Annotated in this window: 205 protein-coding genes and 1 tRNA gene (2 of these 206 running past the window's edge); 150 read left to right on the forward strand and 56 right to left on the reverse strand. The window is 43.2% G+C overall.

The window, feature by feature from the left end; genetic code table 11:
* The 9 genes from CWC29_RS04045 to CWC29_RS04085 form a co-directional block, all read right to left on the reverse strand.
* Window positions 1-823 carry the 5' portion of a sensor histidine kinase gene (locus tag CWC29_RS04045; RefSeq protein ID WP_235956520.1) on the reverse strand. The gene continues 473 nt to the left of window position 1, outside the view, so 823 of the gene's 1,296 nt are visible here — the first part of the coding sequence; its start codon is at window positions 821-823; the stop codon falls past the left edge of the window.
* 8 nt (window positions 824-831) lie between these two features.
* A complete protein-coding gene (locus tag CWC29_RS04050) occupies window positions 832-2,202 on the reverse strand; it encodes a sigma-54-dependent transcriptional regulator (protein WP_128727998.1) in 1,371 nt (456 codons plus the stop codon).
* 68 nt (window positions 2,203-2,270) lie between these two features.
* Window positions 2,271-4,658: an FtsX-like permease family protein gene (locus tag CWC29_RS04055; protein WP_128727997.1), complete on the reverse strand. Its 2,388-nt coding sequence runs from the start codon at window positions 4,656-4,658 to the stop codon at window positions 2,271-2,273.
* Window positions 4,655-5,362, reverse strand: a complete 708-nt coding sequence (locus CWC29_RS04060; protein WP_128727996.1) for an ABC transporter ATP-binding protein — start codon at window positions 5,360-5,362, stop codon at window positions 4,655-4,657. The genes CWC29_RS04055 and CWC29_RS04060 overlap by 4 nt, the downstream gene beginning before the upstream one ends.
* An 18-nt stretch (window positions 5,363-5,380) precedes the next feature.
* Window positions 5,381-6,628, reverse strand: a complete 1,248-nt coding sequence (locus CWC29_RS04065; protein WP_128727995.1) for an efflux RND transporter periplasmic adaptor subunit — start codon at window positions 6,626-6,628, stop codon at window positions 5,381-5,383.
* Window positions 6,629-6,862: 234 nt separating this feature from the next.
* The gene (locus tag CWC29_RS04070) at window positions 6,863-7,801 is read right to left on the reverse strand and encodes a polysaccharide deacetylase family protein (protein WP_128727994.1); all 939 of its coding nucleotides are present in this window, start codon (window positions 7,799-7,801) and stop codon (window positions 6,863-6,865) included.
* A 2-nt stretch (window positions 7,802-7,803) separates the two neighbouring features.
* On the reverse strand, window positions 7,804-8,355 hold the full coding sequence (locus CWC29_RS04075) for a YbhB/YbcL family Raf kinase inhibitor-like protein (RefSeq protein ID WP_128727993.1): 552 nt from the start codon (window positions 8,353-8,355) through the stop codon (window positions 7,804-7,806).
* The gene (locus tag CWC29_RS04080) at window positions 8,352-9,473 is read right to left on the reverse strand and encodes an alkene reductase (protein WP_128727992.1); all 1,122 of its coding nucleotides are present in this window, start codon (window positions 9,471-9,473) and stop codon (window positions 8,352-8,354) included. Before CWC29_RS04080 ends, CWC29_RS04075 begins: the two co-directional genes overlap by 4 nt.
* Window positions 9,474-9,486: 13 nt before the next feature.
* Window positions 9,487-9,906 (reverse strand): VOC family protein, encoded by a 420-nt coding sequence (locus CWC29_RS04085; protein ID WP_128727991.1) that lies wholly within the window; start codon window positions 9,904-9,906, stop codon window positions 9,487-9,489.
* A gap of 112 nt (window positions 9,907-10,018) precedes the next feature.
* On the opposite strand from CWC29_RS04085, the gene CWC29_RS04090 reads away from it, so the two are divergent.
* Window positions 10,019-10,945 (forward strand): LysR family transcriptional regulator, encoded by a 927-nt coding sequence (locus CWC29_RS04090; protein WP_128727990.1) that lies wholly within the window; start codon window positions 10,019-10,021, stop codon window positions 10,943-10,945.
* Window positions 10,946-11,041: 96 nt separating this feature from the next.
* Window positions 11,042-11,659: an HAD family hydrolase gene (locus tag CWC29_RS04095; RefSeq protein WP_128727989.1), complete on the forward strand. Its 618-nt coding sequence runs from the start codon at window positions 11,042-11,044 to the stop codon at window positions 11,657-11,659.
* A gap of 46 nt (window positions 11,660-11,705) precedes the next feature.
* Here CWC29_RS04095 and CWC29_RS04100 read toward each other — a convergent pair whose 3' ends face one another.
* Together CWC29_RS04100 and CWC29_RS04105 are read right to left on the reverse strand one after the other, a co-directional pair.
* Complete coding sequence (locus tag CWC29_RS04100) at window positions 11,706-11,918, reverse strand: hypothetical protein (RefSeq protein WP_128727988.1); 213 nt, start codon at window positions 11,916-11,918, stop codon at window positions 11,706-11,708.
* A 32-nt stretch (window positions 11,919-11,950) separates the two neighbouring features.
* Entirely contained in the window at window positions 11,951-12,133 is a 183-nt protein-coding gene (locus CWC29_RS04105) for a hypothetical protein (protein ID WP_010604114.1), read from the reverse strand.
* 303 nt (window positions 12,134-12,436) lie between these two features.
* Between CWC29_RS04105 and ggt the strand changes: the two genes are divergently transcribed.
* The gene (gene ggt / locus CWC29_RS04110) at window positions 12,437-14,179 is read left to right on the forward strand and encodes a gamma-glutamyltransferase (RefSeq protein WP_128727987.1); all 1,743 of its coding nucleotides are present in this window, start codon (window positions 12,437-12,439) and stop codon (window positions 14,177-14,179) included.
* 63 nt (window positions 14,180-14,242) lie between these two features.
* Here the strand turns inward: ggt and CWC29_RS04115 are convergent, their stop codons facing one another.
* Entirely contained in the window at window positions 14,243-14,716 is a 474-nt protein-coding gene (locus CWC29_RS04115; RefSeq protein WP_128727986.1) for a hypothetical protein, read from the reverse strand.
* Window positions 14,717-14,722: 6 nt separating this feature from the next.
* A complete protein-coding gene (locus CWC29_RS04120) occupies window positions 14,723-15,877 on the reverse strand; it encodes a PepSY-associated TM helix domain-containing protein (protein WP_138521710.1) in 1,155 nt (384 codons plus the stop codon).
* 317 nt (window positions 15,878-16,194) lie between these two features.
* Between CWC29_RS04120 and CWC29_RS04125 the strand changes: the two genes are divergently transcribed.
* The 5 genes from CWC29_RS04125 (at window position 16,195) to CWC29_RS04145 (ending at window position 21,075) form a co-directional block, all read left to right on the forward strand.
* Window positions 16,195-18,330 (forward strand): TonB-dependent siderophore receptor, encoded by a 2,136-nt coding sequence (locus CWC29_RS04125; RefSeq protein WP_209319017.1) that lies wholly within the window; start codon window positions 16,195-16,197, stop codon window positions 18,328-18,330.
* 106 nt (window positions 18,331-18,436) lie between these two features.
* Window positions 18,437-19,018, forward strand: coding sequence for a hypothetical protein (locus tag CWC29_RS04130; protein WP_128727984.1), 582 nt, complete (start codon window positions 18,437-18,439; stop codon window positions 19,016-19,018).
* Between the two features lie 207 nt (window positions 19,019-19,225).
* Window positions 19,226-19,834 carry a hypothetical protein gene (locus CWC29_RS04135; protein ID WP_128727983.1) on the forward strand — a complete coding sequence of 203 codons (609 nt, stop codon included), beginning with the start codon at window positions 19,226-19,228 and terminating at the stop codon, window positions 19,832-19,834.
* A gap of 101 nt (window positions 19,835-19,935) precedes the next feature.
* The gene (locus CWC29_RS04140; protein ID WP_138521706.1) at window positions 19,936-20,520 is read left to right on the forward strand and encodes a hypothetical protein; all 585 of its coding nucleotides are present in this window, start codon (window positions 19,936-19,938) and stop codon (window positions 20,518-20,520) included.
* Window positions 20,521-20,532: 12 nt separating this feature from the next.
* The gene (locus CWC29_RS04145; protein ID WP_138521704.1) at window positions 20,533-21,075 is read left to right on the forward strand and encodes a hypothetical protein; all 543 of its coding nucleotides are present in this window, start codon (window positions 20,533-20,535) and stop codon (window positions 21,073-21,075) included.
* 252 nt (window positions 21,076-21,327) lie between these two features.
* On the opposite strand, the gene CWC29_RS04150 is transcribed toward CWC29_RS04145, so the two are convergent.
* From CWC29_RS04150 to CWC29_RS04160, 3 genes are all read right to left on the reverse strand, one after another.
* Window positions 21,328-22,773, reverse strand: coding sequence for a metallophosphoesterase (locus tag CWC29_RS04150; RefSeq protein WP_128727980.1), 1,446 nt, complete (start codon window positions 22,771-22,773; stop codon window positions 21,328-21,330).
* A gap of 91 nt (window positions 22,774-22,864) precedes the next feature.
* Window positions 22,865-24,853 carry a hypothetical protein gene (locus CWC29_RS04155; RefSeq protein ID WP_138521702.1) on the reverse strand — a complete coding sequence of 663 codons (1,989 nt, stop codon included), beginning with the start codon at window positions 24,851-24,853 and terminating at the stop codon, window positions 22,865-22,867.
* A gap of 50 nt (window positions 24,854-24,903) precedes the next feature.
* Window positions 24,904-26,505 carry a hypothetical protein gene (locus tag CWC29_RS04160; protein ID WP_138521700.1) on the reverse strand — a complete coding sequence of 534 codons (1,602 nt, stop codon included), beginning with the start codon at window positions 26,503-26,505 and terminating at the stop codon, window positions 24,904-24,906.
* Between the two features lie 368 nt (window positions 26,506-26,873).
* Between CWC29_RS04160 and CWC29_RS04165 the strand changes: the two genes are divergently transcribed.
* Entirely contained in the window at window positions 26,874-27,344 is a 471-nt protein-coding gene (locus tag CWC29_RS04165; RefSeq protein ID WP_138521698.1) for a hypothetical protein, read from the forward strand.
* 45 nt (window positions 27,345-27,389) lie between these two features.
* Here the strand turns inward: CWC29_RS04165 and CWC29_RS04170 are convergent, their stop codons facing one another.
* The gene (locus CWC29_RS04170) at window positions 27,390-29,006 is read right to left on the reverse strand and encodes a tetratricopeptide repeat protein (RefSeq protein WP_138521696.1); all 1,617 of its coding nucleotides are present in this window, start codon (window positions 29,004-29,006) and stop codon (window positions 27,390-27,392) included.
* Window positions 29,007-29,256: 250 nt separating this feature from the next.
* On the opposite strand from CWC29_RS04170, the gene CWC29_RS04175 reads away from it, so the two are divergent.
* Entirely contained in the window at window positions 29,257-29,988 is a 732-nt protein-coding gene (locus tag CWC29_RS04175) for an Ig-like domain-containing protein (protein WP_138521694.1), read from the forward strand.
* Between the two features lie 46 nt (window positions 29,989-30,034).
* On the opposite strand, the gene CWC29_RS04180 is transcribed toward CWC29_RS04175, so the two are convergent.
* Window positions 30,035-30,925: a DMT family transporter gene (locus tag CWC29_RS04180; protein ID WP_138521692.1), complete on the reverse strand. Its 891-nt coding sequence runs from the start codon at window positions 30,923-30,925 to the stop codon at window positions 30,035-30,037.
* 177 nt (window positions 30,926-31,102) lie between these two features.
* Between CWC29_RS04180 and CWC29_RS04185 the strand changes: the two genes are divergently transcribed.
* The 6 genes from CWC29_RS04185 to hrpB all read left to right on the forward strand — a co-directional run bounded on the left by CWC29_RS04185 (window position 31,103) and on the right by hrpB (window position 41,306).
* Window positions 31,103-32,050 (forward strand): homoserine O-succinyltransferase, encoded by a 948-nt coding sequence (locus CWC29_RS04185; protein WP_128727973.1) that lies wholly within the window; start codon window positions 31,103-31,105, stop codon window positions 32,048-32,050.
* Window positions 32,040-33,119, forward strand: a complete 1,080-nt coding sequence (locus CWC29_RS04190; RefSeq protein WP_138521690.1) for a homocysteine S-methyltransferase family protein — start codon at window positions 32,040-32,042, stop codon at window positions 33,117-33,119. The genes CWC29_RS04185 and CWC29_RS04190 overlap by 11 nt, the downstream gene beginning before the upstream one ends.
* A gap of 9 nt (window positions 33,120-33,128) precedes the next feature.
* Window positions 33,129-35,756: a methionine synthase gene (gene metH / locus CWC29_RS04195; protein WP_138521688.1), complete on the forward strand. Its 2,628-nt coding sequence runs from the start codon at window positions 33,129-33,131 to the stop codon at window positions 35,754-35,756.
* A gap of 213 nt (window positions 35,757-35,969) precedes the next feature.
* The gene (locus CWC29_RS04200) at window positions 35,970-36,854 is read left to right on the forward strand and encodes a type 2 periplasmic-binding domain-containing protein (RefSeq protein ID WP_128727970.1); all 885 of its coding nucleotides are present in this window, start codon (window positions 35,970-35,972) and stop codon (window positions 36,852-36,854) included.
* Complete coding sequence (locus tag CWC29_RS04205) at window positions 36,854-38,722, forward strand: GGDEF domain-containing protein (RefSeq protein ID WP_138521686.1); 1,869 nt, start codon at window positions 36,854-36,856, stop codon at window positions 38,720-38,722. The genes CWC29_RS04200 and CWC29_RS04205 overlap by 1 nt, the downstream gene beginning before the upstream one ends.
* Before the next feature lie 76 nt (window positions 38,723-38,798).
* A complete protein-coding gene (gene hrpB / locus CWC29_RS04210) occupies window positions 38,799-41,306 on the forward strand; it encodes an ATP-dependent helicase HrpB (RefSeq protein WP_138521684.1) in 2,508 nt (835 codons plus the stop codon).
* Window positions 41,307-41,314: 8 nt separating this feature from the next.
* Here hrpB and CWC29_RS04215 read toward each other — a convergent pair whose 3' ends face one another.
* Window positions 41,315-42,547: an immunity 49 family protein gene (locus CWC29_RS04215; RefSeq protein ID WP_138521682.1), complete on the reverse strand. Its 1,233-nt coding sequence runs from the start codon at window positions 42,545-42,547 to the stop codon at window positions 41,315-41,317.
* Between the two features lie 125 nt (window positions 42,548-42,672).
* Between CWC29_RS04215 and CWC29_RS04220 the strand changes: the two genes are divergently transcribed.
* The 7 genes from CWC29_RS04220 (at window position 42,673) to CWC29_RS04250 (ending at window position 51,874) form a co-directional block, all read left to right on the forward strand.
* Complete coding sequence (locus CWC29_RS04220; RefSeq protein ID WP_138521680.1) at window positions 42,673-43,476, forward strand: MBL fold metallo-hydrolase; 804 nt, start codon at window positions 42,673-42,675, stop codon at window positions 43,474-43,476.
* A 64-nt stretch (window positions 43,477-43,540) separates the two neighbouring features.
* Complete coding sequence (locus CWC29_RS04225) at window positions 43,541-44,644, forward strand: hypothetical protein (RefSeq protein WP_138521678.1); 1,104 nt, start codon at window positions 43,541-43,543, stop codon at window positions 44,642-44,644.
* A gap of 174 nt (window positions 44,645-44,818) precedes the next feature.
* Complete coding sequence (locus CWC29_RS04230) at window positions 44,819-46,075, forward strand: efflux RND transporter periplasmic adaptor subunit (RefSeq protein WP_138521676.1); 1,257 nt, start codon at window positions 44,819-44,821, stop codon at window positions 46,073-46,075.
* A gap of 11 nt (window positions 46,076-46,086) precedes the next feature.
* Window positions 46,087-46,809 carry an ABC transporter ATP-binding protein gene (locus CWC29_RS04235; protein WP_138521674.1) on the forward strand — a complete coding sequence of 241 codons (723 nt, stop codon included), beginning with the start codon at window positions 46,087-46,089 and terminating at the stop codon, window positions 46,807-46,809.
* A complete protein-coding gene (locus CWC29_RS04240) occupies window positions 46,809-49,235 on the forward strand; it encodes an ABC transporter permease (protein ID WP_138521672.1) in 2,427 nt (808 codons plus the stop codon). Before CWC29_RS04235 ends, CWC29_RS04240 begins: the two co-directional genes overlap by 1 nt.
* Before the next feature lie 40 nt (window positions 49,236-49,275).
* On the forward strand, window positions 49,276-50,610 hold the full coding sequence (locus CWC29_RS04245; RefSeq protein WP_138521670.1) for a sigma-54-dependent transcriptional regulator: 1,335 nt from the start codon (window positions 49,276-49,278) through the stop codon (window positions 50,608-50,610).
* The gene (locus tag CWC29_RS04250; protein ID WP_138521668.1) at window positions 50,603-51,874 is read left to right on the forward strand and encodes an ATP-binding protein; all 1,272 of its coding nucleotides are present in this window, start codon (window positions 50,603-50,605) and stop codon (window positions 51,872-51,874) included. Before CWC29_RS04245 ends, CWC29_RS04250 begins: the two co-directional genes overlap by 8 nt.
* Before the next feature lie 43 nt (window positions 51,875-51,917).
* Here CWC29_RS04250 and CWC29_RS04255 read toward each other — a convergent pair whose 3' ends face one another.
* The gene (locus CWC29_RS04255) at window positions 51,918-53,372 is read right to left on the reverse strand and encodes a hypothetical protein (RefSeq protein WP_138521666.1); all 1,455 of its coding nucleotides are present in this window, start codon (window positions 53,370-53,372) and stop codon (window positions 51,918-51,920) included.
* 326 nt (window positions 53,373-53,698) lie between these two features.
* On the opposite strand from CWC29_RS04255, the gene CWC29_RS04260 reads away from it, so the two are divergent.
* On the forward strand, window positions 53,699-54,115 hold the full coding sequence (locus CWC29_RS04260; RefSeq protein WP_239966554.1) for a GNAT family N-acetyltransferase: 417 nt from the start codon (window positions 53,699-53,701) through the stop codon (window positions 54,113-54,115).
* A 3-nt stretch (window positions 54,116-54,118) separates the two neighbouring features.
* Here CWC29_RS04260 and CWC29_RS04265 read toward each other — a convergent pair whose 3' ends face one another.
* Window positions 54,119-54,571, reverse strand: a complete 453-nt coding sequence (locus CWC29_RS04265) for a HugZ family pyridoxamine 5'-phosphate oxidase (RefSeq protein WP_138521664.1) — start codon at window positions 54,569-54,571, stop codon at window positions 54,119-54,121.
* A gap of 198 nt (window positions 54,572-54,769) precedes the next feature.
* Between CWC29_RS04265 and CWC29_RS04270 the strand changes: the two genes are divergently transcribed.
* Window positions 54,770-56,794, forward strand: coding sequence for a methyl-accepting chemotaxis protein (locus CWC29_RS04270; protein WP_138521662.1), 2,025 nt, complete (start codon window positions 54,770-54,772; stop codon window positions 56,792-56,794).
* A gap of 15 nt (window positions 56,795-56,809) precedes the next feature.
* Here the strand turns inward: CWC29_RS04270 and CWC29_RS04275 are convergent, their stop codons facing one another.
* The 8 genes from CWC29_RS04275 to CWC29_RS04310 all read right to left on the reverse strand — a co-directional run bounded on the left by CWC29_RS04275 (window position 56,810) and on the right by CWC29_RS04310 (window position 66,780).
* Window positions 56,810-57,199, reverse strand: a complete 390-nt coding sequence (locus CWC29_RS04275) for a YbaN family protein (protein WP_128727956.1) — start codon at window positions 57,197-57,199, stop codon at window positions 56,810-56,812.
* Entirely contained in the window at window positions 57,196-57,786 is a 591-nt protein-coding gene (locus CWC29_RS04280) for a biliverdin-producing heme oxygenase (RefSeq protein WP_128727955.1), read from the reverse strand. Before CWC29_RS04280 ends, CWC29_RS04275 begins: the two co-directional genes overlap by 4 nt.
* A 70-nt stretch (window positions 57,787-57,856) precedes the next feature.
* Window positions 57,857-60,583 (reverse strand): TonB-dependent receptor, encoded by a 2,727-nt coding sequence (locus CWC29_RS04285; RefSeq protein ID WP_138521660.1) that lies wholly within the window; start codon window positions 60,581-60,583, stop codon window positions 57,857-57,859.
* An 84-nt stretch (window positions 60,584-60,667) separates the two neighbouring features.
* Entirely contained in the window at window positions 60,668-61,633 is a 966-nt protein-coding gene (locus CWC29_RS04290) for a FecR family protein (protein ID WP_138521658.1), read from the reverse strand.
* A gap of 10 nt (window positions 61,634-61,643) precedes the next feature.
* Window positions 61,644-62,114 carry a sigma-70 family RNA polymerase sigma factor gene (locus CWC29_RS04295; protein ID WP_138521656.1) on the reverse strand — a complete coding sequence of 157 codons (471 nt, stop codon included), beginning with the start codon at window positions 62,112-62,114 and terminating at the stop codon, window positions 61,644-61,646.
* Between the two features lie 205 nt (window positions 62,115-62,319).
* On the reverse strand, window positions 62,320-63,522 hold the full coding sequence (locus CWC29_RS04300; protein ID WP_138521654.1) for an iron-containing alcohol dehydrogenase: 1,203 nt from the start codon (window positions 63,520-63,522) through the stop codon (window positions 62,320-62,322).
* Window positions 63,523-63,600: 78 nt separating this feature from the next.
* On the reverse strand, window positions 63,601-65,940 hold the full coding sequence (gene ygjK / locus CWC29_RS04305; protein ID WP_138521748.1) for an alpha-glucosidase: 2,340 nt from the start codon (window positions 65,938-65,940) through the stop codon (window positions 63,601-63,603).
* A 93-nt stretch (window positions 65,941-66,033) separates the two neighbouring features.
* Window positions 66,034-66,780, reverse strand: a complete 747-nt coding sequence (locus CWC29_RS04310; RefSeq protein WP_128727950.1) for a substrate-binding periplasmic protein — start codon at window positions 66,778-66,780, stop codon at window positions 66,034-66,036.
* Between the two features lie 180 nt (window positions 66,781-66,960).
* On the opposite strand from CWC29_RS04310, the gene CWC29_RS04315 reads away from it, so the two are divergent.
* Window positions 66,961-67,476, forward strand: coding sequence for an acyloxyacyl hydrolase (locus CWC29_RS04315; protein WP_128727949.1), 516 nt, complete (start codon window positions 66,961-66,963; stop codon window positions 67,474-67,476).
* A 169-nt stretch (window positions 67,477-67,645) separates the two neighbouring features.
* Window positions 67,646-68,881, forward strand: coding sequence for an MDR family MFS transporter (locus CWC29_RS04320; protein WP_128727948.1), 1,236 nt, complete (start codon window positions 67,646-67,648; stop codon window positions 68,879-68,881).
* 513 nt (window positions 68,882-69,394) lie between these two features.
* Here CWC29_RS04320 and CWC29_RS04325 read toward each other — a convergent pair.
* Entirely contained in the window at window positions 69,395-70,054 is a 660-nt protein-coding gene (locus tag CWC29_RS04325) for a hypothetical protein (protein ID WP_128727947.1), read from the reverse strand.
* Between the two features lie 274 nt (window positions 70,055-70,328).
* Here CWC29_RS04325 and CWC29_RS04330 point away from each other — a divergent pair, with 274 nt between their 5' ends.
* Entirely contained in the window at window positions 70,329-70,922 is a 594-nt protein-coding gene (locus CWC29_RS04330; protein WP_128727946.1) for an ABC transporter ATP-binding protein, read from the forward strand.
* A 1-nt stretch (window position 70,923) separates the two neighbouring features.
* Complete coding sequence (locus CWC29_RS04335; RefSeq protein ID WP_138521652.1) at window positions 70,924-71,997, forward strand: DUF6136 family protein; 1,074 nt, start codon at window positions 70,924-70,926, stop codon at window positions 71,995-71,997.
* Between the two features lie 9 nt (window positions 71,998-72,006).
* Here the strand turns inward: CWC29_RS04335 and CWC29_RS04340 are convergent, their stop codons facing one another.
* On the reverse strand, window positions 72,007-73,974 hold the full coding sequence (locus CWC29_RS04340; RefSeq protein ID WP_138521650.1) for a winged helix-turn-helix domain-containing protein: 1,968 nt from the start codon (window positions 73,972-73,974) through the stop codon (window positions 72,007-72,009).
* 189 nt (window positions 73,975-74,163) lie between these two features.
* Between CWC29_RS04340 and CWC29_RS04345 the strand changes: the two genes are divergently transcribed.
* A complete protein-coding gene (locus CWC29_RS04345; RefSeq protein ID WP_138521648.1) occupies window positions 74,164-76,422 on the forward strand; it encodes a DUF5916 domain-containing protein in 2,259 nt (752 codons plus the stop codon).
* Between the two features lie 283 nt (window positions 76,423-76,705).
* Here CWC29_RS04345 and fadE read toward each other — a convergent pair whose 3' ends face one another.
* Window positions 76,706-79,159 (reverse strand): acyl-CoA dehydrogenase FadE, encoded by a 2,454-nt coding sequence (fadE, locus tag CWC29_RS04350; protein ID WP_138521646.1) that lies wholly within the window; start codon window positions 79,157-79,159, stop codon window positions 76,706-76,708.
* Window positions 79,160-79,691: 532 nt separating this feature from the next.
* Between fadE and CWC29_RS04355 the strand changes: the two genes are divergently transcribed.
* The 12 genes from CWC29_RS04355 (at window position 79,692) to purF (ending at window position 93,855) form a co-directional block, all read left to right on the forward strand.
* Window positions 79,692-80,012: a DUF6419 family natural product biosynthesis protein gene (locus tag CWC29_RS04355; RefSeq protein ID WP_128727941.1), complete on the forward strand. Its 321-nt coding sequence runs from the start codon at window positions 79,692-79,694 to the stop codon at window positions 80,010-80,012.
* An 83-nt stretch (window positions 80,013-80,095) separates the two neighbouring features.
* Complete coding sequence (locus CWC29_RS04360) at window positions 80,096-81,220, forward strand: 4-phosphoerythronate dehydrogenase (RefSeq protein ID WP_138521644.1); 1,125 nt, start codon at window positions 80,096-80,098, stop codon at window positions 81,218-81,220.
* 37 nt (window positions 81,221-81,257) lie between these two features.
* Window positions 81,258-82,274 (forward strand): aspartate-semialdehyde dehydrogenase, encoded by a 1,017-nt coding sequence (locus CWC29_RS04365; protein ID WP_138521642.1) that lies wholly within the window; start codon window positions 81,258-81,260, stop codon window positions 82,272-82,274.
* Between the two features lie 289 nt (window positions 82,275-82,563).
* Window positions 82,564-85,686 carry a FimV/HubP family polar landmark protein gene (locus tag CWC29_RS04370; RefSeq protein ID WP_235956522.1) on the forward strand — a complete coding sequence of 1,041 codons (3,123 nt, stop codon included), beginning with the start codon at window positions 82,564-82,566 and terminating at the stop codon, window positions 85,684-85,686.
* 70 nt (window positions 85,687-85,756) lie between these two features.
* The gene (locus CWC29_RS04375) at window positions 85,757-85,981 is read left to right on the forward strand and encodes a hypothetical protein (protein ID WP_167815411.1); all 225 of its coding nucleotides are present in this window, start codon (window positions 85,757-85,759) and stop codon (window positions 85,979-85,981) included.
* 797 nt (window positions 85,982-86,778) lie between these two features.
* Window positions 86,779-87,855: a FimV/HubP family polar landmark protein gene (locus CWC29_RS04380; RefSeq protein WP_167815412.1), complete on the forward strand. Its 1,077-nt coding sequence runs from the start codon at window positions 86,779-86,781 to the stop codon at window positions 87,853-87,855.
* Window positions 87,856-87,997: 142 nt separating this feature from the next.
* A complete protein-coding gene (gene truA / locus CWC29_RS04385) occupies window positions 87,998-88,792 on the forward strand; it encodes a tRNA pseudouridine(38-40) synthase TruA (RefSeq protein WP_128727938.1) in 795 nt (264 codons plus the stop codon).
* Window positions 88,793-88,926: 134 nt separating this feature from the next.
* Entirely contained in the window at window positions 88,927-89,802 is an 876-nt protein-coding gene (accD, locus tag CWC29_RS04390) for an acetyl-CoA carboxylase, carboxyltransferase subunit beta (RefSeq protein WP_010606271.1), read from the forward strand.
* Window positions 89,803-89,828: 26 nt separating this feature from the next.
* On the forward strand, window positions 89,829-91,085 hold the full coding sequence (gene folC / locus CWC29_RS04395; protein ID WP_138524460.1) for a bifunctional tetrahydrofolate synthase/dihydrofolate synthase: 1,257 nt from the start codon (window positions 89,829-89,831) through the stop codon (window positions 91,083-91,085).
* Between the two features lie 36 nt (window positions 91,086-91,121).
* Window positions 91,122-91,748 carry an SPOR domain-containing protein gene (locus CWC29_RS04400; RefSeq protein WP_138524462.1) on the forward strand — a complete coding sequence of 209 codons (627 nt, stop codon included), beginning with the start codon at window positions 91,122-91,124 and terminating at the stop codon, window positions 91,746-91,748.
* A gap of 61 nt (window positions 91,749-91,809) precedes the next feature.
* Complete coding sequence (locus CWC29_RS04405) at window positions 91,810-92,304, forward strand: CvpA family protein (protein ID WP_010369359.1); 495 nt, start codon at window positions 91,810-91,812, stop codon at window positions 92,302-92,304.
* Window positions 92,305-92,322: 18 nt separating this feature from the next.
* Window positions 92,323-93,855: an amidophosphoribosyltransferase gene (purF, locus tag CWC29_RS04410; RefSeq protein WP_128727935.1), complete on the forward strand. Its 1,533-nt coding sequence runs from the start codon at window positions 92,323-92,325 to the stop codon at window positions 93,853-93,855.
* Window positions 93,856-94,515: 660 nt separating this feature from the next.
* Here the strand turns inward: purF and barA are convergent.
* Window positions 94,516-97,281 (reverse strand): two-component sensor histidine kinase BarA, encoded by a 2,766-nt coding sequence (gene barA, locus CWC29_RS04415; protein WP_128727934.1) that lies wholly within the window; start codon window positions 97,279-97,281, stop codon window positions 94,516-94,518.
* 78 nt (window positions 97,282-97,359) lie between these two features.
* Between barA and rlmD the strand changes: the two genes are divergently transcribed.
* From rlmD to eno, 5 genes are all read left to right on the forward strand, one after another.
* A complete protein-coding gene (gene rlmD, locus CWC29_RS04420) occupies window positions 97,360-98,679 on the forward strand; it encodes a 23S rRNA (uracil(1939)-C(5))-methyltransferase RlmD (protein WP_138524464.1) in 1,320 nt (439 codons plus the stop codon).
* Between the two features lie 91 nt (window positions 98,680-98,770).
* On the forward strand, window positions 98,771-100,924 hold the full coding sequence (gene relA, locus CWC29_RS04425) for a GTP diphosphokinase (RefSeq protein ID WP_138524466.1): 2,154 nt from the start codon (window positions 98,771-98,773) through the stop codon (window positions 100,922-100,924).
* The gene (gene mazG / locus CWC29_RS04430) at window positions 100,908-101,726 is read left to right on the forward strand and encodes a nucleoside triphosphate pyrophosphohydrolase (protein WP_128727931.1); all 819 of its coding nucleotides are present in this window, start codon (window positions 100,908-100,910) and stop codon (window positions 101,724-101,726) included. The genes relA and mazG overlap by 17 nt, the downstream gene beginning before the upstream one ends.
* 163 nt (window positions 101,727-101,889) lie before the next feature.
* Window positions 101,890-103,524 carry a CTP synthase gene (locus tag CWC29_RS04435; protein WP_128727930.1) on the forward strand — a complete coding sequence of 545 codons (1,635 nt, stop codon included), beginning with the start codon at window positions 101,890-101,892 and terminating at the stop codon, window positions 103,522-103,524.
* Window positions 103,525-103,766: 242 nt separating this feature from the next.
* Complete coding sequence (gene eno, locus CWC29_RS04440; RefSeq protein WP_128727928.1) at window positions 103,767-105,059, forward strand: phosphopyruvate hydratase; 1,293 nt, start codon at window positions 103,767-103,769, stop codon at window positions 105,057-105,059.
* Between the two features lie 57 nt (window positions 105,060-105,116).
* Here the strand turns inward: eno and CWC29_RS04445 are convergent, their stop codons facing one another.
* Window positions 105,117-105,266: a hypothetical protein gene (locus tag CWC29_RS04445; RefSeq protein ID WP_161568699.1), complete on the reverse strand. Its 150-nt coding sequence runs from the start codon at window positions 105,264-105,266 to the stop codon at window positions 105,117-105,119.
* Window positions 105,267-105,398: 132 nt separating this feature from the next.
* On the reverse strand, window positions 105,399-106,073 hold the full coding sequence (gene mutH, locus CWC29_RS04450; protein WP_128727927.1) for a DNA mismatch repair endonuclease MutH: 675 nt from the start codon (window positions 106,071-106,073) through the stop codon (window positions 105,399-105,401).
* Window positions 106,074-106,512: 439 nt separating this feature from the next.
* On the opposite strand from mutH, the gene rppH reads away from it, so the two are divergent.
* From rppH to CWC29_RS04530, 16 genes are all read left to right on the forward strand, one after another.
* Window positions 106,513-107,037: an RNA pyrophosphohydrolase gene (gene rppH / locus CWC29_RS04455; protein WP_010369331.1), complete on the forward strand. Its 525-nt coding sequence runs from the start codon at window positions 106,513-106,515 to the stop codon at window positions 107,035-107,037.
* Between the two features lie 15 nt (window positions 107,038-107,052).
* A complete protein-coding gene (ptsP, locus tag CWC29_RS04460) occupies window positions 107,053-109,341 on the forward strand; it encodes a phosphoenolpyruvate--protein phosphotransferase (protein ID WP_138524468.1) in 2,289 nt (762 codons plus the stop codon).
* 47 nt (window positions 109,342-109,388) lie between these two features.
* Window positions 109,389-110,198, forward strand: coding sequence for a sulfite exporter TauE/SafE family protein (locus tag CWC29_RS04465; protein ID WP_128727925.1), 810 nt, complete (start codon window positions 109,389-109,391; stop codon window positions 110,196-110,198).
* A gap of 9 nt (window positions 110,199-110,207) precedes the next feature.
* A complete protein-coding gene (gene lgt / locus CWC29_RS04470; RefSeq protein WP_138524470.1) occupies window positions 110,208-111,020 on the forward strand; it encodes a prolipoprotein diacylglyceryl transferase in 813 nt (270 codons plus the stop codon).
* Between the two features lie 13 nt (window positions 111,021-111,033).
* On the forward strand, window positions 111,034-111,867 hold the full coding sequence (locus tag CWC29_RS04475) for a thymidylate synthase (protein WP_128727923.1): 834 nt from the start codon (window positions 111,034-111,036) through the stop codon (window positions 111,865-111,867).
* 8 nt (window positions 111,868-111,875) lie between these two features.
* Window positions 111,876-112,766 (forward strand): UTP--glucose-1-phosphate uridylyltransferase GalU, encoded by an 891-nt coding sequence (gene galU / locus CWC29_RS04480; protein WP_128727922.1) that lies wholly within the window; start codon window positions 111,876-111,878, stop codon window positions 112,764-112,766.
* Between the two features lie 104 nt (window positions 112,767-112,870).
* Window positions 112,871-113,383, forward strand: coding sequence for a hypothetical protein (locus tag CWC29_RS04485; RefSeq protein ID WP_128727921.1), 513 nt, complete (start codon window positions 112,871-112,873; stop codon window positions 113,381-113,383).
* A 97-nt stretch (window positions 113,384-113,480) separates the two neighbouring features.
* Entirely contained in the window at window positions 113,481-114,062 is a 582-nt protein-coding gene (locus CWC29_RS04490; RefSeq protein ID WP_128727920.1) for a DUF4402 domain-containing protein, read from the forward strand.
* 45 nt (window positions 114,063-114,107) lie between these two features.
* Entirely contained in the window at window positions 114,108-114,524 is a 417-nt protein-coding gene (locus CWC29_RS04495; RefSeq protein ID WP_328820768.1) for a DUF4402 domain-containing protein, read from the forward strand.
* Window positions 114,525-114,587: 63 nt separating this feature from the next.
* A complete protein-coding gene (locus CWC29_RS04500; RefSeq protein ID WP_128727919.1) occupies window positions 114,588-115,310 on the forward strand; it encodes a fimbrial biogenesis chaperone in 723 nt (240 codons plus the stop codon).
* Window positions 115,311-115,320: 10 nt separating this feature from the next.
* A complete protein-coding gene (locus CWC29_RS04505; protein WP_235956523.1) occupies window positions 115,321-118,272 on the forward strand; it encodes a hypothetical protein in 2,952 nt (983 codons plus the stop codon).
* A complete protein-coding gene (locus CWC29_RS04510) occupies window positions 118,259-118,864 on the forward strand; it encodes an SPOR domain-containing protein (RefSeq protein WP_128727918.1) in 606 nt (201 codons plus the stop codon). Before CWC29_RS04505 ends, CWC29_RS04510 begins: the two co-directional genes overlap by 14 nt.
* A gap of 54 nt (window positions 118,865-118,918) precedes the next feature.
* A complete protein-coding gene (locus CWC29_RS04515) occupies window positions 118,919-119,500 on the forward strand; it encodes a FlgO family outer membrane protein (protein WP_138524472.1) in 582 nt (193 codons plus the stop codon).
* A 14-nt stretch (window positions 119,501-119,514) separates the two neighbouring features.
* The gene (locus CWC29_RS04520; protein ID WP_128727916.1) at window positions 119,515-120,168 is read left to right on the forward strand and encodes a FlgO family outer membrane protein; all 654 of its coding nucleotides are present in this window, start codon (window positions 119,515-119,517) and stop codon (window positions 120,166-120,168) included.
* 13 nt (window positions 120,169-120,181) lie between these two features.
* Window positions 120,182-120,820, forward strand: coding sequence for a FlgO family outer membrane protein (locus CWC29_RS04525; RefSeq protein ID WP_138524473.1), 639 nt, complete (start codon window positions 120,182-120,184; stop codon window positions 120,818-120,820).
* 331 nt (window positions 120,821-121,151) lie between these two features.
* A tRNA-Arg gene (locus CWC29_RS04530) sits at window positions 121,152-121,226 on the forward strand.
* Between the two features lie 110 nt (window positions 121,227-121,336).
* Here CWC29_RS04530 and CWC29_RS04535 read toward each other — a convergent pair.
* A complete protein-coding gene (locus tag CWC29_RS04535) occupies window positions 121,337-122,533 on the reverse strand; it encodes a flagellar assembly protein T N-terminal domain-containing protein (RefSeq protein WP_128727914.1) in 1,197 nt (398 codons plus the stop codon).
* Window positions 122,534-122,734: 201 nt separating this feature from the next.
* Between CWC29_RS04535 and CWC29_RS04540 the strand changes: the two genes are divergently transcribed.
* Window positions 122,735-123,211, forward strand: a complete 477-nt coding sequence (locus CWC29_RS04540) for an LPP20 family lipoprotein (RefSeq protein ID WP_138524475.1) — start codon at window positions 122,735-122,737, stop codon at window positions 123,209-123,211.
* A gap of 490 nt (window positions 123,212-123,701) precedes the next feature.
* Here the strand turns inward: CWC29_RS04540 and flgN are convergent, their stop codons facing one another.
* From flgN to flgA, 3 genes are all read right to left on the reverse strand, one after another.
* Window positions 123,702-124,130, reverse strand: coding sequence for a flagellar protein FlgN (flgN, locus tag CWC29_RS04545; RefSeq protein WP_128727912.1), 429 nt, complete (start codon window positions 124,128-124,130; stop codon window positions 123,702-123,704).
* On the reverse strand, window positions 124,123-124,446 hold the full coding sequence (flgM, locus tag CWC29_RS04550) for a flagellar biosynthesis anti-sigma factor FlgM (RefSeq protein ID WP_128727911.1): 324 nt from the start codon (window positions 124,444-124,446) through the stop codon (window positions 124,123-124,125). Before flgM ends, flgN begins: the two co-directional genes overlap by 8 nt.
* Before the next feature lie 72 nt (window positions 124,447-124,518).
* A complete protein-coding gene (gene flgA / locus CWC29_RS04555) occupies window positions 124,519-125,226 on the reverse strand; it encodes a flagellar basal body P-ring formation chaperone FlgA (protein ID WP_128727910.1) in 708 nt (235 codons plus the stop codon).
* Between the two features lie 140 nt (window positions 125,227-125,366).
* Between flgA and CWC29_RS04560 the strand changes: the two genes are divergently transcribed.
* The 29 genes from CWC29_RS04560 (at window position 125,367) to CWC29_RS04700 (ending at window position 156,819) form a co-directional block, all read left to right on the forward strand.
* Window positions 125,367-126,299: a chemotaxis protein CheV gene (locus CWC29_RS04560; protein WP_010606301.1), complete on the forward strand. Its 933-nt coding sequence runs from the start codon at window positions 125,367-125,369 to the stop codon at window positions 126,297-126,299.
* A 15-nt stretch (window positions 126,300-126,314) separates the two neighbouring features.
* Complete coding sequence (locus tag CWC29_RS04565; RefSeq protein WP_045961733.1) at window positions 126,315-127,148, forward strand: CheR family methyltransferase; 834 nt, start codon at window positions 126,315-126,317, stop codon at window positions 127,146-127,148.
* Window positions 127,149-127,427: 279 nt separating this feature from the next.
* On the forward strand, window positions 127,428-127,838 hold the full coding sequence (gene flgB, locus CWC29_RS04570; protein WP_010369289.1) for a flagellar basal body rod protein FlgB: 411 nt from the start codon (window positions 127,428-127,430) through the stop codon (window positions 127,836-127,838).
* A 2-nt stretch (window positions 127,839-127,840) separates the two neighbouring features.
* Entirely contained in the window at window positions 127,841-128,272 is a 432-nt protein-coding gene (flgC, locus tag CWC29_RS04575; protein ID WP_128727909.1) for a flagellar basal body rod protein FlgC, read from the forward strand.
* Between the two features lie 17 nt (window positions 128,273-128,289).
* The gene (locus CWC29_RS04580; RefSeq protein ID WP_095728186.1) at window positions 128,290-128,973 is read left to right on the forward strand and encodes a flagellar hook assembly protein FlgD; all 684 of its coding nucleotides are present in this window, start codon (window positions 128,290-128,292) and stop codon (window positions 128,971-128,973) included.
* 41 nt (window positions 128,974-129,014) lie between these two features.
* The gene (flgE, locus tag CWC29_RS04585) at window positions 129,015-130,415 is read left to right on the forward strand and encodes a flagellar hook protein FlgE (RefSeq protein WP_128727908.1); all 1,401 of its coding nucleotides are present in this window, start codon (window positions 129,015-129,017) and stop codon (window positions 130,413-130,415) included.
* 123 nt (window positions 130,416-130,538) lie between these two features.
* Window positions 130,539-131,303 carry a flagellar basal body rod protein FlgF gene (locus CWC29_RS04590; protein WP_095728188.1) on the forward strand — a complete coding sequence of 255 codons (765 nt, stop codon included), beginning with the start codon at window positions 130,539-130,541 and terminating at the stop codon, window positions 131,301-131,303.
* 16 nt (window positions 131,304-131,319) lie between these two features.
* Window positions 131,320-132,108 (forward strand): flagellar basal-body rod protein FlgG, encoded by a 789-nt coding sequence (gene flgG, locus CWC29_RS04595; RefSeq protein ID WP_010606305.1) that lies wholly within the window; start codon window positions 131,320-131,322, stop codon window positions 132,106-132,108.
* Between the two features lie 16 nt (window positions 132,109-132,124).
* The gene (gene flgH, locus CWC29_RS04600) at window positions 132,125-132,808 is read left to right on the forward strand and encodes a flagellar basal body L-ring protein FlgH (protein WP_010606306.1); all 684 of its coding nucleotides are present in this window, start codon (window positions 132,125-132,127) and stop codon (window positions 132,806-132,808) included.
* Between the two features lie 52 nt (window positions 132,809-132,860).
* Window positions 132,861-133,928 (forward strand): flagellar basal body P-ring protein FlgI, encoded by a 1,068-nt coding sequence (locus CWC29_RS04605; protein WP_128728054.1) that lies wholly within the window; start codon window positions 132,861-132,863, stop codon window positions 133,926-133,928.
* Window positions 133,929-134,036: 108 nt separating this feature from the next.
* Window positions 134,037-135,011: a flagellar assembly peptidoglycan hydrolase FlgJ gene (flgJ, locus tag CWC29_RS04610; RefSeq protein WP_128727907.1), complete on the forward strand. Its 975-nt coding sequence runs from the start codon at window positions 134,037-134,039 to the stop codon at window positions 135,009-135,011.
* Window position 135,012: 1 nt separating this feature from the next.
* Complete coding sequence (flgK, locus tag CWC29_RS04615) at window positions 135,013-137,025, forward strand: flagellar hook-associated protein FlgK (protein WP_138521929.1); 2,013 nt, start codon at window positions 135,013-135,015, stop codon at window positions 137,023-137,025.
* A gap of 2 nt (window positions 137,026-137,027) precedes the next feature.
* Entirely contained in the window at window positions 137,028-138,263 is a 1,236-nt protein-coding gene (gene flgL / locus CWC29_RS04620; protein ID WP_128727905.1) for a flagellar hook-associated protein FlgL, read from the forward strand.
* Between the two features lie 315 nt (window positions 138,264-138,578).
* Window positions 138,579-139,550, forward strand: a complete 972-nt coding sequence (locus CWC29_RS04625; protein ID WP_128727904.1) for a flagellin N-terminal helical domain-containing protein — start codon at window positions 138,579-138,581, stop codon at window positions 139,548-139,550.
* Between the two features lie 677 nt (window positions 139,551-140,227).
* Entirely contained in the window at window positions 140,228-141,202 is a 975-nt protein-coding gene (locus CWC29_RS04630; RefSeq protein ID WP_128727903.1) for a flagellin N-terminal helical domain-containing protein, read from the forward strand.
* 154 nt (window positions 141,203-141,356) lie between these two features.
* Window positions 141,357-142,328: a flagellin N-terminal helical domain-containing protein gene (locus CWC29_RS04635; protein WP_128727902.1), complete on the forward strand. Its 972-nt coding sequence runs from the start codon at window positions 141,357-141,359 to the stop codon at window positions 142,326-142,328.
* 78 nt (window positions 142,329-142,406) lie between these two features.
* A complete protein-coding gene (locus CWC29_RS04640; RefSeq protein WP_128727901.1) occupies window positions 142,407-142,814 on the forward strand; it encodes a flagellar protein FlaG in 408 nt (135 codons plus the stop codon).
* 20 nt (window positions 142,815-142,834) lie between these two features.
* The gene (gene fliD / locus CWC29_RS04645; RefSeq protein WP_128727900.1) at window positions 142,835-144,259 is read left to right on the forward strand and encodes a flagellar filament capping protein FliD; all 1,425 of its coding nucleotides are present in this window, start codon (window positions 142,835-142,837) and stop codon (window positions 144,257-144,259) included.
* Between the two features lie 15 nt (window positions 144,260-144,274).
* Entirely contained in the window at window positions 144,275-144,703 is a 429-nt protein-coding gene (gene fliS, locus CWC29_RS04650; RefSeq protein WP_128727899.1) for a flagellar export chaperone FliS, read from the forward strand.
* Window positions 144,696-144,992, forward strand: coding sequence for a hypothetical protein (locus tag CWC29_RS04655; protein WP_138521931.1), 297 nt, complete (start codon window positions 144,696-144,698; stop codon window positions 144,990-144,992). The genes fliS and CWC29_RS04655 overlap by 8 nt, the downstream gene beginning before the upstream one ends.
* Window positions 144,993-144,996: 4 nt before the next feature.
* Window positions 144,997-147,075, forward strand: a complete 2,079-nt coding sequence (locus CWC29_RS04660) for a motility associated factor glycosyltransferase family protein (RefSeq protein ID WP_128727897.1) — start codon at window positions 144,997-144,999, stop codon at window positions 147,073-147,075.
* Window positions 147,076-147,422: 347 nt separating this feature from the next.
* Window positions 147,423-148,730 (forward strand): aminotransferase class III-fold pyridoxal phosphate-dependent enzyme, encoded by a 1,308-nt coding sequence (locus CWC29_RS04665; RefSeq protein ID WP_128727896.1) that lies wholly within the window; start codon window positions 147,423-147,425, stop codon window positions 148,728-148,730.
* Between the two features lie 52 nt (window positions 148,731-148,782).
* Entirely contained in the window at window positions 148,783-149,286 is a 504-nt protein-coding gene (locus CWC29_RS04670; protein WP_128727895.1) for a GNAT family N-acetyltransferase, read from the forward strand.
* Window positions 149,287-149,334: 48 nt separating this feature from the next.
* Window positions 149,335-150,099 carry a cytidylyltransferase domain-containing protein gene (locus CWC29_RS04675; protein WP_128727894.1) on the forward strand — a complete coding sequence of 255 codons (765 nt, stop codon included), beginning with the start codon at window positions 149,335-149,337 and terminating at the stop codon, window positions 150,097-150,099.
* A 2-nt stretch (window positions 150,100-150,101) separates the two neighbouring features.
* The gene (gene pseI, locus CWC29_RS04680; RefSeq protein ID WP_138521933.1) at window positions 150,102-151,142 is read left to right on the forward strand and encodes a pseudaminic acid synthase; all 1,041 of its coding nucleotides are present in this window, start codon (window positions 150,102-150,104) and stop codon (window positions 151,140-151,142) included.
* A complete protein-coding gene (locus CWC29_RS04685) occupies window positions 151,142-151,387 on the forward strand; it encodes a phosphopantetheine-binding protein (RefSeq protein WP_161568698.1) in 246 nt (81 codons plus the stop codon). The genes pseI and CWC29_RS04685 overlap by 1 nt, the downstream gene beginning before the upstream one ends.
* Window positions 151,387-152,958: a UDP-2,4-diacetamido-2,4,6-trideoxy-beta-L-altropyranose hydrolase gene (pseG, locus tag CWC29_RS04690; RefSeq protein ID WP_128727891.1), complete on the forward strand. Its 1,572-nt coding sequence runs from the start codon at window positions 151,387-151,389 to the stop codon at window positions 152,956-152,958. The genes CWC29_RS04685 and pseG overlap by 1 nt, the downstream gene beginning before the upstream one ends.
* Window positions 152,951-154,462, forward strand: a complete 1,512-nt coding sequence (locus CWC29_RS04695) for a class I adenylate-forming enzyme family protein (protein WP_138521935.1) — start codon at window positions 152,951-152,953, stop codon at window positions 154,460-154,462. Before pseG ends, CWC29_RS04695 begins: the two co-directional genes overlap by 8 nt.
* A gap of 32 nt (window positions 154,463-154,494) precedes the next feature.
* Window positions 154,495-156,819, forward strand: coding sequence for a glycosyltransferase (locus CWC29_RS04700; RefSeq protein WP_138521937.1), 2,325 nt, complete (start codon window positions 154,495-154,497; stop codon window positions 156,817-156,819).
* Window positions 156,820-157,115: 296 nt separating this feature from the next.
* Here CWC29_RS04700 and CWC29_RS04705 read toward each other — a convergent pair whose 3' ends face one another.
* From CWC29_RS04705 to pseB, 4 genes are read right to left on the reverse strand one after another with little or no spacing between them, the layout of a single operon-like run.
* Window positions 157,116-158,264, reverse strand: a complete 1,149-nt coding sequence (locus CWC29_RS04705) for a Gfo/Idh/MocA family protein (RefSeq protein ID WP_235956524.1) — start codon at window positions 158,262-158,264, stop codon at window positions 157,116-157,118.
* A 15-nt stretch (window positions 158,265-158,279) separates the two neighbouring features.
* A complete protein-coding gene (locus CWC29_RS04710) occupies window positions 158,280-159,161 on the reverse strand; it encodes an aldo/keto reductase (protein ID WP_138521939.1) in 882 nt (293 codons plus the stop codon).
* Window positions 159,158-160,300: a UDP-4-amino-4,6-dideoxy-N-acetyl-beta-L-altrosamine transaminase gene (gene pseC, locus CWC29_RS04715; RefSeq protein ID WP_138521941.1), complete on the reverse strand. Its 1,143-nt coding sequence runs from the start codon at window positions 160,298-160,300 to the stop codon at window positions 159,158-159,160. Before pseC ends, CWC29_RS04710 begins: the two co-directional genes overlap by 4 nt.
* On the reverse strand, window positions 160,297-161,298 hold the full coding sequence (pseB, locus tag CWC29_RS04720) for a UDP-N-acetylglucosamine 4,6-dehydratase (inverting) (RefSeq protein ID WP_039492537.1): 1,002 nt from the start codon (window positions 161,296-161,298) through the stop codon (window positions 160,297-160,299). Before pseB ends, pseC begins: the two co-directional genes overlap by 4 nt.
* 223 nt (window positions 161,299-161,521) lie before the next feature.
* Between pseB and CWC29_RS04725 the strand changes: the two genes are divergently transcribed.
* Complete coding sequence (locus tag CWC29_RS04725; RefSeq protein WP_138521943.1) at window positions 161,522-162,307, forward strand: flagellin N-terminal helical domain-containing protein; 786 nt, start codon at window positions 161,522-161,524, stop codon at window positions 162,305-162,307.
* A gap of 148 nt (window positions 162,308-162,455) precedes the next feature.
* Complete coding sequence (locus CWC29_RS04730; RefSeq protein WP_138521945.1) at window positions 162,456-163,895, forward strand: sigma-54 dependent transcriptional regulator; 1,440 nt, start codon at window positions 162,456-162,458, stop codon at window positions 163,893-163,895.
* A 67-nt stretch (window positions 163,896-163,962) separates the two neighbouring features.
* On the opposite strand, the gene CWC29_RS04735 is transcribed toward CWC29_RS04730, so the two are convergent.
* Window positions 163,963-164,562, reverse strand: a complete 600-nt coding sequence (locus tag CWC29_RS04735; RefSeq protein ID WP_138521947.1) for a DNA-3-methyladenine glycosylase I — start codon at window positions 164,560-164,562, stop codon at window positions 163,963-163,965.
* Window positions 164,563-164,798: 236 nt separating this feature from the next.
* On the opposite strand from CWC29_RS04735, the gene CWC29_RS04740 reads away from it, so the two are divergent.
* The 29 genes from CWC29_RS04740 (at window position 164,799) to CWC29_RS04880 (ending at window position 193,633) form a co-directional block, all read left to right on the forward strand.
* Window positions 164,799-165,899 carry a sensor histidine kinase gene (locus CWC29_RS04740; protein WP_138521949.1) on the forward strand — a complete coding sequence of 367 codons (1,101 nt, stop codon included), beginning with the start codon at window positions 164,799-164,801 and terminating at the stop codon, window positions 165,897-165,899.
* The gene (locus tag CWC29_RS04745; protein WP_128727881.1) at window positions 165,896-167,275 is read left to right on the forward strand and encodes a sigma-54-dependent transcriptional regulator; all 1,380 of its coding nucleotides are present in this window, start codon (window positions 165,896-165,898) and stop codon (window positions 167,273-167,275) included. The genes CWC29_RS04740 and CWC29_RS04745 overlap by 4 nt, the downstream gene beginning before the upstream one ends.
* A gap of 257 nt (window positions 167,276-167,532) precedes the next feature.
* Window positions 167,533-167,865, forward strand: a complete 333-nt coding sequence (gene fliE, locus CWC29_RS04750) for a flagellar hook-basal body complex protein FliE (RefSeq protein ID WP_010369155.1) — start codon at window positions 167,533-167,535, stop codon at window positions 167,863-167,865.
* A 20-nt stretch (window positions 167,866-167,885) separates the two neighbouring features.
* Window positions 167,886-169,604 (forward strand): flagellar basal-body MS-ring/collar protein FliF, encoded by a 1,719-nt coding sequence (gene fliF, locus CWC29_RS04755; RefSeq protein ID WP_138521951.1) that lies wholly within the window; start codon window positions 167,886-167,888, stop codon window positions 169,602-169,604.
* Window positions 169,597-170,637, forward strand: a complete 1,041-nt coding sequence (fliG, locus tag CWC29_RS04760) for a flagellar motor switch protein FliG (protein WP_128727878.1) — start codon at window positions 169,597-169,599, stop codon at window positions 170,635-170,637. The genes fliF and fliG overlap by 8 nt, the downstream gene beginning before the upstream one ends.
* Before the next feature lie 3 nt (window positions 170,638-170,640).
* Entirely contained in the window at window positions 170,641-171,456 is an 816-nt protein-coding gene (gene fliH / locus CWC29_RS04765; RefSeq protein WP_128727877.1) for a flagellar assembly protein FliH, read from the forward strand.
* Window positions 171,457-171,528: 72 nt separating this feature from the next.
* Window positions 171,529-172,860 carry a flagellar protein export ATPase FliI gene (gene fliI / locus CWC29_RS04770; RefSeq protein ID WP_128727876.1) on the forward strand — a complete coding sequence of 444 codons (1,332 nt, stop codon included), beginning with the start codon at window positions 171,529-171,531 and terminating at the stop codon, window positions 172,858-172,860.
* Window positions 172,860-173,306, forward strand: coding sequence for a flagellar export protein FliJ (gene fliJ, locus CWC29_RS04775; protein ID WP_138521953.1), 447 nt, complete (start codon window positions 172,860-172,862; stop codon window positions 173,304-173,306). The genes fliI and fliJ overlap by 1 nt, the downstream gene beginning before the upstream one ends.
* Window positions 173,307-173,448: 142 nt before the next feature.
* Window positions 173,449-175,533, forward strand: coding sequence for a flagellar hook-length control protein FliK (locus CWC29_RS04780; protein WP_138521955.1), 2,085 nt, complete (start codon window positions 173,449-173,451; stop codon window positions 175,531-175,533).
* A gap of 43 nt (window positions 175,534-175,576) precedes the next feature.
* On the forward strand, window positions 175,577-176,101 hold the full coding sequence (gene fliL / locus CWC29_RS04785; protein WP_128727874.1) for a flagellar basal body-associated protein FliL: 525 nt from the start codon (window positions 175,577-175,579) through the stop codon (window positions 176,099-176,101).
* 10 nt (window positions 176,102-176,111) lie between these two features.
* The gene (gene fliM / locus CWC29_RS04790; protein ID WP_128727873.1) at window positions 176,112-177,206 is read left to right on the forward strand and encodes a flagellar motor switch protein FliM; all 1,095 of its coding nucleotides are present in this window, start codon (window positions 176,112-176,114) and stop codon (window positions 177,204-177,206) included.
* Between the two features lie 72 nt (window positions 177,207-177,278).
* Window positions 177,279-177,677 (forward strand): flagellar motor switch protein FliN, encoded by a 399-nt coding sequence (gene fliN / locus CWC29_RS04795; protein WP_128727872.1) that lies wholly within the window; start codon window positions 177,279-177,281, stop codon window positions 177,675-177,677.
* Complete coding sequence (fliO, locus tag CWC29_RS04800; RefSeq protein WP_128727871.1) at window positions 177,677-178,135, forward strand: flagellar biosynthetic protein FliO; 459 nt, start codon at window positions 177,677-177,679, stop codon at window positions 178,133-178,135. Before fliN ends, fliO begins: the two co-directional genes overlap by 1 nt.
* On the forward strand, window positions 178,128-178,865 hold the full coding sequence (fliP, locus tag CWC29_RS04805; RefSeq protein ID WP_138521957.1) for a flagellar type III secretion system pore protein FliP: 738 nt from the start codon (window positions 178,128-178,130) through the stop codon (window positions 178,863-178,865). The genes fliO and fliP overlap by 8 nt, the downstream gene beginning before the upstream one ends.
* Before the next feature lies 1 nt (window position 178,866).
* Window positions 178,867-179,136: a flagellar biosynthesis protein FliQ gene (gene fliQ, locus CWC29_RS04810; protein ID WP_128727869.1), complete on the forward strand. Its 270-nt coding sequence runs from the start codon at window positions 178,867-178,869 to the stop codon at window positions 179,134-179,136.
* Window positions 179,137-179,138: 2 nt separating this feature from the next.
* A complete protein-coding gene (gene fliR, locus CWC29_RS04815; RefSeq protein ID WP_128727868.1) occupies window positions 179,139-179,918 on the forward strand; it encodes a flagellar biosynthetic protein FliR in 780 nt (259 codons plus the stop codon).
* A 9-nt stretch (window positions 179,919-179,927) separates the two neighbouring features.
* Entirely contained in the window at window positions 179,928-181,058 is a 1,131-nt protein-coding gene (gene flhB / locus CWC29_RS04820) for a flagellar biosynthesis protein FlhB (RefSeq protein ID WP_128727867.1), read from the forward strand.
* An 83-nt stretch (window positions 181,059-181,141) separates the two neighbouring features.
* Window positions 181,142-183,244: a flagellar biosynthesis protein FlhA gene (flhA, locus tag CWC29_RS04825; RefSeq protein ID WP_128727866.1), complete on the forward strand. Its 2,103-nt coding sequence runs from the start codon at window positions 181,142-181,144 to the stop codon at window positions 183,242-183,244.
* Window positions 183,245-183,263: 19 nt separating this feature from the next.
* A complete protein-coding gene (gene flhF / locus CWC29_RS04830) occupies window positions 183,264-184,739 on the forward strand; it encodes a flagellar biosynthesis protein FlhF (RefSeq protein ID WP_128727865.1) in 1,476 nt (491 codons plus the stop codon).
* Window positions 184,732-185,592 (forward strand): MinD/ParA family ATP-binding protein, encoded by an 861-nt coding sequence (locus CWC29_RS04835; RefSeq protein WP_088531010.1) that lies wholly within the window; start codon window positions 184,732-184,734, stop codon window positions 185,590-185,592. The genes flhF and CWC29_RS04835 overlap by 8 nt, the downstream gene beginning before the upstream one ends.
* Window positions 185,593-185,594: 2 nt before the next feature.
* The gene (locus CWC29_RS04840; protein WP_128727864.1) at window positions 185,595-186,329 is read left to right on the forward strand and encodes an RNA polymerase sigma factor FliA; all 735 of its coding nucleotides are present in this window, start codon (window positions 185,595-185,597) and stop codon (window positions 186,327-186,329) included.
* A 42-nt stretch (window positions 186,330-186,371) separates the two neighbouring features.
* Entirely contained in the window at window positions 186,372-186,755 is a 384-nt protein-coding gene (gene cheY / locus CWC29_RS04845) for a chemotaxis response regulator CheY (RefSeq protein WP_010369104.1), read from the forward strand.
* A 19-nt stretch (window positions 186,756-186,774) separates the two neighbouring features.
* Window positions 186,775-187,551 (forward strand): protein phosphatase CheZ, encoded by a 777-nt coding sequence (locus CWC29_RS04850; protein WP_128727863.1) that lies wholly within the window; start codon window positions 186,775-186,777, stop codon window positions 187,549-187,551.
* Window positions 187,552-187,564: 13 nt separating this feature from the next.
* A complete protein-coding gene (locus CWC29_RS04855; RefSeq protein WP_128727862.1) occupies window positions 187,565-189,790 on the forward strand; it encodes a chemotaxis protein CheA in 2,226 nt (741 codons plus the stop codon).
* Between the two features lie 75 nt (window positions 189,791-189,865).
* A complete protein-coding gene (locus tag CWC29_RS04860) occupies window positions 189,866-191,011 on the forward strand; it encodes a protein-glutamate methylesterase/protein-glutamine glutaminase (RefSeq protein WP_128727861.1) in 1,146 nt (381 codons plus the stop codon).
* A 127-nt stretch (window positions 191,012-191,138) separates the two neighbouring features.
* Window positions 191,139-191,909 (forward strand): ParA family protein, encoded by a 771-nt coding sequence (locus tag CWC29_RS04865; protein ID WP_010369100.1) that lies wholly within the window; start codon window positions 191,139-191,141, stop codon window positions 191,907-191,909.
* A gap of 8 nt (window positions 191,910-191,917) precedes the next feature.
* Complete coding sequence (locus tag CWC29_RS04870; protein ID WP_128727860.1) at window positions 191,918-192,679, forward strand: chemotaxis protein CheW; 762 nt, start codon at window positions 191,918-191,920, stop codon at window positions 192,677-192,679.
* 24 nt (window positions 192,680-192,703) lie between these two features.
* A complete protein-coding gene (locus CWC29_RS04875) occupies window positions 192,704-193,201 on the forward strand; it encodes a chemotaxis protein CheW (RefSeq protein ID WP_102056492.1) in 498 nt (165 codons plus the stop codon).
* Entirely contained in the window at window positions 193,202-193,633 is a 432-nt protein-coding gene (locus CWC29_RS04880) for a DUF2802 domain-containing protein (RefSeq protein ID WP_128727859.1), read from the forward strand.
* A gap of 33 nt (window positions 193,634-193,666) precedes the next feature.
* On the opposite strand, the gene CWC29_RS04885 is transcribed toward CWC29_RS04880, so the two are convergent.
* Both CWC29_RS04885 and CWC29_RS04890 read right to left on the reverse strand, forming a co-directional pair.
* Complete coding sequence (locus tag CWC29_RS04885) at window positions 193,667-193,963, reverse strand: EscU/YscU/HrcU family type III secretion system export apparatus switch protein (RefSeq protein ID WP_010369096.1); 297 nt, start codon at window positions 193,961-193,963, stop codon at window positions 193,667-193,669.
* A gap of 5 nt (window positions 193,964-193,968) precedes the next feature.
* Complete coding sequence (locus CWC29_RS04890) at window positions 193,969-196,422, reverse strand: flagellar hook-length control protein FliK (protein WP_138521959.1); 2,454 nt, start codon at window positions 196,420-196,422, stop codon at window positions 193,969-193,971.
* A gap of 103 nt (window positions 196,423-196,525) precedes the next feature.
* On the opposite strand from CWC29_RS04890, the gene ccmA reads away from it, so the two are divergent.
* From ccmA to CWC29_RS04940, 10 genes are read left to right on the forward strand one after another with little or no spacing between them, the layout of a single operon-like run.
* Window positions 196,526-197,149: a cytochrome c biogenesis heme-transporting ATPase CcmA gene (gene ccmA, locus CWC29_RS04895; protein ID WP_081629136.1), complete on the forward strand. Its 624-nt coding sequence runs from the start codon at window positions 196,526-196,528 to the stop codon at window positions 197,147-197,149.
* Entirely contained in the window at window positions 197,149-197,835 is a 687-nt protein-coding gene (gene ccmB / locus CWC29_RS04900) for a heme exporter protein CcmB (RefSeq protein ID WP_010606377.1), read from the forward strand. Before ccmA ends, ccmB begins: the two co-directional genes overlap by 1 nt.
* A gap of 1 nt (window position 197,836) precedes the next feature.
* The gene (locus CWC29_RS04905) at window positions 197,837-198,574 is read left to right on the forward strand and encodes a heme ABC transporter permease (protein WP_010369087.1); all 738 of its coding nucleotides are present in this window, start codon (window positions 197,837-197,839) and stop codon (window positions 198,572-198,574) included.
* A gap of 2 nt (window positions 198,575-198,576) precedes the next feature.
* Window positions 198,577-198,780: a heme exporter protein CcmD gene (ccmD, locus tag CWC29_RS04910; protein WP_099030292.1), complete on the forward strand. Its 204-nt coding sequence runs from the start codon at window positions 198,577-198,579 to the stop codon at window positions 198,778-198,780.
* Entirely contained in the window at window positions 198,777-199,256 is a 480-nt protein-coding gene (gene ccmE / locus CWC29_RS04915; RefSeq protein ID WP_128727857.1) for a cytochrome c maturation protein CcmE, read from the forward strand. Before ccmD ends, ccmE begins: the two co-directional genes overlap by 4 nt.
* 1 nt (window position 199,257) lies before the next feature.
* Window positions 199,258-201,216, forward strand: coding sequence for a heme lyase CcmF/NrfE family subunit (locus CWC29_RS04920; protein WP_128727856.1), 1,959 nt, complete (start codon window positions 199,258-199,260; stop codon window positions 201,214-201,216).
* Between the two features lies 1 nt (window position 201,217).
* A complete protein-coding gene (locus CWC29_RS04925) occupies window positions 201,218-201,790 on the forward strand; it encodes a redoxin family protein (protein ID WP_128727855.1) in 573 nt (190 codons plus the stop codon).
* Entirely contained in the window at window positions 201,787-202,251 is a 465-nt protein-coding gene (locus CWC29_RS04930) for a cytochrome c-type biogenesis protein (protein ID WP_128727854.1), read from the forward strand. The genes CWC29_RS04925 and CWC29_RS04930 overlap by 4 nt, the downstream gene beginning before the upstream one ends.
* 26 nt (window positions 202,252-202,277) lie before the next feature.
* Window positions 202,278-203,531 carry a c-type cytochrome biogenesis protein CcmI gene (ccmI, locus tag CWC29_RS04935; RefSeq protein ID WP_209319096.1) on the forward strand — a complete coding sequence of 418 codons (1,254 nt, stop codon included), beginning with the start codon at window positions 202,278-202,280 and terminating at the stop codon, window positions 203,529-203,531.
* Complete coding sequence (locus CWC29_RS04940) at window positions 203,532-204,263, forward strand: MlaA family lipoprotein (RefSeq protein WP_010369071.1); 732 nt, start codon at window positions 203,532-203,534, stop codon at window positions 204,261-204,263.
* Window positions 204,264-204,309: 46 nt separating this feature from the next.
* On the opposite strand, the gene CWC29_RS04945 is transcribed toward CWC29_RS04940, so the two are convergent.
* On the reverse strand, window positions 204,310-206,328 hold the full coding sequence (locus tag CWC29_RS04945; protein WP_138521962.1) for a TonB-dependent copper receptor: 2,019 nt from the start codon (window positions 206,326-206,328) through the stop codon (window positions 204,310-204,312).
* Window positions 206,329-206,417: 89 nt separating this feature from the next.
* Window positions 206,418-207,638 (reverse strand): EAL and HDOD domain-containing protein, encoded by a 1,221-nt coding sequence (locus CWC29_RS04950; RefSeq protein ID WP_128727851.1) that lies wholly within the window; start codon window positions 207,636-207,638, stop codon window positions 206,418-206,420.
* A 318-nt stretch (window positions 207,639-207,956) separates the two neighbouring features.
* On the opposite strand from CWC29_RS04950, the gene putP reads away from it, so the two are divergent.
* On the forward strand, window positions 207,957-209,438 hold the full coding sequence (gene putP, locus CWC29_RS04955) for a sodium/proline symporter PutP (RefSeq protein ID WP_138521964.1): 1,482 nt from the start codon (window positions 207,957-207,959) through the stop codon (window positions 209,436-209,438).
* Between the two features lie 77 nt (window positions 209,439-209,515).
* On the opposite strand, the gene bcp is transcribed toward putP, so the two are convergent.
* Both bcp and CWC29_RS04965 read right to left on the reverse strand, forming a co-directional pair.
* Window positions 209,516-209,989: a thioredoxin-dependent thiol peroxidase gene (gene bcp / locus CWC29_RS04960; RefSeq protein WP_138521966.1), complete on the reverse strand. Its 474-nt coding sequence runs from the start codon at window positions 209,987-209,989 to the stop codon at window positions 209,516-209,518.
* A 9-nt stretch (window positions 209,990-209,998) separates the two neighbouring features.
* Entirely contained in the window at window positions 209,999-210,532 is a 534-nt protein-coding gene (locus tag CWC29_RS04965) for a glycine cleavage system protein R (RefSeq protein ID WP_128727848.1), read from the reverse strand.
* Between the two features lie 332 nt (window positions 210,533-210,864).
* Here CWC29_RS04965 and bamC point away from each other — a divergent pair, with 332 nt between their 5' ends.
* Window positions 210,865-211,923: an outer membrane protein assembly factor BamC gene (gene bamC / locus CWC29_RS04970; protein WP_128727847.1), complete on the forward strand. Its 1,059-nt coding sequence runs from the start codon at window positions 210,865-210,867 to the stop codon at window positions 211,921-211,923.
* A gap of 65 nt (window positions 211,924-211,988) precedes the next feature.
* Window positions 211,989-213,359, forward strand: coding sequence for a YjiH family protein (locus CWC29_RS04975; RefSeq protein ID WP_128727846.1), 1,371 nt, complete (start codon window positions 211,989-211,991; stop codon window positions 213,357-213,359).
* An 85-nt stretch (window positions 213,360-213,444) separates the two neighbouring features.
* On the opposite strand, the gene CWC29_RS04980 is transcribed toward CWC29_RS04975, so the two are convergent.
* The 4 genes from CWC29_RS04980 to pabB all read right to left on the reverse strand — a co-directional run bounded on the left by CWC29_RS04980 (window position 213,445) and on the right by pabB (window position 217,262).
* On the reverse strand, window positions 213,445-213,675 hold the full coding sequence (locus CWC29_RS04980) for a hypothetical protein (protein WP_138521968.1): 231 nt from the start codon (window positions 213,673-213,675) through the stop codon (window positions 213,445-213,447).
* Between the two features lie 141 nt (window positions 213,676-213,816).
* Window positions 213,817-215,193, reverse strand: coding sequence for an L-serine ammonia-lyase (locus CWC29_RS04985; protein WP_128727844.1), 1,377 nt, complete (start codon window positions 215,191-215,193; stop codon window positions 213,817-213,819).
* 169 nt (window positions 215,194-215,362) lie between these two features.
* Window positions 215,363-215,923: a CoA pyrophosphatase gene (locus tag CWC29_RS04990; RefSeq protein ID WP_128727843.1), complete on the reverse strand. Its 561-nt coding sequence runs from the start codon at window positions 215,921-215,923 to the stop codon at window positions 215,363-215,365.
* Window positions 215,913-217,262: an aminodeoxychorismate synthase component I gene (gene pabB / locus CWC29_RS04995; protein ID WP_138521970.1), complete on the reverse strand. Its 1,350-nt coding sequence runs from the start codon at window positions 217,260-217,262 to the stop codon at window positions 215,913-215,915. The genes CWC29_RS04990 and pabB overlap by 11 nt, the downstream gene beginning before the upstream one ends.
* A 165-nt stretch (window positions 217,263-217,427) precedes the next feature.
* On the opposite strand from pabB, the gene CWC29_RS05000 reads away from it, so the two are divergent.
* From CWC29_RS05000 to CWC29_RS05045, 10 genes are all read left to right on the forward strand, one after another.
* Window positions 217,428-218,954, forward strand: coding sequence for a fumarate hydratase (locus CWC29_RS05000; protein ID WP_128727841.1), 1,527 nt, complete (start codon window positions 217,428-217,430; stop codon window positions 218,952-218,954).
* Between the two features lie 427 nt (window positions 218,955-219,381).
* Window positions 219,382-220,422, forward strand: coding sequence for a Leu/Phe/Val dehydrogenase (locus CWC29_RS05005; protein ID WP_128727840.1), 1,041 nt, complete (start codon window positions 219,382-219,384; stop codon window positions 220,420-220,422).
* 49 nt (window positions 220,423-220,471) lie between these two features.
* Window positions 220,472-221,116, forward strand: coding sequence for a CatA-like O-acetyltransferase (locus CWC29_RS05010; RefSeq protein ID WP_128727839.1), 645 nt, complete (start codon window positions 220,472-220,474; stop codon window positions 221,114-221,116).
* A 404-nt stretch (window positions 221,117-221,520) separates the two neighbouring features.
* Window positions 221,521-222,291: a DUF3450 domain-containing protein gene (locus CWC29_RS05015; protein WP_128727838.1), complete on the forward strand. Its 771-nt coding sequence runs from the start codon at window positions 221,521-221,523 to the stop codon at window positions 222,289-222,291.
* A gap of 6 nt (window positions 222,292-222,297) precedes the next feature.
* Complete coding sequence (locus tag CWC29_RS05020; RefSeq protein WP_128728052.1) at window positions 222,298-223,659, forward strand: MotA/TolQ/ExbB proton channel family protein; 1,362 nt, start codon at window positions 222,298-222,300, stop codon at window positions 223,657-223,659.
* Entirely contained in the window at window positions 223,659-224,183 is a 525-nt protein-coding gene (locus CWC29_RS05025; protein WP_017218012.1) for a MotA/TolQ/ExbB proton channel family protein, read from the forward strand. The genes CWC29_RS05020 and CWC29_RS05025 overlap by 1 nt, the downstream gene beginning before the upstream one ends.
* A 14-nt stretch (window positions 224,184-224,197) precedes the next feature.
* Window positions 224,198-224,602 carry an ExbD/TolR family protein gene (locus tag CWC29_RS05030; protein ID WP_099642010.1) on the forward strand — a complete coding sequence of 135 codons (405 nt, stop codon included), beginning with the start codon at window positions 224,198-224,200 and terminating at the stop codon, window positions 224,600-224,602.
* Window positions 224,602-225,219, forward strand: coding sequence for an energy transducer TonB (locus CWC29_RS05035; RefSeq protein ID WP_128727837.1), 618 nt, complete (start codon window positions 224,602-224,604; stop codon window positions 225,217-225,219). Before CWC29_RS05030 ends, CWC29_RS05035 begins: the two co-directional genes overlap by 1 nt.
* An 11-nt stretch (window positions 225,220-225,230) precedes the next feature.
* Window positions 225,231-226,490: a tetratricopeptide repeat protein gene (locus tag CWC29_RS05040; protein WP_128727836.1), complete on the forward strand. Its 1,260-nt coding sequence runs from the start codon at window positions 225,231-225,233 to the stop codon at window positions 226,488-226,490.
* Between the two features lie 51 nt (window positions 226,491-226,541).
* Entirely contained in the window at window positions 226,542-227,546 is a 1,005-nt protein-coding gene (locus tag CWC29_RS05045; protein ID WP_235956525.1) for a hypothetical protein, read from the forward strand.
* Here the strand turns inward: CWC29_RS05045 and CWC29_RS05050 are convergent.
* Both CWC29_RS05050 and CWC29_RS05055 read right to left on the reverse strand, forming a co-directional pair.
* Window positions 227,509-227,883, reverse strand: a complete 375-nt coding sequence (locus CWC29_RS05050; protein ID WP_128727835.1) for a TraR/DksA family transcriptional regulator — start codon at window positions 227,881-227,883, stop codon at window positions 227,509-227,511. The two genes, CWC29_RS05045 and CWC29_RS05050, sit on opposite strands and share 38 nt — an antisense overlap.
* A gap of 37 nt (window positions 227,884-227,920) precedes the next feature.
* Window positions 227,921-228,907: a tRNA-dihydrouridine synthase gene (locus CWC29_RS05055; RefSeq protein ID WP_138521972.1), complete on the reverse strand. Its 987-nt coding sequence runs from the start codon at window positions 228,905-228,907 to the stop codon at window positions 227,921-227,923.
* 259 nt (window positions 228,908-229,166) lie between these two features.
* On the opposite strand from CWC29_RS05055, the gene CWC29_RS05060 reads away from it, so the two are divergent.
* The 3 genes from CWC29_RS05060 to CWC29_RS05070 form a co-directional block, all read left to right on the forward strand.
* Window positions 229,167-229,553: an HvfA family oxazolone/thioamide-modified RiPP metallophore gene (locus CWC29_RS05060; protein WP_167815413.1), complete on the forward strand. Its 387-nt coding sequence runs from the start codon at window positions 229,167-229,169 to the stop codon at window positions 229,551-229,553.
* Window positions 229,554-229,710: 157 nt separating this feature from the next.
* The gene (locus tag CWC29_RS05065) at window positions 229,711-230,547 is read left to right on the forward strand and encodes an HvfB family MNIO-type RiPP peptide maturase (RefSeq protein WP_138524483.1); all 837 of its coding nucleotides are present in this window, start codon (window positions 229,711-229,713) and stop codon (window positions 230,545-230,547) included.
* A gap of 2 nt (window positions 230,548-230,549) precedes the next feature.
* A protein-coding gene (locus CWC29_RS05070) for an HvfC family RiPP maturation protein (RefSeq protein WP_138524481.1) crosses the window boundary here: on the forward strand, window positions 230,550-230,686 show its 5' portion. The gene runs 613 nt beyond the window's last position; 137 of the gene's 750 nt are visible here — the first part of the coding sequence; the start codon lies at window positions 230,550-230,552; its stop codon lies off the right edge, out of view.

The following is a 230,686-nucleotide window of genomic DNA, read 5'->3' on the forward strand; positions in this document are numbered from 1 at the left end:
ACATCAGGCCGTCGCTGCGCTGCACAATTACGCCAAGCGCTTGTTCAAAATCGGCTTGATTTTCTTGCGTGCTGGGAATTTCTATCAAGGTTTGAGCCAGTGACTTAATTGGCGAGAGGGAATTATGAATTTCGTGGCTGAGCACTCTGATCATTTTTTGCCAAGCGTCGCGCTGAGCTTGACTGACAACTGCTTGCACATCGGTCAGGATCACTAAGTGCGCCTGCGTACCTGCAATGGTAAGCTCGCTGTAGCGAAGCTGCCACTCATCACCTAGGGTGGAATGGTTAAAGCGCCAATACCCACTATGATACTCAAGGCTAAACTTATGCGCTTTTAATAAACGCTGGCTTTGCCATGGTTTCCCTATCCAATTTGAGAAGGCTTCATTGGCATGCACCAATGCAGTATTGTTATCGAAAATTGCGATGGGGCTGGGCAGTTGTTCAATGAGTCTAAATAGTAATATGGCTTGGTGGTCTCGCTCTGATTTGAATGATTGCAGCTGCTGACATAATTGCTGCGTTTCTTGCTGCAAACTGTGAAGAATGCCTGAGCTTTCAGAGGTGTAAAAGCGCTGCCCATACTCTTCGTTTTTGATAGCCTCTATGGTGGTTGATAGATGATAAAAAGGTTTTATCACTCGCTGTTTAAAATGATACAACAGCAGTGCGAGCGGACAAAGGACAAGGAAAAAGTAGGTGATAACACTGAGTGTTGAGACCTCAAGGGTGACCATAAAAAAAGCGCTGAGTACGGTGAACAGCAACCAAATAATCAGGCAAAAAATCTCGATAGTCTGTTCAAAGTTAGGCTTTTTCATAGGTAAGCTCATCGCATTTTGATATCGAATTTATCAAGGCGACGATATAGCGCACTTTTACTGATCCCAAGTAAAACCGCAGCATCTTCCACATTATCATGGCATTGACACAGCGCCATTTTAATCAACTTTTGCTCGGCTTGTTCTAGCGTCATTATTTCAGGCTCGCTCTGCTCTGTGGTTGCTACAGATTTAAAAGAAAGCGCGCTTTGTTCAATTTCAGTGCCATCACACAGCAAAATCGCACGTTCCATCATATGGCTAAGTTCACGGATATTACCTGGGAATGCGTAACTTTGTAGTCTTGTTTGCGCTGCGTGAGACAAGGGTTTTACGTCTAATTCATAGGCCGTTGCGTGCTTTTGAATAAAAAAGTCGGCCAGCGGAATTATCTCAGTGCGACGCAAGCGCAGTGGTGGGATCTCAAACTCCATTGTATTTAGTCTGAAATATAGATCACTACGAAATTGACCTGCTTGTTGTTGCGATTCTAAATCTGCATTAGTTGCACTAATAATTCGACAGCTTGCATGCTGCGTTTTGCTTGAGCCAACGGCTTCATATTCCCCTGTTTCTAATACTCGTAGTAGCTTCGCTTGTTGAGACTCAGTGAGAGTGCCTACCTCATCTAAAAATAAAGTCCCTTGCTCAGCCATTGAGAAACGGCCTTGTCTATCCTGTTTAGCGTCAGTAAACGCACCTTTCACATGGCCAAACATTTCACTTTCAAACAATGACTCTGGAATGGCAGCCATATTGGTGCTCACAAAGTTGCCTTTGATGTTGCTTTGCTGGTGGATATAGTTGGCAATCTGTGATTTTCCTGTCCCATTTTCCCCTCTAAGCAATATATTCGCTTTGGTTTTTGCAATACGGTCAAGTTGGCTTTTTAGTGTTTGCATCGTGGGGCTTAACCAGAGTAACGCTTCAGCTGGCTCTACATTTGACGCTATTTTAGCTATGGTTTGTTGGGAGGAAGCAGGTTGTTGTTTTGCAGCGATTTGCTTTAGCCCTAAATGCTTTTTCACCATCGTTACCACAGCGTGGTTGTCCCAAGGCTTGGCAAAAAAGTCTTTGGCGCCGCACTGCATGGCTTCGACGGCGAGTTCGACGCTAGACCAAGCGGTCATCGCAATAAATGTTGCGCTACTTTGGCTTGCATATTGACTCAAAAAAGAGAGGCCTTCATCGCCGGATGTTGTGTCGAATTCATAGTTCATGTCTAGCAGTACAATATCAATGTCGTTCGCATTGAGCTGCTTAGCTGCACAATCAAGACTACTACTTTGGAAAATGGTAAAACCGTGGTTTTTTAGTAAAAACTGTAAGCTAAGGCGGATATCGGCCTTGTCATCAACAATTAAAATTGAACCTTGCATAGTGTGTTGTAGGCAAAGTGAGATTAAACGCCACGCTTTGCCTACGCATTCCTGTTGTTATTATTAACTTATTCGTTTCTTAGCGCTTTAATGGGATCTTGGCTTATCACTCTTTGCACTGGTAAATAGCTTGCGATGAGCGCGATCAGCAGCATGATAGGGATTGTCACGGTTACGGCGAACCAGCTCACGGAAATAGTATCTGTGCTTATCTTTGTCAAAATTCCATACCCGATTGCAATGGCTAATGCACTCACTCCAAGGCCAATCATTACAGGTGTTAGACTTTGCTTGAGCACTTGTGATATCAGTTTGTGTGTATGTGCACCCAATGACAAGTGAATACCAAGCTCATAGCGACGCATTTGTACACTGTAGTTGAGCACGCCGTAGATCCCAGCACCAGCTAGGCTTAAGGTAAGGGCTAATAGGGCAACAGTCAACATTGCTTGCAGCCAAGTTTGTCTTAACCTCTGGGTGAGCATGTCATCTACAGGCTCAAAGAAAGCAAAGTTTAGACTCGGATGAATGGCCTTGAGAGCATGAGTTAATTGGACTTTTGACAGTGCAGAATTCCCTTTGATAATAAAGGATGTGCTACCTTCGGTGACAGGCAAGTAATAGCGCTCTAAGGTATAGCCTCGGTTGCCTGTAGGCACGTAAATATCACTTACAACCCCAACCACTTTTCTTGGCTCTTCTCTGTCTGCATAGAGGGTTTGACCGATTGGATTTTCATCTTTGTACAAACGCTTAGCGAGTGAGGCTGAGAGAATTATTTCATTGTTGTCTGAGCCTGATGTCATAATCGGTGTAAATCGGCTTCCTTGCTCAAGTGGCAGTGAAAGCGCAGTGAAACCGTCCTCGTCGTAAAAGGACAAACTGACGATACCGATCAGCGCAATATTTTGATCATACAAATAGTTTTGCCACCCCATTTGTAGCGGTGAAGTGTAACTTGCTGAGACCGATGCGATGCTTGCTTGATTGGCTAAAAGCTGTTTGATTTGTTTGCCAAGCTCAAAGCTATCTATTTCTGTGGCACTGCCATCAATACGGACATAGTACAAATGCTCAGTATTAAACCCTGTGGGATGAGTCATTTGCGCGTATGCGGGAATTAATTTGTTGGCTGCAAGAAAGAGTAAAATACTGGCAAAGCACACTTGTAATGCCACCAACGCTTGACGAGTACGCTTGGAAATTTGCGCGCCAGTGCCTTTACCGCTGCTGTGTAGCGCATCTGTCAGTGCATGATAGTTTACTTGTTTACTGGTAAACCAGGCGATGAGAAGCGATATTATCAGACTCAGTGCACAAGCAACCACTATGGTCGGCCAGTCCAGAGTTAAGCTCTGCATGCGACTAAATAAATAGCTCAAGTCGTTTGCTAACCAAACATTCAACCACTCGGCAAGCAATAATCCGAGTATAGTGGCTGCGCCCACTAACAGCACGCTTTCACAAAACATACTGACAAAAATGTGAGTAGGCTTTGCCCCCAGTGCCGCTTGAATTGCTATGGTGCGCTGTTTTTGCGCAGCTCTTGAGAGAAATAAATTAACCACATTAGTCAGGGCAATGAGCACCAAAACTGCAGCTGAGAATAATAAGGTAATTGCTAGTTCATCACTTCGTGCAACGATTTTGTCGCGCAGTGGTGTAAACTTAGCGCCAATTCGCGTGTCGGGCGCTACGTTCTCACGGGATTGGTAAAGCGTGTTAATTTGCTCGCCCAGCGCATGATTCATCTGCTCTATGTTTACACCCGCTTTAAGCCGAGCGATGCCGTTAAATTCACTGCTGATACTATTCCAATGCGAGGTAGTGGTGACAGGCTCCGGAAAGCTACTAAAACCGCTAACGGGGAAGCCACCAAAAATTTCAGGCACTTCAAACGCTTCTCCCGTTACTCCGATAATTTGATAGCGCTCACGATTGATGCTCGTGTAGCTACCAACGACATCTGGGTTGGCATTAAAATGCGTTATCCAAGACTGGTAACTCAGTACCAAGACTTTTTGTTCGTCGCTGACACCTTCATCTTTTTTTAGCGCGCGACCAAGGTGCAATGGAGTACCCAACAACTCAAAGAATTCGGGAGTCACTCGAATAATGTCTACCGTGGGCATACCCTTAATGTCCATAAAACGAGATGATACCAAGTGCATCATCGCCATTTTGTCGATAAATTGCTTATCTTGATATAGTCGAAACTGGGTAGAGAGCAGTTGGAATCCATATTGGGTTTCTCCATTAATGGTTTCGCTTTGATCGGTCACCCACAGCTTGTCTGCATCAGGGTAGGGAAGCGGTTGTGTGATCAGTCTATGATTGATATTAATCACCACCGTCAGCGCTGCTAAGGTTAATGCTAGGGTGAAAAGCACGGTAAGACTAAATCCCGGAAGCTTCCTAAGGTTTGACAGTGCGAGCTTAAATTCCTCTTTTATCATCCCACCATCTCCAAATTCATTTCATCTACCATCACCCCATCTAACAAGAATAGTTTACGTTTTGCCATGTCTGCATACCTAGGGTCGTGAGTAACCATACACATGGTTGTGCCTTGGGCGTTTAGGTCGCTCAGCATTTTCATTACGGCATCGCCATTTTTTGAGTCCAAGTTTCCTGTAGGTTCATCAATAAGCAAAATATCTGGCTGATTGGCGAGCGCTCTGGCAATGGCGATACGTTGTTGCTGCCCGCCAGAAAGTTGATTGGGCTTATGCTCTGCTCTATGGGTCATTTGTACTAACTCTAAGCAAGTCATTATCCGTTCTTTTAACGCAGTATTTGAGAGTGCAGTGCTACTGTACTTGATGGGTAAGGCGATATTGTCAAAGACGTTCAACTCATCGATAAGGTTAAATGACTGAAATACAAAACCAATATGTTTATTTCTTAGTGTGGCTCTTTGGTTGACGTCAAGGTTACTGACATCGTTACCCGCAATTGTGTAGGTACCGGTACTTGGGCTGTCTAATAAACCAAGAATGTTTAAAAGTGTTGACTTGCCGCAGCCCGATGGACCTGAAATTGACAGATATTCGCCTTGAGTCACATTCAGATTCACGCCACGCAGTGCCAGTGTTTCCATTCCGCCGAGGACAAACTTTTTAGTGATGTTTTTAAGTTCAATAACATGTTTATTATTCATTGTTCTTCCTTTGGTTTGTTATTTGCTCAAAGTCACTACGGGTGTATTGGCATAAGATGCCATATCCGACAAAATAAACTGCTGATTTGTCGAAGCGCCACTGAGCAGCTGAATGTGCTGTGACGTTTCTGCGCCATAGTGTACTTGAATTGCACGGGCTTGTTGTTTTTCTTTATCAACAAGATATAAGGTTGCTTGACTATAAGGTTTTGCACCGACGGGTTTGTCGATGAACAGTGCGGAACTCAATTTGTCGATAGAGACTTTCCCCTCAATATTTAGTTCGGGACGAGCACTCGCGGGCAGGCTTTTAGGCAGTGTCACCTCAACTTCAATATTGCCATTTTGTACCATTGGATTAATGCGCGACACTTGGCCTTCAATTAAGTCGTTACGAGTATTGATGCTCACCTGCTGAGCCAACTTTATTTGCTGAGCATAGGCTTGTGGGATCTGCAGTTGCGCATATAAATCGGTAGTGCTGCCAACCAACACCAATTGAGTGCCAAGAGACACGCTTTGTCCAAGCTCCACATGAAGTTGCTGCAAGACCCCTTTGATCCCAGCCCGTACCGTGAGCTTATTTACCCTATCTTGTACCAATAAAAATGCTTCATTACTGGCATCAATATTCGACTGCGCAAGCTGTAGATTGGCTTTGTGTAAGGTCTGTAATTGCGCTATTCGCTGCTGCTCTATATTAATGCGGCGTTTCAACTGACGATGGGTAAGTACCGCGCGTTGGTAGTCGAGTTTAGAAACAACTCCATCTTCAACCAATTCTCCTTGAGCGGTAACCTCCAGCTCGGCACTTTCTAACTCAGATCTCAGAATTTCTAAATCCGCTTGATGAGACAGCAATTCTCGTTGTTGATTGATATCGAGCTGTAGATATTGGTCTTGCGATTGCGCCAAACTGCGTTTGGCATCTTTTAGAGATTGGGCCAAATTTGCATCTTGTAACCTCATGATGATGCTGTCGGGGTTAACTTGTGCACCTGGGCGCAGCAAAATTTCTTCAACCGTGGCATCGCTTGCGGCACTTATCAAACGCGGCGTTCTCGATTTAAGCTGACCATATCCAGATACACTGACCTCTAAATCCCCTTGCTGGACCTCCGCAATCCATGTTTTTGCCATAGGCAAAGATGCCTGCGCTGAGGGTTGTATTAGCAGCCATATAATAACTACGGCGAAAACAGTTCCGCCAATAGCCCACAACCAGTTAATCTTGTTGCGCTTTTTATGTTCGACTTGTATATCCATGTTGATATCTCTAGTGGAATGAAGATTGTAATACTCAGTAGATAACAAGTCGCATGCCAAATTTTAATTTATTGAAATTATTGAGTTTTTGCTCTTATCTGTTTGCAGGGAAGGAGTGCTTTTTGCGTTTTCGAAAATAAAAATTGTGGTTTTGGGAAGCACGATTGTATTTGTAAGTGTGCAGAAGAAAATAGGCTCGTCAAAAGAGCCTATGAATTGCAGCGTTATTATTTGTTAAAACACACGTTCTGGGTTGATTGGTACGTCTTGCTGCTTTAGGGTCCATTTCGCTATGTCTATTTTGCGCATAAACTTAACCTTTGGATGCGATTTAGCGTAACGAATAAAGTCGTCAAGTGCTTTTACGCGAGCAGGGCTGCCTGCGAGCCTGTCGTGTGCACTAATAGACATCATCCGGCGCTGGGATTTTCCTTCTTCATAAAGCACATCAAACTCGTCCTTTAACTCTTGTAAATAGGCTTTTGCTGTCATTGCAGAGCTGCCACCGTAGCGCACTATATCGTTGTTTCTAAAGGTGTAGGGGACAACTACGAAAGGCTTGCCATTCACGGGAGTAAACGAAGGCTCATCCCGAGATAAATCATCAATATGGTAGACAAAGCCAAGGGACTGCAAAATAGTTAATGTTTGCTCAGAGTGGCGCATCCAAAATGCATTAAAGCCTTTTGGTCTTTGTCCCGTGATCTTTTCAAGCACGTTTGCACTGTGAATATAAGACGCCCGTTCTTCTTCGGGGGTCATTGAATATTGTGGTGTCCAGCTTTGTCCATGGCCTGAAATTTCATGCCCTTTTTCTGCCACCATTTTGGCAAGTTTAGGGTTAAGCTCAGCAGCTTTTCCTACCATGTGGGACGTCACTTTGATGTTATGCTTGTCCCAAAGCTTGAGCAATCTTGGGATCCCTTCATTCATACCGTACTGATACCAAGTAGGAGCGATGGTGTCGGGGTAGCCCGCTTCTTGCTGAGGAAATGGCCCAGGATCGCTTGGGTCTTGCGCGGTTGCTTCAAACTGCATGGAGATAGAGATCACCAATTGAGCATCATCAGGCCAGTGATGACCAGATTCTACTTCGACGCCGTGGGCTGTGCCTGTAAGCAGGGCGATTGCTGTTAGTAGTGCTCGAATACTTGTGGTCAATGTAGTACACATGGTTATTCTCCTGCGGCTCTTGGGCCGGCATACACAGAGAGTGTTGCCTGCGCTAAGCTATGCTGGTGGATAAAAAATCCAGTAAGTGGTGCCGTTGCACCAGTTGGCACGGGGAGTGTGTCTACATCTAGTGCATGCACGGTAAAGGTGTATTTATGTTTGCGGCCTATAGGCGGGCACGGGCCAAAGTACCCTGGCTTTCCTAAATCCGTATTACCTTCAACGGCTTGGCTTGGTAAAGTTTCTGCAAGCCTAGTTGTGTCTTTGGGCAGGTTATAGATTTGCCAGTGCCAAAATCCGCTGCCGGTTGGCGCGTCTTGATCGTAAAACGTCACCGCAAAGCTCTTGGTTTGTTTAGGTGCATTTGACCAAACTAAGGTTGGCCGTGTGCTGTTACCCTCGCAGCCAAATTGATCCCAGTATTGAAATGGCCGAATAGATTTTTCGGCAACAAGATCTGGGCTTTCTAATGTAAACTCAGGTGCTGAAATTGCATTGGTTGCACCAAGTAATGCCATGGAGGCTAGGGAAAAATTCAGTAATAATGGCTTCATATTGCACCTTTTGCTCTTAATTGTTGAAAATCTGCATAGTCGGTGTAGCCCTGCTCGCTACCACCAAACAAAGGCGCATCAGGGTTGATTGGACTCAAAGGTAATTGATGAGTCAGACGGTATACGAGATCTGGGTTGGAGATAAATTTGCGACCAAAAGCCACAAAGTCGACTAGGCCTTGTTCAATAAGGGCTTCGGCTTGCTCTGGCTCGTAATTTCCCGCCACAATAATGGCGCCGTGGAATTTTCTTCTTAGTGCTTGCCTAAAGCTCTCCGTCACGACTGGCGCATCATCCCAGTCCGCTTCGGCTAAGTGCACATAGGCAATGCCTAAGCGGTTAAAGTGCTCCGCGGCGAGCAAGATAGTATCAATGGCCTCTTCGTCTTGCATGCCACGTTGAGTAATAAAAGGTGCTAATCGGATCCCTACTTTTTCAGCCCCAATTGCTTGGCTAATCGCGGTGATAACTTCAACCGCAAAGCGAATTCGGTTTTCCTTCGAGCCACCATATTGATCATGACGTAGATTAGAACTGCGGCGTAAAAATTGGTCAATTAAGTAGCCATTACCAGCGTGGATCTCGACGCCATTAAACCCTGCGATCATGGCATTCTCAGCCGCATGGACATAATCTTCGACTATGCTCTGTACTTCTTGGGTTGCCAGTGCGCGTGGTGTTGGGCAATCGACCATTTCACCCACTCCTTTCTCATTGACCACCCACACTTGCGCGTCGGGCGCGAGTGCTGAGGGGGCGACGGGTTGGCCATCTTCATGAAAAGTGGAGTGAGACATACGACCGACATGCCAAAGCTGACAGAAGATACGGCCACCTTTTTGCTGGACTGCATGGGTGATTTCTTTCCATCCAGCAACCTGCGAAGCAGTATAAATTCCGGGAGTAAATGAATATCCTTTGCCCTGACAAGAGATTTGTGTGGCTTCACTAATGATAAGCCCTGCCGAAGCGCGTTGGGCGTAGTACTTTGCCATCAACTGGTTTGGAATATCTCCCGGTTGTGTTGTTCGAGAGCGAGTCATTGGCGCCATCAAAATGCGGTTTGGTAAGATTAAATTACCGAGTTTTTTCTGCGTAAATAACAATGGATCAGACATAGTATTCTCCTAATTATTGGATTAGTGAGTTGATGTGGCGTGGAAATAGCACTTCAATTTTTAGAGATTCAGGTGCAAAGATAAAAACTTGGTGCTCATTGCTAATAGGGACATCTCGCTCCTCGTAGCGAACGCCAAAACGCTCTAATCGGGTGATTAACCCGAGGTAATCGTCACCACGAAATGCAATATGATCTATGTTGCTAGTACCCATGCTTGCGGTTTGCGCAGAACCGAGGTATTCAGCCTGTGCTTGGGTATGTGGTGATTGTTCAACCAGATGAATGAAAGGTTGCTGTTGGTCGCCATAGAACCACTTTCCTGGAAATGGGAAAGGTGGACGTAAGCCTTCTTTAAGCCTAAGCACCTGCTCAAAAAAGGTTGCCATCTTTGCCATGTCATGTGCCCTAAACAAAAAGTGATCTAACTGCATGGTGTGTTACCTCCATTGGTGTTAGCGATTTATGCGTTGAGAACAGTCTATTTGTTTATTAATATTTGATAATTGGCTTTTATATAAAATTACTTTTCATAAAAGGTGAATAATGAAAAGCAAAGCAGACGATATGGCGCTTTTTGTTCAAGTGGTGCGCTCTGATGGCTTAGCTGCAGCAGGGCGAGTATTAGGGCTTTCTCCTGCGAGCATGACAGCCCGGATCAATGCACTTGAAGCGCACTATAAAACCCGTTTACTGACTCGAAACACCAGAAGTATCAAACTAACGGAAGCGGGAGAGCGGTTTTACCAAGGCTGCGTGCGAGTTATTGAGGAGGTTGCGGCGGCGGAGGCGTTACTGCAAGATGCCGATCCCGATTTGAGAGGCACACTCAAAATTGCGGCAAGCTCAGATTTTGGCCGTCAGTATGTGGTTCCCGCCGTTGCGGAGTTTGCCACGCAGCATCCACAGGTGGTGGTTAACTTGAGCTTAGGGGAGGGCTTAGTTAAATTAGTTGAGTCTGGCACTGATATCGCCATTCGCTATGGTAATTTAAATGATAGCAGTTTGATATCTCGGCCTCTGTTAAACAACCGCAGAATGCTGGTGGCCGCTCCAAACTATCTCGAACAGTATGGTACGCCAGATTGCTATCAAGCATTACAGCAACATCGTTGTCTAGTACTGGAAAGAGCGGGACAGGCGCTAAACGATTGGTATTTTCTCGATAAAGACACGCAAGCAACCATCATTGAAACCGTGCCTACTTGTTTAGTGAGTTCAGATGGCGAAGTCCTACGAAACTGGGCTATTCAAGGACTTGGGATCACCATCAAGTCATGGCTGGATGTTCACAAAGATATTAAAGCGGGGCGATTGGTGGAGTTGTTGCCAACTCAAACATTGGGATTTAGTCCAACGGACTCAGACAAAGTCGCGCTGCAAGCGATTTATCCATCTAGGCAGTTTCAACCTCGCCAAGTCAAAGCATTTCTGGCCTTTTTTAGCGAGTATTTACAACAAATGCAGAATTGAGTTTATTTCATCGGAGTCTACCGAATTAGCCGTGCGTAAGTGATAAAGATATGCATAATAAACGCTCATATTCAAACTAACTAAAGAGGTTCAAGGATGGCAATTGGCAATATTAAACACGTAATTTTTGACGTAGGTAACGTATTTGTGAGGTGGTCACCAGAGGAGATAGTTCGGCTTACCTTTGGCAACCAATGCGACGTTGAGAGTCTAGCTAAGCAGCTGTTCCACAGTGAGATTTGGTTTGCTATTAACCGAGGCGAACTGACTGAAGCAGACACCAAGCACGCTTTTATGCAAACCTGTCACTTAACCTCAGAGCAAGCTGATGAACTGTTCTTTTATATCAAAGAATCACTGATCCCACTTCATGGCACGCTTTCACTGATGCAGCGCCTAAAGGCAGCGGGATATAGTGCATATGCCTTAACCGATAATGTGCACGAGATTGTGAGTCACCTAAAAGCGCGTCATACTTTCTGGCAACACTTTGATGGAGAAATTATTTCTGCTGAGCTTGGCTGCATGAAGCCCGGTAAAGCTATTTTTACTCACTTACTGGAGCGTTACCAACTAGCAGCAGATGACTGTGTTTTTCTTGATGATGTCTTAGCGAACGTTGAAGGTGCAAAGCTGGTCGGATTGCATGGCATTCAGTTCTTTAATGCGGCGCAAGCTGAGCGCGAGTTACGTGAGCTAGGATTAGTGTTTTAAGCAGGTCGAGACTCCAAAATAGGCCCAAGTACGGGCCTAAAAAGAATTAATCACACATATACTGTCTATTTGTGAAAGCGCAGTCGTGATCACCGTAACAAGAGATAGCACCTGTCCGGCAATCGTGACGGTTAGTCGGTACACAGTCCAAATCAGTCAAACGGTTTATACCACCACCAATTTGGGGGGTTGCTTGTGGTGTAATGGCTTGAGCATTGTTTAAGTTTTTAAGCGGCTTTTTATTCAGTTTAATTTTCATTTTTCATTTCCTTTGGGTGGTAATAAAGCGTATTAACAGCGAAGAGAGCCACAGTTATAGCAAGAACCAAATGCTTTCGTGTTGCATAATTCGGTTATTTCTCTGTCACAACCCGCGGTTAAATAACCTCCCGCGATGTTTGGTGTTTGGGCTTTTTCCAAGCCTGCAGTATGGTTCAGTTGTTTTATCTTTCTTTTTGTTAGTGTTAACTTCATCTTATTTTCCTTATTGTGAAAGCTTGAATTGTCGTACAAAAAATAAACTGCATTGTTGACTGTACCCAATATAAATTATTTGTCAAATATGTTTTTCGAAGGTTAAATTTATGTTTTTCGTAATTACCTTATTTCAACCCTGTGTTACTTCAACATTTGACGACAAGCTGCTTTTTAGCCTTGAGTGCAGTAACTATGGTGTAACGTAAATTTGCACTGTCAGTCGCCCAACGCATCGATATTGTTTGGTCTTTTTATTCATGCAACACTGCAACATGAGAATAATTAAAAAACGGGATGAAGATGCGTAAATTAACAGCCTTGGTGTGGTCTTGCTCTGTTTCCTTGTGCGTGGGTGTAGCGTCTGGTAACACGGTGCAAGCTGACGAGTCACCAATATTTAGTTCTAAAGCCACAGCACAGCCAATATGGGCTGAACACGGCATGGTATCTAGCCAAGAGGCACTTGCTAGTCAAATTGGTGTAGAGGTTTTAAAGCAAGGTGGCAATGCTGTTGATGCGGCTGTCGCAGTAGGTTTTAGTCTTGCCGTGACCTTGCCAAGAGCCGGAAATATCGGTGGCGGTGGCTTTATGCTAGTGCATCTGGCGAAAGAGAATAAAACCATTGCGATTGATTATCGCGAAATGGCGCCGAGTCGTGCGCACAAAGATATCTTTATTGATGAAAACGGCGAGGTAAACCCAAAGCTAAGCCTTCAACACGGCCTTGCCGTGGGCGTTCCCGGAACGGTTATGGGGATGGAGTTGGCACTCGAGAAATACGGCACTATGACACTTAGGCAAGTTATTCAGCCTGCAATTAAATTAGCACGTGATGGCATTAAAGTGACCTCTGATTTAGCCAATTCGCTTTCTCATAATTATATTAAAGAACGAATGCTTGGTGTGCCGGCATCTAAGGCTGTGTTTTATAAAAAAGATGGTAGCAGCTATAAGCCAAATGAATGGCTGGTTCAGGCTGATTTGGCTCACTCTTTGGAACTTGTTGCCGAAAAAGGCAGCGCGGGCTTTTATCAGGGTGAGACAGCAAAGAAAATAGTTGCTGCGGTAGAAGCTGCTGGCGGCATTATGTCGCTGGATGACTTAAAAGACTATAAAGCGGTGGAGCGAGAGCCAGTAAAAGGTACATACCGCGGCTACGACATCGTTTCTATGCCACCTCCTTCATCTGGTGGTGTGCATATCATAGAGATGCTGAATATGCTGGAGCAATACCCTATTGGTGAGCTTGGGCATAATAGCGCTGCTACCGTCCATTTAATGGCTGAGGTCATGAAACGTGCGTATGCTGACCGCAGTGAATATTTGGGCGACCCCGATTTCTACGACGTACCCGTTAAAGCTTTGGTGGATAAGCAATATGCAAAGCAGCGCAGTAAACAAATAAATGCAGACAAAGCGACGCCAAGTCGTGAGATTAAGCCCGGTAAATTATTACCTTATGAGAGTAACCAGACCACGCATTATTCTGTGGTAGATAAGTGGGGCAATGCAGTGAGTAACACTTATACGCTCAACTTTAGCTATGGCTCAGGTATTGTCGCGGCTGGCACAGGCATTCTACTTAACAACGAAATGGATGATTTCTCGGCAAAGCCCGGCACACCAAACGGTTTTGGCTTGGTTGGTGGAGAAGCTAACGCCGTTGAAGGAAAAAAGCGCCCTTTGAGCTCGATGACACCCACGATTGTAATGAAAGAGGGTAAACCCTTTTTGGTAACGGGTAGCCCGGGTGGCTCGCGTATTATCACCACCACGCTGCAAATCATTTTGAATGTTATTGATCATGGCTTAAACATTGCCGAAGCAACCGTGGCTCCGCGTATTCACCACCAATGGTTACCAGATGAAATTCGTATTGAACGTAGCTTAAATGTGGATACTCGACGTCTACTTGAAAACAAAGGACACACACTTTCAGAGCAGAATGCGATGGGCTCAACCCAGTCAATCATGCTTACCGATAAAGGTCTATTTGGCTCCTCAGATCCAAGGCGTGCAGATAGCGCAGCGGTGGGGTACTAATATCTTGATTTCCATTGAGTCTTAAGTGTAATTTAAATCGAGTAGGGGCGAGATGCCCCTTTTCTATGCGCTTTCTTTGATTAAATACTCTGGCAGTGGCCAATTCATGACGATGACTTCGCCTTGCCAAGTTTCGATCGTCAGCCAAACCCTGTCGTCTTCTGATAATGTTTTCTTTGCTAAAGCATGTACGTGTTGACCGTGTTTTGTGCCGTGAAGGATCCCGAGCTCATGCTCCACAAGCTGTGCAAGTGGCATCGCGTTGGGGCCGATATTGAGATAGCCTTGGCGCACAGAATCAACATCGCCTTTGTTAAATAGCAATAAGAAGTCTTTGACGTATAAGTTATCGTGGATGTATGGCGGCTTGTCGTCAAAAGGCATTGGCGTGATGCTGTACTTTCCAAGTGTTTGCTCCGCCAATGGAGCGGGAAATTCTGGATGTAATGATTGATAATAAAACCAAGCTGGCAACACCAGCAATAGGGCATTTAACCAATATTTATTGTGTTGTATAAAGCGTTTGACTGCATTCATGGCGATTTACCCTTGTTGTGCTTTTAGTTGTCTTGCATTGCTCCGTTCTTGGCTACGCGCGCGTTTGGTCCGAAGCTGATACATGATAAATCCGGTAACTGACATCCCGGATAAAACACAGCCAAAAATAAACCAGATGACTTTTGTCCAGATCCCTCCAATGGTGCCGTAGTGCAGTGGATCTGTGATGTGCATAACCGTTTGTAAGCCTGTCATTGAATCAGGGTTTGCATGATGAACGACTGTATCATTCCAAGTGTTGTAGGCAATATTAATGCTGTAATCGTCATAGAGTACGTAGTCGTTTGCGCCACTGATTTTGAGCGTATCACGGTTATGCTCAGGTAGCATGATGTAACTTGGACGAAAGTCAGTGTACAGCTGTTGAATTTCACCGAGCGCTAGGTCAACACTGGTCTCTACTGCATTCGCGTTTATTGTTGAGTTGGGTATATCCGCTGCATTTAATGTTTCATGATGTTCGAGTTCAACACCTGCATGCCACAGCACCGCTTGCGTTAAATACCACAGTCCGGTGAGGCTCATTACGGTCATAAACCAAAGCGACCATACTCCACTGAGCTTATGGATGTCAGCGGCAAAGGTACGACCTCCTTGTGATTTACGCAGCTTAAACTGAAAAAACGCCAACCAAAACTTTTTGTATACCACCAGGCCTGTGATCAACGCGCCCAGTAGGATCAGTGACATGAACGCCACTAAATAGTAACCAACACTGTAGCCGTTTTGCCATGGAAATAGCAGCCAGCCATGTAATGAGCGCATAAAGTTAATAAACGTATTGCCGTCATTTATTTCCTGAACAGCCCCTGTGTACTGGTTTACGTATGCAAGCGCATAGAGCTTGTCGACGTCGGTAAACATCACCACATAGGTCAAATAGGGCTCTCTCACATTGAGCCCCATGACATCTGCACTTGGGTGCTCATCCTTAAACGCGCGTAACACTGAGCCCGCTGACATCTCACTTACCTGACTGGGGTTATGTGCCCGAGAATCAGGGTTAGTAAGCCATGTAAGTTCATGGCTGAGAACGGAAATGGTACCTGTGATACAAATAAAGCAAAACAGTAGCCATATTGGCAGTGAAAACCAACCATGCAACTGAAACCAAAACTTGTTGCTTATCTTCTTTGCCATTGTGTGTTCCTAGTTCTTTGAATGACGGCGACAAATTAAAGCTGAGGGAGTATTTGCGCAAAAATGTAAATAAAGTATATCTTTTTAAAAGTGTAAATAGCAATTATATTCATTTGGATGTGCGTTAAATGGCATGTTTTATTCGTTTAGCGGTTTATACTGCTTGTTTTCTTTATAGGAAAGTTGTTTTAAATTATGTGGTTACTGTTTTGGGGACGTTCCTTAAATCGGGTTCGAAACTGGTTGTAACTCATTTTAATGTTATTGCTAATGGTTATCATCTGCATTACTATAATTTCAATTTTTACAATATTAGGATGAACCCAGTGAACACTCTGCCTCTCAAAACGCTCTCATTTGCTGTTATGGCAGCGCTCGGCACGTCAGTATTACAGGTGCAAGCAGCACAGCAAGATAATGAAGAAATTGAAAAAATAGTCGTGACGGGAAAATACACCGTCAATGAAGTGATAGACACCGCAACTGGCTTGGGGTTATCTCTTCTTGAGACGCCGCAATCTGTTAGCGTTATTACCGCTGCACGGATCAAAGAGCAAAAACTCGATACATTAACCGACACCGTGTTAAATGCGATTGGGGTGTCAGCGAAAGAAATTGATAATGTTCGTAATACATTGCAGTCACGTGGCTTTGACATTACCAATTATCAAATTGACGGCGTTCCTTTGTCATGGAGTTTGGCGGGTGATTCAGGTGAAACCATCGCGGATGTTGCGATATACGAGCGCGTGGAGTTTGTGCGTGGTGCAACGGGGTTATTAACCGGCGCGGGCGATCCTTCAGCTTCTATTAACCTAGTACGCAAACATGTAAATAGTACTGACCTTACAGGTTTCACTAGTGTCTCTTTGGGGAGCTGGAACAATAAAGAAGTGATGGTGGACGTTGCCAATGGATTAACTAACGATGGCAGTGTGCGTGGGCGAGTGGTCGCGAAGTATGAAGAAGGTGACTCGTATTTAGATCTCTTTTCTGACGAAAGTACCGTGTTTTATGGGGTACTAGAAGCGGATTTAAGCACGCATTCGACAATCCGCGTTGGTGCTAGCTATCAGCGTAACGATCCTACCAGTCCAACTTGGGGGGCATTACCTACTTTCTTTACCGATGGAAGTAAAACAGACTGGGAAGTCGAAAAAACCACTGCTGCAAATTGGACAGAGTGGCAAACTACTGGCACCAATGCTTTTGTGAACTTTAGTCATAATTTTGCAAATGGCTGGGAACTGGTCGCCAATTACAACAATCTGAAATACGAGCAAGATACAGAGCTGCTGTATTTATTCGGTACATTGGATAAAACAACGGGTGAGGGCTTAGCTTCTTGGCCTTATAAAAGTACTGGTGAAAGTAACCAAGACAGCTTTGATATCCGGCTTCAAGGTTTTTATCAACTCGCAGGTCGTGAGCATGATTTTGTAACTGGCGCGCTTTACAGTGAGCAAAGTGCCGATACACTCACTTTCGCTGCGCTCGATAATGCCTTTTTGCCAGTTGGCAATTTTTACGAGTGGGACGGCAACTTCCCTGAGCCGACGTGGGGCACAGAAACCTCAGTTGCTCAAGATATGGACACCGAGCAAAAAGGGTTTTACGCCGCAACAAGGCTAAACCCTAGCGATGAGCTTAGCGTGATAGCGGGTGGTCGGTTGTCGAGCTGGCAGCGCGAAGGCGAAAGCTATGGCGTCATCACTGATTTTGGCGACAATGGCGTATTTATACCTTACGCTGGTGCCTTGTACGACTTGTCGACAACACAGCGAGTGTATGCAAGTTACACAGAAATATTCCAGCCGCAAAATGCCCAAGACCGTAATGGTGATTTCCTTGATCCAATCAAAGGAAAATCATACGAAGTGGGGCTAAAAAGTACCTATCTAGACGAGACTCTGCAAACAACATTGGCGATTTTCCAAATCGAACAGGACAACCTAGCTCAAGATGATGTTGGATACATAGTTCCTGGCTCGGTAAATACAGTCGCGCAATATGCTACTGAAGGCACAACCAGTAAAGGCTTCGAATTTGAAGTGGTGGGTCAGTTAACAGACGGTTTTGATGTGCATTTGGGTTATTCACAATACAAAGCCGAGGATGCCAACGGCGTTGAAGTGAATACGGATAACCCAAGAAAGCAATTTAAGTTGTATACGACTTGCCAATTTGTGAATGCTTTACCTGAGTTGACGATTGGTGGTGGCGTGAACTGGCAGGATGACACTTATTCAGTAACGGGCAACGATAGGCTAGAGCAAGATGCCTATGCACTGGTTAGCTTGATGGCAAACTACGCACTGGCAGACAATATGGCGCTACAACTCAACGTAGAAAACCTCTTCGATGAAAAGTACTACAGCCAAATTGGCTTCTTTGATCAGTATCGTTATGGCGCGCCGAGAAATTACAGCTTAAGTTTTAGCTATGATTTTTAGCAGACTGTAAACTAACAAAGCGTGGCTGATGGGCCACGCTGTTGTTCATTGTCTATCTATTGTAAGTTGTGTATGCTTGCAACACATCATTTAAAAGGAATTTATAATGAGTTTATCCCCATTACTGCTGGTCGTTGGCTTATTGGTAAATATAAGCACAGCTTCAGCCACACCTAACGATCAATATGTGATTAGCCAACTAAAACCGCTGACTGGTGAACTTACCTCGATACTGAGTGACGTTGATAGGCAAGCTCTCGAGCAGCAGGTTATGTCTGAGCTAGATGAAAGCAATCGTCGACTGCGCAGCAAACGCGAAGAATGCAACAATGTTACGACTGTGCTAAACAACTCGCAATTTAGCACGCTCAACATTGAGGTAGACTACTATCTTCCTGTACTCAGTTATTTTAACTACTTAAACAAATATCAGTGTGAATCTGCGGAGTTTAGTGATTTTTCACGGAGGTTTGCTGTCAGTTATATAATGTTAAAAGATGAAAGACGCTTCGATAGGCTAAAGTTAATGAGCCTAGTACCTTCTCTCAGTTACAAGGAGTTCATGGAAGCCGATGAAACATTCAATACCTTACCCAAACCCGTGAAAGAGGCTGCGCTGAAAGCTGATTTTCTAAACAACAACTTTAATTATGTTGAAAGCTTATTGCCAGTTTTGACATTTAAGTGATTAAAGGTGTCTGTGGTGAAATCTCGTTTATTCGTTTTGATACTGTTTGGGTTTCACGAATAAGTTGTTGTAGCGTCTCGTAAGATAACCTCGTGTAAGGCGACTTAGCGTAAACTGAGATGAATGGTGTTGTTCTAGCGCCAAAAATACATGGTTTATCATTGCGGCGACTATATTTTGAAGAGCGGTCATTAACAGGAGGGAGTTTTGGAAAGTGACATCAAAAGGATACGAAGCCTAATAAAGCATTTAGTAATAGCGCTACTATCCGTCGCTGCTATGGGTATTGTTAATGCTAAAACTTCAATGACTTACACTGAATTGTATAACAAGCTACCGCTAAGCGAATTGGAGTTTACTTCTTTACAGAGTGAGTTTGATTTAAAGTCGAGTGAGCACGCGAAGATGATGGAGTTATTATCAAGCTATAACTCGCTACATAAAAGAAGAATGAGCTGTCGAGCTGTCGACAACACACTTACAGTAAGACAAATGGATGCATTGAGTATTGACAAAACACATTACGTAACAGTGTTATTTTACGTCGATAGTGTAAACAAAAGTCGGTGTGAGCGAGCAGCGTATGAGCACTTTTTGAGATTGCTTGCGGTCAATTTGGTTGTTCAAAAAGAGCCAAAAAGTGTTGAGCTAATAAATTCTATGAACACTTTATCATCTCGCCTTTATGGTGATTTTAGGGAGTTTAAAGCCGAGTTTAATCTCTTACCGGAACAAGTTCGAGAAACAGCTCTTAACGCTGACTATTTAAACAAGAACTTCAATTTATTTGCTACGCTTGACAGTGTGATGAAATAAACTAGTGCTGCAGGCCATGCCTCTGTATGCTCGTTGTCTATTCAATACAGGGCCTGTATGCTGCAGAAACTATAATAATATGATTGAAAAGGAATTTTACGGTGAATTTATCCTCAGCATTCTTAGTCGCGGGCTTGTTGCTAAATGTGAGCACAGTGGCTGCTACACCCGATTATCAAGAGATACTTAATAAGCCACCTGTACAGCCCAGCGAACTCAACACGCTACTGGACAATTTTGGAATAGAAGGTTTTGAGCGACAGGCAATGTCAGCGCTTATAGAGAGCTATAACCGATTACAGAGTAAGCGCAAGGAATGTGAGAACGTTGATAATGTGTTGAACAAGTCGCAATTGAGCCCGCTAAAAATCAATATGAAGCACTACCCCTTAGTTCTTCATTACTTTGACGGTCTCAACAAAAACCAGTGCGAATCAGCAGAGTTTAGTGAGTTTTCAAAGTTACTTGTCGTCAATCATGCAACGAAAGGGCAGCATAGTGATTTCACCTTTTTAGAGGCCATCAATGCTGCGTCTTCTTCTCGCTATGCACACTTTATTGAAGCTGAAGCGAGGTTTAATGCCTTACCTGAGACGGTAAAAGAGGCCGCACTAAAGGCGGATTTTCTTCGGAACAACTTTAATTATCTTAAAAGCATAGAGCAGATCTACGGATTCGAGCGATAGAAGAGATAGTTGATGAATCGCCAGCTATTCATTTCGATATTGTTTGGACTTGTATTCGCACAACAAGCGAATGCTGAAACAATGTCAGTAGATCTTACGCCGACTATTGAGTATCCAGTCGAACAACTTGAACCAGTTCAAAAGGCACTCCTCAGTGAGCTGTTAAATAGCGTAACACAACTGGGTGATAAAAAAGCGGCTTGCGAAAGTGAGCGTGCTATTACAGAAGAGCAATTACGCAGTCTTAATATTACCTCGCAGCAGCGAGGTATCGTTTTATCTTATTTTTATATTCACCAAAAAAGGGAATGTGAAGCCGAAGAGTATGGCGAATTCGCCAGACTTGTTGCCGCGAATTTAGCGGTGCAAAAGCAGTCAGAAGTCTTAAGGTTCGTCAATGCGCTAAACACGGAAAGCTCCAGCGTTTATTTCGATTATGTTGAAACGGAGCTGGAGTTTAACCAGCTACCAGAATGTGTTCGCAATAAAGCCTACCAAGCCGAGTTTTTACAACATCCGTTTAGTCTTATGCATACGCTAGAACAGTTCGAATGATTCGGCGCGTTGTTACTGATTAAGTAAAACCTAAGCTAACATAATACGGTTTAATAATTCATATGCGGTACATTTTGCGATATTCACATTGATCGCGAGCGTGCTATTACTCAGTGTTAACCACGTTTATGGTTTAGCAGTAGTGATGTTTATTTCAAGACTCGCGTTTGCTGCTACTCGCTTGGTATCAAAAACACGATGATACAAGGCGAGTAACTCAAGTTGTCAGTGATTAGGATGTAAAAGTCGCGCTTATTTCGCGCGACATACCGCTTGTTTATCTGCAGTTTTGCTGCTGCAGGTTAAAAAGGCGGCACCACTTTCATCCAAAAACTCTCCTTGCCACGCGCCATCTTTGCCAAGCTTAATTGATAAAAAGCCGAACTTACCTTGTTCGTTAACGATTGCGTTTTGGCTATCAAGTGCATAATCAAATTCGCTAAAGGCATCGGTATCACTAAGGCTGACGCCGCTATTGCCGACAACGATTTGCGGAGGACGCGCGGTACTGGCTGCAAAGGTGGAAGACTGATAAATATGCATGTGTCCTGCGAGTGATAAAGTTACGTGAGCAGGCAACTTACCTTGTCTAGTGTTCTTCAGCGCGGTTTGCAACATTACGTTTAATGTGTCTTTGGTTGTCGGGTCTTCAACGCCCCAAATGGGTCTGTGGCTCATAATCCACATGGGTTTGGCTTTGAGTAGTTCGCTTCTGACATTAAGTCGTTGATATTGCTGTTGGTAGACTTTTGTTAGGCCATTGTCTGCACTGGCATCACAGGCATTGGCGCTATCCATTACCCAAACACTGAGCGGCTTTAAGTTGATGGTATAGGAGTTTTGCACAATGATATGAGCGCTTGCAGATTTAGGTGGTTGGTTATAATCCCCCTGTGATGGGCATTGCTGTTGGTCAATGGCATCAGGAAGGTTGGCTCCTGGGCCAAAAAAGTAAAACCAGCCAATACCTGCTCGGCTACAAAGTTCATGATTGCCTCGTGCAAAAATCCATGGTGCGGTTGCTGAAAGATCAGTTGTTGCGGTAAAAAAGTCGGCTTGCCAGTTGCTCCATGTATCTGGTCTTGGGCTATTTAACGCGTTTTGACTGTAGTAGGTATCGTTAAGACCGCAGCTAGTACCGCCATATCCACCATCGCCTGCATCATAAGCATAGGTATCACCAGAAATCGCACCTCCGGTACCTCGATAGTTGAAATCCCCCATATGGAGCAACAATTGTGGTTGTTGCTTTGCCCCTTGCTCTGCGAGGGTTTTAAACGGCTCGGCGGCAGTGTTGTTTTCGCAAACTGATGACTTACAGCCGGTATCGCCAAAAACCGCAATTTTATTCGGATCGAATGTCACGGGCGCTAACGAGAATTGGCTACCACTGACGGTATAAGCCGTGTTTTGGGAGATTTTTGCCTCGCACACAGTGATTGGAAAATGTGTTTGGTCTGGACGCATTGCTCGCAATTGCATCGGCATGGATTTTTTACCAAAGAGCAAGCTTGGGCATTGATTGGCGTCGCTGAGCACGCCGTCAACAACAACGCGCGCGTAGATATTTGGGGCTTCTGTAGTGGAGGGCGCGAACATTGAGTAAGCGCCTAGTACTTTGGTATTCGCTTGTTGGACTGCAAACGTGCTGCTACAAGCAATTAAATTGAGCGTCGCAATGGCGATGATGATGCGCATGACTTCATTCCTTTTTGAACAGTTGAATGAAGTTTAATGCATTGTTAACAATTTGCGAGTCTTGAATACGAATATCCTTTTTCTCAGCTAATTATTGGTGGCTGCAGCGGTAGAAGCCGGTGACTGTGTCTTGACTAAAGCGTGTGCCGTTAACATAAGTGTCTTGGTTGATTTTACCGAACTGCGCTAAGTTAAATTGCAATCGTGCAAGCATTTCAGCGCTCGAGGCCTGTTCAAAGATTTCTGTTACCGGTGGATCGCCAACAAAGTTGGTATACCAAGGAAACCAAGAATTATCCTGCCCACTGACTGTTTGATTCGGATAATAACTCCCTCCCTGCCAACGGTCAAAGGTAAGATCTTCGAGGCTAAATAGGCCAAAACTTGGCTGAGTCATACAAGCATCAGCCGCTTGATACTCAGGGTAACCTGAGCTGGCAGCAAAATGATTGCAAACATTGTGTGGCAAATTACTGTTATTCGCCGCTTGATATTCCACCTTTCTAAACATCACTGGATGTGCGGGGCTTCCTGATGGGTAGACGATATTCGCGGCGACAGGTGAACCCCAGCGATAATGGTACATGGCCACAGCCAGTCCTAAATCTTCCTTACTGGTGGCAACATTATCTGGATGTGTCCACACTCCACCCGGATCGGTTGGCGTCGCCCCATTTTTAAAAATAATCCCATATTGATTGTTCTCTAATTGATTCATTAGATTTGGCGTTGTGTTGTCAACCACCGTCATTGGGATCATTGTGCTTGCGGCATTGGGAGTATAGGTGAGTGTTGGGTTATTTAATGCCTTCCAGCATAGCAGGCCATAACCATAGCCACTGGCTATCATCGGACAGCCAGACATTGCTGATGCCGATTGGTTGCTTTCATACGCATGTGTTGTTGAACGTGCCGAAACTTCGCCGGAGCTAACCAATATTCCCCACGCATTGCGAGTAATGCGAATATCAGCAAACTCGGTGTCAGGAATAAATACCGTTGTGGCCGAAATAACCTGTAGCCCTAAGTCCAATTCTAGTAGAGACGTGGCAACGAGGGCGTCTTCATGAAGCTTTGGATACTGCGTCATAATCGTTTGCTGCGATGGTTTAATCACAGCGTCTCTTGGTGATAACCCTAATAAATATAAGCGATCGTTATCAAGGTAGCTTGCCAGTATGCGTGATAGCTCGAGTTGTGCGATTGGACGCTTAGCTTGTATATTTGAGCGGGTATCCGTGAGGGTGAGGTCGGTATTTTGAAGCAGCAACCAATGCTTATCACTTAGGCCAAAAACCTGAGTTTGATTAAGGATATGGCGAGATACGCTATCAGCTTGGCGAGTAACAATTAAACTATCGTCATTCAACGAATAACTAGACTGTGTGGTGTCATTGTGGTGATGACGCAGTGCTGGTGGCTGATATTGTCCTATTAAGGTGGTAAGTTCAATGCGAATGGTGTCGTGAGTACTTTGAATAAGCCAATTTCCGGTTTCATCTCGAACAAAAATAGCCGGACTATATTGGCCAGATTTATCCACGCTAAATGCTTGCCAAGTGGTATTACAGGCTTTGGCGCAGGAGGGGGAACTTCGAGTAAGGGATGACTTATCTTTTGCCAGAGATTCGTCATAGTTATCATTAAATACAAAGGGTAACTCAGCTTTACCCGAGGCGAGTTGTAACGTGAACAGTAAGCGCCGTTGATTGCCGCTGGCATAGAGTCTGTTTTCTTTTAGATAACCGAGCTGGAGTTGAGAGTAACTCTCTAACTTTTTCATGTTTCCAGCTTCACCTTGATAGCTGGGCTCATACGTCTCGCTATTGAATGGTGCGGTTTGCTCTAATCGGGGAAATTGCAACGTTTGTTTGCAGGCATCTTCTGCGCATGTTTGTAAGGTGATCCTTTGGTCCTGATACTGAAAAGAATACCAAGGTGAAAGGGCTTGATAACCTTGTTGTCCTGCGTGAAATAATAGCGGTAAGGTTGATGTATCGTAGTGCTCTGACTCTGCTGAGGCGTTAACGCTTAAAGACAAAGCCCAGCAGGTAAGCGTGGTGGCGATGAACTTATTCATAATCTTTCCTTATTGGAGTAGGGCAGCGCATGGCCACCCTTAACAAAAACCTAGTGAATGATGCCTTGGCGTTGGCCTGCATTAACGGGTTTGTTGAGCTGCACAGAGAGCCAGTTTTCAACGTCACTACGTAACGACGCGTCACTATCAGGACCGGATTGTGACGAATAGAACCATAACCCTGTTGGTGCTGGGGCATTGACATTGCTGCCGCAGGTAAAGTGATTTGCCGCATACATCACCGCGCCTGAGCTACCATATTCGTAATGACTGTCCGAATAACCACCGTAGCCTCTGGCTTGCACCCGACCTTTTGAATCAAGGGTAAAGTGATACAATTCATTGGGTTGCAACAAGAAAGGGCTGACATCGGAAGAGTCGAAGCGCGCGCGCATTGTGGTGGTAACACTGGCTTGATTACCCGAACGCGTGATCATGCCTGCCAAGTTGGTGATAAGTGCATCGGCCAATTGACCGTCAAGCAAGCTGCCAGGGTTGCCATTGACGATTGCAGAAGTAATGCCAAGTGCGGCTTTGACGACTCCAATGGTGGAGTTTAAATTCCATGTGGTGTTGTATCCCATGGCTGCGCCACCGGCTTTATTGAACAAGATGACTTCAGGTGCAGCTCCTGGCAAATCGACCGCAAATTTTGCGCCGTCTGTCGCGTGCGAGTTGGTACCTTTTGACCAGATTTTTTTAGCTTGCCCAGTTACATGGTAGCGAGCTGAATAAGTGCCTCTGACTTCTAAATTGCCCGAACAGGCATTGCTTTGATTACATGCAAATCCCCCGGTGTCTGCACACAACATTTTGACGTGGAACTCTGTCGAGTTATGGGCTGAGGTGTTATCGAAACTGAGCGCTTTATTTTTTGACCAACGTTTCCCCTTAGCTGAGTGAAAGGCGCCGTAGGCTGAGGTATTGACATAAGCATGGTGCTTAGAAAAACCACTACCATCGCTGGTGGATGTGCTCCAAGGCGTTTGGGTTGATGGGTAGTTAGTGACTACTTGACCTGTGCTGGTTGAAGGGGTCACCATCTGACATGAGCATTGTGACTTAGGCCCGAAGATGGGTTTTTTAGTCAGCAATTCTTTTAATTCGGCAAGAGTATCTGACGGTAGCGTCCTATCGTATTCAAGTACCGAGAGCCCTTTACGTTTAGGAGCTGCGTACTCCTTGTGCCAAGTGCTGTAAAGCTGCGATGCATTTCGCTCTAAATGTTGGCTGAGCGTTGGCATTTTTTGCTGTTGAGTCCATTTTTCGAATACCGTCGGTTTAAATTGAATAAGATATCGAGTAAAGAAAAAGTTATCTTCAGGCGCTTGCTCGGTAAAAGCATTTTCCCATGCTGATAACACATTTTGATCTAGAGCTTTTGCTTGGCTAAGCATCTCCCCATCTCGATAGCCGCGGATCAAGCTATCCACGTAGCGGTCTAATTCATATTCTTCGTCGTTGTCGGAGATATATTCAAGCAAGGAAACACGGTCTTGAGACCAGTTTGAAATGGCTTGCCACGCTTCTGGGCTTACTTTAGAGGGGGCCATTTCTCCATATTCTTCTGCGGCTTGTAGCGAAATACTACCCAGTAACAACGTGCTGGTAACTAGGCTGACTAATTTGGGGGTGAAATTTCTCTGTTTCATTTTTCTATTCCTTCATCGTTGTGCTGAGTCAACATGCCTCATGCATTGTTAACTTGCCTTGTGATGTTGGAAACTTTTTCAGCGATTGAATAGGAGGTTGTAGGGCCAGTAAGGGTCAACTTGGGTAAAACCTTTGATATTAAACGGACGCATTGGGTTAGGTAAGTGTTGATATCAAGCTGTGGTAAATAAAAACTTAAATATCAAAGGTCTGCTTATATTTTTACCCGAATTTACCCAATTGCCCCGTAACTTTTGCTGCAATCAATATTCGCTTGAGGCAGGATTTTGCTATCGCCGTTATTGGAGTCTCAGCGTGAGTTCATTCGCACTCTAATAATGGTGTCATAACCAATAAGGAGACAGTTATGAGACGAGTAATAGTATTGGGAGCAACTTTGATTGCGAGTTTTGTACAAGCCCATAGCTCAGAAATGATAGCACAGCTCGAAGTTGCTGATGGGGCGAAATGTCCAAAGCGGCAAACGATTCTGCTAGGTAAAATGACATTAACTGCTGGGACCTTTAAATATTTACACAGTGAAGGAAGTAACGTTTGTACCAGTCCTAAGCAAAGTATTTCTGGTCGCATTACACCACAACTAGATTGTGGTCAGTTTGATGACTGGCGACTTGCGTATGATATGGGTAATAAAATGTGTCAATCTCTACACCAAAATATGAAAGGCTTTAGTAATAGCTTAAAACCTGATGTGACAGTGTATCCACGCTTTGAAGGGCCTTTTGAATTCAAAGGAGACCGTCATCACCAAGAATATGAGGCCGGTATGGGCGTGACTTTAGCGTGCTATTTATGTGAGACTGCGACGGTTAACTAGGGCTTGTTAATACCAAAAGGGGCGAAAGCCCCTTTGTTGTAGACATCAAGTAGCGTTGGAGCACGCTAAGATTTGCTCCAGTTGTGCAACTTTTTCACAAAGAGGCGCGGTATTGAAATTAGCGTCTTGGCATTGAGTGAGTACATATTGTGCCGTGGTAATAATATTTCGAATACGCGGCTTTTTGGGCAGCGTTTTGATATTAAGATAGCGTTCAAGAGTACGTACTCGTAAGCGACCATCATCGATATTCACTTTCCATACTTTGCTTTCTTCAGCTAATTCGACACGGGTTTTGCCACTACTTTGCTCCCAAAGCGCCAAAGTAAGTGTCATTACCTCAACCATTAATTGTCTTGCGGCCTGTTCGTCAATGCTCGTATGTTTACTGTGCACTCCATGGGTACTGGTACGGGTGGTATAGTGAATAGCGCAGTAAGTAACCAGCACTCCTGTTAAAAATGCGACAAGCCCAATGAATATATGAGACAGAATACTTGTCTCTGTTTGGCGCTCAGGCGCGGCCAAGACGTTAGCGCTCTGAAGGCGAAATTGATAAAGGTTTTCACTTTGTACACGACTACTTTTAAGCATGTCATTATAACGCTGTGCAGTCTCGACCGCTTCTTTATAAGTGTGTGTTTGTAGTTGGGACTGCAATAAGGCAATGTAAAATAACTCGGTAAGCTGACTATTTTGCTGATTATGTGCTTCAAGCCCCTGTTTAAGTAACGTTTGTGCAGTTAGGTTATCACCCTCAAGCTGCTTGAGTTTGGCTTCAATAAGCAGAGCTCGCTGATCAACTTTACCGTGTTGAATTAGTTGCCGAGTGCGTTTGAATGAAGCGAGTTGCTGTTGTGCCTGAGTGATATGATTTTGAGCAATGGCAATTTCGGCCAATAATAAATAGGCTCGAGACAATTGAGTATAGGCACCACTTTGTGTTAACGGTTGAAGTAAATCTTCAATGATTTCAATTGCTTTGTTGTAGTCGCGCTTTTTGTAAAATACTTCCGCGATGCTTAGCAAGGTGTGGTTCGCTTTAGTTTGGTCGCCGGCTTGCTGGTGGAGTGCATGGGCTTGACGAAACGAGAGAATGGCATCATCCAACTGATTAATATCCCTCGACACATTCCCTAAATTATTAAGTGTGATCGCTTGTCTCTCCAGGTCATTTGTTGCTTTCGCTATTTGGTAGCTTTCTAAAAATAAAGTAAGGGCGGTATCTAGATCTCCGAGTGCCTGATAAGCATTAGCTAAATCGTTTGCCGATTTACCCAGGAGTTCGTTTTGTTGCAACTTAGCCGCAAGCGTTTGCGCTTCGTGGAAGCTCTCCAGCGCTTGAATATAATTGCGCTGGCGGTAACGATTAATACCACTTTGTCTTAACACCTGAAAGCGCTGAAGTGTGGTTAACTTCCATGCCATCAACTCATCCAGTATTTGATTGCTGAGCTTTATGTCACCCGCTCGACGATACAAGCTCACAAGCTCAAGATGTGCATCAAAAGCTTGAGCACCGTTGGGTTCAAGGGTTTCAAGATGTTGCTTACAAGACAAAATTTGGCCTGTGAGGTTGGCATTATTGGCACTTGGGCATTCTGAACCCTGCGCCGGTAACACAACGAGCAGTAAAGCTAAAAGCAAAGCAAGCAAAGGCATAGATATTAGTCTAGATACATTGTTTTTACATATTAATATAGTGGTAACAAAAAGTCGTGTCTGCCTTTAATAAATCTCAGGTTGACTATTTTTTGTATTTTGTTGCTGTCTAGCTGCTGTTGTTTAACCTTGCCAGTACGACCAAGTCTCGACTTGTTAATATTGTTAGTTTAATGTGTTTTTGGTATGGTCTTGTTGCTAATTAAGGCCCAGCAGAAGAAGCTGGAAATCAATCCATAAGGAAATAAAAATGAAGTTAAATACGATGTGGCTAAAGTCTCTTAGCGTCGGTGTTACGTTATTTTCACCATTAGTGAGTGCCGCTCCTCAGCTTAATAAAGCCATATTTGAGTACAATGCTGGACTAAACATTCAAGAGGAATTTAATATCTTTGCCGATGGCAACGTGGCTGATCCTAATTATCCAAATAGTGAGCTACGTATTCAATTGGATAGTAGCAAAAGTTACGATCAAATTGGCTTTTATGACAAAGTTTACACTACATACGGTCAAGCGGTTGCATACAACACATTAGACAGACGTTGGGTTAAATTTAAGGGTAAGGTGCTTTATTTTTCAGGCGAAGACAACGGTAACCAAAAGATAGATACGATTTCTTTTCGCATTGTTAATCCTGCTGGAGAAACATCGGAGTGGGGAGAGATCAGAGTTAGCTTAGACCAAGCGTTTGGTGGTAATTACGATGTGTATCCGAGTGATGACTTGGCACAAACCTTTGCAGGCCAGTCTGTTGATGTATACGTTAAAGATAACGATAGTGGCGTACCCTATTACTATGGTGTTGAGATTTTTAGCTCACCAGCTAACGGTACAGTATCTGTTAACAGTGACTACTCCATTACCTATACACCTAAAGCTGGGTTCGTTGGTCAGGATTCGTTCCAATATCGCATTAAGGGTAATAACCTTTATGATATTATAAGCGCGCCAGCGACAGTTTCTATTTCGGTAGCAAATTAACCCCAAACTCAGGACAATATGCACACATATTAAGTGTGCATATTGGCTATCCCTTTAGCAATAAAAATACCCCAGCCAAAGCAATTAGACCCCCAAACACCATAGACTTAGTAATCGCTTCTCTGCGCAGTAGTCCAATCGTCATCACCATGAGTGGTGCCGTTGCAAAGATGGTTTGTGCGATTGCGGGATCAGTATGATTAACGGAAATCAACTGTAGCCAAAGCCCAATAAAAGTGCCAAAAAACACTGCAACGAATAACCAGTTTTTACCGTCGATTTGTTTAAGCGTGAGTGCTTTAAACAGGCATTGTGATTTCAAATAAACAACAATAAAGGCCACAAATAAGGTGCCGGATCCCAAGCGGATAAGTGCCGCCCACAAACTACTAATGCTTTCGTTATTTAGCGCACCTTTGGACAGTACCATACCCGCAGCTTGGCAAGTGGCAGCCGTGAGTGCAAAGCAGACTCCCAAAAGATAATGTTTTTTGTCTAATACTGGCTGGCTTCTACTTGGCTTAATCGCCAGCATCACACCAACAGTCGTCACTGCAATGCCGAGCCAAGCGGATGCGCTGAGATAAACACCAAGAAGTACAATGTTTAAGATCCCCGCGATAGCAGGTGCAAGACTTTCAATTACCAAAGTGCGAGCAGGGCCTATATTTCTAAGCGCGGCAAAGTAGGCGCTGTCACCAATCGCTATGCCCAGTACCCCACTGGCTATCAGCCAGCCCCAGCTCGAGAGTAAGGTCGGGTACATAGCATCACCTGCGATGAACAAACAGAAGATCATCAAAGCAGAAGCGATGACGCCTTTGCTGACGTTCAACTCAAATGGACTAAGGTGATGGCTAAATCGTTTATACAGTATAGTTGAGCCAGCCCATACCCCAGCCGCCCCAATCGCTGCCGCTTCGCCAATACCAATCATAAATATCAAGTTTCTTGTGTTTATTTATTTGATGGCAAGTATACATAAATTGAAATAATCAGTGAGAGATGAAGCATCAAATTATTATTACTAATGTTTAGACGTCCATACATCTAGAGGTTGAAATTTTCCAGTTTTTGTCCATAATAATGCCATTCGATTAGTCTGGAGCAGCACATGCCAATCACCGTCACCGACGAACTCCCAGCCATTGCCCAATTGCGTCATGAAAATGTGTTCGTGATGCCACAAAGTCGTGCATCAACGCAAGAGATCCGCCCAATGCGGCTCGCGATATTAAACTTGATGCCGAATAAGGTGGAGACTGAGGTGCAATTTATCCGATTACTGGCAAATACCCCTTTGCAGGTGAATGTTGATTTGTTGCGACTGGACACCCACCGCAGCTCTGAAAACTCAGAGCAGCATCTAGATATGTTTTACCGCTATTTTTCGGATGTGAAAGAGCAAAACTATGATGCTTTGATCGTCACCGGTGCGCCGCTGGCGCATCTTGAATATGACGATGTGGTGTATTGGCAGGAATTACAGGCGTTTTTTGATTGGGCTGAGCACCATGTTACTTCAACCCTGTTTTCCTGTTGGGCCGCACATGCCGGTTTGTATCACCATTATGGGTTAAAGCGAGTACTCAAAAATGACAAACTGTGCGGCGTATTTAAGCATCACTGTTATTTTGACCACGGGGCGCTCACTCGTGGTTTTGATGATGAGTTTTTGGTGCCACACTCACGCTACGGCCACATCGACATCGATAAAATTAATGCGTGTAAAGATCTCGTGGTATTAGCTGGCTCTGAAAAAGTGGGCGCTTACTTAATTAAAAATCACTCAGGTAGCCAAGTCTATATTACCGGTCATCCTGAATACGACGCCGATACGCTACAAAAAGAATACCTTCGCGATTGTGAAAAAATGGCCAACGCACCGCAGCCTGAAAACTATTTTCCTGAGAATGACGCCAGCAAACGTCCATCTAAGACATGGCAAAGCCATGCATTCTTGTTATTCTCAAATTGGTTAAACTACTATGTTTACCAAACCACACCTTATGATATTAACTTAGTTAGCCAAGATGTAAGGACTAACAATTATGCCGAATAATGTAGCCGTAAACGGTGAGCAAATAGCAGAGCAGCTTAAGCAAGCAATGCAGCAACGTATTCTGATCTTAGATGGTGCAATGGGAACCATGATCCAAAAGCACAAATTAGAAGAACAAGACTATCGCGGTGAGCGCTTCAAAGATTGGCATGTCCTTATCAAAGGCAACAACGATCTGTTAAGTTTGACGCAGCCTGAGATAATCAAACAGATCCATCGCGATTATCTAGCTGCTGGCGCGGATATCATTGAAACCAATACTTTTAATGCCACCACTATTTCAATGGAAGATTATGATATGGCAAGCCTGAGTCGAGAGATTAATCTCGAATCGGCGAAGCTCGCACGTGCGGTGTGCGACGAATTTACCGCCCAAGACCCCGGCAAGCCTCGCTATGTGGCAGGTGTACTTGGTCCAACGTCAAAAACCTGTTCGATTTCTCCTGATGTAAACGACCCTGGTTTTCGCAATATCACTTTCGACAAGTTGGTTGCAGCTTATGTCGAGTCAACGCTTGCCCTTATTGAAGGTGGTGCGCACCTTATTTTGATTGAGACTATTTTTGATACCCTGAATGCCAAAGCCGCGTCTTATGGTGTGGAGGAAGCTTTTGAGCAAGCTGGGGTGAGATTACCTGTGATGATCTCAGGTACTATAACCGACGCGTCAGGGCGTACGCTGTCAGGGCAAACCACAGAGGCGTTTTATAACTCTATTCGCCATATTAAGCCAATCTCTATCGGCCTCAACTGCGCGCTAGGCCCAGATTTATTAAGACAATATGTAGAAGAGCTGTCACGGGTTTGTGAGACCTTTACTTCGGTGCACCCAAACGCTGGGCTGCCTAACGAGTTTGGTGAATACGACCTTGAAGCCGACGACATGGCAAAAGAGATTATCGATTGGGGTAAAGAAGGGTTTATTAATATTGTTGGCGGCTGCTGTGGGACCACACCTGAGCATATTCGCGCCTTCGCGAGAGGCCTTGAGCAAACCCAGCCGCGTAGCTTGCCTGACATCGAAGTGCGGATGCGTTTGGCTGGTCTTGAAGCCTGTAACTTAAATTAGGAATTCACCATGACACAAACCGCAGTATTTACTAATGTCGGTGAACGTACCAATGTAACGGGATCGGCAAAATTTAAGCGCCTTATTCTAGAAGAAGATTACGAAACTGCATTAGATGTTGCCAGAGAGCAAGTTGAAAATGGTGCTCAGGTAATTGATATCAACATGGATGAAGCCATGTTGGACTCAAAAGCAGCGATGGTAAAGTTTCTCAATCTGATAGCGTCAGAGCCGGATATTTCAAAAGTTCCCATCATGGTTGACTCGTCTAAATGGGAAGTCATTGAAGCGGGCCTGAAATGTATTCAAGGTAAAGCCATCGTAAACTCAATCTCCTTAAAGGAGGGTGAGGCGCCATTTATTCACCAAGCTAAAATTATCAAACGTTTTGGTGCAGCCGTGGTGGTGATGGCGTTTGATGAAGTTGGTCAAGCGGAGAGCGCAGATAGAAAGTTTGAGATCTGTCAGCGCTCTTACAAAATCTTGGTTGATGAGCTTGGGTTTCCGCCAGAAGACATTATTTTTGACCCAAATATTTTCGCGGTCGCAACGGGTATCGAAGAACATGATAACTACGCCGTTGAATTTATCGAGGGTACGCGCAGAATTAAGCAAAACCTGCCGCATTGTAAAGTGTCAGGGGGCGTGTCGAACGTATCCTTCTCATTCCGTGGTAACAACCCTGTGCGTGAAGCGATCCACTCTGTGTTTCTTTACCATGCGATTAAAGCAGGTATGGATATGGGGATCGTTAATGCCGGTCAGTTAGCCGTGTATGACGATATTCCAAAAGAGCTCCGTGATGCCGTTGAGGATGTGATCCTCAATACCGACGCCGGTGCTGGCGAACGATTGGTTGAGATCGCACCTAAATACTCTGGCATGGCGCAAGCCGAAAAACAGGAAGATTTAGAGTGGCGTTCTTGGCCAGTTGAAAAACGCTTGGAGCACGCCTTAGTTAAAGGGATCACCGAGTTTATCGACGAGGATACCGAGGCTTGTCGGCAACAGTTTGATAAGCCAATTCAAGTGATTGAAGGACCTCTGATGGATGGTATGAACGTGGTTGGCGACTTGTTTGGCGCGGGTAAAATGTTCCTGCCTCAAGTGGTGAAATCTGCTCGAGTGATGAAGCGTGCGGTTGCCTACCTTGACCCTTACATTGAGGCCGAAAAAGAAGAAGGCTCGAGTAACGGTAAAGTGATCATGGCCACGGTTAAGGGCGATGTACACGACATAGGCAAAAACATTGTGGGCGTGGTACTGCAATGTAATAACTATGAAGTCGTGGACTTGGGTGTAATGGTGCCGGCAGAGAAAATTCTGCAAACGGCCATTGACGAAAACGCTGATGTCATTGGCCTGTCGGGTCTTATTACGCCTTCCCTTGATGAAATGGTGCATGTTGCAAAAGAAATGACGCGTCGCGGCTTTGAGATTCCCCTACTCATTGGTGGTGCAACCACATCGAAAGCGCATACGGCGGTTAAAATTGAACCCCAGTACGACAAAGGTGTGATTTACGTCAACAACGCCAGTCGTGCGGTTGGTGTGGTATCTAGCCTGCTAAGTAAAACACAAAAGCCAGAATTTTTAACAAAAACCGCGGATGAATACGTCAAAGTGCGAGAGCAACAAGCGCGTAAAAAGCCACGCTCAAAACCGGTTACCTTAGCGCGAGCTCGGGATAATGCGGTAAAACTTGATTGGCAAAACTATACGCCACCGGTACCAAGTAAGTTGGGGATCACTGAGTTTAAAGATGTGAGCATCAAAACTCTGCGCGATTACATCGACTGGACGCCATTTTTTATGACTTGGTCATTGGCTGGTAAATATCCACGTATTCTGCAAGACGAAGTGGTTGGTGAAGAGGCGCAAAAACTGTTTCATGATGCCAATGCCATGTTAGATCAACTAGAGCGAGATGGTAGTTTGCAGCCACTTGGTGTGATTGGTTTGTTCCCGGCTAACCGCGTGGGTGACGATATTGAGATTTACAAAGATGAGTCACGAAGTGAAGTCTTGGTTACGTCATGTCAGCTGCGCCAGCAAACCGAGAAAACCGATTTTCCTAACTATTGTTTGTCGGATTATATTGCACCTAAAGGCACACCTGATTATTTCGGCGCATTTGCCGTCACTGGCGGCCTTGAAGAAGACGACTTGGCCGAGGCATTTGATGCTAAGCAAGATGACTACAACAAGATTATGGTTAAGGCAGTTGCAGATCGCTTAGCCGAGGCATTTGCCGAATATCTGCATGAGCAAGTGCGTAAAGTGCACTGGGGGTTTGCTGCGGATGAAGCACTAAGTAATGAAGAGCTTATTCGTGAAAACTATCAAGGGATCCGCCCTGCGCCTGGTTATCCAGCGTGCCCTGAGCACACCGAGAAACAAAAAATTTGGCAACTGTTAGATGTCGAAAACCGTATCGGTATGAAGCTGACTAGTTCATACGCCATGTGGCCGGGAGCTGCGGTGTCGGGTTGGTACTTCTCGCATCCAGATTCTAAGTACTTTGCCGTTGCGAGTATCCAAAAAGATCAGCTAGAAGACTATGCCGCGCGTCAAGGGATGTCGTTAGAAGAAGCGGAGCGTTGGCTTGGTCCTAATATAGGATATGAAACCGCATAATAACTGAATTGAAGCCTAGCTTAACTTAATCTAAGGCTGAGTTAAGCTAGGCTTTTTTTATTACCTTCACTTTTTTGAGTTTTAACGTTTATTTGCAGACTGATAAATTTCAAATCCAAATTCATTAGAATATGTTGTTTAGTAGTTAACAGAGTGAGCTAAATTCAAGTATACTGGATTGAATAATGGTTAATAATAAGGCTTTGCTCAATAATGAAGATGAAGTGGTTGTTTTCACTCCTTTTTATTTCCAATCTCGGTTGGGGGAGCAATCAGCTGGTTGTTGATATTATCAGTAGCGAAAATTTTAGTCAGCGTTATGAGGACTTTCTTGCCGGTCGTGACGTTTTAGATGTAGATTCTTTTTTCCCAAGCACAAATGGTTCTCATATTGAAATCATCGAAATGGTGCTTTTACAGCAGGCCCTGTTTCTTGGTGGTGAAACACGTAAAGTCATATTTAATCCAAAGCCTTCGGTGAATATTCTAGAGTTTTCTGATCTAATCGCTGGGGAAAGCCTCATCCTTGCTCGCAGTGTTTGGCATGAAAATATAGTGGACTATCGCGGCTCACTATTTATCTCAGATCCGATTGTTGAAGTAGGAGATTACGAAGCTGGGCTATACGTCACTAAACGCAATGTCGCACTGCAACAAACGCCGCTTTCGCAGCTAAGACAGTTGAATGTTGTGTCTAATCCGCAATGGGAAGTGGATTGGCGTGCTTTGATGAATACCGATTTACATATGGTGAGTTTTATTGGCCCATGGGAAACCATGTTAGCAATGGTAGAAAGCGATGTGGTCGATACCATGTTGATTAACTTTAGCGTGAGTGACTCTTTAACCTTAAATTTTGAGGGTAAAGAATATGTCCCAATCGAGAATATTAAGGTTGTCTTACCAGACTCTCGACATTTTGTCGTCAGTAAAAACCACCCTGAAGGTGAGCAAATATTTGCGGCACTCAATCGTGGGTTAAGGATACTGAAACGACGAGGTGTGATTAGAAGGGCGCTGACAGAATCCGGTTTTATCAACAAAAAAGTGGCGAATTGGCAGGTAGCTAACGCTAAAATGCTGGTGGGAGAAAACTAATGCAACCAGCCGTTGTATCGCTTTGCATAATGATGAGCTCTCTAATTACATTTTGTGTTTTTGCTTACGAACCATCAGAGCAAATACAGCGCAATTTAAACGCGCTACAAACGTCTGCTGAACAAGATTATGACTTGTCTTTATTACCGGAGATTAGAGCGCTGCGAGAGCAAGCGCGTGCGCAAGGTAATAAGCCTTTGCAAATCAAAGCATTATTATTAGAAGGAAGTATAGTTCAACACTTTGGTGAGTTTGAGGATGGTCTAGACTTACACCAACAAGCGTTGCAGTTGGCCGAAGCGGATAATAATAAGTTTTTAAAAGCAAACACATATCTTGCCATTGCTCACCTTGATATTGACTTAGAGAGCTATGAGTTAGCACAGCGTTATTTGGATAAAGCGTCATTGCTGGCTGAGCAAATTGATGATAATGCCCAAATAAAAGCCGATATCAGTCTTTGGCAGTCGCGCTTGAATATGGATAGGGGAGCTTATCGTTTAGCGCTAAAGTCTTCTTTCGTACCTGAGATTTCAGGTATTCGGCAAGAGACTATCGCACAGTTAAAACTCACACGTTCGTGGGCTCATTTACAGCTTGGTGAATACTTACAAGCCAAGCAAATTCTAGATGATTTAGACGATGCGGGTTATCTGGTTCAAAATCGAAGAATGCGGATAATGTCGACGGTGCAGCGTGCCAGAGTCGCTTTACAAAGTGGTGATTTTGCAACGTCAATTGAGTTAGCTCAGGCCGGGCTAAGAGACACACTTGGTACACGTTTTTTACTCTTTCAATCTCAGTTACAATGGCTATTGGCCTCAGCCCATGCTCAAATAGGCGATTATCAGCAGGCACATCGCTATCTAAAGCGCTACGCTGTTACTGAGCAGTCACTGAATTTGCAAAAGCGCAATAACAAATTACTTAAGCTAGAAGCACAGTACTCTCTTGCTCAGCAAAAACAAGCGCTTAACGAATTGGAGCGTGATAATGCCCAGCAGGCAAAACAGATTATGGCGCACCAACAACAGATAGAAAACGCTAGATTAAGCCAGCAGCGTTGGCTATTGATAGCCTTGCTTGCATTTACTCTGGTGCTGGTATTTTATTGGCGATGGCAGAATCGCCGTTACACCAAGCTGTTAGAGAGTCAGGTTGCGCAACGTACTGAGGAGTTGGCGGAACGAAACAAGCGTTTGCAAACCCTAAGCTTCACTGATAGCTTAACTGGGCTTAGCAATCGACACCACTTTTTTAGTATGATTGATAGTACCATTGAGGTACACAGACAAAAGTGGCAAGTTCCGCAAAGACAACAGAACGCCGATCTGATTTTTGTCATTGTTGATATTGATCACTTTAAAAATATCAATGACAGCTTTGGCCATGCGGCAGGAGATATTGTGCTGCAAGACTTTGCTGAAATCCTTAAGCAATGCACAAGAGAGTCAGATATTTTAGTGCGTTGGGGTGGAGAAGAGTTTTTGCTGGTGATGCCGGATATGGACAGAGCGGCTGCACACGAAGTAACAGAACGGATCCGTCGCCAAGTGGAGAGCTATCCATTTGTGGTGAACGATCAAACGATTAACTGTACATGTTCAATTGGCTTTGCGCCATTCCCGTTTGACCCAACACAACCAGATAAGCTTAGCTGGGAGCACGTGTTGGAGTTAGCCGACGGTGGTTTATATCTGGCGAAAGAATCTCATCGTAATGCTTGGGTTGGTGTCCATACCGGAGACGAGGAAATGCAAAGTCCAGCCGAGCATGTGGTGCAAAATCTACGCTCATACTTACAAGCGGGCAAACTAAAAACATGGTCAAATCTATCCGATCTTATTTACGCTTGTAATACTCGTTAAGCGAATTCGGCTGTTTGGCGGCATCAAGTTTAGGTGTATCATATTGAGCAAGATAGAATAATAAAGTGTTAGAGTTTTGCTGCCGATTGAAGCCTTTATACCTGAGATTATTTCCACCTTATCCAATGATAACCGTTTAGTATTGCAGGCCGAACCCGGCGCAGGTAAATCGACCTTAGTGCCACTGCGTTTACTGCAAGCTGATATTTTTTCCGGTAAAAAAATCATTATGCTTGAGCCACGTCGTGTGGCGGCAAAATCTATTGCGACCTTTTTAGCCAAACAGTTGGGAGAATCGGTCGGTGATCGAGTTGGTTATCAAATCCGAAACGAGCAACGTGTTTCATCCAACACCCGCTTGGAAATCGTCACCGAAGGCGTATTGACTCGACGTCTTCAAGCGGATCCTGAACTTAGTGATGTTGCACTTATTATCTTTGATGAATTCCATGAACGTTCTATTCATGCGGATTTAGCCTTAATGCTCGCGTTTGAAGTGCAACAGGCGTATCGAGATGACCTCAAATTGTTGGTGATGTCTGCCACCATAGACACGGAGCTACTATCTAACTATCTGAATGGCGCACCAAAGTTATCTTGCCCAGGTAAAACCTATCCTGTTGAAGTTGAATATATCGGAAAAGCGAGCCGTTACTTGGCGGATCATGTGTTAAGTGCGCTGCGCCATGCTTTCACTCTGCAAGGCGATGGTGATGTACTGGTTTTTCTACCCGGACAGGCTGATATTCAGCGCTGCATTGAGGCTTGCCAAGTACTTGACCAAAGTAATATTGAGCTTATGCCTTTGTACGGCGGATTACCCTTATCTGAGCAAGAAAAGGTGCTCAATAAAAGCGATGGTGCATCCAGGCGTGTTATTTTTGCGACTAATGTTGCTGAGACCAGTTTGACTATTACCGGGATCACTGTGGTTATAGATTCTGGCCTTGAAAAACGCTTAACCTATGATGTTAAAAGCGGTCTCTCTCGACTCGATACGGTGATGATCTCAAAGGCATCAGCAACACAACGAGCCGGGCGTGCAGGTCGTCTACGCGCAGGTCACTGTTTACGTCTTTGGCGCGAAAGCGAGCATAATAATTTACGTGACTTTCAGCCAGAAGAAATCACCACCACTGACCTATCTGACTTAGCGTTAGAGCTAAGTGCGTGGGGGGTGACTCAATACAAGGACGCGAATTGGCTAACACCGCCACCGGTGCAACATTTTTCGGTGGCCTGTCAATTAAATCAATCGCTTGGCTTGGTCGATGCGCATAATAAAGTGTTAACTGCTGGGCAGCGTGCACTACAACTGGGTGTTTCGCCTCGTCTTGCTAGCATGCTACTGCGATGTGAGACGTCTATTGAGCAACAACTTGCTTGTTTTTTGGCGGCGATATTAAGCGAGCGAGATATTTTAGTGCAAGCCAACACAAGTGACGTATGTGAGCGAGTTTTAGCATTGATTGAGTTTGTTCAAGACCGTACCCGTGCCGCCAAAGCATATCGCTTGCACAGAGCTGCCGCAGAGCAGGCCGTAAAATTGGCCAAATCATTTGCACACAAACTGGGAATTAAGCTCAAGAGTGAAGCAATCACCCTTGTAGATATTCAAATCTTAGTGCCTACTTTATTGCTCCATGCCTTTCCTGACAGAGCTGCACAAAAACGTCCTCAAGGGGATAACCGCTACTTGCTTGCGAATGGACGGGGAGTAACATTACGTGACGGCGATCCGCTGCAAGGTCAGGCCTACTTGATTGTTTGTGATGTGGATGGCAAAAATAAGGATGGCTTGGTATTTCTTAGCTGCGCAATTGAAAAGGGCACATTACTTGAGCAACTAGCGCCATATTTGAGTGAGGTGGTGCGGTATCAACTGGATAGTAAAAAGGAGGCGATTCAGGGCCGTCAACAAGTTAAATATCATGCTCTAGTATTAAAGGAGCAAAACCTGAGTCAAATTCCCAAAGAAGCGTTTGCCCAATGTGTGAAGGATATTCTCACATCGGAAGGGCTTGGTCTGCTCAATTGGTCGGCAAAAAGTCACGCATGGCTTGCTCGAGCTAAATGGTTAAGTGAGCACTTGAATACCTTCCCACAGATATCTGAGGCAAGTTTGATGGCGCAGCTTGATACTTGGTTATTGCCCTATTTGACGGGCGTAAACACTATCAAACAACTGAAGCAACTGGATATTTTTAATCTGCTTCAAGCGACACTCACTTGGGATCAGCAACAGCAACTCGAAGCGCAAGCACCTGAGTTTTATGTTACGCCAAGCGATAAGCGAGTCGCGATCCGCTACGATGAGCACCAAGGGCCAACCGTTTCTGTGGTGTTACAAGAAATGTTTGGTCAATTGACGTCGCCGATGCTCGCTAATGGTCAAGTCCCGGTGCGATTCGAGCTGTTATCTCCAGCGAAAAGGCCAATCCAAACCACCAGCGATTTAGGCAACTTTTGGCAAACTTCTTATTTTGAGGTGGCCAAAGAAATGCGTGGTCGATATCCAAAACACCGATGGCCAGATAAACCGCTTGAGGAAAAGCCTGGCCGCTCCATAAAACCGAGAGGTTGAAGCATGGTTTAGTCAAAGCTTGGGTAAGCAAGCCAGTGAGGAATATACTGACTTTGCTGATGTAGCTTAAAACCAAAAATATCATGCGCTAAAATTGTAAGCGCAGTAAGGGGGAGCGAGTATAGCTCTCTTTTTTGTTGCAGTGGGGAGCGGCTGAGATAATATTTATGATGTAGTTCCAACGCTTGTTGTATCGCTTGATTAAACGCTTGCGCGTCGCTGAACATTCCTTGTATCACTTTAGTGAGCGGATATTGAATAGTTCGAGCATATAAATGCTCTTCATCCTCACGGTTAGAAACGTCATCGTTACAGATGTTAGTTAACGCTGGCGTTATGTCAGAGTCACTGGTGAGCAATGCCTGATACAACTCGATAAGAGCAAGCTCAAAGGTTGTGCACGGCGCTTGATCTGGACTGCATTGAAACTCGCTTAGATTAATTTCTTTGAGATAATCAATGCTGCCTTGCTGGCGTGTTAGAATGGATATATTAACCGCTTGCAACCAGGCTTTTGGCGTAATACTCTCGGGACTGGAGGTACCAGTATACCGAAACGCATCGTCAAGATGGATTGTAAAAGATTGATGTGATTTGAAATGATTTAAAAACACGCCCAACCCTAGTTGTTGGATCATAAGCAGATATCGCCATGCAGTGTCGCTATTTGGTAATAGATGAACCATTCTGGGAATAACTTCGTTAGTACAAAAATCAAATAGATTATAGAATCCTAGCTTTGGATAGTAGTCTAGATAACATATATAAAGCTCAATGCGTGAATCGGCATAATGCACTAATTCAGCATCGTCATTTAGCATTTCTTGGGAAAACATGTGCTCGATGATTTGTACGATTTCTAGATCGCCTTCATCCATAGCCGCTACTTGGTAACTGGTATTCAGCATGCTGTCCGTATCCGTCGCTGGTGGCATAGCGACGCTTGCGATTTTGGCGTCTTTTAGAGCTTGGCGTTGCGCATTGAGCTTATGTCGATTAAAGAACCTAAATACGAAATAACCCAGTATTACCAAAGATGCGTAGTTTGATAAAGTCGCTCTAAATTCGTCTTGCTCTTCATATATATTAAAGAATAACCCCAATATAAAAAAGAAAGCGATAGAAGCAAGCCAAAACATGCCCCACCTTTTGGCGCGAGAAGGTGACAATTTACCTTTGGCATTGATGGTGGTGAAAATTAAGCAATTTAACATGATGACAAAGAAAGCGGTTATCTGCATTTAACATTCCTTTTTGTCTTTTTAGTGAATCCAATTCGAGCCTCAGATTAAAGAATTTGGCAAGCCTTGTAAAGGCAGCCTAATGGTTATAGTGTGAGCAATCTAATAATATAAAGGAGTGTGTAATGCGGTCTATCATGGCGCTCATCTTACTGGGCTTGATTGTTGCTCAGCCAGCTTATAGCGGTGAGTTTGAAGTGCTTTATCAATCTGACACAGCAAAAGTCGTTAGAGATAAAAGTTATGGCACGAGCATTGGGATCTTTGCAACGAAAAGGGGAGTGGTGGTCATTGACCCCACAGTTGAAGATACAGATTTGCCAAAGCTCAATGATTTGATACAGAATAGCTTTCAGAGCGAGAAAAAATACCTGCTAAATACACATCGTCATTCGGATCACACAGGTGGTAATGCTTTTTTCCAACAGCAAGGTTTTACACTTATTGACAGCTCGCAAGGGTTAAAGGAGCTTGGAGTGATAAAGCATACTCAAGCCGTTTCACATACCGCCAATGACAACATCCTCTATCATCCCACGAGCAATATTTTGTTCACCGGAGATATTTACACCACAAACTGGCATCCAACATTTTATGCTGGGGGATTAACGGGTTTTAATAAAGCGGTCGATTTGATTTTATCGATTGGCGATCAAAATACGCTGATTGTGCCAGGACATGGCAAACCTACATCGAAAAGAGAACTCGAACAACATAGAATTCAAACATTCGCTTTGGTTGAGCGGGTGAAGATTTTGAATCAGGCGGGTAAGTCGGTTGAGCAAATAAAGGACGATGAGGAGATCAAGCGCTTATTAGCGCAGTTCAATCTTGAAGGAAGACAACCTTTTCTTCCAGAGCGGGCGCTTACCCGTTTTATTAAGCGCACTATTGGTGTGCTAGCCCATTATCCAGAAAATCACAAGTAAACTCAGTTTTAGTTAAGCTTTGTTCATCAATACTAAACTTTTAGCATTCTAGGTGTGTATGTAGATGGACTGGGCTAAAATAGGTAAATTCGTATTACTTACTATCTTGGTGGTATTAAGTTGGTCATCAGCTTTTAATACCTCCATGATGGCCTTTATCGATGATGCGCTACTGCAGTCTTCACTCGTCTATGCTTCAGCACGTACGGTGAATGGTGCTATTTCTTTGCTGCAATCTGCCGAGGTTGGTATTGGTGTTGCCAGTATTCAGCCTGCGCAGCTACTCGATCCTATCAATGATTTAGCCGAATACATTTCTGATGTGATGCAACTAGCCATTGGCTCTTTGTTTATCCAACGTATTCTCTACACTATTTCCACTCATATATTATTCAGTGTTGCTTTTACCTTTACCGTAATTGGATATGTCGTGTCCTGCTATTTAGGACTTTGGCAAACGGTTAGAACTAAAATCTTAGCCACGATGCTACTGATCCGTTTTGTGGTTCCGTTTGTCATTCTATCGACGGGTCTCACTAGCCAACTGTTACTGGACCAAGAAATAAATAAACAAAGTGAAGTGGTGTCGAGCAGTGTTGACCTCTTCCAATCTCAAGCAACAAGGACCAGTACGCAAAGTGCAAAAATAAAAGCCCAAATCACCAGCCAAAAGCAAAGCCATAGTGAGCAAATAGCGCTATTGACTAAACAGCAGATCCGTCTTCATGGTGAAGCGACTGAACTAAATGCTGAAATTACCGCGCTGGAAGGTGATATTGAAGCGGCTCAAGCAAACCGTAGTTTATCCGAGTGGCTAACATTTACCAAAAGTGAAGAGGCTAAGCCACTGATTGAAAAGCAACAGCGATTGGCCAGCGATAAAACAAAACTCGACACTCAAATAGCGCTTATCAATAGAGAAAAAGATCAACATCAACACGCAATCGAAAAGCTCAATGAGCAGCTTCACGGTAGCAATGAGGGGACGCTAAGCCGAGCTATAAAAGCGGTTTCTAGTGGTATTAGCGATATGCTCGACGCTGCTGAGTCACTCTTTATCGACTTCTTAAACGTGGTATCGCTTTTAGTGCTGAAGTTAGTATTGATGCCGCTGTTGTTTTTCTATTTGGCGAGCAAAACCTTTAAAGCAATTTGGCGAATTAAATAGGCTATCTAAACCAGTTGGTCTTTGCTGAGCGGCAGGTTTCCCATAACTGATATTACACAGTCCCAAGTTAGGGAAAGTTCATACAGGCGAATTATTTTAACTTAATAAAAATCAATAGGTTAAATTTGGCCTAAATATCGTATTACCGTATAAAAATAATAACATGGTAATTCGATGGATATTCACACTAGCCTTGCCAAAACGGCTAAAAAGCCATTTCGTCGGTGGTGGCTGTTAACGACCCTTATTTTGCTCGCTGCAATGGGCGTATGGATTGTGCCTCACGACCAGCAAATAGATGCTGAAAAGCTTAAATTTGCCACCGTTCAATCCGGACCGATACAGTTTAGTGTTAAAGGCTATGGCCGATTACGCTCAAAGATCAGTAGAGAGATCACAACCGCATTTGCTGCGCAAGTTGAAACCGTACTGCATCTTCCAGGCAGTAGGGTGGAGCCAGGCACCGTTATTTTACAGTTAACCAATCCTGAGTTAACTCAGCAACTCCACCGAGAAAGACTGGTACTCGCTAGGCAAAAAGCCAATGTTGAAGCATTAAGGCTAAGCCAAGAAAGTGAGCGACTTGTATTGAAAGGGCAAAATACTCTACTCAGCAGTGAGCTTGAAAATGCCAAATTGCGAGAGCAGGCTGAGCGCCAACTAGTCACCCAAGGCATAGTTTCAAGCTTAGATCATCAGCGCTCAATCTTAACGGTCGCTCAGTTAAGCGAGCGAGTAAAATTCGCTCAGCAGCAACTTAGCCAAACCAGTGCATTACACAAGCAAAGAATTGAGATTGAGCTAGAGCTATTAAAAGAATATGAGCTGAGCTATCAGGTCGCGCTTCAGGCGGTGGAGCAATTACAAGTCACTGCGGGGATCAGCGGCATGTTGCAGCAAGTACATGTCAGTCAAGGTCAAGCAATTACACGCGGGCAGGCGCTAGCCGTGGTGGGTAGTGAGCGAACTTTGGTAGCCGACTTACTGGTGCCAGAGCGAGAAGCAAGCGAGATTATCTTAGGTCAACGAGCAGTAGTAGACACCTTTGTTGGTCAGGTTGAGGCTAAGGTCAGCCGCATTGTGCCCATCGTACAAGATGGGCGTATTGCGATAGAACTGACATTACTTGGAGAGCTGCCAAGCAATGCTCGCCCACTTTTGACTGTTGAAGGGCAAATTTTTACAGCAAAAAAGACCGCCGCACTTTCACTGATTAAGCCACCGCGTGCAACTCCACAATCTCAGAGTCAATTATTTGTTTTAGATAAACAAAACAACATGCTTATCAAAAAAAGTTTTAAGTTTGGTAAACTAGCCGGCAATGCCATAGAAGTACTCGAAGGCGGTGTATCCGGTGAGCAAGTGGTGGTGTCAGAGATGTCTGACTACCAGCACCTAGAAAAAATAACAATTAAATCACTCAATCGGTAAAGGAAGAACAAATGGACAAGACAATTTTGGCATTACATCAAGTGAGCAAAGTGTTCTTTGGCGAGGATGTTCAAACTCACGCCATTAGCAACATTAACCTCGAAATTGAAAGGGGCGATTACGTTGCGATAACTGGTCCGTCAGGATCGGGAAAATCCACCCTATTGAGCATTCTTGGACTATTAGATGACATCACTTCGGGCAGCTATCGCATCCAAGATATAGAAAGCAGTGCACTAGACGCAGACACGCAAGCAGAGCTGCGTAATTTGCATATCGGTTTTGTCTTTCAGTCATTTAATCTACTGGATGGGTTAACGGTATTTGATAATGTGGCTTTACCGCTTCAGTATCGAGAGCCTGCGCTTGCGACTGACGAAATTGAGCGTCGTGTGATGGGCGCACTTAAGCAAGTTGAAATGTCTCACCGAGCAAAACATAAACCAAACCAACTATCTGGTGGGCAGCAACAGCGAGTGGCTATTGCGCGTGCGCTGGCAGGCGAGCCAAGTATTTTATTAGTCGATGAACCAACTGGAAACCTCGACTCCAAAAATGGTGATGCGGTAATGGCCTTGCTGGGGGAGTTGAATAGGCAAGGCACAACCATTTGCATGGTGACGCACGATATTCGCTATGCAGGTTATGCCAAGCGGCAAATTCAGCTTTTAGATGGGGTACAGGTTTCATCAAGCGTTGTAAAACGTGATAGTTGTACTGCGGAGGTGGTGTAATGGGGTTTTTGCAACTTCGGCGTCAACTAGGGCTGGCAATCAAAAGTTTGCTTCAAGTACCGAATTTTTGTATCACGCTAGTACTGACGTTGGCACTCGCGTTAAGCTGCTTTTTTGTCGCATTGAGTCTGTTTAGTGGCTTTTTTATTAAGCCGCTTGAGATTGAAAATGAATCACGATTTGTGGTGGTAGAACAAAAGAACGTATACCAAGATAGAGCGTCAGAAGGGCTGCAGAGCTTTCAAAACATGCTGAACTGGTATCAGACTCCCTCCATATTTGAAAAAAGAGCTTTGATCAGTAGCTTTTCCGATGTGGTTGAAAATCTAGCTGGCAAGCCAAAGCTTACGCTGACTTTTGCAAGTTCGGATTATTTTAGTATGGTGAAAATGCCACTAGCACAGGGGCGATACCTAACGCCGACGAAAAGCATTAGCCAGAAAAATCCAGAGGTCATTATTTCCTATAAACTTTGGCAACAATACTTCAATGGTGATGACAATGTGCTTGGGGAGAGTTTACGGATTGTTGGCAGACTGTACACCATCGTCGGTGTTGCTGCACGTACGCATGGTGATCCTTACTTTTTAAGTGAAGGAAATGGGGCGCTGTGGCTTAGTTTCTCTGAAGATGAGCGATTTTTTGGTGATCAGCGCGGCGAGTATCATCCGTGGAGTAGCAGGCTAAACAACTTGAAGTTACTGGCGATATTACCAGTCAATAGTGGTCAGGATATCCTCGCAGAGCAGCTATATCAAAATGTTCAACTGCACCAAAGCGAATGGAAATCGGCTGACGAAGCGTTACTTGATATTGAACCTATAGTGCGTTCGTACCGTGAGGTAGAGCTGGCGGGACATGACAAGCTTGCCATTATCGTGTTGTTGAGTGTGTCATGCTTGGTACTCATTGCAATTTTTAATGTGAGTAATTTGTTTATCTCTCGAGCTCACACCATCCAACAGCAACTGGCCTTACAAGCTATGCTCGGTGCGAAGCGTAAGCTGTTGTTTCGTGGAATTTTGCTAGAAGCGCTGTTATTGGTGTCAGGCGCTGTGCTGGTGGGGTTATTTATCGCGGCGTGGGAGCTGAGGTTAGTTAAATCGCTCACCAGTGGTTATTTGCCGCTGATTGACACTTTAACCTTAGATACCACAGTGCTGCTCAGTGCTATCCTAACCGTACTGTTATTGGCTTTATTGTTTGCATTTGTCACCTCACACATGGTTGATTTTAGCCAGCTTAAGCAAAGCATGCAGTCGTCAGGTAAAGGCAGCGTAAAAGCGGTACGAATAGCGACGACAAAAACACTGGTTGCGGTACAGCTGTTTTTTACCACTGCGTTGGTGCTTGGGGCGACCTTGGTGCTATGTAAAAGCGCCGATACCTTGCTTAGACCGCTCGGAACAAAGTTGGACAATATGTATAGCGTGATGCTGCATATTCCCGCAGATCCCACTCCATTTCCCGCGCGTTACGCCAATATTGAAGGATTCAAACTCGCGTTGGCTAACATTCCAGGCGTGTTAGGCGTCGCCCATGGAGAAAGTCCATTACAAAGCGATGTCCCTGTGGTTGCTATGCAGGACATGGCGGGTGAATGGACACCAAGCATGGTTAGAGGTAACGTTGGGCCGGATTATTTTGCATTAACTGGGCTTGAGCTCGTTGCCGGGCGCACTTTTAGCGAAGCTGCAATTCGAGGCGAAAAGGAAGAGGCTATTGTTTCTTGGGCTGCGGCACAGGCGTTAAAACCAGATGGGGATGTGATTGGTGAAACGTATTTTATTTTTAACCCAGATGTACCTGCTGAAATAGTCGGTATCTCAAAAAACTTCAATTACCCTAAACGTCATCATGAACTTCAAGGTAAAACTGTTTGGCTACCTGCGCTGCCTTTGGGTTATCCATTTATGATAGAAATGGAACCGGGAGCATCACTTACTCGCGCTCAGATCCAAAATGCCATCAGCACCGTGAATGGTCAGGCGGGAATATGGCGTTTTTCAAACTTAACAAAGACATATCAGAGCATTACCTATTTGGAGCGCCTGACTTTACTGCTAAGCTTTGCGCTTTGTGGTTTTTGTTTGTTGTTATCTGGGGTGGGCATTTACGGTGTGCTTAACTATAGCTTTCAACAAAGACGCTACGAGTTTGGAATGCGAATGGCACTTGGTGCCAAGAAACAACGTTTATATCGGTTGTTATTGTCAGATACCATCGCGCCTATGCTAGTGGCGATGTTGGCTGCCATTATGGTTGTTGCGGGATTTTATATGAGTGTTTCGTCAGATTGGTTGTTGGCAAAATCTAGCTGGTTGCTTGTGGTGATTGTTACCATATTGGCTTTTGCGTTAGCCACGGCAATTTACCCAATGAAACAGTTAATAAACTCGACACCAATGCGTGCATTAAAACATTAAAGTTTGGGCGTAAGCCCAAACAAAATATAAGTAGGAAGTGATGACGCCAGTTTTAATCATCGACGACAACCCTGACGTGCGAATGTCAGCCACCATAGTGCTACAAAGTCATGGTTTTATGAGCCTTGAAGCCGCACACCCAGATGAAGCCAAGGCTATGTTATCGGAGCAGCCCGTTGCGCTTATTTTGCTTGATATGAACTTCAATAGAGATACAACCTCAGGAAAAGAAGGGCTGCAATTTCTTAGTTGGTTGAGACAAGCGCAAATAAGTGTGCCTGTGGTTGTTATTACCGCGTGGGCCAAGGTTGAACTTGCGGTCCAAGCAATGCAGTTGGGCGCATGTGACCTCATTGAAAAACCTTGGCAAAACCAGCGACTGCTGAACACCGTTAGACGCTACACCAAAAGTGCTGAAGCGCTATCGTCATCACATGAACCACACGCAGGCAATAACGCGACCTCTCAGTTATTTCAGCAAGCTCAGCGCGTTGCGAAAACCAATGCCAACGTGCTTATTTTGGGAGAAAATGGCTGCGGAAAAAGTCAGTTGGCTAAATATATTCATGAGAAGAGCGGTCGCTCTGAGCACGCTTTTGTGAGCGTGAATATGGCCGCTATTCCAACGGAATTATTTGAAAGTGAGTTATTTGGCCATTGCAAAGGCGCATTCACCGATGCAAAAGCAAGCCGCACTGGGCGGTTTGAAATGGCTGAAAGTGGCACTTTGTTTTTAGATGAAATCGGCAGTTTGCCGCTGCTACTTCAGAGCAAGCTATTACGCGTGCTCGAAACGGGTGAATATGAAGTCGTGGGAGATTCTGAAACGCGCCGCAGTAATGCGCGGATCGTTTCTGCCACTAATACGGATTTGTCAGAAGCGATTAACGCTGGGCAGTTTCGACAGGACTTACTTTATCGCTTAAATACGGTGGTGCTAAAGGTACCGCCACTCAGAGCGCGATTAGCAGAGCTCCCAAGCTTAGCAGCCCATTTTTTAGCTAAACACACTAGGCGCCATGGTAATGATACCGGGCGGGAGCGCACGCTAACTGCTGCGGCGCTAGACAAATTATTGAGTTACAGCTGGCCTGGTAATATTCGTGAGCTATCTCATGTCATTGAACGAGCAGTGATTTTAGGACTTCAGCCTGAGATAACGGCGGATGATATTGAGCTTGAGGAAGGTGCACCAGAGCAAGAGATCCCACTTTTGAGCCTAGAAGAAGCCGAAAAACGCATGATTGCAAGAGCGATCCGCCATTTCGATGGCAATGTAGTGGCCGCAGGAGCGTTTTTGGGCTTGAGCAAATCTGCAATTTATCGACGCCTAGAAAAGCATGATATTAGCCCAAAGGCAGAGCTTGGTGACTAAGCTGGCATCACTTGAGCACAAGTTACAGGTGGGCTTTGCGATACCTATAATCACACTTGCTATGCTCGCGCTTGGGATGATCTACTATTTTGAGCTTACGCTGTTAAGTGCAATCACTTTGTTGCTCGGTATGATGCTCCCCTCTGCATTCGCACTGAGCTACGGTTATCGGGCAGTAATGCAGGTGCTTGAAAATTTGGCTGTCCAATTGGACGGTATGACCAACGAAGAGTTTGGTGTATGGCAGTTAGCGCAGTACCGCAAGGGCCGGGTTGAATTGCTCAAGGCCGAGCTTAAAGAAGCTGCCAAGCGATTACAGCAAAAGCGTCAAGAATATGGTCAGAATGAAGCTTTTGTATTTAATTTTATTAGCGAACTCACCCTGCCAATTGTGGTACTTGATGCGCATCATCATGTGTATTTTGCTAATCATGCCATGAATACCGTGTATCCAGAGGAGGTGTTGCATGGTGCACATGCTAAAACACTGGCACTTCAGTATGTGGATGAACAATGGCAGCATACGCAGCACATCTCTCGATTTAGCATTGCGGCTCATAAGCTATACCGGGGGCAGCGGGTCTATCAATTACTGGTGTTTTTCTCAGTGGAGCAAGCGCTGCGAGATAATGAAAAGCAGGTATGGCAAAAGCTACTATCGGTGCTCAATCATGAAGTGCGAAACGCTTTAACTCCGGTCTACTCAATGGCGCAATCTCTACAACAAGATGGCAACATCATTTCACCTGAGATGCAGCAAACTATGCTCGGGGTAATAGAAAGCCGTGCCGCTCACTTACAGCAATTTGTTGCAAACTACGCACAAGTAGCGCAGCTTCCACCCGTTGATATGCAAAGCATTGAGGTAGAGTTGCTGGTATCGCGCTGGCAAGCTTTATTTCCCAGTGTTGAGATAAAGGCGCTTGATAAAGGCTTGGTTTATTGTGATGAAGCTCAGCTAACGCAGGCTATGATCAACCTTGTCAATAATGCTGAGCAAGCAAATCAATCTGCGGGGAATGATGGCATAACGCTAACCCTAGATAAACCAAAAAATTGGTGCTTTACCCTAGAAGATAACGGCGCTGGTATCGCCAATCCAGATAACCTTTTTGTACCTTTCTATTCCACTAAACCAAATGGCTCAGGTATCGGTTTGGTGTTGAGCAGGGAGCTTATTCGTAATCAGCAAGGGGAGTTGCATTTGGCGAATTTACCGGACAATAAAGGGGCTCAAGCTGTGGTTACTTTGCTTTCGCGTTAATAATAAGTGGTGATAACTTGGTCGTTATCACCACTTGGCGGGTCTAATCGTTGAGTGTTTTTTTAATCAACAAACCCGCCATAGAGATATCAGTAGAATGTGTCATGGGCGCATTCTCAAGTCCCACAGCGCTTAACACGCCATTTTGAATGGTTAAATCTTGGAAACTGGCGGAACGTGCTGTGCTAGTGGTTTCAGCAGCAATATCGGCTAGGTTTTCAAGGTTGATTTTTCCAATAAACGCCTTGCTATGTTCAACCCAGCTATTTGTGTCCACTTGTACACCACCAGTATGGCCGTACACAAATAATGTGTCGTTGCTGATCTTTACTCCACGTAGCACATCTTCTTTATCTAAGTCATACCAATAACGCTCAGCAGCCCTTTCACCATGGTAAATTTTTACTAAGCCAATATCCCATTCGCTTGAATATCTTGTTTTACCCGTTTTGTTGCGGCGTGCCGATATACCAACAAATACACTGTCTTGGTGTACTTGAACATCCTCAACTAACGATGAGTCAGTATCACTGATAAATTGTTCATTGAGTTGTTCGCCGTCTACATTAAAGGTTTTTACAATCATGTGCATCGCATTTTGTTCAGTGTTATCGGGTATCGCATGGTTGGTCGAAAATTTATGATTGTAGGCAGGAATTGCATCAGTACTAATATTTTGCACTGTGTATAAAAATCCATTCTCAGAGAGCGCCATTTCAATTGCTTCAGACGCACGCGAACTGTTAGCCCAGTAACGAATATCGATCAGCTTTTGCCATTTAAGTTGGAGGTTTACGTCGTATTTCGCAATCTTTTGACCTCCGTTGTTATAACTGACGTACAAGTTGTTGTCATGGCAGGAGAATTTTACATTGTTAAAGCGCCACCATGTAATGCTAGTTTGCGTATATGGAATCTCACTCAATGGATTGTCTGTCGGAATAATAGTGAACGGCTTTTGAAGCCAAGCACTCTTATCAGCTGGGATATCATATTTAACGTCCATTGATAACGCCTTCATTTCAGCACTTTGTAGCAAAGTACCTGAGCTATCATAGCGTTCAAGTTGTACACTAAACTGATCAGTATCTTCACGTTTAAATCGACCTATGACGTATTCCCCTGAGTCAAAAACACAGGCATCAACAAATCCTTCTTGCGTTTTCTCATATTGATAAGTTTGACCCTCTAGGTTCGTGATCGCATAAAAACCTTCTTTATTACCTGATTCTTCAACACTTGATGTTTCTCCAAGCACTAATAGTTTGTCGTCTTTTAAGTTGAAGACGCGCTCCAAAGTCGTGGTGTAACCCAAGTCGCTCGAGTAAACATGATTGTTTTGGTCCAGTGCCGTGATATTGAGTTTGTTTTCGGTGGGAGAGGGTGGTGGCGTGACCGTTTTGGGTGGTGGTGCTTGGTCTTGTGAGTCAGTTGAAGAGCCACCGCAACCAGTTAGTAGGGTAATAGTTGCCACTGCAATAGATAATCCTAAACGCATAGTAAAATCCTTTCAAAAGTGAATCAAAGAAGTAGAGGTTACAAAATATACTAACTTAGGAACAAAATAGAGTTGTAAAAGAATGTTATCGTAGCGGGGTTTTTTGTTATGCCAGCTTTTGTGATCCAATTTCGTCAACTTAGCAATATTTGAATATTTATCTTTCTTTGGAATTTGTAACCTCTCCAGATAAGTAGTTTTACCTTGCCATATTATGGCAACTGAGGATTAGTTAACGTAAACAATAGAAACCAATCTAAAAACTTCACAATTCGCCCACAAACTTTAAGCATGATCAACCGTACACCAAGCGGGAGATTAAAAAAGTGGTTGAACTAGAGTTAATTCGAGTTGATAAATACAGCGAGCAGGCTTTTACACATTTGCTAGAAGCGAGTCATTATCAAAAGCAAGTGGGTTCGTTTGAGCTGTGCAGTGCAACCAATATCGCTTATCTTTTTTATGCAGATGGCAAGCTGGTTGGTTTTACCGTTATTGGTGTTTCAAACCGTCGGGAGTTTGAAGTCTGTGCACTTTATATTGTGCCTGCCGAGCGCAGAAAGCAGTATGCCACCGAATTTATGGCACACATTTGGTCGGTATATAAAGGTCGCTGGAAAGTACGTATGCAAGATAAGATTGAAAGTTCGTGCGGTTTCTGGCGCAAAACCTTGGCTGACATGACCAATCAATCGCAACTGCAGAGACGAGAAAGCGAGTTTGAACACGCTTTTGCAGTGTAGGTCCTAGTACCATTCCTGTTTTTCTAGCCAAAATGCACGGCCAAAACCGCCTACATACCGCACCCTAGCTACCTCAATTCGCCATAGGTGAAAATCACCGAGCATGGCATATTGCTGAGCTTTTTCGTGCTTCATTACGAATTGTGCAATCAGGCTTTCACTATCCGCTCTTGGCAATTTGTGTGCATGTCCAAGAATAGTAACTCGCGCATTTTCAACATCTTCAGCCGCGCCATCACCAAGCACCATAAACGAAAGTGCCGGGTGCTTGGCTAAATTCTTGGTGTGCTGGGCGATATCACTAATAAAGAAGTAAAAGTGATTATCTTCAAGAAAAATATATTGAGCGATAGAAGAAAAAGGAAAACCTTTTTGGTTGTTAGAGAAGGTAGATAAAAATGCGCTCTTATGGCTTTGGCATAAGGCTTTTGCTTCGCTGATTGCGGTTTCTCTCATCTTGTCATGCCCTTAAATAATACGATTCCTGACTGCTATGATCGCTAAAACTAAAAATAAAATCAAAAACTAAGTAAGCAAAACTGCAAATTTGAAGCTACCTTTTTAAAAGATATGTTAGTAATTTTTAGAGTATTTACTTGGTTTTTTATCTCGTTTGTAACATAGTTTATTTACTCAAAATAGAGCAATGACATTATGCTAAGTAAACTAACAATAAAACAAAAAATTACTTTAGGCTTTAGTGCATTAGGTGTGCTGCTGTTACTTGCGTGTGTGTTTGCCTATTTAGCATTGGCGCAAATAAAGTCCGCTAATCAAAATATGGGCCAAATTACTTTGCCGATTCAGCGCAGTGCTAATGCCCTGCAATTTGAGCAGCTTAAGCTCAGCAAACTGATTTCCCAAGCTTATACTCTTGAAAGCGAGCAAGATATCAACCGGGTTCGACAGCAATTCATTACACAGCAGCAACTGTATGTTGAGCGTCAGCAGCACTTAACGTCATTGACGCAAGCCATGCCTGAATTTGTCACACCATTAAGGCAAACTCTGGCGCTGGGTGAACAACTCGGTGATGCCGCAAAGCAAATGCTGCAGGCTAAGGCTGATATTGTACAAGTACAGCAGCGGATCCAATCTCAATATCAAGCTCTTAAACAGGGTAAAGAACAGGCAAGTAATGCCATGCTGGATCTCGAGTTAATTGAGACAGATAACGCGCGGCAGTTGGAGGAAATGGTCGGGACAGGCGTTCGCATTGATGACATGCTCTTTACCTTGGATAATAACAGTCAACGGATCAGTGGGTTAACGCTTGATCAAATAGAGCAGCACCAACAAGATATGTTGTTTTTATTGGATAATATTGAAGACAACATAGCCTTTTTGAAACGGCAAGCCTATGGAATGGATGCAGATGACTTATTAAGTCAGTTTAGTGAGGGCATGACTAAGCTCAGAGAAAAGCTTGGTGAGCCGGGGCACCTGTATGTCGCGGTACAAGATAAATTGCGGCAACAACAACAAGCCGCGATGCTATATAAGCAGTCAGAGCAGTATGCGGTTGCCATTTTAACCGAGCTTGAGAAAATACAGCAAAATGCCGACGCGGCATTTAACCGCTCTCAAAATAATGCTGAAACTCTTGTTGAGCGAGCACAAAATACCGCCATTTTATTGGTGATTGTATTTATCGCATTAGGCACGTTTATCTCGATTTCAACCAGTCGGGCTATGCTTGGGCCGCTAGCTGCGGTTAATAAAATGCTCAAATACCTTGCGACTGGCGACTTTTCTAGACAAATGAGTAAGCGCAGCGATGATGAATTTGGTCTATTAATTAATAATATCAATCAGGTTAAAGACAACCTTCGTGCCTTACTTGAGTCAATCAATAACCAAGTTCATGAACTAGAAGACCTATCAGAGTCATCATTAAGCGAGAGCAAACAAATAGCCAATAATGCGACCGAGCAAATGCGCCGCATGGATAATGCCAATCGTTTAGCGCAAAGTATTTCAGCTAGTGCTTTGGCGGTTTCCGAACGCTCGTCAGATAGCCTCGCAAGTATCCATACCGCCAACCAGCATAAAACCGAAGTGAGTAAGTACACGCAAGACAATAAAGAACATATTCTATCGCTTAGCACACGCATGAGTGAAGCAGTCGAGAGTATGACCAAGCTGACAACACACAGTGAGAATATTGGCAGCATCTTGGACACCATTGTTTCTATTGCGGAGCAAACCAACCTGTTGGCGCTAAACGCAGCAATTGAGGCGGCGCGTGCTGGTGAGCAGGGGAGAGGGTTTGCTGTGGTCGCCGATGAGGTTAGAACGCTTGCGTCAAGAACGCAAGAGTCAACCAGTGAAATTAACCAAATGATAGTAGCACTAAGACAAGATACGCACACTGCCTCAGAAGCCATTAATTCCGGCCAGCGCGATGTAGCCTTATGTGTAAAACAAAGCGAGGCACTTGCCAGTGCGATGGATGAAATTGCCAATGCACTTGCGCAGGTCACTCAGCTAAGCGAAGAAGTGAGCCAAGCCGCTGATCACCAGGCGAAAGATTGCCAGCAAATTGAGCAAGTGATGTTAGATGCACAAAGTACCGCAAGTGATAATGCTCAGGCGATGCAAAACTTGGCGAAAGGCAGCGAGTCGCTCAGTAGCTTCTCGCATCGTCTAGCAACACTGGTTGAGCGCTTTAAATTGTAAAAATGTAAATTGGTATTATACACGCTTTGATGGTCTGGAATAAATATAAGACATCACTGCGATTTTTATACTGCCAATTACGCAGGCCAACCAAGCCGTCGGTGAGAAAAAAATAAGTAAAGCATAACTTGCAGCCATGCCGGCTGTTGCCAGAACTTTGGCTTTGAGAGGAATAATCTTGTGTTGCTTCCATAGTGTTAATGAGGCGCCAAACCTTGGGTGATTTAGCAGCCATAAAGCAAGCTTAGGTGAAGCTTTTGAAAAGCACGCCAAAGCCAAAATAAAAAAAACGGTGGTCGGCATGACGGGCAAAACAATACCAATAACACCAAGGGCTACAAATAGGTATCCACATAGCAGTAGGGCTATTTTTTTATAGTTGGCTAAGGCGGCTTTTAGCATCATGGATAAACGTGCGCTTGAAATGCTTGGAAACGAGTGAAGGCTTGGCGAGCACCTTCAACGAGCGCTTGCTCTTGCTGTTCACTCAGTTCAATTGAGTCTATGATTTGCACAAGCTCTCGCCAAGCGCTGCCGCGACCAGCCCCTGGGCCTGCTAGATACCGAGCGCCGTGCTGCGCATTAAAACTAAGCTTGGCTTCAACTTGTTTACCTAGCATCGCCGCACCTACTTTTGAGCCTTCAACGACATAAAGCCAACCGAGTGCTGTAGCGACATCGGTATCATCGGCTATTTCTGATGTTAAATAAGGAGCAGGTATGTGGGTTTCAAGGTCGATAAAGTCTTGTTCAAGCATGCCTAAGCGGCGACGCGCGGCTAAGTCTGGAATAAGTGCTAATAATTCTGGGTGTTCATAGAGCGCACTCACATCTTTTAAAAAATAAAACTGTAGTCGTAAGAAATCAAGGTAGCTTTGTGTGTTGGTGAATGGTTCTTGCGCCATAATTGACTTGTCTACATTATCATGGGTATCTGCAGTTGCATGTTTTAAGTTTTGTGCTCTAGAAAGTGTAGAGGTAACGGTAGTCATGGGTGCTCCAAAGTGATGTAACTGAAATATAGCGCTGTCTTTAAGCAAAAGTACAGCGCTTAAGTGTTTATTAAAGTTTGATTTCTAAACCAATCGAAATAGTCTGCCCCGGTTCAGGCATCGCAACGATTGAGCCGGTTGAAACCTTATATTGATCGGTCAAATTGGTGACCGCTAGGTTGCCCTTGATGCTGTCGCTAAAGATATAATCAAAGTAAAAATCAAGCTGATAGCCTGCTGGAATATACTCAAGTGCGGTTACGCCTGTCCCTGACAAAAAACCACCCGGATGATGTTTCTCGGAGTGTTTTTTGTAGGTAAAACCTGTATCAATTGTGTCGTTGAAGAGTGTCATACCAAGCGTAGCGATATAGCTTTTTTCTGGTGGTATACGAAGTGGTGTTAAACTTCCTGCAAACCCGCTCGCATTACAAGTATCTACACCTGCAGCCTCAGCCATTAAGCGTGAGCACATTTTGACGCCGTTGTACTTTGTGTAAGATAACCTGCTGTAAAATAAGTCGCTTTGGTAATGAAGGCCAAACTCTGTACCGGGCAGTTCAAACTTATCATAGTTGGTAAAAGTGAATTTTTGATCCCATGAAGGTGCGTCGGGTTTAGGCAAAAAGCCGGTAGCCAACATACTTTCAATATTGGTGTAGAAGTATTCCGCCGAGATAATTAGCTTATCCCCGTGACTGAGTAAGTTGCTAAAGTCACTTTCAAAGCCAATATCATACGATTTCGTTTTTTCAGGGGTGATCGGATAGTCACTAGAGTAAGAAAATACCTCATTGGAAACCGTTGTTTCGTACAGGTTTGGCATACGATATGCGTTGCTATATTTGGCTTTAATAACTGTATTATCAAGCAGTTGATAATTTACTTGTACGGTTACATCCGCTTTGGCATCAAATGTAAGTTTTTCGTCTGTTTGATAGTCCTCGTTTACTGAGTCATGAAGGTTTACGTTCAGTGCAAGCTCTACAGGCGCAAGATCGATATTGGCATTGGCAAATAACGCACGTTTTGTTTGCTTGCCGTGTCGCGAAGTCGCCTTTAAATTGAAGTCAGCAGGGTACCAGTCTCGATTAAAATTGTCTCTCCAGTCTTTATGTGGGCTTAATTTTTCAACCTGCCAAGATAGACCATAGGTCAAAGTAATTGGTGTACTGGCCAGCGATAATGCAGAGGTATTGAATGCACTTATCCCATGACGCTTATTATTATAACGGTGAAAGTATTGCCCCGCATTTGCTCCTAGGTTGCTACCAAGTGCATTATATTGCTGTAACCTCGCGCTGGTACGCCAGACGTTAACACTAAGATCGACTAATGGGTTATCACTCGGTAAGAAACGGTACAACGCACTGGCACTGTTTACCAAAGCAGAGCCCGGAGCCCACTGCGGCATGGTTTCTACACCTTCTGGAATTTCTTCGGACATCCATTGTTCCTGGCCATTTTCATCAATCACCTTCCAAAACTTGGTGTCACCGGCTCGTTGTTTGTACCAGTAGGTGGCCAGCATTTCTCCCGCTTCTTGCTTATGGTAGCGTGTATTCACCTCTAATGATTGTTCGTCCGTAAACGCATAAGTTAGTTTTGCTAGGTATGAGTCGCTTTCAAAGCTTGTATTGACGACTTCGCCATTTTGATTGACCGGAGGTGGGATAAGGTCGACTACTGTTATTTCGTCATATTGTCCTTCGTGTTCAGTTGAAGGTACCCAACGCACGTACTCCTTGGCTTCAACAAAGTCGTTAAAGCCATTTTTACCAGCAAAGTAGTTACCAACCTTTTTCTTACTAAAAGCGAGTACCGCTTGTAAGTTATCTTGTTGATAAGCTGTTGCTAGCGTAAACCCGCCGCCTGCAAAGTCGAGAGTGTCATTATGGTTGCTGATTTCGTAATAACTTTGCAGACCAAAGCTTTCAGGTACTTCAGGTGTTCTATTGTTGTTGTGCGTATTTACTTTAACCAAAGCGCCGAGACTCTGACCATCTTGAAGAATATCATGCGTGCCTAATGTTCGGATATTGACTGTTCCGCCGATTGCCCCAGACCCAAAGGGTGAGGCTTTGGTCGATGCGCCTTTTTCGACATTCACCGAGCTTATCAAGTTTGAGTCGATATAGGTTCTATCCGACGAACCCATATAACCTCGGTTTGTGTGCGTTGATTGTAAACTTCCGTCGATGAAAATCGGCACTCGACCTTCGCCTTGCACACCACGAATACCAATATCAAGTGCGCCAGCCTCGTTTCGAATATTGTTTGCCTCTACACCAGAAAACGTTGAGAAGATATCCGAGTTAGATAAACCTTTGGTTCGAGCAATCTGTTCACGATTAAGATTGAGTTTATCGCCTTTGACAGTGATGACTTCAATATTATCTTGTGGATCTTTTGCCCGGTTGTGTTTTTTAGTTTGAGTGTTTTTGGTTTTGCTTTTTGCTGGCGCTGACCCGTTAATCGCCGCTTTAATAACAATGTTATTGTCGATAATACTTGCCGTTAACTGGCTACCTTTTAGTGTGCGCTCTAGTGCCTCGGTTAAACTGATTTCACCTTTAAGTGCAGGAGCCTGCAGACCATTTAATAGTTTCGCATCGGCAATTAGATTCATACTCGCAGCCTCAGCTACCTGCGTTAAGGTATGGCTAATAGGTTGCTTCATAAGATTAAATTGATATATAGCAACTTGACTCTGCGCGGCTGCAGGCAGGCTCAGGCTAAGCCCGAGTGCAAATGCTAAGGGGGAGAGTCTTGTGTTTAAAACATAGCGGGTTCTCATTGTTATGCGTCCAAATAAATTACCTAAGATGAAAACGAATGAGAATGAGAACTCCTCAATAAAAACTTGAATATTTTTATCTTGTCATTGAGAATCAACTATAACTATATGATTGTTATACTCTTTAACTTCTACAGGGAGAACGTGTGGAAGTAAGTTTAAAAAGCTTTCGAGTTCTGATGCTAAAAAGGTACCCGAAATAACTAATTGCTCAGTTGATTGAGCGGTTAAGGTGTAACTTATCGCATGGTGTCGTTTAAATTCCTCAAATGCTTCGTTAAGTGGCGCATTGTCGAACACGAGTCGTCCTTGCTTAAACGCATCGACGAGATTGAGGTTTGGATCAAACTCAGTCTTGACAATGCCGTCACTATCCACAACCGCCATTTGACCTTTTGTCAGCGCTATTTGCTGATTTTGGTTTTGCACGTGTACACGACCATGATCTACCACAACACGAACGCTATTGGCTTTTTTATCAACGGAAAAGCGGGTACCTAGTACGGTAATTTTTGTGCTGCCGGCACTGATGACAAATGGTCGGCTTTTGTCACTGGCAACGTCAAACAGCACGCGACCACTGAGTAGCTTATTACTGCGCCGGCCGCCATCAAAATCAATAGCGAGGGAAGTTTTGGCATCTAAGGTCAGTCGAGATTGGTCGGGCAGTGAGATATTGCGTAATTCGCCTCTTGTTGACTGGTAGCTGGCGTGAAAGGTGTCTTCGTTTATTTGAAAGAACCAAGTTTGATAGCCAAAGAAACTCAATGCAAAAAGTGCAAAGCATGCGGCCATGGCGAAGTACCGCTGAGTTGTCTTTGATTTAAGCTTCGAGTCTTTAGCAGGGCGCTCTAATTGTGCAATTTCTTGCCCTGAAAATTGCGATAACAGTTGCTCCACCTGCTTACTTTCTTGATAGGCTGTTTGGTGTGCACGGCTCTCACCAAGCCAGCGATTGAGTGCTTGCTGCTGCGCTTTGTTTAGCCCTTGCCTTTCGAGTTCTAGCCATTGGTTTACTTGCTGTTGTACTGATACATTATGACGGTCCATTGCGATTCTCTTATTGTTTTTGTAATGCGTTACGGCAAGCAAGCATGGCCGTTGCCAAGTGTTTTTCAACCATGCTGATAGATATTCCCATTTGCTCTGCTATTTGTGGTTGGCTTAAGTTTCTAAATTTATAGAGCACAAATGCTTGCTTGGTTTTTTGAGGCAAAGAGTCGATACTTCGATTAAGTAATGCCAGTTGTTGTTGACTTGAGAGCTTAGCCTCGGGCTCATAATAACTTGGCGCGACTAATTCGAAGTCGTCGGGCTCAGCAATAGCCTGATTTTTTCGATATTGATCAATCACAATGTTTTTCGCGGCTTTAAAAAACAGCGCGCGTTCTTGCGTGTTATCCTGCTTTGGATTGCTGCTTTTATAGCTTAATATTCGGGTATACGCCTCTTGAACTATATTTTGAGCCTTATCTTTGCACCCCACTGAACGAGCGATATAACTTAATACTTCTGAGTAATAACGTTCCAAAATACACCAGTATGCTTTTCAAAAGTCGCGCATACTAGCATTAATTCTTGTTATTGAGAATTATTTTTATTTGCGTTCATTTGGTTTGAACTGCTCGTTAATAAATTTTATATTTTTAGTGTTTTTACTTAAGAATCAATTGCAAAGTTTTGAAAAGCTTGGCTTTATTTTAATCCCTTGAATCCAATCACTAAACGGAGTGCCACTAAGGCGTAGGAGCGATACCTTTTATAATACGTTGGCAGGCACTGGGATCCATAAAATGGGGCACTGGATAATCTGGATGTGCTTCTTTTAGCGCTAGTTCTGCGAGTAGCGCCGCATCGTCAGGGAGTACTTCGGCGAGCGTGGTTTGGATCTGTAGATCAAGTAATAAGCGCTTAATGTGCTCCAACAGGTCATCCGCTTGGCGTTCGATGGGGTAGTCTAATGAGGTTAAAGCACAGTATCTGGCAATGAGTGCGAGTTGCTGGTTAATGCGCTCGCCATACCAGGTTAGCACGGGCATGAGTAACACCGCATTAGCAAGTCCGTGCGGCGTACCATATTGAGCGCTCAATTGGTGTGAGATTGCATGTACGTAGCCGACGGAGGTTCTGGTAAAAGCTTGTCCTGCGTAATGGGAAGCGAGTAGTAGTTGCGCCCTCGCTTCTAAATTCTGTGGATCTTGTTGTGCTTTGGGTAAATATTCAAAGATGGCTCTACAGGCTTCAAGAGCACGGCCTCTGCTAAATTCAAGACAGTTAATGCTCAGTAGTGCCTCTATGGCGTGGGTTAGTGCATCAATTGCCGTAGTTGCGGTGATATGTGCGGGCATACTTGTGGTTAATTCCGGTAATAACACTGCATGGTGCGGCACTAAACAAAAATCAGTCGCGGCATATTTGGCGTGATTGCTAGGATCGTTAACGACGGCTGCAACGGTGGTCTCCGAGCCGGTTCCCGCTGTTGTTGGGATCGCGATATTCGGCGGTAGACGCTTTAAGACTTTAAACAACCCTTTGAGTTTAGTCACCGGTTTGTTCGGCTTGACAGCCCGAGCACCGATTAACTTGCCTGTGTCGAGTACCGAGCCACCACCAAGTGCGATAATTGCTTTACATTGATGCTGTTGGTAGATCTTTAGACCATCTTCGACGTTTGTTATGGTTGGGTTGGGTAAAACATCTGCGTAATAATGCGTAACTAATTCTAACTCACGTAGTGTGTTTTCCACAATCTGATGCAAGTTGAGTTTGAGGAGCACTTGGTCGGTCACAACTAAGACCTTATCTCCATTTTTTAATCCCAGCGCCTTAATGGCGTCCAACAACCCCGTTTTTCCCTGATGTAATTTGGGGTTTGGGATCCCGATAAAAATAACAATGCACTTTAGGGCAAAATGGTAAATACGGTAAAACCAACTCATTGCGATCCGTCTAATTTGTTTTTTGTATGATTTAAAAAATGTAGACGGATCATCACTGGATTGCTAGCAAATTTTCGGCTAATTTGTGGTGATCTGTTGCGAAACTGGCTTTTCTTCTTTAATTGGCCTTTTGGGCTTGCCCATCTCAAATGCTTCTATCATGAGCAAAATATGAGCTGCGCTCCATGAAAAGTTCGGTGCGCCTTGTTGTTCACCGGTGAGTGGGTTGTAGTTTTCACGAATAGGCGCGTTTTTCATCAGACCATCCGCATTTTGCATAAATCGATCAAGCAAAGTGTTCGCTTCAGTTTCATAACCATAATAGCGCAGTCCCATCAAGCCAAAATACAATTGGTCAAGCCAGACACGACCACGCCAATAGATGTTTGCGCCAAATGCAGGGTTGGTCTGGGATGCAGATCCCAGAGGAATATAGGTGTTGAATTCACTGGGGCTGAGCATTACTTCAGAGACGCGTTTAGCATGATACGCTGTTGCTACTTGATTAAAGAGCGGAGCCCAACCCTCCGGGCCGCGACCACGCTCAATGATTGGTTTCCCTGCACAGCCATTTTCAAGCGGTGATGCGGCAATGCGAATGTCGTAGTAGTATCCGCTGTTATCGTCGAACATGCAGCGGTTAATATAATCGGCGATCTGCTTTGCTTGTGCTGAAAAGGCTTTGGCTTCCTGTGGCTTAGCCAAGATATTGGCGATGGTACTCAAGTTTTTGGTGTCAGAATAAAAATAACTGGCCCCGTCAACAGATTCTTGCATCAAAGAGTAACCTAGCAGTTGGCCTTGGGCGTCCTTATTGCTGGCAAACTCGACTTGCCAGTCTTTAGCATCACCACCTTGTTTCACATAGATCTCAAGCTGCTGTGGTGAGATAAAACCAAAGTTAGCAGCATCGTCTCTTCCAGACTCCCATGACGCTGCGGTCTGTGCGGGAATACTTATCTGTTTACCTTGTGTTTGCGCATCGCGATAGGCTTTTAGCCCAAAGCGGGCATGCTTTTGCTTTCCTTCATGTAGATAGAATAATAATTCACCCGCTTGATTATTATGGTGTTTATCTATGGTTGCACCAAATTCAGGAATACCATTTTGGTTGTGATCACGGTTGCGCAGCCACCAATCACGATAGGCGACAAGTTTAGGGTAAATTTGTGCAAGCCAAGTTTTGTCTTTGCTGGCATGGTAGGTATTCAACACCGCCCAAGCGGCCAGCGAGGGTTTTGAATTCCGTTCGCTCCAATTACCGCCATCGCCACCGCGTTCTGGTGGCAGGTTATAACCAATTAAATCGGGTAATAAGCCTTTATCTTGGGGTCTTACAGGATCGTTCGCTGCTATTTGATAGGAAAATACGGCATCAATGTTGGCCTTGGCTAAATTAGGTGCAAATAGTCTCAATGCTGATGCTTGTTTCCAGCTGTCCCAAGGCCAAGTTAAATTGCCGGAAAACCAGCGAGCAGTGACCGAAGGCGATACGGTATCAAACGCGATTGCCCCTGCAGGAGATCGCCAGTTACCAATGAGGGTTTCAACCGCTTTTATCGCTAATGTTTGTTTATCTCGTGGTAAGGTTTGATAGCGTGCTAAATAGCCCGTCCAGCGAGCTATAGAGCGTTGCCAATACGTAACCGGGGATGACAGTATTTTGGCAACGGCCTTTGCTGTTTTTATGCGCTCTTGTTGATTGTGGACATAGCTTATTGCGGTATAAAACTGCAGATCACCAGAGGTTTGCGTCTCGCTATAATAACGGTTGTTTTCTACCACATTTTTGAAAGGGATTGTGCGGGTAATTGAGTACTCGTTGCTACCAGAGGTCAGAAGCGCCCACGGATCGCGAACACGACCAAAAGTGGTACTGATCCCACTTTCGCTGGCAATCATGGTTGGTGCGAGCTTAGGGTATTGTTGGTCCAGTGCTTGTTGTTCATTAAGCTGGTGGAGTAATTTGCCATCCAATTTTAAAGTAAGTCGTTGCTCTGTATGAATAGTGGTTTGAATAAGAGAAACACGCTCACTTACAAAGCGTAAGCGGATCGTCACCGTCGCGAGCTCATGTCTGAGCGTTTGCACCAGCTCTCCAGGCAGGCTGTATTGCGTTGCATCAAATTGCAATTTGGTATCATCATGAAAAACCTGTAGGCGCTCAATACGCTCAAATAAATACGTTAAATACTCTTCGGTGATAATCGCGTTACCTGTGAAGCCACCGAATTGTGCAGCGCTATCAGGAAGTAAGTGACCATGCCATGCGCCGTTATCAAAAAGTGGAGAATATGGGCTATGACCAAACTTGTCTGCGGGCTTCATCACTTGAGGGTGACCAAAACGTGAAATTGTGTTGATGATTTTGGGGTTCGCGTGCGCTTTGCATGCTACAAAGAGCATGAGTAATAACATTCCTGTGAGAACTTTCATTTTTATTTTGAATAAAGTATACAATTTTTTAAATGCTATCATAGCAACGCATAAAGTTCAGTAGCAAACGATGCATTACTCGTCAATGTGGCAGCCGACATCAACCTTTTTGCGTTGCATTTGTACTCGTTCAGCGGCAGCACGTAAGCGATTTATATATTCTGTAGGAGCGTTGGAATTGGCGGTTAAATAAAGGGTTTTACTTAACTCTGGGATATCTAGCACTTTGTCCCACTGCTCGGTGACACCCATTCTAGCAGCCATCTGATCGACGAAACTTTCAGCGCCAAAAATAAAGTCAATTCTGCCTCTTTCGAGTAATTCGCCAGCTCGATCTAAGTTGGTTATTGACAATATGTTTTTATCGGCGACAAAGCCATGTGCTTTTAAATAATTCTCGGAAAGTTGATCGGCCGCAACCGCGACAACATACTGTTTAATTCTCCATATTTCCCATGCTTGCTCATTTGCAATATCCGCGCGTTTATAAAATGCGATCTTTAGCTGGCAAAGCGGTGCAATCCACACATGATTTTCTTCACGCTGCTCTGTTCTGGCGATAGAGTACAGCAACGAATAAGGGGACTTTTCTGAAAAAGCCTTAGCGCGAGTCCATGGTACCATATAGATCTGATAGCCTAGTTCTGCCTCCCACATAATTAAGCGCACGATGTCGGTCGCAAGCCCTGTGATGGAGCCATTCTTTTGCTCTATTTGGTAAGGGGGAAAATGCTCGGTATAGATATCTACTTTTGCTGGCGTTGCGGCTAAGACACTGAAGATACTAGATAACCCTATAACGCTCCCAATTAAATACTGCATACCACATTCTCAAGATCGTTTTTAATAGTATAACTCATAATTTGTTATTGGTTTTAGTTAAATTAATGTACCGATTAAAACTCTAAATTGGTGCTTTAGTGGCAATTATTATGTGGTTCTTTGGTGTCTTTTAAGAATTAAATAACGGCGTAGAATGACTTTTACCGTAGAGGAGTCGTTATGCGATTAGTTTTATTATTACTTATGCTGTTTGCGTCTACTTACTCACATGCTAATGAAGTTGCGGTTGATTATGTGGTAGGCGAAGGTGATGTAAAGGGGCTGAGGCTTGGGTATCGCCCTTTGTGTTATAAATTAGCGGATTATGGCTTTGGTGAAAGCACTTATGTTTATTTTGAGCTCAGCACCAATTATTGGGAATACGGCAACCCAACACGCTCAGATACGACATTCGCGATCGCCTTGTCACCCGTACTCAGTGTTCCACTGACCGAGTTTGCTGGAAAACCAGTAAATTTTGAGTTCGGGATTGGCATGACCTACGTCAGTGATACCCGATTTGCAGGTAAAGACATTGGTGTTCACTATCAGTTTGAAGACCGTATTGGACTTAGTGTTAATTTGAACCCCAGTACTAAAGTTGGAATCCGATATCTGCATTATTCTAATGCTGGTTTGAGCGACCACAACCCCGGTCTTGATTTTTTTAATGTGTTCTACGTTAAGCGGTTTTAACGCTTAATTGCATTGAGTTAGTTTTATCTCCCTTTGTGATTTCAAGGATGAAATTTTTTCTTTATAGAGTTCCAGTATCCAAGATAATAGAATGCAGTTAAACGCTTGACCTAAACTAAGGTTTAGGAATTAGGGTTCTGCGTAAATCAATAATAATTAAGGAACATCAATGGAGAATAGCTCTGCAATCGAGCGGTTAAAGCGCTTTACACCTTTAGTTTGGGTAATGCTTGTTGGTAACTTTTTCGTCCGTGCTAGTTACTATATGGTATGGCCATTTTTAGCTGTTATTCTTTACGAAAATTATGGGCTGAGTGCAACAGAGGTCGGTTTATTGCTGACGGTGTCAGCAACTTTCGCAGTATTTTTGGGGTTTTATACGGGGAATCTCGCAGACCGTTTCGGTCGCACCAAAATGCTCTATACGGCGGTGTTTGTTGGTGTGATTTCCTTTTCACTGTTGGCGGTGGCCGAGTCGTTGTGGTTGTTTGCAACCTCTGTGTTCTTAGCTTGTCTACCCAGAACGCTCTGGGATGCGCCCAGTAAAGCATTACTTACAGAAGAGCTTGCTGACGCGAAAGACAGAGAGCTTGCATTGCATTTACTCTATTTCCTCGTGAATGTGGGAGCTGCTTTAGGGCCATTATACGGTTTATGGGCAGGGCTCAATGGTGAGCAGTTTAGTTTTATTTACACTGGCATTTCGTATATTGGTTTGTTGCTCGCATTGCTTTACTTTAGACCTAAAATGAGTGAAGTGCAGACTTTCGCTTTGCAGTCTGCCGCTCAGTCGGTACCGAAGTTTGCAAAATGGCTGGGGATCTTGCGAAAAGATAAAGTCTTTTTAATAGTACTAATCGCTACAACCTTAGTTTATTTAGTCTATGCGCAATGCGACTCTAGCTTAGTGCAGTATTTGACACGTGCAGAGGTCCCAGATCTGGCTTGGTTAATTTCTAGCTTAATTATCGCAAATTCTAGTGTGATCATCGTTTGTCAGTTTCCATTACTACATCTGATGCGTAATTGGCGTATTGAAAATAGGCTCTATGCGGGTGGCGTGATATTGATCATTTCACAAGTCATGATGGCCTTAAATGATGTGCAAAATATCTGGGGATGGATTGCAGCGATGATGGTGTTGAGTTTGAGCGAAGCGATTATGTTTACTAACATCAATGTCTATATTGACAGGTTGGCACCAGATAACCTGAAAGCTAGCTATTTTGGTGCTGCTGGCTTGTGTTCATTAGGGTATGCATTAGCACCCATTTTAGGTGGACTTATATTAGATTTTTACTCCGGCATGATGCTGTTTATCATCATGACCCTAGTATCTATCACCGCGCTTGGGTTTTATCGCATTGCTGAGCTGAGACCTAAGGCTGCTGCCGAAATTCTATAACACTATTAGGGTCTGGTTAGCTTTCAAGTTTGCTTTTTACAGTCGTTTGATTGCTATTTAACCTGAGGTTTGGATAAGGAATGTTCCAACTCATTGTTGCTAAAGCAAAACTTAGTTTTTTCCTTGTCTAGCCAGAGAGTTTTAGGGATAACACCGCTTCCGCGTCCTGCTCTCGCTGAGGTACCTACATCCTGTAGGCAAGGCGAATTTACGCACCAATAGCTGGCTATTGGAAGTGAATTCAACGCAGTTAGCGCTAAAACTAGCTGCTAGAAAGGCATTAATTATTCGCAGCTCAGGTTATTTCTATGTAAGTCAGACGCTAAAGACTTTGTGCTCCAGCAAAGTCACCTTACTCCAGCTCCCTATTAGGTAACACGGTAGAAATGTCAATCATGCATTGCGGTTAAACTCCGCTCTGGAGAACAAAAATCAAATGGACCCTACTCAGTCAAAGCCAGATCCACCTAAATGTAAAAGAGTGGGGTAAGTCCGCCACTCTGTTGTAGATGATTAATATTCTAAAACTGTACTCATTAAACCCGTTTCGCCCACTACGAGTAGATATGAGCGGTCAAATGAAGCATTACAAAGACTAATAACTTCGTCACCCATCATGATATCTTCATTGCAGTTTTCCACTTGATACCAGCCGCTCACTTCACCTCTTTTAAATTCAATGTCAGCGCCGTTTATAGTGAGAGTCATTGTTTTGGAAGCGAGCACGCGCACAGTAAATTTATTGTCGTGGTTGTTTTTAGATGCTTTAACAACTTTGATATCTAGGGTGTCATTGCTATTTTGCATTACAACAAAGTGATAGTCCTGATCATAGCTTATTTTCACTTCTTCTTGTTCGTCCATCCCCACTTTGTTCACCGACTTTGCATAAAAGCTGATAGTTCTATTTACGTTATGCTCGTGGGTGACTTTACTTGGCTCAGAGCCCGATATTAGGGTTTTTACATGGTATTTATCGTCGGAAACGTTGCGTTTATCGCCATCCACTTCAGTGTTTGCCAAGTGAAAAGCAATTTCATAATCGGTGGCGTTGACTAAGTTATATTTATTCTTGGCGATATCTGACCCGAAATTTGCGGTTTCAAGATCTTCTGATGAGCAAGCAATGGCTAAAAATGAGAGTGTAGCAGCAGTCAGTAAACGAAAATTCATGGGTGATCTCCTTTATCAATATTTAGAATGTGGGCTTTCTCTTAGCGATTTCGGAGCAAGAATATCGGATTGAGAAACGTAGAGTTACTTTATGGTGTTTAAAAGGTGTTAGAAATTGTAGTGTGTAAGGCTTTGTTACAAAATAAGGCGTGTATTTGCCAAGGTTTTCCGTTCTAACTAGGTGATAAATATTGGCTTTTGTAATAGTTTAAGCTTTATGACAATTACATTTTTAAACATAAATCTCTAGTTGGATTTATAGTTGTAGAGCAAAATGATAACGATAAAATCTTTAAGTAAAAGTTTCTCTAAAGAAGTGCTGTTTGACAACTATTCACAACAGTTTGACCATGATAGGATTTGTTTAGCGGCACCGAATGGCGTAGGGAAAACCACCTTACTGTGTATGATTGCTGGGCTTGATGATGCGTTCAATGGCGATATTCTATTACAAGGTAAAAAAATCGATAAGCGCCAAACACTTGTTGCACTTGCGTCAGACAACATTCCCTTTCCTGCTTTTTTGCGTGCAAAAGAGCTATTAACTCTCACATCAACCGCATGGCAATGTGATTTTCCTTCTCAGCTTGTAAACGACTTCCAGTTTGAAGCCTTTTTAACGACGCGCTACGCGGATCTCTCCTCTGGTAACAAAAAGAAGCTTCAGCTTATTAATGCTTTGATGCGTAACCCCCCTTATTTATTGCTTGATGAGCCCACTGCGGCTTTGGACGCGGCAGGTTGCGAGTATATCGTTGAGTTGACGCAAAACTACGCAGGTATGGTGCTGATGACAAGTCATGAGCCCGAACCATTTTTACAAGTCGGGTTTCATTCTGTTCCTTTAGCACCGAAGCTGGGTGGTTAAAATGTTTTATTACTACAACTACAGAAAAACGTCACTTACTTTGTCGCTGCAGGCGATAGGCCAGCAACTTCAACAATTTGGCTTGATGATAGCTGCGCTGTTTCAAATCTATCTGCTAGGTTTTATCGCAATACTATTTATGGGTATAGGTAAAATAGTTGAAAGTGATAGTCCAGTGGCGCAGGTACAAATTGCATGGGGGTTACTTGCGGCGCAAAGCTTTATTCTATTTGTGTTTCGAGATGCGGTTTTGGATAACGCGCACAGAAGTTACCACCACACGATCCTGCATCGTGCCATCCATCAAAAAGTGGCGGATGGATTGTCGGTACTTGTTGTTCACCCTTTATTATTGATGACGCTAATTCTCTGCTATTCAATTGGAATTGAGAAAATCACACAAGCGTGGCAATTACTGCTTTTTGCGGTGACGCAATTCTTCGTTGCCCTTTGCTTTGTCTATCGGCCTTTGGGGACCAGTATTGGGTTATTGATAACGGCAATTATCAGTTTTGCTGTTATCGAAATCACTTGGTATTTGGTTACTGTAAACTTAATAGCGTTCGGCTGTGCTGCGGTGCTACCACGTAAAGTGACGTTATCGGTAATGGTTAAAGGATTGACGACGTTTTGGTTGAGCTTTGCTTACAATCACTACTTTGTGCTGCTATGGCGTATTGTGATGAGCGTGTTGGTGGTATGGTTTGGTGCGGTCTTAAGCACAGAGCGACCTGATCTAAAAGCAAATTATGTTCCGGGACTGGTGACTCTAAATCTTTTATGGTGGTCGAGTCTTGCAATTGATCTCAAGCCTGAAATCTACGATCGTGCTGCATATTGGTTAAGTATAGATAAGCTGCAACCAGCAAAGCGGAGTATCTGGACTATTGTGCTGACGGCTGCCGTCTGTTTTTCAGTGCCTGTCTATATGTTATTGGGACTGACTGTTGTGAGCCTGTTACCCTATGCATTTTTGCCGCTTTTGGTGTTAAGTGCATTAAAAGGTCCACAACATTTAGCCATGACTTGGCTCAGTACTTTAGTACTGAGCTATACAGCGTTTGTGCTTTGGTAATACCAACTGCTAATTTGCAGCTTCAGGTAGGCGAGTCAGTTTCTTGATATCGCCTTCGATACTCTCCATTTTCGCGATGAGCAGATTGCCAAGGGCGTCGATATCGTAGTGCCAGATCAGGTGGCCTACTTTTTTAAGTGTAGGCTGTTGCTCTGGCATCAATGTGAGTTGCCAGATGTAATCCTCTTTTGACCAAGCCGATTGCCAATAGATGTCGTTGCCGCGAATTCTTAAGTTACTAAATTGATTGGTTTGCTTTTGGTCTAGGGTATATTTATTTAATGCTTCTGAGTCGCTTTCGAAGAGCGTCTCGTACTCAAGTAGTAGGGTTTGTTGTAGCACAAACCAAGTTTGTCTTTTGGGGTGATAAAAGACAAAATTCGCTGCGCTTTGATGGCTGCTGATAAGCGCCCCAGACAAACTGTATTGATTTAAAGTTTCGCCGTCATAAGCCCATAGTGTCTGTTCATCAATCCAGCCCATGCTTTTGACAGGCTGACTCAGCTGAGAGTCGAACTGGGTGAGTGGGCGTTTTCGGTCGTATATCACTAAATTGTTATCACGGTTTGAGGCCAAATAGTTTAGCTCTGGACTCCATACTAAAAAGCCAACGTACTCATGCCCCTGATGAAAAGAAAGCTGGCTGATTTTATCATCGCGATAAAGATACACCTCGCATACGCCGCTGCGCCTAGACATAAATGCGGTTTCCCCCAAGCTGTTGGTCAGTGGCAGGTAATCGATGCTTGAGCTTGAAAATAAGGGGAGGTTGTCTCGGTCTTTAATATTAACTTGGAAGCTTTCTAATGCGGCAAAAATATCCCCATGTTGATCGCTCGAAAAGCTTGTATAAAGGCCAATCTCCGTTTCTTTTATAGCGTGAATGTCACCGTCTCGAAAGTGCCGTGACAAGCTGCCATATTGACTCGCAATCACGGCTTGATGATAAATATCAAATGCCACGGAAGTCACAGGGACAGGCCATTCTATATGAACCGTGCCATCGAGTGTTTGAAGTCTTGCCAGCCTCTGTTTATCTTGCACTAAGTAATAGGTTTTGCCTCCCCAACCTCGAATTGCCATTTTTAACTGCTCATTGGCTGCCAAAGCGAGTGGCAGTTTGACCATTTGATGGGACTCTAGCCTGTAAAGGTGCGCTGCTTTGGCATTGTATTGGCCGAACGTTAAAATAAGTTCCTTATCATTTTTCCAAACAGGTTTAGTACCAACCTGGCAGGGAATAATTTGAGAACTGTGGAAAAATTGCCCCGCAGCAGTCATCACATGAAGTTGACAGCCACTGCCTTGATATTGCCAGAATGCTAGCTTATCTGAATCGGGGCTCCAACTTGGAAAGCTAATACGAGAGTCGAAATGGTGTGCATTTAATTGATAGCCTTGTTTGTTGGCAATCACAAGATGAGTAAAATCTTTAATGTAGGCGATGAGATCTTGGCTTTGGTGGGCATCAACGTCAAATTCAAGGCCTAGATCATGGCTAAGGCTCGAGGTTTCGTAGCGTGATGGTGTTTTTTCAGTCGGTGTTTGATTAAAAAAGGCGATTGCGCCAAAGCATAACACTGCCATAACGACGGCGCTAAAAGAGAAAAAGTGGGACTTGGTTATTGTTTTTACGGGTTTTATCGTATGCTGAGACACCTTATCATGGCTTGTAAGTGGCGCGATAAAGCGATAACCCCGTTTGGGGATAGTTTTGATATAAATCGGGTTTTTAGGGTCATCCCCAAGCACTTTTCGCAGTTTAGTTAGTAGCTGATAAAGGCTATTAGGTTCGACAACCGCGTGTTGCCATAGCTTCTCAGTAAGCCAATATTTCTCTAGTACTTCGTTATGATGCTCAATAAAAAGTGCGAGTAACCTTGCCATTTGTGGCTCAAGTTTTACGGTTTCTTGGCTTTGCCTATGTGTTAGGCAGTCTTGCTGGAGATCAAACTGCCAATGTCCAAAACAAACCATCTCTACTTCCTGTGCCTGCACGCTGAGTACCAATTTCAATAATCAAAGCCAATTGTTCCTATAACGTTAGCGTTTCTTAAGATTAAGTCAATGTTTATAAAGGTTAAGTCAGCTTTCTTCAGAAAAAGTTAAGAACTTTTTACGGCAAAGTTTGTTGCAATAGCAGGCATAACTCTGAGGAAAGTATGTATGAATAAAAGCAATAAATTTTGGCTTGGTTTAAGTTATCCCATGATGGCAGGAGCTGTACTTGCGGAACCTATCGTGATTGATGGTAAGTTAAATGAAGCGCAGTGGGGTTCTGCTACACACTTTGAACAATTTGTTCAGGTTGTGCCTGTAACTTTGGCATCTGCCAATGACAAAATTACAGCAAAAGCCTTTGCAACCGCCGACGGTGTTTATATTGGTATTAAAAACTTTCAGCATAAAGCCGAGCGTAAGCGACAATTCAATATCCATGACCGCTTTATGCAAGCTGACTTCAATCGGGTAGTTGTGGACTTTTCAGGTGACGGCAGCAGCGCATATCAATTCTCGGTGACATTAGGTGGCGGCTCGCAAGATGGTGTTGTAACCCCAAGCTTAAACGTGGATTACGATTGGGATGGGGACTGGCACTATGCCAATCACATTGACGATACGTATTGGACCACAGAATTATTGATCCCTTGGCATACTGTATCGTTTCAGCCGGGAGATGAGCTGGGGCTTAAAAATATTGGGGTTTCGGTACAGTTGTATGAGCTTAAGAGTAATTTTATCTATGCAAACCATGAGGATACAACAGCAAATAACGACTTTTTCTTGTCTATGCCAAAGATCGCAGCACACATCCCCGCACATTCTCAATTGGCATTTGTGCCTTACTTTGCGCATCAAGCTCAATTTGCACCTCTAAGCACTTCGCCTTCCGAGCGCCAGCACCAGTCCGATGTTGGTTTTGATTTATTCTACAAGCCTTCTCATCATCAGAAGGTAAGTCTTGCTGTGAATCCTGATTTTGGTCAGGTGGATATCGATGATGTTGATGTGAATTATTCGGCCGTGGAAACGCTTCGCACCGATAAACGTCCATTTTTCACCCAAGATATCAGCCTGTTTGAAGTTGCTGCACTTGAAAGCACTAAGCTTATTCATACCCGTCGTATAGGGGCATCAAGTGATGATGGTACACGTGCAATCACCCCCATAGATGCCGCGCTACGATTTGTACATAAAGGTAAGTCGGTACAATTTGGTACTTTTGTTGTGTCTGAGTCGGACTTTTCGGATGATATCGGTAAGCAGTTTTTTGCCGCAAGAGCTAATTATCGCACGCAAGATTGGCAGGCTGGTGTGCTTGCAACCAAAACAGACAGACCGTTTCTTGAGCGTGATGCCACAAGTTATGCCCTTGATGGCCAGTATCGTAGTGATACTTGGTCTTTCAAAGGTGCGCTATTACAAACTGAGGTAGAAACACAAAAGCAACGTGTTACAGGTGAAGGTGTATCGCTAGAGGCAGAGTATCAACAGTCGTTACAGACAAAGTTCGCTGCGCGCTACTTTGCTGTGGATGACGAATTTGATAATCGTGATCTCGGTTATATGAAACGCAATGACTGGCAGGTGAGTGAGCTTTATGGTGAATACTCGATGCACCCAAAAGACAGCTGGTTTACCAGATTAAAGCAGTCACTCACATTAAGACATGAGCAAAATAATGCAGGAACAGGCTTAGCGGCCAGACAAGCATATTTAGCGCAGTTTTTGCTGGCAAATGGTGGTCAGCTCAATCTCGGCCTAGATTATTACACCAGCGGTAAACAAGATAATTTAGGGCGAGGCACAGAGATGTTTGAGATGCCAAGCCGCGTGGAGTCTCGGGTATTTTATCAAAGCCCTTATGTAGGAGATTTTTCTTGGGCTGCAAGTATAGAGCTTGACCAGGAGGGAATATCAGGCTCAGCACAGCAGTACGCCGTGGATTTGACGTGGATGCCACATTATAACTGGAACCTTAAGTTGAGTAATTTCTTTAGAAGCGGTGATGGCTGGCTAATGGCAAACGGGCACAACCGCTTGAGTGAATACGATAGAGATGAGTTTTCCAATAAATTTGAATTTAATGGCCGGATCACTGACAACCTTGAACTCAGTGGTTCACTACAGTGGACGGTACTTGAAGCGCAAAGTAAGACGATTTATCAACTTACCAACGGTGAGCTTCGCGAGATTCATGGTGATACCAGTTTTGACGATAGGCGCTTAGCGAGCCAGATAAAACTGCGTTATCGTATGGGTGCATATTCAGACATTTTTTTAGTGTATCAACGAGGAGGTGCAAACTTTTCGACACTTGAAAAGTCTCAGGTCGGGCGCAGAGATTGGTTTGGTAGTGTTGCCGATTTATGGCAACAGCCAGTGCAAGACTTAGTGACGTTTAAGGTGCGATATTTATTTTAAATCACTAGAGCTGTGTTCCCCCGGCTCTAATACCAATTTTCTTAATTAAGTGGTCTATTTTGAGGCGAGAAAATCTTGTCGATAACCAGGCAAAAATTTTGTTATTTAGTTGTTCTAAATAAGAAATTTTTAACGCTGTTAGCGTCAGATTTATTCCTTCAAATTGAGCAAGTATTAAGTCAAATTGGTATAATCTGCCAAGAAAAAAGGTCAGAAAATTCTGACCTTTATATCCACGCTAATTGCTAGGGTAGTATGGGTAACACTACCTAAACAAAAATAGTTATGCTGCGTCTGCCTTAGCTGACTCTTTGGTTCTTGCTTTACCAGCAAGTAACTCTTCAGGGTCAAAGTCATCAACGTTGATAACGGCAAGACGCTTTGCTTCAACGGCAGTCAATTTCGCTGCTTCGTCTTCGCTTAGCACGCCAGCTTCAAGCCCCATTGCTGCCACTTTATCAAGCTGCATAAACGGTAACTTTTTACCAGTACCACGGCATACCTTTTCAAATAATGGCTCTACGGCAAGAATGTCTTTTAGCGTTTGCTCTTGCTTACCAAGCAAGCACAGAGGCTCATCTTTTAAGTAGATGTGTGTTGCAAGACGATCACGCGTTTCGCTAGGCATTTGAAGTAACTGAGCAAGCTTGTGTTCCATTTTGTCGGTTGGTTTACGAACCGGACGACCAAATGGGAACAGGACCACTTTCAATAGGCCACGTAATGCAGCAGAAGGCATGTTGTTAATTAAGTCAGCAAGGGCACGTTGGCAAAGATATAGGTGCTCTTGACAAGACCATTGTACAAACGGTAAGTCTTCTTTACGACGACCTTCATCGTTATAGCGCTTAAGCGTTGCTGAAACCAAGTATAGGTAGCTTAATAAGTCGCCTAAACGTGCAGATATACGCTCTTTACGCTTAAGTGAGCCACCAAATACAGCCATACAAATATCAGACATTAATGCCAATGATGCACTGTAACGGGCAGCATTACGATAATAAACCGCAGTTTCATCGTTAAATGGTACTTTGGTGAAACGTGCACCGGTTAGTGCTAACCACTTAGTTCTTACCAAGTTCGACATAGTGAAACCGATGTGACCCATCAAGGATTTATCGAAGCTATCAAGTGCTTCTTGTTTATCTTTGATAGAGCAAGCTTCAAGTTCAGCCAGTACAAATGGATGGCAACGAATAGCGCCTTGACCGTAGATGATCATGTTACGGGTTAGGATGTTTGCACCTTCTACCGTAATTGCAATTGGTGCACCTTGGTAACCACGACCAACGTAGTTATTTGGTCCTAGACAAATCCCTTTACCACCATGAATATCCATGGCATGGATGGTTGAAGCACGCATTTGTTCGGTTAAGTGGTACTTCAAAATGGCAGAAACAACCGAAGGTTTTTCACCTAAATCTACCGCGCCAGTTGACATGGTAACCGCAGCATCAGAGCTATACGCATAGCCACCCAGTTTCGCAAGTGCTTCTTCAATCCCTTCCATTTTACCAATAGGAAGTTTGAATTGACGACGAATACGACTATACGCACCACTTGCCACTGCAAGAGATTTAATACCACCGGCAGAGTTTGAAGGAAGCGTAATAACACGACCGACTGACAAACACTCAACTAGCATGCGCCAGCCTTGTCCTGCCATTTTTGCGCCACCAATAATGAAATCCAGTGGTACAAACACGTCCTCACCTTGTGTTGGACCATTTTGGAATGGCACATTTAGAGGGAAGTGGCGACGACCAATTTTTACACCTGGTGTGTTAGTAGGAATAAGGGCACAAGTAATACCTAGCTCTTCTTTATCGCCTAGTAAGCCGTCCGGGTCACGCATTTTAAACGCCAGACCAAGTACAGTCGCAACGGGCGCTAAGGTAATATAACGTTTGTTCCACGTTAAGCTAATACCCAGCACTTCTTTGCCTTCCCATTCGCCTTTACACACAACACCAAAGTCAGGGATAGATGAAGCATCAGAGCCCGCTTCCGGTGACGTTAATGCAAAACAAGGGATTTCATCACCCACTGCTAGGCGAGGTAAGTAATGTTCTTTTTGCTCGTCAGTACCATAGTGCTGAAGTAGTTCACCTGGGCCTAACGAGTTAGGTACGCCCACGATAGACGATAGTAAAGTTGATTTACTAGTAAGCTTTTGTAATACACAAGATTGCGCGTAAGCTGAAAACTCAAGACCACCGTATTGCTTTTTGATGATCATCGCAAAGAACTTGTTGTCTTTTAAGTATTGCCACACGTCTTGCGGTAAGTCCGTCAGTTCGTGTGTTGCTTCCCAATCGTTAAGCATGGCACACACTTCTTCCACCGGACCATCCAAAAACGCTTGCTCTTCAACGCTCAAACGTGGCTTTGGAAACTGATGAAGTTTATCCCAGTTTGGGTTACCACAAAATAGGTCGGCTTCCCACCAAGTAGTACCTGCATCAATCGCTGACTTCTCGGTTTCTGACATCGTCGGCGTTACTTTTTTGAACGCTTTAAATGCCGGAGCCACGATGTACTGCTGACGTAGGTTCGTTACTGAAAGCGGAATAACAATCGCTAAGAAAATTAACCAAGAGATAATGCCAAATGCACCAGCAAAGGTGCCAACTAGCATTGTAACTGCTGCAATACCTAGAGCGGTATTCCAGCTTGCGCGATGATAGCTTGCTGCGCTGAGCAAGGCTAACAACGCGAGAACAAATATAAGTGTCATGTTGTTCTTCCTTATAAGAGGTCTGACCACCCAGTTAGACTAGCTGGTTAACGCTGATATTTCAAGCGTCTTCATACCCTGTATGCGAATTAGTTGATGCCTTGTTGTGACATATTATTTACGTTTTGTACTTAATCTGAGTGTTAAATGAGTCATGCTTCTCATGCCAGTAATTTAAAAGTTATTGATTACACCCCAGCTACAACCTAAGAGAATTTTCAACGTTATTCATTACTGAACGATATTTAAGTGTAATGAACGTAGTGTAATGTGGCGAAAATGCACATGAATTTTCTTTCAGTGAAGTTCGCTATCTGTGCATTATAATTGCCAAAACTTCATGTCTGATTTGCATTGAAATACACGTTAATGTTTCTACAATTGGGTTAAGCATAGCGACAAAATGGTGCTTTTAAGAATTGCTAAGGAGTAGCAAATGCAGTCCATTTTCTTGGTAGCTATGTGAGTTAGGATTTACCGCCACGACCTAGTGTAGCGGTTGATATTGCTGTCCATGTTAAGGAGAAACAAAATGCAGCAGAGTATTTTTTATATCATCACTTCTTTGGCCTTTGCGGCTATGTTATCTGCTTTCCACCTCTTTCCTGAGGCGGTACTTTTTAATGTTTTTAGTAGTTTGTTTGCCGCGTTGCTTGGCTATCGTGCTTATACCCGTTGGGCTTTATTACTGTGCTGTATTAACGTGTTGGCCATGACATTTTGCCCTTTACTTGATTCAGGTGGCTGGTTAAGTCTAAAAGGAGCGGTCGTTTTTGTGTGCTGTGTGATGTTTTTTGCAATAGCCTTTGGTTGCAATAAAGCGGTGACACAAAATAAAAGGTTTTATTATTAGTCGCCTACCTTGCCATGTTAGACTCGACTCAGGCGATGCGTTATCGCCTGAATACTCGAGACAATAGGTGACAGGAAACCCGCATGCGAATATTAGCTGATCAAAATATGCCCTTAGTTGAGTCATTCTTCCGTGAAATTGGTGAGGTAACTCGGTTTGATGGCCGTAGCCTTCAACCTGACGAGCTAAAAAATGTCGATATTCTGTTGACTCGCTCAGTTACTAAGGTCAACAAGGCCCTGTTAGCACAAGCAGATAGACTGAAGTTTGTTGGGACTGCGACAATCGGAATTGATCATATTGATACCTCATTGCTGGCCAGCGCCAATATCTCGTTCAGCAGCGCACCAGGCTGTAATGCGATAGCTGTTGCCGAGTATGTGATAAGCGCTCTACTTGCATATGCACAAGAAACCTCCACGCCACTTCAAGATAAAACGATTGCCATCATTGGGGTTGGTAATATTGGCGCGTGTTTGGCATCAAAGCTTAAAGGGCTTGGTCTTACGATATTATTGTGTGACCCCGTAAGGCAGCAAGCGGGGACATTGGATTCACATGTAGCGTTAGATGAAGCTTTGGCTCGCGCGGATATTGTGACATTTCACGTTCCATTAGTTAAGCAGGGTCCGCATAAAACGGTTCATCTACTTGATGCATCGCGGATAGCGGCATTAAAGCCGGGTACGGTAATAGTCAATGCAAGCCGTGGAGATGTTATCGATAATCAAGCGCTTTTGCATGCGGTAGAGGGTGGGCAAGCGCTTGAGCTGATCTTAGACGTTTGGGAAAATGAGCCGAATATTTTACAACCGTTACTGCAGTATACTCGCTTTGCATCTGTACATATTGCTGGCCACACGCTAGAAGGCAAGGCACGAGGGACGCAAATGTTATACGAAGCTGTATGCCGGGAGTTCGATTTACCAGCCAGCAAAACGATTAGTGATTTTCTCCCTAAACCAAGTGTCACTGGCTGCCAGTTGCAATGCACAGCCAACGAGCAGGATATTATCAATTTAGCGCATCTTGTTTATGATATTCGCCGTGATGATGGCATCATGAGAAAACAGCTAAACACATTGGGCTTTGATACCTTGCGTAAAGCATATCCCGTGCGTCGAGAATTTAGTACAATTGCAGTCAATAATGACTCACCAATCAGTGAAAAGCTTTACCAACTTGGCTTTTCTGAGCACAAGAGTTAAGTGCTGTGGTTGGTATATTACAGAATGAGGAAAAATAATGTCGCAAAAATATAATGTTGCGGTACTTGGCGCAACAGGTCTTGTTGGCAAGCAAATTATCGAATTACTAGCGGAACGGAAATTTCCTGTAGACACGCTGTATCCACTCGCGAGTAGCCGAAGTGCGGGTGAAGAAATTGACTTTATGGGTGAAAAAATCGAAGTTCTGGATGTTGAAGAGTTTGATTTTTCTAATGCCCACATCGGTTTGTTTTCAGCGGGTGGTTCCGTGTCGGAGAAATATGCACCTATCGCCGCTGAAGCTGGCTGTATTGTTATAGACAATACCTCACATTTTAGATACGACTTTGATATTCCATTAGTGGTTCCTGAGGTGAATAAAGACAGTCTTGCAGATTTTAGAAATCGTAACATCATTGCTAACCCAAACTGCTCTACAATCCAAATGCTAGTGGCGCTTAAACCAATTTATGATGCCTATGGCATTGACAGAATTAATGTCTCAACTTATCAAGCGGTATCTGGTGCAGGTAAAGAAGCGGTAGATGAGTTGGCTAAGCAAACTGCAAACTTAATGAATGCAAGACCGATGGAAAACGAAATATTTAGCAAACAAATCGCTTTTAACGTCATTCCTCAAATTGATGCGTTCCAAGAAAATGGTTACACCAAAGAAGAAATGAAGATGGTGTGGGAAACGCAAAAAATCTTGGGCGACTCAAGTGTTTTGGTTAACCCGACTGCGGTTCGCGTTCCTGTGTTTTTTGGTCATGCTGAAGCCATTCATCTTGAAACGCGCATGCCTTATGATCTTGAACATATTAAGCAGTTACTTGCTGGTGCGCCGGGTGTTGAGTTAATTGAAGACGAAAACGACTACCCAACACCGGTAAGTGATGCAAGTGGTAACGATACCGTTTATGTAGGTCGTGTAAGGCAAGATATTTCACATCCACTGGGCTTAAACTTATGGGTGGTATCAGACAACACCAGAAAAGGTGCCGCAACAAATAGCATCCAAATTGCAGAAGCCCTGATAGAAAGCTATCTATAAGTATCCATTGATATCGCAAAGTAAGCAGAGTTTTGCTTACTTTTTTGCGCTATAACGGCAAACTTCTGCCAAGAAGTTTGCCGTTAAGTCAAATACTTGACTATTCTTCACCTATATCTGCTATTCCAAAATCAGTAAAAAGCATTATAACCATGTTACCTTTCAATACGTTGCAATGGATATTCCAACATATCTGGTTTATAGTTTGCATTTGGAATAGAGCTTGCTTCAAAGCCATAATAATAAAATGTCGTTTAACGGGTGTTAAACATTTGAGTAAAGGATCGGCATGCGCGGTTTAGCCTTATTTAGTATCTTTGTATTCGCACTGATTGCCACACCAGTATATACCCAAGAGGGGGTAGTGCTAAAAGGCCCTAAAGGGGTTGATTATGGGGCTCAAGGTCGGTCAATAGGGCCTATCAGACCCACGGATACATTGTGGCGTATAGCACAAAAAGTGCGACCAGATGACTCGGTCACCATTTATCAGGTGATGAAGGCGCTTTACGATAAAAATCCTAATTCATTTCTAGATAAAAACCTCAACCATATGCAGGATGGGGCGTATTTACGTATTCCTACCATCAATGAAATTCGCAGTGTTAACCCTGAGTTGGCAAAGCAAAAGTCGGATCAAGATGACAAACTTTGGGAAATGAAGCGTAAGGGATTATTGAATCCAAATGCAATAAACGAAGCTGAGAAAAAGGTTACGCAAGCTCGTAAAGTCGATGTAGAAGAAGCAAAAGAAGACCTGACTAATCAACTGCGCTCTTTAAAAATGGAGCAGGACATGCGGCTGATGGACTTACAAAAAGAGTTCAAGTCCTCAGTGCGTAATGTTGAAGAAATCCTATCCGAAAACAATAAGTTAAAGCAACAGCTTGGTGCTATTTCTACCGAGCTTCAAACGGTTCGTACCCAACTTGGTAAAGACAGCGAAATCCAACAACAGCTAAAGGCTGTTATTGACTTACAAAATGAAATGATTGATCAGCAGGCGGCTCAGGCAAAAGCGCAAGAAAGTAGCGAGTTAAGCGCATTCTTTAGCTCGCCAGCTGGAATTGCGTTACTTGCCACATTACCAGCACTATTAGCAATTGCTGGATTTGTCATGTTTCGCCGGAAGAAAAGTCAATCTCAGGCGTCAACAGATGACGATGATTTTCTTCCGCAAACACCATCCGCTGCTACTGCGGGCGCTGCAACCGCTGCGACTGCATTTGACCCAGAGCCAGACCCACTTGATATCGGAATGGGCGACGATGAAGACGCGCTGGGCGCAAGCGTACAGTTAGATGACGATATCTTGCCTGAAGACGATGAAATTACCTTTGACTCACTTGATGATGACTTCGATGAAGGGAGTGATACGCTAGATCAAGACGAACTTGATAGTTTACTAAACGAAGATATTTCGTTTGGTGATGATCATGACGAAGACTTTATGCAACAGAGCTTCGATGAGGCTGGTGATGAAGTTTCGCTCGATGTTGATGATAGTCAAAATATTTTAAGTGACAGTGATCTAGATGATTTGTTCAACGAATCTCAGGATGAAGAAATTGATGTTAGCGATGATGCACTTGCAGCCCTGAGTGAGGAGCTTGCAGATGAACAGGGTGCTGTTGCTAGCGATGATGATATCGATTCAATTCTTGATGGTGCGCTAGATGAAGAACCCGAATTTAGCGGCAATTTTGATAGTGAAAGCTTAGTTGAGGCTGATGATATCGACGCGCTACTTGATGCTGCCCAAGGTGCTGACGATGATGCACTGCCCGACTTTGAGGAGCCAAACAACGAGCTTGCGGGCGATGATATTGATGCGCTGTTAAATGAAGTTCAAGACGATGCGTTAGCCGAAATTAACGAAGAGCCGGATACGCTTGACGGTGATGATATCGATGCCTTATTGGATGAAGCGCAGGAAGATACGTTGCCGGAATTAGAAGAAGAGTCAGGTGATCTTGCTGGTGATGATATCGATGCTTTATTAGATGAAGCGCAAGAAGATACGTTGCCGGAATTAGAAGAAGAGCCTAGTGATCTTGCTGGTGACGACATCGATGCTTTATTAGATGAAGCGCAAGAAGATACGTTGCCAGAATTAGAAGAAGAGTCCGGTGATGATATCGATGCCTTACTAGGTGAAGCACAAGAAGATACATTGCTAGAGCAGGAAGAAGAGTCCAATGATCTGGCTGATGATGAACTAGATGCATTAGTTGACGAAACTCCAGAGGATGTTTTGCCAGAGCAGGAAGAAGAAACCGATGAATTGGCTGATGATGAGCTAGATACATTAGTTGACGAAACACCAGAAGATGTTTTGCCAGAGCTGGAAGAAGAATCTGATGAACTGGCAAATGATGAACTAGATGTATTAGTTGACGAAACATCAGAAGATGTTTTACCAGAACTTGGAGAAGAATCTGACGAGCCTGAACAGCCTTTAACAGACTCTGAGCAAACGGAGTCAGGGCACTTATCGGGTATGCTGGATGACGAGGATGCTATTCCAGAATTATCTGAAGAATTGGTGGAAGAAACATTACAGTCCGATCTAGCCAATGAAGCAGATTTTAGTGATGAGAATGTTCAAGCTGACGAAGACAGTGAATTTGAAGATCCTGATTTAAAAAGTGTTGATGAGTTATTACAGGAGCTTCAAGCCGAAGAGCAGTTTGAGCTGGATGCTGAACTTGAAGATGACTTTTCGGATGAAGAAGTCGAAATTGAGCTGGGAGATGATCCACTTAATGACGAAGTGGACTTATTGGCAGAGGAAGAATTTCTTGATGAAGAAGATCTGCAACCAAGCGCAGAGCTAGAGAGTTATCCTGAACTGGATCTGGGCGAAGAACTTGAAACTACTGACTCACAAAGCGAAACCGAAAAAGCATTATCAGAAGCGTTATCCAAGGATGCCCAATTTGATATCGAAGGTGGGCTTGATGACGAACTTCTAGACGATGAAATTTCTGGCTTTGATGAAGATGATTTGCCTGAATTTAGTGCGGACTTCGACGAAGAAACCTTGCTTGAAGACGAATCTGAAGCACCAGTCGAAGCAGCTGAGAGTGACACGCTAGAGTCCGAACCAGATCTTGAAATCGCAGACGAGCTGCCTGAGTTAACTGCAGATTTTGGCGAAGAAACTTTGCTAGAAGATGAGCCTGAAGCACCAACCGAAGAAGCAGCAAGTGATACACTTGAGTCTGAACCTGCATCGGAAGTTGAAGACGAGCTACCAGAGTTAGCTACAGATTTCGATGAAGAAACCTTGCTTGAAGACGAACCTGAAGCACCAGTCGAAGAAGCTGAGAGTGACACGCTAGAGTCCGAACCAGATCTTGAAATCGAAGACGAGCTGCCAGAGTTAACTGCAGACTTCGACGAAACATAAGATGTTTTGGAAAGATGACGAGCCGAACAGCTTAAGAGAAACGGAGTCAGGGCAATTATCGGTATGCTGGATGACGAGGATGCTATTCCAGAATTATGAAGAATTGGTGGAAGAAACATTACAGTCCGATTCAGCCAATGAAGCAGATTTTAGTGATGAGAATGTTCAAGCTGACGAAGACAGTGAATTTGAAGATCCTGGATTTAAAAAAGTGTTGATGAGTTATTACAGGAGCTTCAAGCCGAAGAGCAGTTTTGAGCTGGATGCTGAACTTGAAGATGACTTTTTCGGATGAAGAAGTCGAAATTGAGTTGGGAGATGATCCAATTTAATGACGAAGTGACTTATTGGCAGAGGGAAGAATTTTTGATGAAGAAGATTCGGAACCAAGCGCAGAGCTAGAGAGTTATCCCGAACTGGATTCAAGGAAGAACTTGAAACTACTGACTCACAAAGCGAAACCGAAAAGACATTCAGAAGCGTTATCCAAGGATGCCCATTGATATCGAAGGGTGGGCTTTGATGGACGAACTTAGGACGATGAAATTTCTGGCTTTGATGAAGATGAGATTTGCCTGAATTTAGCGGACTTCGACGAAGAAAACCTTTGCTTGAAGACGAATCGAGCACCAGTCGAAGCAGCTGGAGAGTGACACGCTAGGAGTCCGAACCAGATCTGAAATCGCAGACGAGCTGCCTGAGTTAACCGTAGATTTTGGCGAAGAAACTTGCTAGAAGATGAGCCTGGAAGACCAACCGAAGAAGCAGCAAGTGATAACTTGAGTTCGAACCTGCATCGGAAGTTGAAGACGAGCTACCAGAGTTAGCTGCAGATTTCGATGAAGAAACCGCGTTGAAGACGAACCTAGCACAGTCGAAGAAGCTGAGAGTGACATCGCCAGAGTCCGAACCAGATCTTGAAATCGAAGACGAGCTGCCAGAGTTAACTGGTAGACTTCGGACGAAGAAACTTTGCTTGAAGACGAATCGAAGCACCAGTCGAAGAAGCTGAGAGAACGCTAGAGTCCGAGCCAGATCTTTGAAATCGAAGACGAGCTGCCAGAGTTAACTGCAGACTTCGACGAAGAAACTTTGCTTGAAGACGAACCTGAAGCACTAGTCGAAGAAGCTGAGAGTGACACGCTAGAGTCCGAGCCAGATCTTGAAATCGAAGACGAGCTGCCTGAGTTAACTGCAGACTTCGACGAAGAAACTTTGCTCGAAGATGAGCCGGAAGCGCCAGCCGAAGCAGCAGAAAATGACGTGCTTGAGTCTGTACCTGAACTGGATATCGAAGACGAGCTGCCTGAGTTAACTGCATACTTCGACGAAGAAACTTTGCTCGAAGATGAGCCGGAAGCGCCAGTCGAAGAAACTGAAAGTGACACGCTAGAGTCCGAACCAGATCTTGAAATCGAAGACGAGCTGCCAGAGTTAGCAGCAGACTTTGACGAAGATACTTTGCTTGAAGACGAACCTGATGTGCCAGCCGAAGAAGCTGAGAGTGACACGCTAGAGTCCGAACCAGAGCTTGAAATCGAAGACGAGCTGCCTGAATTAAATGCAGATTTTGGCGAAGAGACTCTGTCTGAATTCAACGATGAAGATGATTTGGAAACTCTACTTTCTGAGCCACAAACAGAATCAGAATTACCAGAGGTCGATGAAGCCGAAATTGAAAAAGAGTTTATGGCTGACTTTACCCAAGCAGACTTCGATGCTCTACTCAGCGAACTGGACGACCCCAGTGATTTTGACGCCGGAAATGCAGAAGACTTTGAAGTAGACTTCGATAGCTTGTTACAAGACGAGTTGGTCGCAGGGGAAGCCCAAGCGCTACCAACGGATGCCGAAGGTACAGAAGATTACTTAGAAATTGAAGACTTACTTGAACAAAGCGACGACCTTGATGGCGATGTTGAACCTTACGTTGGTGCAAATATGGACGTTGGGCTTGGCGATTTTGAAGAACTATTAGCAGGTGAAAATACCACAGATGTTGATTTAGAGGATGAAGGATTTGCCGCTAAACTAGATTTAGCGAAAGCTTACATCGAAATTCAAGATTATGATTCGGCGATATCAACGCTCAACGATGTTATTGAGAACGGTCCGAATTCAGTGCAAGCTGAGGCGGAGTTGCTTAAATCAAGTCTTACAGAGTCTTAATAATCACATCAATGATATCGACCAAACAGAGTAATTGCCTAGTTTGGTTGGTATCATCATCTACTTCTTAGCTTAAGCGCTTTAATTCATATCGCCAATCGCATAAAATGTCGTTTTTGTTATGGGTTGCGATAGAAAAAGTATGCGAGTAGCGTTAGGCATTGAATATAATGGTGCAAATTATAGTGGTTGGCAGAGGCAAAATCATGTCAGCAGTGTCCAAGAAGAAATAGAAAAAGCGCTATCGAATATCTGTAATCATCCCGTAGAGATAACTTGTGCGGGGCGCACTGATGCGGGGGTTCATGCAACGGGTCAATTAGTGCATTTTGATACAGATGCTGCTCGCGATATGAGCGCCTTTACACTGGGAATGAACTCTCAGCTTCCTGACGACATTGCGGTACGATTTGCTAAAGAAGTCGACCCAGAGTTCCATGCTCGTTTTTCTGCAACGGCTCGTCGATACCGCTACGTTATTTATAATCATACTTACAGACCGGGCATTTTACGCAGTGGTGTAACGCACTTTCACCACGAGCTTGATGTTGAAAGAATGAAAGCAGCATGCCCTGTGATGATAGGGGAGCAAGATTTCACTTCTTTCAGGGCGGTACATTGCCAGTCTAATACGCCGTTTCGGAATATCCATCACTTGGAGGTGAAACGCATTGGCAAATATATTGTCATTGATATTAAAGCGAACGCGTTTTTACACCATATGGTGCGAAATATTACAGGTTGTTTACTTGATATCGGTGTCGGCAAGCAAGAGCCTGAGTGGATGGCGGAGCTTTTAGTTGCGAAAGACCGCACCTTAGCAAGCGCTACGGCAAAGCCTAACGGATTGTATTTAGTTGACGTGGACTATCCTGAACAATGGCAAATAGAAAAGATGCCGCTAGGGCCTTTATTTTTGCCTGAGGAATTAGTGTAACGGTCGTATTTATGTAGTACCGTATACTCTTAAGACCAGTTTTTTATATCACCTATAGCTAAATCATGATTTAATTGGGAAAAGATGTCTGTCTTTACTGACGGAACAGAATAAAGCACGATAGAGAGTTGCAAATGAGTTGGTTAGAAAAGATCTTACCTAAAACCACTAAATCTTCTGGTAAAAAAGAGATCCCAGAAGGGGTTTGGGCAAAGTGTACAGATTGTGATTCAATCCTATACAAAGCGGAATTAGAAAAGTCGTTAAACGTATGTCCGAAGTGTGATCATCACATGCGCATAACGGCACGTAAGCGCCTTGAAAGCTTCTTAGATGATGCAGATCGTCAAGAGCTTGGCACAGAGCATGAGCCACAAGACGTATTAAAGTTTAAAGATTCTAAAAAATACTCGGATCGTATCGTTCAAGCGCAAAAGGTAAGTGGTGAAAAAGACGCTTTAGTTGCAATGAAAGGTCGCGTAAAGGGTATTCCTGTTGCTGCTGTTGCTTTTGAATTTTCCTTTATGGGTGGTTCAATGGCGTCGGTTGTTGGTGCGAGATTTGTAGATGCAGTTAACGTTTGCTTAGAACATAACATGCCATTAATTTGTTTCTCTGCATCTGGTGGTGCACGTATGCAAGAAGCACTTATGTCATTGATGCAAATGGCAAAAACAAGTGCTGCATTGGCAAAAATGAGTGACAAAGGCTTGCCATTTATCTCAGTATTGACCGATCCAACTATGGGTGGTGTTTCTGCATCACTGGCGATGCTTGGTGATATCAATGTGGCGGAGCCAAAAGCACTTATCGGTTTTGCGGGTCCACGTGTTATCGAACAAACAGTACGTGAAACTCTACCTGACGGTTTCCAGCGCAGTGAATTCTTATTAGAGCATGGTGCGATTGACATGATTGTTGACCGTCGTGAGATGCGCGATACGTTAGCGCGCATTTTAGCGAAGTTTATGGACTTGCCTTCCACTGAACAAGAGCATAGAGTAGCGTAAATTTTTCAAATTGAGCTACTCAACTTATGACGGTTAAACAGCCTAGCCAATCATCAAGCCTTGATGATTGGCTTTGTTATTTAGAAGCAATTCATCCAGCCACCATTGAAATGGGACTTGAGCGTGTAGCGCAAGTTGCCGAGCAAGCCGGATTACTTGAGCCTTTCAGCAAAATTATTCTAATTGGTGGAACCAATGGTAAAGGCACAACAGCCAGGTGCTTGGAATCGTTGTTGCTCGCACAAGGATTTTCGGTTGGTACCTACGCTTCACCACACTTAGTACGCTACAATGAGCGTGTCCGAGTGAATGGGGCAGAGCTTGAAGATCAGTATCATATCGATGCATTTAAATTCCTCGACGACACCCGCAAAGACACTCAGCTAACTTATTTCGAGTTTGGTACGCTTGGTGCGCTCAGTATTTTCAAGCGCTGTAAGGTTGATTATATTTTGCTTGAAGTTGGTTTAGGCGGGCGGTTTGATGCGACGAATATAGTCTCGCCATTTGCCTCTGTTATCACGACTGTCGACTTAGATCATAAAGAGTATCTCGGTGATACTAGAGAACTGGTAGGCTATGACAAAGCTGGCATTTTTCGCAGTGGTAGACCTGCAATCGTTGGTGATTTAAATATTCCACACACGGTTACAGATTATGGCAACGAAATTGCGGCAGATATGGTGTTATCGAAGCGCGATTTTTATTTTACCCCGCTAGATTCTCAGTTTAGATGGCAATATCTTGACTTTGATTGGCACTTCGACAAACCCGCTATTCCAGCACAAAACGCTGCGACAGCGTTAACAGTACTAGCTAAACTTGAGTTGCTACCTAACTATGATGAAGTGAAGGTTTGTCTGGCCAACTTGCAAGTGGAAGGTCGCTTTCAGCAACTCAATACAAATCCATTAGTCTATACAGATGTTGCTCATAATCCAGAATCGGCAAGGTATTTGGCAACTAAGTTACAAGAACTCAAGCAAAAAGGGTTTAAAATTCATGCCTTAGTCGCTATGCTTGCGGATAAAGACAAAGCCAGTGTGCTGAAAGAAGTTACCCAATATATAGATAGCTGGAGTCTAGCTTCACTTTCAGGGCCTCGTGGAGAGCGTGCAGAAAACCTTAAACCACTGCTTGACTCAAGTTGCAATGTTACCTTATTCGATAGTGTTACAGCTGCACTTGATGCTCAGCTTGAGACGCTAGCAAGCGAACAAGCAATGGTGGTATTTGGTTCATTCTTTACCGTTGCTGAGGCAATGGAATACTGGCGAAAATAACCAAAAAAGATTTAACGTTTAGTAGAGAGTAAAGTTGTGAACTCAGTATTTATAAATCGCCTTGTTGGGACGAGTATCGTCGTGGTTGCTGCGGTGATCTTTATTCCAAATATCCTTGATGGTGAAAAGGTCCACTACAAGGAAGGATTTCAAGCGATCCCTGAAAGACCTGAGTTCAAAACCATTGATCTACAAGAAAAAGTGGATGCGCAAGCCAAGCTTGCACCAGAGTTGCCCTCTGAGTCAGTGGAAGATATTGACGCTGATGATGCTAAGCTAGAGGGTACAGAAGAGACAATGCTAGCCAATACGCCGCAATCAGATATGTCGTCTACACAAGTGGAGGCAAAACCCGTCGCAACGACCAACAAAGTTGAGGTGGCTAAATTAACGCGTCCTGAGACTGGTAACTTTTCAAAAATGGCCTATGTTATTCAGCTTGGTAGCTTTTCGCATAAATCGAACGTTGATGCACTGACGAAGAAGCTTGCTGACAATGGCTTTAAAACCTTTACAAAACCCGTTAAAACGCCCAACGGTACACTGACAAAAGTGTTTGTCGGACCAGATTTAAATAAAGCTGAACTTGAAGCTAAGTTACCAGAATTAAAGAAATTAACTAAGTTAAATGGTCGTTTGACACAATTTGAAGTGACAAAATGATCTGGCATTTAGATGCCAAACCTTTTAGAATGCGCCCCACATTAACGACTTATTGGTTACTATGATCTGGGTTGATTACGCCATTCTTGGTATTGTTGGTTTATCGACTATCTTTGGCTTGCTCCGAGGCTTTGTCAAAGAAGCGATGTCACTTGTCGTATGGATCGGCGCTTTTTTCATCTCTAGTATTTTTTACCAATATCTCGCAACCTTCCTAACATTCATTTCAGAACCCCTTTTAAGAAATGCAGCCGCAATTGCCATACTCTTTTTTGCGACCTTGATGTTAGGTGGGCTTGTTAACTATGTCTTGAGTGAACTGGTTCAAAGAACTGGGCTCTCAGGCACCGATAGGATCTTTGGGATTGTATTCGGTGGACTTCGAGGTGTGTTGGTCGTTAGCGCCTTACTCTTTTTCCTTGATGCGTTTACCAGTGCACCAGACACGCAGTGGTGGAAAACATCAAACTTAATTCCTGAATTTGGCTTTGTGATAGAGTGGTTTTTCTCCTATCTTGAACATAACTCGAGCTTTTTAGATTCAGTAAACCGTTAATCGGCGAGGAAATTTTTAATGTGTGGTATCGTTGGGATAGTCGGAACATCTCCTGTTAATCAGGCGATTTATGACGGCTTAACTGTTTTGCAACACCGCGGCCAAGATGCGGCTGGCATTATTACCATTGACAACAATACGTTTAGCTTACGAAAAGCAAACGGCTTAGTGAAAGACGTATTTCATACAAGACACATGAAACGCCTGCAGGGCAACATAGGTCTTGGTCATGTACGTTATCCTACAGCTGGTTCTTCAAGCTCAGCAGAAGCTCAACCTTTCTACGTAAACTCTCCATTTGGTATTGCCCTTGCGCACAACGGCAACTTAACCAATGCAGAAAAATTAAAGGAGCGTTTGTTTACTCAAGCGCGTCGCCACGTTAATACTACGTCTGATTCAGAGATCCTGCTGAACATCTTAGCGCACGAGCTTGGCAAAACAGACAAGATGAAATTAGACGCGGAAGACATGTTTACGGCAGTAACTGAGGTTGTGTCTATTGTTTCTGGTGGTTACGCGAGTATCGCGATGATCATCGGCCATGGTATTTTGGCATTTAGAGACCCTCACGGTATTCGTCCGCTTGTTTTCGGTAAGAAAGAAACTGAGCGTGGCATGGAATACATGTTCGCTTCAGAGAGTGTTGCATTGGCAACGGATGGCTTTGAGTTTGTGCGAGACGTTGCACCTGGTGAAGCTATTTACGTAACCGAAAATGGTGAGTTTTTCTCTCAGATCTGTGCTGCTAAAACGACGCTTGCACCTTGTATCTTCGAGTTCGTATATTTTGCTCGCCCAGATTCAAACATTGATAAGATGTCTGTTTATGCGACTCGCGTCAATATGGGTACCAAGCTCGGTGAGAAAATCGCGACAGAGTGGGGCGACAAAGATATCGACGTGGTTATTCCAATCCCTGAAACATCATGTGATATCGCACTTGAAATTGCTTCCGTGCTAGGGCTTCCTTATCGCCAAGGGTTTGTTAAGAACCGCTACATTGGCCGTACTTTCATTATGCCTGGCCAAGAGCTGCGTAAAAAGTCTGTACGTCGTAAACTTAACGCAATTGACAGAGAGTTTGCAGGTAAGAATGTGCTGCTTGTCGACGACTCCATTGTGCGAGGCACAACATCAGCGCAAATCGTTGAAATGGCGCGTGAAGCGGGTGCGAAGAACGTATACTTTGCTTCAGCAGCACCAGAGGTAAGATTCCCGAACGTATATGGCATTGATATGCCTTCTGCATCAGAGCTGATCGCACATGGCCGTGAAGTGGAAGATATCAACGCAAGTATTGGCTCGGACGGTTTGATCTACCAATCCCTAAGCGATTTGATTGCAGCTGTTGGTCAAGAAAATCCAGAGATCTCTCGTTTTGAAACCTCTGTATTTGATGGTCAATACATCACAGGTGATGTTGACCAAAACTACCTCAATCACATTGATGAGTTGCGCAACGACTCTGCAAAGTCTAATCGTGAAGCCGCGATGTCTGCTAGCCTTGAATTACATAACCAAGAAACAGAAAGCGCTGAAAGCGATTAAACTAGCTGATGATGTGATAGACATTACACCAAGAAAAAACCCAAGTTTCACTTGGGTTTTTTAATTTAATTTGAACTCGGATCGATAAGGGATTTTAGTACTGCACTTTTGAGCTTAGTTCAACTTATCCCACCAACTAAGCTTTATTGTGCTTTTGACTGATAATGCGAACCCTACAGCTGAATTGTTGTAGATGTCGCTATGACCAGCTAACGTAAAGCACAGATGGTGATTACCGTAGCTAACGAAAGCAGCGTCATCTGATGCATCATATCATTCAAAAACCTAATTCTCGGATTTCCCATCTCGAAACACACCATCAGAACCATCTTGCCGATAGCCCCAATCCGGAGTAGAAAGATAAACCTTTAGCGATAGCTAATTAAGCGGTCCTTGTTTATAAAGCAATTGTCTTTTTGGATATCGGTGGTAGGAACTGAGAGCAGCTCACCTTCAATTCGTTTCATGAGGATATAATTATGAGCTTCTAGAGTGGGTGAGGTGTGTCACAAGACTTGAAAAAGTGCTGCTAGAAAGCGAAGTAAATCATCGGGAAACGTTGTCCTGTGTTAGGAGCTATATGCCACACTTCCAATCTATTCACTATTTCTATGGCTGTTTACATAAAAGTAGCGAATAGAATGAGTGCGAACATAACGATTAGTTGGATTGTATGGGCTTGGAATCAGACAATAATAAAGTGAGTCCATCAACGAGTTCGAATAACTCAGGTTCAATCTCACTGAGTGACTTTTCCCGTTTTAAGCTTGTTTCAATGGTCTCTGCTAATTTCTTGAGCGTCGGAACGCCAGTATAGCAACAAGCTCCGTGGAATTTATGCACTACTTTAAGTAGCGTAGGCATATCTTCTTCATTTTGCGCAGATTCCAACTGCTGTAATGTTTCAGGTACACTGGAAAGCAACATATTGAGCATTTCTAATGCTAAATCGGGTTTGTTACCGGCACGCTGGAGCGCTAAATCCCAATCTAACATCTTACTATCAAACGGGGGCACACTATGCTGATGATTCTCTGTATTTTTTTGTCTCGAAACTGGAGAAGAAACGCTGTAATCACAAATTATTTGCTTGAGCATGTCTTCATCAATAGGCTTAGTCATATAATTACTAAAGCCATCTTTAAGCAGCTGTTCCTTTTCGCCAGCAAGCGCATGAGCGGTAACAGCGATGATGGGCGTGTCCTCATTTAAGGATGAATCTCTAATGCTTTTACAGGCACTGATCCCGTCCATAATAGGCATTTGAATATCCATAAATATGAGGTCGTATTTTCTGGATTTACATAGACTCACCGCTTGAGCACCGTTATGTGCTGTATCAATTGCCTCTACTTGCTCATCTAGCAAAGTACAGATCAACTTCAGGTTAGCATCGTTATCGTCTGCAACGAGCACCTTCAGTGGTAGGCTTGCGGCTTCAATTTCGTTAGCACTCATGTCTGGATGGTCTAAACGATAAGGTGCTGCAAGCATCTCACATAGCTTTCTGTGATTAAGTGGTTTGCTTAGACAGGCGTCTGCGCCACTGCCAATAAGCGCTTCACGCATATTGTGAGATACAGTATTAACCATTAGATATAAATAATCAGCAGAGCCGCGAGCTTGCTTGATATAACTTTTGACGGTTTGCATTTGATCGACGCTAGCCATAGAGCCGATTAAGCAAATATCGTAGTTAAAATCCTGTGCTAACGCAGTATCAAATTCTTCTTCGGTGATGCAGCGAGTCACCTGCATATCCCATGCTTGTAGCTGGGCGATAACCGCATAATGAGTGTGTTCTTGTGGTTCAAAATATAGAACGCGTTTATTTTCCAGCGGTTTACTTGGTAAATCGTCGTTGTAGAGACGGTTTGGCAGGGCAAAGACCGCATTAAATGAAAAACAGGTACCACTTCCTGGCGCGGAGTTAAGAGTAATACGACCACTCATCGCCTCCACAATATGCTTAGTGATGATAAGACCAAGACCTGTGCCCCCGAATTTGCGGGTGATACTGGTGTCAGCTTGAGCAAATGGCGTAAATAGCGCGTCCTGTTTATCTTGTGCAATACCGACACCGGTATCACTAACAGAGACTAACAATGAGGACTGGGACTCATCCATCAAGCGATGATTTATATCTACTTTGACAGAGCCTTTTTCCGTAAACTTGATGGCGTTGCTGATAAGGTTAGTAAGTACCTGTTTAAATCGTGTCGGATCGCCAATTAAATTGTCAGGTACTTGGCGATTAACCGAAATCGAAAATTCTAACTGCTTGTCATGAGCGCTTGGTGCTAATAACGTCATGACTTCATTAACAGCGTCGCGCAATTCGAATTGAATATTCTCTAGCTCCATTGCCCCTGCTTCTAGCTTTGAGAAATCCAAGATGTCACTAATGATGGTTAGTAAGCTATTTGCAGACAACTCTATGGTATCTAGATAATCTTTTTGATGTTTGTTTAATGGTGTTTTATACAGTTGGCGAGTAAAGCCTATAACACCATTGAGTGGTGTTCTGAGTTCATGACTCATTTTAGCTAAAAAGTCAGATTTTACGCGGTTAGCATCTTGTGCTTCTTTTTTGGCAATATTGAGCTGAATGTTTTGTGTTTCATACTGCTCCAAAGATTCGCGATAGTCACTAGTAGCTTGGTCAATGTGCTTTTGCATTTCGTCTTTTTGATTCGCCATTTTTCGACCAATAACAATCAAGCCTTGGCGCAATAGCTCAAATTCGCCTCGCATCGGCTCATTAATAGCGATGTCTTGTTTGCCCTCGTTGAGCTTGTCTGTGGCCAAAATCAAACTGGCAATTGGTTTGGTTAGCATGCGTGATAATCGCATAGCCAACATAACACTGAGTAAAAACGAGAAAATTATGACAATAGCACTCAAGATCAGTGCGCGTTGCTGCGATATTAGTGCTTGATCTTTACTGATCTCTACTACTAAAACTGCGAGTGTGGCAGGCTCTGCGCTATGCCAATCGGTTTTTTTGGCTAAATGGTTCTTAACCGGCGAATAAAACACAAAGGTATTTTTTAGTGTAGTGACTTCGGTGGTTTGTAACTTTTGTACTTCACCAAAATAATGTAATTTGTCGAACTCACTATGATAGTTACTAGTAAGAATGAGCTGATTTTGCTTATCAAACAACGCGATGCTTTTTACCAGTGGTGCGTGTTTATTGTGTGCTTGGCTTAAAATGCGGTGCAAGTGTGCTTTATCTTGCTTTTCTATTGGATATTCAACTGACATGGCCAGTGAATCTGCAATGCGATTTCCCTGACTTATCAGAATTTCCTCAAGCTCTACGTAGCGATTTATAGTAAAATAACCACCAAGTAGCAAGCCAACCAAAAGGGTTGGCAAAAGAGTGAGTAGTAAAATACTGTCACGCAGGTTTAATTTTGTCATAGGGTCAAAAAAGTGCAGAGAAATCTGTAACTAAGATTATCTTTTACCGACGTGATAAGCAAACAAATGAGGAACCCAATGGCACAGATTTTTCGTGCTAAGAAAGCTGCTAAGCCGTCAAAGCAAATAGAATTAAACATAGAATCAATGGATCATCAGGGGAGAGGTGTTGCTCGACATGAAGGTAAAGTCTGCTTTGTGACAGGCGCCTTGACTGGAGAGCGAGTGAAGGCACAGGTTGTTCAGGCTAAGTCAAAACTGTTGGAAGCAAAGGTGACCAAAGTACTTAACGTCTCGAAAGAGCGTGTTAAGCCGTTTTGTCAGCATTACCAGCGGTGTGGTGGTTGTAGCTTGCAGCATCAGAGTGTTGATGGTCAGCTCAATGAAAAGCAACTGGCAGTTGAAAAGCTTTTTGCGCGTTTTGCCAACATTGAGCTGTTGCCTTGGCAAGTGCCGATCACCTCTGTGCCGCGCCACTATCGTCGGGCAGCACGATTGGCATGTATTTACGATAAACAAAGTAAAAATGTGAAACTCGGCTTTAGAGCGAGTCAGTCTAAGCAGATTGTTGAAATAGCGCAGTGTGACGTATTGGTGTCGCCTTTTGACCGTATTTTTAACAAGCTAAATGTGCTTGCGCAGTCACTAAGTGAATTTAAGCTAATCAGTCATATCCAACTTTGCCAAGCTGATAACCATAACTATGTACTGTGTCGTCATACAAAGCCGCTGTCCGCGTCGGCTCGTGAAGCGCTACAAAACGAGCTGGAAAATTGTCAGGTTGTGTTTGACGATGGTGAGGCAGATGTTGTGTATTCTCAGTTGCCGCACTATCACCTTAGTGAATTTGGCTTAACACTTGAATTCAAATTAAATAACTTTATTCAAGTGAATCAAACAGTAAATGAAGCCATGCTGCGTCAAGCAACAGGCTGGCTGCAACTTAGTAGCGATGAAAGTGTCCTCGATCTTTTCTGTGGGGTGGGAAATTTCTCATTGGTGCTCGCAAAACAAGCAAAAAATGTGATTGGTGTTGAAGGTGAAGCGCAATCGGTTGCAATGGCTCGACAAAATGCGCAAACTAATCAAATCAGTAATGTTCAGTTTCACTGCTTTGATCTAACCCAGTCGATAACAGAGGCTGCTTGGTTCGATACAAATTTGGATGTGTTAGTACTGGATCCATCAAGGCCTGGCGCACTTGAGGTACTACAGCAATTACCGTTAAAACAGTTTACGCGTATTTTATACGTGTCATGCGACCCAGTGACGCTGGCTCGTGACGCTGCGGTGATAGTGCAGGCTGGCTTTGAACTAGAAAAGCTTGGGTTAATGAATATGTTTGTCCACACTGGACATATCGAAACCATGGCGCTGTTTAAAAAGCAGTGTAAATAATCAGAGCTCTGCTGCATTTTAGCTCGAGCTGCTGGTTAGATAATTTATCCGAAAATGAGGCGGGTAAATAATTTTAAGGAGGTATCAAAACATGGTTGCTACTCGGCAGTCGCATCAAACCACTTTGCCACTAGAGTTTGACGCGCGACTCACTATCTTAAACTTGTCTGAGGATCAAAGAGAATGGCTACAAAGAGCCTATGAACTCTGTCCTGTGGATGAGTCCACCGAGCATCTCAACAATGCCATCGAAATGGTAGAGATCCTTGCAGATTTAAATTTTGATAGCGAATCTCTAGCAACAGCGTTTTTAACTCCTTATTTTGTCGCTGGAAAGTTGTCCCTTGAGCAAGTAGAGGAAACGCTTGGCAAAAATATCTCCCTGCTTTTAAAAGGGGTGGAGAATATGGAAACTATTAGCACGTTGGCACACCAAAGCTCGGGTAGGGTACAAGTTGATAATATCCGCCGTATGTTACTCGCTATGGTGGAAGATGTGCGTGCCGTAGTGATTAAACTTGCTGAGCAAATCTGCCATTTGCGTGCGGTTAAGAAAGCATCGGAAGAAGAAAGAGTTGTTGCTGCAAAAGCCGCTGCCAACATTTTTGCGCCACTTGCGAACCGTTTGGGGATTGGCCAATTAAAATGGGAACTTGAAGACCTCTCGTTCCGTTATTTGCATCCTGATACGTATAAGTCTATTGCCAAGAAGCTTTCTGATAAGCGCTTAGACCGCGAAGCTTATATGGAAAATATGGTTAATTCGGTGGCACAAAAACTTGCGGATGCGGGCATTAAAGCGCAGGTCTACGGTCGCCCTAAGCATATTTTCAGCATTTATAAAAAAATGGCGCAGAAAAGCTATGAATTCGAACAGTTGTTCGACATTCGCGCGATGCGTGTGGTGGTAGATGAAATTCAAGATTGCTACGCTGCTTTGGGTATTGTGCACACCAGTTGGCGGCATTTAAACAAAGAGTTTGACGACTATATTGCTACGCCTAAGCAAAACGGCTATCAGTCTATCCACACCGTGGTATTTGGTCCTGAGGGCAAAACGGTAGAAATTCAAATCCGCACCGAGGCTATGCATCGAGATGCAGAGCTTGGGGTAGCGGCACATTGGATGTACAAAGAAGGTGCATTACCGGGCAGAAATTCAGGATACGAGCAAAAAATTAGCTGGCTACGCAAATTGTTGCAGTGGCAAGAAGAAGTGGTAGATGGCAGTGAAATAGCAGATGAGCTGAAGAATCAGGTTGTCGAGGACCGCGTTTATGTATTCACGCCCAAGGGCGATATCTTTGATTTGCCGTTAGGCTCGACGCCACTCGACTTTGCTTACTACATTCATTCAAATGTTGGGCATCGGTGCATTGGTGCAAAAGTGTTTGGTAAGATAGTACCTTTCACTTACACATTGCGCACAGGCGATCAGGTAGAGATTCTTACCCAAAAAAATGCTTCACCAAGTCGTGATTGGTTAAATCCGTCGCTGGGGTATATCCATTCTTCAAGAGCACGTAGCAAGATCCATCACTGGTTTAAGCAGCAAGATAGAGACAAAAACCTCCAAGCGGGCAAGGAAATTTTAGATAGCCATCTGCAAAAACTAGACATTACCTATAAAGATTTAGAGCCCGCCATTGATCGCTTTAACTTTAAAGAACTCGACGATCTAATGGTGGCAATTGGTGCTGGTGATATTCGTATCAATCAATTCCTGAACTATGTACAGGATAAACCTGAGGATACACCTAAGTTAAAAATCTCCTCACCAAAACACAGTAAAGGCGACAAAAACGCAGTGGTCGTTGATGGTGTTGGCAGCTTGATGAGCCATATGGCGAAATGCTGTGAGCCAGTACCGGGTGATGAAATTGTGGGTTATATCACGCAAGGGCGAGGTATCGCTGTACACCGCTCCGACTGCGAGTCATTCGCTCATATTACAGATATACATCCAGAGCGAGAGATTGCGGTCAGTTGGTCTGAAGATGTAAAAGCATCATATTCCATTACATTAAAAATTGAAGCGCACGATCGTCAGGGACTGATCCGAGATATTAGTTCAGTACTTGCCAATGAAAAGGTCAACGTGCTCAATATGAATGTACAGACACAAGATGATAAAAATGTGGCGGTATTTATGATGAAGGTTGAGGTAGATGATCTTTCCGCTATGCACCGCTTGCTGACTAAATTGATGCAAATAGAAGGTGTTTTTGATGCCAAACGACTCTAAGTGTTCTGCAACATTGGGTATAGAGCAACTGCTAGAAATTATGTCGCAGTTGCGTGACCCGAGCACTGGATGTGACTGGGACAAGAAGCAAACCTTTAAAACCATTGTTCCTCATACTTTAGAAGAAGCGCACGAAGTTGCCGATGCTATCGAGCTGGGCGACTTTGCTCACTTAAAAGAAGAGTTGGGGGATTTGCTGTTCCAAGTGATTTTTTATGCTCAGCTTGGAAAAGAGCAGGGGTTGTTTGATTTTGCAGACATAGTGCAAACCCTCAATGACAAATTAGTGAGACGTCACCCTCATGTATTTGAAAAACAGGAAAACTTAAGCGAAGCCGAGCTTGAGCAGCAATGGCACGCCATTAAACAGCAAGAAAAACAGGGGCAAAAAAAAGGAACGTTCGCGGCGGATATCCCGAGCAGCCTGCCAGCATTATCAAAAGCCTACAAAACTCAAAAGCAGGCAGCTAAACTCGGATTTGACTGGCCAAGTTACCACGGTGCGTGGGATAAAGTGCAAGAGGAAGTCGCAGAGGTGAGCGAGGCACTGCAAGTCGATCCACTCTCTGAACATACTGCGGAAGAGGTCGGAGATTTGTTGTTTGCGACCGTGAATGTGAGCCGACATATAAAACGAGATCCGGAGCAGCTGCTACGTCAAGCCAATGAGAAATTTAAAAATCGCTTTGTGCAAGTAGAAGCTGTTCTGAATGAGTCCTCACTGTCACTTAAAGATGCGAACCTAGAGGAAATGGATGCTGCTTGGGAGACTGTGAAACGTCGTCAACGCAGTAAAAACTGAGACCGATTTTACTTTTGGGTCGTTAATGAAAACGACCTCGTGATAAAATATATTACCGCTCTAAGTCATTTTTAGCTGGAATGGCCCGGGTGCTTTTGCTATACTATCGCCCCGTCTTGATTCTTATTTAAATTCCAATTTTCCTGAAATTTCTAGGGTTCGCATGAGTACAAAATTTATCTTCGTAACGGGCGGAGTAGTATCCTCCTTGGGTAAAGGTATTGCAGCTGCTTCTTTAGCCGCTATTTTAGAAGCACGTGGCTTGAAAGTAACGATTCTAAAGCTGGATCCTTACATCAATGTTGACCCTGGGACCATGAGCCCTATCCAACACGGTGAAGTATTCGTAACCGAAGACGGCGCGGAAACCGACCTTGATCTTGGTCACTACGAGCGTTTTATTCGCACTAAAATGACCAAGCGTAATAACTTTACACAAGGCCGTGTATTTGAAGACGTGTTGCGCAAAGAGCGTAGAGGTGAGTACTTAGGTGCCACTATTCAGGTTATTCCTCACATCACAAATGACATCAAGCGTCGCGTGCTTGAAGGCGCGGAAGGCCATGATGTTGCTATCGTAGAGATCGGTGGTACGGTTGGTGATATCGAGTCACAACCTTTCCTAGAAGCAATTCGCCAACTAGGCACAGAGCTTGGTCGCGAAAGTGCTCTGTTTATGCATTTGACACTAGTACCTTTCTTAGGCCCTGCGGGTGAAGTGAAAACTAAGCCAACTCAGCACTCAGTGAAAGAGCTTCGTTCAATCGGTATTCAACCTGATATTCTGATCTGTCGTTCGGACCGTAAACTGCCAGCGAACGAACGCGCGAAGATTGCACTATTCACTAATGTAGAAGAAAAAGCAGTTATCTCACTACAAGACGTAGACAGTATTTATAAGATCCCAGCGCTATTGAAGTCGCAAGAGCTTGATAACATCATTTGTCGTCGTTTCTACCTTGAATGTCCGGAAGCGGATTTATCTGAGTGGGAGCAAGTACTTTATCAAGAGTCAAACCCTACTGGTGAAGTGACAATTGGTATGGTCGGTAAATATATCGAGTTACCAGATGCATATAAATCGGTTAACGAAGCGTTGAAGCATGCTGGTTTGAAAAACCGTTTGACAGTGAATATTGAATACGTTGACTCGCAAGATATCGAGAGTAAAGGCACTGAATTACTTGAGCATCTTGATGCTATCTTAGTACCTGGTGGCTTTGGTAACCGTGGCGTTGAAGGTAAGATTTTAGCTGCAAAGTATGCACGTGAAAACAAAGTACCATACCTAGGTATTTGTTTAGGGATGCAAGTTGCGCTAATCGAGTATGCACGTAACGTTGCAGGTCTTACTGGTGCTAACTCAACTGAATTTGATCTTGAAAGTCCACATCCAGTAGTTGGTCTGATCACTGAGTGGTTAGATGCAGATGGTAAGATTGAAGTACGTGATCACGATTCTGATCTGGGCGGCACTATGCGTCTTGGCGCGCAGCTTTGCCACTTAAAAGAAAGCTCTAAGGTGCGTGAAGTATACGGTAATGCCGAAATCGTCGAGCGTCACCGTCACCGCTACGAAGTAAACAACAACTATGTTGCTGAGCTTGAAAAAGCGGGTCTGCAATTTACTGGTCTGTCAGAAGACAAGAAACTAGTTGAGATTATCGAGAATAAAGATCACCCTTGGTTTATCGCGGCTCAGTTCCACCCTGAGTTCACGTCGACGCCTCGCGATGGTCACCCATTATTTGAAGGCTTTGTTGCGGCGGCATACAGCCACCAAAAAGCATCTTCGTAATAAGAAAAAGCCGTGCTCTTGCACGGCTTTTTTGTTGCAGAAGGTTTTGCAATAGGCGCTAATTATAGTGTTTATCGCCAAACTTTTTCTTATCTGCCAGCGCGTCAATGTGATACGTGTAAATTCTTCACTTTGCGAAGCCGCAGAGATAAGGCAAACTTTAAAGCGGGTTTATTGACCCTGAATTCGCCTGCGACAGAAGCAGTGCAACACACACCACTTTGGGAATAAGAGGAATCAAGATGTCAAAAATCGTTAGAGTGATTGGCCGTGAAGTTATGGACTCACGCGGTAACCCAACAGTAGAAGCGGACGTACACCTAGAGTCAGGTGCATGGGGCCGTGCATGTGCGCCATCAGGTGCATCTACGGGTACCCGTGAAGCACTAGAGCTACGTGACGGTGATAAGTCTCGTTACTTAGGAAAAGGTGTATTGACTGCGGTAAACTACGTAAATAACGAAATCGCGGCAGCACTTGAAGGTCAAAACGCGCTAGAGCAACGTGCAATCGACCAAATCATGTTGGACTTAGATGGCACTGAAAACAAAGAAAAACTAGGTGCGAACGCTATCCTTGCGGTATCTCTTGCAACAGCAAAAGCAGCTGCACAAGACAAAGGCGTGGCGCTATACGAGCATATTGCAGACATCAACGGTACAGCAGGCCAGTACTCAATGCCAGTTCCGATGATGAACATTATCAATGGTGGTGAGCACGCGGATAACAACGTTGATATTCAAGAGTTTATGGTTCAGCCTGTTGGTGCAAAAAGCTTCCGTGAAGCACTACGTATGGGTGCTGAAATCTTCCACAGCCTGAAAAAAGTACTGAAGTCACGTGGCCTAAACACTGCGGTAGGTGACGAAGGTGGTTTTGCTCCAGACCTTAAATCAAATGAAGAAGCGCTAGAGGTGATCGTAGAAGCGGTTGCTGCAGCTGGCTACGAAATGAACAAAGACGTAACGCTAGCACTTGATTGTGCAGCGTCTGAGTTTTACGTCGATGGCAAATATGACCTAAAGGGCGAAGGTAAAACATTCGACTCAGAAGGTTTTGCAGGCTTTTTGGCTGATCTTGCCGCACGTTACCCAATTGTATCAATCGAAGATGGCCTAGACGAAAGCGATTGGGCTGGCTGGAAAATCCTAACAGATAAAATTGGTGATAAAGTTCAGCTAGTGGGTGATGATCTTTTTGTTACTAACACTAAGATCTTAAAGCGTGGTATAGAAGAAAGCATTGGTAACTCAATCTTGATTAAATTCAACCAGATTGGTTCACTGTCTGAAACGCTTGATGCCATCAAAATGGCGCAAGACGCTGGCTTTACTGCCGTTATTTCACACCGCTCTGGTGAGACTGAAGACGCAACCATTGCTGATTTAGCAGTGGCAACAGCGGCAGGCCAAATTAAGACAGGTTCACTTTGTCGTTCGGATCGTGTAGCTAAGTACAACCAGTTACTACGTATTGAAGAGGCGCTAGGTGAAAAAGCGGTATACAAAGGCCGTAGTGAAATCAAAGGTCAGTAATTAGCATTACTTGATGTATTGTAAAAACGCCAGTTTAGCTACTGGCGTTTTTTACTGCTAGCGGTCGTCACCCCAAATTTCACAATTTGCTTGGCCATTTCTAAATGTCCAACAGACTTGAAGTGAATTACAAGCATCACCCATCGTCGCAGGACCATTACTCCCAGCAATAGCCGGCGTTATTTTAGTCACAAGTGTTTTGTTCACACTAAGTTCTTTAATCGATTTTTTTGAGCTTTAATTTCACTGTCCTTTCCTTCTATAAAAATACCAATCAAATCTACACAAGGTGTCGGTTGTTTTATACTTGTACTTTTGTGTGATAAATGAACAGTGGTTTTAAACACCAAACTCTTGCGCCAATATCGATTGAGTGAAATTGATTTTCAAATAAAAACCTCTTGGCAAAGTCTGCACTATTTTACCGTTAGGCCCAATTGCATCGGTGAGCGCTTTGGCATTTGCCGCCTTTGGCCTTATCTGCATGACTTCTCCAAGATGCCCTGAGATTTGCTCTACATGACCCGTAGCGATTAACTCGATTTGCTCTTCCCAGTCCCTTCGTAACAACTGTTCTTGATGCGCGTCCGGCCGCCATAAGAAGCCGTGTCCAATAACCCTATCTATTAAAGGAATTTCTCGTTCGGCTAATATGGGTAGCCAAAGAACATGAGCTAATTTCTTTTTAACACTCGATGCTTCCCATGTTAATCCCGTTAACTGAGTCAGCGGTACGACAGAAACATAGGTAGTCTCTAGCGGTTTGCCTTGATAGCCTATTGGCAAAGTCTTGAGTTCAACGCCAATATGCTCAAAATCAGGCACAGGCTTTGAGCCCGCGGTAGCACCTAAGGCTGCTTCTATGAGTTGTCCTACCCAGCCTTTTTCTTTGAGCAAGTCTTGTGGAGTTTTAAACGAGAGCTGCTGAGCGAGTTCACCCAATGTTAAACCGGCTATGTTTTCAACACGCTGCATAAGTTCGCCTACAGAGCGTGGTGGTGTAACTGATGGCAAGCGATACTCCTGAGTCTATTCCTTAAAAACACGATTATAAAAGAAATCATGTAGCTAAGTAAGTTGGTTATTTTACACTCAATTTAAGTACGGCTTATTATTTCAACCTTTGAATAAAGCAATAACTCCATTATCTATATGATAAATATGAAGTTATTTTTTCTTTGCTACAGTCAGTGTGCCTTGGAATTCTTATGGCTTTGGATAAATACAAGACTATAAACATAATTATCCACAGAATATGTGGAAAACCTGAGGTTTGAAGTGTGTATCTGTGGATTTGTTCGTAATTTGAACTGGTAAATACTTAGTTATGCACAAGTTGTGGGTAACTTGAGAGTATGCTGAGATAATTTAGGTATAGAATGGAATTAAATTTGCCGTGACGCGGGAGTTGTGGAACAATCATTAAAAATCGACTTATAAATGAGGCACTAAGGTGATTGATGCCGAAGGGTTTCGTGCCAATGTCGGAATAGTGATTTGTAATAATCAGGGGCAGGTTTTTTGGGCCCGTCGTTACGGACAACACTCTTGGCAATTTCCTCAAGGCGGAATAGATCAAGGGGAAACACCTGAGCAAACGATGTATCGTGAACTTCATGAAGAAGTTGGACTTAGGCCAGAAGATGTTGAAATAGTAGCAAGTTCTAAACATTGGTTACGTTACAAACTACCAAAAAGGTTAATTAGACGAGATTCAAGCCCAGTTTGTATCGGGCAAAAGCAGAAATGGTTTTTATTGAAACTTAGGTGTAAAGATGAAGATGTAGACTTATTACGTACGCATCACCCTGAGTTTGATGATTGGCGCTGGGTTAGCTATTGGTATCCAGTACGTCAAGTTGTATCGTTTAAGCGTGATGTCTATCGTCGAGTGATGAAGGAATTCGCTCCGTTTGCGATGCCATTTGGTAAACGTGAACAGCAAGGGCAGAAGGATTTCTGGCGCACAAAACGATAAAAAAAGGAGCAGCAGGTGTTAGCAACGTTAAGATCGATTGCTGAGTCAGTGGCACAGCAAAGTGACCTACAAAGCGCGTTAAATTGCTTTGTTACTATGGTTAAAGATGCCATGCACACTGAATGCTGCTCAGTTTACTTTGCCGATTACAGTCAAGATAATTTTATCCTGATGGCAACAGATGGCTTAAACCCTGAAGCAATCGGGAAATTCCGAATGGGATTTACTGAAGGTCTAGTCGGTCTTGTTGCCCAGCGTGAAGAGCCGATTAACGTTGCCCACGCCCAATCACACCCAAGATTCAAACTGTCACCCGAGGTCAATGAAGAAGGCTACAATGCTTTCTTATCAGTGCCTGTTGTACACCAGCGAAAAGTGCTTGGGGTTATTGTGGTGCAGCAAAAGGTTGCTCGTGTATTTAGCCATGACGAAGAGTCCTTTCTCATTACGCTTTCAGCGCAATTGGCTTCACAACTTGCCAACACTGAGATCCAAACTTTACTTCAACAAGATGCAAGCAGCCATAGAACCTCGGTGTTAAAAGGGGTATCGAGTGCACCTGGTATTGCCTTAGGTGATGGTTATGTGGTGTTGCCCCATATTGATTTTGCGAGTATTGAACCGCAGCATAGTGACAATATTCAACAGCAAATTCAGCTGTTTCATCAAGCAGTGGCTGCGACTCGGCAAGAGTTCCATATTTTAGCCAAAACCTTGAGTGATGATATTCCAAAGGAAGCGGTAGCTGTGTTTGAGGTTTACCAACAACTTTTGGATGCCAAGAGTTTAGGTAAACAAGTGGAATCTGAGATACAACAAGGCTGGAACGCAAAAACAGCGCTAAAGCTTGTTATCGAAAAGCTTGTGGCTCAGTTTGATATGATGAGTGACCCTTATATCAAAGAGCGCGCGATTGATGTTAATGATATTGGCCTTCGCGTGCTCCAGCATTTAGTCTCGACTGAACAAGCGGTTAAACACTATCCAGACAATACGATTCTAATCGCCCATACCTTGACCCCAACTATGTTAGCGCAGGTACCAAAAGAAAAGCTCAAAGGGGTAGTCAGTGTGCATGGCTCGGCCAACTCTCATGCCTCCATTCTCACTCGCGCGATGGGCGTCCCCGCTATTTGGGGCATAGAAGACATTCCATTATTACAGTTTGATGGTAAGTCTATGATCATGGATGCGTATTCTGGACGGCTTTATATTTCGCCTTCGCAAATGTTGGTCAATGAGTATGTTGAAATTAAACGTAAAGACAATATTCTGCATGATAAGTTTGAAGCGGAACATGATTTGCCGCCTATTACACTCGATGGTGAGCGTATAAATTTACTCTTAAATGCTGGGCTTGATCTATCGACTGAAACATTAAGTGCCAGTTATTGCGACGGGGTTGGTCTTTATCGTACTGAGTCTTGGTTTATGCAAAAAGGCCAATTCCCAACACAATCGGAGCAAGAAATCTGGTATCGCGAGGTGCTATCACGTTATCACCCTGAGCCCGTAGTGATGCGGACTTTAGATATCGGTGGCGACAAAATTCTAGATTACTTTGATATCAAAGAAGAAAACCCATTTTTAGGGTGGCGGGGCATTCGTGTATCGTTGGATCATCCCGAGCTTTTCTTAGATCAAATCAAAGCGATGATCAAAGCAAACGCGGGTCTTGGCAACTTACAGATTATGTTGCCTATGGTGGGCCACAGTGAGGAAATAGATGAAGCGATGGGGCTTATTGAGCAGGCTTGTTTTGAGTTGCAAGACGAATGGGCTGACCCTTTTTACACCATCGACCGGCCAGAAATTGGCGTAATGCTTGAAGTACCATCTAGCGTGTACTTGTTGCCTGAGTGGTCGAAAAAAGTCGATTTTTGTTCTGTGGGCAGTAACGATTTGACGCAGTATTTATTAGCAGTTGATAGGACCAATGCACAAGTTGCGGATCTTTTTGACCCTTATCATCCCAGTGTATTACGAGTGTTAAATCAGATTGCACAACAGTGTGAATTACACGAACTGCCTTTTAGCTTGTGTGGAGAGTTAGGCGGTGAGCCTGAGGGAGCAATCTTGCTTATTGCAATGGGGTATCGCCGTTTGAGTATGAATATTTCTTCACTGAACAAAGTGAAATGGGTGCTACGTAGACTCAAAGTAACGGATATGGAAGCTCTACTTGAAAGTTGTTTAGCACAACCTTCATCTAAGCAAGTGCGCCGTATTATTAAAGAATTTATGATAGAGCATCATTTTGCAGAATTACTCTATACCAGCCACCAAGCAAAGGGTGCTTCTTAAGGCTATTTACGCTACCATTACGGCGCTATAAGAATAAGAGCTTGTTGATGGAAACTATTATACTCATCGTTGTACTTTGCGCTTTGCTCGGCTGTGCAGTTGGCTTTTTGGCAGGTCTGCTTGGTATCGGCGGCGGGCTGCTGATAGTCCCTATTTTATCTGTTATCTTGACCAAATTTAATGTTATACCCACAGATCAAGTGGTGTTAGTTGCAATTGCGACGTCTCTCGCCTCCATTATTTTCACTTCGACATCTTCAGCAAAAGCGCATCATAAAAATGACAATGTTCCATGGCACATTGCTCCATGGGTGATGTTAGGTGTGGCAGTCGGCGCGTTGGGGAGTGGTTTTGCCGCAGTGATGTTGCCAGAAAAACTGGTCAGAATTATTTTTGTGGTTAGTGTTGTGGGTATTGCATTGAAAATGGCGTGGAGCTCCAGAAAACCGCCACAATCAACCAGAGCTATACCGCAAGGACCGATATTAGCAATGTTAACCTCGGTAACGGGGGCGCTGTCTGCAATGATTGGTATTGGCGGGGGGGCATTAATCGTCCCACTACTGACATTTTTCTCTGTTGATATGAAAAAAGCGATAGGATGTGCGTCTGCCAGTGGTATCGTTATCGCTATCTTTGGCTCCTTTGGCTATATCGCCTCTGGCAGCCAACATGTGGATATTGAACATGGATTTTTAGGTTTTGTCTATTTACCGGCTTTGTTTGGTATAGTGGCAACTTCATGGTTTATGGCGCCTATTGGTGCTAAAGCTACGCACCACTTACCAGTCACAACGATTAAGAAAGTGTTTGCGGCGTTACTCATTGTTATCGCTGGCAATATGTTAATGAATTAAGGAAAGGCTATGGCTTTGCAGTTTCCACAGATAGACCCTGTGATTTTTTCCATCGGACCGTTAAGTGTTCGTTGGTATGGATTAATGTATTTAATCGGCTTTATGTTTGCCATGTGGTGGGCAGGAAAAGAAGCAAAAAAGCCAAACTCTGGTTGGAATAAAGACCAAGTTGGCGACCTAGTTTTTTACTGTATGCTCGGGGTGATCTTGGGCGGGCGAATTGGTTACGTGTTGTTTTATCAATTCTCTCATTTTATTGAAAACCCGCTTTATTTGTTTAGGGTGGACCAAGGCGGTATGTCTTTTCATGGCGGCGCATTGGGCGTTATCACGGCGATTATCGTGTATGCGCTTAAAAATAAACGTTCGATTTTATCGGTAGGCGACTTTGTCGTTCCTATGGTGCCTGTTGGGCTGTTTGCCGGTCGTATCGGTAACTTCATTAATGGTGAGTTATGGGGTCGTGTAACAGATGTTCCTTGGGCATTTATTTTCCCTACGGGCGGTCCACAGCCGCGCCACCCATCACAACTTTATGAAGCGTTTTTTGAAGGGTTGGTATTGTTTGTGATGCTGGTATGGTTTAGGCAAAAACCACGCCCAGCGGGCAGTGTAGCAGGTTTATTTTTAGCAGGTTACGGTGTCTTTCGCTTCTCAATCGAGTATTTCCGAGAGCCAGATGCACATATAGGCTTGTATGGTGGCCTTATTTCTCAAGGTCAGATCTTATCTCTCCCTATGGTGATTGCAGGCACTATCCTTATAGTGTGGGCATATAAGCGAGAAGGTAGCAACCCATCTACTGGGCAAGTTAAAAGTTAAAGAGTAGCGAACAATGAAGCAATATTTAGAATTGATGCGCCATGTGCGTGATAATGGCACAAAAAAAGAAGACCGCACGGGCACAGGTACAGTGAGTGTTTTTGGGTACCAGATGCGCTTCAACCTGCAAGAAGGCTTTCCGCTTGTAACGACGAAAAAGTGTCATCTACGCTCGATTATTCACGAGCTACTTTGGTTCTTGCAAGGCGATACTAATATCAAATATCTTAAGGAGAATGGCGTTAGCATTTGGGATGGCTGGGCAACCGATGAAGGAGACTTGGGGCCAGTTTATGGCAGCCAGTGGCGCTCTTGGACGGGGCCAAATGGTGAAGTGGTTGACCAAATCAAAGATGTTGTTGAGCAAATCAAAACCAATCCAGACTCTCGTCGCTTGATTGTGAGTGCATGGAACCCTGCGCTTCTGCCTGATACTAGCTATTCACCAAAAGAAAACGCAGCGATGGGCAAACAAGCGTTACCACCTTGCCACACGTTATTCCAATTTTATGTACTAGATGGCAAGCTTTCTTGCCAGCTTTATCAACGCAGTGCAGATATTTTCTTAGGTGTGCCCTTTAACATCGCAAGCTATGCACTGTTAACAATGATGATTGCACAAGTTTGCGACTTAGAAGTTGGCGATTTTGTTCACACTTTCGGTGATGCTCATCTATATTTAAATCATATGGAACAGGTTGAAGAACAATTAAGCCGTGAACCGTATGCAAAACCTACAATGCGAATTAACCCTGAAGTAAAGGATATATTCGACTTTAAATTTGAGGACTTTGAGTTGGTAGACTATCAATGTCACCCTCATATCAAAGCACCAGTCGCTATTTAGGAGTTAACATGAAAGCCGTTATTCCAGTCGCAGGTTTGGGTACAAGGATGCTGCCTGCCACTAAAGCTATACCAAAAGAAATGCTACCGATTGTCGATAAACCGCTTATCCAATACGTAGTCGACGAGGCTGTGGCAGCTGGAATTCGAGAAATTGTTTTAGTTACTCATTCAAGTAAGAATTCGATTGAAAATCATTTCGATAAAAGCTTTGAGTTAGAGGCAACCCTTGAGCAGAGGGTTAAGCGACAGCTACTAGAAGAAGTACAATCAATTTGCCCCAAAAATACGACTATTATTCAAGTTCGTCAGGGGGAGGCTAAGGGGCTTGGACACGCAATCAATTGTGCCGCTCCGGTGATCGGAGATGAGCCATTTGTTGTAATGTTGCCCGATGTGTTGATTGATGCCGCTGCCAGTGACTTACGTACAGAAAACTTAGCTCAGATGATAGAGCGCTTCGAACAGGGTGGCTTTAGTCAAGTCATGGTAGAGCCTGTGCCAGAACACTTAACCTCTCAATTTGGAGTTGTTGATCTACACGGTGAAACACTTCCCCCCGGTGCATCCAAGTCAATGTATAGTATGGTTGAAAAGCCACCTGAGGGCGCTGCACCCTCTAATTTGGCTATTGTAGGACGTTATGTATTAAGTAAGTCCATTTGGCCGATGTTGGCAAAAACGCCAGAGGGAGCAGGTGGTGAGATCCAATTAACAGACGCTATCGCAATGATGATGGAGACAGAAGAAGTACAAGCGTACGCTCTATGTGGAAAAAGTCATGACTGCGGAAGCAAAATCGGCTATTTAAAAGCCATAGTTGAGCATGCTTTACGGCGAGAAGCATTTAGTGAAGAACTATCTTCTTTCATTAAATCAATTATTTCAAAAAGTAAATGAATTACCTTTAGTTAAAAAGGTGAATTTTTGCGATAAAAGCATTTGGCTATTCAAGTTAGCTTAGGTAGTATTGGGTACTAAATGGATTTTAGTTGTAACTCGCTGTGCGTATTCACTTTTTTATTCTTTCCTTGCTCACTCTATTTCCTATGCTATCGGGCTGTAGTAGTCATCAGCATTCAGTTATGCAGCTCGACGAGCAACAACTGGAGAGTGTTGAGCGCCTTAGTCTTTTAGAGAGCGACTTATCTACCTTGTTGAATTTATTAGAGCAACAGGCAAATGTTGTGGACGTTCAAAGCGCTATTCGTCCGGCACAAAAAGTTAAGCGTTACTCTGCAACGCAACATGAGCAATCGCAGTCGATAGATAGCATACAACTCAAGCTTTTTCCTATTTTTAAGCACTCCGTAACGCAATTAAAAAGGCATCAAGCATTATTATCTACCATCAAGACCCGACTTCCGAGTCTATTTTCTGATGCTGAGATAGCTGTAAAAGATTTTAATAATAGAAGCTGGGCAACTATCTCAGGGTTGAAATCAACGCAAGAAGCAAAAGCGTACTGTCGCTTTTTTTCTATACAAAGTCTTGATTGTAGGAGATTATTGTTTTAATTTTCACTAAAGTTTTCCCATTTAGGAACGATAAAGAATTAGCCACCAAAAAACGGTATTTCGGTGGCGACAAAACTACCTCTAAAGGAATTTAAAAATGAAAACACTGATTAAGTCTGCGCTTATCGCAAGTTCTATTTCCGCGGCTTTACTTACTTCTTCAGCAATTGCTAAAGATACTGCTCGCCTTGAAGTTAAAGTAGAAGTTAAAAACTTATTTTCAGCAGAAGCCGGTGATCCGCTTGATTTCGGTATTATTCGAGTGCAGGGCGATGCAGCTGATGTCGCTACGATGAAGATTGAGGCGGATCCTTCACTGCCTGATCCTGAAATCAAGAGTCCTGGTGGCGCAGTGATAAACCTTATTAGTGCAGGTGGAGCTGGCTCTATCAATATCACCGATGCAGCACCAAATACTGAGTTAACGATTACGGTACCGGCTTCAGCTACGATTGATAGTGTAGGTAATGCCTCTTTTGATTTAAAGGATTTTGAATTTTTTGTGGTAAGCGGCGGGCAACCAAATAGCGAAGTGTCAAACAACAAGTTTAGAGTTGACGCAAATGGTGCTGCAACGCTTTCAGTTGGCGCAACATTAAGTACGAAAGCACTTTCTGGAACAGAGACCTATGGTGGTGGTGTTTACACCAGTAAAGTTGATATCGAAATCGCTTACTAAAAAATGTGGCTTTACATTGCACTGGCAGTACTTCTAGCCAGTCACGTGGCCAAAGCTCAAGATATATCGGTCATTAAGAAATTGAGCTTTGGCACTATTGCGATTATTGATCAAAATAGCGCAGGTACAGTGACGATAGAGCCTAATGTTAGGCCACAAACCTCAAGTAATATTTTATTTGTAAAGTTTGGTCACGCTGCGGAAATCCTATTGAACGATTTTCCCCACAATCGCCAAATTAGTGTCCAATCAACCGTTTATAATGACTGGTTCGGCTATTGGAACCTTGGCGCATCTGATGCTTTTCAGTTGACGGAGCTTTATCACGAGAACGCGGTTTACACGAATAGTGTTGGATCTGCTGAATTTAAAGTCGGTGGTCAATTGCGATTTGCTGGGAATGGTAACTCCCTATCGGATGGGGTACAAACCTTAAACGTTGAAATAACTTTGTCTTACTAAATTATGAAGAAACTAGTATTAACGCTGCTTTTGTTTTGTTGCTGGAAAGTGAGCGCTAACTTAATGATAACGCCAACACGGATTGCTTTTGAAGAACGTCAAAGAATTGAGAGAGTTACTATCATCAATAATGGTGATGTGACCAAGTCCTACCGACTTGAATTTCAAGAGAAGCTAGCGCTTAAAGAAGGTGGTTATGCCAACTTTGCCGAGCAAAAGATGAATCCAATGGCAGCTAGCCATTTTGTGCGGATTTCACCTAGGCAAGTAACGTTAGGACCCGGTGAGCGTCAGGTAATAAAGCTGGCTGTGCGTAGAAAAGCAAATATGGAGCAAGGGGAGTATCGTTCACATTTGCTCTTTAGGGAGCTGCCGAGTGATAAGGGCAAACTGCAAGAAGGTATCAATATAGACGTGCTGATGAGCTATAGCATTCCGGTTGTGCTGCGAATTGGTAAGACGCATCCGCAAATACGGCTTGAAGATGTCATTTTAAGCAGTGCAAAAAGTGGTCGTCAGGAAATTACGGTACTGCTTAGTCGAACAGGAAAATATAGTAGCTTTGGCGAACTATCTGCTTATTGGCAGGGAAAAAATGATGTTAACCCAGTGCGGATAGGTGTGTTGAATAAATTTGCGGTATATCCGGAACTTAACCAAAGAAAAGTGGAGTTTGCAATAGATCCCGCAATAAAGCTCGGGCCACCAGGTAAAATCCTAATAAAGTATGTGGGTGATGAGGAATACTCAGACCGTACTTTCGTAGATGACTTTGTATCTTTATAGCTTGGAATAAATGACCCTGATGAGAGCATCGGCTATTTGGTGTGTGTTACTAATAGGCATGCTATGTTATCAGTCTGCTGTTGCATCTCAGGCTGATACTTTGCAACAGCTATTAGAGCGGATTGAAAGAGTTAAGGCAAAACTCACCATACAACAAAGTGAACGAGTAGTTTCTCGAATTGATGTGGGTACGGAACTATTCTTATCTGCTTATAAGGGGAACTTATACTTAGGTGAAGTCATTGCGATTACTTCGGATCAAGGTGTCAACGTAGAACTCTTGAGCCTATTTTCAGCCTTGGGATTTGTGGCATCAGAAGACGGCTCGGGAAATTTTAGCGGTTGGTTCTTTACTTCTGACAACACCTTTAGCCTCAAAACTCAGTCGCTTTTAGTTGAGAGTAAAGGACAGCGGACGCAATTGAGTGATAGAGAAGTTCAGATCATCAATGGCGAGGTGTTTCTAGCTGATTATATTGTTGCGACTTTATTCGACGTCAGTCTATTTACCAATATACAAGACTTATCTCTGACCGTGAAGAGTAAGCAAATTCTGCCAATAGAAGCTCAGCAACAGCGATTAGGGCGAGAAGTAGTTAGCTTTGACCGCAATGCTAGTGCAACGTTACCTTGGCGATCAAGCCCTTATCAAAGCATTGGTAAACCAGTCTTGGATGCGCAGATAAATACACAGATCACCGAGGGCTATAATCGAACATCTTATTCCTTACTTGGTTCACAAGACATTGCTTATTGGCAAGCTCAGTACTTTATTGCTGGTAGAGAAGGGGATGTCATTAATCGCTCGCGATTGTCACTCAATCGAGCCTCAAAAAAAGCCGATGCTCTGCCGTTTGGCAACTTTACCAAGGTATCGCTCGGTGATGTTCAGAGTGTTCAAGTTGGAGTCGATGCATTAAATAATGAAGGGCGAGGAGTTAGCTTCGGTAACGCGCCGTTGGATAAGCGTACTAACCGTCAGCGCATTGTTATTTCTGGTCCAGTTCAGGTGGGATGGGACGTAGAACTTTATCGAAATGGGTTACTGATAGGGCAAGAAAATAATGTCCAATCAGGGCGCTATGAGTTTGAAAATGTTGACTTATTATTTGGTGAAAACACTTTTGAACTAGTGATGTATGGAGGTCAAGGTCAAGTATCAAAAGAAGTGCAAACATACTATGTTGAACAAAGCGCAGTGAATGAAGGCGAAGGGTTTTATGCCGTATCAATAACTGAAACGGGCAAAAGTATGCTTGGAGACAAAACGGCATTATCGGGCACTTCAAGCTGGCAAGTAAATGGTCGCTTTGACTACGGTCTCACTGAAAATTTTGCGGTGTATGCAGGTTTGCAACATCGTCAAGGTATGAAAAATAGTGCGTCAGAACAATACTTTTCAACGGGATTCAACACCAATATTAACAAACGACTATTACTGGATGTAGACTACAGTAGGAGCGAAGAGAACCACCGTCTCTCTGCAAATACTCGAACTCGTCTACTTGGGCAACAGGTAGGTGCTAAAGTTGAACTAAAGGAAGAGCTAGAGCTGGATGAAAATTCGACGGAGATAAAATTAACAGCGGCAGGAGAGTGGCCTCTTTTTGACGCTGCTAAGATTTATTATCGTGCTGAATACTTGCATCTTGATAGAGCTAATAAAGACATCACAGAGCAAGCGTCGCTACTGTTTAGTACAGGTAATTATTGGGGCTCTTTCAGTAACCAATTTGTATGGCAAGAGATGGCAAATCAAGCTAGCAACGTGAGCGGCTATTTGCGCTGGCAACGCAGAGTCCTTGGCGTGTATAGTCGTTTTACTACTTGGTATGACATAAAACCTTTCAATGAAATGACAGCCGTAGAGCTCGAATTAAGTAAAGAGCTAAGTTCTGAGCTTGATCTTGGCGTTACCTTTTACAAAGACTTTACCGAAGATTACTATAAAACTGAACTTGGATTGAGCTGGAACCATGATAAGTTTAGGTTGTTAACGGACTTACAGTATGACAACGAGGATAACTGGCAAGTAGGTCTATCTGGGCAAGTGAGTATAGGTGCGGGCGAAACGGTAGAGCAGGTTTTTTTAACTAGTAAACGCTTGTCGCAGTTTGGCTCTTTGATGGTTCATGCTTTTATCGACCAAAACAACAATGGCTATCTTGATGACGGCGAGTTACCGCTTGAAGGGGTAACTATAAAAGCATTACAAAATTTTGCACAAGGTAAAACTGACGACGACGGTATTGCGCTATTACCTTCAATGGTTAATTACAAACGAACAGATATTGTTGTCGATACAGACACGATCCCCGAACCCTTTTTAATTCCCGCTAATGATGGCTTTTCATTCACTCCAAGACCCGGTCATATTGAATTCGTTGAAATACCATTTGTAAACTCGTCGGAAGTTGAAGGGGTTATCGAAATTAATGAGGGTACCGAACGCCGACCTGCTGGATTCACCACCGTGAGTTTACTTGATGAAGTGGGCAACGAGGTCGCGCGCACTCAGACGGCATATGACGGTTACTATGTATTTACTGGTTTGAAGCCAGGGACTTATCGTACAGCGATAAGTGATGCGAAAAGGCTCGCGGTAGCCAGTACTCAACAGGTAGAAGTGGAGTTAAGTGCAGAAGGGGACTTGCTACTTGATGTTAACCTCGAATTACAACAACAGCGATTAACTACGCAAGAGTTTGCCGTAGTTGGACGTTTTAAGACACTAACAATATTAAAAGTTTATGCGGCGATTTTAGCAAAGCGCTACCGAGCAATGTTCCGCGGTGGCTTTGGGTATGCGCAAAAAGAAGGGAGCGCGACTTATTTGCTTGTCTTAAGAGATAGTGCTTCACAAAATGCGGCAAATATTTGCCAAAATCTAATTCCCTTTAAAGTTTCTTGCACCGTGGAATCCTTAACTATTTATGAAAGAGAAAACAATGCAATTAATTAAGCGGTATTTTATTATGCTCAGCTTCGTAGCGTTGAGTGGTTGTCAATCAACTAGGGACGAGAGCCAACCTGACACACTGCAAATGAAGAAGCAATTATCTTTACTTGAGCAACAGGTTAGTACCTTGCAACGGGAAGTCGAGCAGCTTAGAGTGCTAAAGCAACAGGTCGCCAAGTTTGAAGAGGTGCAGGAGGATTTAGATGTTATTGCTATGCAGTTATCAAGCACACTCACAAAGCAAAAAGATGCTGAACTCTTTACAAAGCAGCCTGAGCACGTAATTGAGCAAGAGACAAAGCTTGTGAAGAAACAAGCCAAGCCTGAGGAAATAGCTGAATTTGCAATCCAATTGGCCTCTACAACAGAGTATGCCAAGCTTAGGAAAACTTATGAGCAGCTTAAAGATAAGCTACCGCAAGACTTCGCAACAAGCGAAGTGAATATTGAGCAAGTCGATATTCAAAGTACGAAGTACTACCGACTCAAACTAGGTGCATTCATGGACAAGGCCTCTGCATACAGAGGTTGCCAGCAGCTAAAACAAGCGGGCTTCAGCTGCTTGGTTAGTCACTATACGAATCACCGACTCTAAAACTTGGTGCGTATTTTGCTTCTCACCAAATAAGTTTATCGTGGGTTTGGTGAAATGAAATATCTAGTACTCATAATGGTTATGTTTATGGTCGGATGTACAAACGGCCATCAATTTGGCAAGAGGGAAGCGACCCAGCAACAAGAAGCCTTACCTGATTTGGACACATTTGGTGCTCAGTTAGCCGTGGAGCTAGGCCAATATGTTCGGCCGTTCAAGCCCAATTCAACAGTTGCCGTGACGAGTTTTTTTAGGGCTAATCAGCTAGATAATACCCTGGATGGCCAAGGTTTTGGTTTGGGCTTGGCCCTGCAAGAATCCCTTATGACTCACCTAAGCCAAATGGGAGCTGATGTTGTGGAATACCGCCTCAGAAACGCTTTATCTTTACAAAGTTCTGCCGATAGTATGTTAAGTCGAGAATTAGATATGCTGAATCAGCGCCAGAAAATTGACCTTGTCGTAGTCGGCACAATCGTGGAAAGCCGAGATATCTACTTGGTCAATGCAAGGCTTGTGGATACGCTTCATAATCGTTCTGTTTCAGCCGCATCAATCAGTATACCTAAAACTGCGATGTGGGGTACTGAGCGAGTTACGAATCGCAACGGCCAAATTATACGAAGCCAATATTAGTGGAGATGAGAGTAATGAAAAAAGTATTAAGTTTGGTTTTGCCTCTTTCATTGATGGTTGGTTGCGCCCAAAGTAATTTTTTTGCAGTTGATGGCGCACAGACTGAACCTGTTCGTAATGGCTTTGAGAAATCTTCGATGTATCAAAGCAATCCAAATGGGATGAAGCAGTTCTCAGTTTCTCAGCAGATGGCGGGTAAAAATGTGACCCATTATGTGCAGGGTATTATGCAAGACATGGTAGCAAACTTGAAACACGTGAATGAGAAAACGCCAGTTGCGGTGACAAGTTTTGTATTTTTAGATAAAGAGTTTGATAAAGGCTCCTTACTGGGTAACCAATTGGCTGAAAGCTTTATTCATGAACTTCATGCATTTGGGATCCCCGTTGTAGATTTTAAAACAACGGACTATATCAGGGTCACACCCGAAGGCGACTTTATTTTTAGCCGTGATTTCTTAGAGTTATCTGACGACCATCCTTTTTTGTATGTGCTAGGCGGTACATTGGTTAATCATCAGGGCGGAGTGATGGTCAATGCCAGAGTGGTAGGGCTCAGAAGTAAAAGTGTCGTGGGTTCCGCTCAAGGCTTTTTGCCGCAAAATGTGGTCAATGCCTTGCAAGATGGCGCGGCATACGATGGCATTCGTATAGAGCGTGCAAACTAACTCGGAGGCTATAATGAAAAATGTAGTACTATTTGCGACAACACTTGCTTTACTTGGGGGCTGCGAAATGACAAAACAGGTGGCTCCAGAATCTACAGAAGCGCAGCAATCCGATATGGAAATATTGTACGCTATGATGAAAGAGCAAGAGCGTAATGAAGCTTCTCAAGCCACGGCAATGCAAGATATTGGCTTTATTAGCTACCGTCATCGCAAAGAAATTGCCAACTATGCTAATCAAATAGCTTTGGAACTGTCAGATACTGTTTTAGGGCAAAAGCCGGAGTCGATAGCGGTAGCCAGTTTTGTTAACTTTAATGAATCATTAAGGGATACTAACCAGTTAGGAAACCAATTGGCTGAGTCTTTAATGCACCAAATGCAAAAGCTGGGTTATCAAGCGCTAGACTTTAAAGCGCTTGGAAAAATAGAAGTGACATCCAGTGGCGATTTGACTTTTTCTCGTAACGCAAACCGCTTGAGAAATGTGCAATCACCGAGCCATTTACTTACAGGTACTATGGTTTACCGTCCACGAGGCGTGGAGGTGAATGCAAGATTGTTAGAGTTTAACACCAGCTTAGTTATCGCAAGCACTATGGTGACCATTCCATACTTTATCCTTGATGAGCAGGCAACCGCTTCAAGATAACATTTCAGACAGCGTTTTTTGACGAGAATAAAATTTAGGTTTTATTAAAAAACGCTATCCAATTTCTTATTCAAACCGTAGGGCAAGCAATGGAAAGTGCGGTAGTAGGTCGTAACAGTGTATATTCGCCTACTTATTAACTCCATTTATTCCTGCGAATAATTTGACTATTAATCTTTAAAAGTTCATTAAGATCAGTATACTAAAGCGAAGTCATTGAGATGCAGTACGATCGGTAGTCAACAAATCTCGACTTTAATTGGTATTAAGTAACGCAGACCTCGCTAGTGAAGGTCATAAAAGGTGATTGTTACCTGGTATTTTAAAGATTGTCCCCATAGTTTAATGGATAAAACAAGGCCCTCCTAAGGCTTAGATGTAGGTTCGATTCCTACTGGGGACGCCATTAGTATTCACTTCTGCGTGGAATTACCAGAGTAAATGGGCGGCGAAAGCATGTTGTAGAGTGTGTAAAGCTATCGAAAAACCTGTCTTTTGCAAGTGGTAGTCTTAACGCTACAGCTCAAACTCATTCTCATTTTCCATTTGAATTTCAACTAAGTCATTAATTTGGACATTATGAAGTGGGCGATTGCTGATGTTTACTGCAATGGCGTTTTGCGCATTCACTTGGATCACTTGCAACTTATTAATGGTTTTAATTTGATGCATAAACACTTTACCATCGACATTAGTCAGCGGATTGCTATGCGCTACGTTAAGGATCTGGCCATTCTCTAAGCCATGCATACGGCCCAAATTAATAACGACTTGTTCATCATCAATATGTAGGATTTTGCCATTGGTTGGTAAGCAGGCGACCGCTGCGTTTAAATCAGTTGCGATTTGTGTCAGCGTGGTTTGGATCTCATCAGCATAATCTGTCTGCCAAAAGCGCTCACTGTACACATCGATTAATTTAGTTTTCTTAAACGGCCACACGCCTTGAGTCGCATATTGCTTTTGCCATACCCTTTCATGAGAAAGCGCATCAAACAGCGCAAAGTCTACCTTGAAGCTTCTTAAGTATTTATCACTTTGCCAAAATGCGAGGTCACTATTAAGTTTATCGACACTAGCAATATCAGTAATTTGACTCAGCAGTACAAACTGGCTGTTGGTATTTGCTGTAATGGTTTCGATTAGTTGTTCATTATAATCAAAACGCTGGCTGAAAAAGCGGCTAACATCTATGGTCTGTGCAAAATAGGGAACGGGCTCTAAGCTCAACTTTTGTTCGGTCATTGTCTGATATAGACGCTCGCTGACCACTTTATTTATGTCAAAAATTTGACCTAAAGTTGCTTGGTGTTTATTTTTTAACTGGCTTTGTGTGACTGCAACCTGTTTATTGTATGCACTGGTCGGGCACTGAGCACTTTGTGGGGTAATATCAATATGTAATGTCACTTGCCATGAGTCACCGACTTTTGCTTCAGCAATTACGTTGGCGCTTTGAATCTCAGCATTTGAGCGGATCTTAAGTTGATCTTGGGTGAGCACACCATCGGTGACGGTTTGTACACTGCTTACCGAAGCCCCAGAAAACAGCAAAGCTTGTGTAATGGCATCGTTTACCGCCTTTCTTTTTGCTTTTTGATGATCGCCATTTTTAACGTCAGCCATGCCAGTAACTTCAAACCATTCAGCATAAGCAGGATTAGTTAAGGTGATACACAACAATGATAGACTGCTCGCAAATTGCTTTTTCATGTTTAAATGCCCAGATCAAAAACTACCCTCTAACTCAGCAATACCTGTGCCAAATTTTGGCAAGGTTCGTGCATAATCATACATTATGAAGGTTAATTTTACTTATTGCCAATACTCAATAAAGCCGCAATAACCCTGCGAGATTAAGATGCAGGGGAGGTGTTAAATTTGATTGGTATAGATTGTAGCGGAGTGCGGGAAATGCGTATCACTAATTCTATCAATACAATTGTTATGATTTGCTCGCTGACATGGCTCAGCGGCTGTTCAAGCCTCGTTGACAAGCACATTGAATATGAAACGGTGCAACCGGAAACTTTTCCTGTTTTACGTGCTGTGGGGTATGCGCCTTTAAGTGCTCAGCCGGGTAAAACTGCGGGTGAGAAGCAGCTGATGGCCATTAAAGTCTCAAAATTAGAAGCCTATCGTGAGCTGGCTGAGCAACTCTATGGCCAGAATTTGACATCCACTATCACGGTAAAGGGTGCTATTGCCCAAAACGACGGCCTTAAGAGCCAAGTAAATGGACTTGTTCGTGGGGCTAAGGTGCTGAAAAGTTACGCGGTCGGTGATACTTACGCAACGGAATTAGAGCTTGATATGAAACGCGTTTATGATTTGTATATTACTCAAGTCAAGCCGCAGAAAATCAAAAAAATATCTTACAGTTTTAAGTAAGCAGTCTAGAGCCTGTTGACCTTTGCTGCTTGATTTTTGTTTTTCTAAGAAGGTTTTGGTCGCGACGATCGATTTGCTGGCTAGGCTCAGCCGCTGTAATACCAATTGAATTAATTCTCTAATCAATTTGAAGGGTGAAATAGCATATTAGCTTCGTTAAAAGTTTCTCATTTAGAACAACTAAATAGCAAAATTTTTGCCTTGCCTATATGGATATAGGTACCTTAGCGGTAGCAGGACGCGAGAGCGGTGCTACTAAAGCTATTTCCCCGCTTCAAGATAGATCATTTACTTAATACAACTGGTATAAAAACAAACCTGAAAGATAAGCAGGCCATAAATAAGCTAATCTAGAATATGCTTTTCTTAGAATTCTAAAGCAGCTGTGATGATTATTATCATAAGGAGTATAGAGAAGTGTTATCGTGTTGTTTTTAACGCTCGTGAGGTATTCGCTAGCACCAAAGGCGGAGCTTCCTCAAGCGAGTCATTAAGCTTTTAAATTACGTACTAATTCACTGTCGCTACTTTTCACGCTGCCATCTTGACCATAGGTAATCGAAGTTGGCGCCCCAATTAAAATTCCTTTCAATTCACGAGTGCTTACATTGGCTTGGTGGGCCGTTTTAGCATTGATTTCATTTTTAGTTTGGCATTCGTGAAGTAGAGTACGTACTTTAGCAATGAGTGGGATTACATCATCGTGCTCAAAAACGTGGGACTCGGTTTTTGATAATTCATTATCGAGCTTTTGTAGTTTTGAAATGAGAGTTAACTTTTCACGAGCAATTTCTTTTAAATTGTCGCCTCGCCGAGAGGCCAGCTCATCAAGCTCACGCGCCAGAAGCTGGGTCATCGCTTCTAGCGTCGAGATTTGTTCTGAAAGTTTGTGGTGGCAAAGCCGAACCAAGTCATCCATATATTTCGAACTCAAATGCCGCTATGTTTTTAGCTAGTTTTTCCGCGTCAACTTGATACTTACCTTCTGCAATCGCTTTTTTCAGCTCTTCGACTTTCTTATCGTCAAAGCCTGATGATTGTTGTGCTTTCTCATTGACAGTTTTCAGCTGTTGTGCCTGCGGGGTCAGGCTAACTGAATCCGCTGCTGCTTTAGGCGAAGCTGGTGATTTAACTGATGCGTTGTTGGCATCATTTCTTTGCAATTCAGCCTTCTGTTGCTTAACATTGTTAGCAACGGATGTAGACTGATTTTGACCGTTAACTTGATTAACCATGTTTGTAGACCCAATAAAATTATACTCTCAGCCATATTATCGGCGTTCAGTAGTATTACTTTAGCAAATTTTTTATAAATTCACCTCTACTGTTTCCACTTCTATTACTCTAGCACGTAAGGTTTTGCCAGAGCGAGAGTTTTTAACATTAATAAGTTCACCGCGGTTGCCATCTTGCTGTGCTTCTCCTTGAGTTTTGATCACAAGCCCGCCTGATTTAGCAACAATCGTCACGGTATCACCTTTACAGACCATGCAAATGTGAGCTTGAGTAAAGGCTTGGCCCTCTCTAATATTTCGCTTGCTTCGACTGCCTATTAGTATCGACTTATCTTCTATATAAGAGACTCTGCGAAAACGTTTTGGCTGATATTCTATTTTTACATCTTCATTCTGAATAACACGGCCTTTCTCTAACATGGTCGCGCTAACTAAAATGGGGAATAGATGATCGATACGCACGTGAACGTATTGAGTCCAGCTGAGCGTATCGCTGCATCTTACTTGAACAGTCACTTGAGTATCAAAAGGCGGAGTCATCGCTGTACTATATTGCAATGGCGATTGACAGTCTCTTGCTGGAATTCTTGAATCTAGTGGTATCGCAGTAATCGATAACTGACTATCGGGATCTTGCTCTACATTCGGTTCGACAAATTTTATTGCGTTTTGCTCTAAAGTTTTGTTGTCATATTGCTGACAATAACCATAGTCAACGCCTATAAAATAAGCGAACAAACAAAAAAACTGAATGTAATGGGTTTTTTTTAACAAACTCATGATGTTTCGACTATGCTTATTGGGTGAAACAAGGTATAAAGATTCTGCTTTAATAACTGCACCTAATCAAGGGTGGTAAACCATATCAGAGTCGAAGCAAAGATCGTTCCGATTAGCGGTTTATACAGTAGGAGATTGAAATGGCAGGTATTTTAGACTCGGTTAACCAGCGTACACAATTAGTTGGACAAAACCGTCTCGAGCTATTACTTTTTCGACTTCAAGGTCGACAGCGCTTCGGCATTAACGTTTTCAAAGTCCGGGAAGTGCTTCAATGTCCTGCATTGACAAGCATGCCCAAGTCAAATCCTCTGATCCGAGGGGTTGCTCATATTCGAGGTCAAACTATATCGGTAATTGACATGTCACTTGCTGTTGGCGGGCCTCCTATTCAAGATATTCGCAATTGTTTTATTGTAATTGCAGAATACAATCGCTCCGTTCAAGGTTTTTTAGTCAGTGCGGTAGAACGCATAGTGAATATGAATTGGGAAAAAATAATGCCCCCACCATCGGGAGCAGGTCGATATTCCTATTTGACAGCGGTCACTGAGATTGAAAACGAGCTAGTTGAAATATTAGATGTAGAAAAGATTCTCAATGAAATTTGTCCGATCAATACAGAAGTCAGTGCTGACATTGTCTCGGATGGTGAAATGCAAAAAGATTTGGGTGAGCGTATTGTCTTTATTGCAGATGACTCCGCGGTTGCTCGTAATCAGGTCAAACGCGCTTTGGAGCCATTAGGCGTCCAGACTGAGTTGGCAAAGAACGGCAAAGAAGCACTCATAAGGCTTCGTGAAATAGCCGAAATGGATTGTCAAAATAATGTCACTGAGCGAGTAGGACTATTGATTTCTGATGTTGAAATGCCAGAAATGGATGGTTACACGCTAACAGCTGAAATAAAAGCTGATCCAAAATTAGCGCCATTGCATGTGATACTTCATACTTCACTGAGTGGTGTATTTAATCAGGCCATGATTGAGAAAGTTGGCGCTGATGATTTTATTGCTAAGTTTAACCCAGATGAGCTAGCCTCAGCGGTTAAGAAATGGGTTCATTGTGATTAAAGCTGGTGGTAGCACTTGGAAAATAAGCATTTAGAGCAAAAAGAGTACGACCAATTTCGAACCTTTTTAGAGCAGCAGTGCGGTATTGTACTGGGTGACAATAAATTGTACTTGGTTAAAAGCCGACTTGCTCCTCTAATGGCTCGCTTTGGTGTGGAAACACTATCATCTTTAGTAGCTAAAACACTCAGTCCCCATGAGCGGCAATTGCGTGCCGCTGTGGTGGATGCGATGACAACGAATGAAACGCTTTGGTTTAGGGACACCTACCCATTCGAATTAATTAAATCGAAAATCTTACCTGAGTTTAAAGACTTAAGACGTCCTGTTAAGATCTGGTCGGCGGCAAGCTCATCGGGCCAAGAGCCATATTCAATCGCGATGTCTGCGAGTGAATATGTAAGTAAAAGCCCTGGTGCATTAAAAATGGGTGTTCAAATTATCGGTACAGACATTTCTAACACGATGCTTGATATGTGTAAGAATGCTGAATACGACGCGCTGGCCTTGGCGCGAGGCTTATCGCCTGAACGTAGAAAGAAATTTTTTATGGATAGTGGTAATGGAATGGCTAAAGTAGTCGAACCTATTCGTAAAATGGTCAGTTTTAGACATTTAAACCTGTTAGATTCTTATGCGTTGATGGGCAAATTTGATGTTATTTTCTGCCGAAATGTCTTGATTTATTTTTCACCAGAAGTGAAAGCTAAAATCATTTCGCAATTTGCTCAGTCGTTAAACCCGAATGGCTATTTATTTTTAGGAGCATCGGAGTCGATGGCGGGGTTGAGTGACGACTTTAATATGATCCGTTGTAATCCTGGGATTATCTATCAGAAAAAGACTTAATACTTACATATAGCGGCAAGGACGTTCGCTATAGTTAGGTATTGAACATTTGTATGCAGTCGCAGTTTCAATGACTATTTTTATTAGCTTTGAATTTTTGAGCTAAACCGCTAACTATTCAGACGTTCCCTCTTATTTATTTCACTCCTCTGTATTATTTCAAGTTTAGTTATTCCAAAAATATAATATAACACATTGAAATTTAACGAATAAATTTTATTTTAAAACTGGCCTAAAGATTGCTTTATCATATCCGAGTCAATTTTTTGGAGTCAGATAATGGCAATTAGTTTCGATAAAGCGTTGGGAATTCACCAGCATACTATGCTGCTTCGCTCACAACGCGCTGAAATTCTAGCAAGCAATATCGCAAACGCAGACACTCCAGGATACAAAGCTAAAGATATTGATTTTGCCAGCGCTTTAAAAGCGGCAAAAACAATGCAAAGAAGCGGCAATGATATGGTTAGAACAGATGCAAAACACCTAAGTGGTGGTACCAAAATGAGTAACTCGTCTGAACTATATCGTTCGCCAAATCAAGCAGATACAGGTGATGGTAACTCGGTCGACATACAAGTGGAACGAAACTTGTATGTACAGAATGCATTAGAGTACCAAGCCAGTTTGCAATTTCTTGGTGGTAAGTTCAGTGGTCTTAAGAAGGCACTCGGCGGGCAAGGGGCATAATTATGAGTTTATATAACGTTTTCGATATTGCGGGTTCAGGAATGAGTGCACAGAATGTGCGACTAAATACCACCGCAAGTAATATCTCAAACGCAAACTCAGTGAGTTCTAGTCAAGATGATGTTTATCGCGCTAGGCACCCTGTATTTGCCGCTGAACTTTCCAAAGCTTCAGCTTCCCAGAGCAATGTCGCGGGATCGTCAGTTGGAGTAAAAGTATTGGGTGTGGTTGAGAGCGATAAGCCGCTTCAAGTTGAATACAACCCAAACCATCCAAGTGCTGACGCAAATGGCTACATTTATAAACCGAATGTGAATGTGGTAGAGGAGATGGCAAACATGATTTCTGCTTCTCGCTCTTACCAAACCAATGTTCAAGTTGCAGACGCTGCAAAGCAAATGCTTAGTAAAACATTGCAACTAGGCCAGCGCTAAATTGGGAGTAACAGCTGATGAGTAATAATGTAAATGCCACTTCTTCAACGGGTGTAGATTCACTCTACTGGGATAGGCAAAAACAGGCTGAGGAGAAAAAGCCCAGAGATGAGCTATCGCAAGAAGATTTCTTCTCGCTGCTGACTCAACAGCTCTCTTTCCAAGATCCGAGTAAACCTGCAGACAATGATCAAATGATCGCGCAGATGACAAGTTTTACCATGGCTGAGGGGATCTCAAAGTTAAATGAAAACTTTGACTCGTTGGCTGCATCAATGACTTCTAATTCGGCGCTTCAGGCATCGACACTGATTGGTAAAAAAGCATTACTCGAATCGACGACGTTGGAACATGGCGACGATGCACTTACAAAAGGTTCTGTGATTGTACAGGAGCCAGTTCAGAATTTATCAGTGGGTATCTATGATGAATCTGGAGCGCTCGTAAATACGCTTGAATTTGGCGAACAAAGTGTTGGCGCTGTGCGTTTCGATTGGGATGGTAAAAACAAAGACGGTGAGATGATGCCTCCAGGTGAATACACCATAAAAGCGGAGGGCATGATTGAAGGTGAATATCAAACTTTACCGTCGGCCACATTTAGAAATATAGACAGTGTTAATGTTAATGGTGCTAATGGCATCGTCATTAATACCAAAGAAGGCGCGGTGCGCTTAACTGATATTGCTGAAATAGCATAGTAGTTTTAAAGAATTAACCTTAAGAACTTAGAGGTGAGAGTATGAGTTTCAATATAGCACTGACAGGTATTGCCGCCGCGCAAAAAGACTTGGACGTAACAGCAAACAACATTGCTAACGTAAACACGACTGGTTTTAAAGAGTCTCGCGCAGAATTTGCTGACGTTTACGCGTCTTCGGTTTTTAGCTCAGGCAAAACGAAAAATGGTGATGGTGTACAAACTACGATGGTTGCACAGCAGTTCCACCAAGGGTCACTAAAGTTTACGCAAAACTCGCTAGACTTGGCGATTGAGGGCGAAGGCTATTTTGCCATGTCAAACTCTCTGCAATCACAGGATTTTACGTATTCTCGAGCTGGTGCATTTAAATTAAATAAAGACAACTTTATCGTGAATGCAAAAGGTGACTACTTGCAAGGCTTCCCTGTTGATCCATCAACCGGTGATACAACGTCTTTGAGTTTGAGCACAACATCGCCCGTTCAAATTCCAGATGCATCAGGTTCTCCTCGAGCAACATCGCAAATCTATACTTCGTTTAACTTAGATGCGACGGCGCAACCACCTACGATTGCTTTTGATCCTGAGCAACGGGCCTCATATAATTCAAGAACGGCAATTACGGTATATGACTCGTTGGGTGAATCACATACATTACAGTTATTCTTCAGAAAAACGGCGGATAATGAATGGTCAACTTACGCAACAATGGACGATAAGCCATTTAACCACAATGCGCAGCAAATTGACCCGACAGCTACACCACCTGTGCCATACACACCAGTAAGCGTATTTCGTTTTGACGCAAGTGGTATTCCTTCACAAACAGCGGATGATCCATCAGCTTCACCACTGACATTTAGTAACAATACTGGCTCGACATTTAACCCCTTAAGTCTTGCTGGACCTCAAGATGCAGTTGACCCAACTATCGGTATGTCAAACTTGCTTGATAACGGTGCAACTTTTCCAAATGACATTGTTGTTAACTGGCGTGATGAAGCAAATACTGCTCAAAAACTACCAACGCAATACTCATCTGGTCGATTTGAAGTAAAAGCATTGGAGCAAGACGGTGCGACCGTTGGCCGTTTAGCTGGTATTGATATTGGTACTGATGGTAAAGTAGTGGCTTCATATACTAACGGCGACTCAACGTTCTTAGGGCAAGTAGCGCTAGTACGCTTCCCGAATTCTCAAGGCCTTCAGGCGATTGGCAATACTGAGTGGAAGAAGAGCCTATCTTCTGGTGAACCTCTTGCGGGTGAGCCAAACACAGGTACGCTTGGTGGTATTAGTTCATCGGCCCTAGAGCAATCGAACGTTAACCTGACTAACGAGTTAGTAGACCTTATCAGTGCTCAACGTAACTTCCAAGCGAACTCTCGGGCGCTTGAGGTTAACTCTACATTACAACAAAATATATTACAGATCCGATAATATATTATGCCCTCCAAAGGCTGCTCCAAAGGCAGCCTTTTTTATGTCCGTCAAAAACATCTCCTCACTTTGGCACTGTGCTTGCATTAACTAAGTTAAGTTTGAATTTTATAGGTCATCGTCATGGATAAAATGGTGTATATCGCAATGTCAGGCGCTAAGCAGAGCTTACGCGGTGTGGCACTTAAAGCGAATAACCTTGCTAATGCCAACACGACTGGCTTCAAAGCTGATTTTGCACAAGCGCGCTCAATGCAGGCGTTTGGCGAAGGGCTACCTACTCGAGTTTTCGCGATGCAAGAGCGCCCTGGTACTAATATGACTGGCGGTGCAATTGTTGAAACTGGCCGAGAGCTTGATATTGCGGTAGATGACAAGTCGTGGATCAGTGTTGTTGATGCGTCGGGTGAAGAAGCTTACACCAAAGTCGGCACACTCAACATTCGTAATGATGGTGCGTTAGTCACCGCTCACGGGCGTCAACTTATTGGCGAAGGTGGGCCCATCGTCTTGCCTATCCCTGTTGATAAGGTGGTTTTTAGTGACGATGGCTCTATTCAAGTGCGTCCACAAGGCGCTCCTGCTAACTTTCTGGAAGTGGTTGATAGGCTGAAAATTATTGAAGCGGATAATAGCAAGCTACAAAAAGGTAATGACGGCCTTTATAGACCAAAAGAAGATAAGCTAGAAGATGGGATTTGTGGCTTTTGTGAAATATCTCCAACCGCAAAAGTGATGAGCGGCTTCTTAGAGATGTCTAACGTCAATCCTGTTCATGAGATGGTCGATATGATCAACCATCAAAGACAATTTGAAATGCAAATTAAGCTGATGAAAACAGCTGAAGAAATAGATGAGCGACACACTTCGCTCCTACGCATAGTTTAAGAGTGAGGTAGAGATTATGAATCCGGCATTGTGGATAAGTAAAACAGGCTTAGATGCTCAGCAAACTGATATTTCAGTTATTTCTAACAACTTGGCTAACGCCAGTACCGTTGGTTACAAAAAGAGTCGGGCGATATTCGAAGACTTACTATATCAAAACATCAATCAACCCGGAGGTCGCAGCTCTCAAGATACAGAGTTACCGTCTGGTTTGATGCTTGGTGCAGGTGCCAAAGTGGTCGCCAACCAAAAGAACTTTTCTCAAGGCAATATGTTAAGTACCGAAAATTCTTTGGATTGGATGATCCAAGGTCCGGGCTTTTTTGAGATTCAGATGCCAGATGGCACAACCGCATATTCAAGAAATGGTCAGTTCACGACGGACGAAGAAGGGCGGATAGTTACTTCAGGCGCGGGTTTTCCTGTGTTACCTGAGATGAACGTACCCGACGATGCACAGTCAATTACTATTTCTCAAGATGGTGAAGTATCGGTGCGAGTTGCTGGACAAGCTGAAAACGTTGTTATCGGACAATTGACAATTAGTGACTTTATTAATCCATCAGGTCTTGAACCGATTGGGCAAAACTTGTACACGGAAACCGCGGTAAGTGGTGCTCCGGTGCAAGGTAACCCAAGTGTTGAAGGGTTAGGTAAGATTGTGCAAGGCGCACTTGAAACGTCAAACGTTAATGTGACGGAAGAGCTTGTAAATCTAATCGAAACACAACGCGTGTATGAAATGAACTCAAAAGTGATTTCAACGGTAGATCAGATGCTGAGCTACATTAATCAACAGCTGTAATTGGGTAGGGGGTATTATGCGTGCATTATATTTAGCCATCGTAACGGTCGCTGCATTATCTGGATGTAGTACAACACAAAATAAAAATGTGGTGCGTGACGATCCGTATTATGCACCTATCTATCCCGAGGATAACCAAGCCCAAATGGTGGCAACAGGGTCATTGTTTAATACGCAGTTTTCCAACGATCTCTATGCTGACAAAAAAGCGTTAAGAGTCGGTGATATTATTACCATCGTACTCAGAGAAACGACTCAGGCAACCAAAGCTGCAAATTCTGAGCTGGATAAATCCAGTGATTCGAGCCTAGACCCTGTGATTGGCCTAGGTGGCAACGCCATTAATATCGGAAAAGAAGCAATACAGTTTGGTGCTAAATCCAGCTCTTCTTTTTCTGGTGACTCGAAGTCTAATCAGTCCAACAGCTTATTTGGTAATATTTCAGTTAATGTCACCCGAGTATTGCCTAACGGTAATTTAGTGATCCGCGGCGAAAAGTGGTTAACCCTTAATACCGGCGAGGAATTTATTCGCTTGGAAGGATTGGTAAGACCTCAAGATGTGACGGCAGATAACACGGTTGAGTCCAATCGAGTGGCAAATGCCAGAATTCAATATTCGGGTAAAGGTGATCAACAAGAAGTACAAAGTGCAGGTTGGTTAACGAGTTTCTTTATGAGCGCGCTGATGCCGTTTTAAGGTGCTGAAAATGAACAATATGTTTAAGAATATTTTGCTTATCGGTGCGGCCATGACGTTGGTTGGTTTTTCTTCTTTGGCTTCTGCTGAGCGAGTTAAAGACGTCAGTATGGTTGAAGGTGTTCGTTCAAACCAACTGGTTGGCTACGGCCTCGTTGTAGGCTTGCCTGGTACCGGTGAGCAAACCAGATTTACCGAGCAGAGCTTTAAAGCGATGTTGAATAGCTTTGGCATAACGATGCCCGCAAGCTTAAAGCCAAAAATTAAAAATGTTGCGGCTGTTGCGGTTCACGCTGACTTGCCACCTTTTGTTAAACCCGGTCAAACCATTGACGTGACTGTGTCATCTATTGGTAGTGCTGGTAGTTTACGAGGCGGTACTTTACTTCAGACTTTTCTTAAAGGGGTTGATGGTAATGTATATGCAATCGCGCAAGGTAGTTTGATTGTTGGTGGTTTGGGCGCTGATGGTGCCGACGGGAGTCGAGTTGTGATCAATACGCCGACTGTAGGCCGCGTGGCAAATGGCGCGACAGTGGAACGAGCGGTACCAAGTCCGTTTACTCAGGGCGATTACATCACCTTTAACTTGAATAGGCCCGACTTCACTACCGCAAAGCGCTTGGCCGACACGATCAATGGACTTGTTGGACCAAACAGCGCAAAACCTATGGATGCAGCCTCAGTGCGAGTAATTGCCCCAAGAGATCCGTCTCAGCGCGTTGCTTACTTGTCTACGCTAGAGAATCTAGAATTTAAACCCGCAGATACCGCAGCGAAGATCATCGTTAACTCTCGCACAGGCACTATCGTTATTGGCAAAAATGTCAAGCTACAGCCTGCGGCAATTACCCATGGCGGCCTTACCGTAACAATTGCTGAGCAGCAAAATGTATCTCAACCTAATGCGCTGGCGAATGGTGAAACAGCAGTGACGCAGCAAAGTATTATCGACGTAAATCAGGACGACTCTAGAGCGTTTGTATTTGACCCAGGCGTGAGCCTTGATGACTTGGTTAGAGCAATTAACCAAGTTGGCGCAGCACCAGGCGATTTAATGGCGATCCTTGAAGCGCTAAAAGAAGCGGGCGCAATAAATGGTCAATTAGTCGTCATTTGATGTTCTATTATTAATCAACTAGTTAGCCTCACAATTGTGAGGCTTTTTTTTGGCTCGGATTTTGCATTTCTATTTGTATAGTTATTAACGTCAAACAGTGCTGAGTGTATGAACACCGACCAATTGAAAAATCAAAGCTTTTTCGACCTAGGAAACCTTGATTCGATCCGTAAAGAGGCGCTGAAAGGTGCTGGCGATCAAGGTGCCTCTGATCAGGCATTGAAGAAGGCGGCACAACAGTTTGAGTCTATCTTTACGCAAATGTTGTTACAGAGCATGCGTAAAGCGAATGAGGCGCTAGAGGATAAAGACAGTCCATTTAACTCTAGCGGTGTCAAATTTTTTGAAGAAATGCATGATCAGCAACTTTCGATGCACTTATCTGAGCAGGGCAGCTTAGGACTTGCAGATCTGATTGTGCAACAGTTGTCTCCTAATTCTGAAAAGTATAAGCCTGCTTCTGTAATGAGAGCTGACGGCGATATTTCCTTTAAAAAACAGACGACAGCAAGTGAGAGTGTGAATAAATCCGAACCGCAGGCTGTCAATGTTAAGGCAGATACCTCAAGCGATGAACAAACAGGCTTTGGTTCTCCTGAGGAATTCGTCGACAGAATTTGGGAATACGCTCAAACAGCTGCGAAAAAGCTAGGCTTGAACCCTGCGGTAATGGTTGCACAAGCTGCACTGGAAACCGGTTGGGGTAAACACATCATCAGCAAAAAAGATGGTAGTAGCAGTTTTAACCTATTCAATATCAAAGCGGATAGCCGCTGGAGTGGTGAAAGCGCCAGAAAATCGACACTTGAATTTGAGCAAGGGTTACCGGTGCAAAAGCAAGCCGATTTCCGTGCTTATAAGTCGCTAGAACAAAGCTTTGATGATTATGTCAGTTTTCTAAAAGGTAATCCGAGATATGAGCAAGCCTTAAATAAGGCTGGTGATAGTCATGCCTATCTAAGTGAACTTCAAAATGCAGGCTATGCGACCGATCCGAATTATGCCAACAAAATTAAGTCAGTTTTAAAGCGTATTGATGTATCCGATTTCTTATCCGGTGCGCTAACAAAGGGAGTCAGATGAGATGTCATTTGATCTATTAAATATTGGTGCGGCAGGGGTTAGGGCTAACTCCGAGTTACTACAAACCACCAGTAAAAACATTGCTAACCTAAATACCAAAGGGTATATCCGTGAACGGACTGAGCACGGAACAATGATAGGTGGCATGGTTGGTCGTGGTGAAACGGTGCGTTTGATCAACCAGTTCGCGCAGCAGCAACTGAATCGTGATATTTCCAATCAGTCTTACTATGAGCAGTTTGTCACTGAGGCAAGTCGCGTTGATACATTATTTGCACAAGACTCGAATAGCCTGAGCAAGAGTATCAACTCGATGTTTAATAATTTACAAAGCGCGATTAACTTGCCTTCGTCGACAACTAACCGATCTCTATTCATGACGGGCGCTCAAGGTCTTGTCGATCAAATGGATAGATTGTCAGGTATTGTTGTTGATCAAAACAGTATCGTGAATGAGCAATTGGATATTTTCTCAGAAGAAGCTAATAACCTTGTTCAAAAAATCAGTGAATTGAATAAACAAGTGGCGAGTAAGTCAGCGCTCAATCTTAATAATGTCGATCACAGCGTGCTTAATGAGCGCGATCAAGCAATTAAGGAGCTTGCTGAGCTTGTAGATATAGAAACACTCGACGGTGAAAATGGCGAGAAGCTCGTATTTTTAGGCACTGGGGACGCGCTTGTGATGCAAGGTGGCGCTTTTAATTTATTTGCGATGAAAGGCAACCCAGATCCCAACCATAAAGAGCTAACTCTAGATATTAAAGATAAAAATGTTGTGCAACTTGAGTTAGATAGCGGCAGTTTGAAAGGCAAAATCGGCGGGTTACTGGCATTTAGAGATGAAGTGTTGATCCCGGCACAGAACCAACTAGGTCAAATTGGCCTCGCATTAGCAGATGCTTTTAATCAGCAAAATAGATTGGGAATGGACTTAGATGGCAACATAGGGGGAGACTTATTTAAGATCCCTACCGTGGGCGGCTTTGCTTACAGCGAGAATACAGGCACCGCAGCGCTTACGGCAACACTTGAGCCTGGACGCGGCAATGAGTTGCCAGCTACTGACTTCCAAGTTACTTATACCAGCGCAACAACCGTTGAAATAACAGCTGTAGACGCCAAAGGCAATCCTATCGGTACTCCAACGACTGGTAATATCGCAGGAGGAGTCATCACGGGAACAGGTGATTATTTTGGCTTACAAATGAACGTAACGGGTAGTGGTGCAACAGGTGATAGATTTCTTGTAAAATTAAATCAACAGGCTTCAACCGGGTTGGAGCTTGCAACTCAACGACCAGAAGCACTTGCATTAGCGTCACCAATTCGCACTGAAAAATCAGCAGACAATAATGGTACGGCGACCATTTCAGCTGGAGTCGTCACTGATACCGATCCTGCGACCAGTGCGTTTACGGCGGGAACGCCGCCAACCTTGAATGATGGTCCATATACTCTGACTAAAACCGCTAACGCTAACGAATATACATTGACCAGTAATTCAGGTACAACGCATACCTTTACCGCTCCTGCCGATGGCAAAGATATACTTTCCACAGTGGGAGCTGCGCCAGCACCTTTTGACAATCTTGGTTTCACGTTCGATATCGAGGGGACACCGAATACCGGTGATAGTTTTGAAATTAGCTTTAACACTGGTGGCTTTGATGACAACCGTAATGGTGCAGCGCTTGATGGTCTGAAATCATCTGATTTAGTTAGACAAAATCTAGAGTCTACAGGTAGTACCGAAAGCCATAAAACCTTTAATGAGGCGTATGCCGATATTGTCACCGGGGTAGGAGTTATTACCAATCAAGCGAAAACTAATGGCGCGGCATTCGAAGCGCTAGCCAATCAGTCAAGCGCATGGTTTGAGTCTCTATCGGGTGTAAATCTAGATGAAGAGGCAGCCAATTTGTTACGTTTTCAACAATCTTACTCGGCTTCTGCGCAAGTCATTTCAGCAGCAAGAACCGTGTTCGATACCTTATTAAGTGCAGCGAGGTAATTATGCGTTTATCTCAAAATCAAATTTTTAATTCAAATCTCAATTCTATTTTGCGTAATCAGCAAGATGTGAACAAAGCAACACAGCAGCTGAACACGCAAAAGCGGGTATTGAGTGCTTCTGATGATGCTTCAGCGACTGCTAGAGCGATGCTTTTTGACGACCGGATCCAAGCAAACGATCAGTTTACTAAGAATTTGACTATGCTGTCTTCGAGATTAGACACTCAAGAGTCAGTACTCGAAAATATTAAAACGGCCATTGATAGCGCTTATACCAAGTCGATACAGGCCGGTAATGGCGGGTTATCTGATGTTGACCGTCAAGCAATCGCTGATGAGCTAGAGTCAATCCAAGATACTATTTTGGATTTAATGAACTCAAAAAGTGAAGATGGTAAGTTTATATTTTCCGGCTATCAAGATAATACGCAAACCTATAGCTTTGACTCAGCTACTGGAAAGTACGTATATAACGGTGACCAAGGACAGCATAAAATAAAAGTTTCTGAGGGCGTCGAAATACGCTCAAGTGATAACGGTTTTGATGTATTTGAAAGTGCAGAGAAGCGACTGAATATTACTTCAAATACAGGTGTGGTTTCTGGTGGTATTACATCGGCCTCCGTGTACGTGGACGAACAAGGGGTTTTTGATGAGTTTCACAAGGCAAATTACAACGCGGATCCTAGTGCGCCTGCAGGTGCAAATACCTTTGACCTAGTGGTGACAGCCGGGACACCAAATACTTATCAGCTTGAGCAGGGGGGCACGGTTATTTCAACTGGTACTGCAGAAGGCGGAACTATTAAAGTCGCTGGTATGGAGTTTGACTTTGCTGGTGCTGCGCCAGGCCAAATAAGCTTTGACTTGGAGAAGCCCCAAAAGGAAAACATTCTAAATACATTAGAATCCATGATTACGTCATTGAGAGACCCCAGTATTATAGGGGATGATTATAAGCAGGTACTAGCTGATGGTATTACGGGCTTAGATAATGCCAAGATTAAAATATCGCAGGGACAAGCGGGGCTTGGTGGTAGGTTAAACGCCGCAAAGCTTGTATCTGATGCAAATTCAGACTTAGATGTTGATAATAAGGCAAATAAGGCAGCTTTGATTGAGGTCGACTTCTACTCTGCGATCTCTGAGCTCACTAAACATGAAACTGCACTGCAGGCTTCTCAGGCAACCTTTGGCCGCCTAACTAACCTCTCGCTATTAGACTATATTCGTTAAAAGGTAGCCTTTAAAGGTTACCTACTTCAAAACAGCTTAAAACACTGTTATTCAATTTAATATATTGAAATTAAAAGTATTTTAAATGCATTTCATCAGTATAAGCTCATAGCCATAACTTTCTGTCGATTGTTCCACATTAATCAAAAAGTCACTATTAATCAGGTTTTTATGTTTTTTTTAAAAAAAACACTAAAGGAAAATTTTTGCCGACCGATAACTTAAATAACCAAGCCGGAGAGTGAAAAACATTCAAAGGTTGGAAAGTTTCTAAGTTTGAGAGTGAAAGACTCGATTTAAAGTGGGAGAACCATCATGGCACTTTATGTAAATACTAACGTAAGTTCATTGAACGCACAAAGACAATTAATGAATTCTGGTAACGCACTAGATACCTCATTTAAGCGTCTATCTTCAGGCTTTCGTATCAACAGCGCTGCTGATGATGCTGCAGGCCTACAAATTTCAGACCGTTTGACTTCACAAATCAATGGTCTTAACCAAGGTAACCGTAACGCGAATGACGGTATCTCTCTTGCACAAACTGCAGAGGGGGCGATGGACGAAGTAACTTCAATGTTCCAACGCATGCGTACCCTAGCTCAACAAGCTTCAAACGGCTCGAATACTGATGAAGACAGATTGGCGATTCAAGAAGAAATCCGCTCTTTAGCATCAGAAGTTAACCGTGTAGCAAAAGATACAACTTTTGGTGGACAAAACTTACTAGATGGTTCATACGAGGCTAACTTCCAAGTCGGTGCAGATGCTGTACAGACAATTGGTTTCAGTATGAAAAGCGTCGGTTCGTCTGCGAATGGGTCCAACTCTTTGACAGCAAATGGTGGCTTCACAATGTCTGGTATCGCGGGTATCGCTTCCGCAGTAACTGGCAAAACAATGTCAACCCTTGCTGCTGGTATTAGTAACGTTGGCACCGGTGTTACAGAAGCGACAGCTGGTTTCACCAACATGGCAGCTACCATCATCAGTGTATCGTCACAGGAAAATGCACAACAAGTGTTAGCTGCGATGGATTCAATGATTGCAGTAGTTGATAAAAAACGAGCTGAGCTTGGTGCGGTACAAAACCGGTTCCAATCAACTATTCGTAACCAATCGAATATTCAGGAAAACTTATCAGCTGCAAAATCTCGAGTGAAAGATACTGACTTTGCTCAAGAAACAGCAAGCTTGACTAAAATGCAGATTCTACAGCAGGCAAGCCAAACAATCTTAAGTCAGGCTAACCAACGTCCTCAAGCTGCATTAAGTCTACTAGGATAATTTAACTAGGATGGTAAAAGGTGCCTAAGCCAGATGGGGTATTTGCTTAGGCACCGAATTGGATGATAAAGCGGAGGAGCTAAAAAATCCAATAGCGTTCATTAAATCAATGAACACGTTAATTAAAGCACATACCATGCCAAGTTTGTGTTAGAAAAATGACACTCACTCTCAAACTTACTAAAGAGGGGCTAGCCAGCCCCTCTTTTACCATATATTAACTTCCTTTAGTTCCAACTATACAGAGCGTTATATCTGTTTTCGTGTCGCTAAATCAATGTGTGAGTACTAGATGCCCGATGCTCAGATTATTTAATCAGCTACTTCAATGCCTAGGCTATTTTATTTAAGATTTATTGGTAAGCATCGCTCACACGGTATATGAGTACCGCTCAAATAAGCACAGTAAATTGACGCTACGATGGTATCTATATCAAAATCCCAAAAGAGAAAACTATAAAGTCCATATTTATCATGGTGTTAAATTGATTTCTTTAGCTGCATTTATAACGTTTTGTCTTTTTGGCCTGTAACTTGCTTTAAACCCAGTAGAGTTAATTTTGGCGTCAAAGTGGCAATTGGTTGCCTTAGTAAAAAGAAAACCTGAAACATGCATGCCGCTTTGTCATTTAACTATCTATCAATTAGATATTGATTTGGCAAAAAGAGAGTGAGTTATGGCTTTATATGTAAATACCAATGTCAGTGCAATTAATGCACAAAGACAATTGACTAATTCAGGTAATGAACTAGATACTTCATTCAAGCGTCTATCTTCTGGTCTGCGGATAAACAGCGCTGCTGATGATGCTGCAGGTTTACAGATATCCGACCGATTAAATTCACAGATCATGGGGCTTGAACAAGGTAACCGTAATGCGAATGACGGTATTTCTCTTGCTCAAACAGCTGAAGGTGCGATGGACGAAATCACCTCTATGTTTCAGCGAATTAGGACGCTCGCGCAACAGGCAGCCAACGGCTCTAATACTGATGAAGACCGTTTGGCGATCCAAGAAGAGATTCGTCAGCTATCAGCTGAAGTAAATCGTGTCGCGACTGACACGACATTCGGTGGTCAAAACTTGCTTGATGGAACCTACTCTGCAAATTTCCAAGTAGGTGCTGATGCTGTTCAAACTATTGGCTTTAGTATGAAAGAGGTCGGGTCTACAGCTAATGGTGATAACTCCATGACTACCAACGGTGGTTTTACTATGTCTGGAATAGCAGGGATTGCGTCTGCGGTTTCAGGTAAAGGGATGTCAGTGTTGGCTGCTGGCATTAGTAATATTGGCACCGGAGTAACAGAAACGACTGCCGGTTTTACTAACATGGCTGCAACTGTGATTAGTGTTTCATCGCAAGAAAATGCACAACAAGTGCTCGCAGCGATGGACGCAATGATAGCTGTAGTGGATAAAAAACGTGCAGAGCTGGGTGCTGTTCAAAACCGCTTTCAGTCGACTATTCGAAATCAATCGAACGTATCTGAAAATCTAAACTCAGCTAAATCGCGAGTAAAAGACGCGGACTTTGCTTTAGAAACAGCAAAGTTAACGAAGAATCAAATTTTACAACAAGCTAGCCAAACTATATTAGGTCAAGCAAATCAACGGCCTCAAGCAGCTTTAAGTCTACTACAAGGCTAATGAGTTAAATTTTTCTAAAAAAAAACTAAAGCTTCCTCTTTTATAGTCGATAGAAGAGTTAGAGAACTATCAATCTAGTACTCTAACTTCTTCAATACTGCAGGGTAGGGGTATCCCGCAGCGTTGAAATATGTATTATAAAGCGGAGGCTATTATGGCTATTTACGTTAATACCAATGTCAGTTCATTGAATGCACAAAGACAATTGATGAACTCAGGTAGTGCGCTTGATACTTCTTTTAAAAGATTGTCATCAGGCTTTAGAATAAACAGTGCAAAAGATGATGCTGCAGGTATGCAGATCTCGAACCGTCTAACAGGACAAATTAATGGATTAAACCAAGGTATTCGAAATGCGAATGATGGTATTTCTCTTGCGCAAACCGCAGAGGGTGCTTTGGATGAGACGACACAAATGTTTCAGCGTATTCGTACGTTAGCGCAACAAGCATCAAATGGTTCGAATACAGACGAAGACCGATTGGCACTGCAAGAAGAAATTCGCTCGTTGGCATCGGAAGTTAACCGTGTTGCTAAAGACACAACCTTTGGTGGTCAAAATCTACTTGACGGCACCTATGATTCAAATTTCCAAGTTGGCTCTGATGCCGTTCAGACTATAAGCTTTAGTATGAAAGACATTGGCTCGTCATCGAATGGTTCTAACTCTTTGACAGCAAATGGTGGCTTCACAATGTCTGGTATCGCGGGTGTCGCTTCCGCAGTAACTGGCAAAACAATGTCAACATTGGCTGCTGGTATCAGTAATGTTGGTACTGGTGTTACGGAGGCTACCGCTGGTTTCACCAACATGGCTGCCACAGTAATTAGTGTATCTTCGCAAGAAAATGCACAGGAAGTACTGGCTGCAATGGATACCATGATTGCGGTAGTTGATAAAAAACGTGCTGAGCTTGGTGCGGTACAAAACCGATTCCAGTCAACTATTCGTAACCAGTCAAATATCCAAGAAAACTTATCAGCAGCTCAATCTCGAGTTAGAGATACCGATTTTGCTCAAGAAACTGCCAACCTGACTAAGATGCAGATTTTACAACAAGCAAGTAGCTCTATTTTGAGTCAAGCTAATCAGCGTCCACAGGTAGCACTATCGTTACTTGGGTAATATTCTGAGAAAAGCGTCAAGTTTGGGAATGTTCGCGAACTTGACGTATACTCTTTATAGGCTTTACAGGAGGTCTAGATGAGTGATGTTCAAATTTCTCAAGGGCTAAACTATTCGGTTGATAGTCAACTGAATAAGCAACCAAAACAAGAATTAAACAATGAAGGTGGTATTGCTCCAGATAGAGCAAAACCTGAAGATTCACCTGAGCATAATGGTAAAGGTGCTAGCAGTAATGAACAGTTAATATCAGAAGTTAAAGACAATTTAGCAAGATTAAACGATGTTATTCCCGTTACGGCTACGAACTTACAGTTTCAACTTGATGAAGAGGGTGATCCTCCGGTTGTTCTTGTTTTAGATAAGTCTAGCAATGAAGTAATTAGGGAAATTCCTTCAAAAGAGTTTAGGGAAGTAGCTAAGGCTTTGGAAGAGTTTGCCGATAAACTTACAAAGCGTGGCGTGTTATTTGATAAAACCGCCTGATATAGATTTGGAGGTAGATTATGCCACTTATTACATCTGCGGGTGTTGGCTCAGGGCTTGACTTAGAGTCAATCATAAAAGCTTCTGTGGATGCGGAAAACGTACCCAAGATGCAAAGGTTTGCTGCAAAGCAAGAATCACTGAAAGTTGAATTGTCTTCTGTCGGTGAGGTTAAATCTGCCATTTCAAAACTTAAAGACACAATTGAAAAACTAGCGGACATCGATAACTTTGGCAAGCGAATCGCTAATATTCGTCAACCGGATGGTGCTGAAATAATTAGCGTAACACCAACGTCAGATATTTCTACAGGTAATTTTAAGATTGCCGTAGAACAGTTGGCGCAAGGAAGCAGAGCCGTTTCTGCTGATGGTGCTTTTGCTTCAGCCGACACTGTTGTTAGTGCAAGTGGTGGTACTTTGTCTTTCTCAGCAGGTGCGGATAAATCATTTGATTTAGAAGTGACAGCTGGAATGACTCTGGCTGAGTTAAGAGATGCTATTAATGCATCAGATACTAATTTCGGTATCACTGCTAATATTATTAACACTGGCGATCCCGATGTAGGCTCCAAACTTGTTTTCACGTCAAATGTCAGTGGCGATGGAAACGACCTCGTGATTACAAGTGATACTGCTGAGCTTGATGCTATTGAGACATATGACGAGACAACAAACCCTTCTGGAGGCATGGTCATTGCCGATGCGGACAAAGCTCAAGATGCAATCATAACGGTAGATGGCCTTACAGTTAACAGCGATACAAACACATTTAAAGATGCTGTCCAAGATATGACGATAAGGGCACTCGAGGTTAGCCCTGAGGATACATCTGGTACAAAATTAACAGCTAAGTTGGACGTAGATTATGACAGAGAATCTGTCACTAAGCTCGTCGATGAGTTGATTACAAATTACAATAACCTCGTTGGAATGATTGGCTTGCAAACTCGAGCAGGAAAGCCTCTAAATGGCGATGCTTCGATGAGAGCATTGAGTGATCAGCTAGTTTCTACTCTGGGGTCTACGTTGACTGATGCTGGGCCATTTGAGTCGGTGTTTGACATGGGCCTTGGCGTTAATAAAGAAGGTTATTTAGAAAAGTCATCACTAGTTCGCAGCTTAAACGAAGCAATGGATGATAATTACGATGATATTGGTACAGCATTTGCAGGGGAAAATGGTGTAGCCAAAAAATTAGAAGAATTACTCGGAAATTACGTTGATTCAGGTGGGCTTATGAAACAACGTGAGACTAGTTTGAATGCTCAACTTGACGATTTAGAGGACGATGTCATAAATCACCAGGAGCGTATGAAGTCATTTGAAGCTGGCTTACGTCAAAAATATGCAGGGCTTGATGTACTTATCGCGCAAATGCAGCAAACTCAATCTTATTTGGGGGCTCAGCTTTCTAATCTGCCAGGCTTTACCAAATCCAAGTAATAGAGAGGATTGAACATGTATAATGCAAAAGTTAAGAATTACCAGAGAGAAGCACTTAAAACTCGAGTGGCAGGTGCAGATCGTTATGAAATAATCCAGATGTTGATGGCTGGTGCTATTGAAAAAATGGTATTGGCAAAAGTAGCTATTGATAAAAGAAATCTAGAAGCCAAATCTGAGCATATTTCAAGAGCATCAGCAATTATTGAAGCATTACGCGAATGCTTAGACTTTGATGTTGGTGGTGAAGTGACAGAAAACTTATATGCCTTATACAGTTATATGATGGATAGGCTATTAGATGCATCAGTACAAAATGATTCAGCCATCGTAGATGAAGTGTCTAACCTGTTGAAAGAAATTAAATCAGCTTGGGATGCTATCCCTGTGGATGTCCGGATTAAAACACTGAATAATGCTTCTCCAGACGCTAGTCATGGATAATCAGCATCAAGACGAGCTTGGGGAATTGTTGTGTTTGATTTTTGAACACCTTCAAAGAGGTGAGATGGAACTCGCTGAAACAGAAACCAAGAAATTTTGTTTATGTATTCAAAAACGGTCAGATTTGATAGAAGATGTTGAAGAGAAAAGGGTCTACCTAGAAGAGTCAATCGCAATGTTGAACGAAGTGATTGAACGTATGAATCAAGAAAAAAGAAGTACCCGAGAGCAGTTGCTGAAGATTCAGCGAAAACAATCCTCAATCAAGAAATATAACGAGTTCAAATAATATCATGGATCCAATTAAGTCCCAGTTAGAGACTCTTGAAGTAAAGTTAAAAGCCGTGGAAGAACAAGCGGTTAGAGAAGAGTTGTTTATAGAAGCTGCCAATTTAAAGTTTGAAAGAAACCTCAAAGCCTTCAAATTACATTTCCCAGAAATTTACGAAAAATACTTAACCTACGAGCCAAACTCGCTGTTTAACTTATTTGTTAACCCTAACGGCAGCGCCAATATTATTGATTATAAAACTGGCGTACCTATGTATAGCGAGGATCCAGTTTCACAAATTCAAAAGCAGACACAGAAAAATATCGAAAACCCAATTCTTGGACGTTTAGACCACTCCGGTGTTGCATTTGTCGAAAATGGTGATATTGAATTTCTTCATGTTGAATTGATGCGAAAATTAGGGGAAATCTTCGTTGAGACGAAATCGAACTTAGCACCATTTAAAAAGCTAGGTAGTGCAGTTCCTAACAAGATGATTTTTGGTATTGGGCTTGGCTATCACCTTGAAGACGTCATCGATGCTTGTAAAGCTGGTTACGTAAATATTTTTGAACCGAATGAAGACTACTTTTTTGCTAGTTTGTTTGTTTCCGATTGGGTTTCTATTCTTGAAAAAATTGAGGCTCAAGGCGCTTACCTTTATCTAGGTGTAGGGGTGACGGAACATGAAATTTACGAAAAGGTTTATTCACGCTCAAGGGAAATAAGCGTAGCTAGTGTCTGTCACTCTTGGTTTTATCAGCATTATCCATCAGTTGAAGTAAATAAATGGATCGCGGAATTTAAAAAGAATTATCACCAGTTCTTCGCGGGGTTTGGTTTCTTCGATGATGCTATGATCGGGATAGCTAACTCATTGGGGAATGTCAAAAACAACTGCAACTTCATGTTTTCTGCCAATGAACAGCAAGATAAAGCGCTATTGCATGATATACCAGCTGTAGTGGTTGCAAACGGTCCTTCATTAGACGCCAATATTGAACCGCTAAAACGGATCCAAGATAAAGTCATTATATTCGCGTGTAACTCAGCGACCACAGCACTAATAAAGCATGGGATTACTCCCGATTTTCACGTTGCACTGGAACGAACTAAATCAACCTATTATTTCCTCAAGCAGCATATACCCGAATCGATGCGCAAAGACTTAAACTTGCTTGTTACTAATGTGATGCATCCAGATGTGGCTGGTCTATTTGGATGGGCGGGAATGGCGCTTAAGCCTGGTGAATCAGGTACACAAATGTTACAACTATCTCACTACAGGAATGAGAATAAAGTGCTTCGGAGCCTTTCATTTTCAAACCCCCTTGTGGGTAATACTGCGCTGAGTTACGCATGTCACCTTGGGTTTAAAGAAATATATCTGTTTGGTGTGGATAATGGCTACATAGACCCTGACCACCACCATAGTAAGGCAAGCTTTTATTACAGTGAAGAAGGTGAGACTGTCATTGAGCCAACCAAAATAGGTGGGCAAGTCAGGATCCCTGGAAACTTTTGCGAAACAGTACTTTCTGATGAGTTTATGTATGTTGGCAACTGCCAAATGGAAAGGATTCTAGAGTCATTTCTTAAAGACAATGTAAACTGTTATAACTGTAGTAATGGAGCAAAGATTAAGCACTCTATACCACTTGAGAGTAAAGATATTTTGTTGCCTGAAAGGGGAATTGATAAACATCAAGTTGTGGAGCATATCAAAACTAATCTTTTCGCAGCTAATGCTGACATTGAATCTATGGAAAAGCTACTTTGCGAAGAAGAGTTTGAACAGCTGTGCGGCACAATGGTGGAGCTTTTGGAAGAAGAGTTTGATAGTCGAGAATCTGCGCAAGAAGTTTTATTGAAAAGTCTCAGGTATTTGTACTCATTTAGAAACTCTGCAGATCATTTAGGCTTGTATCAGTTGCTAGAAGGCGAGGCTCTTTATACGTCCTCAATATTAATTTCAATTCTTCATAACTTTGGTGATGATTACGAAGTGGTTCCGTATTTTAGAAAAGCGTTAAAATCTTGGGCTGACTTTCTTAAGCAGTGTCCTGAATACTACCGTCAAAGAAATAGACTTTGTCAATAAAAGTCGATACATAAAAGAGTGACAAGATTTTGTCGCGGCTCCGAAGTTAATGAGTAGACGCTTCGGAGCTAGCTTAAACCAGAAATAATAAGCGTTTGATATGACTTATTGCTTCCTACATTTCTCCTCATTTTCGTTTAAAATTAGCTGTTTATTGAAAATTCCCTTACACTTTACTGAAATCTGATTCTTGAGTTAAAACTGTCAGGTAAACTACCCTTGATTTCCTTAGGGGAGTTGTTTACTGGAGATTAAATATGACTCAAGCCAAATTTAAGGGTTAGTTACCATCTAATTGGTACTAACTTTGCTTCATCAGTGAAGTTGAAAATGTTAGTTGAGAAATCATGACGAATAAAAATACTGAAATGCAAGCAAAAGCGAAGCAACTGATCCCTGGTCTTTCACAATTGTTGTCAAAGCGACCTGACATGTTTAATCAAAGTGTGTGGCCTAGTTACTTCAGCAAAGCGAAAGGTTGTTATGTTTGGGACCTCAATGAGCAACGATATCTTGATATGTCGATATCTGGCATAGGGGCAAACATTTTAGGGTATGCTGAGCCTGCCGTCGATCAGGCTGTAATTGAAACAATTAATAATGGGGTTAGTTCTAGCTTAAACTGTCCAGAAGAGGTCATGCTGGCAGAGAAGTTAATAGAGCTGCATCCTTGGTCAGATCAAGCCCGGTTCGCAAGGTGTGGTGGAGAGGCAATGACAATTGCAGTAAGAATTGCCCGCGCCGCGACAGGAAAAGATAAAATTGCATTTTGTGGTTACCATGGCTGGCATGACTGGTACTTGGCGGCAAATGTGTCCTCGAAAGAAAACCTAGATGAGCATTTAATTGCGGGTCTATCTCCAGCGGGGGTTCCAAAGGCGTTGGCTGGCACTGCAATACCATTTTCATATAATGACATTGACTCTCTAAAAGAGGTTGTCGAGCAACATGGCCCTGAGCTGGCCGCTATTGTTATGGAGCCAATGCGTAATATTGCACCTAATTCAGAGTATTGGAGTTTCGTTGGAAAAATAGCCAAAACACTGGGTATCCCATTAATAATTGATGAAATATCGATGGGTTTCAGAATTAATTGTGGAGGGTCTCATTTACTGCTTGGTATAGAACCTGATATTGCCGTGTTTTCTAAAGCATTAGCGAATGGTTATGCGATGGCCGCAATAATCGGAAAAGAGAAGTGGATGGATGCTGCACAATCAAGTTTCATCTCCAGTACTATGTGGACGGAGCGAGTGGGTCCAACCGCAGCACTAGCAACTATACGTTATTATGAAGCAAATAACGTGCATGATCATCTTCAAAAAATTGGTGCACTGGTTAAAGCCGGTTGGCAGTCTCTTGCTGAAAAACATGGTTTGAGTATTCATATTTCTGGTATTGATGCCCTGTGTCATTTTTCTTTCGAGCATAATAACCCACTGCAGCTAAAGGCGTATTTTATAGAGCAGATGATAAACCAAGGAGTGTTAGCTACAAATATGTTCTATGCAATGTATGCACATAAAGAACTACACGTAGATGAATATCTATCTGCAGTGGACAATGCTTTTAAAGCAGTAAAGGTCGCTCTGTATGATCCTGAAATGTTGAAAGAGGTTACTCCGACAACTGCTGGTTTTAAAAGGTTAAATTAATATCAACAACTTTTTGAATACTGATATTTGATATTAGACGGGAAAGTACAAAATGACGATTGTTTCCGAGCGTTTCAAAATGAGAGGGTTAACTCCGTCCGACGCAACCGCTGATTATCTTTCATGGTTAAATAGTGATGTCAGTCAGTTTATTTTAAACCGACAACAAACGACCGACGATTTAGTGGCATATATCAATACACAAAATAATACGCCAGATACTTATTTGTATGGAATTTTTACAAAGGAAGCTGAGCAGCATATTGGCAACGTGAAGTTTATTCTTTCAGAATATTCTGGCGGAACTTCGGCTGAAATGGGGATCTTGATTGGCGATAAAAATTGGCATGGCAAGGGAGTTGCGAAAGAGGTGATTTTTGCTTTTATCACAATAGCAAAAGACAAATACAACCTTAAGAGAGTGTTTTTGGGCGTTGATAAGTCTAATGTCCCGGCTGTGAAAGCGTACATTAAAATGGGTTTCAAGACTTTGGAGCCTGATCAGCTCGATGATGAAAGTCTCTCTGGGGTTAAAATGGAATTGTTATTAAATTAGTTATTGGTTTGGCCGATAACAAAGCATTGAAGTATTTTAGTTATTAGTATGAATCAAAGTGACTCTATTTATGAAAGCTTAAAAAATAAGGACTTTCATATTATTATTCAGGCGCGCATGACATCAACTCGCTTGCCTAAAAAAGTGATGTTGCCTTTGTGTGGACGTCCAGTGCTTCAGGTTATGATTGAGCGCTTATCCCCTTTCAAAGACAAAATTATTGTAGCAACAACTAATGATGGCTCCCAAACCCCAATTACCGAACTGTGCAAGTCTTTGGGGGTAAAATTTGTTGAGGGGGATACTCACGATGTGCTGAGCAGGTATTACTTAGCAGCAGAGTTAGTTAACGCGAAACCAGATACAGTACTTGTTCGCTGTACTAGTGATTGCCCTTTGATTGATGCCTATGAAACCGCTAAGGTCGTCTCTCATTTCTTTAATATCCGCAACAATTTTGATTATGTATGCGCGGGTCCTCATTGTGGATTTCCAAATGGCCTTGACACCGAGGTATTTACATTCGCAGCGCTAGCACAAGCACATACCAGTGCTAGCCGAGATTTTGAGAGAGAGCACCTGACACAGTATATAGTGAAAAATTTGAAGGTCGCTGATTATAGTTATCATGAGGATTTATCTCATTGGCGTTTGACTTTAGACGAACCAGATGACTATCTAGCAATACAGAAAGTTTTTCAGCTCTTCGATAATAAGACTGAATTTAGTTTTCCTGAACTGAAGAGAAAATTAAAAGCGCACCCAGAAGTACTCGACATAAATAAACATGTTGAGCAAGTAAAAGTTGGATAAATATGTTTAAACAAGAGCTTAAAATAGATGGGCGTCTAGTCGGACATCAACACCCGAATTATATTATTGCTGAGATGTCAGCAAACCATGGGCAAAGCTTAAGTCGAGCCAAAGAGTTGGTTTATGCGGCAAAGGAAGCGGGTGCCGATGCAATTAAATTACAAACATATAGTGCCGACACGCTTACAATGAAGTGTGATTTACCACATTTCTTTATTAAAGATGGGCCGTGGAAAGGGCAGTATTTATACGATCTTTATCAACATGCGTATATGCCTTGGGAGTTTCATGCTGAACTTTTTGAATTAGCTAAAAAAATAGGGATTACTTGCTTTTCTTCACCATTCGATAAATCAGCTGTTGATTTATTAGAACAACTTGATGCGCCGGCATACAAAATTGCGTCTCCAGAGCTGATTGATCATCAACTTATTCGTGATGTTGCCGCAACCGGCAAGCCTATGATTATGTCTACTGGCGGTGCGACTCTGCCTGAAATTGCAGACGCAGTAAAAGTAGCAAAAGATGCCGGTGTTACTGAATTATGTCTGTTAAAGTGTACCAGTACTTATCCGGCACCTGCTGATAGTATTAATCTAAGAACAATACCACACATGCGAGAAGCTTTTTCGGTTCCTATTGGTTTGTCAGATCATACTCTAGGGAACGATGTGCCTTTAGCGTCGGTTGCTGTGGGTGGATGTGTTATCGAAAAGCACTTTGTAATGGATAAAAATGATCAAACTGCAGATAGCTTTTTCTCAATGACACCAGAAGAATTACAAAATCTTGTACATGGTGTAAGACAGATCGAGAAAGCGATGGGGCGAGTACATTACCCTGATACTCCTTGTCAAAAACGCCGTTGTGTTTACCTTATTAAGGACGTTAAATCGGGTGAAACGCTGTCTGATATGCATTTGCGACAAATGCGCCCAGGTGGAGGCGAAATTCAACCAAAGCACTTGCCATCGCTTATCGGGCGACGAGTAAATAAGTCTTTACCTGCAGGTACTCAGCTTAAATGGGAGGATTTTTGTTAATGCCTAGCGAAACTCAGTTACTTGAATTTTTTCATACCTTTCTATTAGCTCGTGGTGTAGCGGTTAAGAGTGAACAGCTACAAAGTTTTAATTTTATGGAATCCGGGTTATTAGACTCATTTGAAATGTTATCAATGGTAATGCAGATCGAAACCGACTTTGGGGTTCGTCTAACACCTGAGCAAATGTTGAGACCAGGCTCAGCGACAGTGGGTGGCCTCATTGATGTGATCTTGAGGTCTTGATGTTTGTTTTTCGTGTTAACAGCACTCAAGGAATTGGCCACTTAAAACGATGCTTGAATTTGGCTAAGGAGCTTAGTGTTCGGGGCTGTGGTAGTCATTTTATTTTAGATGAAAATGACTGTCTGAGTGACTATATCGGTGGTATCAACTACAGCGTCACCCTAATTACTCATGGGACGAGTGAATATGATGATGCCCAACAAACTTTATCTATCGCTTACCAAGTAGGTGCTGAAGCTATCGTTGTTGACTCTTATCTATTAGGTAAAGAGTGGGAAAGCCAAATTCAAGATCGATTTAAACTTGTTGTAATAGATGATTTGGGTCGTGAACATTTAGCCAATACATTAATAGATATTAGATGGCGAGGAGATCAAACCGAAGCTTATTATCATCATTTGATATCTCATGACTGTGAAACGCTTTTGGGACCTAAATATGCTTTACTTGAAAGTGTATATCACGACAGTTCGCGCGCAGATATAGAACGTTCTCATCTGCTATTTTCCCTCGGTGGTGGGGGGGATTGGGAGGTATTGACTCCTATAATTGAATTAGTGTGTGAGCTTAGGCCAAGTCAGCCAATAGAAATTGTCCTAGGACCATCTGCAACAAACTATGACTCGATAATAGCGTTGCAGCATATTTATCCACAAGTTGAAATAAACAGAAGTCCAGAAAGTTTGTACTCAAGCTTTATTAGAGCACAGTTGTTTGTTGGTGCTTTGGGTACTTCGTTGTATGAACTTGCTGCAACAAAAACACCTGCACTTACATTTAGTATGGCTAAAAATCAAGAGCACAATCAGAGCTGGTTGGATGATTTAGGACACTGTTTGCACCTGCCTGAATTTTCATCTAGTGATCCGTTGGAAGTTGTTGAATTGATTAATATATTACTTGATAATTCAGACAAGCTAGCTAAGTGCAGAAACCACAGTAAAGTTTGCGTCGATGGCCGGGGAGCTGCTAGAGTTTCAAACTATTTATTATCACAACAGACACAGTCTGAAGCGGAAGTACAGCCACTTTGTAAACGTGAATATCTACCTATAGCAGCAGATTTAACCGTCAGGATGGTAGATTTTTTTGATATTAATCGCTATTTACACGCCCGCAATAGTCAACATAATAACGTCAGAATGACTATCACGGAAGCTATCCCGACACTTGGTCACTACAAGTGGTGGCATCAAAATCAACGTGAAAACTTTGTCGTTGAATTAGATGGCAATCCTCTCATCTATATTTGGCACCAATCACTAGAGCAAAACGGACAAACATACTTATATGGCGGCTGGTTTTCAGCCCTTGAGCAGGTTAATTTTGCGTATGTCCAGTTGGCATTAAACTGGCAGCTAAAACTCTGTGAGGAAGAATATCCTGATGGTATTTGGCTTGCGGTAATCCATAAAGACAATAAATTTGTTAATTTGCTGAATCAGCATAATGGCTTTAAAGCTATTGAGGTCGATAGTCCTCATTTTCAGGTTACACAATCAATTTTCCCGTCAGCTGATCCTAAAAAGTTTAATTATGTAATGTTAACTAGAGAGAACGAGCATGGATAATATATACCACCTTTTTCATCGAAATGTGGAAAAGTCGCCAGATAAGGTGGCAATAGTATTTTCCGGAACGGAAGTTACCTATAGCTCGTTATTTAATCAAGTCTTAATTTTAAGTCGTTTTTTTAAGGATCAGGGCCTAACACCAGGGCAAAGAATTGCATTATTTGCACCCAATGGCATTGAATACCCTGTTGTATTACTAGCTGCTGCGAAATTGGGTTTAGCTGTCGTACCGTTGCCAATAACCTTAAAGGGAGCTGCGTTAGAAATAGCGCTGAAGAAGACTCCTGTAAGTATGGCCATTTGTTGGCCTACTGTTAGTCGTACTTTATTAGAAAGTGCGGTTGTGAGAGAAGATGAGGTTATAACTTTAGGTGAAAGTGTTCTCGGTGAACGTTGTTGGGAAGATATTCTCACCGGTGTAGAACATGACGAAGAATACTCGAATGCAGCGCCTGAGTTGGACTTTATTTTGACTATGACGTCAGGCTCAACAGGTTCACCAAAACCAATCGTGTTAAGTCAACAGTGTAAAATTGAACGCGCGTTTTCAGCAACGATAAATTACTATCAATTAACGTCAGATGATGTCATTTTGGTCGCAACACCGCTTTATCATTCCCTTGCCCAACGGGGGGTGTTAATGCCGTTAATGCTCGGTGCCACAACTGTGATTTTACCTAAGTTTCAGCTGCAAAGCTGGCTAGATGCTATCGAGCAGTATCAAGTAAGCTTCTTGTTTGCGGTGTCTTCACAGCTTGAGGGGTTAGTTGCCCAAAGTGTCGAAAACAAAGACATTTCCTCCGTCCGAATACTTGTGTCTTCATCAGCTGTTTTAAATACAGTTACGAAAGCGAAGTTATTAAAGTTACTTAGCTGCGAGTTTCATGAATGCTATGGTGCATCTGAAGTGGGGGTAGTAACGGACTTTTGTATTGATGATGAAAATGGAAATCAGGGCAGTGTAGGTAAACCTCTCCCATTTGTGGATGTAAAGATCTGTGACGGCCACCGAAAGCCTGTTGAAATCGGAGTCGTCGGAGAAATTGCCTGTAAAACTACAACTCAATTTTCAGGTTATTTGAAACAGTTAGAGGCCACAAAAGCTGCATATGATGATACAGGTTATTTTTACACAGGCGATTTGGGCTACCTGAATAAGGAAGGTTTTCTATTTTATGTGGGTCGCAAAAAAGAGGTAATATCAAGTGGTGGCATCAATATTTACCCACAAGATATTGAAGAGGTAATAAAGCGTCACCCCTTAGTTACTGATTGCGTTGCTTTTGGCGTTGCCGATCCTACTTTAGGAGAAGTCATTAAAGTAGTCTACGAGCAGGCGAATGTACAACAAGAAGAGAGCCTTGAGCGAGCGTTACGTAAATTATGCTTCGCTGAATTGACCGATTATCAACAGCCTCGGATTATTGAAAAGTGTGACAATTTAGCCCGAAATGCGATGGGAAAAGTACTCCGACAGCAAGTCAAAGAGACATACAGCTAGTCAGGTCGACAAGCACTTTAGAGAGTAATAGCATGAAGATTTCACTAATAGTACCAACTTACAACAGCGCTGAGTATATTCAAGCTTGCCTTGCAAGTTTGGTGACTCAATTAGAAGATTTCGCTGAGATCATCGTAATTGATGATTGCTCAACGGATGATACTTTTGCGTTGTTATCAGCTTTTGCGAAGCGCAATCAAGCTGTACATGTGCTCCAGACTGAAACTAATAGTGGTCCGGGAGTTGCGCGTAATTTGGGTATAGAGCATGCTAAAGGGGAGTGGATTTTATTTGTTGACAGTGATGACGCATTGACTGATCTAGCGTTAAAGCAGTTGATACAATTTGTTGATTTCGAAGCTGTTAATTGTGATGTGGTGGCTTTTGACTGGCGATATAAAAAAGATAAAGTTAACAATGAGACATTTCACTTTGAAGGTCGGTTTGATAAACCTGAATTTACAAATGAAAAAGCGTTGTTGTTAGAAAAATACGTAAAATTTAGAATGGATCATTCGGCAATTTACTTGATGATCAAGCGTCAATTATTGATAGAGCATCAGGTGTCCTTTGCTGGTGGCTTCCATGAAGATATTGACTTTACCTTTTTAGTGTACTGGCATGCAAGGGAAGTAAAATTACTGGATGAAGTTATCTATTTAAAAACCCCACGACCTGGTTCAATAGTGAATTCGGTTAGCATATCTCACATCAAAGGGTTTTATCGTTCTTATGCAGTGATCCACACACTCCTCAAATCAGTTTCAAAGAACCAGAGCCTGCATACTGCTTTCTTAACCGGTGTTATTGGGTTGGTTGCTACTTGCATCCGGAAAATATTCTTAAAAGCGCCAAGTAAGGAGCTTAGAGAGCCTCTCTATGAATATACGTTTAAACAACTTAACGATTTTTCTGTGCCTATTGATAGCCTACCATTGGACAAAACCTATTACAGTTTGTTAGTAAAACACTTTCTTAATACCATGATGACGCATGAAACCGCAGCGCAGCCTCGAAGTGAAGTAATAGATGAATTCCTAGAAGAAAACGAAGGGAAAAAGTGGAGTTGTATAGACTTACATCATTCCGCGTTTCTTGCACCAAAAGAAATTCGTACTTGTTGTAAGCGTTTCTTTGTCGACAACGAAATGCGTGGCGACGTAACTATTGTTAATAGTGAGCAGCTAGAGCAATCCGAAAATCTAGTAAAAACGATAATGGATGCAAAGAAAAAGCTATTTGCAGATATCAATATGGGTGAGCCGACAGGTTGCGATGGTTGCCCTTATCTAGAGTTTAAACAGTGGGGGGCGATTGAATCTAGTAAAATTACAAAGGTATCGTATGAGCATCACTCAGTATGTAACTTGAAATGTAGCTACTGTAGCGATACTTACTACGGTGGAGAAAAGCCAGCTTACGACGTACTGGCTTTGCAAAAAGCATTATTAGATGAGCAACGGCTGAGTGAAAAAGCGCTTTGCATTTGGGGGGGAGGGGAACCTACCTCTGATAAGCATTTTTCTAAATTACTTTTGCAGACGACGGAGCGATTACCGCTATCAAGCAACCGGGTTATAACTAATGCGGTAGTGTTTAATAAAGCGATCTATGAGCTACTGCTCGCTAAGAAAGTTAGCATATTTACGAGTATAGATGCGGGGACTGAAGAAACGTTTGTCAAGATCCGAGGTAAAAACAGCTTACATAAGGTGATGGAAAACCTTGTAAAATACTCCAGTGCTAATGCCGAAGCCGTTACGGTTAAATACATATTCACGGATGGAAATAAGTTTCAAGCGGAAATTCGTGCGTTTGCCGAGCTAATTGATCGATATCAGCTGAAAGCTTGTAATTTTCAGATAAGTTTTGATTTTAAAGAAGAGCGTATTAGCAGCGATGATTTGGTGCTTATTGTGCGTCTATATAAATCATTAAAGCAGCTTGGCGCACACGTGGTTTATTTAGACGACTTGATACTCATGCGTATCGGAGAGTTAAGCGTTGATGAAGAGGCGTTGTTAGCGGATAAATTGGAGCTGGCTGGGCTGAATGATATCGTCGCGTTAGCGGACTCCAAAGTGCCTGTTGCTCTTTGGGGGGCTGGAGAAACAGCACGCTTGTTATTAGAGCATAGCAACTACTTCAAAAGAGTCGAGTTAGCTTACTTTGTTGATCCAGACCCCAATAAAATTGGAACCACGTTTATGGGTAAACCGGTTTATGCACCAGATGTGCTGACAAAAACCCACACACCGGTGTTTATCGCAGCGGTTCAGTACTATGCTCCGATATATAGAGAATTTAAGCAACTAGGCTTGCCTGACAGCCGTTTGATTAACAAGCTTATTATCTAATCTGGACAGTGGGCAAGCTGAGAAGGTCAATTGCACTTTGCGGCTACACGATGTAAAAGCACTATTATGTTCAGCACAAGGTGAACTACAAAAGATAGGTTTAACAACACCTTATACAAGGAAGGGATATCCCGGAAGTGATTTTTATTTTAGTGGTATGAAGAGCTAAACCGGAGGTAAAAGTAGTTACAAAGCTTGGCTAATTCAGAACTCAAGAGCGAACTGTCTGATGCAATTGGCTGAAAATTTATTCCCTAAAATTGATTAGGGAATAAATAAGGTCTATTGAAACGATGTTAATTCGCTATTTTTTCCCAAGTACCAGAATGTACAGATTCTTTGGCGGCTTTAAATAGGCACAAACCTGCTTTAGCTTGCTCTAGACCAAATACGTAGTCATTGCTTTTCTTTTCACCTTCCAAGTATAGGCATAGCTCGTGGTGTATATCTGCGTATAGGTTAGCGAATGCTTCGACAAACCCGGTAGGGTGGCCTGGCTTCATACGGTTATACCTAAATTGACCTGCGTATTCACATTGTCCTGCGCGGTCCAAAATTTCTCTGCGGCCGTCATTATAGTTGAGTTCAAGTTCATCTGGGTTGAGTTGATACCAAAACGCACTCCCTTTTTCACCATAAATGCGCACTTTTAAGCCATTCCTATGTCCTATTGCTGTCTTGGACATCCACATGCTGCCTTTAATATTACATGGATATTTTAATAGCATATGTACATCATCTACTAAATTTGGGTACTGTGAGTGATTCGCAAATTCTGCTATGGTTTCGTTTGGTTCAATGTCAAGCAAGTAGGTGGACAAGTGATGTAAATGAACGCCTAAATCCAAACAAATTGTTGGAACTTCGCTGTCGTGTAAGCGCCAAGTTTGAGGGCTAGAAGCTTTCCCCGCAATATCTGGAGGTCTACGAAAACCCTCTTGAGGCATCTCTAAATGAACTTTTTGTATGGTTCCCAGCTTATCGTGCTTAATCAGGTGCTTTAGCTCTCTGATCATGGCGTAACCTGAATAGTTGTAGGTTACTGCTAAAAAGTGCTTACTGGCGTTATAAGTTTTCTCGAGAGTTGCTATTTCAAGTGGGCCGCAAACTAATGATTTTTCGCAAATTACGGGTATATCTTGCTCCAACAAAGCTGTGAGAACTTCGATGTGGTGCGGGGTAGGTGTCAATACAACAAATGCATCTACGTTACTTTTCTCTTTTTTTATAAGCTCTTTCCAGCAACGATAAGTGCGTTGCTCTGATATACCCCAGCGATTTGATGTTGCAATGTTTTGTTCCATATCTCGTGAGAAAGCACCAGCAACAACGGTGAATTTGTTGTCGAGTTGAGTGGCTGCAAAGTGTACATAACCGACAGCTGAATTATTGCCACCACCGATGAACGCAAGCTTTAGTGGGGACTGGTTTGTCTTCATTTGCATTTTAATTCCTATTCGTTATGGCCACAATGCGGGGTTGGTTAACGCTAAATCATCCACACTCAAATCTGGCAAGTCACTTGAAGCTATATGAATCGCATTCTCAAAAGCTGATAGTATGTCAGTAAGCTCTCGAGCCTTATTTACTCCAACAACACAGTGATCTATCGCTTTTTGTTGTAATACATAAGCGAGGCTAATAGCTAACTTGGAGGTATTGAAGGTCTCTGCGAGTTTTGAAATCTGTTCAAGGTTGCTTATCCAAGGCTTGAAGTAAGGCGGTACTTTGTCAGATTCCATCAAAAGCAACCCCTGTAGAAATATGCTTCGAGCATGAACTTCAATTCCTCGTTGTCGGAATTGAGCTAACCACCCAGCCTGTTCAAAGTATCTATCTAATACATTGTATGGCAGTTGAACGAGATCAAGCTGATAAAGTGATAAGAGCTGTTTACAGTCAGCATTGGCATACATTGATACACCTAGCTTTGAAATTTTTTTTTCACTTTGGAGGGCTGTTAGTCTTTGCCAGATTGCTTCTACTCCAGGCTTTAGGAGATCTGCACTTTGGTGAAATAACACGCCGTATAAAGAGTCGGCGCCGAGTTCCTCAAAAGCACTTTCAATATATTGCAGGTAATGGTCTACATCCGACTTTTCGAAGTAAGCTTTGTTGAGCGGAGGAAGTTTCGTGATCAGATTGAAATCACGTTTGGCTACATGATGATCGTTTAGGACGTTATGACTATTGCCGTAACCGATAGCAGTATCAATCAAGTTGATATTATTTTTTTCAGCAATCTCTAGAATTTGAGCCACTTCCGCTGTGCCCGGTCTGCCATCAAAATTACTCACTCCATAATCTAAACCAAATTGAACGGTACCTAGTGCTAACTTCATAATAGCTCCGATAATATGGATGAGATATAAGCAATATCTTGTGTTGTCAAATTAGGGTGTAGAGGCAAAGTAATGGCACGTTGGTAGTACGCTTCCGCATTGGGAAAATCACCTTTTTTAAATCCGAGAGATTGGTAAAACGGCTGTAAATGAATCGGGATATAATGGACGTGTGCAAACACTCCCTTATCGCGTAAATGTGTGACCACGTATTTTTGGTCCAAGCCTTCAGGTAGCAGCACGATATAAAGGTGATAAGAGGAGCGACGATTAGATAGCCGAGTTAAATGGCAAAACTGTTTAGGCAAATTATCATTGTAAATCTCAGCCAACTGGTTTCGCCGAGTGACAAAATCTTCTAGGCGCGACATTTGACTTAGACCGAGAGCAGCTTGTATATCTGTCAGTCGATAATTAAAGCCTAAAGATTGCTGTTCATAATACCAAGGACCGTGACTTTGCTGGACTAATTCCTTTGGATCAGAGGTAATACCGTGGCTTCTAAATGACTTAGCTCTGTGTGCTAGTTGTCGATGCTTAGTTGTAAGCATGCCTCCTTCAGCACTTGTGATAATCTTTACTGGATGAAAGCTAAATACGCAAATATCACTGTATTTGCAGTTTCCTACAGGTTCCCCTTTGTAATTCGCACCGATAGCGTGGGAGGCATCCTCTATTACTTTAAATCCATATTTTTTCGACAGTTCAGCAATTTCATACATATCGCAAGGCTGACCTGCAAGGTGCACTGGAATGATAGCTTTGGGCAATTTATTTTCAGATCTTGATTGCTCAAGTTTTTTTGTTAAAGCTTGAATCGACATATTACCCGTTTGGGTGTCTATATCAACAAAGTCGATGCTTGCACCGCAATATAGGGCACAGTTACTACTTGCTACAAATGAGACTGGTGAAGTCCAAACGATATCATCTGGACCGATTTCTAACGCTAAGCACGCTATGTGCAAAGCTGAAGTAGCACTATTACATGCGATAGCATGTTCAACATTGCAGTGTTGCGCAACTTTTAACTCAAAATCTTGAACTTTAGGGCCTTGGGTTAGCCAGTCTGACTTTAGAACTTCAATGACAGCATCTATATCATCTTGATTAATATCTTGTCTGCCATATGGGATCATTTAATTGCCTCAATGTTAAATGCCAATATTTCTTCAACAGACATATAATCAGGGTTATCGAGAGAGTTAAATTCGAAGTTAGTACTAACAGGGTGGCCTTTTTCGCCAATTGCGTTGATCGTAAAGTCGTTACTTCGACTACTAAACTTTATACCCGGAGCGATAACGAAATGATCGTCATATTCAAAAGTATCAAAGCATAAGTCTGCAGGACACATTACTTCGTGAAGTTTTTCGCCTGGACGTATACCAATAATTTTCTGTGGTAAGTTGGGGGCCATTGCGGTCGCCAAATCCGTAATCTTTATGGAAGGTATCTTTGGAACGAAGATTTCACCACCTAGCATCCGTTCAAAATTCTTCAGTACAAAGTCAACCCCTTGCTGCAAGCTTATCCAAAAACGGGTCATTTCAGGGTGTGTGATAGGAATGTGATCTTTACCTTCATCAATGAACTTTTGAAAGACAGGAACTACAGAGCCTCTGGAGCAGACAACATTGCCATAACGGACAACGGAAAAAAGAGTTTTATGTCCACCTGCAATATTATTCGCAGCGACGAAAAGTTTATCTGATGCGAGTTTCGTAGCACCGTATAAATTAATTGGATTAGCAGCTTTATCTGTAGAAAGTGCGATTACTTTTTCTACATCATTATCTAAAGCGGCTTCAATCACATTTTCAGCCCCATTAATATTGGTTTTAATACACTCCATAGGATTATATTCAGCAGCAGGAACTTGTTTCAACGCAGCGGCATGAATGACGTAGTTGACGCCCTGCATTGCTCTTCGTAGCCTATCTTTATCTCGTACATCGCCGATAAAGTATCGCATGCAGCGTTGATTAAACTCTTGTTGCATCTCAAACTGTTTCAACTCATCTCGAGAAAAGATAATGATTTTTTTAGGCTTGTATCTCTCGAGCAAAGTTTTTACATATTTTTTGCCAAAAGAGCCTGTGCCGCCGGTTATTAAAATGGTTTTATTATCAAACATAGGGTGTCCACCTACAGGTGCAATCAAAACTTTACAGTATCGAGTATCGAAACTGCTCTAGATATCTCACCGATACAATAAATTAGCTTCTACTCAATACTTTATATCACTTCTATGCGTTTTGCAGTATTTATGCCAGTCATTGCAGGAAATTTAACGGCTATGGTGACTTTTTGCTCACAATAGCGTAGATTAAACCTAATGATAGTGAATGGGGGTATATATGAAAATCCAATCACAAAGTACTGCTTTTTTTAATCGCACGGAGCAGACTGCTAATAAACTCAATCAACAGCTGGCTTCTGGTAAGAAGGTTAATTCTGCTGCGGACGATGCGGCGGCTTTGCAGATCATTAATCGTTTGACGTCTCAACAAGATGGCTATAGTCAATCTATTCGTAACGCATATGATGGTATCTCGTATTCGCAAACTGCTGACTCGGCATTATCGGGTGTGAATGATGCGGTTTCCCGAATTAGAGAATTATCGATTCAATCCGGTAATGGGGCGTTGACAGATAGTGATCGTCAGGCATTGCAAGAGGAAGTATCGCAGTTGCAAACGCAAATCAGCGAAACGTTTGAAAATACTACATTTGGCGGCGCACAAATTTTTGACGGTGAGTCTCGTAGTTTTCAGGTAGGCCCCGATGCTAACACGACCCAGTCGCTTCAGCAGACTGATGGTGGCTTTGCCAGTGCAATATTGAGTGTAGACATATCGACGCAAGCGGGCGCACAAGCTGCCATTGATACGGCAGACACAGTCTCTGAGGATTTAAACAGCCAACGTGCTGAGCTTGGCGCATTTGAAAATGCGGTATCTAGTGCAATTCGCTCTGCAAGTAACCAACGTGAGAACATTGCGGCGAGCCAAAGTCGAATTCAAGACACAGATTACGCGCAAGCGGTGAGCGAGCAAGTTGCCAACGATATTTTGTCGCAAGCGTCAATTGCTTTGCGTGGTCAAGCTAACCAGTCTGCATCATCGGTACTAGGTTTATTATAAATTAATACCAAAGTATTGATATAGAACAGCTCTAGTGGCGATTTTTTGGCGTTAATGTCAAAAAGTTGCCACTTAGGTATTGCATCCCCCTTAATCTCTCTTACAATCTAACTATTGAAAAAATTTTAAGTAGATTGGTTCTCAAGCAATGGTCTTGATCTTAGATAACAACAACAAAAGAGCGATCGGATTAGGTGCGGCACTTAGTTTTGTCGGTCAAGCAAATGAAGTGCTGGCTGAAGAGTGTTATGAAGCCAAGATCCTTGATAACAACCAAGAACCAATTTTTGTGTTAGGCGCTTTGCAAAGCTTAACACACGAGACGTTAATAAAATCTCATCCCGCCGTCCCGTTTCTGTTAATAGGTGAAACACTCAGGCCGCTACTTGCATTACCGAATGTGATAGGACTCATCACAGAACCCTTCGGACAAGAAGTGACAATGCAATTGCTACATGACTGCCAGCAATACTTACGTATGCTACCAAACAAAGAAAACAAGCTGCAAAATAAGAGTTTTGATGGTTTAGTTGGGGAAACCGAAGCGGTTAAAAACGTTCGCTTCTTGATTTCTCAAGTGGCTAAAACCGACGCCAATGTCCTTATTTTGGGTGAATCGGGAACTGGTAAGGAAGTGGTTGCACGTAACGTGCACTTATTGTCTAAACGTGCTCAAGGACCATTTGTGCCTGTTAACTGTGGTGCTATCCCTGGTGAGCTGTTAGAAAGCGAGCTTTTTGGTCATGAAAAAGGCGCGTTTACTGGCGCGATTTCAGCCAGAAAAGGGCGCTTTGAACTGGCGCAAGGAGGGACGCTTTTTCTCGATGAAATCGGTGATATGCCACTGCAAATGCAGGTGAAATTGTTACGAGTTTTGCAAGAACGTACCTATGAACGAGTAGGGGGCACAAAGCCTATTCAGGCGGATGTTCGTGTGATTGCGGCGACTCACCGTAATCTTGAAACCATGATTGAAGACGGCAAGTTTCGCGAAGACTTATTTTATAGACTCAATGTATTCCCGATTGAAAACCCCTCCCTAAACGAGCGCGCGGAAGATATTGCGCTACTGCTAAAAGAGTTAACACGTAGAGTAAATGAACAAACGGGCAATTCGGTTAAGTTTACTGACAGAGCCGTAGATAGCTTAAAGTCGCACGCTTGGCCTGGGAATATTCGAGAGCTTGCAAACCTTGTGGAACGAATGGTGATTATGTTCCCGGACAAGGTTGTCGATGTGACGGATTTACCACAAAAATACCGCTACATAGAAGTCGAAGCGTTTGAGCCTGAGTATCCAGAAGAACTATTAGAAAAAGATGCGTTTAATGAACTATTTAGCGATGGCTTTAGTGACGACGAAGAGGACATGGTAGCGGAAGATTTTGCGCCGCAAGCATCGAATGTTGGCATACTGCCAGATGAAGGGATAGAGTTAAAAGAATATTTGGCAGAGCTTGAAATTGATTTGATCACTCAAGCTTTAGAGCGCTACGATTATGTGGTTGCAAGAGCTGCAGAAATATTGGGTGTTCGCCGTACAACATTAGTTGAGAAGATGAAAAAGTATAATCTCAACCGTGATTGATAGTTCATCGATTACTACCTAATCAACTCAGCAAGGCCGCTTAACATGCGGCCTTGTGTTTTATTGTTTAAAGTCTAGTAAAATCAAAGTCTTGATAACTGGCAATAATGGTTTGTTTGCAAAAACAGTTATCGGCATGGTCGTTAACCATGCCGCATGCTTGCATATGTGCATACACGGTCGTTGAGCCTAAAAACTTAAATCCACGTTTTTTTAAGTCTTTGGCAAATTTGTCGCTGAGTTCACTGGTGGCAACGGCATCGTGTTTGTCACGCATGGGGTTGATAACAGGCTTGTAATTAACAAATTGCCACTGGTATCTTGCAAAGCTGCCAAACTCTTGCTGAATTTCAATAAATCGCTTAGCGTTATTTATTGTTGCTGCGATTTTTGCGCGGTTTCTGATAATTCCGTCAAATGCTAATAACCGTTCCACATCTTGCTCTGTCATCTGGCTCACTTTGTGTACATCAAAATTGTGGAATGCTTTTCTATAGCCTTCACGTTTTTTCAAGATGGTATACCAGCTTAGGCCAGCTTGCGCAGATTCCAATGTAATAAACTCAAACAAACTCTGGTCGTCCAGTACGGGCCTTCCCCATTCCTTATCATGATATTCAACATAATCAGGTTTACTTTCGTCCACCCAGCCGCATCGTATTGTCATTGTTGGCTCTCTTCTATCTAATTATGAATGTGAATAAGCTAAATGATTTACTACGCCAACTACTCATTACGGCATCACATTTGGCTTGCAAAAACTCTAGCATAGTGCTGTATATAAAAACAGTGTCAATAAATTGATATTGTTTAGTGTTGTGTAACTATATGTTTTAAATGAAATATAAAGTTGGATCGTTTTTTGCTTTTATCCATTGAGTTTATTTTTAAGAGAGCGGAAAAATGGCATTAGCACATGTTATTAATCCACAATTTGTACCAACGACGAATCGCTACAATCCCTGTTTGCTGCAAGAAGCCTATGTCGGTGAATTAAGCGACCTTAGGCAGCAGGCGAGTTGGTTAAGTCACCTTGTTGATACTATGCCTGCAGGTGTCGTGGTACTCGATGGTCAAGGTATGATTGCCAAGGCAAATCAAATCGCGATGGATATGTTGGGTGAACCACTCGAAGGCGAAAAGTGGTTTAGTATTATTCAGCGTTCATTTCGACCACAGCAGGACGACGGTCATGAAGTCTCTCTTAAAGATGGCAGAAGAATTAAGCTAGATATTACCGCGCTAACACCAGAACCTGGCCAGCTCATTTTGATGACAGATCTCACCGAGACGCGCAGGCTTCAAAGTCGTGTTGCGCATATGCAAAGATTGAGTGCATTGGGAAAAATGGTCGCTTCACTGGCCCACCAAGTGCGTACGCCGTTATCGGCTGCGATGTTATATGGTGCAAACCTAGGTGCAGCTAACCTTCCTTCGGCTTCTCGAGAAAAGTTTCATGACAAGTTGATGTCTCGCCTAAAAGACTTAGAAAGCCAAGTTAATGACATGCTGTTGTTCGCTAAAAGTGGTGAACAACAAGTCGTTGAGCGAGTGTCAATGCAACAGTTATTGAGTGAAGTCAAAGCGGGTGCTGACGCTATGGTTGAGCTTAACCAAGCAAAGCTGGAAGCATTTTTACCCGAGCCAGATATTGAAATATTAGGTAATCGTACTGCGCTTGCAAGTGCGATCCAAAACCTGATCCACAACAGTATTCAAATTATTGGCAGTGCGGCACACATTGAACTTAATGCAGAGCGCGAGCCGTGTGGCGAGTATGTACGTATCTCAGTTGTTGATAATGGGCCTGGCATTGATGAAACCTTAGTAGACAAGTTGTTTGAACCATTTTTTACAACTAAGTCGCAGGGGACTGGGCTAGGACTTGCGGTGGTTAATTCGGTTGCTAACGCGCATAAAGGGTTTGCGCAGGCAGACAATGTTGAAGGTAAGGGTGCGCGTTTTAGCTTGGTACTACCACTAATTGAGGCGGAGGAACTATGAGTAACAGAGTTTTAGTTGTTGAAGATGATGCTGGTTTAAGAGAAGCACTCATTGATACATTGCAGCTTTCAAATATTGAGTGCGTAGAAGCAAGTTGTGCGGAACAAGCCGTTTTATTGCTAAAGCAGGAAACCTTTTCTTTGGTGGTGAGTGACGTGCAAATGGGTGCCATGAGTGGACTTGACTTATTAAAGACTATTAAACTCAACTATCCAGAATTACCAGTATTGATGATGACAGCATACGCAACCATTGATGATGCGGTTGAAGCGATGAGATTGGGCGCTATCGACTATATGGCCAAGCCATTTGCACCTGAAGTGTTGCTCAATATGGTTGGTCGTTATTTACCTGAGAAGGAAAAAGAGACTGACGGCCCCATTGTTGCCGATCCAAAGAGTATTAAACTACTTGAACTGGCTGCAAAAGTAGCTAAGTCGGATGCCAGCGTTATGGTACTTGGGCCAAGCGGTTCAGGTAAAGAAGTGTTGGCTCGCTATATTCACGATAAATCAGATAGAGCAGACGAGCCTTTTATCGCAATTAACTGCGCTGCAATTCCAGAGAATATGCTTGAAGCAACCTTATTTGGCTACGAAAAAGGGGCGTTTACAGGTGCCATTCAAGCGTGTCCTGGAAAATTTGAGCAAGCGCAAAAGGGAACCATTTTGCTTGATGAGATCACTGAGATGGATTTGGGCTTACAAGCAAAACTACTTCGTGTGCTACAAGAGCGTGAGGTAGAGCGTCTAGGCAGCAGAAAAACCATTTCACTGGATGTCAGAGTGTTGGCAACCAGTAACCGCGATTTAAAAGAAGCGGTGGATGATGGGGTATTTAGAGAAGATTTATATTACCGTCTCAATGTTTTCCCGCTAGAGTGGCTGCCATTGAAAGACAGAGCGGGTGATATCGCTGTGTTAGCTGAGCATTTGTTGGTAAGACATACGCAAAAAGCAGGCAAGTCAACACCTATACTAAGCAGCGGTGCAAAGCGCAAGCTCAGTTCGCACACTTGGCCAGGAAACGTACGGGAGCTAGACAACGTTATTCAACGCGCCCTAATTTTGTTCCAAGGTAATGAAATTCAAGAAGATGATATTTTTATCGAAAATTTCTCACCGATGGCTTTGGTTGAGTCATCTCCAACTGTAAACCATGAGGCATCAGTTTTAATGGAGCGCTCGCAAAGTGATGATGAGATCATTAGCTATAAAGATGAGTTACAGGATAAAGAGCACCAAATTATTTTAGATACGCTGGCAAAGTTTAATGGTAAACGTAAAGAGGTAGCGGAGGTATTGGGCATGAGCCCTCGCACACTTCGCTATAAGCTGGCGAAAATGCGAGATTTAGGGATTGCGCTACCCGCTTAACCTAAATTACCTGAGCTTAAAAGGAATGAGTTAACTCATTCCTTATCCAAACCTCAAGTTAAATTTTATCTGTTAATTCAAGTTTAATAAGGTGCCTATAAAGATCAGCAGATCTTAGGCTCCTAATTTTCACTTCTATGTACTGCCAATTTTTCGACATGCAAAAAACAATGTAACATACTGAAAAATAAAGGTTTTAAGTTGGCACGTTTTCTGCTTTATTAATGGTAACTAAGAGTTATTTTGAGTAAAGCATCATGAAAGTACAATCATCAGCGCTATTTCAAGAAATGCAGGCTATGGCTGCAGAAGCGACGAGAAACACACAGCCATCAGTGCAGCCAGTAAAGACGGCAGCATCTTCGTCGGCTCAGTTTGGCGATTTACTCTCAGACGCACTTAATACAGTTCATGGCTTACAACAAGAAGCAAAACAAAAAGTCACCGCAGTTGAAATGGGTGACAGAAGCGTTTCTCTTGCAGAAGCCATGATAGCGAAACAAAAATCGTCGGTCGCTTTTGAGGCTACAGTGCAAGTTCGTAATAAACTTGTTGAGGCCTATAAAGAAATCATGAGCATGCCAGTTTAATTGAGTGACTGTGGAGAGTAATCGTGGCTACTAATCAATCAACAGATCTTACGCTTTCCGACGCAGCGCTGAATAATGACAGCGGTTCGGATGAGCAACAAGAGCAAAAATCAGGCTACTTCAGTGCGCTAAGCGGTGTTGATATGTTGCGCCAGGTTACTCTGGTTATTGCCCTTGCTATTTGTTTAGCAATCGCAATCTTTATTATCATTTGGGCGCGCCAACCAGATATGCGCCCACTTGGTAAATACCCAACAGAAGAACTCGTCGAAACGTTAGACTTTTTAGATCAACAGAAAATTGAATACCAACTCGATGGTAATACCATTTTAGTTGCTGAGTCGGACTATCAGGACATCAAACTACGGATGGCGCGTGACGGTTTTACCCAATCTCCGAGTTCTGGCACTGATATTCTGATGCAGGATATGGGTTTTGGTGTTAGCCAACGTCTTGAAAGAGAGCGCTTAAAGCATAGTCGTGAGCAACAACTTGCGAGAACAATTGAAGAGTTACAAGACGTAAACCGTGCAAAAGTGTTACTCGCAATCCCAAAAGAAAACGTCTTTGCACGTCGTGAGAAAAAGCCTTCGGCAACCGTAGTTATTACCCTTAAACGTGGTAAAACGCTTGGCGGCGAAGAGGTCGATTCAATCGTAGACATTGTGGCATCAGCGGTACAGGGCTTAGAGCCTTCACGCGTGACAGTGACTGATCAAAACGGTCGTCTACTCAACTCAGGTTCTCAAGACTCTTTGGCTGCGCGCTCGAGAAAAGAGTATGAAATTGAACGTAAACGTGAACAAGAGTATCTAGAGAAAATTGATAGCATACTGATCCCAACAGTGGGCCTTGGTAACTTTACCGCGCAGGTTGACTTAACGATGGACTTCAGCGCAGTTGAAGAAACACAAAAACGTTATAACCCTGATTTACCTGCGGTTCGCAGCGAAACAACGTATGAAGAAAATAATATTGGTGGCTTAGCTGTGGGCATTCCTGGAGCGCTGACTAATCAACCTCCTGTAAACTCAAATATCCCAGAGATTGCTGGGCAAGGCGGCAATGGTCAAAGTGCAACACCAAGCAGTAATCAAAAAGAAGCAACCCGTAACTATGAATTAGATACTACTATCAGCCATAAGCGGCAGCAAACAGGTGTTATTCGCCGGATCAGCGTGAGTGTAGCCGTTGACTATCTCGCCAAGCCTGATGCTGAAGGTAACATGGCAATGGCTCCGCGTACGCAAGAAGAGTTAAACAACATTCGTCGTTTGCTACAAGGTGGTGTGGGCTTTGATATGCAGCGAGGTGATGCATTAGAAGTGGTAACGGTACCATTTGTGCGTGAAGATCTCACCGAAATACAAGAGATACCACTTTGGGAGCAGGACTGGTTCCAAAAGACCATCCGTCTTGTTGCAGGTACCTTAGTGATCATTGTGCTAATCTTAGCGGTAGTAAGACCTATGCTTAAACGTCTAATTTACCCAGATGACACGCTTGAAGATTTTGATGAAGATGCGTTGACCAGTGGTGTAGATTTAGGCGACAGTACACTAGATATGCTAAATAACGATTTCGATGAGTCTGCGGTTGGCTTCTCTTCTGACGGTAGATTACAATTGCCAGACTTACATGGCGACGAGGACTTACTTAAAGCAGTACGTGCCTTAGTTGCTAACGAACCAGAACTCTCATCACAAGTTGTGAAAGCGTGGTTGACAGAAGATGACTGATCAAGAACAAAAACAATTGCCCGCAGCCTTTGACGTTGACAAGCTAGACGGCGTCGACAAGGCTGCCATCTTACTGCTCAGTTTAACTGAAGAAGATGCGGCTCAGATTTTAAAACACCTAGAGCCTAAGCAAGTGCAAAAGGTTGGTATGGCGATGGCCTCCATGGACGACCTATCCCAGGCTAAAATTGCAGCTGTACACAATTTGTTTATTGAGCAGATTCAAAGCTTTAGTACGATTGGTTTCCAATCTGAAGACTTTATTAAGAAAGCACTAACCGCAGCGCTTGGTGAAGACAAAGCTGCGAGCCTTATTGATCAAATCGTTATGGGTTCTGGTGCAAAAGGCTTGGACTCGTTGAAATGGATGGATTCAAAGCAAGTTGCCAATATTATTCGTAACGAGCACCCACAGATCCAAACGATTGTATTGTCTTATCTTGAGCCAGAGCAATCCGCCGAGATTTTGTCACAATTTCCTGAGAAAGTGCGCTTAGACTTAACGATGCGTATTGCAAACTTAGAAGAAGTACAACCGGCGGCACTACAAGAACTAAACGAGATAATGGAGAAACAGTTTGCAGGTCAAGCTGGCGCACAAGCTGCGAAAATGGGTGGCTTAAAAGCTGCAGCGGATATCATGAACTACTTAGACACCAATGTCGAAGGGCAGTTGATGGACTCAATTCGAGAGCACGATGAAGAAATGTCGCAGCAAATTCAAGATCTCATGTTCGTGTTTGAGAACTTAATGGATGTTGAAGATCGAGGCATTCAGGCAATTCTGCGTGAAGTGCAACAAGACGTACTAATGAAAGCAATAAAAGGCGCTGACGAATCCTTAAAAGATAAGATCATGAAAAATATGTCCAAGCGGGCAGCTGAGATGATGCAAGACGACCTTGAGGCTATGCCACCTGTGCGGATAAGTGAAGTGGAAGCTGCACAAAAAGAAATTCTGGCAACGGCTAGACGTTTGGCTGATTCGGGTGAAATTATGCTTGGCGGCGGCGGTGGTGAGGAGTTCCTATAAGCCATGGTCGATAAAAAGTTGTATAAAGGCCGCCCGGTGAGCACTGAAGCTTTAGATGAGTTACTAGAAAATTGGCCCATTCCGGATGTTACCGATAAGCCCGAGAAATACCGTGGCCGTTCTACAGCCTTCGGCACGCCGTTGGAAGAGTTATATACTAAGAGAGAGGTAAGCGCTGAACCAGAGCCACAAGAGCCTGAGTTTCCAACGCTTACGCTTGAAGAGTTAGAGCAGATCCGTCAAGACGCCTATGACGAAGGGATCAAACAAGGCCATGAGCAGGGCTACATTGAAGGCTTTGATAAGGGCGTCTCTGAAGGTAAGGAAGCAGGTTATAAAGAAGGCCTTGAAATAGGAAAAGAAAAGGGCCTTGAAGAAGCCCAACCCCTTATTGAAGAGAGGATGAAAGCTCTATCGAGTATTTTAGATGGCATGCAAACACCGCTTAAAAAAGTAGATGATGAGTGTGAGAAGCAGCTTATTTTACTCGTCAATTTATTGGCAGAGCAAGTTATTTTTAAAGAGCTCAAGACAACGCCCGAACTTATTTTAAACGCGTTGAAAAAAGCGATGGATGCGTTGCCTGTCAAAGAGCAAACAGTACGCATCCATCTTCACCCCGAAGATTTAGCCTTAGTGCAAGCCATGTACGGCGAAGAACATATACAATCTCAGCATTGGCAGTTACTTCCGGAACCTACCTTAGACAGAGGTGGGTGTGAGGTGAAAACGCCGCAGTCATCTATTGATATGACGCTTAAAAACCGCATTAGTGAAGTATTGGAATCATTTTTGCAAGACAGTGGTATAAACCATTAATACTGCACTGCTATCCAGATAAGCTAAGCTATCAAACTAGGATAGCGATGCCTTCCTAAGGTAATTGCGAAAATGTCGACATCTGCAGCTATGAGTGAGCGCATCAATAAGTATCATAAATTTATCAAACCATACGGGGTTGCGGTCGCAGGCAGCCTCACCCGTGTGGTTGGCCTCACTCTTGAAGCTAGGGGCCTTAGTGCACCCGTCGGTAGCCAATGTAAAATCGAGACGTTGGGCGGCTTTATTGATGCAGAAGTCATCGGTTTCAATCAAGAAACGCTTTACCTCATGCCAAATGATCATATCACTGGTGTTCTTCCTGGAGCGCGCGTGATCCCAAAAGTAAAAGATGCAGGATTACCTGTTGGGATGGGTTTACTTGGCCGTGTAGTTGATGGACTTGGTAGACCACTAGATGGTCTTGGTGCCATTGATGCTGAGAAACACCTAAAATTTGCCGCAGCGCAAATCAACCCACTTGCAAGACGTCCAATCGACTCACCAATGGATGTAGGTGTGCGTGCGATAAATTCGATCGTGACAGTGGGTCAAGGTCAACGGATGGGTCTATTTGCAGGGAGTGGTGTGGGTAAATCGGTACTGCTTGGCATGATGACACGAGGCAGTGAAGCGGATGTTATCGTCGTAGGCTTGGTCGGCGAACGTGGTCGTGAGGTGAAAGAATTTATCGACGAGATTTTGGGCGTCGAGGGTAGGCGTCGCTCCGTTGTGGTTGCTGCTCCTGCCGATGCCTCACCGTTGATGCGCTTAAAAGGCTGTGAAAGTGCAGTGACCATTGCGGAGTATTTTCGAGACCAAGGATTAAATGTACTGTTGTTACTGGATTCAGTGACGCGTTATGCCATGGCGCAGCGTGAGATTGCGCTTGCGGTAGGCGAGCCGCCAGCTACAAAAGGGTATCCGCCTTCCGTGTTTGCAAAGCTCCCAGCTCTGGTTGAGCGTGCAGGTAATGGCGGTGAAGGGCAAGGCTCAATTACCGCATTCTTTACGGTATTGAGTGAAGGTGATGATATGCAAGACCCTATTGCCGATGCTGCCCGGGCTATTTTGGATGGTCATATTGTATTATCACGAGAGCTTGCTGATAGTGGTCATTATCCAGCGATAGATATTGAAAAGTCCATCAGTCGAGTCATGCCTCAAGTGGTATCAGAGGCACACATGCAGCAAGCCAGAGTGCTCAAGCAAGTCTATTCAATGTACCAGCAGAATAAAGACATGATCACCTTAGGTGCTTATCAACGTGGCAGTGACCAGATGTTAGATCAGGCGATAAATATGATGCCTGCAGTGAATAACTTCCTTCAGCAAGGCATGAAAGACGTGATCAATTACGATGAGTGTTTACAAGGCCTCGCTAAGCTACTAGGACAAGCATAATGGCAAATAACAAACTGACTTTATTGCTTAAGCTAGAAAAAGACAAAGAAGATAACCTTCGAGCGAATTTTGTTCAAGCGCAGCAGCACTTAGCAACAAACCAACAACGGCTATCGGGGCTAAACGATTTCCGTCTTGAATACAGCATGCAGCTTCATAGTAAAGCACAACTTGGTCTGTCTAGTGGCGGTTTCAATCAATACCATAACTTTATTAATAAGATTGAGCAGGCTATTGATCAGCAAGCAAAAACGGTCAACACAGCCAAGCAGGTGGTTGAACAACGCCGCAAGCTATGGCTAGCACAGCAGGCTAAAACGAAGGCAATTGAAAAGCTTATCGAGAAGCAAGCCCTCGCAAAGCAAACTCGCCTTGCCAAAGCAGAACAAAAGATGCTCGATGAGTTTGCAACGAATCAGTTTGTACGAAGAGAGCGTGCTTGGTAAGTTGGCTCGAAATATGCTTCTTAATAATTAGCGTTTTATTATTTAAGTAGTCCACTCGTAAAAGTCACTAATATTCATAGTGTTGGTTTTTAACGGTGTATTGCAACGGCAGGACATTGCCACTTTATGAGGTAGCTCTAAGATGAATCTAATGCTTGCATCCATGCTGCAACGAGGCAGTAACGAGGTTGATATTAAAGAAAAATCCCAAGAGACGGACGCCGAGGGTTCTGAAGGTGGCTCTGGGTTTAGTGCTTTAATGGTTGAGTTAGCCGAGCAAGAGAGTGTAAGCAAGCAGGTAAAAGAGTCTGCAGATCCTGTAACCTCAGATCTGGATGCGTCAATAGATAGCGAGGTAGCATCAGATGATGCTCCGCAGTCAGATAGTAAAGCACAAGCCTCTTCTTCTAAGCAGCAAGGCGAAGTACCCACTACTACCGTAAGCTACACTGAAAAAGGTCAGGTAGTTGTGGACAAACCGCTTCCTGACTCACCAGACAATGATTTATATGCTCAGATCAACGCTGCAAAACAGCAAAGCACTTCATTAAGCCAAAACCCAACAGCAATTGCGCAATCAGTCAAAGAGGCATTGGGCAAAGCTTCTTCGGCTGATGAAGAGGTTGAAGCGAGCGATAATGCATCATCTCAAGAGCAGCTACAAGACGAAGCAAGTCCACTCACTCGAGGGGAAAAAGGTCAAGCTGAAAACGCCAGCACTAAAACAAGTACTTTGCTACAACAAACTGCTGCTTTGGATAGTAAAGACGCAGACGGTGAGATTGCCAAACCTTCCTTAAGGGAGAACAGCGCAGAAGCCGAAGAGCAAACGTTACAGCCTAAGCTGCAAAAGGATACTAGTACTCAAGCTATGGTTAGCAATTCAAACGAAAGACGGGAGCCAGATACTGATAAGTCAGTAGGATCTCAAGTTGAAGGTGAATCTAAAACAGTGCAATATAAAACGCCTATAACCGCGGAGAAGTTGGAGTCTGCTCAACCTGTTTCTTCATCTGAAACTAAGCAATCAGAGCAAAAGCAAATCATCTCTGAGGCTAGTGCACAAACTACGAAAGACAACAATTCAGTAGGTACAAAAAGCACTACTGATGTGCAAACCATTGTAGAAAAGTTGACCACGCAGCAACAGCAAGAATTAAAAGCTGTGATGGCTGGTAAGCTTGATATTTATGATGCATCGCCAGCTGTACAAAAAGCCGTAACTCAGTTAATTGGTAAGGGTATTGATCTCGCAAATGTACAGCCGTTTAAAGCATTTGTGTCATCCTCTGTCGTAACACAAACCCCAACAAACATGCCGCAAGAAGCTGCTACAGATGTTAAAAATACTACCCAAGCGTCTTTTAATGTAAATGCCACGCAAGAAAAGTCTAACAATAGTGAGCAGCAGGCTGTGGTAGTTAAAGAGGGTGAGCGTGCTGAAAAAAATATAGCAGTAAATAAATTGGCTAGCGATGAAAAGTTAGCAGCAGAAAAGCAAAATTCAGAAAAACAGGGCTCGGAAAAACAAATAAGTGAAAAGTTAATTGATAAAGAGAATAGTAAGCTGATGCAAGCGGAAGCAAGCATCGCGAAAGAGGCTGGTAAAAATGAGCGTCAACCGGCCAATGTTGCAACATCGACACCTACTCCTGTTAAGCCTGAAGTCGGCAATACAAGTGCACCGCAAGACACGAACTCACTAAACCAAACGCTAAAAGAAGTTCAGCAAATTCAGCAATCTCAGCCTGCAAACCAAAGTACAGCGCAGACAAAACAAACAACAGATGCTAATCTTCAACAGGCAATTAATATTGCGCGTCAAGATGCTGCAAAAGAATTGCATCAACGAGTTGGAATGATGCTAAACCTTAACAATAAAGAAGCTGAAATTCGACTAGATCCACCTGAACTTGGCGCAATGCAAATTCGGATAAAATCCGATGCAGAGCAGGCCCAGGTGAATATTGTGGTGCAAAATCAGCAAGCTAAAGAATTGTTAGAGCAATCTATGCCGAGGTTAAGAGAAATGTTGGCTGAGCAGGGAATTGAACTTGGCGATAGCCATATATCGCACCAGCAAGGTGGAAATACTGACTCCGAGTCACAAACTGCTGGTGGCAATGCGAGTGGGCAGCAAACTTTAAGTGATGAACAGGGGGTTTCTGATACCCCACAACCATCGCAAAAGAGAAATACCGATTCTGCAATAGATTACTATGCCTAACACCTGCTATTATTGTAGTTAATAAAGATCATAAGGGCTTGCTATGGCTGAAGAAACCGACTTAGAAATAGAAGAAACGGGTGGCTCTAAGAAAAAGCTAATCATTATTATTGCCGCTGCGGTGTTGGTATTAGGTGGTGTTGCGGGGTTTTTCTTGTTTTCGGGCTCAGATGCGCCGGAAGAAACCCTAGCAGAAGAAACGACTGCAAGTGAAGTGAAAGCTGAGCAAGGTAGTGCTGCTGAGATGGGGAGTGCACTGTATGTTGCTATGCCTCGCCCCTTTGTTTTCAATGTACCTGGCGCAAGTCGTGATAGAATTGTGCAGATTAAAGTACAGCTGCTGGTCCGTGGCGACGTGAATGAAGAAGTAGCAAAGAAGCACATTCCCTTAATTGAAGGTACGCTACTTGGTGTGTTTTCAACGACTACTGCTGACGAGTTAAGCACGAGTGCTGGTAAAGAAACATTGCGACTAACAGCACTCGATAAAGTCCAAGCGGCAATGGAAGAGGTTGAAGGTAGTAAAGTAATCGAGCGTGTGTTGTTTACTGGCTTTGTAATGCAATAAGGTAGTATTTGTGAGCGATTTATTATCCCAAGACGAAATTGATGCGCTACTCCATGGTGTAGATGAAGTCGAAGAAGACGAAATCGGCGATGGTGATGACGGTGACGGTGCTGGTGCCTTACAATACGATTTTTCGTCTCAAGATAGGATTGTGCGTGGGCGGATGCCGACGCTTGAAATCGTTAATGAACGATTTGCTCGGCATATGCGGATAAGCCTTTTCAATATGATGCGCCGCACTGCTGAGGTATCCATCAACGGCGTACAGATGCTTAAGTTTGGCGAGTATATTCATACTTTGTTTGTTCCTACCAGTTTGAATATGGTGCGCTTTAGACCTTTAAAAGGTACTGGTCTTATAACCATGGAAGCCCGGTTGGTTTTTATCCTCGTAGACAACTTTTTTGGTGGAGATGGTCGCTATCACGCTAAGATTGAGGGGCGGGAGTTTACGCCAACGGAACGCCGTATCGTACAGATGTTACTGAAAATCATCTTTGAAGATTACAAAGAAGCTTGGGCGCCGGTGATGGATGTATCTTTTGAATACCTCGACTCCGAGGTTAACCCCGCTATGGCTAATATTGTATCGCCAACAGAAGTGGTGGTGATTAGCTCTTTTCATATTGAGCTAGATGGTGGCGGAGGTGATTTCCATATTTCGTTACCTTATTCGATGTTGGAACCTATCCGAGAGCTACTTGATGCTGGTGTGCAATCAGATACGGAAGATACAGATCTGCGTTGGAGTAAGGCGCTTCGCGATGAAATTATGGATGTGGAAGTCGAGATTTCTTCTCAACTATTAGAGGTGGACCTATCGCTTGAGCAAATAATGAAGCTTCAAGCAGGTGATGTTATTCCAGTGGAAATGCCTGAGCATGTCACCGTTTTCGTAGAAGAATTACCAACCTTTAGAGCTAAAATGGGCCGTTCTCGCGATAATGTAGCTTTACAGATCAGTGAAAAAATTAAACGTCCAGAATCAGTGAAATCTGAGCTGCATGTGTTTACCAAAGGTGGTAAAAAGCTCGATTCGGATGCTGAGCTGGCAGAATTAGAAGAAGATCTACACCTTTCCGAAGGTGTGGATTTAGATTGGTAGTCGCGAGGTTGAAAAAGCCATATCGCGAAACTAATTATGGAAAACAAATTAACTTAATCAGGTAGTAATCCAATGAGCGATGATCAAGATACTATGGACGAATGGGCAGCAGCACTAGCTGAAGCCGAGGGTGCCGAAGGTGACAGTGAGCCAGCAGTTGCAGAGTTAGATGAACTCAAAGATTCAGCGCCTGCATTATCGTCAGATGAAAAACGTAAACTAGATACAATTTTAGACATCCCGGTGACTATTTCTATGGAAGTAGGCCGTTCTAAAATTAATATTCGTAACTTATTGCAGCTAAATCAAGGCTCTGTCGTTGAGCTTGACCGTGTAGCCGGTGAACCGTTAGATGTGCTGGTTAATGGCACACTGATAGCGCACGGTGAAGTGGTAGTAGTAAACGATAAGTTTGGTATTCGCTTAACAGACGTTATTAGTCAGGTTGAGCGTATTAAAAAGCTACGTTAATGCGTTGGGGTTGGCATATAGCTGTGTACGGTATTGCTGTTCATGCAAGCACTGCCACTGCAACAATTTCAGAGGCAGTTTCAAAACCTTCTGTGGGGGCTGGTAGCTCGGGGTTGAGTGCCGAGTTACTGTCCATGGGATTGTCTTTGATGTTGGTTATCCTACTCATTTTGGGTTTAGCGTTCGTTTTAAAGCGCTTAAACCCTAACATAGTAAACCAAAAAGACTTTAAAGTTATCCGTAGTATATCGCTCGGTACGAAAGAACGTTTACTGGTAATAGAGTTGGATGATAAACAGCATTTACTCGGCGTAACACCTAATAATATCAACTACCTATATCAGTTAGAAACACCACTAGATGATGTTGGCAGAACGCCATTTGCAAATGAGTTACAAAAGTTTTTAGCGGGCAAAGGGAAAGTTGCCAATAACCATAATAAGAAAAATCATGATTAGATTACTGATACTCTGTTTATTACTGTTTTCTGGGGTAGCTTCTGCGGAAGGGATAGAAGCAATAAACGTAACAACAAACCCTGATGGTTCTCAAGAGTACTCAGTAACACTCCAAGTGCTCGCCATTATGACAGCGCTGAGTTTCATTCCTGCAGCTGTTATCATGATGACTTCGTTTACACGCATTATTGTTGTGTTGGCAATTTTAAGGCAAGCAATTGGCCTTCAGCAGTCTCCGTCAAATCAGATCTTACTCGGCCTAACGCTATTTCTAACATTATTTATTATGGCGCCTATCTTTTCACAAATAAATGCTCAGGCGGTACAGCCGTATATAAAGGAAGAGATCACTTCAATACAGGCACTTGAGCGCGCTAAAGAACCTATGAAAGCTTTCATGCTGTCACAAACTCGGATTAAGGATCTTGAAACCTTTGCCAAAATAGCAGGATATGACAAGCTTGATAGCCCTGAAGACACGCCATTTATCGTGATTATACCGGCATTCGTTACATCGGAGCTGCAAACTGCTTTTATTATTGGCTTTATGTTCTTTATTCCATTTTTGATAGTTGACTTAGTTGTCGCCAGTGTCTTGATGGCAATGGGTATGATGATGTTATCCCCAATGATAGTGTCCTTACCGTTTAAGATCATGCTCTTTGTGCTTGTCGATGGCTGGAGTCTTGTAATGGGAACGCTCGCAAGAAGCTTTGGACTGGGGGTGTGATGTGGAACCAGAAGTCTTTGTCGATATCTTAAGCGATGCGTTGTTCTTAGTTATTAAATTGGTGTCTGCGATAGTTGTCCCAGGGCTTTTAATTGGCTTAGTTGTTGCTGTGTTTCAAGCTGCGACGTCAATTAACGAACAAACATTAAGCTTTTTACCTCGCCTAATTATCACTATTTTTGCGTTGATCGTTGGTGGCCATTGGCTTACTCAGGAGCTCATGGACTATTTTACCTCCTTGATAATGCGTATTCCTGAAATTGCAGGCTAACCATGGAGTTCACCTTTGCGGTAATCATGCAATGGCTGAGTGATTTCTTACTGCCATTGGTGAGAATAAGTTCAATGATCATGGTAATGGCTGGTCTTGGGGCTCAGAGCGTCCCTGCTAGAATTAAGTTTGCGCTTGCTGTTGTTGTGACCTTTGCCGTAGTGCCTGTTTTGCCCAAATCAGAGTTTACTGATTTGTTCTCCTTTTCGATGATTTTAGTTGTTATTCAGGAGCTTATTACAGGGGTTGCTATTGGCTTTGGTTCATTGCTACTGCTGAATACTTTTATTATTGCCGGGCAAATACTTGCGATGCAAACAGGTCTTGGCTTTGCCTCGGTTGTAGATCCTGCAAACGGATTAAGTGTACCTGCTGTTGGTCAATTTTATTTGATTTTGGCGACATTACTGTTTTTTGTTTATAACGGTCATCTAATGATGATACAAATGGTGGTGTATAGTTTTGAGAGCTTTCCCATCGCCGGTAACTGGTGGGCGGTGGACAACTTCTGGCGAATAGTTAATTGGGGGGGGTGGATGTTCTCTACGGCTCTTGCCCTTGCATTGGCTCCGCTAACTGCAATGTTGATTATCAATATTTCATTTGGGATCATGACTCGAGCCGCGCCTCAGATGAACATTTTCTCTGTTGGGTTTGCATTTACCTTAGTTGCAGGGCTTACCATTATTTGGGCGACGCTAGGAAATTTCTTAGCACAGTTTGAGTTTCAATGGCTTAAAATGATAGAGCTGATGTGCGACCTAATTGGGTGCACGGTATAGGAGTCTGAGATGGCAGAAGATTCCGGTCAAGAGCGCACCGAAGAACCGACCTCGAAGAAAATAGATGACGCTCGGAAAAAAGGTCAAGTAGCCCGTTCAAAGGAACTAGGAACGACCTTTGTTCTACTATTTTCCGCCATCGCCTTATTGATGTATGGCCCAGGAATAGGTAAGGGGTTATATAATGTCATGGGGCGAATGCTTACACTGAACCGCAACGAAACCTACGACACAACAAAAATGTTCGCAGTATGGGCAGAGATTGCTTCAGAATTAATATTTCCGATGGCGATGTTTGTTTTAATAATTGCAATAGCAGGTGTCGTTGGAAACACTTTACTTGGAGGCTTTAACTTTTCTTGGCAAGCGGCTGCCCCAAAAGCGAGTAAAATGTCGCCAATGAAAGGGATTAAACGAATGTTGGGCCCTCAAGCTGCGATTGAACTATTAAAGTCAATTCTCAAATTTGTGTTAGTTGCAGGCTTTGCCATTTTGCTTATCAATATGTATTTTGAAGAAATATTGCATTTGAGTATCGAGCAAATCCCATCAAGTATAGAGCATGCGCTAGAAATTATCGCTTGGATGTTCTTAGCGCTTAGTTGCACCATGATTATTATTTCAGCGATTGATGCCCCTTATCAAAGTTATAATCACCATAAGCAGCTCAAAATGACGCTGCAAGAAGTCAAAGATGAATATAAAAACTCAGAAGGTGATCCGCAAATAAAAGCACGGATCCGTCGTACGCAAAGAGAAATGTCACAGCGGCGTATGATGCAAGATGTGCCAGATGCAGATGTTGTCGTTACTAACCCTACTCATTATTCCGTTGCCTTAAAATACGATACCGAACGAGCGGGGGCGCCTATTGTTATTGCTAAGGGTGTTGATGAGCTCGCGATGCAGATTCGAAAAATAGCGAAAGGTAGAGATGTGCCCATTGTTGAGTCGCCAGTGTTAACTCGCTCGCTTTATCACACGACCGAGGTGGGAGATCAAATTCCTGAGAAGTTATTCACAGCGGTCGCTCAGGTGCTTGCTTACGTATTTCAGCTCAATCGTTTCAAAAAGGGTAAGGGGAAAAGGCCTACGGCACTTAGCAGTAATTTACCTATCCCTGATGATTTAAAACATTAAAGGTCGCTTCTATAGAATCAGTAATTTATTGGAATACATATTGCAGTAGTTGCTGTGTGTCAATTTTTTGCTTGTGTTAAGTTATGGAATTTAAAGCGGTTTTACAACAACTCAATCGAGATAAAAAAGAATATGCTAAGGGTGTTGGTACTCCTTTGTTGGTACTTGCAGCACTCGGTATGGTTATTTTGCCATTGCCGCCTTTTTTGCTCGATATTCTATTTTCCTTCAACATTGCACTAGCGCTTGTGGTGCTATTGGTGACCGTTTATACGTTAAAGCCACTTGAATTTGGCATGTTTCCAGCGGTGCTACTGATCGCCACAATCATGCGATTGGCACTCAATGTCGCAAGTACCCGAGTCGTGTTACTTGAAGGTCATAATGGTGGCGATGCTGCCGGTAAAGTGATTGAGGCCTTTGGTAGTGTCGTGATTGGTGGTAACTATGCTGTTGGTTTAGTTGTATTCCTGATCCTTATAATTATTAACTTTGTTGTAATTACCAAAGGTGCGGGCCGTATTTCTGAGGTATCCGCACGTTTTACCCTTGATGCTATGCCTGGTAAACAAATGGCTATCGACGCGGACTTAAACGCTGGATTTATCTCTGCGGATGACGCTAGAGCTCGTCGTGAAGAAGTGACTAGAGAAGCCGATTTTTACGGTTCAATGGATGGTGCAAGCAAATTCGTTAAGGGTGATGCTATTGCAGGTATCGTGATCCTTGCCATCAATATAATAGGTGGCCTGTTCGTTGGGATGATCCAGCATGATTTAAGCTTTGGTCATGCGATGGAAGTATATACCATGTTGACTATCGGTGATGGTCTGGTCGCGCAAATTCCTTCTCTCTTACTTTCAATAGGTACTGCAATTGTCGTAACGCGTCAAAATGAATCGCACAACATGGGTGATCAGTTTAAGAACCAACTGGGTAATGAAAAGTCGCTGGCTATTGCTTCAGGTATTTTGATCACTATGGGACTCGTCCCGGGCATGCCACATGTTGCCTTTTTAGGCTTGGGTGTTTTACTTGGTTATATTGCCTATTACACGAATCAACAAAAGAAAAAAGCTGAGATTGAAAAAGCGGAGCAAGCTGCGAAAGGACCTTCCGCAAAAGGTGGTCAACAGCAGGAACAAAAAGAACTTGGTTGGGACGATGTACAACCAGTTGATGTGATAGGATTAGAGGTCGGTTATCGCCTCATTCCTCTGGTTGACCAAGCTCAAGGCGGTGAGCTTCTCAGTCGCATTAAAGGGGTGCGTAAAAAGCTTTCTCAGGAACTTGGCTTTTTGGTACCACCTGTGCATATTCGCGATAATTTAGAGCTGGATCCGAATGCCTACAACATTACTTTAATGGGAGTTGGCTCGGGGACTGGCGAACTAAAGCATGGAGACGAACTTGCAATTAATCCAGGTCAAGTGTTTGGACCGATTAAAGGCATTGAGACGAAAGATCCTGCATTTGGCTTAGATGCGGTTTGGATCAAGCCAGACCAAAAGGATGAAGCGCATTCACTTGGCTACACAGTAGTAGACGCTGCAACTGTGGTGGCAACACATATTAGCCAATTATTAACGAATAATGCGTCACTACTTCTTGGGCATGAAGAAGTACAAAATTTATTAGACATGCTAGCGAAAAGTCACCCACGATTGGTTGAAGGCTTAGTGCCAGATATTTTACCGCTTACTACCGTAGTAAAAGTATTACAAAACCTCCTTAACGAAGGCGTTGCGATTCGAGATATGCGTTCGATTGTGCAAACCTTAGTTGAGTATGGCCCACGTAGCCAAGACCCAGATGTACTAACTGCTGCAGTGAGAATTTCACTGCGTCGATTAATAGTCCAAGATGCAGTTGGGAGCGAAGAAGAAATCCCTGTCATAACATTGGCGCCTGAGTTGGAACAGATGTTGCATCAGTCACTTCAGAACGCAGGTGATGAGGGGGCAGGTATTGAACCTGGCTTGGCTGAGAGGCTTCAAGAATCATTAAGAGAAGCACATCACAACCAAGAAATGCTAGGGGAGCCGTCCATCTTATTAACCTCAGGTATGTTGAGAAGTGTGCTGTCTCGATTTGTTAAGCATACAATTCCAGGGCTTCGAGTGATGTCATATCAAGAAGTACCAGAAGAAAGACAAATCAAGATAGTGAGCTCGGTTGGACAATAGAGGATAAAGGGGCTGTAACATGAAAATTAAACGTTTCTTCGCAAAAGATATGCGTACGGCTTTGAATGAAGTGAAAGAAGAGCTTGGCGCTGATGCTGTCATCATGTCAAATAAAAAGTTAGCGGATGGTGTTGAAATCGTCGCAGCAATTGATAATGACCGTGCCGCTGCACCGGTTAAGCAAGCGCCAGCAACCCGTACAGCAACTCCTAGTGAAGCTCAGACTCGCTTTGTCCGTCCTGAGCCTCGCCAAGCTCAGCCTGTAAAACAAGCACAAGTAGCTGATAGCTTAGAAGCATTGCTTGAGCGCCAAGCACCACGCCCCCGTTCACCAGAACTTGCTTCTATGTTCTCACAGTCGGGTATTGATACTGAGCAAATGTTAAGCAGTCAACGCAAGGCACAGACTGAAGCTCCGGCATACCAAGCGAAGCCACAGCAATCTCGCCGCCAATCTTTTGACTTCGAGGATGATGCTTTTGAGCAACCACAGCAGTGGGGAGAGTCTGATGAATTGGACAATGGTTTTGGTGATGATTTACCCGAGCTAAATGCCAAGCCTGACGAAATGAGTGCAATGCGTGAAGAGATGAACGCAATTCGTCAATTACTTGAGCATCAAGTATCAGGACTAATGAAGCAAGAAATGGCTCGTCGTGATCCAACCCGCGCGTGTCTTGTAGACCGTCTTGAAGGAATGGGCATAGACAAAGATGTTGCTGAACAAATGGCATGCTTTATCCCTGATGATGTTTCTCGTAAAGAAGCTTGGAATGCCTTGTTAAACATGGTGATAAACCAAATGCACACCACTAACAATGATATTCTCCGCCAAGGTGGCGTATTCGCTATGGTGGGTCCAACTGGTGTTGGTAAAACCACAACGGTCGCAAAATTAGCGGCGCTAGGCGCACAAAAATACGGTGCAGATAAAGTGGCGTTGATAACTACTGATACCTATAGAATTGGTGCTTACGAGCAATTAGCGACCTATGGTAGAATCATTGGTTGTCCAGTTAAACAAGTTAAAGATGCAAATGAACTTGCAGAAGTGCTTTATCATTTACGAAATAAACGTCTAGTATTAATAGATACGGCGGGAATGAGTCAAAGAGATTTGCGCTTAACTGAACAGTTAAATACACTTATGCGTAGCGCAAGAGTGGATATTCGTAGTTACTTAGTACTGAGTGCAACAGCACAAATGAATGTGTTACAAGAAACCGTACGGCACTTCAAAAAAGTAAATTTAAGCGGTTGTATTTTCACAAAACTTGATGAAAGTCTAAGTTTAGGTGAGATAATTAGCATAGCGATTCAAAATCGCTTGCCAATAGGGTATCTTACCAACGGTCAGCGAGTGCCAGAAGACATTCGCGTAGCAAATGCTCAAAAGCTAGTAAAAAAGGCTGAGCAATTGTATTTAAAAAGAATAAAAGCACAGCACTCTCGACGTGTACCAGTAGCGTCAGAGTCAGTAGGAATGTATGATTAACACAGTTTTAGATCAAGCAAGTGGCCTGCGTAGAATGAGTCAAAATAGCAACCAGGGTGTAAAAGTAATAGCCGTGACCGGTGGTAAAGGTGGGGTGGGTAAAACTAATGTCTCACTCAATACTGCTATCGCTATGGGTCAACAAGGACAAAGAGTCCTAGTTCTGGATGCGGACTTGGGCTTGGCAAACTGTGATGTAATGTTAGGTCTTCGAGTAGAAAAAAATCTGTCGCACGTGTTGTCGGGAGAGTGTGAACTTGATGAAATTCTTGTAGAGGGGCCCGCAGGTATCAAAATTGTACCGGCGACCTCTGGCTCTCAAAATATGGTAGAGTTGACTCCAGCAGAACACGCCGGGCTTATTCGCGCTTTTAGCGAACTTAACACTCAATTCGATGTATTAATTGTTGATACCGCAGCAGGTATCTCTGATATGGTCCTGAGTTTTTCTCGGGCTGCACAGGATGTGATGGTCGTCGTGTGTGATGAACCAACCTCTATTACCGATGCTTATGCATTGATCAAAGTGTTAAGCAGAGAGCATGGTGTCTATCGTTTTAAAATTGTTGCCAATATGGTCCGCAGCATGCGTGAAGGGCAAGAATTATTTGCTAAACTTTCAAAAGTTACAGATCGTTTTCTAGATGTAGCACTGGAGTTAGTGGCCACCGTACCGTTTGACGAAAACATGCGTAAATCCTCTCGTAGACAAAGAGCTATCGTAGATTTATTTCCGAGCTCCCCAGCCGCGATTGCGATTAAGGGGCTTGCCGCTAAAGCAGTTAAATGGCCAATTCCTCATCAACCTTCCGGTCATCTAGAATTTTTCATTGAACAACTTGTAAACGGGTGATTATGGCTTCTCCGGTCAACAGAGCTGCGGGATATCAAACTTCAGAGCATCTTCACAAGGTGGTCGAACGGCATGCTCCACTGGTGAAAAAAGTGGCGTGTCACCTGATAGCTCGACTTCCGGCAAGTGTGCAACTCGACGATCTCATCCAATCGGGGATGATTGGGTTGATTGAAGCATCTAAAAATTTCGATGCTACTAAAGGAGCTAGTTTTGAGACCTTTGCGGGGATCCGTATTCGAGGCGCGATGTTGGATGAAATTCGCCGTGGCGATTGGGCTCCGCGTTCCGTACATAAAAATAGCCGAATGGTGGCTGAAGCTATCTCCGAGCTAGAATCTCTCCTTGGTCGAGAACCAAAAGACACTGAAATCGCTGAAAAACTTGATATATCTCTAGATGAGTACCATCATATTTTACATGATGTAAATGCAAGCAAAGTCATCGGGATTGAGGATCTTGGGGTTGATGAAGATGTGATAACCCCTGCAAACAGCGATTTTGCGCTAGACAAACCGTTTAATAACGTTAAAAATGAGCGTTTTAACGAGTCTTTAGTAAATGCGATCAAAGCGTTACCCGAAAGAGACGCTTTAGTTTTGTCACTTTACTATAACGACGAAATGAATTTAAAAGAGATTGGCGCCATTCTTGATGTTAGTGAATCTCGAGTAAGTCAAATTCACGGTCAGGCAATGATAAAGCTTAAAGCTAAAATCAATGACTGGATAAATTAGAGTACATAAAATAGTTGGGTTCGAACCTCACTGGAGGAAGTTTTGGATAAGAACATGAAAATTCTCGTGGTTGATGATTTCTCTACTATGAGAAGAATAATCAAAAACCTATTAAGAGATTTAGGCTTTACCAATGTTCAAGAAGCTGATGATGGTAGTACAGCACTTCCGATGCTACAAAATCAGGAGTTTGACTTTGTAGTAACTGATTGGAATATGCCGGGCATGCAAGGTATTGATCTGCTTCGTGCAATACGAGCGGATGAAAAACTTAAGCACATTCCAGTGTTGATGGTTACCGCAGAAGCGAAAAAGGAACAAATAGTTGCAGCAGCGCAAGCTGGAGTTAACGGATATATTGTCAAACCGTTTACAGCTGGCACGCTTAAAACTAAGCTTGAAAAAGTATTTGAGCGACTAGGCTAACAGCAAGGGGATATGGCCTATGTCTGTAAATGCTGCGCCTCAAATTACACTTGAACAAGCAAAACAACTTGTCGAGCTTTTAGAGCAGGGTGAACAAGAAAAAGCTGACCAGCTGATTTTAGAAGCTGCTAACAAAGAGCAATCGGAGCTATTTGCAGAAGTTGGAAAGCTAACTCGTCAGTTGCACGAATCTTTAAAGAACTTTGAACTAGATACTCGGCTTGCAGATCTCACAACAGAGGCTATTCCTGATGCAAAGCAGCGCCTTAATTATGTTATGGAAATGACGGAAAGCGCTGCAAACAAAACGATGGACGCAGTCGAAGAAAGCTTACCTCTTGCGCAGAATCTTGCGGATGAGTTAGCGCAAATAAAGCCCACTTGGGATAGGTTGATGAGTAGGGATATTCAACTCGGTGAGTTTAAATCTCTGTGTCATGATCTCGACAGCTTTATGCAGACTTCAAAGACACGGACAGACGAATTACAAGGTTTAATGACCAACGTTCTGATGGCACAAGACTATCAGGATTTGACAGGACAGGTTATCCGTCGTGTTATTGAGCTTGTGAGGGAAGTAGAAGATAGTCTCATTCACCTTCTAACTGTGTTTGGCACTTCAGATGAAGCACCTGCCGTTGCAGAAAAAACGAATGAAAATGAAATAAAAACAACTGAGACTATCAGTAATGAATTGTCTGGACCTGAAGGTCCAATTATTGACGCTGAATCGCGAGATGACGTGGTTTCTGGTCAAGACGAAGTCGATGACTTGCTATCTAGTTTAGGCTTCTAGTTGGAGAGTGTGTATGAGCTTTGAAGTCGATGAAGATATCTTGCAGGACTTTCTAGTTGAAGCAGGTGAAATATTAGAACTGTTATCTGAACAGCTTGTTGAACTAGAAAATAATCCTGAAGATAAAGAACTTCTTAACGCGATTTTCCGTGGCTTCCATACCGTAAAAGGTGGGGCTGGTTTTCTCGGTATGACTGAACTGGTTGATGCCTGTCACGGTGCGGAGAACGTGTTTGATGTATTACGACAAGGACAGCGAAAAGTAACTTCGGAATTGATGGATGTTATTTTGCAATCTTTGGATACTATCAACGAAATGTTCGCTTGTATTCAAAACCGGGAGGAGCCAGAAGCTGCTGATCCTGTGTTGCTTGAAACACTCCACAAACTTAGCCAGCCCGCTTCTGAAGACGAAGTCAATGAGGTGATTGACGAACCTGTTTCTGAGCCAGAACCTTTGGTGCCGGATTTAAATGCAGATGATATTTTATTCGATGCAGATGTTGGCTCAGATACTGATAGTAGTTCAGGCATTGATGAGATAACGGAAGAAGAGTTTGAAAATCTGCTAGATGAATTACATGGCGCTGGTAATGGTCCCGCTGTAGTTCCAGCGACTAAAACTGAAACTGTGTCAACCTCGGATGATGGTGACATCACTGATGATGAATTCGATAACCTTTTAGATGAACTCCATGGTGTTGGTAAATTTGGTAGTGCACCAAATACAGAAGACCCGGTGACTTCGCAAGCCAGTGAATCTGAAGCTAAGCAAACTTCAACCGACGGGGGGAATGCGCCTGCTGGTGATGAAGAAATCACTGATGATGAATTTGAAGCTTTGCTTGACGAGCTGCACGGTAAAGGGAGTGCACCTAAAGCAGTGGATGAGTCGCCCGCAAAAGCGTCAGAGAGTAAACCTGTTCAACCTGAGCCAGTTAAAGCTGCGCCAGCGCCGAAACCAGCCCCGAAGCCTGCGCCTAAAGCGGAAATTAAGCCTGCAGCTCCTACACCACAAAAAGAGCCTGACGCTGCAAAAGCCTCAGCACCTGCAGCTGCAAAGAAACCTGCTGCGCAAGCTGAGACTACAGTTCGAGTTGATACTAAACGTCTTGATGAAATCATGAATATGGTTGGTGAATTGGTGTTGGTTCGTAATCGATTGGTTAGCTTAGCCAATAACACCAATAGCGAAACCATGGGGAAAGCCATTTCAAACTTAGATGTAGTGACCGCAGACTTACAGGGCGCCGTGATGAAAACGCGGATGCAGCCAATCAAAAAGGTTTTTGGCCGTTTCCCTCGAGTTGTACGAGATCTTGCACGAAGCTTGAAAAAAGAGATCAACTTAGTTTTACAAGGTGAAGAGACAGATTTAGATAAGAATCTTGTTGAAGCGCTTGCAGATCCATTAGTTCACTTGGTTAGAAACTCAGTGGATCATGGTATTGAAATGCCTGATGTACGTGAAGCTTCGGGCAAAGCAAGAATGGGAACCGTTACCTTATCTGCATCACAAGAAGGAGATCATATACTTCTTACCATTCGTGATGATGGTGCCGGTATGGATCCTGAAAAGCTCAAGAAAATAGCTATCAATAAGGGAGTTATTGATTCTGACCAAGCGAGCAGATTGTCTGATACTGAAGCCTATAATCTGATCTTTGCACCAGGTTTTTCAACGAAAGAACAAATTTCAGACATTTCAGGCCGTGGTGTCGGGATGGACGTTGTTAAAACGAAGATCACGCAATTGAATGGCTCGGTAAATATCCAATCAGAACTGGGTGTTGGTACCGTATTAGAGATAAAAGTACCGCTTACATTGGCTATCTTGCCTACCTTGATGGTGGTAGTGGGTGAGCAAACATTTGCGTTACCACTTGCTGGTGTGAACGAGATATTCCATTTAGATTTGACTAAAACGAATGTGGTTGATGGTCAACTGACTATCATCGTGAGAGAAAAAGCGATCCCGCTGTTTTATCTTGAGCATTGGTTAGTGAAAGGTGCCAACAGGAGCATGAGAAAGGCGGAAGGCCATGTCGTCATTGCGCAAATTGGTACCAAGCAAGTCGGTTTTGTGGTCGATTCTCTGATAGGTCAAGAGGAAGTTGTAATAAAACCATTAGATGCATTGTTACAAGGTACACCAGGTATGGCCGGTGCTACTATCACATCCGATGGTGGCATTGCGCTAATCCTTGATGTTCCCAACTTATTAAAACACTACGCCTAATTTTATTAGGCGTAGTTCGAATTCTAGAGCAGCATTTGCTGCTCTGCTGTAGAGCAAAATAAAAGAGCGTTGCCAATGGCAGTTAAAGTGTTAGTCGTAGACGACTCAAGTTTTTTTCGTCGTCGAGTCAGTGAAATTTTGGAAAAAGACAATGAAATCAAGGTTATAGATTTCGCTGTTAATGGAAAGGAAGCGGTTGAAAAAGCCGCTTCATTGCGTCCAGACGTAATTACTATGGACGTAGAAATGCCTGTGCTTGATGGGATCAGTGCGGTGAAGCAGATCATGCAGGCTACACCGACCCCAATCTTAATGTTTTCTTCGCTTACTCGTGAGGGCGCGAGTGCTACGTTAGATGCACTGGATGCTGGCGCCGTTGATTTCTTACCGAAAAAGTTTGAAGACATCGCTCGTAATAGCGAAGAGGCAATTAAATCATTACAAAATAAAGTTAAGGAAATAGGCCGTCGCCGTGTTAGCCGCTTTACTCGCCCTAGTATCACGACTCCACCTAAGCGAGTCGAACCTAGAGCAACTCGCACTGACACAGGAAGAGCAACGATCCCTCAACCGGATAGAAGTTTTCAGAGACCGGTATCTGGTGGCACGTCGAATACCGCAAGTGTTAGAGCGTCGGGTAAAAGGTATGGATTGGTTGCAATTGGCACGTCAACAGGTGGACCCGTTGCGCTGCAAACGATATTGACGCAGTTGCCTGCGAACTTCCCTCATCCAATTTTACTTATCCAGCATATGCCTGCCGCGTTTACGCCTGCGTTTGCAGCAAGATTAAATAGCTTATGCCAGATTAAAGTTAAAGAGGCGGAACAAGGGGATAGATTAATGCCTGGCGTGGCCTATTTAGCCCCAGGTGGTAAGCAAATGCTGGTTGAAAGTCGCGGTGGTAGTAAAACACTTAAAGTGTTTGAGGATGATAGCCCACGGATCACCTACAAACCTAGCGTTGATGTGACATTTGCGAGTGTTGCAAAAGCTTATGGCAGCGACACGTTAGCAATTGTCTTAACGGGAATGGGCGCAGATGGCCGAGATGGCGCTCGTATGCTAAAGCAGGTGGGGGCCACTATTTGGGCGCAAGATGAAGCGACTTGTGTTGTGTACGGCATGCCTCAAGCAGTCGCCGGCGCTGGACTTTCTTCGGATAGTATCGCCCTACAAGACTTTGCTGCGAGAATTAATAAAGAAGCAGGTAACCAATAGACTAAGCTATTACTTGGTTGCTCTGCTTGAAGCTTGTAAATATCAAACGTCTAAAAAGAATAAATAACACTGAGTTGGTATAGTATCTATTGAACGAAATCAATAGTGATAAGCGAAGGAATATAGAGTGAAAATTTGGACAGTAGCAAATCAAAAAGGTGGCGTGGGTAAAACCACGACGACGGTAAGCTTAGGAGGCATTCTTGCTGAACAAGGTCACCGAGTTTTGCTTATTGATACCGATCCTCATGCTTCACTGACATATTACTTTGGTATTGATTCTGAAGAGCTAGAAGTCAGTGTGTATGATATTTTTGCACGCGGCAGCAGTATGACGAGTGAAGAAATTTTACAGTCTCTTTGCCCATCAACTATTGAAAATCTTGATATTTTGCCTGCCACTATGGCCATTGCTACGCTCGATCGTAGTATGGGTAATAAAACGGGTATGGGGCTTATCTTAAAGAAATCGCTCGAAAAAATAGCGGATCAATATGATTATGCTATTTTAGACTGTCCACCCGTACTTGGTGTGTTGATGGTCAATGCGCTAGCAGCGAGTGAGCGAATTTTAGTGCCGGTTCAAACTGAATTTTTGGCGTTGAAGGGACTAGATAGAATGATGCGCACGATGGAGCTAATGCAGTCTTCACAGCAGAAGCAGTATCAATACACCATTATTCCAACAATGTATGATAAACGGACCAAAGCGTCGTTGGAGGCGTATAAAACGTTGCTGGCAACATACAAAGAGGCCGTTTGGCCAGGCGTGGTGCCCGTAGATACCAAGTTTAGGGATGCGAGCCTTGCACAGCAGGTCCCAGTACAGTTTTGTCCTAAATCGCGAGGCGTATTTGCGTATCGTGCACTATTGGACTACCTAAAGCAGTTAAGCTAGAGAACATAATGAGTAAGCATTTATTTGCAAATGAAAAGGTGATGAAGCAGTATCTTGGCGCCCTGTTACAAGAGGAACCAGAGATTGAACAATGCGAATTATCGCCGGTTGCAAAGCTGCTTGAGCAAGTAAAAGAGCCAGAACCAGAGCTAGAAACGACAGAACCCCCAGCTGTGGTGGCAATCGAGCCTCAGGAACAGGTAAGTGATGTTATTGAAGAACAATCGAGTAAATTAGCTCAAGATCTTGAAGTCACTGAAAATACATCTATTATCAAAGAACAGGCAACGATAGAATCCGTCTCGGCAAGGGATGCCTATCAAGAAGGTGAATTCCAAGCATTGTTTTTTGAAGTGGCAGGCTTGACACTGGCGGTTCCGCTGAAATCACTTGGGGGAATACACCAACTGGGCGAAGTCAATCAACTCTTTGGTAAACCTAAATGGTTCAAAGGCGTCATGCTAAATCGTGAAGAAAAGCTCAATGTTGTTGATACTGCGCGATGGGTAATGCCTGAAAAATTAACACCAGAATTAGAAGATGCTCTGGATTACCAGTATTTGATTACGCTTGGGGATAGTAACTGGGGACTGTTAGCTGAGAAACTAGTCAACAACCTAACACTCAAGCCTGAAGACATAAAGTGGCGCACAGCAGATGGTAAACGTCCTTGGTTGGCTGGGGTGATTAAAGAAAAAATGTGCGCACTGATTGATGTAGAGAATTTAAACCGTTTGCTAGAACAAGGCCTCGATAGTCGAGAGCAGTAACTAGTATATTGATGGAGTGAAACCATGAGCCAAGATAGACTACTTTCTGCAGACAAAAATGCTGATAGTAATGATGAAGTATTGCAATGGGTTACTTACAAGCTTGAAGAGGAAACTTACGGTATCAATGTAATGCAAGTGCAAGAAGTATTGCGTTATACCGAAATTGCACCAGTCCCAGGTGCACCAAGCTACGTGCTGGGGATCATTAATCTGCGTGGTAACGTTGTAACGGTTATAGACACGCGAGCTAGGTTTGGCCTGCAAAGTGCAGAAGTCACGGATAATTCAAGAATTGTGATTATCGAAGCCGAGAAACAAGTTATTGGTATATTAGTCGATAGCGTTGCTGAGGTGGTTTACTTACGTAGCTCGGAAATTGACAGCGCGCCAAACATTGGCACAGAAGAAAGCGCTAAGTTTATCCAAGGCGTATCAAATCGAGAAGGCGAGCTATTGATCTTAGTCGATCTTAATAAGCTATTAAACGATGATGAATGGGATGAGCTGAGTCATATCTAGATGTCTGAAGTAGTAAACGCACAAACCGTTTTACTCGTCATATCAATAACCTCAAGCATACTTGCATTAGTATGCTTGAGGTTTGTTTTTGTGATGGGTAAAAAACTACAGAATGCGCAGGGTCAAACAGCGCAACTTTCGAGCTCACTAAAAGGGGCTGAGCAACAAATAGCAATATTACGTAGCGAAGTTGCAGAGTTACGCGCCAGTATCATGAGTATTGGTAAGCGGGTGGTCGCAACCGAGCAAGAATTAAATGATGTTGCGAATCAGCAAGCAGCACAAAAATATGATGACCCCGACGCAAAAATGTATTCTCGCGCCGTGAAAATGGTGGAACTTGGCGCTGATATTGAAGAGGTGATGCGCGAGTGTGAGTTGCCAAGAGCAGAAGCAGAGCTGCTCATGTCTTTACATAACAAATCAAAATAATCGTCTAGAAAGTAGCAAGCTAGAAAATTTTGGCTATGCCTTTATATCTAGCTTGCCACGAAAACCTTCCCAGCCAGGTGGAAATTTACCACGCATAATGTAAGAAAAGGCGATGAGTTCAGCAATCACATAGTAGAGCTCCCTTGGGATTTCTTGGTGTAACTCAAGCGCACTAAGTGTTTGTGCTAATGATTCATCTTCATGGATCATGATGTTTTTCTCTTTTGCCAGCGCAATAATTTCCTCTGCCAGCTCGCCATATCCTTTAAAGGTAACCTGAGGTGCGCTTCCAGCTTCATATAACAGTCCAATAGCAGATTTTTGTGTCATCTCTTTTACACCTTAATGTTGATAATTGCGTGTTCATTAAAGAACTTATCTTGAAAGCTGGCTTCTTCCCTAAGGCCTATCTCAGCGACTTGCAGCCCATGTGATGCTAACTTATGCCTGAGCGTTGCCAAATGTGGTTCTGCGAGCTTCTTGACCTGATTAGAAGTGGCTACCAACGCGCATTCTAGGGCTTTATCCATCAGCTCTGCTTGGGCATGGATCTGACCTTTCTCTGCAAAATCAAAACAAAGACGAATAAACCACACAGATTTCTCTGGCATGCCAGGTTTTGGCGACTTTTTATATTCACCTATTTGTAATTGTGTTTGCTGTTGCTCTTGTCCTACTTTAGTGGGGAAGAGCAGGTTAACAATCAACTGCGCTTCGCTGTCTTGTTTGGCAGAGTTGGTCGCTGTAGTGTGTGATTGTTGCGGTTGTAATTGGTTATGTAATTGCCCCAATTCGTTTAACAGCTCTTTTGCTTGTGGCTGTTGTAACGCGTCTGCTGTTTGCTTGGGAGAGAGCAACTTCAGCTGCGGTAGCAGTGCATCCAGCAAAGCTTGTATTTTTTGTGTTGCTTGATCATTACTCTGAGCTAGGTTTGCCACCTGACTACCTAATAGTGACACAATTAAACGGTCTAACATTTGTGTAAAGCTCGATTGAGTTAAACTTGTTGGCGTGTTGGCAAAGGTTGCCATGCCCAGTTGGCTTTCTAACTGGTTTTTAATGGTAATCGCGTTGACCGAGCGCTCATCAAGCAAACGCGTAAATGCTTGGTTGACTAATTTCTGTAACTCAGGCGTCTGTTTGAATGTTTCTGCTTTTGCGAGCCTTTCAATAGTTGCAGAAGCTTGGTGTAGTATATTTTGTGTGTTTTCTTTTTTTTGTTCGGCCTTAGCCATGGGCAGTGCAAGCAGGGCTTCAATAATCCCTTTAATTTGATTGCTGGTAGGCTGTGGTACTGGGGAAGGTGTAGCGGTTATTTGCTTGCCTTGTGATTGTGTAGATTGCAATTGGAATATTTTAGCAGAATCTACAGGTGTAGAGCTCGCTTTACGATAAAGCGGCCGCTCTAAGACTTGTGTCAGCTGTTCAGTTTGCTTATTGTTAAGCGATTGTTTACCTGTGAGGGTGTCCAATAATAAGGACAGAGCCTTTTGTTTCACCTCAAAATCGACTGGTGGCGCTTGATATTTTGGTGTCGCTGCGAGCTGGTGTTGTAAATAGTGAGCAATAGAGTTGGCTAACTTTTCGCTTTGCAAAGGTACGTGACTTTTTTGCAGTGGTAACGGTTGCTTTGCCATCAGCTCTGTAAGATTCAGTTTTATTTGGTTTGTGAGTTGTTGTAGTGGCGTGCTTGGTTTATTCTCGTTGTGAGCACTCACTATCTCACTTTGCGCAAATAATCTTGAGGCCGAACGCTTCGATATATCACTTTGGTCGTTTTTTAGCGGAGAGTTCGCGGATTGATTGAGCTGATTTGTGAGTGGCTTCCCAAAAGGTCTTCCGATCAGGACTTGCAACGCTTTTACTACCGTTGACTTAATTTGTTGCAGATTGACTTCTATTAACGGTTTGTCATACGCCAGCGTATGTACTGATGCTAAGCGTGACTCAAGCTGTGATGGGGCTTCCTTACTAACCGCGCTTACCTGTTGCAGCAAAGTGCTAAGCGGCTTTATGGTTTCTACTTTTACTTGCTGCGCAGGTTTAGTGATATCAATTCCATTGAAAGCCGCTTTTACTTCGCCCTTTTGCCATGTGGTGGCAGCCGGCCAGTTACTGCTAATTGGCGATAAGATTACAGGACGGTCATTAATTTTAAGTGTTAATCCACTTGGCTGCGGTTTTATCTCAACGCTGCTAAGTTGACTAGAGATAAGTTTTGCAATCATTGACTTAGGTAAAGCTGTACTAAACAGCAAGTCTTTAAATTGATTGACGACTTGCAAGGAAACATTACTTTGTTGAGCACTAAGATGCGCAATGAGTTTGTTTTCACTTGCGAGCAATTGTGCCACGGCTTGTGGAAGCGGTACTTTTAAATCAAGCGCCTTGATGTGTAATGTGGTGTCTGGCAACGTGGTTGCTGAAGACTGTACTACTGGGCTTGGCGTATGCGTCTTTAGCGTCGTTAAAATATCAAAAAGCTGTTTTGTCAGCATTACTTGCGCTTGTAATTTGGGCGTTTGAAAGGTGACCACCTTGCCAGTTTCATCGATACTAACCTGTGCTTCTGGAAGCTGATTGGGCTGAGTTGGAGGCTTAAGCGCAAGTTGGATAGTTTGCCAGCGGCCATCAATTGCCACATCCATTTTTAGTTTATCGTTACTAATTTGGATATTCTTTGCTGCAAACGGTTGGTTTTTGGCTAAGTCTAATCTCGATACTTCGCTATTATCTGTGCTTATCACAGATGCTGTCGTCGTATTTGTCGTAATTGGCAGCTTATTCATTATTTTAAATCAAATTTTCGCTAATCGGTCGCATCGGATTATTCGTATTACCATACCATTATGTTAGACTAACGCCCAATTTTAGGTAAAGAGAAGCCCAAGTTTGCTAGAGATAGACGCCGTCACTTGTACCAAACAAGATAGATGCTTGTTTGACTCATTAAGTTTCACTCTCCATGCGGGGCAGATCATGCAAATTGAAGGCCCAAATGGTGCCGGAAAAACCTCTTTGTTGAGGATCATTGCTGGATTCGCTAGAGCGGACGAAGGGCAGATCCGCTACAACAGCACTGATATCCGTGATGATTATGATTCATTCGCAGCCGATTTATTATTTATTGGTCATAAGACAGGTGTCAATCAACAACTTAGTGCCTACGAAAATGTCCAACATTGGCTTATGGTTCACGGCGCTCAGGCAGAAGAAGAAGAAGTTTATACACTGCTTGCTAAGCTCGGCTTAATCGGACTTGAAGATGTACCTGTGCGAACGTTATCTGCGGGTCAGCAGCGCCGTGTAGCGTTAGTACGTTTGTGGCTAAATCAAGCCAAGCTTTGGGTGCTAGATGAACCATTTACTGCGCTGGACAAAAAAGGGGTCGCCATGTTGCAAACCCAATTTCAGTCTCATCTCGACAAGGGGGGCGCCATTTTATTGACGACCCACCAAGATCTCACCGCACACTTTGCACAGTTACAAACTTTGGCGTTGGAGTACCGTTTGTAATGCAGACTCAACATTCTTATTGGTTAGCTTTTAAATCGGTTTATGCCAAAGATGTGACCTTGGCTTTTAGACAACGCGCTGAGATAGTCAATCCGCTGTTGTTTTTCTTAATCGTGATCACCTTATTTCCGTTAGCAATTGGGCCCGAACCTGCGCTGCTTACCAGAATGGCACCGGGTATTATTTGGGTAGCGGCGCTTTTATCGACTATGTTAGGTCTAGATAAATTATTTAGGGACGATTACAACGACGGCTCATTAGAGCAATTGATTGCTTCACCTTATCCTTTATCGCTATCAGTATTAGCAAAAGTAGCAGCGCATTGGACAGTCAGTGGTTTGCCAATGGTGGTGCTTGCGCCCTTGTTCGCGCTGTTAATGAATCTCGAGTCGCAGTCTCTTAATGCGACTGTATTGACCTTACTGATAGGTACACCGTTATTAAGTTTTATTGGGGCTATTGGCGCAGGACTCACCGTTGCATTGCAAAAGGGTGGCATTTTAATGAGTTTACTCGTCCTTCCGCTTTATATCCCCGTATTGATTTTTGCAACGTCCGCCATAGATACCAGTAGCATGTCTTTAGCGTATGGTGGTCAACTTGCAATCCTTGGTGCGATGCTTGCCGTCGCAATTGTCGCCGCACCAATTGCCATATCGTCAGCTTTAAGAGTGAGTGTAAGTTAAAATGTGGAAGTGGTTACATCCTTATGCCAAAGCGGAGCGTGCTTACCAACTGTGTAACACCTTGCTTCCTTACTTTGCCGTGATTGCGGTAGTGGGCTTAATTGTTGGATGGGTTTGGGGGTTAGCCTATGCGCCAGCCGACTACCAACAAAAAGATAGCTATCGTATTATCTTTATTCATGTGCCATCGGCTATTTGGTCGATGGGTGCATACTCTTCTATGGCTATTGCAGCTATTGTTGCCTTGGTATGGCAAATTCGAAATGCTGAACTGGCGGTAATCGCCATTGCGCCAATTGGTGCGGCAATGACCGCGATTGCGTTAATCACTGGTGCTGCTTGGGGTAAACCAATGTGGGGCGCTTGGTGGGTCTGGGATGCAAGATTGACTTCAGAGCTTATCCTTTTGTTTTTGTACTTTGGTGTTTTATCTCTATATCACGCTTTTGAAGATAAAAAATCAGGTGGTCGAGCTGCCTGTATCCTTGCCATTGTCGGGGTTGTTAATCTGCCTATTATTCATTTCTCAGTAGAATGGTGGAATACGCTGCATCAGGGGTCAACTATCACCAAATTTGATACTTCAGCGATTGATCCTTCCATGTTGTGGCCTTTGCTTATCAACATAGTGGCGTTTGCAGGTGTGCTTGGCGTGGTTACGCTAATTCGTTTGAAAAATGAAATTTTACGAAGCGAGCAACACCGTCCTTGGGTCCGCGAATTAGTGAATAGGGGTTAATCATGCAGTTTGAATCCTTCAGTGAATTTTTAGCCATGGGTGGCTATGGCTTTTATGTTTGGCTCTCATTTGGCTCATGTGCGTTAATACTTGCTGGTATTTTAGTCGGCTCTATCTTGGATGGTAAGAAGCTAAAGCAAGCAGTTAAAGCGCAAATGGCAAGAGAAGCACGCATTAAAAAAGCAAAAGAGGAGTCGCAAGCATGAATCCTAGACGCAAAAAAAGATTATTCACCGTTATAGCCGTTATCTTTGGTATTGGCGCGGCGGTTGGGCTTACGCTTTACGCACTACAAGAAAATATTAATCTGTTTTACACGCCGAGCGAGCTTGTTGAAGGTAAAGGTGAGTTAAAAGAAATACCGCAGATAGGCCAGAAATTGCGTATTGGTGGTATGGTTGTGCCAGGTTCCGTGGTGCGTGATGAAACGTCTTTAGATGTGTCATTTAAACTTATCGACACCGGTCCTATGGTTACTATTCGTTATAAAGGCATTCTTCCTGATCTGTTCCGTGAAGGCCAAGGTATCGTAGCACAAGGGACGTTAGTTGAGTCTAATGTAGTTGAAGCGTTTGAAGTGCTAGCCAAACACGATGAAGAGTATATGCCATCAGAAGTGGCAGAAGCCGTGAAAGGCATTAAGCACGAAAAGCCAAAATATAATTTAAACAGCGAGAACTAAGATGGTCCCAGAAATAGGTTACTTCGCCTTAGTTCTGGCGATGGCATTGAGCTTATTATTGTGTATTTTCCCATTGTGGGGTGCTTACACTGGTAATTTAAGGCTGATGAAAGCCGCCCCTTCACTGGCTGTGGGTCAGTGTATTCTCGTGGTGTTTTCATTTTTGGTGCTGATCTACATCACATTAATGGATGACTTCACAGTTGAATATGTGGCACATCATTCGAGTAGTACCTTGCCTTGGTATTATAAAATCACTTCAACTTGGGGAGGGCATGAAGGTGCAATCTTACTATGGTTGGTGATGCAATCCATGTGGACCATGTTGGTTGCGGTGATGTCAAAATCGTTACCATGGGTATTGCGAGCGCGTGTGCTAGGTGTACTCGGCTTTTTAGGTGTGGGCTTTATGCTTTATACCCTTTGGATGTCGAGTCCGTTTGAACGTTTGCTTCCTTACTTTCCTGTTGAAGGGCGTGATTTAAACCCATTGCTGCAAGACCCTGGCATGATCATTCATCCGCCACTCCTTTACATGGGTTATGTGGGCTTATCCGTGTCTTTCTCTTTTGCAATTGCTGCGCTTTTAACCGGTAAACTTGATAACACTTGGGCTAAATGGTCACGTCCTTGGACAATGGCTGCATGGGGCTTTCTTACGCTAGGTATTACCATTGGCAGTTGGTGGGCGTACTCAGAGCTAGGCTGGGGCGGTTGGTGGTTCTGGGATCCAGTAGAGAACGCTTCACTGATGCCTTGGCTTGTCGCAACCGCTTTATTGCATTCACTCGCAGTAACAGAAAAGCGTGGTGTGTTTAAGTCTTGGACAGTGCTACTTGCTATCACTGCATTTAGTTTATGCTTACTTGGCACCTTTATCGTTCGCTCAGGCATTATCGTTTCGGTGCATGCGTTTGCAACCGATCCTGACCGTGGTTTATATATCCTGTCCTTCTTGGCAGTGGTTGTAGGTGGTAGTTTAGCACTATACGCAATGCGCGTAGCTCAAGTGTATAGCGAAGGGCGTTATCAATTCATTTCGCGTGAAGTGGCGCTGTGGATCAACAATATCTTCTTAGTGGTTGCGACCTTGATTGTATTATTGGGCACGTTATTGCCTATGATCCACAAAGAGCTGGGTTTAGGCTCTATTTCTATTGGCGTACCTTTCTTTAATCAAATGTTTGCGATATTAATCGTTCCGTTCGCGATTCTGCTGGGTTTAGCGCCTATGTTGCGTTGGAAACAAAATAAGATGCCGCCGCTGGTGAAAAAGTGGGCTGTGTTGATTGCGGTTAGTTTAGTGCTCACAGCGACCTGGTTGTACTCAAGCTATGAAGTGGTGGCACCACTGACATTTGTTGCGACCGCTTTAGCTGTGTGGATAAGTGTGGCTACTGCCGCTGACTTATTTAATAAAGTGACCGTTCACCCAAGTGTAGCAATCGGTTTTAAAAAGCTAGGGCTGAGCTATTGGGCAATGGTGCTCGGGCACGTTGGTATTGCCTTTGTTATCGCGTCGGTGACGTTAACTTCCGCATACTCTGTTGAACGCTCTGTAAGCATGAAACCCGGTGAAACGGCGAAGCTAAACGAGTACGAATATCGCTTTGATGGCGTAAAAGAAATTCGAGGCCCGAATTATGGTGGGCATGCAGGCGTAGTGACGGTATTCAAAAATGGTAACAAGGTTGTCGAGTTATACGCGGAAAAACGCCGCTATGATATAGGGATGCAGTTTATGACCGAAGCCGCGATTGATGATGGCTTCTTCCGTGACTTATATCTTGCTCTAGGCGAGCCGCTTTCTGCGGGTGCTTGGTCACTGAGGATTTATCACAAACCCTACGTGCGTTGGATGTGGCTTGGTGGGCTACTCATCTCTTTTGCCGGTTTCATTGTGCTTGCGGATAAACGCTACCGCAGCCGCGTGAAAAAATCATCTCAAGTGGAGGCTTAACATGAACCGTAAGTTATTAGGTTTAGTGCCTTTTTTGATATTTATTTTTCTTTGTGTGTTTCTATATCAAGGACTATTCGGTAATCCAAGAGAACTTCAGACAGGCCGTTTAGGGCATACTATGCCTGAGTTTTCATTACCCGATCTAATGGATAGTGATAAAATCTGGACGGCCGACTCGCTCAAGGGTGAAGTCTACTTAATGAACGTATGGGGCACTTGGTGCCCAACGTGTATCGCTGAGCTGGGTTATTTAACTGAGCTTAGAGAGCGCGGAGTGAAAATAATTGGTCTGTATTACGAGCAGGCTTATGACCCAGATTTTGGCGACCAGTTTGATATCAATGCACTAAGACAAGATGTCAATAATATGCTGAGTCGTGCAGGTAACCCATACCAGTTTAATATTCTCGACTTGGAGCGTACATTAGCGCTGGATTTAGGGGTTTCAGGCGCGCCAGAGACTTTTTTGGTAGATAAGCAAGGTAAGATTTTGTTGCATCATACTGGCGATATCAATGAACGCGTGTGGCGCACTAAGTTTGCGGCAATCTATCAGGAGTTAACGCAATGAAATATGTAATTGTTTTGCTTTTAATGATGATTACCGCAGCAGCACAAGCAACGGAAGACAAATATAACTTCGCTACAGCGGAACGTGAGCAGACTTTCCGAGAGCTGACACATGAGCTACGTTGCCCGAAATGCCAGAACCAAAACATTGCAGATTCAGATGCTGTCGTTGCCAAAGATCTGCGTGATAAAGTCATTGCATTGGTTAATGAAGGTCAGTCTAAGCAAGAGGTTATTGATTATATGATCGACCGCTATGGCTATTTCGTTCATTATCAACCACCTGTTACGCCTGCAACAATCGTGCTTTGGGTACTGCCAGTGGCAATCATTATTTTAGGCTTCGGCTTTATTGTATTTCGTCAAAAACGTGCTGCGAAAAAGCAAGATTGGAATGCAGCGGACGAACAAAAGCTGGCTGAGCTCATTAACCAATATCAACGTCAGGAGCGTGAGCAGTGAGCGAATTCTCGACAGATTTAACCCAAATGTGGTTTTTGTTTCTTCTGCTGGGCATATTTGCCGGTCTCTTTGTGGTTTTTCCGTTTATAAAAAAGGAAAAACGTATCACGGTTGATCACGACGCAAATGCCGAGCGTATCGATATTTATCATCAGCGTTTGGAAGAGTTAGCAGAAGAGCTTGCTAATCAGCGTATCGAAAAAGACAGTTATAATGAATCTTTGATTGAGTTAAAGCGTCGCTTATTGAATGAGTTATCGCCTGAACAATCATTGACGAGTCGCGGAGACAACCGTGTATTGGCGTTGACGGGTATTGCCTTTATGGTGCTAGTAACCGGGGTTTTTTACTACTACACGGGGAACCATAGGCAAATAGCGAGTTGGAATGAAGCCATTGAAAAGTTACCTGAGTATGGTGAGCGCGCAGTAATGCAAACGGGTGAGCCGCTGAGCGCTAATGAATTACAAGCATTTGCACTGGGACTAAGAACCAAACTAGCAACTGCTGGCGATGATGCAGTGGCATGGATGTTACTTGGTCGTGTTGCAATGTCACTCAATGATTTTGAGATGGCAATGCAGGCTTTTGATAAAGCCCTTGTGATGCAGCCTAATAACAATAATGTCTTAGTGAACTATAGCCAAGTGTTATTGATAGAGGGTTCAGAGCCTAGTATGAATCGCGCGGCAAAAATGTTATCAAAAGTGCTTAAGAATGATCCGACTAATGTTGATGCGATAAGTTTGTTAGCGCTAATTGCTTATGAACGCCAAGATTGGAAAGAATCGAAAGCCGCATTTGAAGTCTTGTTGTCGCAATTGGCTCAAGACGATCCGCGTTATGAAATGATCGCAGGACGGATTGCGGAAATCGACCAACAGCTAGGTCAATATTCTGAAGAGACTGTGGCTGCTAACGCCAGTATTGTCGCTACGGTAACTATTTCAGCAGAGCTACAGAACAATATTCCTAAAAACAGTACATTGTTCGTTTTTGCAAAAGCTGCTGAAGGACCCGCAATGCCATTGGCGGTAGCTAAAATTACAAACTTTAACTTGCCAATGACAGTAAATCTAGATGATAGTATGGCAATGATGCCTGAATTAACCTTGTCGAAATTTTCTCAAATTACGGTCACTGCTCGTATTTCTAATGATGGTTCAGTAATGCCTTCAGATGGAGAACTTGAGGGTGTTTCAAGCGTAATTGAGCTTCAACAGGGCGAAAATCAGCTCACTGTCGAGATTAGTCGTGTCTTAACAAATACAGGGAATTAAATGCTTAAAGCCGTGCTTACGGGCTTACTTGCGCTGACCATTGTCGGTTGTGCGCAAGTACCCGAAGAGAAAAAGGATCCACGAGATCCATTTCAATCACTTAACCGCCCACTCTATGATTTCAACATGGATGTGCTGGATGCCTATATTTTACGCCCTGTTGCTAAAGGGTATGTTGCGGTGACTCCCGCTCCGGTACGCAGTAGTGTTGTTAATTTCACCACCAATATCGCCGCGCCAACCGATGCGGTAAACGCGGCGCTGCAGGGCAAGCCTGACCATATGGCAATCAATGTTGCTCGCTTCTTAGTCAACTCTACCGTTGGTATTTTTGGTCTATTTGATGTCGCGAAAACCCTAGGTCTTGAGCTAAAAGATGAAGACTTTGGCCAAACTTTGGGGGTATGGGGCGTTGGTGATGGTGCGTATATTATGATCCCTGGTATGGGGCCGACAACAGCGAGGAATTTAACGGGTGATGTGGTCGATAACTTTGTGTTACCAGAAATCGCACTCACAACGCCTCAGACTGTATTAGTATTTGCACTTCGCGCAGTTGAGGCAAGAGCGGCTTTGATGTCACAGGAAAAGCTGCTAAATGAGTCGCTTGATCCGTACACTTTTTTAAAGGATGTCTATTATCAACGTCAGTTGTATGAGCTATTCGATGGTAATCCGCCAATAGAAGAAGAGCCTGATGATTTTGATGAGAACTTTTTAGAGAACTTGTAAAAATAAGGTCGGCAATCGCCGACCTTTTGGTTATCTTAGTATACGGTTAAAAGCGCCAGTTGAGATTTGCCCAGAGTGTTCGTCCAGGTTCATTGACTCGGTCAATTTGGTCAAAGCCACTTACCGCGGCGCCGGAACGGCTTAAATGCTCGGCATAGGTTTTATCGAGCACATTGTCTACACCAGCGCTGAGCTGTATTGCATCGCTATATTGATAATTGGTATTGAGTGAAAGCGTGCCAAAGCCTGCCGTAGCAGCGATATCCTGCCCCGCAATATTCCCTTGCCCAATCGCAACTCTGTGCTGGTGTCGTACTAATCGTAGCAATCCGCCTAATTGCCACTTATCACTTAATTGGTAATTACTTGCAATACGTAGTTGTAGAGGCGGTTGCTGAGCTAATGCGAGATTGTCAGTAAGGTTGTTACCCTTTACGTAGTTGATACTACCGGTGAGTTGTAGCGCTTTGCTCGCTTGCCACATCACTTCCCCTTCAAAGCCGAAGGTTTCTGCGTCAATATTTCTGGTCACTTTTGACATCATATTCATCTTTTTAAACATATTGTCTATCAGTAAATAGTCGTCAATTTGGTTATAGAACACCGAGAAATTGAAGTTAACGTCTGTGAACTGCTTTATCAATCCTGCATCTAATTGCATGGTCTTTTCGGTATCGACATTAAAGGCGGAAATAGATGTTTCACTTCCTCGACTGCCACCAACCACTTCCCAATAATCGGGAAAGCGCTCTGTAACGCCGAAGCCGACAAAATAGCTGCTGTTTTCAGTTTGCGCTTGATAACGGCTAAATCCGCTTAATAACGTATCGTCTCTTGTTTGTAGGGCGGTTGGATTTGGTTTCATTGACATCATTGCGTTTAACATGGTGCGATGATCTTCACTTTGCCAATCATCAATGCGCAAACCGCTAACCCATTGGCTGGAGCGACTCAATTGATATTCGAACTCGGCAAATACACCGAGTTGTCTAAATTCAGCATCTATTTGGCGAGGCATCGTTTCTACTGGGTTGTTGATTTGATCTCGGCTGACTCGATTACGGTGCTCGTTTGCTTGATAATCGACACCGTAGACAAAAGTATGCTGGGTATTGATCTCTGAAGTTAATGTGAGATTCGCGCCATATGTTTTACGGTCAGGATTGGAGGAGGTTGGGGCTTTCATCATCATGTTAGCAACAAAAGGACGCAAGCTATGATTGTCCATTATATGGTCAACATAATTATAATAAGCGTTAAACTTTAATTCTTCAATCAGTGATGAAAAGGAAGATAGCTTGATATTCAGGCCAATATTTTCACGGTCAAAGAGACTGCCATCCATCATACGATCTGCATAGGCAACTTCTCCATCACTGACTCCGTAAGTGATGGAGTAGAAGGCGTCATCGGTAGGAGTGTAGGCAAACTCGGTGTCTATATTCCAGCGCTCATATGCGGAATGAACTTCGGTGCCATTGCCATCTTCATAATCATCGGCATCACTGTAATTTGCGGCGATACGGGCGTAGCCGTGTTCATTACCAGCTTTGATATCACTATTAATACTATGGCGACCTTGGCTTGAAAGCACTGCATTGGTGAAGCCGATTATTTCAGACTTAGCAAGACGTTCATTCTCACGCTCAAACACGACAGTCGCAGCGCTGTTGCCGGGACCATATAGCACAGTTTGTGGGCCTTTGATGACCTTTAAGGTGTCATAGGATTGTGGCGTGATATACGCCGTTGGTGGATCCATGCGGCTACCACAACCACCAAGCGTTTGACCATTATTGGCGATGATGGCAATTCTTGAGCCAGCCATACCACGGAAAACAGGGTCTGCGCTTGCCCCCCCTTTTTTAATTAATGAGAATCCAGCAATAGAAGAAAGTAAGTCTGCACCATCTTGTGCGGGTAGAGGTTGGCGTACTGCTTTCGCATCCGTTGTAAGCGTGATTGGTGTTTGCATCGGTGCGATAACAACGATTTTTTCAATTTCATCAGCATGCGTTATGGATGATAAGGAAGCAATAGCAAGAGAGAGTAGAGTGCGTTTCATATGTTCACTTTGACGTTGTTTTAGTGAACTTATTTTATCGCTATCAGGCGCTTAGCGGGATGCGACAGATTGTCGCATCCTTTAATAGGTTACTCTATCGCTTTTATTTGAGTGTCACTCCAAACTTGTGACTTTTGATATAACTCTGCGATATTTTGACTGCTTAGGCCAAGAGATTTTGACATGGTTTCAACGCTGCCCCAGTCACCTTTTTCCATCGATTCTGCAAGATCCAGATAGATACCAAAAGCGCTTGGCTTTTTCAGGAGAGTTGATTTTATTTCTTGAGATAAGGGTAATTTCGTCAATAAGTTTGCCATATCGTCATCAAGAATGGCGTCCATTAGTGACATCATGCCAACCAAAAATGTGCTTCCGGTATCGGAGATCTTCTTGGCTTTGGTTGCTACAGCTTCCATAAAATGTGCGCGCAATAAGGACAGTGAAAGCAGCTCCTTGGGTTTTTCAGTATTGAGCTGTGAAGCAAATAATAATGAGATCAGGCGCTTAAGCTCATCATTGCCGAGTACAACCAAGGCTTGTTTAATTGTCGATATCTCTGCTCTGCGCTTAAACACGGCACTATTGGCATATCGGAGTAGTTTATAACTAAGGTTTACATCCCGTTCAAAAACCTGAGTGATCCTAGCAAGATCAGGCTCAACGCTTGATGTTTCGTAAAGTAACTCTGCCATGGCCAATTCAGAAGGCGCCAGTGATTTGGTTTTGACCATTTCGGGTTTGGCAAAAAAGAAGCCTTGGAAATATTTGAAACCAAGCGACTTGGCAAGCTCAAACTGCTCGTAACTTTCTACTTTTTCTGCTACTAAATCAATTTGAGGAAAATCCTGTATTGCGGCCTTAATAATATTGATCTGTTCAAGATTTGAGGCCAAAAAATCGACCTTTATTTGGTCAATATAGGGAAAAAAATGACGCCACACATTTTGATGCTGATAATCGTCAAGTGCGAGCGTATAGCCTTGCTCTTTTAACTCTTTAACACAAGCTAAGAGTCGTTTTCCCGGTTGTACCGTTTCTAATATTTCTACTACTACTTGTTCTGGCGCTAGCATTTGTACATAGCCTTTTGCCAGTGTCTCTAGAGTGAAGTTAATGTAAGCAGGGTGTTGGTTCGTTAGGTCATCTAGACCAAAGGTAAATTGACTTCCTTCCACCAAACGACTCGTTGCTTCATCGCCGTCAATCTCGGGAAACACATTATTTAAGCTATCACGAAATAAAAGTTCGTAGCCAATCAACTCCCTTTGCACATTAAAAATTGGCTGACGAGCTGCATAAAAATACATAGATACTACCATCCGAACAAAATGCTATTGGCTTTAATATAAGGTAAAAGCGCAGTTAGGTCACGTTGGGAAATTGAGTGTACTTAATATAGGTAATTATCAATCGCATAGCGAGTAATAACTAACCTGTTCACTGAGTTAAAAATAAAATACAGTTTTGGTCAACGGTCTCAGGTGGTTGGGTGTATGGTTTGTGCGTGTTATAGTGAAGTCTTTATGTTTTTGGCTTTTATTCAAAGTGAGTTAGAAATCGAATAATTAAGTGATAGAAAAAGCTCACATTTGGAGAAGAGCCCAACGAACAATTAGGAGGCTAATTTGGAGATAGGTACGATAATCTCTCTCGCACTGTATTTTATTGCGATGTTGGGAATTGGGTTATACGCATATAAAAAGTCGACCAGTGATGTGTCAGGCTACATGTTGGGCGGTCGTAGCTTACCACCAAGTGTAGCGGCACTTTCAGCTGGTGCATCCGACATGAGTGGTTGGATCTTGATGGGTCTACCTGGCGCCATGTTCTTGTATGGTTTTAGCAGTACATGGATTGCAATTGGCCTTGTGATCGGTGCTTGGCTTAACTATTTATTGGTTGCACCACGCCTACGTGTTTACACTGAGTATGCAAATGATGCGATCACCATTCCTGACTATTTTGCAAATCGTTTCGAAGATAAAGGAAACGCGTTAAGAATAGTGTCGGCATTAGTGATCATTGTTTTCTTCACGCTATATACCTCTTCTGGTGTTGTTGCTGGTGGTAAACTATTTGAGAGCTCTTTTGGCCTAAGTTATGAGAGCGGCTTATATATCACAACTAGTGTTGTTGTACTTTATACTCTATTTGGTGGCTTTTTAGCAGTAAGTCTGACTGATTTTGTCCAAGGCTGCATTATGTTTATCGCTTTGATTCTAGTGCCTTTAGTTACCTTCTCACTGCTCGATAATCCGCTATCTCAAACACTAAATGAGTTAAATCCAACGATGTTAACTTGGGTTGGCTCGGCGGGTGCAATTGGCATTATTTCAGCCATGTCCTGGGGCCTTGGCTACTTTGGTCAACCTCACATTATTGTGCGCTTTATGTCAGTCCGTAGTGTGAAAGACATGCCAACGGCACGACGCATAGGTATGAGCTGGATGATAGTTGCTGCGCTTGGTGCTGTGGGTACTGGTTTGTTTGGTGCCGCTTATGCTCATGAATATGGGATTGTTGTGGATGATTCCGAAACCATTTTCTTGATTTTATCTCAGCTGTTGTTCCACCCACTAATTGCGGGATTCTTACTTGCAGCTATTCTTGCAGCAATTATGAGTACCATTTCTTCACAGCTGTTGGTGAGTTCGAGCTCGTTAACGGAAGATTTTTATAAGATTTTCTTGAATAAGCACGCTTCGGATAAAGAGCTGGTGCTTGTTGGCCGTACTAGCGTGTTAGTTGTAGCGCTTGCTGCAATTTACCTTGCGTATGACAGAGATAGCTCGATTCTAGATCTTGTAAGTAATGCTTGGGCTGGTTTTGGTGCGGCATTTGGCCCACTGGTGCTGATAAGTTTATTCTGGTCTCGCATGAACTTTGCTGGAGCACTTGCTGGTATGGTATCTGGTGCGGTGACTGTGTTGGTATGGATCTATGGTCCATTTACCTATAATGGTGAGCCGCTTAGCGCGACATTATATGAAATTGTTCCTGGATTCATTGTTGCGACAATCGCTATCTTTGTTGTTAGCTTGATGACTAAAGCGCCGAGTAAAGAGATCACGACCCTATTTGATAAAGTAGAAAAAGCGCTTGATTAAAGTCAGTTGAAGCGAATAAAAAACGGAGCGACAAGCTCCGTTTTTTATTCCAAATATATACAGCTCAACTTGCTACGTTAAGCCTGTCCTTTTAAGTGATTAATCACAACCTCGTGGTGATCTTTGGTTTTAAACTTATTGAACACATGCTTGATGGTACCGTCTTGACCAACTAAGAAAGATAGGCGATGAATACCATCATATTCTTTACCCATAAATTTCTTTAGTCCCCATACACCGAACTCGTCAGCAATAGCGTGGTCTTCATCCGAAAGTAAGTCAAAATTCAGCTCTTTTTTGTTTTCAAAGTTCTTTAACTTTTTCACAGGATCTGGACTAATGCCGACGGCAATCGTGTTTAAGTCAGCCAGTTCGGCTTTGTGGTCACGCAGATTTTCAGCTTGTACAGTACACCCTGGAGTCGACGCTTTGGGATAAAAATAGACTAACACTTGGTGAGACTTTAGCAGGGTAGCAAGCTCTACAGTCTCGTCATTTTGATTTTGCAGTGAAAATAGTGGCGCTTTATCACCAGCTTTTAAAGTATTCATAGTAAATCCTTAGCGAATGCGTCTAAATATATAGTCTACGTTTAAGGAGTGAGAAAGATCTTCGAACTGAACTTTAAAGTTGTCAATATCCACATCCACAGGGATATTAAACTCAAGCTCGCAGCGCATGTGTAGTTCGTCATCTTGTTCAAAGGTATCGGACTTCAGTGAACAAATATTCACTCCTTGAGCTGCGAAATAGCGCGTTACTTTACTTAACGTACCAGGAGTATCTAGTCCTTCATATTCCAAAGTATAACCTGCACTGTACTCGCCTTGTTGATGGCTTGCGGTGCGTTTCATCATAGTTAAGAGTCCAAGCTCCATCCCTTTGGCAGGTAAGGTGTGCTCGACACGACTAATAGACGCCATATCACCGGCAAGTAGCATGATAAAGGTAAATTCATTTCCCAATATCGCAATTCTACTGTCAATAATATTACAATTGCAGTCACTTACAAGCTGTGTCAATTCGCCAACAATACCAGATCTGTCTTCTCCAATGGCGGTTAAGACAAGTTGATGGTTTGCATGCATGGTCATTTTGGAACCTCTGATTTCACGTAATGCGCCCAAGGTTAATAATTAACGCGAAATACTACCATATCTGAGTTTTAGCGCTAGCGCGTTGTAATAAAAAATAGAATTGTGCCTGCAAGGCATGGTTGCTTGTTTTTCTAATGTATGACAAGTAACATAGGGCAAAATTTTGGCTATGAAATACATGTTCCCAATATATTTGGTGGAATATTCGATGTCATAGCACTAACAATTCAGAGATTGTCAATTTTTGGCAACTTTGTGTGAACCAATTCGGCAATCCTAAATCATAACTTTGATTCGAATAACAATAGGGTTTGCTAAGGAGTAAATGAGTGCAGTATTGGATCCCAAAATCACTGGTTCTTGGAATTGCCGTGAGCCTAAGCGGCTGTAGTATTTTCACAAATGATGCACATCATGAAAGAAATTATCGTGCAAATGCTCCGGTGAAAGCCCCTGAAGGCTTGGCTCAACCTTACCGAGATCCTGAGTTTGCAATGCCAGTTGGTCAATATGAAAACACGGCCGAGCCTATAAGCTACCGTGCACCGCAGCAAGTTTTGACAGTTGCGCAAGGCAGTTGGGTCGAGCAGGGTGAAGACGTCGCAAGGATCTTTTTTGATAAGAATGACGGTATAGAAGATTTACCGGCATTTATTTGGCGCGCTGTGGATGGCGTTGTAGCAATGCACAACGCAGGGCTTGAAAGTGATAACAAAGCACAAGGGACAGTGACGACAACTTGGTATTCTCTGATCAAACCAAAAGAAGGCTGGTTTTGGGAAGAAAGTGTAGAGCCATCCAAGCAAAAGTTTAAATTTACCTTGGAGCAAAAAGAGCACCAGCGCACCGCATCACTTCGTGCGGAGTTGGTCGATTATCAAGGTGATGACGAGTTAACTGCGCTTCTAAAGAACCATTTAGAAGTACGAGCACTTAATGAAGTTGTAACCGAGTTTGACTATCAATATCGTCTACTACAAGTTGAAATGCGTAAGCGCCAAGGGGTACTGGCACTTGAACTTGGTTTTGACAAAAATGGTGATTCGGCGCTATTGACTGAAAAAGGTCAAGAAGCGGTGCTTGATCGTTTCTCTAACTTCCTCGAAAGAAGTAACTTTACGGTTGTCCGTGTTGATAGGGAAAAGCAGGAAGTCTTGGTACGTTACGAAGCGCCTGAAAGCAGCGTTTGGGACTCTATCTGGGGTGATGAAGCAGTTGTATTGCCAATAGACAATGGTGATTACACGATAAAGATCGCGCAAGCGCAGGATACGCGTACGTCAATTACTTGGAGGGATAGCGAAGGTAACGTACTTGATGCAAACACTATGAATAATCTGCATCAAGCCTTAATCACTTTGCTTAGGCAAAAAGGTCTAACGATTTAATAAATATAATAATTTAAAAACGAAAAGAGCTTCGGCTCTTTTCTTTGTTTTTGTGGAAGTAAAAAATGACTGAGAGCACTATGACACCACGCTCCACTTTACAAACGTGGTTTGCGTTTATCGTACCGTCATTGATTGGTATTTTTTTGTTTATGACGCCGGTGGCGGTTGGGGAGGCAATGACTATCCCGATTGCAGTGATGGCAAAATGGTTGCAAGCGCAACTAGCCCATTTTATGAAAGATATGATCGTTGCAATAGTATGTATTACAGGGATCATGAGTCTGGTGGTTAAACTTCTAAGACCCCAAGCGCTATTAAAAATAACCATAATAAAACACCTGTTCGATGTAAGCTGGATTTGGTTAATAACCCGACTAGTTGGTATGGTGTTTATTGTGCTTACCTTCAATGGTGTTGGTCCAGAAGCGATCCATTCGGAAAATACAGGGGCGTTAGTGCTCAATGACCTTTTGCCCGTGCTATTTTGTGTATTCATTTTAGCCGGACTATTGCTGCCACTCTTGCTTAACTTTGGCTTGCTTGAGATGGTTGGTACGCTTTTGACTAAAGTGATGCGACCATTATTCGGCGTGCCCGGACGTAGTGCCGTAAACTGTGTTGCATCTTGGCTTGGTGATGGTAGCGTCGGTATTCTGATGACCGCTCGCCAATACGAAGATAAGCATTACACACAACGAGAAGCAGCGATCATTGGTACTACATTCTCTGCGGTTTCCATCACCTTTTGTTTAGTCGTTATTGGTCAAGTCAAACTGGAACACTTGTTTGCACCATTTTATTTGACCGTATGTGCAGCTGGTTTTGTTGCAGCGATTATCGTGCCGCGCTTACCACCGCTCAGATTTAAAAAAGATATTTATGTTGATGGTAGCGATCATAATGAAGATTCGGAAGCAGTGCCTAAAGGGAAGGGGTTGTTGAGTCACTCTCTAGATATAGCACTTACTAAGGCAAAAACAGCACCAAGTATTAAAGGAACGGTAAAAGAAGGCTTATATAACGCATTGGATATGGTTTTTGCTGTATTACCAGTAGTAATGGCTGTTGGTACATTTGCGTTGATCATTGCTGAGCATACGCCAGTATTTCAATATTTAGGTACGCCTTTCGTTCCTTACCTCGAGTTACTCAATGTGGCAGAGGCAGAAAAGGCGGCCCAGACAATCGTTGTTGGCTTTGCGGATATGTTTATTCCGTCAATTCTTGCCGCAGGCTCCATTGAAAGCGATACCACTCGATTTATCGTCGCTGCCATGAGCGTAACTCAGCTTATCTATATGTCAGAAGTGGGTGCGTTACTGTTGGGCAGTAAAATTCCGGTGAACTTATGGGAGCTATTCTTAATCTTCATTTTAAGAACGCTTGTGACTTTGCCTGTCATTGTCTTCATGGCTAAGTGGCTGGTTGGTTGATCCTATTAGAGATGAGCAATTTATGCTGATTGCTCATCTCTAGCTTCATTTGGGTTATGACACGAAATAACCTGAACATGAGGCATCATAACCTGTTGATATCTTTTTTCACTTGATAACCCTCGTCCGTTACAATTTGTTCCAAAGTAGCAACTCTAGATTTTAACGCGTTTATTTCCGATTGCAGCTGTTCTCGTTCTTCTTTACTGTGAGAATCCATTTTTTTAAATTCTAAGCGGCGTTTATAAATCTCACTGATTATTCCGCTACCAACACAGATAAGCACAATGAGAAAAACCATCGTAGTGCCAGACATAATGCATTTACTCCTTTGTTGTTAATAAGTGATACCAAGATAAGTTTATTGTAGTGTAGACAAGTGACAATAAAAAATGGCACCACGATTTATCATCATGATGCCATTTAGTGTTTTATAAAGTGAACTGACAATTGTCAGTTAACACTCAATAATATTTACTGCCAATCCACCGCGCGCGGTTTCTTTATACTTGGTTTTCATGTCGTTACCAGTATCAAGCATCGTTTTAATCACTTTATCTAGTGACACTTTTTGATCGCCCGTACCGCGCAAAGCAAGACGAGATGCGTTAATGGCTTTAATAGAACCCATTGCATTACGCTCAATACACGGAACTTGCACAAGCCCACCGACAGGGTCGCAGGTTAGGCCCAGATTATGCTCCATGCCAATCTCGGCGGCGTTTTCAACGTGTACGACGTTACCACCCATGATTTCGGTTAGAGCACCAGCAGCCATTGAACATGCAACTCCTACTTCACCTTGGCATCCAACTTCAGCACCAGAAATAGAAGCATTCTTCTTATATAAGATCCCAATTGCCGCAGCAGTAAGAAGGTAACGTGTGGCAATCTCTATATCCACTTCTTTGATAAAAGTGTGATAGTACATTAACACCGCTGGAAGAATACCGGCTGCGCCATTAGTTGGTGCGGTCACTACGCGGCCGCCTGCTGCATTTTCTTCGTTAACTGCTAGTGCAAACAAATCCACCCAATCCATTGCGCGTAGCGGATCTTGGTGCGTTTCTACACTGAGTTTTAAATACAGGCTAGGTGCACGACGACGAACCTTTAAACCGCCCGGTAAAATACCTTCGGTTTTCATACCACGTTCAATACAAGCTTTCATCACCTGCCAGATATGGAATAGCGTATCTTTGATTTCAGATTCTTTACGTAGCGTTTTCTCGTTGGCCATCATTAACGAAGACACACTGAGCCCAGACTCTTTACACATTTCCAGTAGCTCGGCGGCTGAATTGAATGGGTAAGGTGCGGGGTTTTCTGTTCTGATATCTAGCGCTGCTTGCTTTTCAGCTTCAAAATTCTGGTCGGTAACGATAAAGCCGCCACCAATCGAGTAGTAAATTTGGCTATGAGCAAGCTCTTCGCCTTTGTATGCTTTAATTTCCATTGCATTGGAGTGCTTAGGCAGCGTTTTTCGACGGTGAAAAACAATCGCGCCTTGCTTAGGAAATTTTACTTTATGTTGCTTGTCGAGATAGATAACCTGTTCATTTTCTATGGTTTCTAAGATCTCTGGTACCAGATCTGCATCTATGGTCTCAGGGTCGTAACCCGCAAGTCCCAAAATAACAGCTTTGCCAGAGCCGTGGCCAATTCCTGTTTGGCCTAAAGAACCGAACAGTTCCACTTTCACCGAAGTGATATCATCAACGATGCCTTGTGCCTGAAGGTCTTGTACGAATAACCTAGAAGCACGCATTGGTCCCACTGTATGAGAGGAAGAAGGGCCAATACCGATACTAAACATATCGAATGCACTGATCATAAATTTTACTCACATTGCCTTTAAAACGGACGCCATCATAACGTGTCTAATTAGGGAAGTAACCCATAATCGGCAAAAGTATATGCCAGTTTTGCAGTAAGCATGATAGAAAGGTCTCTAATCTGCAAGGTGGAGGTGGATTTTAAAAAAAGGTCTTACCAGTTAAGGGCTAAAATAGGGCGGTGAACTGTTTGACGATTTTTGCCGTTGCGCCCCACAGTAAACCGTGCGCTGTCATAAACCCGTCGAGTGAAACGGGTTTGCCTTTATTGGTAAAACGGAAGGTTCGCCAATTCTTGGCCGTGCTTAATTGGTTTAATGGCACTGTAAAGGTTTGTTGCACTTCGTCGCTTTGATTTACCCAAGTCGCATCTTGTTGTACAGAAGCTACAACGGGAGTGATTTGGTAACCGGTGAGTGTTTGCATAAACGGTAATATGCCCAGAACTTGAGACTCAGAGATTGTCAGGCCTATCTCTTCTTCGGTCTCGCGCAGTGCAGTGTTGATGATATTACTATCTTGTTGTTCGACTTTGCCGCCAGGAAAGCAAATTTGACTTGGATGGCTTGGTAATTCGCTGCTGCGTTTGCAAAACAACAGGTGGGCACTAGCATTTACATCAACAATAGGAATAAGCACCGCACTTTGCTTGAGAGGATGCAGCGTGGTTGGTGTTTGCGCCATGATGGGGGCTAACATAAATTGCGATATAACCTGATCAATCTTCATTCAATACCGGGAGAATTTTATTCACTTTGTGGTAAGTCTCTTCAAACTCTAACTGAACTTGAGAGTCTTTGACTATACCACCACCTGCCCAGCAATGTATCCTATTTTGATGACAAACTAGGGTTCTGATAGTGATAGAGGTATCCATATTACCACAGGCGCTAAGGTAGCCGATTGAGCCACAGTAAACGCTTCGTCTGTGAGGCTCTAGTTCTTCGATGATTTCCATGGCGCGGATCTTAGGGGCACCTGTTATAGAGCCACCGGGGAAGGCGGCTTCGAGTTGATCAACAGCGCATTTACCCTCGGCTAGTTTAGACGTTACTGTGCTGACTAGATGGTGGACCGCAGGAAAACTCTCGATTGCAAAGAGTGATGGAACCGCAACAGAACCCGGCTTGGCCACTTTACCTAAGTCGTTACGTAGTAGGTCAACTATCATGACGTTCTCGGCTCGGTCTTTGCTGCTGTTTCTCAGTTTTTCAGCTTGCGCTTTGTCGGCGTCAGTATTTGGTAACCTTGGCAAGGTGCCTTTAATCGGTTTAGTTTCTACAATGTTGTCTTTAACTTGAATAAAGCGCTCCGGCGACACCGAAACTATAGCACTGTCTCCCAAGTTAAAAAATGCAGAGAAAGGCGCTTGGTTGTGGTTTCGAAGCTTTTTATACGCGAGCCACGGAGCTCCCTCAAAGTGAGCAGTGAAGCGCTGTGCTAGATTTATTTGATAACAGTCGCCACTTAACAAATAAGATTGAATGCGCTCAAAGTTTTGCTCGTATTTTGCTCTAGTCATGTTTGACTGCCACTGTGATGTCAGTCTAAATGGCTCGAACGCTGAGGTGTCTTCGAGCCGCTGCAAATACATTTCCAACCTCTGTGTATCAGGTTGAGACACATAAAACCAAGCTTTGACTACTTTGTCATAAATTAGCGCGTCTGGATACAAGCCAACACAGGCGTCGGGAAGCTTAATATCATGTTCCGCACAATGTGATATGTGTTCAATATAACGGCCAAGATCATAGCCAAAATAACCAAGCCAACCGCCATTAAAAGGTAAATCATGGGGAGCACTGCAATTACTAAACTGGGCAAGCTTATCTTTCATCACAGTGAAAATAGATTCAATCTGCAGCTTGCCGTCTAAAAATACATTTCCGTCTTTAGCTTCAAGTAAATTAATTGGTGCAATCGCAATGATATCGTAGCGGCTATTGATGTGATCAGAATCGCTGGAATCTAACAGGATAGCCTGAGATTCGTTTGCAAAGTGTTCAAATAATTCTAGTGCATTATGCCTAATGTCTAATTTTGTACAGTTTATTCGCTCGTTTATCATTTACTTGACCTGCAAAGCTAGCCCCAAACGGGCGGGGAGGTTATCATAGTTACCTGCTATTCCATAGTTTAAGGTATTGAAATTGACTTTCTGATGCTGAATAACAACAATTGCCAGCAAAAGTTTCAATACCAAAAAAATACCGTCGAAAATTGAGGAACCGTCATGAGTACAATCCGTCAGCAAGACTTTATTGATAGCATTGAAGATGCGCTTCAATATATCTCATTTTACCACCCACTTGATTTTGTCCAAGCATTAGAAAAAGCCTACGAAAAAGAAGAAAGTAAGGCTGCGAAAGATGCAATTGCACAGATCTTAATTAACTCACGCATGTCAGCAGAAGGTAAGCGTCCGCTGTGTCAAGATACGGGTATAGTAACCTGCTTCGTTAAAGTCGGTATGGACGTTAAGTGGGATAAAACTGACTTGACGGTACAACAAATGGTAGATGAGGGAACTCGTCGTGCCTACATGAACCCAGATAATCCGCTACGTGCATCAATCGTTGCTGATCCGGCAGGTAGCCGTAAAAACACTAAAGACAATACGCCTTCGGTAGTACACATTGACTTAGTACCTGGTGCTGAGGTTGAAGTGATGATTGCAGCGAAGGGTGGCGGCTCTGAAAACAAAACAAAAATGGTGATGCTAAATCCATCAGATGATGTTGCAGAATGGGTAGAAAAAACATTACCGACAATGGGCGCAGGTTGGTGTCCTCCGGGTATGCTAGGTATAGGTATCGGTGGCACAGCGGAAAAAGCGGCTGTGTTGGCAAAAGAGTCTTTAATGGATCCGGTTGATATCCATGAGTTGATGGAACGTGGTGCCGAAACCGCAGAAGAAAAACTGCGTCTAGAAATTTTTGAACGTGCAAACAAGCTTGGTATTGGGGCACAAGGTCTTGGTGGTTTAACAACCGTTGTTGATGTAAAAATCAAAACGGCACCAACACACGCAGCGTCTAAGCCTGTGGTGATGATCCCTAACTGTGCCGCTACACGTCACGTACATTTCACATTAGATGGTTCTGGCCCTGCAGATCTAAAAGCGCCAAAGCTTGAAGATTGGCCAGAAGTGACTTGGGAAGTGGGTGAAGATACGCGTCGTGTCAATCTAGATACTTTGACCAAAGCAGATATCCAAGAATGGAAAATGGGTGAAACTGTGCTGCTTTCAGGCAAAATATTAACTGGTCGAGATGCAGCGCATAAGCGTTTACAAGAAATGATGAATTCTGGGCAAGGTTTGCCAGATGGTGTCGATTTCACTAATAAGTTTATCTATTACGTGGGTCCGGTGGATGCTGTGGGCGATGAAGTAGTGGGTCCAGCAGGTCCTACCACATCTACACGTATGGATAAGTTTACTGATTTGATGCTAGAGAAAACCGGTCTTATCGGTATGATCGGTAAAGCCGAGCGCGGTCCAGCAACCGTCGAGTCAATCAAACAAAATAAAGCTGTTTATCTTATGGCTGTTGGTGGTGCTGCATACCTGGTGGCTAAAGCTATTAAGAAATCGCGTGTTGTGGCATTTGAAGACTTAGGTATGGAAGCTATCTACGAATTTGAAGTAGAAGACATGCCGGTGACGGTAGCCGTTGACAGCAACGGTGAGAATGCGCATACCCAAGGCCCTGCAATTTGGAAAGCACGAATTGAAGAGCTAGATAGCAAACTTAGCTAATCAAGTCGCATTGATGGAAAATGTATAGGTACTTTCCATTTCTACATTTGGCTCCGTTGTTAAATTAACGATCTGGAGTATTATTGAGGAGGCTATTAGCCTCCTTTTTTGTACTGATATGTTTACACCACTAATTTACCTTCCGTTTACGTAAACAGTAACTTCGAAAAAATTAAATAAGTTAAATTGAAATTCTCTTATTTTGTTTTTATATGGCTAGTTATTTCTTTATCTTTCCTGCATGTGAATTGAATATTCATATTTATTTTGAATTAGGTTTATATCATCTCAATTTGTGGAATGGTGCTAGAGTTAGTGATAGAGTCTTGCCAATTTCAGCGCTATTTGCCCTTAGTGTGGTACTGAACGCAAAGTCACACGTAAGAGCTTACCCGTATGGGATAGATAATTTTTGGAGAAGAAGAAAGTGGCTGTATTTAACCAAGTTGAATTTGATAACCATGAGCAAGTCGTATTTTGTTCTGATGAAGCATCGGGTCTTAAAGCGATCATCGCAGTGCATAACACTAAGCTAGGTCCTGCAGTAGGTGGCTGTCGCCTATGGAATTACGCCTCCGACGAAGACGCAGTATATGATGTACTGCGTTTATCTAAAGGAATGACTTACAAGAATGCGGTTGCACGGTTGCCATTTGGTGGTGGCAAATCTGTGATCATTGGCGACGCAAAGACAATTAAGTCAGAAGCATTGTTTAGAGCATTTGGTAAGCAGCTAGAGCGTTTAGGTGGCAGTTACTACTCAGCAGAAGATGTAAACATCACAACAGGTGATGTGATGGTAATGCACAAAGAAACAAACTACGTAATGGGCCTTGAAGGTAAAAGTGGTAATCCCTCTCCGTTTACTGCGTTAGGTACATTCCTTGGAATTAAGGCAGCGTACCAGCACAAATATGGTCACCAAGACTTGGCTGGTATCAAAGTTGCCGTACAAGGACTTGGTGCAGTAGCTTACACTCTATGTAAACACCTTCATAACGCGGGTGCTGAGCTATTTGTTACTGATATCAACGAAGAGTCAGTACAAAGAGTGGTCAATGACTTTAATGCTACCGCTGTAGGCATCGACGAAATTTATGATTTAGATGTTGATGTGTATGCGCCGTGTGCACTAGGTGCTACAGTAAACGACGATACTATTCCACGTATTAAAGCGACGATTATTGCAGGATGTGCAAACAATCAGCTGGCAGAGTCTCGTCATGGTGAGATCATTCGTGAAAAAGGCATTTTGTATGCACCAGACTATGTCATTAATGCTGGTGGAATCATCAATGTTTACTATGAAACAAAACCTGAAGGTTATGATGAAGCTGCAGCGACAAAACACGTTGAAGGTATCTATGATACGCTGACCGAAATCTTTAAGCGCTCTGAAGATGAGAAAGTTTCAACACATATAATTGCTGACAAATTAGCACAAGAGATTATTGAAAACGGTCTATAATAACAGCGCCGTTTAATTACCAGAGAGGGGCAAATGCCCCTTTTTTTGTATGAAAAAGAAAATATCGCTAGATACTTGGCCTCGCCAAGAGCACTTCTCCTTCTTCAATGATTTTGCCCAACCTTATTTCACCGTTACCGTCAGCTTGCAAATGGAAAGGGTGTACGAAATGAGCAAACGTAATACAGTTCCATTTTCGCTTAGTTGTCTATACGCACTACAGCTGGCATTACAAAGCTATACCCCTATTCGTTACCGTATAGAGGCAGGAGAGGTGGTTGAATATGATGCTGTAGAAATTAGCAGTGTTTTTCTGCGAGGGGATGAAACCTTTAGATTTGTAAGGCTTTCACCTGAAAGTGATTTCAACCGTTTTATTAGCGCCAATATTCATAGCAAAGCCGAACAACTAAATGGACCGCTTATCAGTGAGCAATTCTTGATGGAAAGTCAGGTGCCAAATTGTGTTCATGTATCTATACTTCCATGGTTATCTTTTTCCAGTTTTGGTCATGCGAGACACAGTAGAGATGACTTCGGCATACCAAAATTTGTGTTCGGAAAATACAATAAAGCCGATGGTACGATGCCATTTTGTATTGAAGTCCATCATGCGCTAATGGACGGGCTACATGTCGCTGAGTTCGTAAAGATTCTTCAGGAAAAAATAGATCAAGCTATTTGGGATAGATAAACAAATTTTGCGTTAGTTGGCAGAAAGTGAAATAATTTGCGCGCTACGCAATAAAGAAAACCCTTCTATATGTTTGTTTTTAATGTTTATTCATTATTTTTATTTGGAATATCTATTCAGTTTATTGGAATAAATTTGATGTAAAATATTGTAAATAGCGTATGCAAAAGGTTGGTTTTACGAGGGTTGTGTATCTTTTGCTGTGTTTTTGATGTTAATTTTTTGTTTTGTATATAATTATTACTTATTTATTGACAAAAAATGTTTTCACAGTGAAGTTGACACATCGTGTTGCATTTAGCATTATTGGACAGTTGATATCTGTCGAATGATATCAGGGTTGCTCTTAGTACGCTAAGAGCGCGAAAATTATAAAAGTAACATTACTTAATTGGTTGGGAACTATGTCTGTTAAAATCAGAAAGAGCCTTGTAGCTACGGCGCTTTTAGGCGCGACAGCTTTTGCAAGCAGCAATGTGATTGCAGATCCTTTGAATGACATACAAAAAGTAGGTCAGCAAACTCAAACGGCTGCTAAAAAGTCTCAAGAAAAGATTGACAACCTATATGGTCAGTCTCAAGAAATGATCGCGGAATACCGCGGCATTATCGACGAAACAGAACTGCTAAAAGTGTATAACGACCACGTTGCACGCCTTGTAGCAGACCAGAATGCTGGTATCGAGTCTTTTGATCGTCAAATTGGTACTATTGATAAGACAAAACAGGACGTTGTGCCTTTGATGTATCGCATGATCGATACGCTTGAGCAATTCATCAAAGCGGACGTTCCGTTTAATCAGGAAACGCGTCTAGAACGTGTTGAAAGACTTCGTAGCATCATGACGAATTCGTCAGTGACTACATCTGAGAAGTTCCGTCAAGTGCTTGAAGCTTATACGCTTGAAACTGGTTACAGTACAACAATGGTAGCGAGCCAAGGTTCACTTGAACAAAATGGTAAAAATATCAATGTTGACTTCGCACGTCTTGGCCGCATCGCATATGTTGCTCAGTCGTTCGACCAAAAACACGCTTGGGTGTGGAACAACGACACTAAGCAGTGGGATCAACTGGGTGAAGAGTATCTTAAGCCAGTTAAGAGCATGATCCGTATTGCACGTAAGCAAGCGGCTCCTGAACTTGTAAACCTACCTATCTTTGGCGCGGAGTAATTAATGATGAAGAAACTATTTAAAGGTTTTGCAGTTGCTGCAGCGTTAACAGTTTCTGCTGGTGCCGCGCTAAATGCACACGCAAATACTGAAGCCTTAGACAAAATCCTAGAGCAGGTTAAACAAAACCGTATCTCTGAAGGCAAGATCAACAAGCAGCGTGAACAAGAGTTCTTAAGTGACCGTGCTGATAAGCAAGCGCTTCTAAACAAAGCAAAGCGTGACCTAGCTGCTGAGAAAGCACGTGGTGAGCGTTTAAATGAGCAGTTCAAGCAAAATGAAATCACGCTTGCTGAAAAAGAAGTTGAGCTAGAAAATGCTAAAGGTACGCTAGGTGAGATGTTCGGTGTTGTACGTCGTTCAGCTGCTGACGCGATCGGTTCAATCGAAGCATCACTTGTAAGTGCTGAAAAGCCTGGACGTGCAGAAGTACTTCGTTCATTAGCTGAAGCGAAAGAGCTTCCGACTACTCGTGAACTTGAAGAGCTTTGGATTGCTTTCCAAACTGAAATGACAGAGTCTGCTAAAGTTTCTAAGTTTGAAGCAGAAGTTGCTGAGTTAAGCGGTGACGTGAACGTTAAAGAAGTTACACGTGTTGGTAACTTTAACCTTGTAACTAAAGACGGTTACGTAATTTACGACGCTGAGAACAAGCAAATTGTTCCTCTTGGTAAGCAGCCAAGTGGCGAGCTAGGTGGTGTTGAGCGTCTAATCGGTGCAGCTGCTAATGAATATGCGATGTTTGCTGTTGACCCGACACGTGGTTCACTTCTACAACTAAATACGCAACGAGCAACGATGGAAGAGCGCTGGCACCAAGGTGACACAGTAGGTTACATCATCACTGCATTACTTATCTTAGGTGCGTTAATTGCAGTTGTTCGTATGCTTGACCTATTCATCGTTAGTGGCAAAATTAAAGCGCAAATCAAAAACGCGAATAACCCTAACACAAACAACCCTCTTGGCCGTATCCTGAAAGTATATCACGATAACAAAGACCAAGATGTTGAAAACCTAGAACTTAAACTTGATGAAGCTATCCTACGTGAAACTCCACGTATTGAGATGGGTGTAAACATCATCAAGATCCTAGCGGCTATCGCGCCACTACTAGGTCTACTAGGTACGGTTGTTGGTATGATCATGACGTTCGAATCAATCACGCTATACGGTACTGGTGATCCGAAAATCATGGCAGGTAACATCTCTCTAGCGCTAGTAACTACAGCTCTAGGTCTAATTGCAGCTCTACCTCTAATTCTACTTCACGCTGTTGTACATGGTCGTAGTAAAGCGGTTCTACATATCCTAGATGAGCAAAGCGCAGGTATTGTTGCTGCTCACGCGGAGAAGGAGAAAGCCTAATGTTAGTCCTGATGGAGATATGGGAATCTATCAGGGATTTTGTTGCTACAGGCGGCGATGTATTGTACGTGGTCGCGATAGCACTCTTTCTAATGTGGGTTTTAATGATTGAGCGCTATTGGTTCCTACTCGGCGAATTTCCTAAGTTACACAAGGATATCGTCGCTAAGTGGGACGCCCGCCAAGATACTACGTCTTGGTACGCACACAGAATCCGCGATGCTTGGATTTCTGAAGCGTCTGAAAAATTAGATGAGCGCATGTTGATTATCAAAACATTGGTTGCGATGTGTCCATTAATCGGTCTTTTAGGTACAGTGACAGGTATGATCACAGTATTTGAGACAATGGCTACTCAAGGTACGGGTAACGCACGATTAATGGCTTCAGGCATTTCAATGGCTACGGTACCAACAATGGCTGGAATGGTTGCGGCACTATCAGGTGTTTTCTTTAGCACGCGTCTAGAAGCACGTGCAAAAATGGCTAAAGAGAAGCTAGTTGATAGCTTGCCTCATCACTAGAGAGAGATTGAACTATGGCACGTAAACAACGTTTTCGTGAAGAGGAAGATGCAGCAGTAGATATGACGCCGATGCTAGACATCGTATTCATCATGCTTATCTTCTTCATCGTAACCACTTCTTTTGTTAAAGAAGCTGGTATTGAGGTTAACAAGCCAAAAGCGGCACAAGCACAAAAGACAAAGAATGCGAACATCTTTATCGCAATCCGTGAAAACGGTGAGATTTGGATGGATAAGCGTCAAGTTGATGTTGAGCGTGTAAGTGCTAACCTTGAAAGTCTAATGGCTGAGCAGCCTACTGACGTGGTAATTATTCAAGCCGATAAAGGTGCGAAGCACGGCGTAGTTGTTAAGGTTATGGACCAAATTAAAGCGACAGGCGACAACTTGAAGATTTCAATAGCTGGAGATCAGTAATGATTCGACTTCTGTTTTCACTTCTAGCAGGTGGGGCAGTAACTCTCGGCTTGTTCTTTTTCATGTCATATCTTATCTCCGGAGGAGCGGATAGGGCAGATGTTCAAAAGGAACAGATAGTCGTCGAGATTATGTCGAATCCACCTGAATCAAAGGTGCAGCAGCGGAAGCGTGTCCCGCCTCCGCCGCCACCACCGCCAAAGCAGCCGCCTAAACCGCAGCCGCCTCAGCCAGACACGGCTGATCCGTCTGCTGGTAATATCGGCTTTAACATGCCTAGTATTGATCTAGGTGGTACAGCAGGTGGTTTATCTGGACCTGGTGAATTCGGTCGTGATGGTGATGCAACACCAATCGTTCGAATCGAGCCTAAATATCCGCCGCAAGCTGCACGTGATGGCAAAGAAGGTTGGGTACGTTTATCTTTCACTATCAATGAGCTTGGTGGTGTAGAAGACATCGATGTTATCGATGCTGAACCAAAACGTATCTTTGACCGTGAAGCAAAGCGTGCACTTCGTAAGTGGAAATACCGCCCTAAAGTTGTTGATGGTAAACCCCAGAAACAACCAGGCATCACTGTTCAGCTTGACTTTAAGTTGAATCAAGGTAATTAAGGAGGCAAGACATGAAAAGTTTACCTAAGTTTACAGCTCTTGCTCTTCTTGTTGCTTTGACTGGCGGTATGTACTCAAACTCAGTTTTTGCAGCGCCAAACTATGAAGAGATAGAAAAGCGTAAAGCCGCAAAAACTAAGATCATGGGTGAGCGGGTAGGTAAGAAGGTTGCTAAAGCGTTCGATCTTTATAATGAAGAAAAAGTTGACGAAGCGATTGAAATGCTTCGTGAGCTTGACCCTTCAGATGATTTCGATAAAGCGACAGTAAATCGTTACCTAGGTCAGCTGTATGCTCAAAAAGAGAACTACAGCGAAGCGATAAAATATACTCGTCAAGCCATTGCGCCTGATGCGCTTAACTTTAAAGATCAAGGCGATCTGATGAAGTTATTGGGTGACCTTCTAATGGGTACTGAAAAGTACGCAGAAGGTATCAAAGCCTATGAAGCGTGGATGGATTTTACTGGTGAGAAAGATCCAGCAGTATATGGCCGTATCGCTCAGGGTTATTATGAGCTTAAGCAATTTGCTAATGTAATTGAGCCAGCAGACAAAGCGATAGCAGCGTCTGAAGAGCCAAACAAGCAATACTACCTGATGAAGATTGGTGCATACTTTGACCTTAAACAGTTTAAAAAGGCTGTTGAAGTAGGTGAAGTAATGGTTAAAATCTTCCCAGAGGATCCGCAATCATGGACTCGTTTAGGTGGCTTTTATTTGCAAACTGAAGATTACGGTAAAGGTTTAACCGTAATGGAGATTGCATACGATAAAGGTTACTTTGAAAAAGAGAACCATTATAAGATCCTTGGTAGCTTGTACTCACTGGTTGAAGTACCTTGGAAGGCTGCTGTTACGTACGAAAAAGCTATTAAAGATGGCAAAATTGAACGTACAAAAGCGAATGTAACCGCGCTTGCGAGCTATTACCACCAAGCTAAACACATCAGCGATGCTGCTAAATACTATGAAGAAGCTGCAAAGTTTGATGATGATGCCGAGCTTTATGGTAGAGCGGGTGGTTTGTTGCTACAGAACCAGCAATACAGTGCCGCAGTTGTGAGACTGAACAAAGCACTTGAGCTTGGAACTGAAAAGAAAGGCAGTGCATATGCTGATCTTGCGGAAGCTTACTACTATCAGGATAAGTTTAAACAGGCTTACTCAGCAATTGTGAAGGCACAGGATGATCCTCGTACTCGAAAATTTGCTAAAAGCTGGGCAAACTTTATCAAAGATAAAGCACAGCGTAGGGGCGTAAGTCTCTAATGAAAAAGCCCCGAAAGGGGCTTTTTTGATTTCAAAATCTAATGTGGAATTATGAAAAAGCATTTATTGTTCAGCCTGACTTTGGTCGCGTTTATATTCCTATCTGCTTGTAGTGAGCAAAAGCAAGTCATAAATTATCAAGAGCTCAGAACTTCTTTAATCTCTCTTAATAGCAGTTTAAGCCACTCATCTACTGATAATATTAGTGTGTTGCCATTTACGGAGGGCTACTTACAGCTTAGACACGCGTTATTGGCTAGTGACTTGGATGACTCAGATGTGATGGCGCACAAAGAGTTGGACTACTTAAGAATTCAAGAGCGCTACCCAGAGCGTTACTTACCTTGGCCGGGTAATATTACGGTGCTTAAGAACGTAGAGAATAGGGTGAGTGGCGAAGAGCTTGAACAGTGGCTTGCATTTGTAACAACAAAGCTAAAAGAGGCCGACGAAAGTAATATTCGTCTAAACCGGTTTGAGCGAGAAGCGATAATAAAGCAGCTTGAAAATTCAGCTATTGATGCACCATCACGCTCAACGCTGCTGAGTTATTTGGGTGATTATAAACCAAGAGCGATGCTTGGGCTGCATCAGTTACCTAATGGGAAAGAGTGGTATCAATCAAAACTAAATTTTTACGGGGCTATCCAAGAATCACCGAATAAAGTTTTGGCAATATTATCAAAAATTGATGAGAAAAATAGTAAGTCAATTGTGCTCAATACAACGCCTAATACCCAACAGCCTTATATACTAGAGCTATTGCCAGCTAACTGCCAGAGAATTAGCGGGCTCAACTGGCGTGATGGATTTATTAATGTGCCTTCGACAGTAGCGAAGTGTACAAAGGCAATCGAGCAGCATAAAGCGCTGATCGTAACCTTAATGGCAGTGGATCTGGGAATTCATTATCAAGGGTGGTCCCAAAAGCAAGCATTTGTTGCGCTCAACTCAAAACTAGCGCTGAATGAACAACAAGCACAACAATTGATTGCTAATATAGTCTATTTTCCAGCGACTATTTTTGCTGCATATCCTCATTTTTTAAAGCCTTAGTCTTACAACTGCGACAGCGCTGGGTTGCTGGATCTTGCTCTAGCAACTCAAGCTCTATTATTTGCTCGCAATCGCAGCAATACCCAAACTGACCAATTTCCATTTGGCATAACGCTGCTTCTACTTTCATTAACCTGTCATAAAGTGGAAATTGTTCCGGATTTATTTTTTCCATTACAATGTCTAGCCACTTATTAGGTGGATTAAGCTCTAAGGTATTGGCAAGGTTGTGTGTAAACTCGTTGGGTGAAGCTTTTAGCTCTCCCAAAAAGTCACTTCTGAGTGTGGCAAGTTCAGCTTGTAAGCTTTGCTCATAATTATGTGTGTTTTCATTCATGGGCGCTCTCCTATCCGACGTCCCATTATCATTTCAGTCAAACTTTACTGTTATGATTTGAATCAATGTCTGGAGACATTGCGTATTTCTGCAACACCTTCATGACGTCATCTTTGCTTTTAAGCGTTTTGATTTCATCAAAAAGAACATGCGCTCCGCTATACTGACGTTTCAGATAACTTAACCACTGTTTTGTTCTAGCCGAAAAGTACTTTTCACTCATATTCTCATCCTGATGCATAGACGAATGAAGAATATGGTAGACGACATTTTCCCATGTGAGCGGAGTATAATGAGTACCGTTAACATGCGCTTTAATTTTTGCTGCCAAATCGGGGGTGGCTAGCGCACCGCGACCAAGCATCAAATCTTGGCAGTGGCTACGTGTTTGGCAGAGTAGTGCATCTTCAACTTGCCAAATTTCACCGTTAGCAACGACAGGAATGGTTAATCTTGATAATAAAGGCGGGATCTTTTCCCAGTACGCTGGCGGTTTGTAGCCATCTCGCTTGGTTCGAGCATGTATCGCCAAACTCGACGCACCTCCTTGCTGAACTGCATCGACAATTTCAGTGCTATTGGCGTCATCATCAAAGCCAAGGCGTATTTTGGCGCTTACTTGATGTTCGTCTGGTACTGCATCTCTAACCGCCTTAATGATTTGATAGATTTGCTCTGGCTCTTTCAGTAAAACCGCACCGCCACGGCTTTTATTCACGGTTTTTGCAGGACAACCAAAGTTCAAGTCAACACCATGTGAGCCAAGCTTTACGGCCTTTCGTGCATTCGCAGCAAGCGCGTGGGGTACTTGGCCTAGAAGCTGCACTCTTACCGGTGTTCCCGCTCTGGTGTAGCCACCATTTAATAGCTCAGGACAGTATCGTGTAAATACTCGACGCGGAAAGGTGAGATCAACTACACGGATAAACTCAGTCACACAAAGGTCAAAGCCACCGAGATCTGTAAGTAATTCGCGCATTTTAAAATCAACTACACCTTCCATCGGCGCCAGAACAAGCTTCATGTGTTAACCCTTTAGATACAACAAAAATAAAATGGGTCATTGATGACTCATTGAAAAGCGCGACATTCTAGCTAATTGTTTGCTGCAAGTCATCAACAGGCCCAATATCCACAAATGGCAAAAAGAGAACTGATGGACTATAACTGGATGTAAGTCGTAGTGTAGTGAGTGAAACTAAAATTTCTAAAGTTTTGCGAAATAAATGTCTAGGCGTTTGGGTCTACTAATTGAATCAACTATTTTTGAGAGAGCAAATATTATGAATACCGTTAAAAAGAACTCTATTGCCCTTACTTTAAGTGCTGTTGTTGCAGGCACAGCAGGATTAACCGCGACGGACGCGAATGCAAATCCATTTAGTTTTGAAACAATGACTTCAGGCTATCAACTTGACGCAGGTGAAGGTAAGTGCGGCGAAGGCAAATGTGGTGGCGACGCTAAAGGTAAAAAAGAAGGTAAGTGCGGCGAAGGCAAATGCGGTGGCGATGCCAAAGGTAAAAAAGAAGGTAAGTGCGGCGAAGGCAAATGTGGTGGCGACGCTAAAGGTAAAAAAGAAGGCAAATGCGGCGAAGGTAAATGTGGCGGCGACGCTAAAGGCAAAAAAGAAGGCAAGTGTGGTGAAGGTAAATGTGGTGGCAACCACTAAATAAAGGCACCATTATGGTCAACCCAATGACACAATTATTTATGGTAAGGTAGATAACGTCATTGGGTAATTTCAAAATGAAACTATGCAGGCAGAGAAACCTGTGTTTGTGTAGTTCCGAACCGGTTTAAAATAATGTCTAAAGTGAGAGAGAAGTATGGCAGTGCAGTTAGGCAACTTAGGACTTGGCTTGCGCCGTGAAATGGTCGATGAGGTGCTCAATGCACCACCAAAGCAAGTCGACTTTTATGAAGTTGCACCAGAAAACTGGCTCAAATTTGGTGGCAAGCTTGCAAAACAATTTCAAGCATTGACACAACAGCATACCTTTATCTGTCATGGCTTGTCGTTGTCGCTGGGTTCGCCCGCACCGCTTGATCGTGAATTTTTATCACAACTAAAAACATTTTTTAAACAGCATAATATCGCTACCTATAGTGAGCATCTGAGTTACTGTTCGGGAGAGGGGCATATGTACGATCTGATGCCAATCCCTTTCACTGAAGAAGCAATCCATCATACCGCTAAACGGATCCGAGCAGTCCAAGAGCATCTAGAACGCCGAATTGCGGTAGAAAATGTCTCTTACTATGCCGCTCCTGGACAAGAAATGTCGGAGCTGGAGTTCACCCTTGGGGTATTAGCCGAAGCCGATTGCGATTTGCTACTCGATGTTAACAACATCTATGTCAACGCTATTAACCATGGCTACGATGCTGAACAATTCCTAGCGGCTATGCCAAGCGAGCGTATTGCATACGGCCATATAGCAGGCCATTATGTGGAAGCCGAAGACTTACTTGTTGATACACACGGCGCTGAGGTGTCTTCGCCAGTATGGAGCTTGTTAGAGAAAGCCTATGAGCTACATGGAGTATTCCCAACTTTGTTAGAGCGTGATTTTAATATTCCTCCCATGGCAGAATTATTGGCAGAAGCGGGGCAAATTTCAGCAGTACAGGCCAAATACACCAAGCGCTTGGAGCAGGTATAGCTATGTCTTTTGTAGAAACTCAGCAGCAGTTTATGGCATATATTAGAGATCCAGACAACCAACCTGCACCTGAAGGCATAGAAGCTCGGCGCTTAAAAATCTATCAAGAGCTGTTTTTTAATAATGTCGAAGGCTTCGT

Source organism: Pseudoalteromonas galatheae (genome assembly GCF_005886105.2).
GTDB classification, from domain to species: domain Bacteria; phylum Pseudomonadota; class Gammaproteobacteria; order Enterobacterales; family Alteromonadaceae; genus Pseudoalteromonas; species Pseudoalteromonas galatheae.

Excerpts from the sequence above, each read along its gene's own strand:
- CWC29_RS04220 (WP_138521680.1), top strand. The coding sequence starts at position 42,673 with ATGCGGTCTATCATGGCGCTCATCTTACTGGGCTTGATTGTTGCTCAG.
- CWC29_RS04630 (WP_128727903.1), top strand. The coding sequence starts at position 140,228 with ATGGCTTTATATGTAAATACCAATGTCAGTGCAATTAATGCACAAAGA.
- CWC29_RS04580 (WP_095728186.1), top strand. The coding sequence starts at position 128,290 with ATGAGTAATAATGTAAATGCCACTTCTTCAACGGGTGTAGATTCACTC.
- CWC29_RS04880 (WP_128727859.1), top strand. The coding sequence starts at position 193,202 with ATGTCTGAAGTAGTAAACGCACAAACCGTTTTACTCGTCATATCAATA.
- CWC29_RS05060 (WP_167815413.1), top strand. The coding sequence starts at position 229,167 with ATGAATACCGTTAAAAAGAACTCTATTGCCCTTACTTTAAGTGCTGTT.
- CWC29_RS04675 (WP_128727894.1), top strand. The coding sequence starts at position 149,335 with ATGAATCAAAGTGACTCTATTTATGAAAGCTTAAAAAATAAGGACTTT.
- CWC29_RS04070 (WP_128727994.1), bottom strand. The coding sequence starts at position 7,801 with ATGTGTACTACATTGACCACAAGTATTCGAGCACTACTAACAGCAATC.
- CWC29_RS04175 (WP_138521694.1), top strand. The coding sequence starts at position 29,257 with ATGAAGTTAAATACGATGTGGCTAAAGTCTCTTAGCGTCGGTGTTACG.
- CWC29_RS04330 (WP_128727946.1), top strand. The coding sequence starts at position 70,329 with ATGATAACGATAAAATCTTTAAGTAAAAGTTTCTCTAAAGAAGTGCTG.
- CWC29_RS04535 (WP_128727914.1), bottom strand. The coding sequence starts at position 122,533 with ATGAAAAAGCAATTTGCGAGCAGTCTATCATTGTTGTGTATCACCTTA.
- flhB (WP_128727867.1), top strand. The coding sequence starts at position 179,928 with ATGGCAGAAGATTCCGGTCAAGAGCGCACCGAAGAACCGACCTCGAAG.
- barA (WP_128727934.1), bottom strand. The coding sequence starts at position 97,281 with ATGACAAAATTAAACCTGCGTGACAGTATTTTACTACTCACTCTTTTG.
- CWC29_RS04240 (WP_138521672.1), top strand. The coding sequence starts at position 46,809 with ATGGGGTTTTTGCAACTTCGGCGTCAACTAGGGCTGGCAATCAAAAGT.
- CWC29_RS04850 (WP_128727863.1), top strand. The coding sequence starts at position 186,775 with ATGTCTGTAAATGCTGCGCCTCAAATTACACTTGAACAAGCAAAACAA.
- CWC29_RS04055 (WP_128727997.1), bottom strand. The coding sequence starts at position 4,658 with ATGATAAAAGAGGAATTTAAGCTCGCACTGTCAAACCTTAGGAAGCTT.
- ggt (WP_128727987.1), top strand. The coding sequence starts at position 12,437 with ATGCGTAAATTAACAGCCTTGGTGTGGTCTTGCTCTGTTTCCTTGTGC.
- CWC29_RS05030 (WP_099642010.1), top strand. The coding sequence starts at position 224,198 with ATGGCACGTAAACAACGTTTTCGTGAAGAGGAAGATGCAGCAGTAGAT.
- CWC29_RS04265 (WP_138521664.1), bottom strand. The coding sequence starts at position 54,571 with ATGAGAGAAACCGCAATCAGCGAAGCAAAAGCCTTATGCCAAAGCCAT.
- CWC29_RS04730 (WP_138521945.1), top strand. The coding sequence starts at position 162,456 with ATGGTCTTGATCTTAGATAACAACAACAAAAGAGCGATCGGATTAGGT.
- CWC29_RS04625 (WP_128727904.1), top strand. The coding sequence starts at position 138,579 with ATGGCACTTTATGTAAATACTAACGTAAGTTCATTGAACGCACAAAGA.
- CWC29_RS04490 (WP_128727920.1), top strand. The coding sequence starts at position 113,481 with ATGAAAACACTGATTAAGTCTGCGCTTATCGCAAGTTCTATTTCCGCG.
- flgH (WP_010606306.1), top strand. The coding sequence starts at position 132,125 with ATGCGTGCATTATATTTAGCCATCGTAACGGTCGCTGCATTATCTGGA.
- CWC29_RS04245 (WP_138521670.1), top strand. The coding sequence starts at position 49,276 with ATGACGCCAGTTTTAATCATCGACGACAACCCTGACGTGCGAATGTCA.
- flgL (WP_128727905.1), top strand. The coding sequence starts at position 137,028 with ATGCGTTTATCTCAAAATCAAATTTTTAATTCAAATCTCAATTCTATT.
- CWC29_RS04215 (WP_138521682.1), bottom strand. The coding sequence starts at position 42,547 with ATGCAGATAACCGCTTTCTTTGTCATCATGTTAAATTGCTTAATTTTC.
- CWC29_RS04095 (WP_128727989.1), top strand. The coding sequence starts at position 11,042 with ATGGCAATTGGCAATATTAAACACGTAATTTTTGACGTAGGTAACGTA.
- CWC29_RS04840 (WP_128727864.1), top strand. The coding sequence starts at position 185,595 with ATGGCTTCTCCGGTCAACAGAGCTGCGGGATATCAAACTTCAGAGCAT.
- flgG (WP_010606305.1), top strand. The coding sequence starts at position 131,320 with ATGAATCCGGCATTGTGGATAAGTAAAACAGGCTTAGATGCTCAGCAA.
- pseB (WP_039492537.1), bottom strand. The coding sequence starts at position 161,298 with ATGTTTGATAATAAAACCATTTTAATAACCGGCGGCACAGGCTCTTTT.
- CWC29_RS04320 (WP_128727948.1), top strand. The coding sequence starts at position 67,646 with ATGGAGAATAGCTCTGCAATCGAGCGGTTAAAGCGCTTTACACCTTTA.
- flgC (WP_128727909.1), top strand. The coding sequence starts at position 127,841 with ATGAGTTTATATAACGTTTTCGATATTGCGGGTTCAGGAATGAGTGCA.
- CWC29_RS04060 (WP_128727996.1), bottom strand. The coding sequence starts at position 5,362 with ATGAATAATAAACATGTTATTGAACTTAAAAACATCACTAAAAAGTTT.
- CWC29_RS04515 (WP_138524472.1), top strand. The coding sequence starts at position 118,919 with ATGAAATATCTAGTACTCATAATGGTTATGTTTATGGTCGGATGTACA.
- CWC29_RS04280 (WP_128727955.1), bottom strand. The coding sequence starts at position 57,786 with ATGACTACCGTTACCTCTACACTTTCTAGAGCACAAAACTTAAAACAT.
- CWC29_RS04965 (WP_128727848.1), bottom strand. The coding sequence starts at position 210,532 with ATGACCATGCATGCAAACCATCAACTTGTCTTAACCGCCATTGGAGAA.
- CWC29_RS05000 (WP_128727841.1), top strand. The coding sequence starts at position 217,428 with ATGAGTACAATCCGTCAGCAAGACTTTATTGATAGCATTGAAGATGCG.
- rlmD (WP_138524464.1), top strand. The coding sequence starts at position 97,360 with ATGGCACAGATTTTTCGTGCTAAGAAAGCTGCTAAGCCGTCAAAGCAA.
- fliH (WP_128727877.1), top strand. The coding sequence starts at position 170,641 with ATGGTCGATAAAAAGTTGTATAAAGGCCGCCCGGTGAGCACTGAAGCT.
- fliO (WP_128727871.1), top strand. The coding sequence starts at position 177,677 with ATGCGTTGGGGTTGGCATATAGCTGTGTACGGTATTGCTGTTCATGCA.
- CWC29_RS04465 (WP_128727925.1), top strand. The coding sequence starts at position 109,389 with ATGGAAACTATTATACTCATCGTTGTACTTTGCGCTTTGCTCGGCTGT.
- flhA (WP_128727866.1), top strand. The coding sequence starts at position 181,142 with ATGGAATTTAAAGCGGTTTTACAACAACTCAATCGAGATAAAAAAGAA.
- CWC29_RS04835 (WP_088531010.1), top strand. The coding sequence starts at position 184,732 with ATGATTAACACAGTTTTAGATCAAGCAAGTGGCCTGCGTAGAATGAGT.
- CWC29_RS04180 (WP_138521692.1), bottom strand. The coding sequence starts at position 30,925 with ATGATTGGTATTGGCGAAGCGGCAGCGATTGGGGCGGCTGGGGTATGG.
- CWC29_RS04370 (WP_235956522.1), top strand. The coding sequence starts at position 82,564 with ATGCGCGGTTTAGCCTTATTTAGTATCTTTGTATTCGCACTGATTGCC.
- flgJ (WP_128727907.1), top strand. The coding sequence starts at position 134,037 with ATGAACACCGACCAATTGAAAAATCAAAGCTTTTTCGACCTAGGAAAC.
- CWC29_RS04150 (WP_128727980.1), bottom strand. The coding sequence starts at position 22,773 with ATGCGCATCATCATCGCCATTGCGACGCTCAATTTAATTGCTTGTAGC.
- CWC29_RS04670 (WP_128727895.1), top strand. The coding sequence starts at position 148,783 with ATGACGATTGTTTCCGAGCGTTTCAAAATGAGAGGGTTAACTCCGTCC.
- folC (WP_138524460.1), top strand. The coding sequence starts at position 89,829 with ATGACGGTTAAACAGCCTAGCCAATCATCAAGCCTTGATGATTGGCTT.
- fadE (WP_138521646.1), bottom strand. The coding sequence starts at position 79,159 with ATGACACTTATATTTGTTCTCGCGTTGTTAGCCTTGCTCAGCGCAGCA.
- CWC29_RS04905 (WP_010369087.1), top strand. The coding sequence starts at position 197,837 with ATGTGGAAGTGGTTACATCCTTATGCCAAAGCGGAGCGTGCTTACCAA.
- CWC29_RS04560 (WP_010606301.1), top strand. The coding sequence starts at position 125,367 with ATGGCAGGTATTTTAGACTCGGTTAACCAGCGTACACAATTAGTTGGA.
- CWC29_RS04065 (WP_128727995.1), bottom strand. The coding sequence starts at position 6,628 with ATGGATATACAAGTCGAACATAAAAAGCGCAACAAGATTAACTGGTTG.
- CWC29_RS04940 (WP_010369071.1), top strand. The coding sequence starts at position 203,532 with ATGCTTAAAGCCGTGCTTACGGGCTTACTTGCGCTGACCATTGTCGGT.
- CWC29_RS04130 (WP_128727984.1), top strand. The coding sequence starts at position 18,437 with ATGAGTTTATCCCCATTACTGCTGGTCGTTGGCTTATTGGTAAATATA.
- fliG (WP_128727878.1), top strand. The coding sequence starts at position 169,597 with ATGACTGATCAAGAACAAAAACAATTGCCCGCAGCCTTTGACGTTGAC.
- fliL (WP_128727874.1), top strand. The coding sequence starts at position 175,577 with ATGGCTGAAGAAACCGACTTAGAAATAGAAGAAACGGGTGGCTCTAAG.
- CWC29_RS04635 (WP_128727902.1), top strand. The coding sequence starts at position 141,357 with ATGGCTATTTACGTTAATACCAATGTCAGTTCATTGAATGCACAAAGA.
- CWC29_RS04980 (WP_138521968.1), bottom strand. The coding sequence starts at position 213,675 with ATGTCTGGCACTACGATGGTTTTTCTCATTGTGCTTATCTGTGTTGGT.
- CWC29_RS04505 (WP_235956523.1), top strand. The coding sequence starts at position 115,321 with ATGACCCTGATGAGAGCATCGGCTATTTGGTGTGTGTTACTAATAGGC.
- fliD (WP_128727900.1), top strand. The coding sequence starts at position 142,835 with ATGCCACTTATTACATCTGCGGGTGTTGGCTCAGGGCTTGACTTAGAG.
- fliP (WP_138521957.1), top strand. The coding sequence starts at position 178,128 with ATGATTAGATTACTGATACTCTGTTTATTACTGTTTTCTGGGGTAGCT.
- CWC29_RS04500 (WP_128727919.1), top strand. The coding sequence starts at position 114,588 with ATGATAACGCCAACACGGATTGCTTTTGAAGAACGTCAAAGAATTGAG.
- fliR (WP_128727868.1), top strand. The coding sequence starts at position 179,139 with ATGGAGTTCACCTTTGCGGTAATCATGCAATGGCTGAGTGATTTCTTA.
- CWC29_RS04855 (WP_128727862.1), top strand. The coding sequence starts at position 187,565 with ATGAGCTTTGAAGTCGATGAAGATATCTTGCAGGACTTTCTAGTTGAA.
- CWC29_RS04705 (WP_235956524.1), bottom strand. The coding sequence starts at position 158,264 with ATGCAAATGAAGACAAACCAGTCCCCACTAAAGCTTGCGTTCATCGGT.
- CWC29_RS04435 (WP_128727930.1), top strand. The coding sequence starts at position 101,890 with ATGAGTACAAAATTTATCTTCGTAACGGGCGGAGTAGTATCCTCCTTG.
- fliS (WP_128727899.1), top strand. The coding sequence starts at position 144,275 with ATGTATAATGCAAAAGTTAAGAATTACCAGAGAGAAGCACTTAAAACT.
- CWC29_RS04230 (WP_138521676.1), top strand. The coding sequence starts at position 44,819 with ATGGATATTCACACTAGCCTTGCCAAAACGGCTAAAAAGCCATTTCGT.
- eno (WP_128727928.1), top strand. The coding sequence starts at position 103,767 with ATGTCAAAAATCGTTAGAGTGATTGGCCGTGAAGTTATGGACTCACGC.
- CWC29_RS04340 (WP_138521650.1), bottom strand. The coding sequence starts at position 73,974 with ATGGTTTGTTTTGGACATTGGCAGTTTGATCTCCAGCAAGACTGCCTA.
- CWC29_RS04050 (WP_128727998.1), bottom strand. The coding sequence starts at position 2,202 with ATGCAAGGTTCAATTTTAATTGTTGATGACAAGGCCGATATCCGCCTT.
- flgK (WP_138521929.1), top strand. The coding sequence starts at position 135,013 with ATGTCATTTGATCTATTAAATATTGGTGCGGCAGGGGTTAGGGCTAAC.
- CWC29_RS04520 (WP_128727916.1), top strand. The coding sequence starts at position 119,515 with ATGAAAAAAGTATTAAGTTTGGTTTTGCCTCTTTCATTGATGGTTGGT.
- CWC29_RS04375 (WP_167815411.1), top strand. The coding sequence starts at position 85,757 with ATGACGAGGATGCTATTCCAGAATTATGAAGAATTGGTGGAAGAAACA.
- CWC29_RS04405 (WP_010369359.1), top strand. The coding sequence starts at position 91,810 with ATGATCTGGGTTGATTACGCCATTCTTGGTATTGTTGGTTTATCGACT.
- CWC29_RS04665 (WP_128727896.1), top strand. The coding sequence starts at position 147,423 with ATGACGAATAAAAATACTGAAATGCAAGCAAAAGCGAAGCAACTGATC.
- CWC29_RS04525 (WP_138524473.1), top strand. The coding sequence starts at position 120,182 with ATGAAAAATGTAGTACTATTTGCGACAACACTTGCTTTACTTGGGGGC.
- CWC29_RS05045 (WP_235956525.1), top strand. The coding sequence starts at position 226,542 with ATGAAAAAGCATTTATTGTTCAGCCTGACTTTGGTCGCGTTTATATTC.
- accD (WP_010606271.1), top strand. The coding sequence starts at position 88,927 with ATGAGTTGGTTAGAAAAGATCTTACCTAAAACCACTAAATCTTCTGGT.
- CWC29_RS04885 (WP_010369096.1), bottom strand. The coding sequence starts at position 193,963 with ATGACACAAAAATCTGCTATTGGACTGTTATATGAAGCTGGAAGCGCA.
- fliE (WP_010369155.1), top strand. The coding sequence starts at position 167,533 with ATGAAAGTACAATCATCAGCGCTATTTCAAGAAATGCAGGCTATGGCT.
- metH (WP_138521688.1), top strand. The coding sequence starts at position 33,129 with ATGACACAAACCGCAGTATTTACTAATGTCGGTGAACGTACCAATGTA.
- CWC29_RS04275 (WP_128727956.1), bottom strand. The coding sequence starts at position 57,199 with ATGATGCTAAAAGCCGCCTTAGCCAACTATAAAAAAATAGCCCTACTG.
- CWC29_RS04365 (WP_138521642.1), top strand. The coding sequence starts at position 81,258 with ATGTCGCAAAAATATAATGTTGCGGTACTTGGCGCAACAGGTCTTGTT.
- fliJ (WP_138521953.1), top strand. The coding sequence starts at position 172,860 with ATGGCAAATAACAAACTGACTTTATTGCTTAAGCTAGAAAAAGACAAA.
- flgA (WP_128727910.1), bottom strand. The coding sequence starts at position 125,226 with ATGAGTTTGTTAAAAAAAACCCATTACATTCAGTTTTTTTGTTTGTTC.
- pseG (WP_128727891.1), top strand. The coding sequence starts at position 151,387 with ATGTTTGTTTTTCGTGTTAACAGCACTCAAGGAATTGGCCACTTAAAA.
- CWC29_RS04930 (WP_128727854.1), top strand. The coding sequence starts at position 201,787 with ATGAAATATGTAATTGTTTTGCTTTTAATGATGATTACCGCAGCAGCA.
- CWC29_RS04540 (WP_138524475.1), top strand. The coding sequence starts at position 122,735 with ATGCGTATCACTAATTCTATCAATACAATTGTTATGATTTGCTCGCTG.
- pseC (WP_138521941.1), bottom strand. The coding sequence starts at position 160,300 with ATGATCCCATATGGCAGACAAGATATTAATCAAGATGATATAGATGCT.
- CWC29_RS04700 (WP_138521937.1), top strand. The coding sequence starts at position 154,495 with ATGAAGATTTCACTAATAGTACCAACTTACAACAGCGCTGAGTATATT.
- CWC29_RS04105 (WP_010604114.1), bottom strand. The coding sequence starts at position 12,133 with ATGAAGTTAACACTAACAAAAAGAAAGATAAAACAACTGAACCATACT.
- CWC29_RS04945 (WP_138521962.1), bottom strand. The coding sequence starts at position 206,328 with ATGAAACGCACTCTACTCTCTCTTGCTATTGCTTCCTTATCATCCATA.
- CWC29_RS04115 (WP_128727986.1), bottom strand. The coding sequence starts at position 14,716 with ATGAATGCAGTCAAACGCTTTATACAACACAATAAATATTGGTTAAAT.
- CWC29_RS04890 (WP_138521959.1), bottom strand. The coding sequence starts at position 196,422 with ATGAATAAGCTGCCAATTACGACAAATACGACGACAGCATCTGTGATA.
- CWC29_RS04285 (WP_138521660.1), bottom strand. The coding sequence starts at position 60,583 with ATGAGAACCCGCTATGTTTTAAACACAAGACTCTCCCCCTTAGCATTT.
- ygjK (WP_138521748.1), bottom strand. The coding sequence starts at position 65,940 with ATGTTATTACTCATGCTCTTTGTAGCATGCAAAGCGCACGCGAACCCC.
- CWC29_RS04735 (WP_138521947.1), bottom strand. The coding sequence starts at position 164,562 with ATGACAATACGATGCGGCTGGGTGGACGAAAGTAAACCTGATTATGTT.
- CWC29_RS05020 (WP_128728052.1), top strand. The coding sequence starts at position 222,298 with ATGAAGAAACTATTTAAAGGTTTTGCAGTTGCTGCAGCGTTAACAGTT.
- CWC29_RS04685 (WP_161568698.1), top strand. The coding sequence starts at position 151,142 with ATGCCTAGCGAAACTCAGTTACTTGAATTTTTTCATACCTTTCTATTA.
- CWC29_RS04300 (WP_138521654.1), bottom strand. The coding sequence starts at position 63,522 with ATGAGTTGGTTTTACCGTATTTACCATTTTGCCCTAAAGTGCATTGTT.
- CWC29_RS04155 (WP_138521702.1), bottom strand. The coding sequence starts at position 24,853 with ATGAATAAGTTCATCGCCACCACGCTTACCTGCTGGGCTTTGTCTTTA.
- ccmB (WP_010606377.1), top strand. The coding sequence starts at position 197,149 with ATGCAGACTCAACATTCTTATTGGTTAGCTTTTAAATCGGTTTATGCC.
- mazG (WP_128727931.1), top strand. The coding sequence starts at position 100,908 with ATGCCAAACGACTCTAAGTGTTCTGCAACATTGGGTATAGAGCAACTG.
- ccmI (WP_209319096.1), top strand. The coding sequence starts at position 202,278 with ATGTGGTTTTTGTTTCTTCTGCTGGGCATATTTGCCGGTCTCTTTGTG.
- CWC29_RS04270 (WP_138521662.1), top strand. The coding sequence starts at position 54,770 with ATGCTAAGTAAACTAACAATAAAACAAAAAATTACTTTAGGCTTTAGT.
- CWC29_RS04335 (WP_138521652.1), top strand. The coding sequence starts at position 70,924 with ATGTTTTATTACTACAACTACAGAAAAACGTCACTTACTTTGTCGCTG.
- CWC29_RS04660 (WP_128727897.1), top strand. The coding sequence starts at position 144,997 with ATGGATCCAATTAAGTCCCAGTTAGAGACTCTTGAAGTAAAGTTAAAA.
- CWC29_RS04640 (WP_128727901.1), top strand. The coding sequence starts at position 142,407 with ATGAGTGATGTTCAAATTTCTCAAGGGCTAAACTATTCGGTTGATAGT.
- CWC29_RS04875 (WP_102056492.1), top strand. The coding sequence starts at position 192,704 with ATGAGCCAAGATAGACTACTTTCTGCAGACAAAAATGCTGATAGTAAT.
- CWC29_RS04120 (WP_138521710.1), bottom strand. The coding sequence starts at position 15,877 with ATGGCAAAGAAGATAAGCAACAAGTTTTGGTTTCAGTTGCATGGTTGG.
- CWC29_RS04870 (WP_128727860.1), top strand. The coding sequence starts at position 191,918 with ATGAGTAAGCATTTATTTGCAAATGAAAAGGTGATGAAGCAGTATCTT.
- relA (WP_138524466.1), top strand. The coding sequence starts at position 98,771 with ATGGTTGCTACTCGGCAGTCGCATCAAACCACTTTGCCACTAGAGTTT.
- CWC29_RS05040 (WP_128727836.1), top strand. The coding sequence starts at position 225,231 with ATGAAAAGTTTACCTAAGTTTACAGCTCTTGCTCTTCTTGTTGCTTTG.
- CWC29_RS04090 (WP_128727990.1), top strand. The coding sequence starts at position 10,019 with ATGAAAAGCAAAGCAGACGATATGGCGCTTTTTGTTCAAGTGGTGCGC.
- CWC29_RS04695 (WP_138521935.1), top strand. The coding sequence starts at position 152,951 with ATGGATAATATATACCACCTTTTTCATCGAAATGTGGAAAAGTCGCCA.
- CWC29_RS04310 (WP_128727950.1), bottom strand. The coding sequence starts at position 66,780 with ATGCAGTATTTAATTGGGAGCGTTATAGGGTTATCTAGTATCTTCAGT.
- CWC29_RS04740 (WP_138521949.1), top strand. The coding sequence starts at position 164,799 with ATGGCATTAGCACATGTTATTAATCCACAATTTGTACCAACGACGAAT.
- CWC29_RS04125 (WP_209319017.1), top strand. The coding sequence starts at position 16,195 with ATGAACCCAGTGAACACTCTGCCTCTCAAAACGCTCTCATTTGCTGTT.
- flgE (WP_128727908.1), top strand. The coding sequence starts at position 129,015 with ATGAGTTTCAATATAGCACTGACAGGTATTGCCGCCGCGCAAAAAGAC.
- truA (WP_128727938.1), top strand. The coding sequence starts at position 87,998 with ATGCGAGTAGCGTTAGGCATTGAATATAATGGTGCAAATTATAGTGGT.
- CWC29_RS04950 (WP_128727851.1), bottom strand. The coding sequence starts at position 207,638 with ATGTATTTTTATGCAGCTCGTCAGCCAATTTTTAATGTGCAAAGGGAG.
- CWC29_RS05015 (WP_128727838.1), top strand. The coding sequence starts at position 221,521 with ATGTCTGTTAAAATCAGAAAGAGCCTTGTAGCTACGGCGCTTTTAGGC.
- CWC29_RS04510 (WP_128727918.1), top strand. The coding sequence starts at position 118,259 with ATGCAATTAATTAAGCGGTATTTTATTATGCTCAGCTTCGTAGCGTTG.
- CWC29_RS04165 (WP_138521698.1), top strand. The coding sequence starts at position 26,874 with ATGAGACGAGTAATAGTATTGGGAGCAACTTTGATTGCGAGTTTTGTA.
- CWC29_RS04160 (WP_138521700.1), bottom strand. The coding sequence starts at position 26,505 with ATGAAACAGAGAAATTTCACCCCCAAATTAGTCAGCCTAGTTACCAGC.
- CWC29_RS04200 (WP_128727970.1), top strand. The coding sequence starts at position 35,970 with ATGAAGATGAAGTGGTTGTTTTCACTCCTTTTTATTTCCAATCTCGGT.
- CWC29_RS04170 (WP_138521696.1), bottom strand. The coding sequence starts at position 29,006 with ATGCCTTTGCTTGCTTTGCTTTTAGCTTTACTGCTCGTTGTGTTACCG.
- CWC29_RS04255 (WP_138521666.1), bottom strand. The coding sequence starts at position 53,372 with ATGCGTTTAGGATTATCTATTGCAGTGGCAACTATTACCCTACTAACT.
- lgt (WP_138524470.1), top strand. The coding sequence starts at position 110,208 with ATGGCTTTGCAGTTTCCACAGATAGACCCTGTGATTTTTTCCATCGGA.
- CWC29_RS04100 (WP_128727988.1), bottom strand. The coding sequence starts at position 11,918 with ATGAAAATTAAACTGAATAAAAAGCCGCTTAAAAACTTAAACAATGCT.
- CWC29_RS04985 (WP_128727844.1), bottom strand. The coding sequence starts at position 215,193 with ATGATCAGTGCATTCGATATGTTTAGTATCGGTATTGGCCCTTCTTCC.
- CWC29_RS04710 (WP_138521939.1), bottom strand. The coding sequence starts at position 159,161 with ATGAAGTTAGCACTAGGTACCGTTCAATTTGGTTTAGATTATGGAGTG.
- ccmD (WP_099030292.1), top strand. The coding sequence starts at position 198,577 with ATGCAGTTTGAATCCTTCAGTGAATTTTTAGCCATGGGTGGCTATGGC.
- CWC29_RS04075 (WP_128727993.1), bottom strand. The coding sequence starts at position 8,355 with ATGAAGCCATTATTACTGAATTTTTCCCTAGCCTCCATGGCATTACTT.
- ccmE (WP_128727857.1), top strand. The coding sequence starts at position 198,777 with ATGAATCCTAGACGCAAAAAAAGATTATTCACCGTTATAGCCGTTATC.
- CWC29_RS04975 (WP_128727846.1), top strand. The coding sequence starts at position 211,989 with ATGACTGAGAGCACTATGACACCACGCTCCACTTTACAAACGTGGTTT.
- CWC29_RS04860 (WP_128727861.1), top strand. The coding sequence starts at position 189,866 with ATGGCAGTTAAAGTGTTAGTCGTAGACGACTCAAGTTTTTTTCGTCGT.
- CWC29_RS05050 (WP_128727835.1), bottom strand. The coding sequence starts at position 227,883 with ATGAATGAAAACACACATAATTATGAGCAAAGCTTACAAGCTGAACTT.
- CWC29_RS04925 (WP_128727855.1), top strand. The coding sequence starts at position 201,218 with ATGAACCGTAAGTTATTAGGTTTAGTGCCTTTTTTGATATTTATTTTT.
- CWC29_RS05025 (WP_017218012.1), top strand. The coding sequence starts at position 223,659 with ATGTTAGTCCTGATGGAGATATGGGAATCTATCAGGGATTTTGTTGCT.
- CWC29_RS04725 (WP_138521943.1), top strand. The coding sequence starts at position 161,522 with ATGAAAATCCAATCACAAAGTACTGCTTTTTTTAATCGCACGGAGCAG.
- CWC29_RS04780 (WP_138521955.1), top strand. The coding sequence starts at position 173,449 with ATGAATCTAATGCTTGCATCCATGCTGCAACGAGGCAGTAACGAGGTT.
- pseI (WP_138521933.1), top strand. The coding sequence starts at position 150,102 with ATGTTTAAACAAGAGCTTAAAATAGATGGGCGTCTAGTCGGACATCAA.
- fliN (WP_128727872.1), top strand. The coding sequence starts at position 177,279 with ATGAGCGATGATCAAGATACTATGGACGAATGGGCAGCAGCACTAGCT.
- CWC29_RS04185 (WP_128727973.1), top strand. The coding sequence starts at position 31,103 with ATGCCAATCACCGTCACCGACGAACTCCCAGCCATTGCCCAATTGCGT.
- CWC29_RS04920 (WP_128727856.1), top strand. The coding sequence starts at position 199,258 with ATGGTCCCAGAAATAGGTTACTTCGCCTTAGTTCTGGCGATGGCATTG.
- CWC29_RS04590 (WP_095728188.1), top strand. The coding sequence starts at position 130,539 with ATGGATAAAATGGTGTATATCGCAATGTCAGGCGCTAAGCAGAGCTTA.
- CWC29_RS04745 (WP_128727881.1), top strand. The coding sequence starts at position 165,896 with ATGAGTAACAGAGTTTTAGTTGTTGAAGATGATGCTGGTTTAAGAGAA.
- CWC29_RS04080 (WP_128727992.1), bottom strand. The coding sequence starts at position 9,473 with ATGTCTGATCCATTGTTATTTACGCAGAAAAAACTCGGTAATTTAATC.
- CWC29_RS04355 (WP_128727941.1), top strand. The coding sequence starts at position 79,692 with ATGCAGCAGAGTATTTTTTATATCATCACTTCTTTGGCCTTTGCGGCT.
- CWC29_RS04345 (WP_138521648.1), top strand. The coding sequence starts at position 74,164 with ATGAATAAAAGCAATAAATTTTGGCTTGGTTTAAGTTATCCCATGATG.
- CWC29_RS04360 (WP_138521644.1), top strand. The coding sequence starts at position 80,096 with ATGCGAATATTAGCTGATCAAAATATGCCCTTAGTTGAGTCATTCTTC.
- CWC29_RS04475 (WP_128727923.1), top strand. The coding sequence starts at position 111,034 with ATGAAGCAATATTTAGAATTGATGCGCCATGTGCGTGATAATGGCACA.
- pabB (WP_138521970.1), bottom strand. The coding sequence starts at position 217,262 with ATGATAAACGAGCGAATAAACTGTACAAAATTAGACATTAGGCATAAT.
- CWC29_RS04085 (WP_128727991.1), bottom strand. The coding sequence starts at position 9,906 with ATGCAGTTAGATCACTTTTTGTTTAGGGCACATGACATGGCAAAGATG.
- flhF (WP_128727865.1), top strand. The coding sequence starts at position 183,264 with ATGAAAATTAAACGTTTCTTCGCAAAAGATATGCGTACGGCTTTGAAT.
- galU (WP_128727922.1), top strand. The coding sequence starts at position 111,876 with ATGAAAGCCGTTATTCCAGTCGCAGGTTTGGGTACAAGGATGCTGCCT.
- fliI (WP_128727876.1), top strand. The coding sequence starts at position 171,529 with ATGTCGACATCTGCAGCTATGAGTGAGCGCATCAATAAGTATCATAAA.
- CWC29_RS04190 (WP_138521690.1), top strand. The coding sequence starts at position 32,040 with ATGCCGAATAATGTAGCCGTAAACGGTGAGCAAATAGCAGAGCAGCTT.
- CWC29_RS05010 (WP_128727839.1), top strand. The coding sequence starts at position 220,472 with ATGAAAAAGAAAATATCGCTAGATACTTGGCCTCGCCAAGAGCACTTC.
- CWC29_RS05035 (WP_128727837.1), top strand. The coding sequence starts at position 224,602 with ATGATTCGACTTCTGTTTTCACTTCTAGCAGGTGGGGCAGTAACTCTC.
- CWC29_RS04225 (WP_138521678.1), top strand. The coding sequence starts at position 43,541 with ATGGACTGGGCTAAAATAGGTAAATTCGTATTACTTACTATCTTGGTG.
- CWC29_RS04605 (WP_128728054.1), top strand. The coding sequence starts at position 132,861 with ATGACGTTGGTTGGTTTTTCTTCTTTGGCTTCTGCTGAGCGAGTTAAA.
- flgB (WP_010369289.1), top strand. The coding sequence starts at position 127,428 with ATGGCAATTAGTTTCGATAAAGCGTTGGGAATTCACCAGCATACTATG.
- CWC29_RS04145 (WP_138521704.1), top strand. The coding sequence starts at position 20,533 with ATGAATCGCCAGCTATTCATTTCGATATTGTTTGGACTTGTATTCGCA.
- flgM (WP_128727911.1), bottom strand. The coding sequence starts at position 124,446 with ATGGTTAATCAAGTTAACGGTCAAAATCAGTCTACATCCGTTGCTAAC.
- flgN (WP_128727912.1), bottom strand. The coding sequence starts at position 124,130 with ATGGATGACTTGGTTCGGCTTTGCCACCACAAACTTTCAGAACAAATC.
- CWC29_RS04325 (WP_128727947.1), bottom strand. The coding sequence starts at position 70,054 with ATGAATTTTCGTTTACTGACTGCTGCTACACTCTCATTTTTAGCCATT.
- CWC29_RS04205 (WP_138521686.1), top strand. The coding sequence starts at position 36,854 with ATGCAACCAGCCGTTGTATCGCTTTGCATAATGATGAGCTCTCTAATT.
- CWC29_RS05055 (WP_138521972.1), bottom strand. The coding sequence starts at position 228,907 with ATGAAGCTTGTTCTGGCGCCGATGGAAGGTGTAGTTGATTTTAAAATG.
- CWC29_RS04315 (WP_128727949.1), top strand. The coding sequence starts at position 66,961 with ATGCGATTAGTTTTATTATTACTTATGCTGTTTGCGTCTACTTACTCA.
- CWC29_RS04235 (WP_138521674.1), top strand. The coding sequence starts at position 46,087 with ATGGACAAGACAATTTTGGCATTACATCAAGTGAGCAAAGTGTTCTTT.
- CWC29_RS05065 (WP_138524483.1), top strand. The coding sequence starts at position 229,711 with ATGGCAGTGCAGTTAGGCAACTTAGGACTTGGCTTGCGCCGTGAAATG.
- bcp (WP_138521966.1), bottom strand. The coding sequence starts at position 209,989 with ATGAATACTTTAAAAGCTGGTGATAAAGCGCCACTATTTTCACTGCAA.
- purF (WP_128727935.1), top strand. The coding sequence starts at position 92,323 with ATGTGTGGTATCGTTGGGATAGTCGGAACATCTCCTGTTAATCAGGCG.
- CWC29_RS04290 (WP_138521658.1), bottom strand. The coding sequence starts at position 61,633 with ATGGACCGTCATAATGTATCAGTACAACAGCAAGTAAACCAATGGCTA.
- CWC29_RS04655 (WP_138521931.1), top strand. The coding sequence starts at position 144,696 with ATGGATAATCAGCATCAAGACGAGCTTGGGGAATTGTTGTGTTTGATT.
- CWC29_RS04990 (WP_128727843.1), bottom strand. The coding sequence starts at position 215,923 with ATGAAGATTGATCAGGTTATATCGCAATTTATGTTAGCCCCCATCATG.